This is a genomic window from Ruegeria sp. AF1 (genome assembly GCF_056542125.1).
The window spans coordinates 56320-281803 of sequence record NZ_JBQFZG010000002.1 but is presented as its reverse complement, the minus strand read 5'-3'; the positions used below and the strand labels follow the sequence as shown (position 1 = coordinate 281803).

Annotated in this window: 214 protein-coding genes, 4 tRNA genes, 1 other RNA gene, 4 pseudogenes and 1 riboswitch (1 of these 224 cut by a window edge); of the genes and pseudogenes, 117 read left to right on the top strand and 106 right to left on the bottom strand. The window is 57.8% G+C overall.

All coding sequences use genetic code 11. The annotated features are described in order from the left end of the window. A protein-coding gene (gene scpA, locus ACR0BK_RS05920) for a methylmalonyl-CoA mutase (protein ID WP_480554051.1) crosses the window boundary here: on the bottom strand, positions 1 to 1117 show its 5' portion. The gene continues 1010 nt to the left of window position 1, outside the view; the window shows 1117 of its 2127 coding nt (coding positions 1-1117); the start codon lies at positions 1115 to 1117; its stop codon lies beyond the left edge, outside the window. 168 nt (positions 1118 to 1285) lie between these two features. On the opposite strand from scpA, the gene ACR0BK_RS05915 reads away from it, so the two are divergent. After that, entirely contained in the window at positions 1286 to 1732 is a 447-nt protein-coding gene (locus ACR0BK_RS05915; RefSeq protein WP_480475841.1) for a DUF4174 domain-containing protein, read from the top strand. A gap of 76 nt (positions 1733 to 1808) precedes the next feature. Here the strand turns inward: ACR0BK_RS05915 and ACR0BK_RS05910 are convergent, their stop codons facing one another. Together ACR0BK_RS05910 and ACR0BK_RS05905 are read right to left on the bottom strand one after the other, a co-directional pair. Next, on the bottom strand, positions 1809 to 3854 hold the full coding sequence (locus ACR0BK_RS05910; protein WP_480554050.1) for an ATP-binding protein: 2046 nt from the start codon (positions 3852 to 3854) through the stop codon (positions 1809 to 1811). Between the two features lie 116 nt (positions 3855 to 3970). Then, entirely contained in the window at positions 3971 to 4174 is a 204-nt protein-coding gene (locus ACR0BK_RS05905; RefSeq protein WP_480475837.1) for a hypothetical protein, read from the bottom strand. Positions 4175 to 4824: 650 nt separating this feature from the next. Between ACR0BK_RS05905 and ACR0BK_RS05900 the strand changes: the two genes are divergently transcribed. Further along, positions 4825 to 5976 carry a DcaP family trimeric outer membrane transporter gene (locus ACR0BK_RS05900; RefSeq protein ID WP_480554049.1) on the top strand — a complete coding sequence of 384 codons (1152 nt, stop codon included), beginning with the start codon at positions 4825 to 4827 and terminating at the stop codon, positions 5974 to 5976. Positions 5977 to 6062: 86 nt separating this feature from the next. Here the strand turns inward: ACR0BK_RS05900 and ACR0BK_RS05895 are convergent, their stop codons facing one another. The 3 genes from ACR0BK_RS05895 to ACR0BK_RS05885 all read right to left on the bottom strand — a co-directional run bounded on the left by ACR0BK_RS05895 (position 6063) and on the right by ACR0BK_RS05885 (position 8681). Continuing rightward, complete coding sequence (locus tag ACR0BK_RS05895; protein WP_480475833.1) at positions 6063 to 6416, bottom strand: hypothetical protein; 354 nt, start codon at positions 6414 to 6416, stop codon at positions 6063 to 6065. A gap of 133 nt (positions 6417 to 6549) precedes the next feature. Then, positions 6550 to 7035: a DUF6497 family protein gene (locus tag ACR0BK_RS05890; protein ID WP_480554048.1), complete on the bottom strand. Its 486-nt coding sequence runs from the start codon at positions 7033 to 7035 to the stop codon at positions 6550 to 6552. Positions 7036 to 7148: 113 nt separating this feature from the next. Beyond that, positions 7149 to 8681: an acyl-CoA carboxylase subunit beta gene (locus ACR0BK_RS05885; protein ID WP_480554047.1), complete on the bottom strand. Its 1533-nt coding sequence runs from the start codon at positions 8679 to 8681 to the stop codon at positions 7149 to 7151. 183 nt (positions 8682 to 8864) lie between these two features. Between ACR0BK_RS05885 and ACR0BK_RS05880 the strand changes: the two genes are divergently transcribed. Then, positions 8865 to 10070, top strand: a complete 1206-nt coding sequence (locus ACR0BK_RS05880) for a multidrug effflux MFS transporter (RefSeq protein WP_480554046.1) — start codon at positions 8865 to 8867, stop codon at positions 10068 to 10070. Positions 10071 to 10133: 63 nt separating this feature from the next. Next, positions 10134 to 11534, top strand: coding sequence for a helix-turn-helix domain-containing protein (locus ACR0BK_RS05875; RefSeq protein WP_480554045.1), 1401 nt, complete (start codon positions 10134 to 10136; stop codon positions 11532 to 11534). Positions 11535 to 11607: 73 nt separating this feature from the next. Here the strand turns inward: ACR0BK_RS05875 and ACR0BK_RS05870 are convergent, their stop codons facing one another. The 6 genes from ACR0BK_RS05870 to ACR0BK_RS05845 all read right to left on the bottom strand — a co-directional run bounded on the left by ACR0BK_RS05870 (position 11608) and on the right by ACR0BK_RS05845 (position 17537). Continuing rightward, positions 11608 to 11847: an HP1242/YdcH family protein gene (locus ACR0BK_RS05870; RefSeq protein WP_480475823.1), complete on the bottom strand. Its 240-nt coding sequence runs from the start codon at positions 11845 to 11847 to the stop codon at positions 11608 to 11610. A gap of 255 nt (positions 11848 to 12102) precedes the next feature. Continuing rightward, on the bottom strand, positions 12103 to 13761 hold the full coding sequence (betA, locus tag ACR0BK_RS05865) for a choline dehydrogenase (RefSeq protein WP_480554044.1): 1659 nt from the start codon (positions 13759 to 13761) through the stop codon (positions 12103 to 12105). Positions 13762 to 13827: 66 nt separating this feature from the next. Then, positions 13828 to 15336, bottom strand: coding sequence for a choline-sulfatase (betC, locus tag ACR0BK_RS05860; protein WP_480516210.1), 1509 nt, complete (start codon positions 15334 to 15336; stop codon positions 13828 to 13830). Continuing rightward, the gene (betI, locus tag ACR0BK_RS05855; protein ID WP_480554043.1) at positions 15333 to 15905 is read right to left on the bottom strand and encodes a choline-binding transcriptional repressor BetI; all 573 of its coding nucleotides are present in this window, start codon (positions 15903 to 15905) and stop codon (positions 15333 to 15335) included. Before betI ends, betC begins: the two co-directional genes overlap by 4 nt. An 83-nt stretch (positions 15906 to 15988) precedes the next feature. After that, positions 15989 to 16897 (bottom strand): DMT family transporter, encoded by a 909-nt coding sequence (locus tag ACR0BK_RS05850; protein WP_480554042.1) that lies wholly within the window; start codon positions 16895 to 16897, stop codon positions 15989 to 15991. A 40-nt stretch (positions 16898 to 16937) separates the two neighbouring features. Then, positions 16938 to 17537, bottom strand: a complete 600-nt coding sequence (locus ACR0BK_RS05845; RefSeq protein ID WP_480554041.1) for a LysE/ArgO family amino acid transporter — start codon at positions 17535 to 17537, stop codon at positions 16938 to 16940. 87 nt (positions 17538 to 17624) lie between these two features. Here ACR0BK_RS05845 and ACR0BK_RS05840 point away from each other — a divergent pair, with 87 nt between their 5' ends. After that, complete coding sequence (locus ACR0BK_RS05840) at positions 17625 to 18518, top strand: LysR family transcriptional regulator ArgP (RefSeq protein WP_480554040.1); 894 nt, start codon at positions 17625 to 17627, stop codon at positions 18516 to 18518. A gap of 27 nt (positions 18519 to 18545) precedes the next feature. Beyond that, a complete protein-coding gene (locus tag ACR0BK_RS05835; protein WP_480516200.1) occupies positions 18546 to 19235 on the top strand; it encodes a nitroreductase family protein in 690 nt (229 codons plus the stop codon). A gap of 25 nt (positions 19236 to 19260) precedes the next feature. Here the strand turns inward: ACR0BK_RS05835 and ACR0BK_RS05830 are convergent, their stop codons facing one another. Together ACR0BK_RS05830 and ACR0BK_RS05825 are read right to left on the bottom strand one after the other, a co-directional pair. Next, on the bottom strand, positions 19261 to 20541 hold the full coding sequence (locus ACR0BK_RS05830) for an MFS transporter (RefSeq protein ID WP_480554039.1): 1281 nt from the start codon (positions 20539 to 20541) through the stop codon (positions 19261 to 19263). Positions 20542 to 20687: 146 nt separating this feature from the next. Continuing rightward, positions 20688 to 21428: a YebC/PmpR family DNA-binding transcriptional regulator gene (locus tag ACR0BK_RS05825; protein ID WP_480475805.1), complete on the bottom strand. Its 741-nt coding sequence runs from the start codon at positions 21426 to 21428 to the stop codon at positions 20688 to 20690. A gap of 110 nt (positions 21429 to 21538) precedes the next feature. On the opposite strand from ACR0BK_RS05825, the gene ACR0BK_RS05820 reads away from it, so the two are divergent. The 3 genes from ACR0BK_RS05820 to ACR0BK_RS05810 all read left to right on the top strand — a co-directional run bounded on the left by ACR0BK_RS05820 (position 21539) and on the right by ACR0BK_RS05810 (position 25928). Further along, entirely contained in the window at positions 21539 to 23311 is a 1773-nt protein-coding gene (locus ACR0BK_RS05820; protein ID WP_480554038.1) for an SLC13 family permease, read from the top strand. 16 nt (positions 23312 to 23327) lie between these two features. Then, positions 23328 to 24062 (top strand): glutamine amidotransferase, encoded by a 735-nt coding sequence (locus tag ACR0BK_RS05815; RefSeq protein ID WP_480554037.1) that lies wholly within the window; start codon positions 23328 to 23330, stop codon positions 24060 to 24062. Between the two features lie 204 nt (positions 24063 to 24266). Beyond that, the gene (locus ACR0BK_RS05810; RefSeq protein WP_480475799.1) at positions 24267 to 25928 is read left to right on the top strand and encodes an FAD-binding dehydrogenase; all 1662 of its coding nucleotides are present in this window, start codon (positions 24267 to 24269) and stop codon (positions 25926 to 25928) included. A 13-nt stretch (positions 25929 to 25941) separates the two neighbouring features. On the opposite strand, the gene ACR0BK_RS05805 is transcribed toward ACR0BK_RS05810, so the two are convergent. The 3 genes from ACR0BK_RS05805 to ACR0BK_RS05795 all read right to left on the bottom strand — a co-directional run bounded on the left by ACR0BK_RS05805 (position 25942) and on the right by ACR0BK_RS05795 (position 29457). Continuing rightward, positions 25942 to 26679, bottom strand: a complete 738-nt coding sequence (locus ACR0BK_RS05805) for a YbaY family lipoprotein (RefSeq protein ID WP_480554036.1) — start codon at positions 26677 to 26679, stop codon at positions 25942 to 25944. A 96-nt stretch (positions 26680 to 26775) separates the two neighbouring features. Beyond that, entirely contained in the window at positions 26776 to 28554 is a 1779-nt protein-coding gene (locus tag ACR0BK_RS05800) for an SLC13 family permease (protein ID WP_480493752.1), read from the bottom strand. An 87-nt stretch (positions 28555 to 28641) separates the two neighbouring features. Then, the gene (locus ACR0BK_RS05795) at positions 28642 to 29457 is read right to left on the bottom strand and encodes a TIGR00282 family metallophosphoesterase (protein ID WP_480554035.1); all 816 of its coding nucleotides are present in this window, start codon (positions 29455 to 29457) and stop codon (positions 28642 to 28644) included. Positions 29458 to 29586: 129 nt separating this feature from the next. Between ACR0BK_RS05795 and ACR0BK_RS05790 the strand changes: the two genes are divergently transcribed. Beyond that, on the top strand, positions 29587 to 29814 hold the full coding sequence (locus tag ACR0BK_RS05790; RefSeq protein WP_480475791.1) for a putative hemolysin: 228 nt from the start codon (positions 29587 to 29589) through the stop codon (positions 29812 to 29814). Between the two features lie 3 nt (positions 29815 to 29817). On the opposite strand, the gene ACR0BK_RS05785 is transcribed toward ACR0BK_RS05790, so the two are convergent. Together ACR0BK_RS05785 and mgtE are read right to left on the bottom strand one after the other, a co-directional pair. Then, entirely contained in the window at positions 29818 to 30375 is a 558-nt protein-coding gene (locus ACR0BK_RS05785; RefSeq protein WP_480475789.1) for a 5-formyltetrahydrofolate cyclo-ligase, read from the bottom strand. Further along, positions 30372 to 31766, bottom strand: coding sequence for a magnesium transporter (mgtE, locus tag ACR0BK_RS05780; RefSeq protein WP_480516184.1), 1395 nt, complete (start codon positions 31764 to 31766; stop codon positions 30372 to 30374). Before mgtE ends, ACR0BK_RS05785 begins: the two co-directional genes overlap by 4 nt. Positions 31767 to 31905: 139 nt before the next feature. Here mgtE and guaD point away from each other — a divergent pair, with 139 nt between their 5' ends. Next, the gene (gene guaD / locus ACR0BK_RS05775) at positions 31906 to 33192 is read left to right on the top strand and encodes a guanine deaminase (RefSeq protein WP_480554034.1); all 1287 of its coding nucleotides are present in this window, start codon (positions 31906 to 31908) and stop codon (positions 33190 to 33192) included. Here guaD and ACR0BK_RS05770 read toward each other — a convergent pair. The 3 genes from ACR0BK_RS05770 to ACR0BK_RS05760 all read right to left on the bottom strand — a co-directional run bounded on the left by ACR0BK_RS05770 (position 33189) and on the right by ACR0BK_RS05760 (position 35846). Continuing rightward, the gene (locus ACR0BK_RS05770; protein WP_480554033.1) at positions 33189 to 34523 is read right to left on the bottom strand and encodes an 8-oxoguanine deaminase; all 1335 of its coding nucleotides are present in this window, start codon (positions 34521 to 34523) and stop codon (positions 33189 to 33191) included. The two genes, guaD and ACR0BK_RS05770, sit on opposite strands and share 4 nt — an antisense overlap. Before the next feature lie 114 nt (positions 34524 to 34637). Next, positions 34638 to 35429, bottom strand: a complete 792-nt coding sequence (hisN, locus tag ACR0BK_RS05765) for a histidinol-phosphatase (RefSeq protein WP_480554032.1) — start codon at positions 35427 to 35429, stop codon at positions 34638 to 34640. A 45-nt stretch (positions 35430 to 35474) separates the two neighbouring features. After that, positions 35475 to 35846, bottom strand: coding sequence for a helix-turn-helix domain-containing protein (locus ACR0BK_RS05760; protein WP_480475779.1), 372 nt, complete (start codon positions 35844 to 35846; stop codon positions 35475 to 35477). Positions 35847 to 36186: 340 nt separating this feature from the next. Here ACR0BK_RS05760 and ACR0BK_RS05755 point away from each other — a divergent pair, with 340 nt between their 5' ends. Further along, entirely contained in the window at positions 36187 to 37143 is a 957-nt protein-coding gene (locus tag ACR0BK_RS05755; RefSeq protein ID WP_480554031.1) for an NADPH:quinone oxidoreductase family protein, read from the top strand. 6 nt (positions 37144 to 37149) lie between these two features. On the opposite strand, the gene ACR0BK_RS05750 is transcribed toward ACR0BK_RS05755, so the two are convergent. Continuing rightward, positions 37150 to 38031 carry a LysR family transcriptional regulator gene (locus ACR0BK_RS05750; protein WP_480475775.1) on the bottom strand — a complete coding sequence of 294 codons (882 nt, stop codon included), beginning with the start codon at positions 38029 to 38031 and terminating at the stop codon, positions 37150 to 37152. A 127-nt stretch (positions 38032 to 38158) separates the two neighbouring features. On the opposite strand from ACR0BK_RS05750, the gene ACR0BK_RS05745 reads away from it, so the two are divergent. Both ACR0BK_RS05745 and ACR0BK_RS05740 read left to right on the top strand, forming a co-directional pair. Then, positions 38159 to 38368 carry a YjiS-like domain-containing protein gene (locus ACR0BK_RS05745; protein ID WP_480475773.1) on the top strand — a complete coding sequence of 70 codons (210 nt, stop codon included), beginning with the start codon at positions 38159 to 38161 and terminating at the stop codon, positions 38366 to 38368. A gap of 183 nt (positions 38369 to 38551) precedes the next feature. After that, positions 38552 to 39328: a Bax inhibitor-1/YccA family protein gene (locus tag ACR0BK_RS05740; protein ID WP_480493742.1), complete on the top strand. Its 777-nt coding sequence runs from the start codon at positions 38552 to 38554 to the stop codon at positions 39326 to 39328. Between the two features lie 186 nt (positions 39329 to 39514). Here ACR0BK_RS05740 and ACR0BK_RS05735 read toward each other — a convergent pair whose 3' ends face one another. From ACR0BK_RS05735 to ACR0BK_RS05725, 3 genes are all read right to left on the bottom strand, one after another. Next, a complete protein-coding gene (locus ACR0BK_RS05735; protein ID WP_480475769.1) occupies positions 39515 to 40021 on the bottom strand; it encodes a hypothetical protein in 507 nt (168 codons plus the stop codon). Positions 40022 to 40237: 216 nt separating this feature from the next. Next, positions 40238 to 40405 (bottom strand): 50S ribosomal protein L33, encoded by a 168-nt coding sequence (gene rpmG / locus ACR0BK_RS05730; protein ID WP_037309480.1) that lies wholly within the window; start codon positions 40403 to 40405, stop codon positions 40238 to 40240. A 127-nt stretch (positions 40406 to 40532) separates the two neighbouring features. After that, entirely contained in the window at positions 40533 to 41240 is a 708-nt protein-coding gene (locus ACR0BK_RS05725; protein WP_480554030.1) for a DUF533 domain-containing protein, read from the bottom strand. Positions 41241 to 41518: 278 nt separating this feature from the next. Between ACR0BK_RS05725 and ACR0BK_RS05720 the strand changes: the two genes are divergently transcribed. From ACR0BK_RS05720 to ACR0BK_RS05710, 3 genes are all read left to right on the top strand, one after another. Further along, positions 41519 to 42154, top strand: coding sequence for a DUF1326 domain-containing protein (locus tag ACR0BK_RS05720; RefSeq protein ID WP_209504621.1), 636 nt, complete (start codon positions 41519 to 41521; stop codon positions 42152 to 42154). Between the two features lie 14 nt (positions 42155 to 42168). Further along, positions 42169 to 43011 (top strand): DUF2182 domain-containing protein, encoded by an 843-nt coding sequence (locus ACR0BK_RS05715; protein WP_480554029.1) that lies wholly within the window; start codon positions 42169 to 42171, stop codon positions 43009 to 43011. A 66-nt stretch (positions 43012 to 43077) separates the two neighbouring features. Beyond that, the gene (locus ACR0BK_RS05710) at positions 43078 to 43410 is read left to right on the top strand and encodes a GYD domain-containing protein (RefSeq protein WP_480475761.1); all 333 of its coding nucleotides are present in this window, start codon (positions 43078 to 43080) and stop codon (positions 43408 to 43410) included. A 6-nt stretch (positions 43411 to 43416) separates the two neighbouring features. Here ACR0BK_RS05710 and rnpB read toward each other — a convergent pair. From rnpB to gatC, 5 genes are all read right to left on the bottom strand, one after another. Continuing rightward, positions 43417 to 43814, bottom strand: an RNA gene (gene rnpB / locus ACR0BK_RS05705) — RNase P RNA component class A. 124 nt (positions 43815 to 43938) lie between these two features. Continuing rightward, positions 43939 to 44652 carry an N-acetylmuramoyl-L-alanine amidase gene (locus ACR0BK_RS05700; protein WP_480554028.1) on the bottom strand — a complete coding sequence of 238 codons (714 nt, stop codon included), beginning with the start codon at positions 44650 to 44652 and terminating at the stop codon, positions 43939 to 43941. Next, a complete protein-coding gene (locus ACR0BK_RS05695; RefSeq protein WP_480554027.1) occupies positions 44609 to 45313 on the bottom strand; it encodes a hypothetical protein in 705 nt (234 codons plus the stop codon). The genes ACR0BK_RS05700 and ACR0BK_RS05695 overlap by 44 nt, the downstream gene beginning before the upstream one ends. 39 nt (positions 45314 to 45352) lie before the next feature. Continuing rightward, a complete protein-coding gene (gene gatA, locus ACR0BK_RS05690) occupies positions 45353 to 46840 on the bottom strand; it encodes an Asp-tRNA(Asn)/Glu-tRNA(Gln) amidotransferase subunit GatA (protein ID WP_480554026.1) in 1488 nt (495 codons plus the stop codon). 3 nt (positions 46841 to 46843) lie between these two features. Continuing rightward, the gene (gatC, locus tag ACR0BK_RS05685) at positions 46844 to 47131 is read right to left on the bottom strand and encodes an Asp-tRNA(Asn)/Glu-tRNA(Gln) amidotransferase subunit GatC (protein ID WP_480475753.1); all 288 of its coding nucleotides are present in this window, start codon (positions 47129 to 47131) and stop codon (positions 46844 to 46846) included. A 228-nt stretch (positions 47132 to 47359) separates the two neighbouring features. Here gatC and ACR0BK_RS05680 point away from each other — a divergent pair, with 228 nt between their 5' ends. Together ACR0BK_RS05680 and ACR0BK_RS05675 are read left to right on the top strand one after the other, a co-directional pair. Further along, the gene (locus tag ACR0BK_RS05680; RefSeq protein ID WP_480554025.1) at positions 47360 to 47518 is read left to right on the top strand and encodes a hypothetical protein; all 159 of its coding nucleotides are present in this window, start codon (positions 47360 to 47362) and stop codon (positions 47516 to 47518) included. Between the two features lie 157 nt (positions 47519 to 47675). Further along, a complete protein-coding gene (locus ACR0BK_RS05675; RefSeq protein WP_480493731.1) occupies positions 47676 to 48239 on the top strand; it encodes a DUF4202 domain-containing protein in 564 nt (187 codons plus the stop codon). A gap of 75 nt (positions 48240 to 48314) precedes the next feature. On the opposite strand, the gene ACR0BK_RS05670 is transcribed toward ACR0BK_RS05675, so the two are convergent. Next, entirely contained in the window at positions 48315 to 48986 is a 672-nt protein-coding gene (locus ACR0BK_RS05670; protein WP_480554024.1) for a ceramidase domain-containing protein, read from the bottom strand. Positions 48987 to 49045: 59 nt separating this feature from the next. On the opposite strand from ACR0BK_RS05670, the gene ACR0BK_RS05665 reads away from it, so the two are divergent. Both ACR0BK_RS05665 and ACR0BK_RS05660 read left to right on the top strand, forming a co-directional pair. Further along, complete coding sequence (locus tag ACR0BK_RS05665) at positions 49046 to 49738, top strand: metal-dependent hydrolase (RefSeq protein WP_480475745.1); 693 nt, start codon at positions 49046 to 49048, stop codon at positions 49736 to 49738. 7 nt (positions 49739 to 49745) lie between these two features. Next, positions 49746 to 50717 (top strand): adenylate/guanylate cyclase domain-containing protein, encoded by a 972-nt coding sequence (locus ACR0BK_RS05660; RefSeq protein WP_480516158.1) that lies wholly within the window; start codon positions 49746 to 49748, stop codon positions 50715 to 50717. A gap of 25 nt (positions 50718 to 50742) precedes the next feature. Here ACR0BK_RS05660 and ACR0BK_RS05655 read toward each other — a convergent pair whose 3' ends face one another. Next, positions 50743 to 51201, bottom strand: a complete 459-nt coding sequence (locus ACR0BK_RS05655; RefSeq protein WP_480493855.1) for a nucleoside deaminase — start codon at positions 51199 to 51201, stop codon at positions 50743 to 50745. Between the two features lie 61 nt (positions 51202 to 51262). Between ACR0BK_RS05655 and ACR0BK_RS05650 the strand changes: the two genes are divergently transcribed. From ACR0BK_RS05650 to ACR0BK_RS05585, 14 genes are all read left to right on the top strand, one after another. Continuing rightward, the gene (locus ACR0BK_RS05650) at positions 51263 to 52078 is read left to right on the top strand and encodes a pseudouridine synthase (protein ID WP_480475739.1); all 816 of its coding nucleotides are present in this window, start codon (positions 51263 to 51265) and stop codon (positions 52076 to 52078) included. Between the two features lie 175 nt (positions 52079 to 52253). Then, positions 52254 to 53168, top strand: a complete 915-nt coding sequence (locus ACR0BK_RS05645; RefSeq protein ID WP_480554023.1) for a 5-bromo-4-chloroindolyl phosphate hydrolysis family protein — start codon at positions 52254 to 52256, stop codon at positions 53166 to 53168. Positions 53169 to 53198: 30 nt separating this feature from the next. Continuing rightward, complete coding sequence (locus tag ACR0BK_RS05640) at positions 53199 to 54389, top strand: toxic anion resistance protein (RefSeq protein WP_480554022.1); 1191 nt, start codon at positions 53199 to 53201, stop codon at positions 54387 to 54389. A 49-nt stretch (positions 54390 to 54438) separates the two neighbouring features. Next, on the top strand, positions 54439 to 55359 hold the full coding sequence (locus tag ACR0BK_RS05635) for a DUF2927 domain-containing protein (protein ID WP_480554141.1): 921 nt from the start codon (positions 54439 to 54441) through the stop codon (positions 55357 to 55359). 22 nt (positions 55360 to 55381) lie between these two features. Continuing rightward, positions 55382 to 56527 carry an SPFH domain-containing protein gene (locus tag ACR0BK_RS05630; RefSeq protein ID WP_480554021.1) on the top strand — a complete coding sequence of 382 codons (1146 nt, stop codon included), beginning with the start codon at positions 55382 to 55384 and terminating at the stop codon, positions 56525 to 56527. 47 nt (positions 56528 to 56574) lie between these two features. Next, positions 56575 to 57678, top strand: coding sequence for a TFIIB-type zinc finger domain-containing protein (locus ACR0BK_RS05625; protein ID WP_480554020.1), 1104 nt, complete (start codon positions 56575 to 56577; stop codon positions 57676 to 57678). Between the two features lie 65 nt (positions 57679 to 57743). Then, on the top strand, positions 57744 to 58412 hold the full coding sequence (locus ACR0BK_RS05620; protein WP_480554019.1) for a nitroreductase: 669 nt from the start codon (positions 57744 to 57746) through the stop codon (positions 58410 to 58412). 42 nt (positions 58413 to 58454) lie between these two features. Further along, positions 58455 to 58892, top strand: a complete 438-nt coding sequence (gene dtd, locus ACR0BK_RS05615) for a D-aminoacyl-tRNA deacylase (protein WP_480554018.1) — start codon at positions 58455 to 58457, stop codon at positions 58890 to 58892. Further along, positions 58892 to 59995, top strand: coding sequence for a glycerate kinase type-2 family protein (locus ACR0BK_RS05610; protein WP_480554017.1), 1104 nt, complete (start codon positions 58892 to 58894; stop codon positions 59993 to 59995). Before dtd ends, ACR0BK_RS05610 begins: the two co-directional genes overlap by 1 nt. A gap of 234 nt (positions 59996 to 60229) precedes the next feature. Continuing rightward, positions 60230 to 61816: an ABC transporter substrate-binding protein gene (locus ACR0BK_RS05605; protein ID WP_480516142.1), complete on the top strand. Its 1587-nt coding sequence runs from the start codon at positions 60230 to 60232 to the stop codon at positions 61814 to 61816. 15 nt (positions 61817 to 61831) lie between these two features. Next, positions 61832 to 62788, top strand: a complete 957-nt coding sequence (locus ACR0BK_RS05600) for an ABC transporter permease (protein WP_480516140.1) — start codon at positions 61832 to 61834, stop codon at positions 62786 to 62788. Continuing rightward, a complete protein-coding gene (locus tag ACR0BK_RS05595) occupies positions 62788 to 63603 on the top strand; it encodes an ABC transporter permease (RefSeq protein WP_480475720.1) in 816 nt (271 codons plus the stop codon). The genes ACR0BK_RS05600 and ACR0BK_RS05595 overlap by 1 nt, the downstream gene beginning before the upstream one ends. Next, the gene (locus ACR0BK_RS05590; protein ID WP_480554016.1) at positions 63600 to 65237 is read left to right on the top strand and encodes an ABC transporter ATP-binding protein; all 1638 of its coding nucleotides are present in this window, start codon (positions 63600 to 63602) and stop codon (positions 65235 to 65237) included. The genes ACR0BK_RS05595 and ACR0BK_RS05590 overlap by 4 nt, the downstream gene beginning before the upstream one ends. 156 nt (positions 65238 to 65393) lie before the next feature. After that, complete coding sequence (locus ACR0BK_RS05585) at positions 65394 to 66230, top strand: alkaline phosphatase family protein (RefSeq protein WP_480475716.1); 837 nt, start codon at positions 65394 to 65396, stop codon at positions 66228 to 66230. Between the two features lie 10 nt (positions 66231 to 66240). Here ACR0BK_RS05585 and ACR0BK_RS05580 read toward each other — a convergent pair whose 3' ends face one another. The 5 genes from ACR0BK_RS05580 to ACR0BK_RS05560 all read right to left on the bottom strand — a co-directional run bounded on the left by ACR0BK_RS05580 (position 66241) and on the right by ACR0BK_RS05560 (position 72223). Further along, complete coding sequence (locus tag ACR0BK_RS05580) at positions 66241 to 67164, bottom strand: alpha/beta hydrolase (RefSeq protein WP_480554015.1); 924 nt, start codon at positions 67162 to 67164, stop codon at positions 66241 to 66243. A 12-nt stretch (positions 67165 to 67176) separates the two neighbouring features. Then, the gene (locus ACR0BK_RS05575; RefSeq protein WP_480554014.1) at positions 67177 to 69066 is read right to left on the bottom strand and encodes an acyl-CoA synthetase; all 1890 of its coding nucleotides are present in this window, start codon (positions 69064 to 69066) and stop codon (positions 67177 to 67179) included. A gap of 159 nt (positions 69067 to 69225) precedes the next feature. Then, positions 69226 to 71046: an ABC transporter transmembrane domain-containing protein gene (locus ACR0BK_RS05570; RefSeq protein ID WP_480554013.1), complete on the bottom strand. Its 1821-nt coding sequence runs from the start codon at positions 71044 to 71046 to the stop codon at positions 69226 to 69228. A gap of 127 nt (positions 71047 to 71173) precedes the next feature. Then, positions 71174 to 71247, bottom strand: a tRNA-Gly gene (locus ACR0BK_RS05565). Positions 71248 to 71350: 103 nt separating this feature from the next. Further along, a complete protein-coding gene (locus tag ACR0BK_RS05560; protein ID WP_480482048.1) occupies positions 71351 to 72223 on the bottom strand; it encodes a MurR/RpiR family transcriptional regulator in 873 nt (290 codons plus the stop codon). 103 nt (positions 72224 to 72326) lie between these two features. Here ACR0BK_RS05560 and ACR0BK_RS05555 point away from each other — a divergent pair, with 103 nt between their 5' ends. The 7 genes from ACR0BK_RS05555 (at position 72327) to ACR0BK_RS05525 (ending at position 80180) form a co-directional block, all read left to right on the top strand. After that, entirely contained in the window at positions 72327 to 73112 is a 786-nt protein-coding gene (locus ACR0BK_RS05555; protein WP_480545787.1) for an N-formylglutamate amidohydrolase, read from the top strand. Positions 73113 to 73128: 16 nt separating this feature from the next. Then, positions 73129 to 73650 (top strand): TRAP transporter small permease subunit, encoded by a 522-nt coding sequence (locus ACR0BK_RS05550; protein WP_480475706.1) that lies wholly within the window; start codon positions 73129 to 73131, stop codon positions 73648 to 73650. After that, positions 73650 to 74975, top strand: a complete 1326-nt coding sequence (locus ACR0BK_RS05545; protein ID WP_480554012.1) for a TRAP transporter large permease — start codon at positions 73650 to 73652, stop codon at positions 74973 to 74975. Before ACR0BK_RS05550 ends, ACR0BK_RS05545 begins: the two co-directional genes overlap by 1 nt. Before the next feature lie 58 nt (positions 74976 to 75033). Next, on the top strand, positions 75034 to 76071 hold the full coding sequence (locus ACR0BK_RS05540) for a TRAP transporter substrate-binding protein (RefSeq protein WP_480475702.1): 1038 nt from the start codon (positions 75034 to 75036) through the stop codon (positions 76069 to 76071). A 57-nt stretch (positions 76072 to 76128) separates the two neighbouring features. Continuing rightward, entirely contained in the window at positions 76129 to 77490 is a 1362-nt protein-coding gene (locus tag ACR0BK_RS05535) for a glutamine synthetase family protein (RefSeq protein WP_480554011.1), read from the top strand. Positions 77491 to 77584: 94 nt separating this feature from the next. Beyond that, positions 77585 to 78967 (top strand): aldehyde dehydrogenase family protein, encoded by a 1383-nt coding sequence (locus tag ACR0BK_RS05530; protein ID WP_480554010.1) that lies wholly within the window; start codon positions 77585 to 77587, stop codon positions 78965 to 78967. A 67-nt stretch (positions 78968 to 79034) separates the two neighbouring features. Beyond that, positions 79035 to 80180, top strand: coding sequence for an iron-containing alcohol dehydrogenase (locus ACR0BK_RS05525; RefSeq protein ID WP_480516124.1), 1146 nt, complete (start codon positions 79035 to 79037; stop codon positions 80178 to 80180). Positions 80181 to 80242: 62 nt separating this feature from the next. Here the strand turns inward: ACR0BK_RS05525 and ACR0BK_RS05520 are convergent, their stop codons facing one another. Both ACR0BK_RS05520 and ACR0BK_RS05515 read right to left on the bottom strand, forming a co-directional pair. Continuing rightward, positions 80243 to 81475, bottom strand: coding sequence for an HlyD family secretion protein (locus tag ACR0BK_RS05520; protein ID WP_480554009.1), 1233 nt, complete (start codon positions 81473 to 81475; stop codon positions 80243 to 80245). Then, complete coding sequence (locus tag ACR0BK_RS05515) at positions 81472 to 81876, bottom strand: hypothetical protein (protein WP_480476916.1); 405 nt, start codon at positions 81874 to 81876, stop codon at positions 81472 to 81474. Before ACR0BK_RS05515 ends, ACR0BK_RS05520 begins: the two co-directional genes overlap by 4 nt. Positions 81877 to 82062: 186 nt before the next feature. Here ACR0BK_RS05515 and ACR0BK_RS05510 point away from each other — a divergent pair, with 186 nt between their 5' ends. The 3 genes from ACR0BK_RS05510 (at position 82063) to ACR0BK_RS05500 (ending at position 84191) form a co-directional block, all read left to right on the top strand. After that, positions 82063 to 83136 (top strand): NAD(P)/FAD-dependent oxidoreductase, encoded by a 1074-nt coding sequence (locus ACR0BK_RS05510; protein ID WP_480554008.1) that lies wholly within the window; start codon positions 82063 to 82065, stop codon positions 83134 to 83136. After that, a complete protein-coding gene (locus ACR0BK_RS05505) occupies positions 83133 to 83786 on the top strand; it encodes a DUF938 domain-containing protein (protein WP_480475690.1) in 654 nt (217 codons plus the stop codon). Before ACR0BK_RS05510 ends, ACR0BK_RS05505 begins: the two co-directional genes overlap by 4 nt. Before the next feature lie 69 nt (positions 83787 to 83855). After that, a complete protein-coding gene (locus tag ACR0BK_RS05500; RefSeq protein WP_209504659.1) occupies positions 83856 to 84191 on the top strand; it encodes a carboxymuconolactone decarboxylase family protein in 336 nt (111 codons plus the stop codon). A 41-nt stretch (positions 84192 to 84232) separates the two neighbouring features. Here the strand turns inward: ACR0BK_RS05500 and ACR0BK_RS05495 are convergent, their stop codons facing one another. The 6 genes from ACR0BK_RS05495 to ACR0BK_RS05470 form a co-directional block, all read right to left on the bottom strand. Then, the gene (locus ACR0BK_RS05495) at positions 84233 to 86740 is read right to left on the bottom strand and encodes a GcvT family protein (protein ID WP_480516118.1); all 2508 of its coding nucleotides are present in this window, start codon (positions 86738 to 86740) and stop codon (positions 84233 to 84235) included. Positions 86741 to 86882: 142 nt separating this feature from the next. Then, positions 86883 to 87161: a hypothetical protein gene (locus ACR0BK_RS05490; RefSeq protein ID WP_480516116.1), complete on the bottom strand. Its 279-nt coding sequence runs from the start codon at positions 87159 to 87161 to the stop codon at positions 86883 to 86885. Positions 87162 to 87246: 85 nt separating this feature from the next. Then, positions 87247 to 88656, bottom strand: coding sequence for an FAD-binding oxidoreductase (locus ACR0BK_RS05485; protein WP_480554007.1), 1410 nt, complete (start codon positions 88654 to 88656; stop codon positions 87247 to 87249). Positions 88657 to 88750: 94 nt separating this feature from the next. Beyond that, positions 88751 to 90541, bottom strand: a complete 1791-nt coding sequence (gene ggt, locus ACR0BK_RS05480) for a gamma-glutamyltransferase (protein WP_480554006.1) — start codon at positions 90539 to 90541, stop codon at positions 88751 to 88753. A 111-nt stretch (positions 90542 to 90652) separates the two neighbouring features. Next, positions 90653 to 91042 (bottom strand): GFA family protein, encoded by a 390-nt coding sequence (locus ACR0BK_RS05475; protein ID WP_480554005.1) that lies wholly within the window; start codon positions 91040 to 91042, stop codon positions 90653 to 90655. 20 nt (positions 91043 to 91062) lie between these two features. Beyond that, positions 91063 to 92049, bottom strand: coding sequence for a 2-hydroxyacid dehydrogenase (locus ACR0BK_RS05470; RefSeq protein ID WP_480476914.1), 987 nt, complete (start codon positions 92047 to 92049; stop codon positions 91063 to 91065). Between the two features lie 198 nt (positions 92050 to 92247). On the opposite strand from ACR0BK_RS05470, the gene ACR0BK_RS05465 reads away from it, so the two are divergent. From ACR0BK_RS05465 to ACR0BK_RS05455, 3 genes are all read left to right on the top strand, one after another. Beyond that, positions 92248 to 92709, top strand: coding sequence for an SH3 domain-containing protein (locus ACR0BK_RS05465; RefSeq protein WP_480554140.1), 462 nt, complete (start codon positions 92248 to 92250; stop codon positions 92707 to 92709). Between the two features lie 111 nt (positions 92710 to 92820). Further along, on the top strand, positions 92821 to 93810 hold the full coding sequence (locus ACR0BK_RS05460) for an NADPH:quinone reductase (protein WP_480475677.1): 990 nt from the start codon (positions 92821 to 92823) through the stop codon (positions 93808 to 93810). Between the two features lie 90 nt (positions 93811 to 93900). Then, a tRNA-Gln gene (locus ACR0BK_RS05455) sits at positions 93901 to 93975 on the top strand. Positions 93976 to 94379: 404 nt separating this feature from the next. On the opposite strand, the gene ACR0BK_RS05450 is transcribed toward ACR0BK_RS05455, so the two are convergent. The 4 genes from ACR0BK_RS05450 to ACR0BK_RS05435 form a co-directional block, all read right to left on the bottom strand. Continuing rightward, the gene (locus ACR0BK_RS05450) at positions 94380 to 94880 is read right to left on the bottom strand and encodes a GNAT family N-acetyltransferase (protein WP_480554004.1); all 501 of its coding nucleotides are present in this window, start codon (positions 94878 to 94880) and stop codon (positions 94380 to 94382) included. A gap of 139 nt (positions 94881 to 95019) precedes the next feature. Beyond that, the gene (locus ACR0BK_RS05445; RefSeq protein ID WP_480554003.1) at positions 95020 to 96456 is read right to left on the bottom strand and encodes a hypothetical protein; all 1437 of its coding nucleotides are present in this window, start codon (positions 96454 to 96456) and stop codon (positions 95020 to 95022) included. Between the two features lie 826 nt (positions 96457 to 97282). Further along, the gene (locus ACR0BK_RS05440; protein ID WP_480521519.1) at positions 97283 to 98710 is read right to left on the bottom strand and encodes a DUF1254 domain-containing protein; all 1428 of its coding nucleotides are present in this window, start codon (positions 98708 to 98710) and stop codon (positions 97283 to 97285) included. 71 nt (positions 98711 to 98781) lie between these two features. Next, the gene (locus ACR0BK_RS05435; RefSeq protein WP_480547700.1) at positions 98782 to 100116 is read right to left on the bottom strand and encodes a DUF1214 domain-containing protein; all 1335 of its coding nucleotides are present in this window, start codon (positions 100114 to 100116) and stop codon (positions 98782 to 98784) included. 219 nt (positions 100117 to 100335) lie between these two features. Here ACR0BK_RS05435 and ACR0BK_RS05430 point away from each other — a divergent pair, with 219 nt between their 5' ends. After that, complete coding sequence (locus ACR0BK_RS05430) at positions 100336 to 101328, top strand: AraC family transcriptional regulator (protein WP_480521515.1); 993 nt, start codon at positions 100336 to 100338, stop codon at positions 101326 to 101328. A 530-nt stretch (positions 101329 to 101858) separates the two neighbouring features. Here ACR0BK_RS05430 and ACR0BK_RS05425 read toward each other — a convergent pair. Together ACR0BK_RS05425 and ACR0BK_RS05420 are read right to left on the bottom strand one after the other, a co-directional pair. Next, on the bottom strand, positions 101859 to 103163 hold the full coding sequence (locus ACR0BK_RS05425; RefSeq protein WP_480554002.1) for a DUF6538 domain-containing protein: 1305 nt from the start codon (positions 103161 to 103163) through the stop codon (positions 101859 to 101861). 40 nt (positions 103164 to 103203) lie between these two features. After that, positions 103204 to 103395, bottom strand: a complete 192-nt coding sequence (locus ACR0BK_RS05420; protein WP_480554001.1) for a hypothetical protein — start codon at positions 103393 to 103395, stop codon at positions 103204 to 103206. 565 nt (positions 103396 to 103960) lie between these two features. Here ACR0BK_RS05420 and ACR0BK_RS05415 point away from each other — a divergent pair. The 4 genes and pseudogenes from ACR0BK_RS05415 to ACR0BK_RS05400 form a co-directional block, all read left to right on the top strand. Beyond that, positions 103961 to 104551 carry a VPLPA-CTERM sorting domain-containing protein gene (locus ACR0BK_RS05415; protein WP_480554000.1) on the top strand — a complete coding sequence of 197 codons (591 nt, stop codon included), beginning with the start codon at positions 103961 to 103963 and terminating at the stop codon, positions 104549 to 104551. A 767-nt stretch (positions 104552 to 105318) separates the two neighbouring features. After that, positions 105319 to 105510, top strand: a riboswitch (cobalamin riboswitch). Between the two features lie 153 nt (positions 105511 to 105663). After that, the gene (locus ACR0BK_RS05410; RefSeq protein ID WP_480475675.1) at positions 105664 to 106668 is read left to right on the top strand and encodes an ABC transporter substrate-binding protein; all 1005 of its coding nucleotides are present in this window, start codon (positions 105664 to 105666) and stop codon (positions 106666 to 106668) included. Continuing rightward, positions 106665 to 107714: a FecCD family ABC transporter permease gene (locus tag ACR0BK_RS05405; protein WP_480493702.1), complete on the top strand. Its 1050-nt coding sequence runs from the start codon at positions 106665 to 106667 to the stop codon at positions 107712 to 107714. Before ACR0BK_RS05410 ends, ACR0BK_RS05405 begins: the two co-directional genes overlap by 4 nt. Continuing rightward, a pseudogene (locus ACR0BK_RS05400) lies at positions 107711 to 108221 on the top strand (ABC transporter ATP-binding protein); the annotation flags it as partial. The gene ACR0BK_RS05405 and the pseudogene ACR0BK_RS05400, both read left to right, overlap by 4 nt. Before the next feature lie 891 nt (positions 108222 to 109112). Here ACR0BK_RS05400 and ACR0BK_RS05395 read toward each other — a convergent pair. Beyond that, on the bottom strand, positions 109113 to 110063 hold the full coding sequence (locus ACR0BK_RS05395) for a GlxA family transcriptional regulator (RefSeq protein ID WP_480482085.1): 951 nt from the start codon (positions 110061 to 110063) through the stop codon (positions 109113 to 109115). Positions 110064 to 110229: 166 nt separating this feature from the next. Here ACR0BK_RS05395 and ACR0BK_RS05390 point away from each other — a divergent pair, with 166 nt between their 5' ends. The 4 genes from ACR0BK_RS05390 to ACR0BK_RS05375 are packed head-to-tail and all read left to right on the top strand — an operon-like array spanning position 110230 to position 114704. Beyond that, positions 110230 to 110940 (top strand): GntR family transcriptional regulator, encoded by a 711-nt coding sequence (locus ACR0BK_RS05390; protein WP_480553999.1) that lies wholly within the window; start codon positions 110230 to 110232, stop codon positions 110938 to 110940. A gap of 7 nt (positions 110941 to 110947) precedes the next feature. Continuing rightward, on the top strand, positions 110948 to 111865 hold the full coding sequence (locus tag ACR0BK_RS05385; protein WP_480553998.1) for a dihydrodipicolinate synthase family protein: 918 nt from the start codon (positions 110948 to 110950) through the stop codon (positions 111863 to 111865). A 5-nt stretch (positions 111866 to 111870) separates the two neighbouring features. Continuing rightward, positions 111871 to 113367 carry an aldehyde dehydrogenase gene (locus ACR0BK_RS05380; RefSeq protein WP_480553997.1) on the top strand — a complete coding sequence of 499 codons (1497 nt, stop codon included), beginning with the start codon at positions 111871 to 111873 and terminating at the stop codon, positions 113365 to 113367. Further along, positions 113364 to 114704, top strand: coding sequence for an NAD(P)/FAD-dependent oxidoreductase (locus ACR0BK_RS05375; RefSeq protein WP_480553996.1), 1341 nt, complete (start codon positions 113364 to 113366; stop codon positions 114702 to 114704). The genes ACR0BK_RS05380 and ACR0BK_RS05375 overlap by 4 nt, the downstream gene beginning before the upstream one ends. A 9-nt stretch (positions 114705 to 114713) precedes the next feature. Here the strand turns inward: ACR0BK_RS05375 and ACR0BK_RS05370 are convergent, their stop codons facing one another. Then, the gene (locus tag ACR0BK_RS05370) at positions 114714 to 116402 is read right to left on the bottom strand and encodes a trimethylamine methyltransferase family protein (RefSeq protein WP_480553995.1); all 1689 of its coding nucleotides are present in this window, start codon (positions 116400 to 116402) and stop codon (positions 114714 to 114716) included. Positions 116403 to 116489: 87 nt separating this feature from the next. Here ACR0BK_RS05370 and ACR0BK_RS05365 point away from each other — a divergent pair, with 87 nt between their 5' ends. From ACR0BK_RS05365 to ACR0BK_RS05355, 3 genes are all read left to right on the top strand, one after another. Next, a complete protein-coding gene (locus ACR0BK_RS05365; protein ID WP_480553994.1) occupies positions 116490 to 117956 on the top strand; it encodes a flavin-containing monooxygenase in 1467 nt (488 codons plus the stop codon). Next, complete coding sequence (locus ACR0BK_RS05360) at positions 117957 to 118958, top strand: alpha/beta fold hydrolase (protein ID WP_480553993.1); 1002 nt, start codon at positions 117957 to 117959, stop codon at positions 118956 to 118958. It begins immediately after the preceding gene. Between the two features lie 55 nt (positions 118959 to 119013). Further along, positions 119014 to 119090: transfer RNA gene (locus tag ACR0BK_RS05355), tRNA-Met, on the top strand. A 59-nt stretch (positions 119091 to 119149) separates the two neighbouring features. Here ACR0BK_RS05355 and ACR0BK_RS05350 read toward each other — a convergent pair. Next, positions 119150 to 119707 carry a ZrgA family zinc uptake protein gene (locus tag ACR0BK_RS05350; protein WP_480553992.1) on the bottom strand — a complete coding sequence of 186 codons (558 nt, stop codon included), beginning with the start codon at positions 119705 to 119707 and terminating at the stop codon, positions 119150 to 119152. Here ACR0BK_RS05350 and ACR0BK_RS05345 point away from each other — a divergent pair. From ACR0BK_RS05345 to speB, 11 genes are all read left to right on the top strand, one after another. After that, the gene (locus ACR0BK_RS05345) at positions 119706 to 119927 is read left to right on the top strand and encodes a hypothetical protein (RefSeq protein WP_480553991.1); all 222 of its coding nucleotides are present in this window, start codon (positions 119706 to 119708) and stop codon (positions 119925 to 119927) included. The genes ACR0BK_RS05350 and ACR0BK_RS05345 overlap by 2 nt on opposite strands. Positions 119928 to 119955: 28 nt before the next feature. Continuing rightward, positions 119956 to 121227: an imelysin family protein gene (locus ACR0BK_RS05340; RefSeq protein WP_480553990.1), complete on the top strand. Its 1272-nt coding sequence runs from the start codon at positions 119956 to 119958 to the stop codon at positions 121225 to 121227. Between the two features lie 93 nt (positions 121228 to 121320). Continuing rightward, positions 121321 to 121614, top strand: a complete 294-nt coding sequence (locus tag ACR0BK_RS05335; RefSeq protein ID WP_480553989.1) for a (2Fe-2S)-binding protein — start codon at positions 121321 to 121323, stop codon at positions 121612 to 121614. Next, positions 121562 to 122047, top strand: a complete 486-nt coding sequence (gene bfr, locus ACR0BK_RS05330) for a bacterioferritin (RefSeq protein ID WP_480475650.1) — start codon at positions 121562 to 121564, stop codon at positions 122045 to 122047. The genes ACR0BK_RS05335 and bfr overlap by 53 nt, the downstream gene beginning before the upstream one ends. After that, positions 122007 to 123554, top strand: coding sequence for a di-heme oxidoreductase family protein (locus ACR0BK_RS05325; protein WP_480553988.1), 1548 nt, complete (start codon positions 122007 to 122009; stop codon positions 123552 to 123554). The genes bfr and ACR0BK_RS05325 overlap by 41 nt, the downstream gene beginning before the upstream one ends. Positions 123555 to 123557: 3 nt before the next feature. Beyond that, on the top strand, positions 123558 to 124568 hold the full coding sequence (locus tag ACR0BK_RS05320) for an imelysin family protein (RefSeq protein WP_480553987.1): 1011 nt from the start codon (positions 123558 to 123560) through the stop codon (positions 124566 to 124568). Between the two features lie 3 nt (positions 124569 to 124571). Further along, positions 124572 to 125657, top strand: coding sequence for a DUF1513 domain-containing protein (locus ACR0BK_RS05315; protein ID WP_480553986.1), 1086 nt, complete (start codon positions 124572 to 124574; stop codon positions 125655 to 125657). Positions 125658 to 125757: 100 nt separating this feature from the next. Then, positions 125758 to 127647, top strand: a complete 1890-nt coding sequence (gene speA, locus ACR0BK_RS05310) for a biosynthetic arginine decarboxylase (RefSeq protein ID WP_480553985.1) — start codon at positions 125758 to 125760, stop codon at positions 127645 to 127647. Between the two features lie 22 nt (positions 127648 to 127669). Beyond that, positions 127670 to 128893, top strand: coding sequence for a saccharopine dehydrogenase family protein (locus ACR0BK_RS05305; RefSeq protein ID WP_480553984.1), 1224 nt, complete (start codon positions 127670 to 127672; stop codon positions 128891 to 128893). 85 nt (positions 128894 to 128978) lie between these two features. Beyond that, positions 128979 to 130148, top strand: coding sequence for a carboxynorspermidine decarboxylase (nspC, locus tag ACR0BK_RS05300; protein WP_480553983.1), 1170 nt, complete (start codon positions 128979 to 128981; stop codon positions 130146 to 130148). After that, positions 130145 to 130987: an agmatinase gene (speB, locus tag ACR0BK_RS05295; RefSeq protein WP_480553982.1), complete on the top strand. Its 843-nt coding sequence runs from the start codon at positions 130145 to 130147 to the stop codon at positions 130985 to 130987. The genes nspC and speB overlap by 4 nt, the downstream gene beginning before the upstream one ends. Here speB and ACR0BK_RS05290 read toward each other — a convergent pair. Continuing rightward, positions 130984 to 131574, bottom strand: coding sequence for an HD domain-containing protein (locus tag ACR0BK_RS05290; protein ID WP_480553981.1), 591 nt, complete (start codon positions 131572 to 131574; stop codon positions 130984 to 130986). The genes speB and ACR0BK_RS05290 overlap by 4 nt on opposite strands. Positions 131575 to 131675: 101 nt before the next feature. Between ACR0BK_RS05290 and ACR0BK_RS05285 the strand changes: the two genes are divergently transcribed. Continuing rightward, positions 131676 to 132509, top strand: a complete 834-nt coding sequence (locus ACR0BK_RS05285) for a LysR family transcriptional regulator (protein WP_480553980.1) — start codon at positions 131676 to 131678, stop codon at positions 132507 to 132509. A 2-nt stretch (positions 132510 to 132511) separates the two neighbouring features. Here ACR0BK_RS05285 and lptF read toward each other — a convergent pair whose 3' ends face one another. After that, the gene (lptF, locus tag ACR0BK_RS05280; RefSeq protein WP_480553979.1) at positions 132512 to 133651 is read right to left on the bottom strand and encodes an LPS export ABC transporter permease LptF; all 1140 of its coding nucleotides are present in this window, start codon (positions 133649 to 133651) and stop codon (positions 132512 to 132514) included. Positions 133652 to 134088: 437 nt separating this feature from the next. Here lptF and ACR0BK_RS05275 point away from each other — a divergent pair, with 437 nt between their 5' ends. Beyond that, entirely contained in the window at positions 134089 to 134307 is a 219-nt protein-coding gene (locus ACR0BK_RS05275) for a hypothetical protein (RefSeq protein ID WP_480553978.1), read from the top strand. A 164-nt stretch (positions 134308 to 134471) separates the two neighbouring features. On the opposite strand, the gene ACR0BK_RS05270 is transcribed toward ACR0BK_RS05275, so the two are convergent. Further along, positions 134472 to 134547 (bottom strand) — tRNA-Trp (locus ACR0BK_RS05270). 141 nt (positions 134548 to 134688) lie between these two features. On the opposite strand from ACR0BK_RS05270, the gene ACR0BK_RS05265 reads away from it, so the two are divergent. Then, a complete protein-coding gene (locus tag ACR0BK_RS05265; RefSeq protein WP_480475628.1) occupies positions 134689 to 135393 on the top strand; it encodes a lysophospholipid acyltransferase family protein in 705 nt (234 codons plus the stop codon). Here the strand turns inward: ACR0BK_RS05265 and ACR0BK_RS05260 are convergent. The 5 genes from ACR0BK_RS05260 to ACR0BK_RS05240 all read right to left on the bottom strand — a co-directional run bounded on the left by ACR0BK_RS05260 (position 135390) and on the right by ACR0BK_RS05240 (position 142563). Then, the gene (locus tag ACR0BK_RS05260) at positions 135390 to 135635 is read right to left on the bottom strand and encodes a MoaD/ThiS family protein (protein WP_480519045.1); all 246 of its coding nucleotides are present in this window, start codon (positions 135633 to 135635) and stop codon (positions 135390 to 135392) included. The two genes, ACR0BK_RS05265 and ACR0BK_RS05260, sit on opposite strands and share 4 nt — an antisense overlap. Then, entirely contained in the window at positions 135628 to 137883 is a 2256-nt protein-coding gene (locus ACR0BK_RS05255; RefSeq protein WP_480519047.1) for a xanthine dehydrogenase family protein molybdopterin-binding subunit, read from the bottom strand. Before ACR0BK_RS05255 ends, ACR0BK_RS05260 begins: the two co-directional genes overlap by 8 nt. Beyond that, positions 137883 to 138362, bottom strand: coding sequence for a (2Fe-2S)-binding protein (locus ACR0BK_RS05250; protein ID WP_480553977.1), 480 nt, complete (start codon positions 138360 to 138362; stop codon positions 137883 to 137885). Before ACR0BK_RS05250 ends, ACR0BK_RS05255 begins: the two co-directional genes overlap by 1 nt. Beyond that, positions 138359 to 139225 (bottom strand): FAD binding domain-containing protein, encoded by an 867-nt coding sequence (locus ACR0BK_RS05245; protein WP_480553976.1) that lies wholly within the window; start codon positions 139223 to 139225, stop codon positions 138359 to 138361. The genes ACR0BK_RS05250 and ACR0BK_RS05245 overlap by 4 nt, the downstream gene beginning before the upstream one ends. Positions 139226 to 139350: 125 nt before the next feature. After that, positions 139351 to 142563, bottom strand: a complete 3213-nt coding sequence (locus ACR0BK_RS05240) for a reductive dehalogenase (protein WP_480553975.1) — start codon at positions 142561 to 142563, stop codon at positions 139351 to 139353. Between the two features lie 75 nt (positions 142564 to 142638). Between ACR0BK_RS05240 and ACR0BK_RS05235 the strand changes: the two genes are divergently transcribed. After that, on the top strand, positions 142639 to 143541 hold the full coding sequence (locus tag ACR0BK_RS05235) for a LysR family transcriptional regulator (protein WP_480553974.1): 903 nt from the start codon (positions 142639 to 142641) through the stop codon (positions 143539 to 143541). A gap of 131 nt (positions 143542 to 143672) precedes the next feature. Continuing rightward, positions 143673 to 144374, top strand: a complete 702-nt coding sequence (locus ACR0BK_RS05230) for an SDR family oxidoreductase (protein WP_480553973.1) — start codon at positions 143673 to 143675, stop codon at positions 144372 to 144374. 2 nt (positions 144375 to 144376) lie between these two features. On the opposite strand, the gene ACR0BK_RS05225 is transcribed toward ACR0BK_RS05230, so the two are convergent. From ACR0BK_RS05225 to ACR0BK_RS05215, 3 genes are all read right to left on the bottom strand, one after another. Next, positions 144377 to 145648, bottom strand: a complete 1272-nt coding sequence (locus tag ACR0BK_RS05225; protein ID WP_480553972.1) for an NAD(P)/FAD-dependent oxidoreductase — start codon at positions 145646 to 145648, stop codon at positions 144377 to 144379. Between the two features lie 176 nt (positions 145649 to 145824). After that, complete coding sequence (locus ACR0BK_RS05220) at positions 145825 to 146982, bottom strand: acyl-CoA dehydrogenase family protein (RefSeq protein ID WP_480553971.1); 1158 nt, start codon at positions 146980 to 146982, stop codon at positions 145825 to 145827. 142 nt (positions 146983 to 147124) lie between these two features. After that, positions 147125 to 147688 carry a TetR/AcrR family transcriptional regulator gene (locus ACR0BK_RS05215; RefSeq protein ID WP_480493663.1) on the bottom strand — a complete coding sequence of 188 codons (564 nt, stop codon included), beginning with the start codon at positions 147686 to 147688 and terminating at the stop codon, positions 147125 to 147127. Positions 147689 to 147991: 303 nt separating this feature from the next. Between ACR0BK_RS05215 and ACR0BK_RS05210 the strand changes: the two genes are divergently transcribed. Both ACR0BK_RS05210 and ACR0BK_RS05205 read left to right on the top strand, forming a co-directional pair. After that, positions 147992 to 148456, top strand: coding sequence for a nuclear transport factor 2 family protein (locus ACR0BK_RS05210; protein WP_480475610.1), 465 nt, complete (start codon positions 147992 to 147994; stop codon positions 148454 to 148456). 11 nt (positions 148457 to 148467) lie between these two features. After that, positions 148468 to 149088, top strand: a complete 621-nt coding sequence (locus ACR0BK_RS05205) for a pyridoxamine 5'-phosphate oxidase family protein (RefSeq protein WP_480475608.1) — start codon at positions 148468 to 148470, stop codon at positions 149086 to 149088. Between the two features lie 220 nt (positions 149089 to 149308). Here the strand turns inward: ACR0BK_RS05205 and ACR0BK_RS05200 are convergent, their stop codons facing one another. Then, complete coding sequence (locus ACR0BK_RS05200) at positions 149309 to 149971, bottom strand: TetR/AcrR family transcriptional regulator (protein ID WP_480553970.1); 663 nt, start codon at positions 149969 to 149971, stop codon at positions 149309 to 149311. A 65-nt stretch (positions 149972 to 150036) separates the two neighbouring features. Here ACR0BK_RS05200 and ACR0BK_RS05195 point away from each other — a divergent pair, with 65 nt between their 5' ends. The 8 genes and pseudogenes from ACR0BK_RS05195 to ACR0BK_RS05160 all read left to right on the top strand — a co-directional run bounded on the left by ACR0BK_RS05195 (position 150037) and on the right by ACR0BK_RS05160 (position 161023). After that, entirely contained in the window at positions 150037 to 151353 is a 1317-nt protein-coding gene (locus ACR0BK_RS05195) for a flavin-containing monooxygenase (protein ID WP_480553969.1), read from the top strand. After that, a complete protein-coding gene (locus tag ACR0BK_RS05190) occupies positions 151350 to 152252 on the top strand; it encodes a bile acid:sodium symporter family protein (protein ID WP_480553968.1) in 903 nt (300 codons plus the stop codon). Before ACR0BK_RS05195 ends, ACR0BK_RS05190 begins: the two co-directional genes overlap by 4 nt. Then, positions 152189 to 153181 (top strand): SDR family oxidoreductase, encoded by a 993-nt coding sequence (locus ACR0BK_RS05185; RefSeq protein ID WP_480553967.1) that lies wholly within the window; start codon positions 152189 to 152191, stop codon positions 153179 to 153181. Before ACR0BK_RS05190 ends, ACR0BK_RS05185 begins: the two co-directional genes overlap by 64 nt. Beyond that, complete coding sequence (locus ACR0BK_RS05180) at positions 153178 to 153942, top strand: SDR family NAD(P)-dependent oxidoreductase (RefSeq protein WP_480475597.1); 765 nt, start codon at positions 153178 to 153180, stop codon at positions 153940 to 153942. The genes ACR0BK_RS05185 and ACR0BK_RS05180 overlap by 4 nt, the downstream gene beginning before the upstream one ends. A gap of 79 nt (positions 153943 to 154021) precedes the next feature. Next, positions 154022 to 156490 (top strand): heavy metal translocating P-type ATPase, encoded by a 2469-nt coding sequence (locus tag ACR0BK_RS05175; protein ID WP_480553966.1) that lies wholly within the window; start codon positions 154022 to 154024, stop codon positions 156488 to 156490. Then, positions 156487 to 156876 carry a Cu(I)-responsive transcriptional regulator gene (gene cueR, locus ACR0BK_RS05170; RefSeq protein WP_209504709.1) on the top strand — a complete coding sequence of 130 codons (390 nt, stop codon included), beginning with the start codon at positions 156487 to 156489 and terminating at the stop codon, positions 156874 to 156876. Before ACR0BK_RS05175 ends, cueR begins: the two co-directional genes overlap by 4 nt. 95 nt (positions 156877 to 156971) lie before the next feature. Continuing rightward, positions 156972 to 157850 (top strand): annotated as a pseudogene (locus tag ACR0BK_RS05165) (NAD(P)-dependent oxidoreductase); the annotation flags it as partial. A gap of 107 nt (positions 157851 to 157957) precedes the next feature. Next, positions 157958 to 161023 carry an aminotransferase class III-fold pyridoxal phosphate-dependent enzyme gene (locus tag ACR0BK_RS05160; RefSeq protein WP_480553965.1) on the top strand — a complete coding sequence of 1022 codons (3066 nt, stop codon included), beginning with the start codon at positions 157958 to 157960 and terminating at the stop codon, positions 161021 to 161023. 49 nt (positions 161024 to 161072) lie between these two features. Here the strand turns inward: ACR0BK_RS05160 and ACR0BK_RS05155 are convergent, their stop codons facing one another. Both ACR0BK_RS05155 and hemP read right to left on the bottom strand, forming a co-directional pair. Next, a complete protein-coding gene (locus ACR0BK_RS05155) occupies positions 161073 to 161549 on the bottom strand; it encodes a hypothetical protein (RefSeq protein ID WP_480553964.1) in 477 nt (158 codons plus the stop codon). Beyond that, the gene (gene hemP / locus ACR0BK_RS05150; RefSeq protein ID WP_480554139.1) at positions 161546 to 161713 is read right to left on the bottom strand and encodes a hemin uptake protein HemP; all 168 of its coding nucleotides are present in this window, start codon (positions 161711 to 161713) and stop codon (positions 161546 to 161548) included. Before hemP ends, ACR0BK_RS05155 begins: the two co-directional genes overlap by 4 nt. A gap of 218 nt (positions 161714 to 161931) precedes the next feature. Here hemP and gph point away from each other — a divergent pair, with 218 nt between their 5' ends. Together gph and ACR0BK_RS05140 are read left to right on the top strand one after the other, a co-directional pair. Continuing rightward, complete coding sequence (gene gph / locus ACR0BK_RS05145) at positions 161932 to 162591, top strand: phosphoglycolate phosphatase (protein ID WP_480553963.1); 660 nt, start codon at positions 161932 to 161934, stop codon at positions 162589 to 162591. A gap of 329 nt (positions 162592 to 162920) precedes the next feature. Further along, entirely contained in the window at positions 162921 to 164624 is a 1704-nt protein-coding gene (locus ACR0BK_RS05140; RefSeq protein ID WP_480553962.1) for a SulP family inorganic anion transporter, read from the top strand. A 19-nt stretch (positions 164625 to 164643) separates the two neighbouring features. Here ACR0BK_RS05140 and ACR0BK_RS05135 read toward each other — a convergent pair. The 4 genes and pseudogenes from ACR0BK_RS05135 to ACR0BK_RS05120 all read right to left on the bottom strand — a co-directional run. Continuing rightward, a pseudogene (locus tag ACR0BK_RS05135) lies at positions 164644 to 164820 on the bottom strand (D-lactate dehydrogenase); the annotation flags it as partial. Positions 164821 to 164854: 34 nt separating this feature from the next. Continuing rightward, positions 164855 to 165301 (bottom strand): annotated as a pseudogene (locus tag ACR0BK_RS05130) (integrase core domain-containing protein); the annotation flags it as partial. A 119-nt stretch (positions 165302 to 165420) separates the two neighbouring features. Then, positions 165421 to 165987: a tetratricopeptide repeat protein gene (locus ACR0BK_RS05125; protein ID WP_480475583.1), complete on the bottom strand. Its 567-nt coding sequence runs from the start codon at positions 165985 to 165987 to the stop codon at positions 165421 to 165423. 30 nt (positions 165988 to 166017) lie between these two features. Then, complete coding sequence (locus ACR0BK_RS05120; RefSeq protein WP_480475581.1) at positions 166018 to 166500, bottom strand: Lrp/AsnC family transcriptional regulator; 483 nt, start codon at positions 166498 to 166500, stop codon at positions 166018 to 166020. A gap of 108 nt (positions 166501 to 166608) precedes the next feature. Here ACR0BK_RS05120 and putA point away from each other — a divergent pair, with 108 nt between their 5' ends. After that, positions 166609 to 170007 (top strand): bifunctional proline dehydrogenase/L-glutamate gamma-semialdehyde dehydrogenase PutA, encoded by a 3399-nt coding sequence (putA, locus tag ACR0BK_RS05115; protein ID WP_480553961.1) that lies wholly within the window; start codon positions 166609 to 166611, stop codon positions 170005 to 170007. A gap of 42 nt (positions 170008 to 170049) precedes the next feature. After that, on the top strand, positions 170050 to 170793 hold the full coding sequence (locus ACR0BK_RS05110; protein ID WP_480553960.1) for a rhomboid family intramembrane serine protease: 744 nt from the start codon (positions 170050 to 170052) through the stop codon (positions 170791 to 170793). A gap of 18 nt (positions 170794 to 170811) precedes the next feature. Here the strand turns inward: ACR0BK_RS05110 and ACR0BK_RS05105 are convergent, their stop codons facing one another. Next, entirely contained in the window at positions 170812 to 171597 is a 786-nt protein-coding gene (locus tag ACR0BK_RS05105) for an inositol monophosphatase family protein (RefSeq protein ID WP_480553959.1), read from the bottom strand. 98 nt (positions 171598 to 171695) lie between these two features. Next, the gene (locus ACR0BK_RS05100; protein ID WP_480553958.1) at positions 171696 to 172601 is read right to left on the bottom strand and encodes a LysR family transcriptional regulator; all 906 of its coding nucleotides are present in this window, start codon (positions 172599 to 172601) and stop codon (positions 171696 to 171698) included. A gap of 94 nt (positions 172602 to 172695) precedes the next feature. Here ACR0BK_RS05100 and metF point away from each other — a divergent pair, with 94 nt between their 5' ends. Together metF and ACR0BK_RS05090 are read left to right on the top strand one after the other, a co-directional pair. Beyond that, positions 172696 to 173562, top strand: coding sequence for a methylenetetrahydrofolate reductase [NAD(P)H] (gene metF / locus ACR0BK_RS05095; protein WP_480553957.1), 867 nt, complete (start codon positions 172696 to 172698; stop codon positions 173560 to 173562). A gap of 229 nt (positions 173563 to 173791) precedes the next feature. After that, positions 173792 to 174457, top strand: coding sequence for a DnaJ domain-containing protein (locus tag ACR0BK_RS05090; RefSeq protein ID WP_480553956.1), 666 nt, complete (start codon positions 173792 to 173794; stop codon positions 174455 to 174457). A 49-nt stretch (positions 174458 to 174506) separates the two neighbouring features. Here ACR0BK_RS05090 and ACR0BK_RS05085 read toward each other — a convergent pair whose 3' ends face one another. Next, complete coding sequence (locus ACR0BK_RS05085) at positions 174507 to 175025, bottom strand: YHS domain-containing (seleno)protein (RefSeq protein WP_480553955.1); 519 nt, start codon at positions 175023 to 175025, stop codon at positions 174507 to 174509. 248 nt (positions 175026 to 175273) lie between these two features. Between ACR0BK_RS05085 and yghU the strand changes: the two genes are divergently transcribed. Next, entirely contained in the window at positions 175274 to 176152 is an 879-nt protein-coding gene (gene yghU / locus ACR0BK_RS05080; RefSeq protein ID WP_480553954.1) for a glutathione-dependent disulfide-bond oxidoreductase, read from the top strand. A 59-nt stretch (positions 176153 to 176211) separates the two neighbouring features. Here the strand turns inward: yghU and ACR0BK_RS05075 are convergent, their stop codons facing one another. Together ACR0BK_RS05075 and ACR0BK_RS05070 are read right to left on the bottom strand one after the other, a co-directional pair. Then, positions 176212 to 177000 (bottom strand): SseB family protein, encoded by a 789-nt coding sequence (locus tag ACR0BK_RS05075; RefSeq protein WP_480553953.1) that lies wholly within the window; start codon positions 176998 to 177000, stop codon positions 176212 to 176214. Next, positions 176993 to 177580 carry a uracil-DNA glycosylase family protein gene (locus tag ACR0BK_RS05070; RefSeq protein ID WP_480519099.1) on the bottom strand — a complete coding sequence of 196 codons (588 nt, stop codon included), beginning with the start codon at positions 177578 to 177580 and terminating at the stop codon, positions 176993 to 176995. The genes ACR0BK_RS05075 and ACR0BK_RS05070 overlap by 8 nt, the downstream gene beginning before the upstream one ends. 249 nt (positions 177581 to 177829) lie before the next feature. Here ACR0BK_RS05070 and ACR0BK_RS05065 point away from each other — a divergent pair, with 249 nt between their 5' ends. From ACR0BK_RS05065 to ACR0BK_RS05050, 4 genes are read left to right on the top strand one after another with little or no spacing between them, the layout of a single operon-like run. Then, positions 177830 to 178489 (top strand): ABC transporter ATP-binding protein, encoded by a 660-nt coding sequence (locus ACR0BK_RS05065; protein WP_209504732.1) that lies wholly within the window; start codon positions 177830 to 177832, stop codon positions 178487 to 178489. Further along, positions 178467 to 180050: a capsule biosynthesis protein gene (locus tag ACR0BK_RS05060; protein ID WP_480475559.1), complete on the top strand. Its 1584-nt coding sequence runs from the start codon at positions 178467 to 178469 to the stop codon at positions 180048 to 180050. Before ACR0BK_RS05065 ends, ACR0BK_RS05060 begins: the two co-directional genes overlap by 23 nt. Positions 180051 to 180055: 5 nt before the next feature. Beyond that, entirely contained in the window at positions 180056 to 180889 is an 834-nt protein-coding gene (gene kdsA / locus ACR0BK_RS05055; protein ID WP_480475557.1) for a 3-deoxy-8-phosphooctulonate synthase, read from the top strand. A gap of 15 nt (positions 180890 to 180904) precedes the next feature. After that, on the top strand, positions 180905 to 182401 hold the full coding sequence (locus ACR0BK_RS05050) for a phosphomannomutase/phosphoglucomutase (RefSeq protein WP_480553952.1): 1497 nt from the start codon (positions 180905 to 180907) through the stop codon (positions 182399 to 182401). 47 nt (positions 182402 to 182448) lie between these two features. Here ACR0BK_RS05050 and ACR0BK_RS05045 read toward each other — a convergent pair whose 3' ends face one another. Further along, a complete protein-coding gene (locus ACR0BK_RS05045) occupies positions 182449 to 184404 on the bottom strand; it encodes an AsmA family protein (protein ID WP_480553951.1) in 1956 nt (651 codons plus the stop codon). A 95-nt stretch (positions 184405 to 184499) separates the two neighbouring features. Here ACR0BK_RS05045 and rimO point away from each other — a divergent pair, with 95 nt between their 5' ends. Next, a complete protein-coding gene (gene rimO, locus ACR0BK_RS05040) occupies positions 184500 to 185888 on the top strand; it encodes a 30S ribosomal protein S12 methylthiotransferase RimO (RefSeq protein WP_480553950.1) in 1389 nt (462 codons plus the stop codon). Positions 185889 to 186025: 137 nt separating this feature from the next. Here the strand turns inward: rimO and ACR0BK_RS05035 are convergent, their stop codons facing one another. Further along, complete coding sequence (locus tag ACR0BK_RS05035) at positions 186026 to 186214, bottom strand: hypothetical protein (protein ID WP_209504738.1); 189 nt, start codon at positions 186212 to 186214, stop codon at positions 186026 to 186028. Positions 186215 to 186440: 226 nt separating this feature from the next. Here ACR0BK_RS05035 and ACR0BK_RS05030 point away from each other — a divergent pair, with 226 nt between their 5' ends. Beyond that, complete coding sequence (locus ACR0BK_RS05030) at positions 186441 to 186683, top strand: CDGSH iron-sulfur domain-containing protein (protein WP_480475549.1); 243 nt, start codon at positions 186441 to 186443, stop codon at positions 186681 to 186683. On the opposite strand, the gene ACR0BK_RS05025 is transcribed toward ACR0BK_RS05030, so the two are convergent. From ACR0BK_RS05025 to ACR0BK_RS05005, 5 genes are all read right to left on the bottom strand, one after another. Then, a complete protein-coding gene (locus ACR0BK_RS05025; protein ID WP_480553949.1) occupies positions 186684 to 186944 on the bottom strand; it encodes a DUF6455 family protein in 261 nt (86 codons plus the stop codon). Next, positions 186944 to 187213, bottom strand: a complete 270-nt coding sequence (locus ACR0BK_RS05020; protein ID WP_480553948.1) for a DUF6455 family protein — start codon at positions 187211 to 187213, stop codon at positions 186944 to 186946. The genes ACR0BK_RS05025 and ACR0BK_RS05020 overlap by 1 nt, the downstream gene beginning before the upstream one ends. Before the next feature lie 14 nt (positions 187214 to 187227). Continuing rightward, complete coding sequence (locus ACR0BK_RS05015; protein ID WP_480475543.1) at positions 187228 to 187479, bottom strand: DUF6455 family protein; 252 nt, start codon at positions 187477 to 187479, stop codon at positions 187228 to 187230. A 68-nt stretch (positions 187480 to 187547) separates the two neighbouring features. Continuing rightward, on the bottom strand, positions 187548 to 187916 hold the full coding sequence (locus ACR0BK_RS05010) for a YigZ family protein (protein ID WP_480475541.1): 369 nt from the start codon (positions 187914 to 187916) through the stop codon (positions 187548 to 187550). Next, positions 187913 to 188620 (bottom strand): M48 family metallopeptidase, encoded by a 708-nt coding sequence (locus tag ACR0BK_RS05005; RefSeq protein ID WP_480553947.1) that lies wholly within the window; start codon positions 188618 to 188620, stop codon positions 187913 to 187915. Before ACR0BK_RS05005 ends, ACR0BK_RS05010 begins: the two co-directional genes overlap by 4 nt. Before the next feature lie 121 nt (positions 188621 to 188741). On the opposite strand from ACR0BK_RS05005, the gene ACR0BK_RS05000 reads away from it, so the two are divergent. Next, positions 188742 to 188981 carry a hypothetical protein gene (locus ACR0BK_RS05000; RefSeq protein WP_267364243.1) on the top strand — a complete coding sequence of 80 codons (240 nt, stop codon included), beginning with the start codon at positions 188742 to 188744 and terminating at the stop codon, positions 188979 to 188981. On the opposite strand, the gene ACR0BK_RS04995 is transcribed toward ACR0BK_RS05000, so the two are convergent. Continuing rightward, positions 188978 to 189253: a DUF167 domain-containing protein gene (locus tag ACR0BK_RS04995; RefSeq protein ID WP_480553946.1), complete on the bottom strand. Its 276-nt coding sequence runs from the start codon at positions 189251 to 189253 to the stop codon at positions 188978 to 188980. The genes ACR0BK_RS05000 and ACR0BK_RS04995 overlap by 4 nt on opposite strands. 134 nt (positions 189254 to 189387) lie before the next feature. Between ACR0BK_RS04995 and ACR0BK_RS04990 the strand changes: the two genes are divergently transcribed. Both ACR0BK_RS04990 and ACR0BK_RS04985 read left to right on the top strand, forming a co-directional pair. Then, entirely contained in the window at positions 189388 to 189966 is a 579-nt protein-coding gene (locus ACR0BK_RS04990; protein ID WP_480553945.1) for a nitroreductase family protein, read from the top strand. Further along, positions 189951 to 190661: an EI24 domain-containing protein gene (locus ACR0BK_RS04985; protein WP_480553944.1), complete on the top strand. Its 711-nt coding sequence runs from the start codon at positions 189951 to 189953 to the stop codon at positions 190659 to 190661. The genes ACR0BK_RS04990 and ACR0BK_RS04985 overlap by 16 nt, the downstream gene beginning before the upstream one ends. Before the next feature lie 6 nt (positions 190662 to 190667). Here ACR0BK_RS04985 and ACR0BK_RS04980 read toward each other — a convergent pair whose 3' ends face one another. Together ACR0BK_RS04980 and mce are read right to left on the bottom strand one after the other, a co-directional pair. Further along, the gene (locus ACR0BK_RS04980; RefSeq protein ID WP_267364249.1) at positions 190668 to 190940 is read right to left on the bottom strand and encodes a DUF1467 family protein; all 273 of its coding nucleotides are present in this window, start codon (positions 190938 to 190940) and stop codon (positions 190668 to 190670) included. Positions 190941 to 190964: 24 nt separating this feature from the next. Then, a complete protein-coding gene (mce, locus tag ACR0BK_RS04975) occupies positions 190965 to 191369 on the bottom strand; it encodes a methylmalonyl-CoA epimerase (protein ID WP_267364251.1) in 405 nt (134 codons plus the stop codon). A gap of 136 nt (positions 191370 to 191505) precedes the next feature. Here mce and ACR0BK_RS04970 point away from each other — a divergent pair, with 136 nt between their 5' ends. Next, entirely contained in the window at positions 191506 to 192225 is a 720-nt protein-coding gene (locus ACR0BK_RS04970; protein ID WP_480553943.1) for a response regulator, read from the top strand. Positions 192226 to 192405: 180 nt separating this feature from the next. Here the strand turns inward: ACR0BK_RS04970 and aspS are convergent, their stop codons facing one another. From aspS to ACR0BK_RS04950, 4 genes are all read right to left on the bottom strand, one after another. Further along, positions 192406 to 194181, bottom strand: a complete 1776-nt coding sequence (gene aspS, locus ACR0BK_RS04965; protein WP_480519122.1) for an aspartate--tRNA ligase — start codon at positions 194179 to 194181, stop codon at positions 192406 to 192408. 79 nt (positions 194182 to 194260) lie between these two features. After that, on the bottom strand, positions 194261 to 194782 hold the full coding sequence (locus ACR0BK_RS04960) for a CPBP family glutamic-type intramembrane protease (protein WP_480553942.1): 522 nt from the start codon (positions 194780 to 194782) through the stop codon (positions 194261 to 194263). Continuing rightward, entirely contained in the window at positions 194779 to 195426 is a 648-nt protein-coding gene (locus ACR0BK_RS04955; protein WP_480553941.1) for an aminotransferase class IV family protein, read from the bottom strand. Before ACR0BK_RS04955 ends, ACR0BK_RS04960 begins: the two co-directional genes overlap by 4 nt. Continuing rightward, entirely contained in the window at positions 195381 to 196508 is a 1128-nt protein-coding gene (locus tag ACR0BK_RS04950) for an aminodeoxychorismate synthase component I (protein ID WP_480553940.1), read from the bottom strand. Before ACR0BK_RS04950 ends, ACR0BK_RS04955 begins: the two co-directional genes overlap by 46 nt. 178 nt (positions 196509 to 196686) lie before the next feature. On the opposite strand from ACR0BK_RS04950, the gene carB reads away from it, so the two are divergent. The 3 genes from carB (at position 196687) to ACR0BK_RS04935 (ending at position 200967) form a co-directional block, all read left to right on the top strand. Then, positions 196687 to 200040, top strand: coding sequence for a carbamoyl-phosphate synthase large subunit (gene carB / locus ACR0BK_RS04945; RefSeq protein ID WP_480553939.1), 3354 nt, complete (start codon positions 196687 to 196689; stop codon positions 200038 to 200040). A 97-nt stretch (positions 200041 to 200137) separates the two neighbouring features. After that, complete coding sequence (locus ACR0BK_RS04940; RefSeq protein ID WP_480553938.1) at positions 200138 to 200590, top strand: hypothetical protein; 453 nt, start codon at positions 200138 to 200140, stop codon at positions 200588 to 200590. Further along, positions 200587 to 200967: a hypothetical protein gene (locus ACR0BK_RS04935; RefSeq protein ID WP_480553937.1), complete on the top strand. Its 381-nt coding sequence runs from the start codon at positions 200587 to 200589 to the stop codon at positions 200965 to 200967. The genes ACR0BK_RS04940 and ACR0BK_RS04935 overlap by 4 nt, the downstream gene beginning before the upstream one ends. Before the next feature lie 66 nt (positions 200968 to 201033). Here the strand turns inward: ACR0BK_RS04935 and ACR0BK_RS04930 are convergent, their stop codons facing one another. The 3 genes from ACR0BK_RS04930 to ACR0BK_RS04920 are packed head-to-tail and all read right to left on the bottom strand — an operon-like array spanning position 201034 to position 205588. Beyond that, the gene (locus ACR0BK_RS04930) at positions 201034 to 204075 is read right to left on the bottom strand and encodes an efflux RND transporter permease subunit (RefSeq protein ID WP_480553936.1); all 3042 of its coding nucleotides are present in this window, start codon (positions 204073 to 204075) and stop codon (positions 201034 to 201036) included. Between the two features lie 11 nt (positions 204076 to 204086). Further along, positions 204087 to 205124, bottom strand: a complete 1038-nt coding sequence (locus tag ACR0BK_RS04925; RefSeq protein WP_480493636.1) for an efflux RND transporter periplasmic adaptor subunit — start codon at positions 205122 to 205124, stop codon at positions 204087 to 204089. Then, a complete protein-coding gene (locus tag ACR0BK_RS04920; protein ID WP_480475511.1) occupies positions 205121 to 205588 on the bottom strand; it encodes a MarR family winged helix-turn-helix transcriptional regulator in 468 nt (155 codons plus the stop codon). Before ACR0BK_RS04920 ends, ACR0BK_RS04925 begins: the two co-directional genes overlap by 4 nt. A gap of 160 nt (positions 205589 to 205748) precedes the next feature. Here ACR0BK_RS04920 and ACR0BK_RS04915 point away from each other — a divergent pair, with 160 nt between their 5' ends. After that, positions 205749 to 206873, top strand: a complete 1125-nt coding sequence (locus ACR0BK_RS04915) for a beta-ketoacyl-ACP synthase III (RefSeq protein ID WP_480553935.1) — start codon at positions 205749 to 205751, stop codon at positions 206871 to 206873. Positions 206874 to 206899: 26 nt separating this feature from the next. On the opposite strand, the gene ACR0BK_RS04910 is transcribed toward ACR0BK_RS04915, so the two are convergent. Together ACR0BK_RS04910 and ACR0BK_RS04905 are read right to left on the bottom strand one after the other, a co-directional pair. After that, entirely contained in the window at positions 206900 to 208702 is a 1803-nt protein-coding gene (locus ACR0BK_RS04910) for a hypothetical protein (protein ID WP_480553934.1), read from the bottom strand. Positions 208703 to 208861: 159 nt separating this feature from the next. Further along, positions 208862 to 209323 carry a hypothetical protein gene (locus ACR0BK_RS04905; protein ID WP_480475505.1) on the bottom strand — a complete coding sequence of 154 codons (462 nt, stop codon included), beginning with the start codon at positions 209321 to 209323 and terminating at the stop codon, positions 208862 to 208864. 355 nt (positions 209324 to 209678) lie between these two features. Between ACR0BK_RS04905 and ACR0BK_RS04900 the strand changes: the two genes are divergently transcribed. Continuing rightward, a complete protein-coding gene (locus tag ACR0BK_RS04900) occupies positions 209679 to 210257 on the top strand; it encodes a thymidine kinase (RefSeq protein ID WP_480519134.1) in 579 nt (192 codons plus the stop codon). On the opposite strand, the gene ACR0BK_RS04895 is transcribed toward ACR0BK_RS04900, so the two are convergent. The 5 genes from ACR0BK_RS04895 to ACR0BK_RS04875 form a co-directional block, all read right to left on the bottom strand. Continuing rightward, positions 210254 to 211204, bottom strand: a complete 951-nt coding sequence (locus ACR0BK_RS04895) for a 2-hydroxyacid dehydrogenase (protein ID WP_480553933.1) — start codon at positions 211202 to 211204, stop codon at positions 210254 to 210256. The two genes, ACR0BK_RS04900 and ACR0BK_RS04895, sit on opposite strands and share 4 nt — an antisense overlap. Continuing rightward, positions 211204 to 211542: a tRNA-binding protein gene (locus ACR0BK_RS04890; RefSeq protein WP_267362951.1), complete on the bottom strand. Its 339-nt coding sequence runs from the start codon at positions 211540 to 211542 to the stop codon at positions 211204 to 211206. The genes ACR0BK_RS04895 and ACR0BK_RS04890 overlap by 1 nt, the downstream gene beginning before the upstream one ends. Further along, positions 211535 to 212350 (bottom strand): pyrroline-5-carboxylate reductase, encoded by an 816-nt coding sequence (gene proC, locus ACR0BK_RS04885; protein ID WP_480519138.1) that lies wholly within the window; start codon positions 212348 to 212350, stop codon positions 211535 to 211537. Before proC ends, ACR0BK_RS04890 begins: the two co-directional genes overlap by 8 nt. 39 nt (positions 212351 to 212389) lie before the next feature. Then, a complete protein-coding gene (locus ACR0BK_RS04880; protein ID WP_209598027.1) occupies positions 212390 to 212890 on the bottom strand; it encodes a type III secretion system chaperone family protein in 501 nt (166 codons plus the stop codon). Positions 212891 to 213211: 321 nt separating this feature from the next. Then, the gene (locus ACR0BK_RS04875) at positions 213212 to 213460 is read right to left on the bottom strand and encodes an accessory factor UbiK family protein (RefSeq protein WP_050604795.1); all 249 of its coding nucleotides are present in this window, start codon (positions 213458 to 213460) and stop codon (positions 213212 to 213214) included. Between the two features lie 97 nt (positions 213461 to 213557). Between ACR0BK_RS04875 and lgt the strand changes: the two genes are divergently transcribed. From lgt to ACR0BK_RS04850, 5 genes are all read left to right on the top strand, one after another. Further along, the gene (lgt, locus tag ACR0BK_RS04870) at positions 213558 to 214448 is read left to right on the top strand and encodes a prolipoprotein diacylglyceryl transferase (protein ID WP_480553932.1); all 891 of its coding nucleotides are present in this window, start codon (positions 213558 to 213560) and stop codon (positions 214446 to 214448) included. Beyond that, complete coding sequence (locus ACR0BK_RS04865) at positions 214445 to 215512, top strand: class I SAM-dependent methyltransferase (protein WP_480553931.1); 1068 nt, start codon at positions 214445 to 214447, stop codon at positions 215510 to 215512. Before lgt ends, ACR0BK_RS04865 begins: the two co-directional genes overlap by 4 nt. After that, the gene (gene pgeF, locus ACR0BK_RS04860; protein ID WP_480553930.1) at positions 215509 to 216267 is read left to right on the top strand and encodes a peptidoglycan editing factor PgeF; all 759 of its coding nucleotides are present in this window, start codon (positions 215509 to 215511) and stop codon (positions 216265 to 216267) included. The genes ACR0BK_RS04865 and pgeF overlap by 4 nt, the downstream gene beginning before the upstream one ends. A 270-nt stretch (positions 216268 to 216537) precedes the next feature. Then, positions 216538 to 216666, top strand: a complete 129-nt coding sequence (locus ACR0BK_RS04855; protein WP_267362961.1) for a hypothetical protein — start codon at positions 216538 to 216540, stop codon at positions 216664 to 216666. Positions 216667 to 216995: 329 nt separating this feature from the next. Then, a complete protein-coding gene (locus ACR0BK_RS04850) occupies positions 216996 to 217778 on the top strand; it encodes a Hint domain-containing protein (protein ID WP_480475489.1) in 783 nt (260 codons plus the stop codon). Positions 217779 to 217897: 119 nt separating this feature from the next. Here ACR0BK_RS04850 and ACR0BK_RS04845 read toward each other — a convergent pair whose 3' ends face one another. Further along, positions 217898 to 218398: an Lrp/AsnC family transcriptional regulator gene (locus tag ACR0BK_RS04845; RefSeq protein ID WP_209504770.1), complete on the bottom strand. Its 501-nt coding sequence runs from the start codon at positions 218396 to 218398 to the stop codon at positions 217898 to 217900. A 227-nt stretch (positions 218399 to 218625) separates the two neighbouring features. Between ACR0BK_RS04845 and trxB the strand changes: the two genes are divergently transcribed. From trxB to ACR0BK_RS04825, 4 genes are all read left to right on the top strand, one after another. Then, on the top strand, positions 218626 to 219567 hold the full coding sequence (trxB, locus tag ACR0BK_RS04840; protein ID WP_480553929.1) for a thioredoxin-disulfide reductase: 942 nt from the start codon (positions 218626 to 218628) through the stop codon (positions 219565 to 219567). A 3-nt stretch (positions 219568 to 219570) separates the two neighbouring features. Beyond that, positions 219571 to 220020 (top strand): RES family NAD+ phosphorylase, encoded by a 450-nt coding sequence (locus tag ACR0BK_RS04835; protein WP_480553928.1) that lies wholly within the window; start codon positions 219571 to 219573, stop codon positions 220018 to 220020. Between the two features lie 80 nt (positions 220021 to 220100). Continuing rightward, complete coding sequence (locus ACR0BK_RS04830; RefSeq protein ID WP_480553927.1) at positions 220101 to 221792, top strand: adenylate/guanylate cyclase domain-containing protein; 1692 nt, start codon at positions 220101 to 220103, stop codon at positions 221790 to 221792. 196 nt (positions 221793 to 221988) lie between these two features. Further along, positions 221989 to 223707 carry a bifunctional sulfate adenylyltransferase/adenylylsulfate kinase gene (locus ACR0BK_RS04825; RefSeq protein ID WP_480519148.1) on the top strand — a complete coding sequence of 573 codons (1719 nt, stop codon included), beginning with the start codon at positions 221989 to 221991 and terminating at the stop codon, positions 223705 to 223707. Between the two features lie 101 nt (positions 223708 to 223808). Here the strand turns inward: ACR0BK_RS04825 and ACR0BK_RS04820 are convergent, their stop codons facing one another. The 3 genes from ACR0BK_RS04820 to ACR0BK_RS04810 all read right to left on the bottom strand — a co-directional run bounded on the left by ACR0BK_RS04820 (position 223809) and on the right by ACR0BK_RS04810 (position 225433). Next, positions 223809 to 224696, bottom strand: a complete 888-nt coding sequence (locus tag ACR0BK_RS04820; protein WP_480553926.1) for a PhzF family phenazine biosynthesis protein — start codon at positions 224694 to 224696, stop codon at positions 223809 to 223811. A 93-nt stretch (positions 224697 to 224789) separates the two neighbouring features. Continuing rightward, on the bottom strand, positions 224790 to 225014 hold the full coding sequence (locus tag ACR0BK_RS04815; protein WP_480475477.1) for a DUF1150 family protein: 225 nt from the start codon (positions 225012 to 225014) through the stop codon (positions 224790 to 224792). A gap of 5 nt (positions 225015 to 225019) precedes the next feature. Further along, positions 225020 to 225433: an Hsp20 family protein gene (locus ACR0BK_RS04810; protein ID WP_058275530.1), complete on the bottom strand. Its 414-nt coding sequence runs from the start codon at positions 225431 to 225433 to the stop codon at positions 225020 to 225022. Positions 225434 to 225484: the final 51 nt, after the last annotated feature.

Below are 225484 nucleotides of genomic sequence, written 5' to 3'. Positions count from 1 at the left end.
TGTTTCGCGCGATGCGGGCCGAGAAATCGGTGGGCAGCGCAATTGCCTCGTCCAGAGCATTTGTATGAAGCGACTGGGTGCCACCCAGAACTGCACTCATCGCTTCATAGGCGGTACGGATGACGTTGTTGTAAGGGTCTTGTTCCTGAAGCGAAACGCCGGAAGTTTGGCAATGGGTGCGTAGCATCTTTGAACGTTCGGACTTTGCCCCAAACTCGGTCATTACCCGGTGCCAGAGCGTGCGTGCGGCGCGCAGTTTGGCGATCTCCATGAAGAAATTCATGCCGATGGCGAAGAAGAACGACAAACGGCCCGCGAACTTGTCCACGTCCATTCCGGCCTCAGTCGCGGCACGGACGTATTCGCGCCCATCGGCCAGCGTATAGGCCAGTTCCTGAACAAGGTTCGCCCCGGCCTCTTGCATGTGATAGCCCGAGATCGAGATCGAGTTGAACTTGGGCATCTCATTCGACGTGTATTCGATGATGTCCGAGATGATCTTCATCGACGGTTCAGGCGGGTAGATATAGGTGTTGCGCACCATGAATTCTTTCAGAATGTCGTTCTGAATGGTGCCGGAAAGGACAGACTTGTCGTGACCCTGTTCTTCACCCGCAACGATGAAACTTGCCAGGATCGGAACAACCGCGCCATTCATGGTCATCGAGACCGAGACCTTGTCCAGCGGGATGCCGTCAAACAGGATCTTCATATCCTCGACACTGTCGATCGCAACGCCTGCCTTACCGACATCGCCAACAACGCGCGGGTGATCACTGTCATAGCCGCGATGTGTCGCCAGATCGAAGGCAACCGAAACGCCTTGCTGGCCTGCTGCCAAGTTGCGTCGGTAAAACGCGTTCGACTCCTCGGCGGTTGAGAAACCCGCATATTGGCGGATCGTCCACGGACGCCCGGCATACATCGTGGCCTTGACACCACGGGTAAACGGTCCAAATCCCGGCAAAGACCCCATATGAGGCAGATCGGCGGTGTCTTCCTGGGTGTAAAGCGGTTTGACCGCGATACCTTCCAGCGTTTCCTTGGTCAGGTCGTCCAACGGACGTCCGCGCAGCTCTTTCTCGGCAAGCGCTTTCCAGTCCTTCGTGTCGGTCATTTCGATTTCCTCTCGTCAATACGGATGGCGGTCGCTGAAAGCGTCCGCGCCAAAGTCCTGCACTTGGCCTGTTCATTCAGGTGCAAGCGCGAAAATGTGGTCACCCGGCGCAAATCGCCGGTCGCAATCGCGGGCACAGGGGCTATATTCGAAAGAACAGGAGGCCACATGACACGCACGCTTGCCTTTGTTTTCTCGGCACTAATCCCTCTGGCTGCCCTAGCGGCAGACGGAACCGCGCCGTCTGATGACAGTTTTGTCCGCCCGGTGGGTGAAAGTGAACTCAGCGAGTTCTTGTGGGTCAAACGCCCCATCGTGGTTTTTGCTGACACGCCTGCCGATCCGCGGTTCCAGCAGCAGATCGATATGCTTGTCGCAGAAGAAGCAGCCATGCGCGACCGCGATGTCATCGTGCTAACAGACACGGACCCGTCTGCCCGGTCCCCGATCCGGACCAAACTGCGGCCGCGTGGTTTCCAGATGGTGTTCGTCGACAAGGACGGTGTGGTCAAATTGCGCAAACCCAGCCCGTGGAGCGTGCGTGAGATTGGCAGATCTATCGACAAGACCCCCCTGCGCGAACGCGAGATTCGCGACCGGCGCGAAGGGGGCTGAATGCTTTCGCCACACCTAATGGCCCCGGCGCGATGCGCCGGGAACGTTGGAATGTATATCGAAAGCGCCAACATGGTCACTCGAACTCGATGATCACGTCGTCCACAGCAAGGCTGTCACCGGGGCCTGCATTGACTTTGGCCACCACGCCCCTCTTTTCGGCACGCAGGATGTTTTCCATCTTCATCGCCTCAATCGTGCAAAGCGCCTGACCTTCCTGCACTTCCTGCCCCACTTCGACATCGACCTTCACGACTAGGCCCGGCATTGGGCAGAGCAGCAACTTCGAGGTATCAGGCGGCAGTTTTTCCGGCATCAGTTTGGCCAGTTCCGCCTGCCGTGGGCGGCGCACATGCACTTTCATGTCAGCGCCCCGGTTGCGAACACGGAACCCGCCCGAGACCTTGCCGATTTTCAGAACCAGCGGGCTGCCATCCACGTCCAGAACCGCCAGCTGATCGCCCGGCGTCCAGTCCGAGGCGACACGCAGGGACGGTCCGTCCTCAAACTTGACCGTTGACCCCTCTTTGTCGGCGTTGACCTGCACGGCGAACTCCTGACCCTGCAATGTCACAACCCAGCGCTTGCCTACTTTGCGTTCGTGATTGTCCATCCGCCCCGACACGCGAGTGCGCCGGATTTCGGCGACGCGGTGCATGGCCGCGCAGGAAGCAGCAATCCGGCGCAGATCAGCTTCGGGCAGCGTGACGCCCTCGAACCCGTCTGGGTATTCTTCAGCGATAAAGGCCGTTGTCATGTCACCGCTGACAAACTTTGGGTGATCCATCACTGCCGACAGGAACGGCAGGTTGTGACCGATGCCTTCCACTTCGAAACTGTCCAGCGCCACGCGCATCGCCTCGATAGCTTTTTCGCGGGACGGCGCCCAGGTGCAGAGTTTGGCGATCATCGGGTCGTAATACATGCTGATCTCGCCGCCTTCGTAGACGCCGGTATCGTTGCGCACGGCGGTTTCGCCTTCTGGTGCTTCACCCTGCCATTTGCCGTTGACCAGCAACGGACCAGCCGCGGTTTCCTGCGGCGGGCGATACCGGGTCAGACGACCGATCGACGGCAGGAAGTTGCGATACGGGTCTTCCGCATACAGACGGTTTTCAATCGCCCAGCCGGTCAGGGTCACGTCATCCTGCGTTATCGAAAGCTTTTCACCCGCTGCGACACGGATCATCTGCTCGACCAGATCGACGCCGGTGATCAGTTCCGTAACAGGGTGTTCCACCTGCAGGCGCGTGTTCATTTCGAGGAAGTAGAAGTTCTTGTCTCCGTCCACGATGAACTCGACCGTACCTGCACTTGCGTAGTTCACGGCCTTGGCCAGAGCGACAGCCTGTGCACCCATCGCCTTGCGGGTTTCGGGATCAAGGAAGGGTGACGGCGCCTCTTCCACCACTTTCTGATTCCGGCGCTGGATCGAGCATTCACGCTCACCCAGGTAAATGCCATTTCCGTGACTGTCGCACAGAACCTGAATTTCGATATGGCGCGGCTGAGTTACGAATTTTTCGATGAAGATCCGGTCATCTCCGAACGAGTTTGCGGCTTCGTTCTTGGACGACTGAAAGCCTTCGCGTGCCTCTTCATCGCTCCACGCGATGCGCATGCCCTTACCACCGCCACCGGCGCTGGCCTTGATCATGACCGGATAACCGATTTCGTTCGAGATCTTGACCGCCTCGTCCGCGTCCTCGATCAGCCCCATGTAACCCGGAACCGTCGAAACTCCGGCCTCCTGTGCGATCTTCTTCGAAGTGATCTTGTCGCCCATGCTTTCGATTGCACCAACAGGGGGACCGACAAAGGCGACACCTTCGGCCTCGAGCGCCTCGGCGAACTTCGAATTTTCCGACAGGAAGCCATAGCCGGGATGAACCGCCTGCGCGCCGCTTTTGCGGATGGCATCCATGACCTTGTCGATCACAATGTAGGACTGGTTCGCCGGGGGCGGACCGATATGCACGGCTTGGTCGGCCATCGACACATGCAACGCGTTCTTGTCCGCGTCCGAATAAATGGCAACGGTGCCGATACCCATCTTGCGGGCGGTCTTGATGACCCGGCAGGCGATCTCGCCCCGATTGGCGATCAGGATCTTATTGAACATGAAACGTCCTTTGGCTTGGTGTTCCGGAAACGCAAAACGCCGCCGCAGGGAACGATCCCCACGACGGCGTGATGCGCGATGATGGCTGAGGCGCCAGGCGCCCCGAAAGATTTGCGTTAGTTACAGGTGTTCTGCGTCTTGCAGTACAGCACGTTGCCCGCTGCGCCGACAGCCGCGCCAAACAGCGGGTCGGCATTGAGGACCGCGGCCCCCACAGCCCCGGCACCGCCGCCGAGGATTGCCTGTTCGCCCGTGGTGTCACCGCACGCGGCCAGACCAGCACAGGTCGCCGCAACAAGGATGAGTTTCGAGAATCGCATTGTGTCTGCCCTTTTAGGTTTCTTGGTTCGTTTAGGGCCAGATGCGCGAAATGCGGCTTGTTATTCAATATCAATGGGGTTGCAGGCAGGTTTTGTGCGGGATTTCGCCACTTTTTGGCTGCGCGGCCCACAAAGAAAAACGCGGACAGGTCTATGTGGGGAACACAAGCCTGCCCGCGCAAGGAAGGGGTACGGAATAGTAGGTGCATGTGCGGCGCAGGCAAAGTAGAGCCGCACGGCCCATTCAGATTGCACGGCACAATCCGTTGGGCAAACACAGTATTGTTTCCCAAGGGCAACTCGGCTGGTTTCTGCCCAAGCCGCAACATGGCGCGCAACTTCGTGCCGACAGCATTCATGGGAATTACCAGCGCGATAGACCCGTTCACCGTCACAGTTTCGTGACGAAAGGGGCCGCTTCCGATGTTTTCTGCGACTGCAACATCACGAATCGCCGCTACTGCACAGGCGAAGGAATTCCCTCGCAGCAGTGCGTTAGATGACAGGTTCAAGACGCCGTGATTCAAGAAGCCGAAAAAGGCACATTTTCTTGAGAAATCAGACGGTTCTATTCTCTTTCTCGTGATTTCCAAAGATTTCTGCTGCGTGAAACGGTCCTTGGGCACACTCGCACTCAAAGGAACACCCACATGACTATGACTAGAAAAAAGGCACTCCTGCTCGCTGCCTCTGCGCTCAGTGTGACTGGCACGTTTGCTTTCGCTCAGGACGCCCAGACCCAGGCTGAACTCGACGCTTTGCGCGCACGGATCGAGGCGCTGGAAGCCGGCAAAAGCAGCCCCGCCAACGGAGATTTCCGCATCGGCAACACCGTTCTGGACATTTACGGATACGTGAAGGCCGATTTCTTTTATGACTTCGACTACGATCAGGGGGATACAGCGTTCGTGAATGTTATCGGCGAACCCTCGACCGCGACCGACGGCACCTTCGGGGCAACCGTTCGCCAATCTCGGATCGGACTGCGTACCACCACCCCAAGCGGGATCGGTGACATTGGCGGACAGCTTGAGCTTGACCTGTTCGGTTCCGGTGGCACGGCTGAATTGCGCATACGCCATGCCAACATCACCATTGGCGACCAGTTCCTGATCGGTCAGTATTGGACAAACTTCCAACCATTGGACACCTACCCGACCACCGTCGAATTCAACGGCCCGGTGGGTATCGCATTCGCCCGTGTCCCGCAGTTGAGATACACTGGGCAGCTTGGCAGCAATGCACAGTTTGCGGTCTCGATCGAAGAGAACGTGAGCGGGTCGAATTCCGATGATCCCGTCCTGACGGCCTCGGCGGAGTATAACGACGGCACATATATTGCCCGTGGAGCCGTTTTGTACGGCAAAGCCAATTCCGGCAATGTCGAAGTGGATCAGACGGGCTTTACGTTGTCGGGCGGCATTCGCCCCTGGCAAGGTGGATTGTTCCAGGTCAACTACGTCACTGGTGAGGCGCTTGGGCCATACCTGATCGGTCTCGGCGATGCCATTATCGGAGGACAGGCCAACGATGTGGATGGCTATACCGTGGAATTCAGGCAGGACCTCAGCCCGAAGTTGAACGTTGGCATTTCCTATGGTCGCGAGAGTTATGATCTGCCGACCTCGACCGGCACCCTGTCCTTCACCGAGCTGGAAACGATCCATGTCAACGCGTTCTACAAGGCGACAGACAGTCTGACACTCAGCGCCGAGTATATCTATGGCGAGCGGAACGACGCGCCCACCGGCAGAACCTTTGATGGCAGCCGTGTTCAGCTTGCGGCGCAGTTGAACTTCTGAGACCACACACAAATCCTGCCCGGTTTCGGGCAGGATCTTCCCGAAACCGGCAGTGATTGGCTTATGTACGGCGGCGAATATCACAATCAGTCCATCCCGTCGATGATGTCCGGGAAGGATGCGCGCGCAGCATCTACGTCGATGACAAGCAAGGCATCATAGCTGGCCGGATCAAAGGGGTCTTCTGCCGGAATGACTTCGCGCCCGAACAGCCAGCTCAAACGCCCGGCATCCAGATTGCCCCGTTCGAACGGCTGGTCACCGAAATGGGTCCAAAGGGCTTCCATGAACGCAATATCAGCGCGCTTGTCCGCAGGTTTACGATCCCGAAACCGCTCCCGCCGCGTTAACGGTGTAACGCCCTTTGGGTTGGCGCGACGAATGGTGAACTGAAAGTCTGTGCCTGAAAGGCGACCGGGAAAACCACGATGCTTCAGCATGAAAGGCCCCCTTGTGTCATACTTGCAGACAAAAGCAATTCGAGCCCGAAACGGGATGGGTTCATGATGCGCACCTCCAAAGCCGCACAGTTGGTTTGAGATGCTTTGTACTCATGGAATCTTGCGGTCATGGTCAAAGCCCCTCCCAGATACACTGGGACTGCTCCAGCCGGTAGGCCTCAAAAAACTGGGTCGCATCAGGGGCGGCATCACCAAACTCAACCGGGCGATCGGACAAAGAGATCACGACCCGCGCCGGCTGCAATTCATGCTGCGCGACATATGGAACGGCCAGAATCTGGCACAGGTGCTCCATATCCTTCGACGCCACATCATACCCGATCCGCCCCACTGACGCGCCTATTCTGGGCGCGATGAAGCGAAAGCGCAGCCAAAGCTCGCCAGGATTGTTGTCCAGCAGGACATCGCTCAGTTGCACTGGCTGGCCCGACGGCACCGGCAGCAACGTATCGGTGTCCGCAAAAGCTGGATGGCTGAAGGTGAGAGCAATCAGACAAATGGCGCGGCCCCGGACCCACCAGCGGCGAGCTCCTCCTTCCGGGGTCGCGCGCGCAGTACGATTGGTCTGCGCGGTTCTATGTCTGACGGGTCGGATCATTCTACTATTTGCCGGTTTTTGTCAATTCCGCCTCAATTTGAGGGGGTTTCAGCCTCGGAGCCGCTGTGACGGTCAAAGATTGAGCGGGGCAGATCACCCCGCCCCCAGAAGGATCACAGCGGGATATTGTCGTGCTTTTTCCACGGGTTTTTCAGTTGTTTGCCGCGCAAGCTGGCAAATGCCCGGGACACACGTCGGCGGGTCGAATGCGGCATGATCACCTCATCGATGAAGCCGCGCTCGGCTGCCACGAAGGGATTTGCAAATCGGTCTTCGTAATCCTTAGTGCGAGACGCAATCTTGTCCGCATTGTCCAGATCGGCGCGATGAATGATCTCGGTCGCCCCTTTGGCCCCCATGACCGCGATTTCGGCGGTGGGCCAGGCATAGTTGAAATCACCGCGCAAATGCTTGGAGGCCATAACGTCATAAGCACCGCCATAAGCCTTTCGGGTAATCACCGTAACCTTCGGAACGGTCGCCTCACCATAAGCAAAGAGCAACTTGGCCCCATGCTTAATGACACCGCCATATTCCTGGCTTGTTCCCGGAAGGAAGCCAGGAACGTCGACCAGTGTCAGGATCGGGATTTCGAAACAGTCACAGAAGCGTACAAAGCGCGCAGCCTTACGTGACGAGTCGATATCCAGACACCCGGCCAGCACCATCGGCTGATTTGCGACGACGCCAACGGTCTGACCTTCCAACCGGATGAACCCGGTAATGATGTTCTTGGCAAAATCTTCCTGAATTTCATAGAAATCGCCTTCATCCGCTACTTTGGCGATGAGTTCCTTCATGTCGTAGGGGGTGTTCGGATTCTCTGGGATAAGAGTGTCCAGCGAAGCCTCGATCCGGCCGGGTTCGTCAAAGAACGGGCGCACGGGCGGCTTTTCGCGGTTGTTGAGGGGCAGGAAGTCCACCAGGCGCCGCACCTCGGCCAAAGCTTCGACGTCGTTTTCGAACGCGCCATCAGCGACCGAGGATTTCTTGGTATGGGTCGAAGCCCCGCCCAGTTCCTCGGCAGTCACCACTTCGTTAGTTACGGTCTTCACCACATCCGGGCCAGTCACGAACATGTAAGAGGTGTCTTTGACCATGAAGATAAAGTCGGTCATCGCCGGGCTATACACTGCACCACCGGCACAGGGGCCCATGATTACACTGATCTGCGGCACCACGCCCGAAGCCATAATGTTGCGCTGGAACACTTCGGCATAACCTGCCAGCGAAGCCACACCTTCCTGAATGCGCGCGCCGCCCGAATCGTTGATGCCAATCACTGGCGCACCGTTCTGCACCGCCATGTCCATAATCTTGCAGATCTTCTGAGCATGGGTTTCTGACAGCGATCCGCCAAAGACGGTAAAATCCTGGCTGAATACATAAACCATGCGCCCGTTGATCGTGCCCCAGCCGGTGACGACACCGTCACCCGCAGGCTTTTGTTTTTCCATCCCGAAATCGGTGCAGCGGTGGCTGACGAACATGTCAAACTCTTCAAAGCTGCCCTCGTCCAGCAGCAGTTCGATCCGTTCACGCGCGGTCAGCTTGCCGCGTGCGTGCTGGGCATCGATCCGTTTCTGCCCACCCCCCAGACGTGCGTTATCACGACGGGCTTCCAATTCGGAAAGAATGTCTTTCATGACGACTATCCCCTTATTAATTTGCCGGGACCCTACCTGCTTGGGCCGCTCATCCAAAGCTATTTTCGGCAAATTTGCAAAATTTCAGCAACAGTAATTTGGATAACTGCAAAACTGCGAAATTTCACGAGTAATTCTGCGAATGACTGGCAATCCGAAAATCCACGGCTATACATGTGAACCATGCAGTTCAGCTCTGACGCGGTCCACCGGACACCACCCACATTGGCGACGCTTGTTTTACTCTCGGGCCTGTCCGCCCTGAGCGTGAACCTGTTTCTGCCCAGCCTGCCAAACATGGCCGAGTATTTCGAAACCGATTACAAGGTCATGCAGCTGTCGATTGCGCTTTATCTGCTGATCAATGCCATTCTGCAAATTCTCATAGGTCCAATAGCGGATCAGGCAGGTAGACGACCGGTTTTGCTTTGGGGCCTAGGCCTGTTCCTGATGGCAACCCTGGGATGCATCTTTGCCCCCAATGCTACGGTTTTTCTGGCGTTCAGGATGTGTCAGGCGGTTGTGGTCGTCGGTATGGTTCTCAGCCGCGCTGCGGTGCGGGATATGTACGATCAGGATCAAGCTGCTTCGATGATCGGTTATGTGACGATGGGCATGGCCGTGGTTCCAATGATTGGCCCTGCCATCGGCGGCTTGCTGGAAGTGAGTTTTGGTTGGAAAGCGAATTTCTGGCTGCCCTTTGCCGTAGGTCTGCTGACTTTGGCACTGACCTATTCGGACTTTGGGGAAACATCAGCAAAAAGCGGTAAAACGCTTGTCCAGCAATTCAAGGAATACCCCGAACTTCTAACCTCGCCACGGTTCTGGGGGTACTCACTGGCTTGCGCCTTCTCTTCGGGTTCGTTTTTCGCCTACCTCGGCGGCGCACCGTTCATTGGCACAGAACTGTTCGGCTTGAGCGCGGCACAGGTTGGCATTTATTTTGGCGCACCTGCGGTTGGGTATTTTGTAGGTAACTTTATGAGTGGGCGGTTTTCAGTACGGTTCGGCGTGAACCGTATGGTGCTGTGGGGAAGCCTGTTCAATGCGTTTGGCGTCGCTGTATCGGCATTGCTGTTTTTAGCGGACCGCGGAACCGCACTTAGTTTCTTTGGGTTCATGACATTTGTGGGCGTCGGCAATGGCATGGTCATCCCCAACGCAACCTCGGGCGCGCTATCAGTGCGCCCTCACCTGGCTGCAACCGCCTCGGGCCTGAGTGGCGCCATCATGTTAGGCGGCGGCGCCGGGCTGAGCGCGCTGGCAGGTGCCTTGCTGACGCGTGAAACCGGCGCGATGCCGCTGCTTTGGCTGATGCTGGCAACAGCCGTTCTGGCGATCGTCGCAATTTCAACTGTCGTACGAAGAGAACGGCAATTGGGGCTGTAACCGCTTGCTCCAATTATTTTGCAAAGTTATCCTCGGCAATTGGAAAACTTGCAAAGGCACCCTATGGCCACCCAAAAGCTCTATGCGGGCGCGAAACTGCGCGAAATGCGTACGCGCCTGACTCTGACGCAGCGCGAATTTGCCGCCAAACTGGGCGTTTCACTGCCCTACCTGAACCAGATGGAGAACAACAACCGGCCGATCTCGACCACGGTTGTGCTGGCTCTGGCGCAGGAATTCGGAATGGATGTTACCGAACTCAGCACCGGCGACAGCGAACGTCTTGTTTCAGACATGCGCGAGGCGCTGGCCGATCCTGTTTTTTCGGACATTCAGCCCCCACTGGCCGATCTGCGCCTGACAGCTTCCAACGCCCCGGCTCTGGCGCGGGCGTTTATCGAATTGCATAAAACCTATCGGCAGACACATGAACGCCTTGCCTCGCTGGACGAGGCTTTGGGACGCGAAGATGCGCGCATTCAGGCCAGCCCGTGGGAAGAAGTGCGCGATTTCTTCCACTACTGCGACAACTACATCGACGCCGTGGACAGGGCTGCGGAACTGTTTGCCAACCGCGCCGACGGCCCCGGCGGTATCCGGCAAGCCGCCCTGAGCAGCCTTTCAGAGCGTGGAATTCAGGTGGTTTTTTCAGATACAGGCCCCTTGCGCGTTTATGATGTCGACAGCAAAATTTTGCGCCTGTCCTCCCGTGCTGCGCCGCAGACGCAAGTGTTCCAACTTCTGTTGCAGGTTGCGCTGATCAGTCAGGACCAGTTGCTGGAGGCGACGCTGGATTTCGCCAAATTCCAAAGCGACGAAGCCCGCGCCATCGCCAAGATCGGACTTGCCAACTATTTCGCTGGTGCCTCTCTGATGCCTTATACCGCGTTTTTGACCGCCGCTCAGGAAGAGCGTCACGATCTGGAGCTGCTCAGCAACCGTTTCGGGGCGTCGGTCGAGCAGGTTGCACATCGGCTGTCGACACTACAGCGTCCCGGCGCCAAGGGTATCCCGTTCTTCTTCGTCCGGGTTGATCAGGCCGGTACGATCACCAAGCGGCACTCGGCCACACGCCTGCAATTTGCGCGCTTTGGTGGGGCCTGCCCGCTTTGGAACGTGCATCGGGCCTTTGAAACGCCCGGGCATTTCCTGCGGCAACTGGCGGAAACGCCTGATGGTGTTCGCTATATTTCGCTGGCGCGGGATGTCTCAAAATCTGGGGGCTCGTTTGGCGCACCGGTCAGACGATACGCCATAGCGCTGGGATGCGAGGTCCGTCATGCCCCGGCTCTTGTTTATGCTGATAACCTCGACATCAACAATGCCAGCGCCTACGAGCCTATCGGTATTTCCTGCCGCATCTGCGAGCGGCAAACCTGCCACCAGCGTTCGGTCCCGCCGCTGGAACGCCGTCTGAGCATCGACACCCATATTCGCGGCACCCTGCCCTATGAAGTGACTTGATCTTAGTCTGATTTATTATCCCACCGGTGTAGCGTCTCTGGTCACGACGGGGGCAGAGCCCCCGTCACTATGTTTAAGCCTTGGACAGGATCGCCCAAATCTCATCCTTCAGCGCCGCGCGCTTTTTGCGCAGGTCAACCTCAGCCAGTTCTTCCATGGGCTCGACATTGGTTTCGGCGCGGTGAACTTCGCGGTTGACCTCATGATATTCATCGGCCAGCCGCGCAAAATGCGCATCCGTTTGCTTGAGCTGGCTCATCAGTTCAACTTTGTCCGGAAACTCTTCGGCCAGTTCATGCGGGGTGTGAGACATTTCTGTTCGCTCCTTCATATGTCGTTGCAAATCAGTGATAGAAGCGTGACCGGGCTTTCGCTTTGACCGGGATCAACTACCCGCAATAATCCCGCGAGTTTCAATACAACACCACGCGCCATCCTGCCGTGCAGAGGGCAAGTTGTTCTGAAACGTGGCTCAGGCTTATCTGGACAAGAACACTGAACTTTTTGCTAATATACCCCCGGCAAGCGCCGAAAATTTACGCATTCAACCGGGGGCAGTTCAGAAGGATTAACGCTGCGCGGTTGCCCAGCCCGGGTGAATCCACGGGCGGTCATTGGCCTTGGGCAACGGGTCTTTGCCCAGCAGGGAATCCGATACTTTCTCGCCCACCATGATCGAGGGCGCGTTGAGATTGCCGTTGGTGATCTGCGGGAAAATCGAACTGTCCGCGACGCGCAGCCCGTCCACACCGATGACGCGACCCTCGGGATCGACCACCGCACCTTTGTCATCCGCACGCCCCATCCGGCAGGTGCCGCAGGGGTGATAGGCGCTTTCGGCATGTTCCGCGATAAAGGCGTTCAGCTCTTCATCCGTTTGCACAGAGGCACCTGGTTGAATTTCCTTACCGGCGTAAGGTTTGAACGCATCCTGCCCAAAGATTTCACGGGTCAGTCGGATACAGGTGCGGAAATCCTCCCAATCCTCTTCGTGGCTCATGTAGTTGAACTTTATCACCGGTGCGTCTTCAGCCCTGTCCGACCGCAGCGTGACTGCACCCCGCGAGGGCGAGCGCATCGGGCCGACATGCGCCTGGAATCCGTGCCCTTCAGCCGCAGCCTGCCCATCATAGCGGACCGCAATTGGCAGGAAGTGATACTGGATGTCAGGGTATTCCACCCCCGGTTTCGACCGGATAAAGGCTGCGCTCTCGAATTGGTTCGACGCCCCCAGCCCCTTTTTTGTAAACAGCCACTGCGCCCCGATCAGGCCCTTGCTGAACAGGTTCCAGTGTTTGTAAAGCGTAATGGGTTGCAGCGAGGCCTGCTGAATATACAGCTCCAGATGGTCCTGAAGGTTCGCACCCACCCCCGGACGATCTGCAACAACGTCGATCCCATGTTCTGCCAGATGCGCGCCCGGTCCGATACCGGACAGCATCAGCAGCTTGGGCGAGTTGATCGAGGACGCAGCCAGAATGACCTCGCGCCGGGCCTTGATGATCTCTTTCTTGCCGCCACGGATCAATTCCACGCCAGTGGCGCGACCGTTTTCCATGACAACCCGAGACGCAAGTCCCCGCACGATATCGCAATTGTCGCGTTTTAGCGCTGGCTTCAGATATGCATTCGCCGCTGACCAGCGCCGCCCTTTCCAGACGGTCTGCTCCATCGGGCCAAAGCCTTCCTGCTTTTCGCCGTTATAGTCGCCGGTGACCTCGTATCCCGCCTGCTGACCCGCATCGACAAAGGCCTGAAACAGTGGGTTCGCACGTGGGCCGCGCGATACGTGCAACGGGCCGTTGGTTCCGCGCCAGGCCGGATCGCCGCCATGACCACCGTCATGCCATGTCTCCATGCGTTTGTAATAGGGCAGCACATCCGCATAGGACCAGCCGTCGGCCCCCATCTCGGCCCAAGTGTCGAAATCGCGTGCGTGACCGCGTACATAAACCATGCCGTTGATCGACGATGACCCGCCGATCACCTTGCCGCGCGGGCAGGCCAGACGGCGGTTGTTCAGATGCGGTTCGGGCTCGGACTGATATCCCCAGTCATAGCGCGACATGTTCATCGGATAGCTGAGCGCGGCGGGCATCTGGATAAACGGCCCCAAGTCGGTACCACCGTGCTCGATCACCAGAACCGAGGCCCCACCTTCGCTCAGACGATATGCCATTGCGCAGCCTGCGGACCCTGCGCCAACGATGACAAAATCTGCTTCCATATTCACAACTCCCCGCCCGCCGGGAAAAACGCCTCCGGCGGGAGTATTTTCAAAAAGACGAAGAGATTACTCGCCGCGTGGGAACCGGGCGTTTTCCTCGACGATGTTCAGATCCATATGATTGCGCATGTAGCGTTCGGACGCTTTTTGCAGCGGCTGATAATCCCATGGGTAATATCCGCCCTGCCGCAGTGCCTCGTACACGACCCAGCGTCGCGCCTGACTGGCGCGGACATCCGCGTCGAAGCGCTCCAAATCCCAGCGGGCCTCGGACTTTGCCCGCAGGGTTTGCAGCGTGCCCGCATGTTCGGGACTGTCTGCCAGATTGGTCAGCTCATGCGGGTCTGCCTCAAGATCAAACAGTTGATCCGGGTCCAGCGCGCATCGATTGTATTTCCACTTGCCATAGCGCAGCGACACCAGCGGCGCGTAAGATGCCTCAGCCGCGTATTCCATGGCCACAGGCGCGGTTCGCGTGCCACCTTGCGCCAATGGCACCAGGTTTTCGCCGTCCGTCCATGGTGCGATTTCGTCCATGTCAACGCCTGCCAGAGCCCCGAGCGTGGGTGTTACGTCGATGGTGGAAACCGGCGTATCGATCCGCCCCGCAGGCAAATCCGGGGACGATATCATCAAAGGTACGCGCGCCGAGCCTTCGTAGAAGTTCATTTTGAACCAGAGGCCACGTTCACCCAGCATGTCACCGTGATCCGAGACGAACAGGATGATCGCCTCTTGCCGTGTCGTTTCCAGCACTTCGAGGATTTCACCGATCTTGTCATCGAGATATGTGATGTTGGCGAAATAGGCACGGCGGGACTTGCGAATGTCTTCCTCGGTGATGTCGAAGCTGCGCCAGTCATTGGCATCGAAGATCCGCTTGGCGTGAGAATCCTGGTTTTCATAGCCGATATCAGCGATTTCGGGCAGCAGGTGCGCGCAATCTTCATAGAGGTCCCAGTATTTGCGACGGGCGACATAGGGATCATGCGGATGGGTGAAGCTGACCGTCACGCACCATGGGCGGTCATCCTTGCCGCGCGCAAGGTCATAGAGTTTGGCCTTTGCGTTATAGGCGACCTCGTCATCATACTCCATCTGGTTGGAAATCTCGGCAACACCCGCGCCGGTCACCGATCCCATGTTGTGATACCACCAGTCGATCCGCTCGCCCGGTTTGCGGTAATCCGGTGTCCAGCCAAAATCGGCCGGGTAGATATCAGTTGTCAGGCGATCCTCAAACCCGTGCATCTGGTCCGGGCCGACAAAGTGCATTTTGCCTGACAGACAGGTGTAATACCCGGCCCTGCGCAAATGGTGTGCGTAAGTTGGGATATCGCTGCGGAACTCAGCCGCGTTGTCGTAGACGCCGGTGCGTGAGGGCAATTGACCGGACATGAAGCTGGCCCGCCCCGGCGCACAAAGCGGCGACGCAGTATAAGCGTTGGCAAAACGGGTCGACCGTTCCGCCAGTTTCTTCAGGTTCGGAGCGTGAAGCCAGTCAGCGGGACCGTCGGGAAAGAGGGTTCCGTTCAGCTGATCCACCATCAGGATCAGAATGTTTGGTTTTGTCATTTTTCAGCCTCGAGCAGAGTATCGAGCACGCGCATTGCGTGGTTCACGGCCAGTTGCGGTTCTTCCGGGGCGCTGAGCGCTGCGCGAATATAGAGCCCATCAATCAAAGCAATCATGTTTTCAGCAGCTTCGACCGGATCCTGCATCCTGGGGCGCAGGGCATGGATCAAATTCGACCTGATGCGCGCCTGATAGATCTGCCACAAACGCAGCGCGTCATTGTTGGTCTGCGCCAACACATAAAAGGTCATCCAGGCGGCAGTCACGTCAGGTGTGAAACACGAAGGGGCAAAACAGGCGTGGATAATCGCCTCTGCCCGGTTGCCCGGTTTGGCCGCTTTCAACTGGGCCCTGGCTTCGTCGCTGAAGTCGGCGAGGATCTGACGCATTGCGGCCAAAAATATCTGATCCTTTCCGCCAAAATAATGGTGTGCCAATGCGCTGGACATGCCTGCGCGTTTGGCAATCTGGCTGACGGTTACATCCAGGGATTTCTTGACACCCAGTTCAGCAATCGTCGCTCGAACAATCGCGTCCTTGCGGATCGGCTCCATTCCAACTTTTGGCATCGCTTTCCCCATACAGGTGTCATGCGACCAAGCTAGGATGTTTTTATTGACTCGTCAATCAATGTAAGCGCAGAGATGTCACTTCATAGCTTCGGCGCAATACTGGGAGGCGTCAAGTCCCGACGGTTCAACATGAACTCGCGCCATGAGATGAAGCTTACAGCGCCCAGTATCAGGGTTCCGCCAGCCACAACCCAAAGGTCAACGCTTTCGTGGAAGATCGCAGCACCCACAAGCGTGGCCCAGATCAACTGCAGGAATGTGACGGGTTGTGTGACGGCCACAGGCGCGGCCTGCAACGCCAATGTCATGAAATAATGCCCTGCGGTCGCAAAGCTGGCCACCAGAAACAGAACCCCGAGTTCTTGCATACTGGGCCGGGTCCAGACGGCAACCGCAAAGGGGATCAAGGCGATGGTTACCCAGACGGACAGGTGCGCCACGACAACCGAAGGCGGCACGTCGCGGACAAGAAGCTTGGCCAGCAAATAGGACCCGCTTAGCATCAGGGCCGTTCCGAGCATGGCAAGGTGACCTTGTGAAACCTCGCGAAACCCGGGGCGCAGGATGACCAGCACGCCCACCGAGGCGACCAGAATGGCGGCGACCCTGCGAAAAGCCAGCTTCTCGCCCAGAAACAGGGCTGCGCCCAAGGTGACATAAACCGGCGTCATGTAGTTCATGGCAGTGACTTCGGCCAAGGGAATTTGTGTCATGGCGAAGAACCAGAGCATGACAGCAATCGCGTGTACGACACCGCGTAAACCGAACAATGTCAGCAGGCGGGGTGTCAGCCGGGTCGCCATGATCGACCGCAAGGCCGGTAACAGAAACACCAATCCCAGCGCATAACGCAGAAATGCGGCCTGGATCGGGTTCATCGTCGTGCCCAGAGATTTGACCAAAGCGGTCATCACAACAAAGGACAGCCCGGCGGTAAACATCCAGAACATACCGGCAAGCGGGCGCGACGAAACGGCTAACGATGTCATGGCTTAGGTTGAACACCGAAACCCTGTCGGGAACAACCCTTCACATGACAACAAGTTTCAGTGCGATACCCAGCATTACGACCCCGATCACTGCGTCCAGCACCTGCCAGGCGCGCTGGCGCGCAAACACCGGAGACAAAACACCAGCGCCGTATCCAAGTGAAAAGAAGAAGACAAAGCTGGAAGTGACTGCCCCAATGGCAAATCCGACCCGGTTATCATACTGTGCCGAGATAGAGCCGATCAGAACCACTGTGTCCAGATAGACATGCGGGTTCAGCCAGGTGAAGGCGAGAGCGGTAAGCATCGCGGTTTTGAGGCTGGTTCGCGGACCGTTGCCCGCTTCCATCACCGCGCCACCCCGCAGGGCAGACCCGAAGCTGCGCAGCCCATACCACGTCAGAAAAGCGGCCCCGCCATATCGCATTACAAGTTCAAACCAGGGAGCTGAATGGGTCAGGGTCCCTAACCCCGTGACACCTGCAACGATCAAAACCGCGTCGGACATTGAGCAGGTCAGGCACAGAAGGAACACATGTTCACGCCGCAGCCCCTGTCGCAGAATAAAGGCGTTCTGTGCCCCGATGGCGAGAATCAGACTGAAACCCAGCGCGAAACCGGCGATTATGGACGTGGGCATGGGATCTCCTACTACTGCAAGACGTTGACTAAGGCCGTCGGTGCGATCTATCAAATTAAAGATGCTATCCCAAGTTAAGCCTGGCTAATGCTGATTGATCCTCTTCACCTGTCCGCTTTGTCTGCCATTCTGCGCCATGGCAGCTTTGATGCGGCTGCGGCAGAGCTGGCGGTGACACCCTCGGCGATATCCCAGCGGATCAGGGCGCTTGAGGATCGGATTGGAGCCACCCTGATACATCGGGGCAGCCCTTGCACAGGAACGCCCGCCGGGCTGCGCATTGCCCGTTACGCGGAAGATGTCGGACTGCTTGAGGCACAGCTGGTTCGAGAACTGACGCTGGAGCAGGAACCAAGGTCCGCCCGCGTCCGCATTGCCATACCGGCAGACAGTCTGGCCACCTGGTTTGTTGATGCGATGGCGCAGGTGCCTGACATGCTTTTCGATCTGGTGATCGACGATCAGGATCATTCCGCAGACTGGCTGCGGCGGGGCGAGGTGAGCGCCGCCGTCACTGTTGGTGGTCAGACAGTGACCGGGTGCGACGCGATCCCATTGGGCGTGTTGCAGTATCTGCCAACAGCCAGCCCGGATTTCATTAACACCTGGTTTCGGGACGAAGTGACCGAGGCAGAGCTGGGCAAGGCACCCTGCCTGGTTTTCAACCAAAAGGACGGGCTGCAAAGGGCCTGGATTGTTCAACACACTGGCAAACGTCTGTCACCCCCGTCTCATTTCCTGCCTTCTTCACAAGGATTTGTGGACGCGGCGATTGCCGGGCTTGGGTGGGGTATGAACCCCGCGGCTCTGGTGCAGGAGGCTTTGAAACAAGGGCTGTTGCGCCCCATCGTACCTGATGCGCCGTTGGATGTCGCGCTGAGCTGGCAGGTTGGGCGTGTTCTTGCGCCCGCACTCAAACCACTGACCCAGGCTGTCAAAAAAGCTTCAGAACGGATTTTGCTTCCGCCTCAAAGCGGCTAAACAAACACGACATTTTCGGAGGAACCGATGTTCTCACGTGACGCTCTTAGCTATGACCCCATTCCCCTGCCGGACCGATGCGACATCAGCGATACAGACATGCTGGGCGCGGCGCAGGCATTTTACGAAAAGATGCGTCAGCGTCATACTGTACGGGATTTCAGCCCCCGCCCCGTTGCCCGTGAGGTAATCGAAACCAGCCTGAGCACCGCGGGTACCGCGCCGTCTGGCGCCAATCACCAACCCTGGCATTTTGCAGCCATCTCGGACCCTGCCCTGAAACGCCGCATCCGGGAAGAAGCCGAAGAAGAAGAACGCCGATTCTACGCAGGTGGCGCCGGGGATGAATGGATCAAGGCACTGGAGCCCATCGGCACCAACGCGGTCAAAGAACATCTGACAATCGCCCCCTGGCTGATCGTGGTTTTTGCCCAGCGCTGGGGGCAATTCGAGGATGGAACGCGGTACAAGAACTACTACGTCCCGGAAAGTGTGAACATTGCCACCGGCTTTCTGATTGCAGCGCTGCATCACGCGGGCCTCAGCACCCTGACCCACACCCCAAACCCGATGCGGTTTCTGAACGACGCGCTGGACCGGCCCGCGTCGGAAAAACCAACCATGATTATCGCGGTGGGACACCCGTCAGAAGGAGCGACTGTGCCTGCTGTGGCAAAACTCAAGAAACCCCTGGAAGAGATTTCATCCTTCTTCTGAGGCTTTCGCGACGCTCGCCAAAAACTCAATTCGAGGGCTGTTCCGCCTTTTTCCGTTCTGGTTGCATCATGCGGTAGCAGTTTATACAGGACACCAGACTGGCGACGACGATGAATGCGACGGCCATCGCGACCTCGTGCATATGGGCGACAGCGGCAAGGCCCGCAGACAACAACACCGCGGTTAAACGCGCGAACGCCTTGACCGCCGCCGATCCCCGCACCCGCTGCTCTTTGGGTGCCACATCCAGAAAATAGAGCTTACGCGCACTGCTGGTCCCGGTCACAGCAACGGTGACAACGAACAGTGCAATTGCATGCAAGTGAACCTGATGGTCGATGCCCAAATAGTGGAACACCAAAAGAACACTGCCTGTTGCGGCGACCATCAATGTCCCGACCACCATGACCGCACGATGGGATTTCATGTTGATGATTTGCCACAGAGGGCCCGATACAAGATATCCCGAAGCGGAAGAGACGATCATCGCGGTCAATCCCTGTGTCGAGCTGTGATGCGCTTCGGCTGCGATGAGCGCGAAGAACGGAACGGACAGCGACACAGCAACCAAGGGCAGACGCATGATCATATAGCTCCGGAACCACTGGTATTCGAACATGCCCAGAACACCCTTGATATTCGCCTTAATCGAAATGCCCCTTTCGGACTCCTGCGGTGTCGTCGGCGCGACCTCACGCGCGGTTTCTGTTATCGCCAGCATGAACAGACCAGACAGCAGGAAGAATAAAACCGAAACGCCAATCATGACTGAATGGCGCGAAAAGGGTGGATTATCCTTGGTGATCTGATGCACCAGCAACGCAAGGCCAATGGCACATAGCCCCCCTGCACCAAGCTGTAGATATTGCATGACCATGCGCGAACGCGCCTGAACATGGTCCCCTAGCAGATCCGTAAGCATCAAGGTCTGCACTTCGCTGACAAGCCCGATCACAAGAAATACAGACAGGAAAACCACTGCGATCAATGGGACAGCCCCGGTCGCGGCCGCAGCTATTGCCAGAACCAGACAGGCGCCAATGACCGCTTCGGTCAACGCAATTGCATGTTTCTTCCGGCTTCTTGCTGCAACGGGTTGCGCCAGAAAGAAGTCGGCAATCAAGCAACCGACCATCCGCACCGACACCAGTGCCCCTGCTACAAACATCGGCAACTCGAAGGAAACGGCTAAAAACGGCAAAACAACCGACGGGCTGCCGAGCGTCCACGCGACCTGAGACAGGATACTTTGCCCGGCCAGGACGGGCACGTTGCGCTTGGTCTGATCGGAAGTTTCGGATGTCATTCGTACTGTGTCTTCGTGTTTTCTGTATTTCCCGCACTTTCAGCCTAAGCGCATCGATTGTTTCAGCCAATAATTCAATAAGACCATCAAAAAACAAAAAACCCGGCCGTTGCGACCGGGTTTCAATGAGTTGGTATTGGGTCAGCTTAAAGCTGCGCCATGACCTCGTCGGTGGCTTCGAAATTGGTCGTGACACGCTGCACGTCGTCATCGTCTTCCAAAGCATCTACCAGCTTCATCAGCTTTTGCATGTCTTCCAGGCCCAGTTCCGTCGTTGTGGTCGGTTTCCAGACCAGCTTGGTGGATTCTGATTCTCCAAGCGCGGTTTCCAATGCAGAGGAGACATCGTTCAGATCGGTATCGGCGCACCATATGATGTGACCGTCATCCGAGCTTTCGACGTCTTCCGCGCCCGCTTCGATGGCCGCCTCGAAAATGGAATCTGCATCCCCTGCGGTCACCGGGTAAACAACCTCGCCTTTGCGTTCGAACATGAAACCGACCGAACCGGTCTCGCCCAGGTTGCCGCCATTCTTCGAAAAGGTCGAACGCACGGTCGATGCGGTCCGGTTGCGATTGTCGGTCATGGTTTCGACAATGACCGCAACACCATTGGGCCCATAGCCCTCGTAGCGGATTTCTTCGTAATCGTCACCTTCACCCGCTTGCGATTTCTTGATCGCGCGGTCGATCACGTCCTTGGGGACCGAGTTCGACTTGGCTTCTTTCACCGCCAGACGCAGGCGCGGGTTCTTGTCGGGATCGGGGTCGCCCATCTTGGCGGCGACAGTGATCTCTTTCGACAGTTTGGAAAACAGTTTGGACCGCGCGGCGTCCTGACGCCCCTTGCGGTGCTGGATGTTGGCCCATTTGGAGTGGCCTGCCATAGTGCGTCCTCGTCATCATGTTTGCGTGTTCGGCGCTCATATAGACGTTTGCGGGGGGCAGGATCAAGAGAGCGGCTTGCGACGACCTCACCGCCTTGTATGGTGACGGCATGACGACAGATCAGATCATTCTTTTCGCGCTTTTCATCACTGTCTTCGGAATGCTGCTTTGGGGTCGGTTTCGATACGACCTTGTGGCTTTTGCCGCGCTTATGTTCGGCGTCATGCTGGGTGTTGTGCCGGTGGGTGGCGCCTTTGAGGGCTTTGGCCACCCGGCGACCATTATCGTCGCGCTGGTGCTTGTGGTCTCTGCAGGCTTGGTCAGGTCGGGTGCGGTCTTTCTGATCACCCGCACTCTGGTTGATGCGTCACGGGGGCTGGGCGCACATATCGCCCTGATGGGCGGGATCAGTGCGATTCTGTCGGCCTTCATGAACAATGTCGCGGCGCTTGCCCTGCTGATGCCCGTGGATATTCAGACCGCGCGCAAAGCGGGTCGGCCCCCGGGTCTGTCCCTGATGCCCCTGAGCTTTGCCACCATTCTGGGGGGCATGGTCACTCTGATCGGCACCCCGCCGAATATCATCATCGCTTCGATCCGGCAGGAAACGCTGGGCGAGCCGTTTCACATGTTCGATTTCGCCCCTGTTGGTGGAATTGCCGCGATTGCCGGTCTGGCATTTGTCGCGCTGATCGGATGGCGATTGATCCCCAATCGCGGCGTGCAACAAGAAACATCCGAGGTGCTGGCCGAATACATTGCCGAACTGACGATCCCGCCGGGCTCTGCCCATATCGGTAAACGGGTCAGCGAACTTTATGAAACGGCCGAAAAATCCGACGTGGCTATCATCGGCCTGATCCGGGATGGGAAACGGCGATATGGCCGGTCAACCCATGCCACACTGAACGATGGCGACGCGCTGGTACTGGAAGCGCGCCCGGAGGCGCTGGACGAGTTCCGTTCAGCGCTGAAACTGGATTTTTCGGACACGCGACGGCAGGAGCTGCTGACGGCTGAAGGCGAAGGTCTGGAAGTAATCGAAGTGGTCGTTCCCGAAAGCGCGCGCATAAGCGGCCGTACAGCGCAGGGTATCGGGTTGGCCTGGCGCCAAAGTACCGTCCTGATGGGCATCTCGCGTCAGGGTCGTCAGATCACCGAACAGGTTCGCAAGACCGAGGTTCAACCGGGAGACATCCTGCTGCTGCTTTGCCCTCGTGATCGCAGCGCTGATGTGACCGATTGGCTGGGGTGTCTGCCACTGGCCGAACGCGGATTGAACGTGACGGCAAACGATAAGGCCTGGTTGGCCATCGGTCTATTTGCAGTTGCCGTCTTCGCGGCCAGTGTTGGGTTGATTTACCTTCCCGTCGCATTGGGGCTTGTCGTCATTGCCTATGTGCTGACCAAGGTCATGCCAATCACGGAGATCTATAACCACATCGAATGGCCCGTTGTCGTGCTGCTGGGTTCGATGATCCCACTGGGCAGCGCTTTGGAAACATCCGGCGGCACCGAGCTTATTGCCAATGCGCTGATCCAGCTGACCGACGGTCTGCCTGCATGGGCGATCCTGACGGTACTGATGGTCGTGACGATGACCTTGTCGGATGTACTGAACAACACCGCCACCGCCATCGTCGCGGCACCAGTGGGCATCCAGATGGCCCAAACGCTCGGGGTGTCGCCCGACCCTTTCCTGATGACCGTTGCCGTTGCGGCTTCGGCTGCGTTCCTGACGCCTATCGGTCACAAGAACAACACGCTGGTTCTGGGCCCCGGCGGCTATCATTTTGGCGACTACTGGCGCATGGGCCTGCCGCTGGAGGCTCTGATCATCGTGGTTTCTGTCCCCGCCATCCTTGTCTTCTGGCCATTGTGACGGGTAAAGGCTTTTCATGAAACGCTTTTTGATCCTGCAACTGCGCCCGGAAACGGATGCCTCCGACGCAGAATATGCTTCGATCCTGAACCGCAGCGGGTTGTCGCCCGAACGCACGCATCGCATCCGTCTGGATTGCGAAGACCTGCCAGAAGGGCTGAAAGTCACCGATTATGCGGGGGTTATCGTAGGCGGTGGGCCGGGATGCGTCAGTGACGACCCAGCAACCAAATCCGCGACGGATGCGCGGATCGAAGGAGCGATCCTGGGTTTGATGCCGCAGATTACCGCGCAGGATCATCCCTTCATGGGGTGTTGCTATGGCCTTGGTATTCTGGCCGTGCATTTGGATGGCAACGTGAGCAAAGCCCGGTATGGCGAGCCTGTGGGACCATCCAGGTGCCGCCTGACCCCCGAAGGACAACAAGACCCGTTGACCGCAGAGTTGGACGCCACCTTTGATGCGTTTGTTGGCCACAAAGAAGCGGTTCAAGCCCTGCCCGAGGGCTGCGTTCACCTTGTTGCGTCCGACCCCTGCCCGTTCCAGATGATCCGCTGGGGCCGGAACGTCTATGCCACTCAGTTCCATCCGGAAGCCGATGCCAAAGACTTTGAACAGCGTATCAACATCTACAGGAACCACGGCTATTTCCCGCCCGAAGACGCGCAGAAACTGATCGACCACTGCCATTCGGCGAAGGTCACGCAGCCCGGCGAAATCCTGCACCGTTTCGTCCAGCGATACGAGTGACCCAACGGCGTGGTTGCCTGCGCCTTTCCGCCTCGCTTAGGCTGATCTGACGCAACTTTGCGAGGGGTTGATTGCGGATCATCAGGTTGCCATTGCCGGCCGCCCTGTTTCGCTGACCCTGCTTTCGGCCGTCTGTGGCATCATGTTGCCTGCCCTGGATCTGCCGTTCACCGCTTTGTTCCGCCGCCGCTGAAAGGAGTGTTCATGACAAACAATACTGCAGATGCGATTATCGTCGGTTCCGGGTTGGCCGGGCTGGCAGCTGCGGCGGAACTGGGCGACCGGGGCAAGAAGGTGATCATTGTCGATCAGGAACCCGAAACCTTTTTGGGCGGTCAGGCGTTCTGGAGCCTTGGAGGCCTGTTCATGGTCGACACACCCGAACAGCGCCGCATGGGTATACGCGACAGCCACGAATTGGCGCTGCGCGACTGGATGGGCAGCGCGCAATTTGACCGTGGCGAAGACGCATGGCCCCGCAAATGGGCCGAAGCCTATATTGAGTTTGCCGCTGGCGAAATGCGGCCATGGCTGCACGAAATGGGCCTGCGCTGGTTTCCGGTCGTTGGCTGGGCCGAACGTGGCGGGTCTTATGCGACGGGGCATGGCAACTCGGTCCCGCGCTTTCATATCACATGGGGCACCGGCCCCGGCGTTCTGGAACAATTTATCCGACGCGTCCGCGACCATGTCAGCGCCGGATTGATCCAGATGAAGTTCCGCCACCAAGTCAGCCATATCATCATGCAGAACGGAACCGCCAAAGGTGTTTCCGGAGAAATTCTGGCCGATGACACCGCCCAGCGCGGTAACAAAACCAACCGCGATGAGGTTGGCGAGTTCGAAGTTTATGCCCCATCAATCATTGTCACGTCCGGCGGTATTGGTGGCAATTTTGACATGGTGCGTCAAAACTGGCCCCGGGACCGTTTGGGTGAGCCGCCCAAAGATATGGTTGCAGGGGTACCCTTTCACGTCGATGGCCGCATGATCGCAATCAGCGAAAAGGCGGGCGGCCATGTCATCAATGGTGATCGGATGTGGCACTACACCGAAGGCGTGCGCAACTGGGACCCGATCTGGCCCGCCCATGGCATTCGTATCCTGCCCGGCCCAAGTTCAATGTGGTTTGATGCCAGGGGCAACCGCCTGGCACCGCCCTGTCTGCCGGGGTTCGACACTCTGGGAACTCTGCGTGAGATCCTGAAAACCGGATATGAATACAGCTGGTTCGTTCTGACCCAGAAGGTGATCAAAAAGGAATTTGCGCTGTCCGGGTCGGAACAAAACCCCGACTTCACTTCAGGTAGCTGGAAAGAGGTAATCCGCCAACGCATTCTGTCAGGTTCCAGCGCAACCGCCCCGGTTGAGGCGTTCAAGGAAAAGGGTGAGGATTTTGTTGTTGCCAACACGCTGACTGAACTGGTCAACGGCATGAACCATCTGGGCGACACTCCGATAGACGAGGCTCATCTGCGTGCCCAGATCGAAGCCCGGGATTTGCAGGTCGACAACCCCTTTTCGAAAGACGCGCAGATGATGGCGATCCTTGCCGCGCGCAATTATCGCGGAGATAAACTGATCCGCACAGCCAAACCGCATAAGTTTCTGGATCCGGCCAACGGCCCGCTGATTGCCGTCAAGCTGCATATCCTGACACGCAAATCCCTGGGTGGATTGCAGACCAATCTGGACAGTCAGATGATTGGATCAGACGGCAATGTCGTGCCGGGCCTGTTCGCTGCTGGTGAAGTCGCCGGATTCGGCGGCGGCGGTTATCACGGCTACAACGCGCTGGAGGGTACATTCCTGGGCGGCTGCATCTTTTCCGGTCGCAATGCCGGGCGTTCAAGGGCTGTCGCCTGACGCACTTTCCCGGTTACTTGCGCATCAGTTTGATCACCGGCTGGCCCTGCGCATCCAGCAGAGCCAGAGCGTTGCCCTGCATCGCGAAGGTCGTGACGTTTTGCAAGGCTTGCAGGAATTGCCGCTCGACCGCGTCCAACGGAGGTGGGCAAGCCATGAGTGTTGCCGCCATGTTGTCAGGAAACGCAATACGATTACCGGAGATCTCGGCCCGACCACTGAACCGGTTGCAGCCGCTGCTGCCTGAAAAGACGCCATCCTGATCAAAGACAAGCTCAGGGCGTTTTTCGGTCTCGATAGGCGCACCATTCAGGCCCGAGGCGGTCCATTGGGTGTTATCCAGCGTTGCCGCCCCCTGCCCCTGGACCTGAACCAACAGCAGATCGGCGGCATTCTCTGCCCCATTAGTCAGAACCGGGTACACAGTATCTGTGGTGAACAGCAAGTTTTGCCCCTGCATCACTGAAGCCCGCACGCCATAGCGATGAGCATCGATGATCAGCGCGTCGTCATAGGTCAATTTGAACTGCGCGGGCACCCCGCTCAGCGCATACCGTTGCGCGGCAAGAGTGACAGCGGGGGCATCGGCCAGCGAGATATCCTGAAGCTCAACATAAAGGGTTGCGTCCGGTGGCAGTGCAATGCGCTCTCGGTACGTTGCGGTCCCTTCAACAATACCGGCAATAGCGACACTGCTTAAAGCTGCCCAAGTTGCTGCACCCGCCCATATTGCGCGACCCAAATGCTGCATCGGTCAAATCCTTTTGCAAACCCTCTTCGCAAAAGATCGTGTGCCCTTGGGTCTTTGCAAGATGTGCTTCGCCAAAGTGGCGATTCTGCGCCGAAATCACAAAGGCCAGATCAATGGAATAAGAAGGGATGCCAACAATCCGACCGTCAGGTTAAGCGGAACACCCACCTTCATGAAATCGGTGAACCTGTAGCCGCCAGGGCCGTAGACCATCATGTTGGTTTGGTACCCGATCGGTGTTGCAAAGGATGCCGAAGCCGCCACCATAACCGCAACTACCAACGGGCGCGGGTCCATTCCGACGGCCTGGGCCAGCCCGATGGCTATAGGCGTGACCACAACTGCGACCGCATTGTTGGAAACCAGTTCGGTCAGCACCGAAGTCAGCAGATAGATCGCCCAGATGATCAGGAAGGGCGGCAAAGCGCTTAGTCCCGGTGCCACGGCCTCGACAATCAGTGAAACCGCGCCAGAGCTGTCCAGTGACGCACCGATGGCGAGCATCGCGAAGATCAGCGCCAACAGGCGACCTTCGACAAACGAAAACGCCTCGTCCGCATCGATGCAACGGGTCAGAAGAACCACGGCTACGGCCACAATCGACAACAGCAGGATCGGCGCGACACCCAATGCCGCCAAGACGACGATCCCGACCAGCGCGCCAATTGCAATCGGTGCATGACTGCGACGGAAGGCGCGTGCAGAGGGCTGGCTGACATCCACCATGTCCATGTCTGCGGCAAGGCGCTGGATATCTGCCGGGGCGCCCTCCAGCAGTAATGTATCCCCTACCCGAACCACCAGATCATCCAACTGGCGACCGATATTCTGATTGCGTCGGTGAACGGCCAGCACATAGACACCATACCGGCGCCGAAGTCGCATCATTCCAAGGGTCCGACCCACCAAACGGCATCCGGGTGTGATCAGCACCTCGACGGTCTTGGTCTCGACAGCGGAAACCTGATCCACACGCTTCAGCTCTTTGTTGCTCTGTAGGCTCAAAAGTTCGGTCATCTCGGTGCGCAGAACCACGCGGTCACCGACCTGCAATTCAACGCCCTTCAGATTGCGCCGCAGCGATTCATCGCCCCGGACCACGTCGATCAGACGCACGCCGGGGCGTTTGAACAACTGAACGCCGGTCACTTCACGCCCGATCAGGTTGCTGTCGGGCGGAATGACCGCTTCGGTGAAAAACTTCATTCTGGACCGATCGCTGAGCAGCGAGGCCATGCTATCCCGCTCGGGCAACAATCTGGGGGCGATGAAACGCAGATAGATCATGCCGTAGATCACCAGTGCAATCCCCAGCGGCGTGACCTCGAATATCGAAAAAGCTTTCATCCCCTGCGCGCGGGCCACACCATCCACAAGCAGGTTGGTGGACGTTCCGATCAGTGTCAGTGTCCCGCCAAGAATGGCGGCATAACTGAGTGGAATTAGCAGCTTTGACGCGGGTACGTTCAGCGTGCGGGCGATTTGAACAAAAACCGGGATCATGACCACAACAACGGGCGTGTTCGACACAAAAGCCGAGGCCAGCACGACAAATCCCATCAGCAATCCGATGGCAATACGCGGGTTGACCTGCGCCTGCCTTTGCGCGGTCGACGTAAAGGCGTCCAAGGCCCCGGTCCGCACCAAGGCCCCCATGATGATGAACATTGCCCCAATCGTCCAGGGCGCGGGATTGGACAGGACCGCCAGCGCGCTTTGATAGGGCAGGATCCCTGTGACCAGCATCAGTGAAACACCACCGATGGCCACGACCTCGGCCGGATAAACCTCGCGCAGGAACATGACGAACATGCTCGCAACAATCAGCAGCGCCAGAATTGCGCTGCCCGTCTCTGTCAGTGAAAGGAAATTCATTCGTGGTATTCTGTCCGAACCCTGGCCCAAGCGCCTGATGACATGCAGTTTCACGCATTGCGCGTGGCAGGGCAAGCCTGACGTTCGTCAATCGGGCCCGGCTTGTTCCAAACGTCCACCAACGCGCACCATGCGAACAGATTTGGCCTGGCCGTCGCGATCATCCGTTTCGACGAAAACTCCGCTCAGCGTGGCCTCGCCAATGGCAGGGGTAAACCGGGTCTTGGGCATCCCGGTTATGAACCGGCGCATCGGTTCCTGCTTGTCCATACCAATGACCGAGTCATAGTCGCCGCACATGCCCGCATCCGTCAGATAGGCTGTGCCACCTGGCAGAATCTGCGAATCCGCTGTCGGTACATGGGTATGTGTTCCCACCACAAGGCTGGCGCGCTTGTCGCAATAATGACCCATGGCCATCTTCTCAGACGTCGCCTCGCAATGCATATCGACGATGATGGCCTGTGCCTGTCCACCCCGTGGGTGCGACTTCAGGATAGGTTCAATGGCCGAGAACGGGTCGTCGAATGGCCGTTTCATAAAGACCTGCCCCAACACCTGCACCACCAGAACTTTGCGCCCGCCGGGTGCGTTAAACAGCCGGTGCCCCCGCCCCGGCGCACCCTTTGCATAGTTCACCGGGCGCACGATGCGCTGTTCTTTCTCGATATATTGCAGCATGTCTTTCTGGTCGAACGCATGGTCGCCCAATGTCAGGCAATCTGCCCCGGCATCCAGCAGCAGCTTGGCGTGATCGCCGCTCAACCCCATGCCGTTCGACGCGTTTTCGCCATTGACCACAACGAAATCCAGCCGCCATTCGTCGCGCAGGCGCGGCAAATGTTGCTGAACGGCCGCGCGCCCCGCGCGCCCCATCACATCACCAAGAAACAAAATCCTCATGATCCGGGTCGTAGGTGCTGTGCTGGGCAATAACAAGGCGGAACCGTGAAATTTAAGTTGAGCCGAACTTGAAATTGCATGCAGGCGTGGCAAAGTCTTAGCCATGCGCTTAAATCAAAAGGACATGTTGTGAAGCTATTGGCAATACTGACATTCGGCCTTGTGGTCGCTTCGGGTGTTATGGCGCAAGGCACAAAGACATCCATGCCCAATCCCGCAGCAACCTTTTGCGTCGAGAATGATGGGGTTTACCAACTTCGGAAGAACGAAGATGGAAGCGTCTTTGGTATCTGCATCCTGAAAGACGGTACCGAGGTGGATGCCTGGGACTATTTACGCAGCCACTTTCAGCAATGAGGCTTAGAATGTCAGCACCCGGCTTTCGGTGATAACCATGTTCAGCGGCTGATCGGTCGGCTCCAGCGGCAGTTTCTGCGCCTCTTGCGCGTCAAAAGCGAAACCGATTGCCAGTGTCGCGCGCTTGCCTCGCAATCCTTCCAGCGTGCGGTCATAAAATCCACCGCCATATCCCAAACGCCCGCCGTTGGCATCAAAAGCCACCAGCGGCACAATCAGGATTTCGGGGTCGAAATAATCATCAACCTCGGGCACTCTGGCACCGAATGGGCCGTCTTTCAGCGGTCCTTCTGGCGTCCAGCGCGAAAATTTCAGAGGTTTTCCAGCGGCTTGTATCACGGGAACACCGACAGGTCCATAAGCCGCAGCTTCAGCCATGGCAGACACCGGGTCGATCTCGGTTCGGATTGGCATGTAGCCTGACAAGGGCACGCCGCGATAACCCGCCAGAACCTCGGACAAACGTCCGGCCGCACCGGGAACACGCGTGTCGAACGCGACCTTGCGGCGCGCAAATGCCGCTTTGCGTGCAGCTGCTTTGATTTCAGTCAGATCGGTCACAATAGCACCACACTGGCAAGCCCAAGAAAGATGAAGAACCCCATGACATCGGTTGTGGTTGTCACAAAGGTTCCTGACGCCAGCGCCGGGTCAATTCCCAGACGATCCAGCACTACCGGTACTACCGTACCTGCAAAGCCCGCGATGATCATGTTCACGACCAAGGCTGACCCAATCACGACACCCAGCCAAGGTGAACCGAACCACAGCATTCCCACGGTCCCCAGTACAATGGCAAAACAGAGCCCGTTCAACATGCCCACCAGCAGTTCCCGCCTGATAACGCGCATCACGTTTGAGTTGGTCAGGTCGCGCGTCGCCAGTGCGCGCACTGCAACGGTCAGCGACTGCGTTCCCGCATTGCCCCCCATGGATGCAACAATCGGCATCAGGATGGCCAGCGCGACAAGCTGGTCAATTGCCGCCGCAAATTGTGAGATCACCAACGAAGCACAGATTGCCGTGCACAGGTTTACCGCCAGCCAGGGCAACCGTCGCCGACTGGTGGCCGCCACACTGTCGGACAGCGAGCTTTCGTCGCTCACACCGGCAAGGCGCAGGATGTCTTCTTCGTGCTCTTCATCCAGAACAACCATCGCGTCGTCGATGGTGATCACACCAACCAGACGCCCGTCGGCATCGACCACGGGGGCCGAGATCAGGTGATACTGGTTGAAGGCATAAGCCACATCCTCCTCGTCCTGATCAACGGGGATGATGTGAAACTCCTCTTCCACCAGATCGCGCAACGGCACTTCACGACGGGACGCCATCAGCTTGCCCAATGTCACCTGCGCTGTTGGTTTCAGGCGCGGGTCGACCAGAACAACATGATAGAACTGCTCGGGCAGATCGTCATTGGCACGCATGAAGTCGATGGCCTGACCGACGGTCCAATGCTCGGGGGCCATAACGACCTCACGCTGCATCAAACGACCAGCAGAACTCTCGGGGTAAGCAAGCGCCTGTTGCGCTGCTAGCCGCTCGGAATCTTCGAGCGCGCCCAGAATGGCTTCCTGCTGCGGTTCCTCAAGATCTTCCAGAAGGTCAACGACGTCGTCGCTTTCCATCTCGCGCACGGCTTCCGCCAGAACCTCGGGGGTCAGAACGGCGATGATTTCCTCGCGAACCGATTCATCCAGTTCAGACAGGATGTCGCCGTCAAATTCCTTATCATAAAGCCGGATCAGCCGGGCCCGGTCATAAGGATTGATCTGCTCCAAAAGGTCAGCGATATCGGCCGCGTGCAGCGGCTCCATCAGCTCAATCAGCTTGTCGCGATCATCCACATCAACCGCATAAAGGATCGCCGCCACGGTCCGGCGATCCAGCGCATACGCGTCTTCGTCCTGGGGCAGATCGTGTTCGGCTTGGTTATTGCCTGTCGTCATGCGCTGCCCCCTTCTTTCGGCGATTGGCCCCTAAATAGAAGAAGCAGCTACCAGAAAACAATGACAATGCGCCGATTTACCCACTTCTTTCGTCTGCCTATGCTACAGCGCGGTCCCAAACAGGTGGAGAACAGGGCAAATGGCGCAAAAGACGCTTTTGAAAGGGCGCGTTCTGAGTTTCACAGGCTCACCCTTTGACGGAGAGCCAACCGAAGCGACCCGGCTGGACGAAGCCGTCGTGATTGACAAAGGACGCGTTGCCGATGTCGGCGCGTCCGATGCGCTGATGCGGCGTCACCCTGATGCCGTCATCAAGGACCATGGCAATCACCTGATCATTGCGGGTTTCGTTGACCCGCATGTGCACTACCCGCAGACCGCCATGATCGCCAGTTGGGGGAAGCGGCTGATCGACTGGCTGAACACCTACACCTTCCCCGAAGAGATGAAGTTTGGTGATCCTGAATACGCCTCTGAAATCGCCAACCGTTATCTGGATCTGACTGCCGCCCATGGCACCACGACGATGTGCAGTTTTTGCACCATCCACCCCGAAAGCGTGGATGCCTTTTTCACTGCCGCGCTGCAACGGGGACAGCGCGTGGTCGCGGGCAAGACCTGTATGGACCGCAATGCGCCTGAAGGCCTTCGGGACACGGCCCAGACAGCCTATGACCAATCTGCCGCGCTGCTGGAGAAATGGCACCGTGTCGACCGCCTGTCCTATGCCATCACGCCCCGGTTTTCGCCCACGTCCACCCCAGAACAGCTTGAGGCCATGGGCGCGCTTTGGGCGGAACATCCCCATTGCCTGATGCAAACACACCTGAGCGAGCAGACAGACGAAATCGAGTGGGTCCGCTCCCTGTTCCCCGATGCCCGGGACTATCTGGACACTTACGAAAAGTTCGGGTTGCTGGGGCAGAACGGACTTTATGGGCATGTCATCCATCTGGAAGACCGGGAACGCGATCGTCTGCGCGAGGTTGATGCGTCACTGATCCACTGCCCCACCTCGAACACCTTCATAGGGTCGGGTCTGTTCGACATGAACGGCTTGATCCACGATGGCCACCGGATCGGTCTGGCCACCGACACCGGTGGCGGATCAAGTTTTTCAATGCTGCGCACCATGGCTGCCGCTTATGAAATCGGTCAGTTGCGCGGGCGCCCCCTGCATCCGGCGCAATTGCTGTGGCTGGGTACAGTCGGGTCGGCGCGCAGCCTGCGGATGGATGATTGCATCGGCAACATTGCTCCGGGAATGGAGGCGGATCTGGTCGTGATTGATCTCGCCTCGACCCCGGCCATCGCCCAGCGCGAGGCTTGTGCAAACGATGTTTGGGAGGCAATCTTCCCGACCATCATGATGGGTGATGATCGGGCTGTGGCCGAGGTCTGGATCGGTGGGCGGAAGGCCGCTTAGGCCTGCAACGCCTTGGCAAGACTGTTTTGACGCTCAATCACGCGGGGCAGGTCAATCGTCGTGATATGCCCATCCCGCACGATCTGGCGGCCTTCTACAAACAGGTGCTTTACCTGCATCGGACCGGCCAGAAGCAGTGCTGCCGGGTCCCAACTGCCTGCGCATTCGATACTGCGCACATCCCAGACAGCAACATCCGCGCGTTTTCCCGGCACAAGCCGCCCGCAATCAGGACGCCCCAGCACATCGGCCCCGCCACGTGTTGCAATCTCAAATGCTTCGCGGGCCGACATCGCATCTGCCCCATTAACCACCCGCTGCAACAGCAGTGCCTGCCGGGCCTCAAGCATCAGATTACCGTTGTCGTTACTGGCCGAGCCATCAGCGCCGAGGCCGACCTTTACCCCCGCATCGCGCATCGCCCGCACCGGCGCGATGCCTGATCCCAGACGGCAGTTCGAACATGGGCAATGAGCGACACCGGTTTTCGTACGCGAAAACAGGTCAATCTCGGCCCCGTCCAGCTTGACGCAATGAGCGTGCCACACATCCGGGCCGATCCAACCCAGATCTTCGGCGTACTGACCGGGCCGACAGCCGAACTGAGCCTGTGAATAGGCGATATCTTCATCGTTTTCAGCCAGATGTGTATGCAACATCACGCCTTTGTCCCGTGCCAGAAGGGCGGCATCTCGCATCAGGTCCCGGCTGACCGAGAACGGTGAACACGGGGCCAGACCTACGCGGCACATCGACCCTTCGGACGGATCGTGAAAAGCATCCACGACGCGGATCATGTCGTCCAGAATAGCAGTTTCTTCTTCCACCAGGCTGTCCGGAGGCAGGCCGCCATCGCTTTCACCGATGCTCATCGCGCCACGTGTCGGGTGAAATCGCATCCCCAACTCGGATGCGGCAGCAATCGTGTCCTCCAGCCGCGATCCATTGGGGTAGAGGTACAGGTGATCGGAACTGAGCGTACAGCCTGACAGCGCCAGCTCTGCCAAACCGATCTGGGCCGAGGTGAACATCTCGTCTGGTCCGAACTTCGCCCAAATCGGATAAAGTGTTTGAAGCCACCCAAACAGCAATGCGTCCTGCCCGCCCGGCACCGCGCGGGTCAACGTTTGGTAAAGATGGTGATGAGTGTTCACCAGTCCGGGTGTCACCAGACAGCCCGAAACATCGTGAACCTCGCCTTGTGTCTGCAATCCGTACCCGATCCCCGCGATCTGGCCGTCGCGGATCAGAATGTCAGCCCCGGGGAGTTCCTGCCGGGACTCGTCCATCGTCAGGATCAGGTCAGCGTTTTTGAGTAGGATTTCTGTCATGTCGCGCTCCTGCATCTGCCCGTCTCTTGCAAGGAGTGCGAAGGTCGGCGGAAAACGGGCTTAAGAACCGACCGTGTATTATGTACCCGCCATCGGGATCTGCGACAACAGATTTCAGAACCGACGCAGGATCTGAAGGGCCTCTGCATGAATCTCTGCGTTGGCTGCGGCCAATGCCCTACCGCCCTCATGCGCTGGGCCACCTTGCCAATCGGTCACAATTCCGCCTGCCGCCTGAATAACCGCGATAGGCGCCTGAATGTCATACGAGTTCAGCCCTGCTTCGATCACCAGATCTGCCTGCCCAGCGGCCAACAAGGCATAAGCGTAGCAGTCCATTCCATATCGGGTCAGTTGCACCTGTTCCGATACGGCCTGAAACCCGGCCCGGTCATCCGGGGTGCCGACTTCAGGAAAAGTGGTGAACAGCGTCGCCTGCGCCAGAGATTTCGTCCCCCGGGTTTGCAGCTTACTGGTCCCCAGTGGCCCTGTAAGGTGCGCACCAGCTGTCGATCCGACAAAGCGTTCGCCAATATAGGGCTGATCAATCACTCCCATGATCGGCCCGTCTGCTGTGCTGAGCGCGATCAGAACGCCCCAAGTTGGTGTGCCACTGATAAACCCGCGCGTGCCGTCGATGGGGTCCAAAACCCAGGTTCGGCCACTGCTGCCCTTGTGCGCACCGTATTCTTCGCCCAACACGCCATCTTCGGGGCGCAACCGGGACAGCACCTCTCGCATGGCTTTTTCGGCGGCCCGATCCGCCGCGGTGACGGGGTCAAACCCTTCGGTCAGCTTATTCGCAGTTTCCAGATTGGTCTGACGAAAAAAAGGAAGAATGGCCGCGCGTGCCGCTTCGGCCATTTCTTCTGCAATTTCAATGTCGCTTAAACTCGCCGGATGCATGGCACTCTGGTGCGGGCATTACCTGACAAAGTCAAGCCAGTCTGATCAGGCGACGTCGCTGAGGACACGTGCAAGTTCAAACAGGCGGCGGCGCTGGTTTTCCGGAATTGCGTAGTAAGAGCGTACAAGATCCAGGGCTTCTTTATCGCCCATCAGATCAGCTGGAACAGATTTCTTGTCCGAGCTGCTTTTCTCGGCTTCTTCCAGACCTTCGAAGAAGAAGCTTACCGGTACGTCCAAAGCCTCGGCAATGTCCCACAGGCGGGACGCGCTGATTCGGTTGGCTCCGGTCTCATATTTCTGGATTTGCTGAAACTTGATACCAACTTGCTGCGCCAATTGTTGCTGGGTCATCCCAATCAGCCAGCGGCGATGCCGAACGCGTTTGCCCACATGGACATCGACGTGATGAGTCATTGGTATTCTCCTCTACTACACACACATTTGTACGGGATCGAGCGACGTCCGAGATCGCAATACCAACAGGGGCTTCCTTAACCGCCCCCTAATCCGGACTGTGCCGTCCCCCGTTACCAGCACTGATAGTCTATATTGCCCGTTTTGAATTTTTTTTCAAGCTGGTTGAGTCGATCCCCCCTCACAAGGGCTGTGGTTGTATGTGTCAAAAGCCCTGTGCGCTTTTCGCTTGCCCCGGTTGGACATGCGACAGATTTTCAGTCGTTTCAGGACGCCGCGGATAAGGAATTGACATCTTGTACAGCCGACGTGCCAATGCCCGAAACACGTGAGGAGCCACATGAAGGCCTTTTGTATTCGATCCGAGGGGGCAGTTGCCCAGCTGTGCGATGTACCGAAACCCGAGCCGGGTGAGGGTCAGGTGCGGGTGGCGATCAAAGCCTGCGGTTTGAATTTCGCTGATCTGTTGATGCAGAAAGGAACGTATCAGGATACACCGCCTGCGCCGTTTACTTTGGGAATGGAAATAGCCGGTGTCGTGGATGCCATCGGTCCAGGTGTGCCCACCCTGAAACCGGGTGATCGGATCGCCGTCTATTCTGGTCAGGGCGGGCTGGCAGAGTATGGCGTTTTCGACGCCGATCGCGCGATCCCGTTGCCAGACACGACCCGTTTCGAAGATGCCGCCGCGATCCAGATTGCTTATGGTACCAGTCACATGGCCCTTGACCACCGCGCCCGGCTGCAACCCGGCGAGACGCTTCTGGTAACCGGAGCAGCAGGCGGCGTTGGGCTGACCGCGGTTGAGATCGGCAAGCTCATGGGCGCCACCGTCATCGCACAGGCCCGCGGCCCTGAAAAGCTGGCCGTTGCCCGCGCCGCAGGGGCCGATCACCTGATTGATGCCTCAGAGGATCTAAGGGATCGGGTCAGATCGCTTGGCGGCGCGGATGTCGTCTATGATGCAATCGGCGGCGATGTGTTCAAGGCGGCCTTCCGCGCCACCAATCCCGAAGGCCGCCTGCTGCCCATCGGATTTGCCGGCGGCGATATTCCGCAAATCCCTGCCAATCATCTGCTGGTCAAGAATCTGACCGTGATCGGTTTTTACATTGGCGGGTATCTGAAATTCCGGCCAGAAGCCGTGCGCGAAAGTTTTGACACTCTTTTCCGCTGGCACGCCGAGGGCCGTATCAATCCGCACATTAGCCACGTCTTGCCTCTTGATGAGGTCGCGCAGGGCATGCGGTTGCTGAAAGAGCGGAAATCGACAGGCAAAATCGTGATCACCCCCTGACCACAATCAGCCCACTACGGCACGCAGCTGCGTCCCCCCAAGAAGGCGGAAGTTCTGACGTACCAGTTGTGCCAGCGCTTCGACAACCGCGTCTCGACCCGGTTCGCCACCATACAGGTTGATCATATGCGCAGGCAGGTCCGGTAACGCACCCCCGCTTTCGATCTGTTCAAGATGTGCGGCTTCGGTACCTTCCAGTGCCGCATACACTGCCAGATCAGCACTGACTGTGGCCTCGATTGTGCGGTCGTTTTCAGTTTCCACCGACAGTTCCCAGGGAATACCGGCTGCATCCAGCGCAGAGATCACCTGTGGTCGAAACAAGCAGCGACGTCCAAGTGCCAAAGGCAGCGGACGCTTGCGCCAGGCCGATCCACCCGGCGCACCTATCCAGCGCAAGGGCAGCTCTGCAATGGTTTCCGCACCGTCCACCGACGACGGTTCCGTGGTCAGGATCACGTCACATTCGCCGCGTTTGTACATGTCTTTCAACTGCAAGGAATAAGACGAGACCAACTGAACTCGGACCCGTGGGAAATCCGCGTTGAACCGTTGCAGGACCCGTGGGATGGCCGGGTAAACTATGTCGTGAGGAACCCCCAATACCACCTCACCCTCAAAGGCCTGATCGGTCAGTTTCGAGATGACCTCATCATTCAATGCGATCATACGGCGCGCATAGGCCAGCAGTTGCTCGCCAGACGCGGTCAGGGCAATCGTTCTGCCACTGCGGTCCAACAACTGAAGGCCAAGCAACTCTTCCAGCCGTTTCAACTGCATCGAGACCGCAGATTGCGTCAGATGCAGAAATCCGGCAGCGCGAGTCACCCCACCCTGATCCGCCACCGCAACAAATGACCGAAGGGTTGTGATGTCCAGATTCCGCATCTTCACGATTCCTTATGTGTTTCATCAAAAATATTCGTTTTAAAAATATGTCATACTCCCCCATATCAATCAAGGAAATTGATGAAGACGAGATAAACCATCGAGAATGCACGAAAGGACAATAAATATGACCCAAATTGCCATTCATCACCATTGCAATCCCAAGAAGCAATCGCTCGGCACTATCATCAGGCGTGCTGTTTCCCTGAAGCGTCAACGCCGTCGGCTGGCGCGACTTGATGATCGCGCCCTTCAGGACATCGGAGTCTCTAGATCAGAGGCTGATGCCGAAGCCAGACGTTTCGTCTGGGACGCGCCGGAATTCTGGCAGAAATGATGCAAATACATATCTTTAGTTCATGAGTGGCGGTCACGTGTTGCGGATCGCCACTTTTGTTGCGTAAATTAGTAGGTTTTCCGCGGTAAATACTTGAAACACAGCCCTGAGTTGCCGATATTTGCCTAGAACGCTTCCCTCATAGCAGGGGGGCTGAATAATTATGTAAAGGGAGACCCTTTGATGGCACAATTCGACACGATCCGGACGGCGGCCGGCGCGCGCGCTGCCGAGATTGATGAGGGCCTGCGCGCCCATATGAACAAAGTCTACGGCACTATGTCCGTCGGCATGCTGATTACGTTCGCAGCAGCCTGGGCCATCGCGGGCCTGGCAACCACAAGCGATCCGTCAGCCGCGGCGGCACAGTTGAATGCCGATACCTATCTGACATCGCTGGGCTATAGCATTTACGCGTCGCCCCTGCGCTGGGTCATCATGTTTGCACCTTTGCTGTTTGTTTTCGGCTTCAGCGCCGGGATCAACCGCATGTCGGCAGCCGCCGCACAGCTGGTGTTCTACGTTTTTGCTGCGGTGATGGGCATTTCGATCAGCTGGATCTTCCTTGTTTTCACCGGTGAGTCGGTCATCCAGGTCTTCCTGATCACCGCAATCGCGTTCGCGGGCCTGTCCCTGTACGGTTACACAACCAAGAAAGACTTGTCCGCCATGGGCACTTTCCTGATGATGGGCCTGATCGGCCTGATCGTCGCGATGGTTGTGAACATCTTTCTGGCGTCTTCGGCGGTTGCCTTTGCAATCTCGGCCATCGGCGTTCTGATCTTCGCGGGCCTGACCGCCTACGACACCCAGAACATCAAGACCACATACCTGCAAATGGCCCATAGTGGCGATCAGGAATGGCTGGGCAAGGCCGCTATCATGGGTGCATTGAACCTGTACCTGGACTTCATCAACCTGTTTATGTTCCTGCTGCAATTCCTGGGCAACCGCGAGTAATTGCATGCCATTGGTATGGGAAAAGGCCGGTCATCAGACCGGCCTTTTTTTTGTTTTGAACCAACTGGTGATAGAGCTTGTCCGGCGCACAAGTTCTACCGGAAAAGGCAGCGATGTACGCGCGCCCGGTCAAGAAAAAGCCCCCGCTAGATCGGCGAGGGCTTGATACATCAGAAGGTATAAGACTTAGCTACAGTTCAACGGTACTGCAAAGCCCGAACTACGCTCGGACGTGCCTTTGCGGAACACATCGCCGGCAGGTAGACACCCGGTGAAACGCTCGGCCTCTTGCGCAAAACCAACGCCGACCGAGTTGTCGACCTTAACGCTGTTCGTCGGCGTACGAAGGACACCATACAAGGTTCCGTTGACACTGACGGTGCTCAAGAACAGATTCGTATCGCTGCCCTGTAGCTGGACCGCATTGCCCGGCGTCTGCCCGCCATTGTCGATGGCAACGGACGCCACCTTGGATGGATCCACTTCATCAACCAAGAGAGTGACGGTCTGAAGCTCTGCCAGTTCGGCAGGGACGTTCGTTTCGGGCGGCAGAAAAGCGACGGCTCCGGGAACGTCGGAAATCGTGCGGGGTTCGCCATCGATTCCAGTAAACCCGACACCTTTGCGGTTGAACGGGTCTTCACAGGCCGCCAAAGTCAGAACGGCTATTGTGGATAACAAGATTTTTTTCATGGCGGTCAACATTTTGTGGCGGTTTGCTCAAGCGTACTTGCAGGTCGGCACAAAAAGCAAGCCACAGGCCATGCGATTGCATCGGTGGCTGATGCGCTCCTGCAACGGCCCCAAGTGGGCAAGTTGATGTTTCTGGCAACCAACCACCGGAATTCAGCACGAAAAAAGGCTCTGCCAAGCAGAGCCTTTTTGGAAAGTCCAAATGGAACGGAAAGATTACTTGATCTTGCCTTCCTTGTACTCGACATGCTTCCGAACGACCGGATCGTATTTACGAATGGTCATTTTCTCGGTCATGGTGCGTGCGTTCTTTTTGGTCACGTAGAAGTGGCCCGTGCCCGCGGTCGAGTTCAGACGGATCTTGATTGTCGTCGGCTTCGCCATGGTTATCTCCTGCGTCCGGAAAGGCAGGGGCCTTTCGGTTGAATTCCTATGAGCGTGCGCTTTTACGCGCTACGCCGTGCATGTCAAGGCCAATCGGACGATCCCAGCCCAGGAATCGGGCACAGGTTCAACCCGGCAACGTTGGTGCGCCCATATAGTTGTGAATCTGGTCTCTTTCACCGTCCGAAAGGCCCAGCGCAGTGGACAATTGCCGCAAATATGCGGCCTCACGATCATTGTCCAACCGTATTGCCGCCAGAGAAATCGCATAAATCTGCGTTCCGAGAGGCGCCCCAGAATCAGCTGCCAGACCCATTACGTCGACGGGTGCGTTCAGTTGTTCCTGCACAAATGCGCGTTCTTCGTCGCTGATGTCATCGCCCAGTTCACCCAGGATCGTTTCTTTCTCGTGTTCATCCAATTCGCCGTCTGCCTTGGCCGCCTGGATCATTGCCCGCAACATAAGCTTGGCCTGAGCTTCCATCGCGGCCCCGGCTGGTGTTCCGCCAAACACCGTCTCCATCATGTCGGTGGTTTGCTGGCTGCCAGTTCTGGCCGCCCCCTGCATCGCATTCAAAAGCCTGCCAAGACCGGCGGCACCGGCGGTACTGCCACCCAACCCCATCTTGCCCATCATATCCTGAAGGCCTGTCGCACCTCCGGGAAGGCCGAACTGTTGGGCCATCTTGCCGAGCTGATCCATGCCAAGGCCACCGCCTGCGCCTTGCATCATGTCCTGCAAGCCAGCCATTCCGCCCATTTTCTGGTATTTTTCCAGCCCCTTCGCGGCTGCGAAACCAACTGCAACGGACGCAAGTGTCTTCATAAAGCTCATGACAATCCTCCCGGTTTTTCAAAATATGCCCCAATTCTATCAGAGGAATGCAAAGGCGAATACCACGTTCAACCCCCACGGGATTCTGGACTGAATTTCCAAGCCGGTGAGGACCGGACGGCAGTGACTAAGTTTGTACATATCACGATATCGTGATAGGTTTACCGCGACTGATACGTCCAAGAGGCCGACTTCAGGCTCGACGGCCAAGGCAGTGTAAACAGGTAATGCCCGCGCGGAGCAGTGTTGTTTTACGCAGCTTTTCTTGGGGGGCTATCATGACAGAGTGGGTTATTCAGGGCGAAGAACTGGCCAATTGTAATTGCAATTTCGGTTGCCCCTGCCAATTCAGCGTTCTTCCATCTCATGGCAATTGCGAGGCAGTGGTCGTTTTCGACATCGAAAGCGGACATTATGGCGATACTGATCTGGCAGGTTTGCGGGCAGCAGGTGTTTATCACTGGCCGGGACCGATCCACGAAGGCAATGGTCAGATGCAACTGATCATTGACGAAAGTGCTACAGCCGAACAGCGCGCAGCATTGCAGGCCATCATGACCGGCGAAGACACCGATGAAATGGCGACCATGTGGTACGTTTACAGTGCGATGGCACCGACGAAACATGAAACGCTTTTTGTACCGATCGAATTGAACTGGAACCGCGATGATCGCAGTGGCTATGCCAGGGTTCAAGGGGTCTTCGACGTCGAGGTCAGCCCGATTCCTCATATCGTATCGGGCGCTGCGCACAGGGCATCGATCCAGTTGCCGAACGGCTTTGAGTACCGCCACGCCGAGGCTGCCTCCGGGTCGGCCAAAACAACGGGTGGTGAGATCAGTCTTACCTTTGACGCCACGCACGCTCATCTCGCACATCTGAACCTCTCGGGTCACGGTGTTCTGGGCGCGTAGCCGGAGACTTTCTCATGACCAGACAGAGTGCGGCAGCCCCTGCCGGGGCGATTGAGCGGCTGTTGAGGCAGGACAATGCAATCGTGTTGGGCAGCGTCCTTCTGATCATTCTTGCAGCCACCTGGTACACAGTTGCCGGCGTCGGGATGAGTATGTCTGCGGTCGAAATGACCCGCATGGCAGGCCCGGTTGGAGAGCCCATGCAGATGGGTTCCGCAACCGTCTGGAGCTTCGGTTACACCCTGCTCATCTTCCTGATGTGGTGGATCATGATGATTGCCATGATGACCCCAAGTGCCGCGCCAGCCGTGCTTTTGTTTGCCGCAACAAAGCGAATGGGTCCTGAGAAAGACCGTGCGGCAAAGTTCAGCCTGTGTTTCCTGTTGGGCTATCTGGTGACCTGGGGTGCGTTCAGCCTGGCTGCAACGGCAATGCAGTGGGAGTTGGAACATATCGGGCTGTCGAACGGGCCGATGATGACAATCCGCTCCGGCCTCTTCGCGGGATGTGTTCTGCTGGCTGCCGGGTTTTACCAGTTTTCGAGTTTAAAGAACGCGTGTCTTCGTTACTGCCAAAGCCCCGCAAGGTTTCTGGCCGGTCACAACCGGCCCGGCCCCTTCGGCGCGTTCAGAACCGGAGCCTTGCACGGCACACATTGCCTTGGGTGCTGCTGGACTCTGATGTTGCTGCTATTCATCGGGGGGATAATGAACCTCTATTGGATTGTCGGTATCGCCGCTTACGTGGCACTGGAAAAGCTTCTACCCAGGACCAGGTGGTTGGTGCCAGTGTCAGGTGTGGCACTGATCGGCACAGGTCTTTGGTTTATCATGGCACCGTTGATTTTTGACATTTGACACGTGACAGCCTTCGGGGTCGGCTGACTGAAAGGCCCTGTAATTTTCGTTAATACGGAGGTTCCAATGCCCATTTTCATTACCTATGCGACTTACTCGCAGGCTGGCGTCAAAGGCATGTTGCAAAAGCCCGAGAACCGCACCGGCCCGGTGAAAGCATTACTGGAGAAAGTCGGCGGTCGACTGTTGTCCTTCTACATGACGACCGGCAGCAATGACGTGGTCGTGATCAGCGAAGCGCCAGACGGAACAGATGCTGTGGCGGTCGGCATGGCAGTCGCGGCATCGGGTGCGGTCACGAACATAGAAACGGTTCGAGCCTGGACTGCGGACGAGTTCGTTTCGGTCACTGAGAAAGCCGCAAGGTTGACGGGGACGTACACGCCGCCCGGAGGATAAAAGGATACGCGCGGAGGGCCTGTAAGCCGGATCTTGTTCCGGGGTTTCCCCCTTCAATGACCATTCCTCTAGGCCGTGCATTGCTGCACGGCTCAAGCTGCCAACCCGGTCCCTCTCGGCCAAGACGCACTTAGCGGCGGTATCGGCTTGCGCCGACCGGCCCGCGCGGGGACCCTATTTGGCATTGCTCCCGGTGGGGCTTGCCGTGCCGCCACTGTTGCCAGCGGCGCGGTGGGCTCTTACCCCACCGTTTCACCCTTACCCGGGGCCGAGGCCCTGGGCGGTCTGATTTCTGTGGCGCTTTCCGTCGGGTTGCCCCGCCCGGGCGTTACCCGGCACCGTTGTCTTGTGGAGTCCGGACTTTCCTCTCGGGCGTACGCCCCAGCGGCCATCCGGCCCTCCGCGCCTGGGCTGGGTAGGCTTTGTGGTCTGCGGCGTCAAGAGCTGACGGATCAGAGAAGGGGCCAGCCCCTTCTCGGCCTGCGGCCAATTCAACCCCGGGATATTTTTGGCCAGATGAAGAGCGGATCAGGTTGTTATGTCCGACGGGGTGAGCGCATTCATATCCGCCATGTCCAGCGGACCTTTCGCCCAGGGTCGAAATCGCAATCGGACAGCCGCCAGCAGTTTTGCATCGTCCACGGGGGCGGTGAAACCTGCCATCCGAGCAGAGGCGCGAAATGCTTCTGCATCAGGTGACATCGGATCAATTCCTGTGCCGCGCGGTTTGGCCAGCGCTTGCCTTTCGAGCCTGTTCCAGTCGAAGCGCGGCCCAGGGTCGGATTTGCGCCCGGGCGCCATGTCGGAATGTCCGATGACCCCGGACGGCGTAATGGACCAGCGGGTCATGATCAGGGGCAACAGCTGTTCCAGCACTGCCATTTGCGGCTGCGAGAACGGATGTGTTCCGGTATTGTCCAGTTCGATCCCAACCGAGCGCGAGTTGATGTCGTCCTTGCCGCCCCATTCCCCTGCCCCGGCATGCCAGGCGCGATCTTCTTCCCGCACCATTTGCCAAAGGGTGCCGTCATTGCCGATCAGGTAATGGGCCGAAACCTCGGAAGCCGGGTCGCACAGGCGATCCAGAGCCGCCAGTGCACTGTCCATGGCCGTATAGTGGATCACGATCAAGAATGGCACCAACCCGCCCCGGCGCTTGCCGAAATTCGGAGACGGATGCCAGATCGGCGTCAGGGCGTCAGTTGTTAACGGCACTGCGGAACGGGCTGGGGTCCCAGCCACAGGCATAGCCGTCGCCGTCCGGGTCCAGACCCTTGCGGTCACGTTGCGGACCGCCGTTGGACAGGAATTCGATCTGAGCCTGATCCGGTGACGGGAATTGCGCACAGTTCCGCTGTGCCTTGGCTTGCAGGTTGAAACCGGAGCGGCTGTAGAGTTGCGTGCCCACCGGATTGGAGGTGCTTAGCGCATATTGTACGATATTCGGCTGGCCGCTCGCCGTGCGCTCAGGCACGGCGGTTGGTGCGACAACTTCGTAGGTCTGGCGGTTTTGTTCAATCCGCGCGGCATCGGATTGGATGCTGCGCCTCTCGGACACGGCCGCGAAGTCCTGCTCGTCAGAGATCGCACTGCTGCTGGAGCCGGAAGCCGGCGACGCGGGGACCGAGGATTGCCCGGACGTGCTGGCCAACGCTGCGGCGGTCTGGTTGGCGATGTCCGCATTTTCACCCGTTGCAAAGGTTGATGCTCCTGACGCGCCCAGTGGTTGCTGGGAAACATCGACCGGAGCCAGCAGCGGATTGATCGCTCCACCCTGGCCGGCCAATTGAGCCTCGCGCCGCGCCTGATATTCAGGCGTGTTGAAACCCGTGCTGGTCAACGGCGCGACATTGGTGCAGGCCGCAGCCAGTGTCAGGGCCGGGACCAAAAGCAAAACACGCATTGTTTGGCTCCGTTTTTGGTAATCCACTTTCCCGAAGGCTTACCACCATTTGCCGGGCTTGGCCACAAATCCGGCTGCGTTTTCCAGCGCATAAGCGGTGTTGAGCAAGTCACCTTCTTCCCACGGGCGCCCGATCAGCTGCAACCCCAATGGAAGACCTTGTGTATCCAGGCCTGCGGGGACCGAGATACCGGGCAAGCCCGCGAGGTTCACGGTAACCGTAAAGACGTCGTTCAAATACATCTGAACAGGGTCCGCCTCGGTCATTTCCCCCAGACCGAACGCCGCCGAAGGGGTTGCCGGTGTCAGAATGGCATCGATGCCCGCGGCAAACACGTTTTCGAAGTCTTTCTTGATCAGGGTCCGGACCCGGCGCGCGCGGTTGTAATAGGCATCATAGAAACCTGCGGACAGCACATATGTGCCGACCATCACGCGGCGCTGCACCTCGGGGCCAAAGCCTTCGGCGCGAGTCTTTTCGTACATCTCAGTGATGCCATCGCCCTGCGCCAGCTGTGCGCGGCGGCCATAGCGAACACCGTCATAGCGGGCGAGGTTCGAAGATGCCTCGGCCGGGGCAATCACGTAATAGGCGGGCAGCGCGTATTTGGTATGCGGAAGCGAAATATCGACAATCTCGGCACCCGCGGCTTTCAGCATCGCTGCGCCATCGGCCCAGAGTTTTTCGATCTCGGCGGGCATGCCGTCCATACGGTACTCTTTCGGGATACCGATCTTCTTGCCCTTGATGTCACCAGTCAGCATGGCCTCGAAATTCGGGACGGCCAGTTCGGCACTGGTCGAATCCTTGGGGTCATGCCCGCACATGGTTTCCAGCATGATTGCTGCATCACGTACGTTCTTGGTCATTGGTCCTGCCTGATCCAGCGAGGAGGCGAAGGCGACGATGCCCCAACGAGAGCAACGACCATAGGTGGGTTTGATGCCCGTGATGCCAACAAAGGCCGCAGGCTGGCGGATCGAGCCACCGGTGTCGGTACCTGTCGCCGCCAGGCACAAATCAGCAGCCACGGCAGACGCAGAGCCGCCAGAGGAGCCGCCCGGTGTCAGATGCGCATCATCGTTGCCACGGCGCCATGGGCTGACCGCATTGCCATAGGTCGAAGTTTCGTTGGACGATCCCATGGCGAATTCGTCCATGTTCAGTTTACCCAGCATCACCGCGCCCGCGTCGGCCAGTTGCTGTGAAACCGTGGATTCGTATTCCGGCTTGAACCCTTCCAGGATTTGCGACGCCGCCTGCGACGGCACACCCTTGGTGCAAAACAGATCCTTGATACCGATCGGCAGGCCACACATCGACGGTGCATCGCCACGCTGGATCCGCTCATCCGCGGCCTTGGCGCGTTCCATCGCAATTTCCGGCGTCTTGTGGACAAAAGCGTTCAGCGCATCTGCCTCGTCAATGGCTTTCAGGCAGGCGTCAGTCAGCTCGACAGAAGTGACGTCACCGGAACGCAGGGCATCGCGTGCCTCGGCCAGACCCAGTTTGTTCAGATCGCTCATGTCTTACTCCACCACTTTAGGGACTGCGAAGAACCCTTCGCGGGCGTCAGGGGCGTTGGCCAGAACCTTGTCCTGCTGGTTGCCGTCGGTCACCTCGTCCTTACGGCGTTTCAGCCGCATCGGCGTGACCGAAACCATCGGCTCGACACCTTCGACATCCACTTCGTTCAGCTGTTCGATGAACCCGAGGATGGTGTTGAACTCGGATGCCAGCGCCGGGAGCGCGTCATCCTCGACCTTGATCCGGGCCAGTTTGGCCACTTTGGCGGCGGTGCTTTGGTCAATCGACATCGGCTTCCCTCATCTACGTTATGGGGCGTTTACCTGTCTGTCGCGGCAGTCGCAAGACCGCTGCGCCACAGGCCGTGGCGAGTTTTTGATCCCCCACATGACACCCGCCATTCAAAACTGAATGAGTGGTATGCAAAAACGTAAACTGATTAGTTCAATATTGATCTTGAAAACTGAACTATACTGTTCATTTCTAATTGTGCGACACAACGCAAACCGGAGAAAACCATGAAACCCCTGATGATTGCCGCAGTCTTGTCCGCCACCTTTTTGGCCGCACCGGCCATGGCCTTGGGTATCGACACAAACAACCTGACACGCACGTTGACCTTCCCGTCGCCTGTGACGGAGCCGGTCACACAGGACAAGGTTAAACCTGCAAAGTGACGCGCAGGTTCCGGCCGGGTCGGATATCCCCTCTCCGACCCGGCCAAAGCGCATATTCGAGGGTGCACAGCCCAAAGCGAGTCGTTAGCATTGCTGCAAATACCAAAAAGGAACTGCATAGGGCACTTGCGGTTCTGACAAGCAAGTGGAGCAGCTGATGAACACGCAAAAACAAGCGGTCCTGGATGCCATTGATGCGGCCAACGCAAATGACCCCAATCGCGATGATGGCCGCCCCGAAGCGCAGCTTTACGGCGAGCGGATGAGCGCAGAGCTTGACCGACTGTTTCCGGGCGCGTCCGACGCCTTGCAGATTGCGGCGCGTGGTCAACATGTGGAGCGGTGGAAACTTGCCCGCAATGAATTCCCTGAAGGCCGGGCGGGTTATCTGGCCTGGCGCAAGGCGCAGGGTGTGCATCACGCGGATGTGGTGATGAGTTTGATGACCCAAGAAGGCTATGACGCCGAGCAGGCCGAAGCCGCGGGTCGCATGTTGCGCAAGCAAGGCATCAAACGCGATGCAGAGGTGCAGGCGCTGGAAGATGTGATCTGCTTTGTATTTCTGAAATGGTATTTCCAGCCCTTTGCGGCGAAACACTCAGCCGAGAAAATCCAAAGCATCGTTGAGAAGACTGCCCGCAAGATGTCGCCCGAGGGCCGCGCACGGGTTTTGTGCGAATTCGACCTGCCGGATCATCTGGCCGCGGCCTTTCAAGACTGAGAAAAGGGCCGCGCCGTTTCACCGACAGAATCATAAGTCTGAAGGATGGTCACGACAGGCCTCCACGACATATGCTCATGATCCACGAGTTTGGGTGAAGCGGCCCCTGATGAGGGCCGCACGATACACTTCGATCATCCAGCCCAGCGTAATGGCATTCAGGATATGCCACATGAAATGTGTCCCCACCGGCCATTGAGCACAGAGACGCATATCGAGGGCACGGAAGGCAATCGACAGGATCAGGATCAACGCCCCGATTTTCAGCCCTTTGGCCAGAATCGGATCACGGTCGCGCAACGCAACAGCATAGATCAGGATCAGCAAAGCGACCGGCGCATAAACCGCCGACCCTCCAAGCCCCGGAACCTGTTGGAAAAGTGGGACAGCAGCAGCCGCATAGGGAAGAAAAAGAAGCATTCCCCCGAACGCCAGCCCCAAAGGCATCCTCCAGATGTTTTTGTTCACCGCAAAGATATAGACCAAAATGAACGACAGTATGGGCGCGACATCCGCCAAAGCCGCCCATACCTGCGCATGCGTGTGAAACAGGTAACTGCCAAACCCGATGATCGCCAGAAGCGCCACCAGAACCTTGGCCAGCGGCATGTTCTGATTGCGCACGCGCCGCCACATGACCCATGCGCAAATCAGAAAAGCAGCGTTTGTGACCGCGTTAACGGGCTCGGCCCAGTAGGCCGGAGACAACCGCTCGCAATACCCGTTTATTTCACGAAACCAATCCATGGAAATTTACTTATCCGATGTTAGGCTGCCGCCAACAGAATGATTGGGAGGAAATAATTATGAACATTATCTGGTTGGGCCATGGAAGTTTCCGTATCGAAACCCAGGGACAGGTACTGCTAATCGACCCCTGGCTGACCGGCAACCCGGTCTTGCCCGAGGAACAGCATGACGCCGCCGTTGATGGCGCCACCCACATCCTTCTGACCCATACACATTTTGACCATGTCGTCGACGTTCTGCCTTTGGCCAAACACCTGAAGATTCCGGTTGTGGGACAATATGACCTGATGGGGTACTGGGCCGAAGCCGAAAGCATCGAGACCATTGGTTTCAACAAGGGCGGTACGGTCAACCTGAACGGGGTCAAGGTAACAATGGTCCCGGCCTCTCACAGCTCGACATTTTCGACACCGGATGGCCTGCGCACGGGCGGCAGCGAGGTCGGCTTCATGATCAGTACCGAGGGCCGCATGGTCTATGTATCAGGTGACACGGATATCATGGCGGATATGGACTGGATGGGGGATTACTACAAACCCGATATCGGCATCCTGTCCGCAGGTGGGCACTTCACCATGGATATGAAAGGCGCCGCCTATGCAGCCAAACGATACTTCAACTTCAAAACTGTGATCCCCTGCCACTACAAGACCTTCCCGATTCTTGAGCAATCCGCTCAGGCGCTGGCAGGTGCTTTGCCGGGTGTAGACGTCATCGAACCGCAGGTTATGCAGGCGATAAAGCTGTAGGGATGATATGACCAGCGACATTGTCCCTTCACCTGAACTGATCGCAGTTGTACGGCGATGGAATCAAGCCGTTCATGACAAGGATCGGGCTGTGCTGGTCAATATGTTGTCATCCTCGGAACACCTGCGGTATCAGGGCTCGGCGGATGAAGAGGCATGGTCCGGGCAGGTGTTTCGCCGTGGCTTCGCGGATCACACCAAGGAAATCCCGGACTATGACTGGCAGGAACATTCGCTGGAAGCTTTTGAATGTGGGGATGTGGGCTGGGCATTTTGCGAAGCGACGCTGACCTTTCATTCGAACGGCAATTCAGCCTGGCACCGCTTTACATTTGTACTGCATCTGGAAGACGGCGTCTGGAAAATGGTGCAGCTGCATGTGTCCAACCCAACCTCGAACATGGAAAAGATCGGCATCGAACATGCGGCGTTGAATGCACTGATCGAAGCCGCAAAGCAGGAGTTCACACAGGATCAGACCGAGGGAACCGCCTCGGTCATGTTCACTGACATTGTCGGGTCGTCAGATATCACCCGGCAATTGGGCGACAAGAAATGGGCCCAGCTTATTTCCGGTCATTTTGATCTGACTGAAAACCTCATCCACGCCCATCAGGGACGGCTGGTCAAATCCCTTGGGGACGGCACGATGTCGATCTTCCCAACGGTCCAGGATGCAATCCAGGCAGCAATCGAGCTGCAAAGTAAGAACGCGTTGGCAAATGCCGAAACACCTCTGGGTCTGCGGATTGGAATTCATACCGGCGACGTCATACAGAAAGATGAGGATTTCTTCGGGTCCGTCGTCAATAAGGCCGCGCGCGTGACAGACGTAAGTGGCCCGAACGAAATTCACGTCACCGACGTAACCAGATTGCTGGTCAGCCCGGCGGGCGGTCTGAAATTCAGCACGCCAAAATCGGTCTCACTGAAAGGGTTCGGCGGGCAGCAGACAGTGTATCGCCTGGACTGGAACTGACAGTAGCCGTCCTGTCAGGCCAGCCTCATTTTTCTTTTCGTTTTTCTGCGAAAAAATCCAGCAGCAGGGTTTCACATTCTTTGGCTGCTAAGCCGTCATAGACCTCGGGCTTGTGATGCGCTTGCGGGTGGGAAAAAACCCTCGCGCCATGGGCCACGCCGCCGGATTTGGGATCGGAAGCCCCGTAATAAACGCGCCGGATACGCGCGGCCGCCAGGGCCGCTGCGCACATGGCGCAGGGTTCCAGTGTGACATAGATATCATGTCCGGGCAGTCTTTCAGATCCAGCATGGGCACAGGCCGCGCGCAAAGCCAGGATTTCTGCATGCGCCGTTGGGTCGTTCGACTCACGCGTCCGGTTTCCTGCCACCGCCACAACAGAGCCGTCCGGCCCGACAATGACCGCGCCAACGGGCACTTCGCCGCGATCCGCTGCAGCGCGCGCCTCACTCAGTGCCTGTTCCATATGCGATTTGAACATCATGCCCCTGACTGCATCAGAAACCTGCCTTTCGCAAGCGCGCGGGATAGGGTATGGCCCAGACATGAACAAGACCCCTCCTCCCGGCGACCGGATCGCCAAAGTCCTGGCCCGCGCCGGCGTCGCGTCGCGGCGCGAGGCCGAACGCATGATCGAAGCTGGCCGCGTGGCCGTAAATGGCAAGGCCATCGACAGCCCCGCCCTGAACGTAACAGAAAAAGACAAGATCGTTGTCGACGGTAAACCGGTCTCGGAACCGGAACCCTCGCGCTTGTGGCTGTATCACAAGCCTGCTGGGCTGGTCACAACAACCCGCGACGAAAAAGGGCGCGATACGATTTTCGACAAGCTGCCCGAAGACATGCCGCGGGTGATGAGCGTTGGCCGGCTTGACCTGAATTCCGAAGGTCTGCTGCTGCTGACTAATGATGGTGCTATCAAGCGCAAGCTTGAACTGCCAGCGACCGGCTGGTTGCGCAAATACCGTGTGCGGGTAAACGGCCGCCCGAAAGACGAAGATTTCGAACCGCTGCGCAAAGGGCTGGTGATTGAGGGAGAGCGGTTCCAGCCGATGACCGTCACGCTGGATCGCCAGCAAGGGGCCAATGCCTGGCTGACCATCGGTCTGCGCGAAGGAAAGAACCGTGAAATCCGCCGCGCGATGGAAGATATCGGTTTTAATGTGAACCGTTTGTTGCGGGTTTCTTACGGACCGTTCCAATTGGGCAATCTGAAGCCGGGCGAAGTCGAAGAAATCCGCCGCCGCGTTATGCGCGATCAACTTGGCCTGGATTCGGATGCCAAACCCGAAGCGGCCCCCAAACGCCCGACGCGACCACAAAGAAAACGCCCGCCCATCGGCAAGAATCCCCGCAAGTGATGCAGGTTCGGCAACCTTCCCCCTAGCGCCAAGCATGCGTATCCCCTAAATTTTCTGTGATTGCTGCTATTTGGGGAGCGTGATGTCCGGAAGCGGAGTGCAAAAATTCGCCTACGCCGTATTGCTGGTGCTTTTGTTTGGCGTGTGCACAGGCGTGCTTGGGGGCTTGTAACGCATGGCAAAGCGATTTGGCGGCAAATACAGCCCTCAGGACAATGCGTCCGGTGACACTCTTCAGCCCCGTGGACAATTCGATGGCGCGCGGGTCGAACCTGCGGGTGCACGGGCCAATGTCCTGTTCATACCGGCGATCCCATTGGTATTTCTGTCGCTGAACGACGGCGCGATTGGCATGACCATTGGTCTGATCGCAGCTGGCCTGCTGACGGCAGCTGCGTTTTTGCTGCGCGAAGGTCTGCGGGCCGAAGCCGCGTTTAACGCCCGTAAAACCGCCCGCCGACCTGCTTTTCCGCGTAAAATCTTTGCCAGCCTTCTGACAGGTCTGGGTGCCGCTCTTGCGTCGTACCGGACCGAGTTTCTGAATGCGGAAACGGCATCACAAGTCAGCCTGCTTGCCCCCGTCTTGTTCGGCGCGGCAGCAACCGTGCTGCATTCGGCCTCCTTCGGGTTTGATCCGATGAAGGACAAAGGCATGGAAGGAATTGACACCTTTCAGCAAGATCGCGTTGCCCGGGTCGTTGAGGATGCGGAAAACCGTCTTTCCGAGATGACGGACGCCATCAAACGCGCGGGTGATCGCCGGATCGAAGCCCGTTTGGAACGGTTTCAGGACACTGCACGTGACCTTTTTCGAACGGTCGAGGAAGACCCCCGCGATCTGGCGGGCGCGCGAAAATACATGACGGTTTATCTACAGGGCGCGCGTGATGCGACGGTCAAGTTCGCCGATGTCTATGCCCGGACCCGCGATGCGCAGGCGATGACGGACTACGTCGCGCTGCTGGATGACCTAGAACAGAATTTCGCCGCGCGTACGCGCAAAATACTATTGGATGACCGCAGTGATCTGACGGTCGAAATCGACGTGCTGCGCGAAAGACTGCAGCGCGAAGGCGTCCGGTTGGACTGACCGGCCATTATTTGAGCGAGGAACATCCCCATGTCCGATGAGATCCAGAACAAGGCGGCTCAGGCCGAAACACTGGTGCAGGAAGTCACCGCAGTTGCCCTGCCCGAACCAAAGGCCGAGGTTATCTCGCTTGAAGAAGCCGACGAACCAGTGAGTGCCGAGATCCGCAAGCGCATGGACGAGATCGACATGAGCAACACCAATTCGATTGTTGCTTTCGGATCTTCCGCTCAGGCCGAATTGCAGGAAATCAGTCAGGCCATGCTGGCGGATGTGCGCAACAAGGATGTAGGCCCCGCAGGCGACAGCCTGCGCAATATCGTGACCACGATCCGCGGGTTTTCGGTCAGTGAGCTGGACGTGCGCCGCGAGCGCAGCTGGTGGGAAAGGCTGCTGGGCAGGGCCGCGCCATTTGCGAAATTCACCGCTCAGTTTGAAGAAGTTCAGGGGCAAATCGACCGCATAACCGACGATCTTCTGGGGCATGAGCATACACTGCTCAAGGACATCAAATCGCTGGACCTGCTGTACGAAAAAACACTGGGCTTCTATGATGAACTGGCGCTGTACATCGCGGCGGGTGAAGAAAAGCTGACCGAATTGGACAGCCACGACATCCCCGAAAGGGAAGCTGCCGTTCAGGCCGCGCCAGAAGAAGAACAAGTGATGAAAGCGCAGGAACTGCGTGACATGCGCGCCGCGCGTGACGATTTGGAGCGCCGCGTGCACGATCTGAAACTGACCCGTCAGGTCACGATGCAGTCGCTGCCTTCGATTCGGCTGGTGCAGGAGAACGACAAGTCTCTGGTCACAAAGATCAACTCGACGCTGGTGAACACCGTGCCGCTGTGGGAAACGCAACTGGCACAGGCCGTTACCATTCAGCGCAGCGCCGAAGCTGCCGCCGCGGTGCGCGACGCCAACGATTTGACCAACGAGCTTTTGACTTCGAATGCTGCCAATCTGCGCCAGTCGAACAAGATGATCCGCGAGGAAATGGAACGCGGCGTGTTCGATATCGAAGCTGTCAAAAAGGCCAACGCAGACCTGATCGGCACTATCAACGAAAGCCTGGCCATTGCGGATGAAGGAAAAGCCAAACGTGCCGCGGCCGAGGCCGAGCTGCAGAAGATGGAGGCGGAACTGCGCGACACTCTGGCATCCGCCAAGGCGCGACGAGACGGGACCGGCGACAACGCCGGAACCGCTCTCCCCGGCTGAGGCTGAACTGGGCGTGCGGGATATTACATATCTAAAAAAGGCGCTGGGGATGGCGGCGTTTTTGGCTTTGGCCAATTGCGATGAAACACTGACATCCTCGATTGCGCCGCAAGCGCGCCCAGCGCCTGTTTCTGTTGCGGCGAATGCCTATGTACCGCCCTCTGCCGCAAGTCAGGATCTGGCGCGGTTTTACCAGCGTGTCGAACGCGACCTTCTGGTGCGGGGGTTATTGCGGACAGACGGGGGCGGGCCCGATACGCCTTATGACGCCCAGGATCTGGCGCGGAATTTCGAAGCGATTGCGTTCTACAGCGAATATCCGACCCAAAACGTTTCCATCGGTTCGCGCCAGACAGACGGGCAGCTCAGCCGTTGGTCGGGGCCGGTGCGCATCCAGACTGAGTTTGGGCCTTCCGTGCTGCCTGTTGTACGGGAACAGGATGCGGAACGGGTTCAGTCCTTTGCCTCGCGCCTGGCGAGGCTGACGGATCATCCGATTTCCGTGGTCTCCCGAAACGCTAACTTCCACGTCTTCTTCGCGGGCAAGGACGACAGCGCCTATGTGGTGTCCCGACTGAAACAGCTGATCCCGAATATCAGTCAGGCTTCGCTTGATCTGGTCGCAAATCCGAGATCGAATTTCGATTGTTTTGTTTTTGCCTCGGCGACAACGGCCTCTCCGTATAAATATGTGCGCGCCGTTGCGTTGATCCGGGCCGAATTGACTGATCTGGTCCGTCGCAGCTGTATCCACGAAGAAATCGCACAGGGGCTGGGATTGTCGAACGACAGCCCGGCAGCGCGCCCATCGATCTTCAATGATGATGACGAGTTTGCCCTGCTGACGAGCCATGACGAAAAACTGCTGACAATGCTTTATGACAAGCGGCTTGAGCCCGGCGTGACAGTCGATCAGGCCCGCCCCATCGTGCATGTCATTGCCCGGGAATTGATGGGGCAGCCGCTCTGACCCCAAGGACAGGAGAACCCAAATGGGAATATTCGATTTTCTGACCGGAGAATTCATTGACGTCATCCATTGGGTTGACGACACTCGCGACACCATGGTCTGGCGGTTCGAGCGTGAAGGCCATGAAATCAAATACGGTGCCAAGCTGACGGTGCGGGAAGGTCAGGCGGCAGTATTTGTGCACGAGGGGCAGCTGGCGGATGTGTTCACGCCAGGTCTCTATATGCTTGAAACTAACAACATGCCGATCCTGACCACGTTACAGCACTGGGATCATGGCTTTCAGTCGCCGTTCAAGTCCGAGATCTACTTTGTCAACACGACCCGGTTCAACGACCTGAAATGGGGGACCAAGAACCCGATCATGCTGCGCGACCCCGAGTTTGGGCCGACCCGCATTCGTGCCTATGGCACCTATACCGTGCGCGTAAAAGACCCGGCCAGGTTCCTTGTGGAAATCGTTGGAACCGACGGCGAATTCACCATGAACGAGATCAGCTTTCAGGTCCGCAACATCATCGTGCAGGAGTTCAGCCGCGTTATTTCGGGATCTGGCATTCCCGTATTGGACATGGCGGCGAACACGGCTGATCTGGGCAAACTGATCGCGGCCGAAGTTTCCCCGGTGCTGGAAGGCTATGGGTTGGAAATGCCAGAATTCTACATCGAGAATATTTCGCTTCCGCCAGCGGTCGAGGCCGCATTGGACAAGCGGACCTCGATGGGATTGGCCGGAGATCTGGGTAAATTCACACAGTATTCCGCGGCGGAGGCGATGACGGCTGCGGCCAGCAACCCCAACCAAGGCGGTGGCATGGGCGCAGGTCTTGGCATGGGAATGGGCATGGCAATGGCACAGCAGATGTCAAACATCGCAGCAGGCCAGCCAAGCGGCCCGTGGGGAGCGCCCGCCCCCGCTGCCCCGCGACCGGCAGCCTATGTGGCCCCGCCGCCGCCACCGGTCGAGCATGTTTGGCATATCGCCGTAGATGGGCAGACCAGCGGCCCGTTTTCCAAAGCCAGGATGGGCAGAATGGCCAGCGAGGGCGATCTGACGCGCGACACCTATGTCTGGACCGCGGGCCAGGACGGCTGGAAGAAGGCCGGAGACGTGCAGGAACTGGCGCAGTTGTTCACCATTCTGCCGCCACCGCCGCCGGGGGCCTGACCAAAACGCGACACTCCTCCATCTGTCCTGACACTATTGGGTAATGTATGACACACGCCCCTGACCTTGCAGAGCACCGCTTCCCCTGCCAGCAATGCGGCGCAGATTACCGGTTCAGCCCTGGCGATGGTACGCTGACATGTGATCATTGTGGTCATTCCGAACCCATCGGATCGGGTCCCTGGCAAGGTGCCAGCCTGCGCGAACTGGATTTTGACGCGGCCATTACGGATCGTCTGCCTGACAGCGAGCTGGAACAGACCCGCGTTCTGTCCTGTCCGAACTGCGCGGCGCAGGTTGAATTCGACCCCAATACGCACGCTGCGGAATGCCCGTTCTGTGCCACGCCGGTGGTAACCGACACCGGTGTGAACCGGCATATCAAACCGAAGGGCGTTCTGCCTTTTGCTTTCGACAAGCGCGAGGCGCATAAGGCGATGAGCGATTGGCTGGGGCGGTTATGGTTCGCGCCAAACGGGTTGAAGGATTATGCCCGCAAGGGCCGCAAGATGCAGGGCATCTATGTGCCTTACTGGACCTTTGATGCCGACACCAAGTCCACCTACCGTGGTGAGCGCGGCGTGATTTATTATGAAACCCGCACCGTGATACGGGACGGTAAACGGGTTCAGCAACAGGTGCCAAAAGTGCGCTGGTCGCCCAAATCAGGTCGTGTTGCGCGGTTTTTTGATGACGTTCTGGTGCTGGCCTCGCAGTCGCTGCCCAAGGCTTACACTGACGCGTTACAGCCTTGGGATCTGCCGGCACTTGAACCTTACCAGCCAGAATACCTCGCCGGGTTTCGCGCCGAGGCGTATACGGTTGAACTCAATGAGGGCTATACCGAGGCCCGCGCGCATATGGCGCGCGTGATCGAACGGGATGTTCGCTTCGATATTGGGGGTGACAAGCAGCGTATCCACGCGGTGGACACCGAGGTGCGCGATGTCACCTTCAAACATATTCTGCTGCCGATCTGGATGGCGGCTTACAAATATCGCGGGCAGACCTATCGATTTGTGGTGAACGGTCGAACCGGGCGGGTTCAGGGGGAACGTCCCTGGTCAGCCATCAAGATCACGATTGCCGTTGTTCTGGGCCTGCTTGTTGCCGGGATTGTCGGGTATCTGGCAGCCAACGGGCAGCAATAGCAACTGCTTGTACATCTCGCGCGGCATGATCATCCTGAGGGTCGGAACATAACAACGAGGCGCTAGTGTCATTTGCAGAACTGAATAACCTTCTGGAGAAACGCCATTCCTGCCGGGCCTTCCTGCCCGACCCTGTACCAAAGGAGCAGATCGAACAAATCGTGGCCAGCGCGGCCCGGGCCCCAAGCTGGTGTAACGCGCAGCCGTGGCAATTGGTGATCACAAGCGGCGCAGAGACCGACAGGTTCCGCGCGGCGATGCAAAACGAAGCTGAAACAGGCGCACCGGCCCCCGATCTTCCGTTTCCCGCGTCATATTCAGGCGTCTATCAAGACCGCCGCCGCGCGTGCGGTTGGGCGCTCTATGAAGCAGTCGGTGTGGAACGCGGGGACCGGGCAGGATCGGCCCAACAAATGATGCGCAATTTCGCTCTGTTCGATGCACCGCATTGCGCCATCGTCTCAAGCCCGGCGGAACTTGGGCCATATGGCGCAATGGATTGCGGAGGGTTTGTTACGGCTTTTTCGTTGGCAGCGCAGGCGTTGGGAGTGGCAACCATTCCTCAGGCCGCATTAGCCGCGTATGGCCCTTTCCTGCACAGATATTTTCGGATCCCGGAAGACCGCCTGATCCTGTGCGCGATTTCCTTTGGGTATTCGGACAGAAAGCACCCCGCAAATAACTTTCGCACAGATCGTGCCGCGCTGGGTGACTTTGTCGACTGGCGCGGCTAAACCATCGCTCAGGCAAGATAATCGCCAAGAGGGGGGAACCACGTGCGCGCGTTGCTGCAAAGAGTTTCGCAAGCCAAAGTATCGGTCGATGGCAACGTCATTGGCGTATCCGGTCCGGGGCTTTTGATTCTTGTCTGCGCCATGCAGGGGGACGATGAGGCTCAGGCTGAAAAACTGGCCCGGAAAACCGCCAAACTCAGGATCTTCAAGGACGACGCGGGCAAGATGAACCGCTCGCTTCTGGATGTAAAAGGGTCAGCCTTGGTGATCAGCCAGTTTACATTGGCGGCAGATACAACAAGCGGTAACAGGCCGGGGTTTTCAACTGCAGCACCGCCCGAACTGGGCGAGCATCTGTATAACACCTTCGCAAACTACCTTGCTGCGCAAGGTGTAGCGGTGGAAACTGGACAATTCGGGGCCGACATGGCCGTTGAACTTGTCAACGACGGACCGGTCACAATCTGGGTGGAGACTTGATGGATACTGAAAAGCAAGCCGTTCAACTTTGGCGCGCCGGAGTTGAGGCCGTTGACGGATACACCGCCACCGAGGCCGCCCTGCACGACATCCCGAAACCGGATCGTATTCTGGCCGTTGGCAAGCCTGCCGCCGCCATGGCACGGGCGGCGTTGGAGCAGTTCGGCGCGGTGCCCACGCTTGTCGTGACCAAGGACGATCACGGTCGGGACTTGCCTGACACTGTCGAGGTGATCGAAGCCTCGCACCCGGTTCCGGACAACCGCAGCCTTGCAGGCGGGCGCGCTCTGCGTGCTGCGCTGGAGCAGATGGAACCCGGATCACATGTGCTGCTTCTGGTGTCGGGTGGCGCGTCTTCGTTGGCCGAGGACCTTTTGCCCGGAAAATCGCTGAGCGATCTTGAAGCGTTGAACCGCAAGTTACTGTCAGAGGGAATGGACATCGGCGCTATGAACGCTGAGCGGCGCAAACTGTCCCGCATCAAAGGCGGGGGGTTGCTGTCGCACTTTGCGGGCGCGCGCGCGACCGTTCTGGCCATCTCGGACGTACCGGGCGACGACCTCAATGTCATTGGATCGGGTGTCGGCGCTTTGCCTTCCAGCCACACATTTGAGGCCGTCACGCGGATCGTGGCCTCGAACGCCCATGCCCGCAGTGCGGTTGTACAAGCCGCCGAAGCGGCTGGGCTAAAGGTTTGGGCCGATGAAGAGGCGCTGCATGACGACTATCTGAAGGTTGCCGCACATCTCGGCCAACTGCTGCGCGGCATGGAAAAGGGCGTGATGGTCTTCGGCGGAGAGCCGACAGTGGTCTTGCCCGATCACCCTGGGCGCGGTGGGCGAAACCAGGCGCTGGCACTTGCACTGGCGCAGGAGATTGCCGGGCAGCCAAACCTTACAGTTGTTGTCGGCGGCACGGACGGCACAGACGGGCCGACCAATGCGGCAGGGGGAATCATTACCGGCGCAACATGGAGCGAAAGCGGGATAACCGCCCTTCGAAATGCTGACAGCGGATCGTTTCTGGAAAAAGCCCAAGCCTTGCTGACAACCGGGCCAACCGGCACCAATGTCATGGACCTGGTTGTCGCAATACGTGGATGAATTGACGCATATCGCACCGCGCCGTACCGCAAAGGCTCGGAAACTGGCCTGAAACAGAATTGTATCATAGTATTCTTGTGGAAAGGGCATCGCGCCAAACAAGGTTACTTGCGCTTCGGCCTTCGGCATCTAGGAGAAATACCCTTGCCCGGTCCGCCGAAATAAGCCAACGTTGACTCATGCGTCAACAAAAACCCGAAAAGGGTTAAAACCACTCGATAGGGAGAATAATCGATGAACGAACAAATCACGCATATGGCCGGTCAGGTCACAGCCGGAAAAATGACCCGCCGCGAATTCATGGGGAAAGCCGCGGCTCTGGGTGTTTCGGCTGCGATGGCCAGCACAATGTTCGCGGACGCCGCTCGGGCTGCTGGGCCGAAAAAGGGCGGTGATTTGAAATTTGGTCTTCAGGGTGGTGAATCCACTAACTCTCTGGACCCAGCGACCTACGCAAGCTCGGTTCCCTTTCAGAACGGCAAACAGTTTGGTGACCAGCTTGTTGAAGTTGCACCAGACGGCTCGATCGAGCCGCGTCTGGCGGAAAGCGTTGAAGGCAGCGCCGACGCTAAGGTTTGGACTTTCAAGCTGCGTCAGGGTGTCGAATTCCACAACGGCAAGACTATGACCAGCGAAGACGTGCTGAAAACCATGCAGCGCCACTCGAACGAAGACTCCAAGTCCGGTGCCCTGGGCATCATGAAGGGCATTGAGTCAATGAAAGCTGACGGCGACAACTTCCAGGTCACCCTGACCGAGCCAAACGCCGACCTGCCCTATCTGATGGCCGATTACCACCTGATCATTCAGCCTGATGGCGGTATGGATAATCCGGGGGCAGGTATCGGGACTGGACCGTACAAATTGGAAGTTGACGAACCCGGTGTGCGTCACTTGTTTACAAAGAACGAAAACCACTGGAACAGCGATTACGGCAATTTCGACAGTGTCGAAGTCATCGTCATCAACGACGCAACTGCGCGTACCGCTGCCCTGCAATCCGGACAGGTCCACGCGGTCAACCGCGTGGAACCCAAAGTTGCCGACCTGTTGGGCCGCGCACCCAACCTGACCGTACATTCTACCGCTGGTCGCGGTCACTATGTCTTCATCATGCATTGCGACACGGCACCGTTTGATAACAATGAACTGCGCACCGCGCTGAAATACGCCATCAATCGGGCTGACCTGGTAGACAAGGTTCTGCGAGGCTACGGTTCGATCGGTAATGATATGCCGATCAACGCGGCCTACCCACTGTTTGACGAAACAATCGAGCAGCGCGAGTTCAGTGTCGAAAAGGCGGCCGAGCACTACAAAAAGTCCGGCCATGATGGCTCGCCGATTATCCTGCGTGTTGCAGATGGTGCCTTCCCAGGTGCTGTCGACGCCGCAGCTCTGTTCCAGCAGACGGCCGCTCAGGCTGGTATCCCGCTGGAAATCAAACGTGAGCCCAACGATGGCTACTGGTCCGAAGTCTGGAACGTCCAGCCCTTCTGTGCGTCGTACTGGGGTGGTCGCCCTGTACAAGACCAGATGTATACTACCGCTTACCTGTCAACTGCGGATTGGAACGACACTCGTTTCAAAGTTCAGGCCTTTGACGATCTGTTGTTTTCGGCGCGTGCAGAACTGGATGCAGAAAAGCGCAAAGGCATCTATAGCCAGATGGGCCGTTTGGTCCGCGACGAAGGCGGCTTGATCTGCCCGATGTTCAACAACTTTGTTGAAGGCGTCAGTAATCAGCTGGATGGTTGGGAATCAGATCCGAACCAAGAGATGATGAACGGCAATATGTCCCGCAAAATGTGGTTCGTCTAAAACGGGCCACGGATCATGCATCCTATCATCAAACTGGTTTCCCAGCGCCTCGCGCTGGGACTCCTATTGCTGTTTGGCGCTTCGGCCCTGATTTTTGGCCTGACCGAAGCCCTTCCCGGAGACGCAGCGCAAGCCGTCCTGGGGCAGTCCGCAACTCCAGAGGCCCTTGCAAACCTGCGCGAAGAAATGGGCCTGAACCGGCCTGCCCTGACCCGCTATTTCGAGTGGCTGGGCGGTATCGTTCAGGGTGATCTGGGTCAGTCCCTGACCAACAAGCTCGACATTGCGGAAAGCATTGGCAAACGGTTGGGCAACACATTGTTTCTGGCATGCGCCGCGGCCGTGGTTTCGGTTCCGCTTGCCATCTTCCTGGGCTTGCTGGCAGTCCGCTACCGCAACCGCTGGCCGGACAAGCTGATCTCAGCTGTCACGCTTACGACAGTGTCAATACCAGAGTTTCTGATCGGCTACGTGGTGATCTACTATGTTTCGGTAAAGCTGGGCTGGTTTTCCTCGCTTGCGATGATCAATGACTCGATGTCATTCGGGCAAAAACTCAATGCGATCGCATTGCCCGCTTTCGTGCTGACGCTGGTGGTCTTGGCGCAGATGATGCGCATGACCCGCGCGGCGATCCTCAACCTGATGCAGTCGGCTTATATCGAAACGGCGGAACTGAAGGGGTTGTCAAACTTTCAGGTCATTGCGCGACACGCCTTTCCGAACGCGATCTCACCCATTGTAAACGTGGTGATGCTGAACCTGGCCTATCTGGTCGTGGGCGTTGTCGTGGTCGAAGTGGTGTTCGTTTATCCCGGCATGGGACAATACCTGGTGGACTCGGTGACCAAGCGTGACGTGCCGGTCGTGCTGGCGTGTGGTGTGGTCTTTGCCGCCGTCTATATCGGGCTGAACATGGTGGCCGATATCGTGTCGATCCTGGCCAACCCAAGACTGAGGCATCCGAAATGATGAAGAATATTCCAATTTCGGCGATGATCGGTCTGTTTTTCACAGGTCTCTATTTCTTTGTCGCCTTAGCCGCGCCTTTGATTGCGCCCTACGGCATGGCCGAAGTGGTTGGCGATGTGTGGGAGCCATCAAGCGCCGAACACCTGTTGGGCACCGACAATATAGGTCGGGATCTGCTGACACGCATGATCTACGGCGGGCGTACGACGATCTTCATTGCGGCTGCGGCTACGATCCTCAGCTTTGTAACCGGCACGTCGCTGGGTTTGCTGGCTGCGGTTCTGGGCGGTTGGGCCGATCAGGTGCTCAGCCGGGCAGTTGATCTGGTCATGTCGATCCCGACCCTGATCCTGGCACTGGTCATTCTGGCCATTGTCCCGGTGACGGTCCCGATCCTGATCCTGGTGATGGGTCTTCTGGACGCGACACGCCCGTATCGCCTGTCGCGGTCGGTTGCCGTCGACATCAACGTGATGGATTATGTCGAGGCCGCCAAGTTGCGCGGCGAAGGCCGTGCCTGGATCATCTTCCGTGAAATCCTGCCAAACGCCCTGTCACCTCTGGTGGCCGAGTTTGGGCTGCGGTTCATCTTTATGGTCCTCTTCATCTCGACCCTTTCGTTTCTGGGGCTGGGCGTTCAGCCACCGCTGGCCGACTGGGGCGGCATCGTGAAGGAAAACAAGGACGGCATCGTTTATGGCATCGGCGCAGCTTTGTACCCAGCTGTGGCCATCGCGACGCTGGCGATCTCGGTCAACCTTGTCGCTGACTGGGTCCTGAACAGAACCACATCGCTGAAAGGAGGCCGGGGATGAGTGATACCCTTCTCAAGGTCCGTGACCTCAAGATCGGTGCAACGGTCTATCCACCGGGTGAAAAACCCCATGACATCGAAATCGTGCACGGGGTCAGTTTTGACCTCGAACGCGGCAAGGTGCTGGGCCTGATCGGAGAATCCGGTGCCGGTAAGTCCACCATCGGCCTCGCTTCTATGGCCTATGGCCGGGGCGGAGTTGAAATTACCGGCGGCGAGGTTTGGGTAAATGGGCGCGATATCCTGAAATCGTCGCATGGCGAAATCCGCAATCTGCGCGGGGGTGAGGTTGCGTATGTGTCGCAATCCGCAGCCGCGTCGTTCAACCCGGCTAAGAAGATCATGGATCAGGTTGTCGAAGCTGCGGTCGAGCACAAGAAATTTTCGCGAAAAGAGGCCGAAGGCCGCGCGCGGGAACTGTTCGCCAAACTAGGCCTACCCGACCCGGATAATATCGGTGAACGCTACCCGCACCAGGTTTCAGGCGGACAGTTGCAGAGATGCATGACGGCGCTGGCGCTGTGCCCTGAACCCGATCTGGTGGTGTTCGATGAACCCACCACGGCTCTGGATGTGACCACGCAAATCGACGTGCTGATGGCGATCAAAGAAGCCATTCGCGATACCGGTGTTGCTGCTCTCTACATCACGCACGACCTTGCGGTCGTGGCGCAAGTCAGCGACGAAATCATGGTTTTGCGGATGGGGAATACGGTCGAATATGGGTCAACCGATCAGATCATCAACAACCCGCAGGAAGAGTACACGCAGGCTCTGGTCTCGGTCCGTTCGATCGAGCACGAGGAAAAACAGCCCACAGCGGAACCGCTGCTGAGCGTTGACGGTATCACCGCGCGCTACAAGGGGTTGAATTTCGACGTGCTGCACAACGTCAATGTCGAGCTTCATCCGGGTCAGACGCTGGCGGTTGTGGGTGAATCCGGGTCGGGTAAATCGACACTTGCCCGAGTGATCACCGGCCTGCTGCCGCCGCGCGATGGCGAGATTACGTTTGCCGGACGCAAGCTTTCGCCTGACCTTGCCGGACGATCCCGCGAGGACCTGCGCGAGTTGCAGATGATCTATCAGATGGCTGACGTGGCAATGAACCCGCGCCAGACAGTGGGTACGATCATCGGACGCCCGCTGGAGTTCTACTTCAACATGCGCGGTGCCGAAAAGCGCAAACGGGTCGTCGAACTGCTGGACGAGATCGAGTTGGGCGAGAAGTTCATCGACCGTTATCCGGCCGAGTTGTCCGGTGGCCAAAAGCAACGCGTCTGCATCGCGCGGTCACTGGCAGCCAAGCCCAAGATGATCATCTGTGACGAAGTGACATCGGCGCTCGACCCGCTTGTAGCGGACGGTATCCTCAAACTGCTGCTGGATTTGCAGAAGATCGAGGATGTGGCCTATCTGTTCATCACCCACGATCTCGCGACGGTTCGGGCGATCAGCGACAGCATCGCGGTGATGTATCAGGGACGCGTGGCCCGTTATGGTCCAAAGAGTCAGGTGCTCAGCCCGCCATTCGACGACTATACAGACCTTCTGCTGAGCTCGGTGCCCGAGATGCATCTGGGCTGGCTGGAAGAGGTCGTTGCCCATCGCAAAATGGAAAGCGCGGGGAATTGATCTCTGCGCCTGTAACATCACTTTGAAGAAATGGATTCCCGGCGTTTTGCATCTTGGCTGACGTCGGGAATTTATTATTTGGGACGCGATTTGGCAGGCGCGTGGTTTCAACTCGCGTATCGTCCCCATGAATTACTCAGATCAAAGGGCCAAGCCATGGACCGTAAACTACTATTGATCATTCTGGACGGAGTACCATACCGGAATTTCCGCCGCCTGTTCGGCAACCTCGAAGGCTGGGTCGACAGCGGCGAAGCTCGGGTGTGGAAGCACCGCGCAGTGCTGCCTTCAACTTCGGCCAGTTGCTATGCATCGATCCATACGGGCGTAACGCCGCAAGAACACGGCTGCACCGGAAACGGCAACGTCTTTCGCCTGAGCCATAAGGATGTCTTTAGCCAGGTACGTGAGGCCGGCGGCGTGACTGGGGCTGTCACACACAGTTTTTGGTCGCAGTTCTTCAACCGTCACCCGTTCGACTATGTCCGCGACGTCGAATATGACGAGCCAGAGAGCCAGACCATCAATCACGGTCGCTTTCACAGCATGACCGGCTACGGCAAAGACAACCAGATGACCCCGTCCGACGTCGATCTATTTGCCACCTTGACCAATCTGTGTCTGCGCTTTGGGCTGGACTATGGCATCCTGCACACCTGTACACTGGACAGCATGGGTCACCGTTTCTATCACGACTGCGAAGAAATGGATCATGCCTGCTTTGTTGCAGACGAGATGCTGGCCCCGTTCATCCCTCGCTGGCGCCAATTGGGGTATGAGGTGATCGTCACCGCCGATCATGGCCAAGACGAGCGCGGACACCACGGAGGGCGCAGCCCCCTGCAACAGGAAACCGCGCTGTATTACTTCGGCGATGCCGACGGGCCTGACGTAGAAACCGTAATCGACCAGATCCAATTGGCCCCGACCATTCTGAGCCGATTGGGTGCGCCCCTCGCAGACACGATGAGGGCTAAGCCGTTCCTGATGTAACTGACTGACTTCAGTCGTAGGGCCAGATCTCTTGCCCCAGTGCTTCGATAGCGACCGAGATCCGTTCGAAGCTGTCTGCTGCGCGCTTTACCGAGGTTCGCGCACGTAGGTACCCATGAACAAGGCCAAGTTCGTTGATCCAATGGGCCTGACCACCAGCCGCGCTTATCCGCTCGCAATAGACCTTCCCGTCATCGCGGAGCGGGTCACAGTCAGCGGTAATCACAACAGTTGGCGGCAGTTTCGAAAAATCATTTTCCTGTAGCGGCGCATAAGTCGGATCGCCTTGCGGCTGGGCGCCTGTGTATCGGACGGTTTCATAGAATTTGATGTCGTCCAGTGTCAGTAAAGGAGCATGGGCGTGCTCAAGATATGAGCCGCGCGATTGATCTCCGCCAAGGCCGGGATAGATCAGGACTTGCCCCAGAATATTGTCCAGCCGCCCGCGCGCATGGTGGGCAATAGCTGCTGACAAATTTCCTCCCGCGCTGTCCCCGGCCAGAACCAGCGGGTCGCCATACTCGACCGCCGCCCATTTCACAGCTGTCCAGCAATCCTGGAACTGCGCTGGATGCACATGTTCAGGACACAGCCTGTAGTCGACTGAAACGACGCGGTATCCCGTCTGCGCACAAAACTCGGCACAGACATCATCGTGGCTGTCCAACCCGCCAACGACAAAGCCACCACCATGAAAATACACAACAGTTCGGGTCGGATGCCCGGCGGTATAATGGCGGACCGGCACGCCATCGGCGTACAGGTCCTGGGTTTCGACACCGGCAGGGCGCGGTTGGCGAAACTGCTTGCACATCGTGACATAGACCCGACGCTGGTCCTCGATGGACAAATCGACCGCATCATCCGGATAGCTTTCGGCCGTGCGGCGTATGAACGCCCAGGTTTCTTCGTCGATCAGGCGTTCATAGTCCATTGTTCCTCCGGCTTATTTGGACCACTCCCAAGGCCGGGTATATGCGCCCAGCACTTTCGAGACATCGTCTTCCGAAGATCCGTTCGCGTCAAGCTGCGCGACAAGGCCACGCTTTTTATCGTCGATCACAAGAACAACCCGCGCAGCAAGCCCCGCAGCGTCAAGAGCACCGTTGTAAATGCGGGTGATGGCCTGTTTGCGCAGGTCCGGCTTGAACACCTTGCCGACGGCAGTTTTCGGCAACTCGTCAAGAATGGTTATATGCTTGGGTTGTGCAGCACGCTCATGCACGTGAACCTTGCAATACTCCAGCAGCTCGTTTTCAGTGACCGACGCCCCATCAACCAATTCGACAAAGGCGCAGGGCACTTCGCCCGAATGCGCGTCCGGCTGACCGATCGCCCCCGCGAAGGCAACTGCATTGTGACCCAGCAGCGCCTCTTCGATTTCAGCAGGATCGATATTGTGACCACCGCGAATGATCAGGTCCTTGGCGCGACCCGTGATCCAAAGGTAGCCGTCTTCGTCAAACCGCCCCAGATCGCCCGTACGCAGGTATTTGTCAAAGTGGTAAAGACCAATGTTCTTGTCAGCCTCAGTATACGTGTTGCCTGCATACACACCGGGGTTCGAGATGCAGATCTCACCAATCTGATCAGTGCCGCACTCTGTCGGTCCATCCGGCCCATCCAGCAGGATTTTGACATCCGTATAGGGGAACGGAATACCGATCGAACCGATCTTTTTCTCGCCATCCACAGGGTTGCACGAGACCAGACAGGTGGCCTCGGTCAGGCCGTAACCTTCGACGATGGTGACGCCCGTCGCCTCTTCAAAGCGGCGGAACAACTCCACCGGCAGTGGCGCCGAACCCGAAAAGGCGGTTTTCACGCTTGAGATATCTGCATCCACCGGGCGTTGCATCTTGGCTGATATCGCGGTTGGAACAGTGATGATAAAGCTCACTTTCCAACGCTCGATCAGCTTCCAGAAATTGTCGAACACACCGTCACCGCGATAACCTGCAGGTGTCGGGAAAATCACATGTGCACCCGACGACACGGCTGCCATCACGATAACATGCACGGCAAAGACGTGGAACATCGGCAGCGGGCACATGATGACGTCATTCTCATCAAACAACAGCGTGTTGCCCAGCCAGCCATTGTAGATCAGACCCGAGTATTTATGCTGCGCCACCTTGGGCATCCCGGTGGTCCCACCGGTGTGGAAATAACAAGCAACGCGATCTTCATTGCTGTCCTCGAATGTCAGCGTCGTCGGTTGCTTGGCAAGTTCCTTGTTGAAGTTCTTGTAATCCGCGTGCGCCAGCTTTTCCTTTTCGCCCATCTTGGGGCGCAGGAAGGGAACCAGCCACGACTTGGGCGGCGTCAGGTACCGGTTCAGGTCGATTTCCAGAATGGTGTTGACCTTGGGCGCGTGGCGCACCGCCTCTTCTACCTTTTGGGCAACATCTGTTTTCGGGAAAGACTTTAGTGTAACAACCACTTTGGCGCCTGTCTCGCGCAGGATCGCCGCAATCTGCTCGGGCTCCAGCAACGGATTGATCGGGTTCACGATTCCCGCAACTGCACCGCCCATCATTGTAATCAGTGTTTCGTTACAGTTTGGCAGTACATAGGCCACCACGTCATTTTCACCGACACCCAGCGAGCGGAACAGGTTTGCCGCCTGATTGACCTTGCCCAGAAGTTCCGACCAAGTCAGGGTCTCAGCCTTGTCCGTGGGCCCGGACAGTAGCTGAAAACTGATGGCGTTGTGGTTGGGAAATCTCTCTGCCGTGCGCGACAGGAGCTGATGGAAGGTGACAGGCAAATCCCGATCCTCCCACGACATTTCCTGTTCCATGCGCGTTTTGTCTTCCAATCCCACAAAGGCCATGTGGTTCCTCCCGTTTTTCTCCCGTGTTTTTGCACGAGCTTGTTGTTCGCATCCAAGATGGAAGCAAAACAAACCTCGCGCAAGCGAGGCCTTAGCTTTGAAAGAGAGTAAACTGTAGAATGACGCTACGGCGAATTCACAAATGCCCGAACGTCACTCCTATTCTGCTGCTACGCCATCGGTGAACTGCAACCGTGCGAGGCGCGCATATAGCCCATCCTGGGACACCAGATCATCATGGCTGCCCTGCGCCACGATACGGCCCTCTTCCAGAACGACAATGCGGTCGGCTTTCTTTACGGTGGCCAATCTGTGCGCAACAATCAGCGTCGTGCGACCGGCACGCATCTGATCTACAGCGCCCTGCACTGCACGTTCACTTTCCGCATCAAGGGCCGAGGTCGCCTCGTCCAGCAGCAGCACAGGTGCGTCGCGCAATATGGCGCGGGCGATTGCGATACGCTGCTTTTGCCCACCCGACAGCATGACACCGCGTTCGCCGACAAAACTGTCATACCCATCGGGCAATACGGCAATGAAATCATGTGCGATGGCGGCACGGGCTGCGGCTTCTACTTCGGCATCCGTTGCGTCCAGACGACCGAAACGAATGTTTTCGCGGGCTGAGGCAGCAAAGATCACTGGATCCTGCGGCACCAATGACATGTACTTTCGGAAATCTGTGCGATCCAGTTCCCGCAGATCATGGCCATCCAACATCACCCGGCCCGAATTTGGGTCATAGAACCGTTGAATCAATTGAATGATCGTCGTCTTGCCCGCCCCTGACGGTCCGACAAAGGCAACGGTCTCGCCCGGGTTTACCTGAAGCGACAAGTGATCCAGCGCGATTGTATCGGGGCGCGCTGGATAGCGAAAACTTACATCTTCGAACCGAATCTCCCCTCGGACGTCCTTTGGCAAAGGAGCGGGTTTGGCCGGGTCCGAAACCGAATCTTCGGCATTCAGCAACTCGACAAGTCGCTCGGTGGCTCCGGCGGCGCGCTGAAGCTCGCTCCAAATCTCGGACAGGGCCGCGACTGAACCCGCCATGATGATCGAGTAGATCACGAATTGAATCAAAACGCCCTCGGTCATCACACCGTTGCGTACGTCATTTGCACCCATCCACAGAACGCCAACGATGCCTGAAAATACCAGAAATATCACAATCACCGTTAGCACCGCGCGCGTCTGAATCCGACGCAGTGAAACGGTATAGGACATCTCGGTCATCTCATCAAATTGCTGCCGGCTGGCCTGTTCGTGGGTAAATGCCTGCACGGTCTGTACCGCCCCCAATGCCTCGCCCGCGTTTCCGGATGACGCAGCGATCCAATCCTGGTTTTCACGGCTGATCACGCGCAAACGCCGACCCAGAATCAATATCGGCACCACCACCACGGGGATAAGCAGCAAGACAAGCCCGGTCAGCTTGGCCGAGGTCAACAGCATCAGAACCAGCCCGCCGATAAACATCAGCATATTGCGCAGCGCGATGGAAACGGATGAGCCAAGAACCGATTGGATGAGTGTCGTGTCGGTGGTGATCCTGCTCAACACTTCACCGGTCATGATGCGTTCGTAGAATTCGGGGCTCATGCCGATCACACGATCAAATACAGCCTTGCGGATGTCAGCAACCACACGTTCCCCCAACCGTGTGACCAACGCATATCTGATACCGGTTCCCGCAGCCAGAACAGCGGCAATGCCCAACGCTGCCAAAAAGTACCAGTCCAGCAATTCACCGTCCTGAATGCGGAAATTGTCGACGACGCGCCGCACGGCCAATGGCAGGGTCAGCGTCATGCTGGCCGTCAGGATCAGCGCCATTGTCGCCCCGATCATCAATAGCCTGTAAGGCTTCATGAAGGGCCAAAGCGACCCCAGCACCCCGATTTTCCTTGAGCGGGCCCGCTCTTCGCTAGCGCCAGGAGCCGCTGATTGTGCTGGTTTATTGGCGGTCTGTCTTGCCATGTCCGGCCCTTGTGAATTGAACGCTACAAAGTGAACGCTTTCTTGGCCCCAGCCGCCGTTCTGGTCAAGCATTCCTGCCAAAAACAGACAGCCATAAGGGCCATTTGACGCAGAAATTAGTGGGGATTGGAGCGGGTAGACGGAATCGAACCGACATAGCCTGCTTGGAAGGCAGGGGCTTTACCATTAAGCTATACCCGCAAATGGTTTGCGCTGGTTAAGTCATGCGCCGGGGCGCGTCAAGCGGGAAGTGTGAAAATTTGCACGACCAAAACCGTGATATTTCCCGGTGGAAGTACGGCCTTCAATCGTGACTGCGGAATATCCGCGTCGAGGAGAAAAACCGCTCAAGTTCCTCGATGCGCTCCTTGCTTTCTTCCCACCGTGCCTCTTGCACTTCAGCGATCAGGGTCTCCGATATCAGCTGCAATGCTATTGTTGAATCCCAGCTAGATGGCGCCTCGACCAGTGCGTGAAAGGTGTAATTGGCGGTCTTGCCTATCGGTGATCCCCATTGGTCGGTGAACAGGATAACCGTCACGCCGCGGCTTGATGCGACCTGCGCCAATTTCTCGAGATAGGCCTCGTATCGGCGGATATCAAAAATCACCAGAACCGAGGTTTCATCCATATCAAGCAGGTACTGCGGCCAAACGTTTGCCGAATTGCCCAGCATCGTCACATTGGGTCGAATAATCTGCATGTGATTGAACAGATAGTCCGCATTTGAACGCGTGATACGCCCGCCCACGACGTAAAGATGGCGATCCGTATTTGCCAGAAGCTGGGCAACGGTGTCGAACATCTCTTTGTCCAGACGTTCCAGCGTGTGGCGCATATTTGTCCAAACAGCCTGCGCAAACCGCGTTGTGGGATGCTCCGCCGCGTCATCCACAACCCAGGCATCCCGTTTCGAGATCGGCTTTTTGATCTGTGCCGCCACCTCTTCTCGCAGGGCGTCCTGCAGGGCGGGAAAACCGTCGAAACCCAGCTTGCGTGCCATACGTATGACCGTCGGGGTCGAGACCTGCGCAGCAGCTGCCAGCTTGGTGATCGATTGCAAGCCGGTCATTGGATAATCCTGCAAAAGTACCGAGGCCAGCTGCCGTTCTGACCGTGTCAGATCGTCAAGCTCTTCCTGTATCCGCTGTTTGACAAGTTTCGCAACGGTGGCCATCGGCACCTTCATTTCTCAAATTTTTTACAGGATATGATTGTTTGTAATTTTGTCTACAGTAATTTTCTTGACAGGTCTGAGGTTGCTGTAACAAATGCTTCTTATGCACCACGATTCCGAGACACCAATGCTACTTCCAACCGAAGCTCCGGCAGCCCGCGCGCAGAATGCCAACGGCCGGGCGCAGTGCGTTTTGGTATGCGAACATGCTAGCCGATTCATCCCAGCGTCATTGAACGGATTGGGCCTGACTGAGGACGCAGCATTGTCTCATGCAGCATGGGATATTGGCGCATTGGCGCTTTCGGTCGAATTGATGAAGGCTTTGGACGCGCCGCTGGTTCATTCCTGCATCAGCCGACTTGTTTACGACTGCAACCGCTCGCCTGAACGTGCAGATGCTATGCCGCAGGTAAGCGAAGTGTTTTCCATTCCCGGCAATGAGAACCTGACAGACACCCAACGCGCCCAAAGAATCCACGAGGTTTATGAGCCGTTCAAACAGCTTTTGTCGTCCACTCTGGACGCGCAGGACCGGCCGCCTGTCGTTGTCACGATGCACAGTTTCACGCCCGTCTACAACGGAAAGACACGATCAGTCGAACTGGGCATTCTTCATGACGAAGATGACAGGGCGGCCCAACTTATGCTGCGCTGTGCCAAGGGCTCGGGTCTGAATGCCGCGTTGAACGAACCTTACTCTGCCACGGATGGCGTCACGCACACGTTGCAGGAACATGCGATCAGTCGGGGGCTTCCGAATGTCATGGTCGAGGTTCGAAACGATCTTATCGACACACCAACGGGAGTAGACCGCATCGCCGGGATTCTGACGCCGATCCTGCAAACGGTAATTGATGCGTATTCGCACACAGAGGCGAAACAATGAGAGTTGAGGTATCGAGATGAAGTTCTTGCGGGGCTACGTGGCGGTCATTGATCGAACGAACCGCTGGATCGGGCGCGTCGTCATGTACGGCATATTCGTCATGATGGGTATTCTGTTCTGGTCTTCGGTCTCGAAAACCTTTTTCGTACCGTCGCTCTGGACACTCGAGATGGCTCAGTTCGCCATGGTGGCCTACTATATGCTTGGTGGCCCGTATTCGATCCAGATGGGGTCAAACGTGCGAATGGACCTGCTTTATGGCGAATGGTCTCATCGCCGCAAGGCCTGGACGGATGCCTTCACAGTCGTATTCCTGATCATTTATCTGCTCATCTTGCTGTGGGGTGGATGGGACAGCCTGATGTATTCTTTCCAATATGGCGGTGAGCGCAGCGCGACGATCTGGCGGCCCTACCTGTGGCCGGTCAAGCTGATCATGGTTATCGGTATCTTCCTGATGCTGCTGCAAGCCGTGTCCGAATTGTTCAAGGATATCTTGCGCCTGTGCGGCGACGATATCCCGCGTGAGGTAATCTGATGTCATACGAGATGATTGCCTTGCTGATGTTCGCATCAATGATGCTAATGATGCTGACCGGCCAGCGCGTCTTTGGTGCAATCGGCTGTGTCGCTGTGGTTTCAGCCTTGTTCCTTTGGGGGGATAGGGGCGGTTACGATCTGGGTTTTGCCGCTGCGATCAAGGTCATGAAGTGGTACCCGCTGCTGACACTGCCCATGTTCATTTTCATGGGGTACATCCTTTCCGAAAGCCGGATCGCAGATGATCTTTACAAGATGTTCCATGTCTGGATGGGCGGCCTGTCCGGTGGTCTGGCTGTTGGAACCATCGGGCTGATGGTTCTGATCTCGGCAATGAACGGGTTGTCCGTTGCAGGTATGGCGATTGGTGCCACGATTGCCTTGCCGGAATTGCTGCGCCGGAACTATGACAAGCGCATGGTGACCGGCGTCATTCAGGCCGGATCATCCCTTGGGATTCTGGTGCCACCATCCGTTGTTCTGGTTCTTTATGCCATGATCGCGCGGCAACCCGTTGGCCAGCTATGGCTCGCCGGAGTGATACCCGGGCTAATGATGGCTACCATGTTCATAATCTACATTGTCATCCGCTGCCGCATCAATCCGTCGCTCGGCCCGGTCCTGCCCGCGGAAGACCGCGACATTCCGTTGCGAAAAAAGCTGCTGCTGTTGCAAGCCGGGTTGTTACCCTTGGGCATATTTATGGTGATGATGGTCCCTTTTGTTAACGGTTGGACATCATTGGTGGAATCCTCTGCCATCGGAGCCACCACGGCCATGCTGGCCGCCTTTCTGAAAGGACGGCTGACACGCACGGTTTTCGAGAATTCAATTCGGCACACATTGGGCATCTCGTGCATGTTCATGTGGATCATTCTGGCGGCTCTGGCTTTTGGCGCTGTCTTCGACGGGTTGGGTGCGGTCAAGGCAATCGAAAGCTTGTTCACCGAAAAACTGGGTCTTTCCCCGTGGATGATCCTGGTTCTCATGCAGCTCAGCTTTATCCTGATGGGCACGTTTCTGGACGATACGGCCATGCTGGTTATCGTCGCGCCGCTTTACGTTCCGCTGGTGGGTGCGCTTGGCTTTGATCTTATCTGGTACGGCGTACTTTATACGATCACCACGCAGATCGCTTATATGACGCCGCCATTCGGCTATAACCTGTTCCTGATGCGCGCGATGGCCCCCCCGGAAATATCGCTGCGCGATATCTACAGTTCGATCGTTCCATTTGTTCTGGTGATGGTCTGCGCCTTGGCCATAATCATCATCTTTCCTGAAATCGCGCTTTGGCTGCCGAATTATGTCTATGGAAATTAAGTCACAAGACCCCGGCAAGGGGCGAAGTTCAGCAAGACTAAACAGAGGAGAAAAGACAATGACTACAAGACGCAGATTTCTAAGCTCCGCCGGTCTGGCGGGAGCCGCCACACTGGCCTCTCCTGCGATCGTCAAAGCGCAATCCGCCATCAAGTGGCGGTTCCAGACCTATGCCGGTGGCGCATTGGGCGAGCATGTGACCAAGCCAGCCATCGATTACATCAACGCCAATGCCAATGGCGAGCTTGAGATCGAACTGTTCTATGCGGACCAGATCGTTCCGACAGGTGAACTGTTCCAGGCCCTGCAACGCGGCACGATTGATGGTGTTCATTCGGACGACGATTCCATGGCTTCGCCTACTCCGCTGCGTCAATTCGGGGGCTATTTCCCCTTCGCTACCAAGCATATTCTGGACGTTCCGGTGCTGTTCAACCAGTACGGTTTGGCTGATATCTGGCGCTCGGAATATGAGAAGGTTGGTGTGACGTGGCTGTCGGCAGCGGGTCAGGACCCCTGCAACTTCAACACCAAAAAGGAAATCAAAAGCCTTGGCGACCTGGATGGGCTGAAGCTCTATACCTTCCCGACGGCCGGGCGTTTTCTTGCCAAGTTTGGCGTTGTACCGGTCAATATCCCCTACGAAGACGCGGAAGTGGCGGTGCAAACCGGTGAGTTGGACGGAATGGCCTGGTCGGGCATCACTGAAGACTACACCGTTGGCTGGGCCAATGTGACCGACTACTTCCTGACCAACAACATCTCGGGCGCGTGGATTGGGTCCTGGTTTGCAAACCAGGAACGCTGGGCCGAGCTGCCCGACCACCTGAAATCGGTTGTGATGGCGGGCGTCGAAGCAGGCCACACCTATCGTAACCAGTGGTACTGGGGCGGTGAAGCGGCCTTGCGCGCAAAGGGTGACAAGCTACAGCTGCGTCAGGTTCCGGCAGCGGAATGGAAAGAAGTGGAAAATGCCGCTATCGAATTCTGGGACGAGGTCGCACAGGAAGGCGAAATTCACCAGAAGATCGTTGGTATCTTCCGTGAGTATAACTCGGTCATTAACCAGGCCGGTGCCCCTTACACCTTCGATTGATATCAAAACAGGGGCGCTGTCATTCGGCGCCCCTACTCAACGCATGAGGTTTGTTTCATGACCGCAACTCTGACTTTCGAAACCCTGAAATCGCTTGTCGCAGACGGCGCGATCGACACAGTATTGGTTTGCATGGTTGACATGCAGGGTCGTTTGATGGGCAAGCGTTTTCATGCAGGTCATTTTGTGGCTGGCGCGTGGGAAGAGACACATTGCTGTAACTACTTGCTGGCCACGGACCTCGAGATGGCGACGCCGGATGGGTATGCCTCGACCAGCTGGGAGCGGGGTTATGGCGACTATGTGATGAAGCCAGACCTTAGCACATTGCGCCCGGTGCCCTGGCTGGAAGGCACCGCGATGGTCATGTGCGATATGCTGGATCACCACACCCATGAGGAAGTGCCACATGCGCCGCGTTCGATCCTGAAGAAACAGGTGAACCGCCTGAAGGCGATGGGGTATGAGGCGATGTGCGCCACCGAACTGGAATTCTTCCTGTTCGCGAAGAGTTTTGATGCAATCCGAAAGGAAGGGTTCCGCGATTTGGAGCCGATCTCGGGCTATAACGAAGATTATCACATTCTGCAGACCACCAAGGAAGAGCATGTGATGCGCCCGATCCGCAACCACCTGTGGGATGCGGGCATCCCGGTCGAGAACACCAAAGGTGAGGCCGAGGCCGGGCAGGAAGAACTGAACATCAAATACGCACCAGCGATGGACACGGCAGAGAATCACTCGATCGCCAAGAACGCGGTGAAAGAAATCGCCTGGCAGCAGGGTCATGCGGCGACCTTCCTGCCGAAATGGCATCATGAAAGGGTTGGTAGCTCGTCGCATGTGCATCAGTCGCTATGGGCGGATGGCAAACCTGCCTTCTATGATGCCGGGGATGAACTGGGCATGTCGGCGCTGATGAAAAGCTATATGGCCGGCCTGCTGAAATACGCCGCTGATTACACGTATTTCATGGCACCGTACATCAACAGCTACAAGCGGTTCATGAAGGGCACCTTTGCACCGACACGGATCATTTGGTCTGTAGACAACCGTACGGCCGGGTACCGCCTGTGCGGGGATGGCACCAAGGCGATACGGGTCGAGTGCCGTATTCCCGGGTCGGACATGAACCCCTATCTGGCGATTGCAGGGATGCTGGCGGCCGGGATCGCAGGGATCGAAGAAGGGCTGGAGTTGCAGCCGCCGACCAAGGGCGATGTCTATCAGGGCGAGACGGGAAAGATCCCGGGTACATTGAAGGATGCACGCAACGCTTTGCACGGATCACAGATGCTGCGCGCGGCGATGGGCGATGAGGTTGTCGATCACTATACCCGTGCGGCTGAGGTCGAAATCGAGGAATTCGAGCGCGTGGTAACCGATTGGGAAGTGGCCCGCGGGTTTGAGCGGGCTTGAGAGGGAGGAAGCGAGGGGCCAGCCCCTCGCGCACCCCGGGATATTTATGGCCAGATGAAGCAGGGATCCTGCTCTCTTTAGAGATGGAGTAACTATGGGGCAGATGTTGCAATGTGTCTCGCCGATCGATGGATCGGTTTATGCGGAACGCGAGGTGCTGTCGCGGGAGGCTGCGTTTGAGGTCGCGGCGCGGGCGCGGGCGGCGCAGGGAGCCTGGGCAGCGCGACCGTTGCAGGAGCGGATTGATCTGGTGATGGCGGGCGTCGCGGCTGTCGGCGCGATGAATGATGAGATCGTTCCGGAACTGGCGCATATGATGGGTCGCCCGGTGCGCTATGGCGGCGAGTTTGGTGGCTTCAACGAACGTGCCAGCCATATGGCAAAGATCGCCGAGACGTCACTGGCCGATATTGCCGTGGGTGAAGATGAAACCTTCAAACGCTATATCAAGCGTATTCCGCATGGGGTGGTCTTTGTGGTTGCCCCCTGGAACTATCCTTACATGACGGCGATCAACACGGTGGCGCCCGCGCTGATCGCGGGCAACACGGTTGTTCTGAAGCACGCAACCCAGACTTTGTTGGTTGGTGAGCGGATGGCGCAGGCGTTCCATTCGGCGGGGGTGCCCGAAGACGTGTTCCAGAATGTGTTCCTCAGCCACGACGTGACCAATGACCTCATCGCGGGTAACGCGTTCGACTTTGTGAACTTCACCGGTTCGGTCGGTGGCGGTCAGGCCATGGAGCGTGCGGCGGCGGGGACTTTTACGGGCGTGGGCACTGAACTGGGCGGCAAGGATCCGGGTTATGTCATGGACGACGCCGATCTGGACGCGGCGGTCGATACGTTGATCGACGGCGCGATGTTCAATTCGGGCCAGTGTTGCTGTGGGATCGAGCGGATTTACGTTCACGAAAGCCTGTATGATGACTTTGTCGCCAAGGCCGTTGAGATCGTGAAAGGCTACAAACTGGGCAATCCGCTGGACGCCGAAACAACCATTGGTCCGATGGCCAATGTGCGTTTCGCTGACGAGGTGCGCGCGCAGATTGCCGAAGCGGTTGAGGCCGGTGCGGTCGCGCATATTGAAGCCTTCCCCGAGGATGACGGCGGCGCATATCTCACGCCGCAGATTCTGACCAATGTGACCCATGATATGCGGGTGATGCGGGACGAAAGTTTTGGCCCGGTGGTGGGCATCATGAAAGTGTCCTCGGATGCTGAGGCCATCGCGCTGATGAACGACAGCGAGTTTGGTCTGACAGCCAGCCTTTGGACCCGCGATGTGGACCGCGCGGCGCGTGTGGGCGACCAGATCGAGACCGGCACCGTCTTCATGAACCGGGCCGACTATCTGGACCCTGGGCTGTGCTGGACCGGTTGCAAGAATACCGGGCGCGGCGGTGGTCTTTCGGTCATCGGCTATCACAATCTCACCCGTCCAAAATCTTACCACCTGAAGAAGGTCACGGGCTAAGGACGACGGCCTGCTCGGGTCTGACCCCCTCGCCCGAGCAGGTCTCAAATCACAAAGGAAACCTGACATGTCACTTGTTGGAAACTGGTCCTATCCGACCGCAATCAAATTTGGTGCCGGGCGCATCAAGGAACTGCCCGCAGCCTGTGCCACAGCCGGGATGAAGAAACCCCTGTTGGTCACGGACAAGGGGTTGGCCGATCTGCCAATCACTGCGGCGACGCTGGATATCATGGAGGCGGCTGGTCTGGGCCGCGGTATATTCAGTGACGTGGACCCAAACCCGAATGAGAAAAACCTCGACGCAGGCGTTGCGGCATACAAGGCCGGTGGGCACGATGGTGTGATTGCCTTTGGCGGCGGCTCGGGGCTGGATCTGGGCAAGATGGTCGCCTTCATGTGCGGCCAGACGCGGCCCGTGTGGGACTTTGAGGATATCGGCGACTGGTGGACCCGTGCCGACGCGGATGCGATCGCGCCGATCATTGCGGTTCCGACGACTGCGGGGACCGGTTCCGAGGTTGGCCGCGCCAGCGTCATCACAAATTCCGAGACCCATGCCAAGAAGATCATTTTCCACCCCAAGGTGCTGCCGACGGTGGTGATCTGCGATCCTGAACTGACGGTTGGGATGCCCAAATTTATCACCGCAGGCACCGGTCTGGACGCCTTCGCGCATTGTGTCGAAGCCTATTCGAGCCCGCATTATCACCCGATGAGCCAAGGCATCGCACTGGAAGGTATGCGTTTGGTGAAAGAATATCTTCCGCGCGCCTACGCAGATGGCAGCGACATTGAGGCCCGCGCCCAGATGATGAGCGCTGCTGCCATGGGCGCAACTGCCTTCCAAAAAGGTCTTGGTGCGATCCACGCCATGAGCCACCCGGTCGGCGCGCACTTCAACACCCATCACGGCACCACCAATGCGGTCTGCATGCCCGCCGTCCTGGATTTCAATGCTCCCGCCATCGCAGATCGTTTCCAGCAGGCTGCCGCCTATCTGGGTATCAACGGAGGGTTCGATGGCTTCCGCGCCTTTGTGCAGGAATTCAACGACAGCCTCGGCATCCCGCGAAAGCTGGCAGACATTGGCGTTACCGAGACATCAATCCCAACGCTCGTCGAAGGCGCAATCATCGACCCGTCATGTGGCGGGAACCCGATTGAGTTGACCAAAGAAAACCTGACACAGCTGTTCAAAGCAGCGCTTTAATAATACGAGCGCCCGGCGGGGAACCTGCCGGGCGCGTTAAGAACTGTTCTGCGGGAACCGGATCAATGCCCGGTCAGCACCAGCGTGTTGACGGGCATCAGGATCAGGCGCAAACGCAAACCTGCCGCATGGACCACGCCAATTGTGTCGACCACGTGCAGGAAAGCAGCTTTCCAAAAGCCCAAATCCTCGTGTTCCAGACGGTCATGGTTGTCGGTGTAGACATTGGCCAGACAGTTGCTGCCCGGAGGAAGGTCATCGGCCATACCTTTATACAGCGGCTCCATATAGACCAGAATCGAGCCGGGATTGGTGTTATTCTGCACATCCCGCAGTTCATCCGATGGACGGATCTGGCCGGACGGTATGACATCCTGCACCTCGACCACCACAGTGGGAATTACGGTGAATGGCTTGGTCATGCAGCCCAACTCACCGATCATACCTGGTTTGATCACCTGAGCAGACAGCTGGTTGAAAGCAGCCTGAAAACGGTCATGTCCGGTATGCGACGGAACGAGGATGCCCGCAGGACGCAACAACGGGCTCACGTAATCACCAACTTGCAGGCTAAACTGTTCGACCCGTCCGGTAACACCGGCGACAATCAGCGTTTTGTCCAACTCGGTCTGCGCGGCATCCAGCTGTGCAATGGCGCTGGCCAGTTGCGCGGGGATCAGCTCTTCGATCTGCTGTTCAACTGCCGCACGCCTGGATTCGGCCGCAACCACCTGCGCCTCACGCTCGGCAACAAGGTTTTCCAGTCGCTCGATCTCGGTCAGCCGGACAGCGCTTGAACCTTGGTCGCGCAGGGTCGTATTTCGTTCAAGATCGTCCAAGGACTGCGCCAAAGCCGCCTTGGCGCCGGCAATACCGGCATCAGCTTCGGCCAGATCAGTTTCAGCCACTTTCAGCGAGGCCTGAACCTGTGCGATCTGTGCATTTGCCGCCTGAACCTGTGCTGTCTGGCTGAAATCTTCGATCCTGAAAATCGGCTGGCCAGCGGTTACCAGTTCGTTGTTCTTAACGAAAATTTCCGAAACACGACCACCAAGTTGCGGCAGGATCGTCACGGTTCGAAAATAGGACGCTGCGGTTTTGCTGGCTGGGTGAAAATAAAACAGTGTGGTGATTACCGTCAGCGCCAGAATGGCACAGGTCGTAAGACCCCAGCGCAATTCGTACCACATGGTGAAAAGGGTGATCTCGTGACCGATACGTTTGCCTTGAACGAACCGGCGGAACAGATAATCGGGCAGCACCGTGATCAGGGCGCAAAGCAGAGTCTCAATCATGTGTTTTGTTCCTGAACGTCGGTGGATTCTGAAACGCCAGGGGTTGGCGCAGGTGCCTCGGGCACCGGTTCCGGAGCAATCGCACGTCCAAGAGAACGAATGGCATCGGCGATGTTTTTAAGCGGGGTTGCAAAATCCGGAAACTGGAACCCTGCGACCAGTACGGCGGCAATCCAGAATATCCCGTTATGTGTAAATAGTGCCAGCAGTGCCAGAATACCCACCAACTGAAATTGCGGATGGTTGTTCTCGTGCGCCATTTTTTCCGGAACCGAATGAAGCGTCAGGTACCCAACACCGATCAGCACCACGAGAATGACAAAGAAGACGACCATAGCCGAAAAAAGGTAATCGCTTCCGTCAGCTGCGACGACGTATCGGGGAATGTGCCCAGTGGCCATTGGATGAAGATCTGCTGCGGTCACCTTGCCCTCCTGTTCGTTTTGATACTTCTTTGACCGGGTTGAAGCCCAAATTCAAGGCTGCATATATTTTGGAGAATCTTCGAAATGCCAAATGCTTGACCCAAAGAGCTAAATGAAGCCCAGAAAACTTGTGGCGAACCTGCTGCGGAAGGAACACAAATAATGATCGATTTCCTCGTCATCGGGGGCGGAATTGCCGGGTTGAGCGCCGGAGCGCGCTTGTCGCAATATGGAACCGTGATGGTTTTAGAGGCCGAAGACGCCTTGGGGTATCACGCGTCGGGTCGCTCGGCAGCCCTGTTTGAAGAAAGCTATGGTCCGCCATCCGTGGTGGCGCTGAACAGGGCTGGAGCGGCATTCCTGCGCACGCAGGACGGTGGGTACCTGACCCCGCGCGGACTGATGCTGATCGGTTCATTTGACCAGAGCGAAGTTTTCGAAGCCGACCGCAGAGACCTGAACATGGAAAGAATTTCGATGGATCAGGCGATTTCGAGCGTTCCAATCCTGAACCCGGCCAAGGTGGGTTTCGCGGCAATCAGTGAAGCCGCATTTGACATCGATACTGATCGTCTGTTGCAGGATTTCGCGCGGACCATTCGCAAGAACGGGGGAACCGTTGCAACCAAAAGCAAAGTAACCGGCATTCGAAAAGAGCGGCATTGGCTGGTCGAGGCCGGGCAGATCTTCGAAGCCCGCAATTTGGTGAATGCGGCCGGTGCATGGGTGGACGAAATTGCCATGCTTGCCGGGGTACCACCTATCGGCATCTCTCCTCGCCGCCGATCAATGGCGCGGCTGCCCGCCCCCGGAGGCCATGATGTATCCGGATGGCCCATGATGCTGGGCACAGGCGAAACATGGTACGCCAAACCAGACGCGGGCAAGCTGCTTGTTTCGCCTTGCGAAGCCGACACCGTACCACCTCAGGACGCCTATGCCGACGACATGGTGCTGGCCGAAGGTCTGGCGCGCTATGAAGAATTGATGACCGAGGCAGTAACACGAGTCGAAACGAACTGGGCAGGATTGCGCAGTTTCGCACCGGACGGAACCTTGGTGCTTGGGCCCGACCCGATTGACCCGTCGTTTATCTGGTCTGCGGGTCAAGGCGGGTATGGTTTCCAAACAGCACCAGCAGCTTCGCAGTTGTTGTGTGATCTTGTGATCGGAAACGCGCCGGTGCTGGATCCTGACAGTGTCAAATCGCTGACCACAAACAGGTTGAACAGATGATCAAACGCTATCTACCGCCCTCTGCGAGTGTCGCCAACGTGGGGGAGGATGGTAAACTTGTTGCCCCGGCAGCAACGCGGAACTCCGATGCGCTTTGTGCGGTGCTACAAGACTGGGCACCGCGCCGCGGGCACGCATTGGAGATTGCAAGCGGAACCGGTCAGCATGTCTGTGCGTTTGCTGATTTGCTGCCCGATCTGACGTGGCATCCCACCGAACCTGACCCTGAACGCCGCAATAGCATCGACGCCTATGCCAGCGCCTTACCCAACGTGGCAAGCGCCGAACATCTGGACGCAACGAATTCGGGCTGGCATGCGCGCTTCCCATCGCAGGACCTGATCGTCTTGATCAACCTGATACATTTGATCAGTTGGCAGGATACCAGAACCATTTTCGCCGAAATCGCTCAGTCCCTGACTGAAAACGGGAGGTTCGTTTTGTACGGCCCATTCAAACGCTCGGGCCAATTGACAAGCGACGGGGACAAAAGGTTTCACGAGGCTCTGATCGGACAAGATCCCGACATTGGCTACAAGAACGACAAAGATATGCTTGGCCTGTTCCAGCAGGTAGGGTTGCGCGTGCTGAAAACCATCGACATGCCCGCAAATAACCTTGCATTTGTTTCCGAGCGCCCTGCCAACTGATCGAGATCAAGGTCAACTTACCACTGCCCGCACATATTCCCGTTATCTTATATGAAAAAGGCACTCAAAATGGCTTGGCAAGAAAAGCTCTCGGCAACTCGTACAAGTTTGCGCAATCTCAACGGGGCCATTCCCGACACGTCGCGCGCATTCGGCGCACTTGGGAAGGCTGTGAAGGAAGGCGGAACGCTCGACTATAAAACAAAGGAATTTATAGCGTTGGGCATGTCGGTGTCGCTCCGCTGCGAGCCCTGCATTACCCTGCACACCGACGCGTTGGTCAAAGCAGGCGCAACACGCGAAGAGGTGTCCGACGTTTTGGGTATGGCCATTCAGATGGGTGGTGGACCAGCCATGATGTATGCTGCCAAGGCGTTGGAATGTTTCGACGAACTATCCGCGTAACCAACAGAAAAGGCCCCGGAAATTCCGGGGCCTTAGATTGATCAACCGTCCTTGCGGATGGTTTCGTTTTTCGGATCATAGGGGCTGTCGCATGTCACGACAGCATCCCACAGCTTGTCCTGCATCTTGACCTTCAGCTTGGTGCCTTCGACTGCCAGATCAGGCTTCACATAGCCCATCCCGATCGACTTCTCGAACGCGACAGAATAGCCGCCCGAGGTCAGACGGCCTACACGCTCGCCTTCTGGCGTGTACAGCGCCTCGCGGCCCCACGGGTCAGCATCGGCTGGACCGTCGATCAACAAGGTGCAGCACTTGGCGCGCACACCGGTCTCCTCCAGCTTGGCCTTGCCGTGGAAGTCCTTGGACAGGTCGACAAAGCGCGGCAGGTCGGCTTCCAACGGGGTCGCATCGCGGCCCAGTTCGGTGCCAAAGGCGCGGTAAGATTTCTCCTGACGCAGCCAGTTCTGGGCACGGGCACCAACCAGCTTCATGCCGTGCTTCTCACCGGCCTTTTCCAGCAAATCGAACAGGTAGTTCTGCATCTCGATTGGATGGTGCAGTTCCCAGCCCAGCTCACCGGTATAGGCCACGCGGATCGCGTTGACCGGGCACATGCCCAGCTCGATCTGACGGGCCGACAGCCACGGGAAGCGTTTGTTGGACAGCGCGGTTTCCGGGTCGGCGTCCTTGATGACTTCTTTCAGAACATCACGCGACTTGGGTCCGGCGATAGCGAAGACGCCCCATTGCGTGGTCACGTCCTGGATTTCGATGTAACCGAACTCCCCCATCTTGTCCTCGGCTGCTTTACGCAGGTAGTCGGCGTCGTACTCGGTCCATGCACCGGCAGAGACGATGTAGTAGTTGTTCTCGCCATTGCGGACGATGGTGTATTCGGTACGGGTCGTACCATGCGAGGTCAGCGCGTAGGTCAGGTTGATACGGCCGACCTTGGGCAGCTTGTTGCAGGTGAACCAATCCAAGAATTGGGTGGCACCGGGGCCTTTGACGACATGCTTGGTGAAGGCCGATGCGTCGATCAGGCCAACGCCTTCGCGGATCGCCTTGGCCTCTTCGACGGCATATTGCCACCAGCCGCCACGACGGAACGAGCGTGCTTCCTTGTCGAAATTCTCGGGCGCATCCAGCGGACCGAAATAGTTCGGGCGTTCCCAGCCATTGACCCAGCCGAACTGTGCACCGCGCGCTTTCTGACGATCATAGGCCGGAACAGTGCGCAGCGGACGGCAGGCTTCACGCTCTTCGTCCGGGTGGTGAAGGATATAGACGTGCTCATAGCACTCTTCATTCTTGCGCGCCGCGAACTCGGTGGTCATCCAGTTGCTGCTGTAACGCTTGGGGTCCAGCGAGGCCATGTCGATCTCGGCTTCGCCATCGACCATCATCTGTGCCAGATAATAACCGGTGCCGCCCGCAGCCGTGATGCCAAAGCTGAAACCCTCGGCCAGCCACATGTTACGCAAACCCGGAGCCGGACCAACCAGCGGATTGCCATCCGGTGTATAGCAGATCGGGCCGTTGAAATCATCCTTCAGGCCGGATTCGGCACAGGACGGCACGCGCTCGGCCATTGCCATGTACTGCTCGGCGATCCGGTCCAGATCCAGCGGGAACAGGTCGGCGCGAAAGCTGTCCGGCACACCGAATTCGAACTGCGCGGGGGCGCCGTGTTCATAGATGCCCAGAATCCAGCCACCGCGTTCTTCACGCGCATAGGATTCGTTGTCGGCATCGCGGACAACGGGGTGCTCGGGGTTGCCTGCTTCGCGCCATTTGACCAACTCGGGGTCTTTGTCCATGACGATAAAGGTATGTTCCACCGGGATGGCAGGCATCTTGATGCCCAGCATCTTGGCGGTGCGCTGCGCGTGGTTGCCCGACGCGGTCACAACATGTTCGGCGGTGATCACGACCTGCTCGTCGGAAGGCACCAGGTTGCCGCCCTTTTCAACCATCTTGGTGCAGGTCACTTCCCAGTGCGTGCCGTTCCAGTGGAACGCGTCAGCCTGCATCTTGCGCACGATCTCAACCCCGCGCTGGCGGGCCCCCTTGGCCATCGCCTGGGTCACATCGGCAGGGTTAATATAACCGTCCTCGGTGTGATAGATCGCGCCCTTCAGATCCGATGTCTCGATCAGCGGCCAGCGTTCCTTGATCTGGTCCGGGGTCAGCCATTCGTATTTCACATCACAGGTTTCGGCGGTCGAGGCATAGAGCATGTATTCGTCCATACGCTCTTGCGTCTGGGCCATGCGCAGGTTGCCCACAACCGCGAAGCCTGCATTCAGGCCGGTTTCTTCCTCAAGCGTCTTGTAGAAATCCACCGAATACTTGTGGATATGGGTCGTCGCATAGGACATGTTGAACAGCGGCAACAGGCCCGCGGCGTGCCAGGTGGACCCGGACGTCAGCTCGTCCCGTTCGATCAACATCACATCGTCCCAGCCCGCTTTGGCCAGGTGATAGGCAATCGAGGTCCCAACGGCGCCGCCGCCTACGACCAATGCTTTGACTTGGGTTTTCATAACCGGGCGTCTCCCCTTGAAATCAGTTGACACCATATGGCGTACTTAAGGGGGATAGCGCGACATTCATCCGACCAGTGATATGAAAAAAACGACCCGAATATCGAAAGCGGGTCGCATTTCATTCGCCGCACCGCTGCCCTCAACCACTGGAGCGACAGCGTTTGCTTGTTCCGACCGAGACGCAGACCATTTTGCCAATTTCTTCCGAGGGATTCTTCACCGCCGGTTCCCGTGATGGCGAAGCCTGCGCCTCTGCCGCGAACCAGCCGTCAGAAAGACCGACACGCGAGGATACCGAGGCAAGATATTCCTTCATGCCCAGACCATTTTCCGATGCTTTTGCTTGCTGAACATAGTCCAACCCTGCAACGGCCAACCCGCAGATGGCTACAAACCTCGCCAGATATTTTGCGCTCATGTCGCCCATCCTCTGTCCTCAACCCCGTGAAACCAGAACATGTGGACGTTTTGAGGGCGTAAACACGGAACAGAGGCGAATACGGCTACGTGTCGTCCGACAAGATCTTGCCAGGATTCATGATGTTGTCTGGGTCCAGCGCGGCCTTGATCGCTGCCATGTACCGCGTGGCGGCGCCCAGTTCCCTGGTCAGATAAGGCCGCTTTCCCTGCCCGATGCCATGTTCACCGGTACATGTGCCTTCCATGGATATCGCCATGTCGTTCAGCCAGCCGACAAACGCCTCGGCCTTGGCAACTTCTTCAACGTTTTCCATGTCGATCAGCAGCAGCGTATGGAAATTGCCGTCCCCCACATGGCCCACGATGGGCGCCAACAAGCCGAGGCCAGCAGCTTTTTTCTGCGTTTCGGTCACACACTCGGCCAAACGCGAGATCGGTACGCAGACATCGGTCGAGATGCCCCGCGCACCGGGGCGCAATTGCAGACACGCCCAATACATATCGTGCCGTGCCTGCCAAAGTTTGTTCCGTTCTTCGGTGGTCGAAGTTGCTGCAAAATCTGTGCCACCAAACTCTTCGGCGATCTGACCAAAGGTTTCAGCCTGCTCTACGGCACCGCTTTCCGAGCCGTGAAATTCCAGCAACAACAAAGGTGTATCCGGCAGACTCAGCCCGGAATAGGCGTTGGCGGCCTGAACCGACAACTCGTCCAGCAACTCGATCCGGGCAACCGGGATGCCGTACTGAATTGTCATCATCACCGCACGGCACGCGGCGTCGACGGTCGGAAAGGAACACCGGGCCGAACTGATCGCTTCGGGGATACCCTGCAACCGCAATGTCAGCTCGGTGATGATTCCCAACGTGCCTTCCGCCCCGATCAGAAGACGGGCCAGATCATAGCCGGCTGAAGATTTCTTGGCCCGGTGCCCGGTACGAATGATCTGACCGTCTGGCATTACGGCTTCAAGGCTGAGAACGTTGTCTTTCATCGTCCCATAGCGCACTGCATTAGTGCCCGACGCGCGGGTAGCGGCCATCCCACCCAGCGACGCATTCGCCCCGGGATCAATCGGAAAGAACAGGCCCAGATCGCGCAAGTGTTTATTCAACGCTTCGCGCGTGACACCGGGCTGCACGACACAATCCAGATCCTCGGCATGAACTGCAAGCACACTGTCCATCTGTGTCAGATCGACCGAGATTCCCCCCGCCGGCGCATTTACATGCCCTTCCAGCGATGTTCCTGTTCCGAACGGGATCACTGGCACCCGGTGCGCCGCACAAGTTTTGACGATGTCCGAAACCTCTTGCGTCGAATGCGGGAAAACCACGGCATCGGGGCTTTGGTTTTCGATCCAGGTCGTGGTGTGCCCGTGTTGTTCACGGACAGCGGCACCCGTTTGCAACCTGTCGCCAAAGCGCTGCTTGAGAATGCCTATTACGGTTTCAATACCAGCTTCATTCCTTGGTAATGCGGTTGCCTGTACCATTGTCATCCTCCCCAGCCCCAAAAACGTTTTGGGCCTTTCAGCCTATGACTAAAAGGCCCGTTAAAAGCAGGCAATCCCCACAAATACCGAGGGCCTATTCGCCCAGCGCAATCCCTTCGCGGCGCGGGTCGGCACCACCGCTCAGCCTGTCACCGATTTCGATGGCGTGCAGCCCCGAAGTCAGGTCGCGTGCGTTGACTTCGAAACCCAGCTGAGCAAGCGCGTCTGTAAAACCTTCTGCCGAAGTCGCAGCCTCGACATCATATGTTCCGAACCGGTTGACCAGATGAGGTAGGGAAACCGCTTGCTGCACATCCATTCCCCAATCGGCCCAGGCGATTATGGACTTGGCGACATAGCCGATAATCCGGCTGCCGCCCGGAGACCCGATAGCCAGAACCGGCTCACCATCCCGCAACACGATGGTCGGGCTCATGGATGAGCGCGGACGCTTGCCGGGCTCCAGCCGGTTGGCAATCGGCACACCGTCGCTGTGTGTCTTGAACGAGAAATCAGTAAGCTCGTTGTTCAGCAGGAACCCGTTTGTCATCAGGCGCGACCCAAAACCATTCTCGATCGTCGTCGTCATCGACAACACATTGCCATAGCTGTCCACGATCGAGATATGCGAGGTTGACGGCAGTTCCAGCGACACGTCGTCCGCCCAAATCAAAGCATGGTCAAATTCCGGTTTACCCGGTGCGACCTCGGACAAGGCCACTTCGCTTTCCAGCAACGCCGCCCGCTGGGACAAGTAACCCGGATCAACCAGCCCCTTGGTGGGCATGGGTATGAAATCGCTATCTGCCATGTACCGCCCACGATCCGCAAAGGCGAGGCGCGAAGCATCGCCGATCAGGCGCCATGCCTCGGCACTTTCGGCGCCCATTGCTGCAAGGTCATAGCTGTTCAACATCCCCAGAATCTGCCCGACGGTCAGGGCACCCGACGACGGCGGGCCCATGCCGCAAACCTCGTAGGCACGGTATTCGGCACAGACCGGTTCACGTTCGATCACCTGGTAGAGCGCCAGATCCACCCCCGCAAGAACGCCGGGATTTCCGGGGGCGTTTCGGACTGTTCGCACAATATCCGCAGCGATCTCACCTCCGTAAAACCCCGCAGCGCCCTCGCTGGCCAGCACGTGCAATGTTTCGGCATAATCCGGGTTCATCAAACGCTGTCCCTGCTGCAACGGCTGACCATCAGGCAGGAAGTATGCGGCTGTTTCGGGAAAGCGCGACAGGCGGTCAGCATCGTTTTCGACAAGGCTGGCCAGACGCGGGGACACCAGAAACCCTTCATCCGCCAGTCGGATGCCATCGGCAAACAACCCGGGCCAGGACGCGCGCCCCCATCTTCGGTGCGCCTCTTCCAGCAGTGCAGGCGTACCCGGTGTACCCACCGACAATCCGCCCACCACCGCATCGAAGAATTTCAGCGGCTCGCCGTTTTCGTCCTGAAAGAGCGTCGGGGTTGCGGCAAGCGGTGCTGTTTCGCGGCCGTCCAGCGTCGTCATTTGCCCGCTGGCCGCGTCGTACCAAACCAGAAACGCACCCCCGCCCAGACCAGAGGATTGCGGCTCGACCAGCCCCAGCACGACCTGCACAGCCACCATCGCATCCGCGGCAGACCCGCCCGCGCGCAGCACTTTGGCCCCGGCCTCCACCGCCAGCGGATTGGCCGCAGCTATCATCCAGTTTTCGGATGTGACCGGAACTCCCTCAAGCTTGGCTTCGAGGGCTGCAATAACCTCATCGGTCATCGCCTGAACCTGCCCCTCTGTCGCGCCCTCGGGTGCAACGGCATCGGCTGTTTCCTGCGCGAACCCCGGTGTCGAAATAGTAAGTGCGGTAGTAAGCAGCAGTGCTGAAACATGTCTCATCTGTTCTAACCCTCCAATACAATCTTTACTTTCAATCCTGTAAGGATTTTGCCCCCTCTGCAACGAGCAGGCATGGCAGCGTGTTATCACAACGAAGTTTCGCTATATCCGTTATGGTTCGGTTTCTTCGGCGCGACGATCCTGATCATAGCGGGTCATTCCGGTGAATTCGGGCAGCCACGCTTCGCGCCGTGTGGTCCAGCATTCATATGTCGGTGTGAATTGGTCAGGCGCATCAAGGCTCCCCAAATGCACTTCGACTTCGGCACCGCTTCGGGCAAATACCGGAGATCCGCAATCAGGGCAAAAGTACCGGTCGGAATAGCTTTTTGCCTTGCCGATTATCCTAACCGCATCCGCCTGAAAAATGGCTGCCGCATAGAACAACGCACCATGGTGTTTGCGGCAGTCCAGACAATGACAAATCCCGACGCGAAGAGGACGGCCCGCGGCCTTGACGCGCAGATTTCCACAGCGGCATCCCCCTTCAAACACGCCCATCCATAATCCTTTCCGACGCGTCAGAGCATCGCAGGCACAACCTGATCCGGCGGGCGGTGGCCATCCTCGAAGGTTTTGATGTTGATGATAACCTTTTCACCCATCTCAACCCGCCCCTCCAGCGTGGCCGACCCCATATGCGGCAGTAGAACCACGTTGGGCAATTGCCGCAAGCGCGGGTTCACACTGGTTCCCTGTTCGTAGACATCCAGCCCCGCGCCCGCAATTTCCCCCGTACGGATCATCCGGGTCAAAGCGTTCTCGTCAATAACCTCACCCCGCGAAGTATTCACGATCACTGCCGAGGGTTTCATTAGCTTCAGTCGACGCGCGTTCATCAGATGGAAGGTCGACGGCGTCGATGGGCAGTTGATCGATATCACATCCATACGCGCCACCATCTGATCCAGGCTTTCCCAATAGGTCGCCTCCAGTTCTTGCTCAATCTCTGGGCGCAATCGGCGGCGGTTGTGATAATGGATCTGCATACCAAACGCCTTGGCGCGGCGGGCCACGGCCTGTCCGATCCGGCCCATACCCAGAATTCCCAGTCGCCGCCCGCCAATGCGACCACCCAGAAACGCGGTGGGTGCCCACCCGGTCCAGTCGCCTTGCTGCATGACGCTCAACCCTTCGGGAATGCGCCGTGTCACAGCGAGAATCAGGGCCATGGTCATATCTGCCGTGTCGTCGGTCAGCACGCCGGGCGTGTTGGACACCAATATGCCGCGCTGCCGCGCCGTCGCCACATCGATATTGTCGACACCAGCCCCGTAATTGGCGATCAGCCGCAACTTTTCACCCGCCTGACCCAATAGCCCGCCATCAATGGTATCGGTCACCGTGGGCACCAGCACATCGGCATCCTGCACCGCTGCTACTAATTCCTCACGCGTCATTGGGGTGTCGTCGTCGCGCAGGCGCACGTTAAACAATTCGCTTAACCGGGTTTCTACTGCCTCAGGCAACCGTCGCGTAACAACAACACTTAAACGTTCTCTTGGCACCTCGGCTCTCCCACTGCTTTGCAAACGGACGCGCGCCATGGCATCGTGGCGCAGTATAAGGCGGGGCACAAGAACCCCAATAGCATTGAGTCGACCTTTTTTCAGAACCGGATCAACAGGCATAAGAGCGGGCAGTCAGTGAGTGGTATTCTATCTGTAAAACGCCGATCTCTGGCGGCAGTTTCCGTATTTCTGGTCATGTTCGGTGTCTGTGCCGCACATGCCGAGGTCAAACGCGGTTCGGTCACCAACCTACCCCTGCCCCGCTATGTTTCGATGAAAGCAGCCGAAGGCAACGTGCGACGCGGACCATCCCTAACCCACCGAATCGACTGGGTATTCAAACGGCGCGGCATGCCGCTGCAGGTCACCGCCGAATACGGAAACTGGCGCAAGGTTCAGGACCGCGACGGCGCGGGTGGCTGGGTTCACTATGCCTTGTTGTCTGGCGTTCGAACGGTGCTGATCGAATCCGAGATGCTGCCTGTTTATGCCCGCCCCGATCCAGCCTCGCCCGTGAACGCTCATTTCGAGACCGGAGTAGTGGCGCGCCTTGGAACCTGTTCGCAGGACTGGTGCCGGATCACCGCTGGCGGATACCGTGGCTGGACATTGAAATCGAACCTTTGGGGCGTCGATCCTTCCGAAATTCGGGAATAGGCGAAAGACGAATTCCGGTATCCGCGGTTGCGCATCGCCCTGAAAAAGCGCGACAAGGTGTTTGAGTTACCGGCCCAATCGCCGCTTAACTCGACCTAAATGGAGGACGCTATGCGCGCAGTCACTTATTCAGCCTTCGGAGACGCTGTCGATGTCTTGCGTATACAGGATATTCCCCTGATCCAGCCTGAACCAGGTGAAGTCACGGTCGAGTTGTCCTATTCCGGCGTAAACCCCTCGGATATCAAGGCCCGTGCGGGAACCCGGCCGGGTGTCACGGAACCCCCGTTTCCGCTGATCGTTCCGCACAGCGACGGGGCTGGAGTCATCACAGCGGTTGGCGATGGAGTACCCGCGGCGCGGATTGGCCGGCGCGTGTGGATTTGGAACGGGCAATGGCAGCGCGCATTTGGTACAGCTGCCAGCCACATCACCCTGCCCGAATCTCAGGCTGTCGAACTGCCCGAGACAGTGTCACTTGAAACCGGGGCAATTCTTGGAATTCCGGGCCTAACCGCAAGCCATGCGGTGTTCTCGGGCGGCGCACCGGGCGGGCAAACCATATTGATCCATGGCGGGGCGGGCACCGTCGGGTATCTGGCTGTGCAGCTTGCCAAATGGGCCGGAGCCAAAGTGATCGCAACGGCCAGCGCCCGCAACTTTGACCGGGTCAAGGCAGCTGGTGCGGATGTCGTGCTCGACTACACCGGTGAACACCTTTCGGATCAGATCCTCGATGCAAATGATGGGCATGCAATCGGTCGAATCGTCGATGTCGAATTTGGACAGAACCTTGCCACCAACATTGCCGTCATCGCCGAAAACGGCCGTATCAACGCATATGGATCTGCCCGGAATATGACACCTGTCTTTCCCTTTGGACCCATGATGTTCAAGGCCGTGACGCTCGAAGCGGTTCTGATCTACCTGCTGCCCGCGGACTTGCGCGCCACCGCAATAAAGACATTACACAAGGCACTGACTGATGGCGCACTGATCTGCCCCGTTCACAAGGTCTTTACGTTGGAAGAATGCGCTGCGGCCCATGCGCTGGTACAAGAAGGCAACCGTACCGGAGCGGTGTTGATCGATACCAAATGAGGGGCCTTCAAAAAAAATTTACGGCGCTCGCTTTTTTTGCAAAACGCTCTTGAACCCTGCCATCAACAATCGTAGATAGCCGCTCACCGTTGGGGTGTAGCCAAGTGGTAAGGCAGCGGTTTTTGGTACCGTGTATCGTAGGTTCGAATCCTACCACCCCAGCCAGTTCATCGGAACATGGAACGAGACTAGGCACTTGGGGCTAAACCCTCCGAGAAATGCCCCCGTTTATGCCCCAGTGGTTTCGGGTGTTCTGACGTCCTATTTCCTGACCTCTAGCTGGGGTTCTATGGGGGTGGGGAATAGGTATAAGTAATGAATAGAAACCGGAGGATAGAGAGACCCGAGTATCCTCGTTCCTGATTCATAATACATAGAGGGAGGAGGAGGTTATGGGGGAGATAGAGAACCCATGGTACTCGCGACCAATCGACGTTCACCGCTGGTCGGACCATCCAGAGGTGGCAGAGTTGGTCGACCGCATCTGGGACGGCTATCGCTGAATGGGGTTGGAGAGGCATCTAGGCATGTCAGGTTCGAGCCCAATGCGTACGAGCGAACGAAAAAACCTAGTGGACTACTCTAAGTTCGTAATAGTCATAGCCGTCGGGAGGATTGTCGTCCCATGGCGTGACAATCTTGAACCCTAGCCGGTCATACAAGCTCCTAGCCGGAAGTTGGCGCTCCCCAGTTGTCAGCCTTACGCTGCTGTAGCCGTGCAACTCAGCTAGGTCGATCACTCTCCTGCAAAGAGCTGATGCAATCCCACTACTCCTGAATTGCGGCTCAACAAACATGGACTTTAGTTCGCAATGCTTGTCGTCCATTCGATAAATCGCCACAGTTCCAGCGGCTTTCCCATCCAAGTATGCAATGAGCACGTCTCCTTGCGGGGGGCAGTACTCGGTCGGAATTTTCGGTGAGGCCTCAAAGAACCACGACCCACGATAGTAGGCCTCGATGGTTTGAAGATCGTCGGAATAAAGAGATTTGTTTGCTTCATACAGGCCTCGCATTAGGGCTGCGGCATCATCAACTTCCTTCTGTGTACGCGCTTCGACGATGTTCAATTGCTTCGCTTCCAGCAAAGGATGATTGGATTGATACTAACACAAATTCACTGCCCCGATCAAAACAAGTAAGTGCCCGCTCCGTCCGCATTTCGGTTGTTCGCCTATCGGTTAATCCGACCCACCTATTTCTGCAGCGTCAATTTTGAGCTTCGAACGGCACCACCTCCCGCCCGGTTCTCCGTTCATGGTCCGCCAGCCGTTGAAGATACCCCTCAGACCGGGCCGTCTGCCGCCAAATGATGTAGTCTTTGACGTGGTCAGCGTTCGAGTCGGGTTGTTCGTCCAGCCCGTAGAACTTGTTTGATGTTGGTAACGGTGCACCAGCCACTTCAGCAGACGCCTCGGCCATCACACGCTTCAGTTCGCCCACTCGGGTGTAATCGACGATAAAACTGTCATGCACCGAAAGAACTGGAACGGCCCGATCGCAGAAGTGCCGATGGATGCGCTCCGCTATCTGACTATCAAGGTTCATCAACTGAATACCTTGATCCGCGAACAGAAAGTCCCTGATGTGAGGGGTCTTTTCCAGGAAGCCAGCCAGTAGTGCATCCAGTTGCTCGTTCGTCAGCGTCTTGCCTGCGTGGCCGGTTGGGTATCCGTCTCGAAACGCCCGGAAGGCGGCATCCCTGGAACCGGCGTTGATCGCTGTCAGTACAAGCCGCTTAATAAATTGACGCTGCAGCACTGAAGGCAGCCATGCACCCAGTATGTCGGGCAATTCATAGGGATCGCCATCAAGTTCTTTTCCTGCTCGAAGGCTGAGCAACGAGACATGGAGACTGCGGAAGTCCACTTCGACGACTGGCGTATCATTGATGAAGATCTTCGACCTCCAGTCACTATTGATCTGCTGCCACCAACCACCATGAAAGCGCCCATTCAGGTTGAAGTCAGAGCGGCTGAATATCCTGCGGGTGAACTTATGATGATGATCGGTGGTGACATCATCGACCCTTGGTTCATCCAAAACAGGGATATCAATGAAAGCATCAGCAATTACTTGGTTATAGCGCTCAAGCTCAGCCCGCATTCTGATGATCTCGTCGGTGTCCTCGTACTCAACCAACGCCTCTGCTTTGTCGCCTCTAAGAATGATGATTTCTTCACCTTCGACCCGACCAACGTCATCTCGTCGGAATGCCACTTCGGCGAACCATCCCTGCAGGACCTCGGAGGCTCGTATCCTCGTCGTTCTGTTCCCCCGGGCCAGAGGACCCGAGTAGCTGCCCTTGGCAACATCCAATAGTCCTGCCTCAATCAGGGTGTGAATGATCGGGATGATCTTCTTGGATATATGGATCGCGTTATAGCGAGAAGACATGTCCCAGTAGTTCGAGGACATGGAGACGCCGATAGACAGTTCCGGGTCTTCCAGCCAAGCAACATACAGGTCCAGAACCAGCACTCGGAGTTGATGTCTGAATGCAGTCTTCGGCTTCGGTCCGGACGTCTGATCACTCGGCAGGTAGTCGTCCCAGATGCGGTCGACCAACTCTGCCACCTCTGGATGGTCCGACCAGCGGTGAACGTCGATTGGTCGCGAGTACCATGGGTTCTCTATCTCCCCCATAACCTCCTCCTCCCTCTATGTATTATGAATCAGGAACGAGGATACTCGGGTCTCTCTATCCTCCGGTTTCTATTCATTACTTATACCTATTCCCCACCCCCATAGAACCCCAGCTAGAGGTCAGGAAATAGGACGTCAGAACACCCGAAACCACTGGGGCATAAACGGGGGCATTCCTCGGGTATCGGTGACCCAAGTGCCTGTCGTCATTCTATGTTCTGATGATATGGCTGGGGTGGTAGGAATCCTTGCCGACCGATGAAACCTATCAACTTTCCAACTAGCCCGAGAAACTGGGGCGGTTTCGGGGGCATTCTGCTGAGCGAAGCGACGGGTATTTTTACCGCTAGAGAGACCCGTTACGAGACCGCTAGAGAACCGCTAACCGGCGCTGACGAGACCGCTAGCTCGACCGCCCAGTGGCGCAGGACTGGACCGCTAACGAGGCGTTCCGGGGGCTGACGGGTGGTGGCTGGTGCTGGTGGGGGGCGGGGCGGAAACTTGTACTGGCGCTCTGTGTCCCAGTTCACAGTACCTCTCATTCATCCAGGTTAACGTAAGGTCATCAATGGGAGGTCGCAATGCTTCGTAAGGCTTCAAATACCTGGCACACTCGCACCGAACACGCAGTAACCATGATACACCCAGTTGTGCGTATCTTGCGTCATTGCACCCAGATGCAACGCCAAGTGAACCGCTACTATTGAATTCGAGCGCGGGTAGGCCGACCGGCTGACGACCGTTTGTTGACATTGATGAAGTGGCTGACCGTTGGCGCAGAAATTTCTGCTCGCCCCGCAAACCCCGATGGTTGTCTCAGGGAATATCAATCCACCAGTTCGAAATCGTTCATCTTCCAGGTCTGGTCGAAGAACGGCTCCAGCGGGCCGTACAGGCGCACGATGGCTGTCCAGCCCTTGCTCGGATCAGTTTCGACCCAGTTCGACTCCATACCTTCTGGCGCTTTTGGGCCGAAGTAGAGGTCGACCGTTCCGTCTTCATTCTGCGCCAAATCGTCGTAGCTGCTGAGCGCAGGGAATTGCTGTGATGTTGCCATCATCGAGCGGTTTGCGCTGTCGTAGACGACGACAGACCAGAAATCCTTCGCAGGAACATCAGCTGGAACTGTCAGCTTGTACGTCTTCGCACCGTCGAGCGGAACACCTTCGCCATCGGTATGGGTACACAAATATTGCGACCCAATACCCACGTTTTTGCTCGCCATGGCCGGTGTCACGCCTGTCGCATACGCTGCAAAAAAGGCCTGAGCGTCGTAGTCGAGGTATCCGTTCGGGTCAAAGGTGTAGACGCCGCCAACAAACGGGTTCCACCATTTGCGATCCTCGTAGATGTATTTGTCGTCGCCAACGTAGTTCCACATATTGGCCCGAAGCAGCGCCGCGCCCGCCATGGCGGCTGGCTCAAGGATGGCCTTCTCTTCCGGTGTGGGATCGAATGGCTTGCCGAACTCCATGCCGATGGAGGCGAGCAGAAATTTCTGCGCCCCGTCCAGCGCGTCCGGGTGCTCTTCTTCGACGAGGTGCCCAAGCTCTTCCAGGAGGTGATAATTTTCGGAATGAACTGTCCAGATTTCCTGTCCTGAACCATCGATTAGTTCGGTGGGTTCCGGATTGTCCGCTTGGGCCAGCGGGTAGATCTTCAATTGCTCGTACAGCGAATTGGCTGCATCGGTCGTGCCATCGACCAGGAAGGCTCTGAGCGCCAGCCAAACCCCGTAGGTTTTGGATTCAAAAACGAAGTACCCATCCGGTACGTCTCCCTCGTATCCCGGCGGAAGCACGAGGAATTTGCCGCCTTCGCCCTTGTCCGGCCCCGCATTTCCAACATCGCCAACATAGCGCATCCACATGTCGTTGAAGAAACCAAGCATGCCGGGAGGCGCTTCGACCACTGTCGGACCGTCTGTGTTAAGGTCGAGAAAAGTCATCGCATAGACGGTTGTATTGTTGGCTGTCAGAAACTCGGACTTGGCGTCCATCAGGTCCTTGAACACAATGACCTGATTAGGTTTTCCTGCACCGAAATCTGCGTAACCCTTGCGCATCGCATAGAGCGAGGCTCCAAAGACGTTTTGCTGGATCACTTCCATCACCCGATAGGTCGTCCGTATCTGGAACAAACGTTCGGTGGTCTCAGCGGTCGGAAATCCCTTCTCGAAGGTGAAGTTGCCGATGATCGTGTTGAACTCTTCGTTCTCTAGGAAGCGGCCATCGCCGCCTTCCGCAAGCGCCATGTTCGCTGTTACGGCAAGGGCCGCGCATCCGGCAAGAAATGTGCGTTTCATCTTTTTCTCCTGTCAGAAAATCAGTTTGCTTTCTCGACGTCCGGCAGTTGCCATCCGCTTTCGATCCATCCTTCCGCTGGCCCATAAAGGCGAAATAGCAAGAAGAAGTCCTCGCCGGTCGGTATCCAGTTGCTTTCGAGGCCATCCGGAGCCGTTGGCGCGAAATAGACGTCAACCGAGCCGTCGTCATTGACCTGCATGTCCGGCAGATTTGGCGTTGCCAGGCCCACGCGCTCATTGCCTGCGACGAAGCCCTTGGACTTCATGCTGTAGACGATGACCGACCAGAAATCCTCAGCGGGCGTGTCGGCGGGAACATTGAGTTTGTAGCTGTCTTGCCCGTTCAGCATATCTCCATCGCTGTCGGTCAGGCCTGTAAGGTAGAAAGTCCCGCCACCCAGCTTCTTCGGCAGATAGGTGATCCACGAATACGAACCGCCCGCGCGGTCATCGATCAGCACCATTTCATCGGTCACATAAGGAAAACCCGCTTCCGGCTGACCCTCGGCGAAGGCCCAGACTCCCCATTTGCGGTCTTCCCAGAGCGGAACGACCGAGCGCGTGATGAAATGCTCCTGCATGGTGTCATAGGCGCATTGCAGCCCTTCCAGCATCGCGGCCTGCATTTCCTCATCCGGTTCAAACGGCTCGCCGCGCACCATACCAAGCGAGGCCAGCATCGCCATCATGACCTTGTCCTGCTCCAGAACCGGCTCGCGCTGGATGACCGTGTTCATGTCGTGAAAAAACGTCATGTCATACACGGGAAGCGTGTTGATCGGGTTCTCCTTTACGTCGATGAATTCAGTTGGCGACGGATTGTCGACCTCGGACAAGGGGTAGACTTGAAGGGTCTGGGCGTAGGCAGCCTGATCTTTGCTGGTGCCACCATCCTTTGCTACAGGGCGGAAGGCGAAATGAACGCCATAGGTGTTGGACGGATAGATGTAGTAGCCCTCTTGCGGGAGGTCGCCGTCATATCCCGGTGGCACGATGAGGTACCTCCCGCCTTCGCCCGCATCATCGCCCGAGGTGCCAACATCTGCCAACGGAACCTGCCAGGCGTTCGTGATCGTTCCAAAGAATGCCGCCTTTTCTCCGGCTGACGGAACATCGATGACAACGGGCTCATCCACCGCGTATCCACCGCCAAATACATACGGTGTCACGTCGTTGGCCGTCAGGAAGCCGTGTCGGCTGTCCATCGGTTCGCTCATATAAGCGATCACGCCTTTGTCGGCCCCCGCATCGCGCTGGATCGCCAACTCGATATCGTAAACGCCAACGGCAGGCATCGCCCAGATCGCAGCCTCGCAGGAGCGCCGGACAACGGTATCGCGGGCGATTTCAGACATCTCCGCCACAACAGGCCCAGCCAGAATAGAAAGTGCAACGCCTGCATACAGCCCACGAGCAGACTGCCTGGTTGCCATATTTGTACTTATGGTCATCTGCGTCTCGCCTCCCGCCAATAGCCAAATCGAGAGCATAGGTTGGCATATCGCTGCGAGATCGGCGTATCATTTCACGACAGAATCACGATTAAGCAAACCTGTATGCCAGCAGACCCTCCCATGATCTCCGCCAAGGCGCTTGGTGCGATGCCGCAATTCACGCTTGAAACCTGCGGGCAAAAACCGCTTGAACGAGCGTTGAAGCGATCCGGTTTGCCCCATCGCTTCATCGAAAGTCGCGATGGCTACATCCCGAAACACGCCCTCGCGACATTCATTCAAGAGGTCGGGCGTTCCGCTGGGGAAGAGAATATCGGCCTGCTCTGGGCACCGCATCTCACCGTCGCGGATTACGGGGCATGGGGAGACTACGTTTTGTCCTCGCCAAACCTCGGAGCGGCTCTCGTGCGAACTGCAAAGGCGATCTCGTATCACTCGAGTGCGGACCTGATCGAGTTTCAAACACACGGCGCCCGTGCATGGTATGGATATCGCTTCGGACTGCGATCACATAGTGCGTATTCCGACGTCGCTTTTTCGGCAGTAGGCGTCTTTCTCAGCGTCTTCAGGCACTACCTTGGACCAGCGTGGTCGCCGGAGCGGCTGATGATCGATACTTCAAAACCGTCCGCAGGAGATCGCGCCGAGGAAGTCTTCGGGTGCCCAGTCCATTGGGATCAACCTGCATTGGGAGTTGTCTTTTCCAGCAAACTTTTGCGGACGACCGCGACGGAGGCCAAACCGAAAGCGACTATCGAGGACATTGCTCGAGAGAGAGTTGGTGGCCCGCCCAAGACTTTGCCCCACAAGGTCGCTGCCATGGTGCGACTGCAGATCTATGAGGGTTCGGTGTCCATCGAAAGAACCGCAGAATGCATGGATATCGGGGTCCGAACCTTGCAGCGAGGATTGATGCTGGATGGGGTTCGGTTCAGGGACATCGTGAACAACTCTCGAATAGAGCGTGCCAAAGAACTTCTGCGTCACGGCGATATGTCGGTTGCAGCCGTCGCATTGGATCTTGGTTATTCGAGCCCAAACAACTTCAGTCGGGCCTTCAACGCTCAGACAGGCTTTTCGCCCAGCCAGTTCGCCGCGTCGGACCCGCGCTAGGTCGCTTGGCCTCGGAAGTCGCCGTTTGAGCCCACGCTACTGAGTCGAGACTTTTAGGATCTCGCAACAACCGTAGGAGCCGCCGTTCGCAGCGACGAACCAAAAGGCCAGATCTGGGTCGGTCACGTAGGTGCAGGAACCCTATGCAAATGTCTGGAAGCGTTCGCATTGCGGTCCATACTCGTGGAGCCCCGATGTCGGCTTTGCGCAGAATACGGACCCATCAGTCAGCGCCGGGAACGGCAACAAAGTCCGCAACTGGGTCATTCAGCCAGCCCTCAACCATAGTACGCTTTGGAAAAAAGAAAGCAACGTGGGCACCCCCGGCAACCCGCTAAGGGCCGCCGAGGGATAGGTTTACGAGGGTGGTCGCCGCTGGACGACATAGTCTGCCAGCCACTGCCAGTAGGCTTCGGCATCACGGAATCCCTGAGCCCGAGCCGCGAGGTTCTCAGCTTCTCGACGAGAGCAGCCACCATCGTATTCAGCGATGGCCGCTCGCTCCTCAAACGCGTCAATGTCCGGGAAACTCATGCGGGGAGCCGTATCTGGTCAACGATCGACCGACGTTGCTCGTCACTGATGCCTGCCGAGTAGATGCCGTAGGTGATCCCATTCTCCGACCGCGCAGATTTATGGCCGACCAGAGAGGCTGTGAAGTGCTCAGGAACACCTGTCCGCTCGCACTGGGTAATGAACCACTTGCGGGTCGAGTGAAACACCAGTCCCGGTCGTTCCAGAGCCAGCCGCCGTCTCAGTCTCGCGAACCCCTTGGTCACCTGCGCGACAGTCAGGTCAGGGAACAGCGGGCCATGGCTAGGCAGCTGTCGGAGCGTCTCATCCAGCACGGGATGCACCGGAACCAGTCGTTCAGCGGCGTCGGTCTTCAGCAGTCGCAGTCGGTTAGGTCGAACATGCACGAAGCAACCGAGGTTGCCCTTGGCCACGAGGTCTTCCCGGAGCAGCCCAACCGCTTCCCCCGCTCGCATTCCTGATAGCAGGCAGGTTAGCAGAACCGAATGCAATTCTCGGTCATTGGCTCCCAGCAATCCCACCACTTCATCGTCAGTCGGAACTGCATAGGGTTGAGGACGCACCTTGCGATCGAAGGGCACCGTCCGGAACGGGTTGGCCTCCAGATGCCCCTCATAGACCACCCAGTCGAGGAAGTGGTTGACCTGCGACCAGATGCGTCGCTGGGTTCTGGCGGTTATCGTCAAAGACCCCTGAGACGAGTAGGTAACGAGTTGGTCCAGGGTTAACCCCCGAGTCCGTTCCGACTTTCCAATCATTGGAGACAGTTGAGCTATCGCTGACAGGAACTCTCGCCCCTCCGCCCGCGTCAGGCTGCAAACCGTTCGATCACCATATCGGCTCGTGAACAGCCCGACGGAGTATCGGACCGACTTGAACCCGCTGGGTCGCAATTGACTACTGCGCCGGGCAAGATAGGCGCGGCTCAGGTCACGGACCGCCACCTTTACCGGCACGACGGGTCGGGTGAAGGCAGATTGCTCCAGAACTGTGCCAGAGTCCCCCAGAGTGGCCCGGAGACGGACGAGAGACGATTCCGGTTGGTCCACCCAATCAGGAACGTTAGCGTTGCTCTCCGTGGCAGACAGGGCCTCCTCTGCCTTGTCCCGAACTTGCTCCACCAGCGTTTCAAACCGGGCATTGACTTCAGCGGCTCGGACACGGGCGGTGTTGCGATCCCCGGTCTTGAGGCTCTGCTTCAGCGCCTGAGCGCCCAGCGCGAGAGCCACGTCAACGGGATAGTTGCGTCTGAACAACCACGTATGGCCCTTCAGATAGGCATAGCGAATGTGAGCAGACATAGGCCTCCTCCTTTTCTGTTTTGATTTTTCGGGATTGCCGTTAGGCGTCAGGGACGAGCCGGACGATCATCTCCCGATCTGGTTCGCCGTAGGCACCAGCCAGTGGGCCGGTCACAGCAAAGCCGGTCACGCAGTCTTCGAACACCTCTTCCACGCGGAACAGATGTTCAGGGACGTCATCGAAGGCGCGGACGACCACGACGTCACCGGGGTTCAGCTCCAGCTCAGTCATCGTCGGACTTCCACGTCCAGAGGACCGCCAACAGAACCAGAGCTGAGACAGCGGGGTGAGACCGAGACACCACCCAGAGCATCGTCGTCAAGACAGCCTTGGGCGGTGGGTGCAAAAGAAAACCCCCGACGAGAACGCCGAGGGCAGACAGGTACTTCATGGATCAAACTCCTGCAGTTGTTTCTTTATTTAGATGCAGGAGAGTTCTCGGTTTTGACGGGGGAGCGGACGTTCAGATTCATAGTGGGAATGGCCGAGTTGCGGACAAACCCACCTTTAGCGGCGCTACGGCGAATGTCCGTTTTCCGGTTCAAAAGGGCAATAAACGAGTGTGCGCCTTCTCTCAATAGCGACCTCAGCGGATTAAGCCGGTGGTATGAGATCGCAAAAATTCAGACGAATTTGTTTGTATTGTCTAAATGCCCAATCTTAAAGGCCGTCTAAACAGCCTCAGCCGAGCCAATGTCGGGCGTGGGTCATTGACTTACAGGGGCTTCGTGTGTTCTTATTGGGGTTGGGGAAATCGATACGCAGTGCAACATAAATGTGCCTTTTCGGGGGAGCTATGACAGTGCGTATATATTTTTCTGTGCTGGTGATGTGGCTATCGGCAGCCACAGCGGGCCAAGCGGCGACTCTCAGCTCACTTGGAGCAACAGGGGTAAACGTCAACGGCACACTTTACGATGTCACTTTCTTAGACGGTTCTTGCATCTCAGTCTTCAGTGGATGCAACGACCAAACCGACTTTGATTTTTCTAATCAGACTGACGCTCTGTTAGCGGCGCAAGCGCTTCAAGCACTTTTTCATGACAGCGCAAATTCCTCATTCGATACTGACCCCGGCCTCACGAATGGATGTACCAACGTACCGCTTAACTTGTGCACGATGTATATTCCGTACAGGACCTATATCTCTGGCAACTACTTCGATGCCGCTTTCTTCACAAATTGGGATAACGTCAATTTTTCCGATTTCGTTAGCTCTGGAGGAGCTATTGACGCTTCCACAGATTATTCGTCAAACGGAACTATTACTTTTGCTCGGTGGTCACCCGTCACCCCGGTTCCGCTACCTGCTTCGTTTCCTCTACTGGCAGGAGGCGTTTTCGGGTTGTTGGCCTTGGGGCGTCGAAAAAAGCTGCAACAGCATTGAGCGAATTGGAGCTAACCCAATCCTGTCTTGACCCCGGACGTATTCTTGCAAACATAAAATTGGGATGATTATGCGGAAAGCCTCGGTGGCTAAGTGGACAAGGTCGATTTCGCAAGCCCCCATCGTTCAAAGTCGCTATTCTGGAAATTCTGTTCGACAACGCATGGTTTCCGCGAGCCGCCTTCCGCTCTTGATCGTTTTTCTTCGGTGACAGAGTTTGTCACCAAAATCGACTAGGAGCTGCCGTTCGCCACACGCTCAACGAATGACGGTTCAGGGCTCCCCAACAGCCCTTCGCTGCGCTTAGCTGGAACGCCCGCCAAAGCCCCCGCCAGCACCAGCGACCCCCGTCAGCACCCGGATCGCCTCGTCAGCGGTCCAGGTTGGCGGTCTCGTAAGCTATCCCCAAAGCGCCAGTGAGCGGTCGTTCTAGCGGTCAAAATGCCCGGCGCAGAGCTTAGCGAATGCCCGTGCTGACCCGCTGACGCTCCATTCCGCCCGTCGCTTAGCTCAGCAAAATGCCCCCGAAACCGCCCCAGTTTTTCGGGCTAGTGGGAAAAGCTCTTGGGTTTCATCGGTCGGCAAGGAATCCTACCACCCCAGCCATGATTTTCCTATATATCACACACCGACGTCCTCGGGGCGGATTGTAGCGCCTTCTCAGCGGCTTGTCTGACGTCAGCACCATGTTGAGACGCGCAGGTTCATGCCCTTGGGAGAAAATGGGAAAGACCCCCGAGTTTTTTCTTGCCGCAGAGTAAGTGTTAAGGTACCCGCGTTTTACCGGTCCCGATGTGGCTAAGAGGGAATCCGAGGTGCCTTTTGGTGCCAACCGGAACTGCCCCCGCAACTGTAGGCGGCGAGCGCTGTCCATTCCGTCACTGGGCCATTTCGGTCTGGGAAGACAGGACAGACAAAGACCCGTCAGTCAGGAGACCTGCCGGTATGAAACCGAAACACACCGGGCGGGGTTGTCCGGGGAGGTTGCCGAAGAAACGCGCCGGGCGGGCTATGTACCACTCTGCGCTCACAGCAGGCAGAAAAGCGTCTGTTGCTTCGGTAAATGCCCATTCACCCGTTCTCTGGTCATTGACACATGGAGATCGATTGTCATGTTTCTACGCACTGGCCTGATTGGCCTTTCCTTGCTGGCTACCAGCGCTGCCGCCGAAGGAAACTTTCCCTTAACCATCGAAAACTGCGGTCACTCGGTCACGTTTGACGCGCCAGTGACGTCGTCAGTCACGGTCGGCCAAGCCGCGACCGAGGTGCTTTATGCGCTGGGTCTGAGTGAGCAGGTTCTTGGAACTTCGGTCTGGTTCAACGAGGTGCTGCCTGAATATGCCGAGGTGAATGCCAAGGTAGAGCGTCTGGCAGACAATGATCCCAGCTTTGAAAGCGTTGTTGCCAAGCGGCCGGGACTGGTCGCAGCGCAATATGAATGGCATGTCGGACCCGAGGGCATCGTCGCCACGCGTGAGCAATTTCACGAACTGGGTATTCCAACTTACGTGATGCCTGCGGATTGCGTCGGCAAAGACAATACGGTCGGCGGCGATGGCACCCGCCTGCAAGCGTTCTCGACCGATACGCTGTATCAGGGTATCGAAGAACTGGCGGCAGCCTTTGATGTGTCCGAACGCGGCACGGACCTGGTTGCCGAGTACAAGGCCCGTGAAGCCGCAGCCGTCGCCAAGGCGCAAGCCGTGAAGCTGGACGATGTGTCCGCCGTATTCTGGTTTTCCTCTCCTGAAATGGAAAGCGATCCGTTTGTGGCCGGGCAGAAGGGCGCACCGGGATACATGATGAGCACATTGGGCATCCGCAACGTCGTCGAGACGGATGAAGAATGGCCAACAGTGGGCTGGGAAACCATTGCCAAGGCCAATCCGACGGTGATCGTGATTGCCAAGATGGACCGCCGTCGCTTTGCTGCGGACGACTACCTGAAAAAGCTGGAGTTCCTGCGCGCTGATCCGGTGACCAGCCAGATGGATGCGGTCAAGAATGACCGGATTGTCGTTATGGATGCGCAGGCCATGGACGCCACCATCCGCGCAATCCCGGCACTGGAGGATCTGGCCGAGAAGCTGGATACCATCGGAAACAACTTGTGAACGAGGTCGCCGCAATCTTTCGGCAGGGTTTCAAGGCCGCGTGCCTAACTGTGCCACTGTTGATTGCGGCGGTCCTTGCGGGCGCGATGATCGGGGAAACCTCGTTGTCGCCCGATTTGGTTCTCTCCGTTCTGGTCAACAAGCTGGCCGGAGCGGACCTGCCCGTCGACCCAATTGATCAGGGTATTATCTGGAGCTACCGGATTCCTCGCGCTCTGGTCGCTGCGTCCTGCGGTGCCGGTCTGGCTGTCGCAGGGGTCGTGTTGCAGGCATTGCTGCGAAACCCGTTGGCTGACCCTTATATTTTGGGCATTTCTGCCGGGGCCTCGACGGGTGCCGTGGCTGTTACCATCGCTGGTTTGGGCGGGGGAGCTTTGTCGCTGTCTTTTGGCGCGTTCAATGGCGCGCTTTTGGCTTTCGGTTTTGTCGCGTTGCTGGCCCGAGCCTCCGGCGCAGGCGGCGGGCGGGCTGCGACGGCGCAAATCGTTTTGGCGGGAATTGCCGGGTCTCAGTTGTTCAATGCGCTAACGGCCTTCATCATCGCCAAATCCGCCAATGCCGATCAGGCGCGCGGGATCATGTTCTGGCTGATGGGAAACCTCAGCGGCGTGCGCTGGCCGGATGTATATCTGGCCATTCCGGTGGCCTTTGCCGGCTGGCTTATTTGCCGCTTTCACGCCAGAGCTTTGGACGCATTTATTTTCGGCACTGATTCAGCGGCCTCGCTGGGCATACCGGTGCGGCGGGTGCAGGCAACCCTGATCTTCGCCACCGCGCTGACAACAGCGGTCATGGTTTCGATCGTCGGGTCCATCGGCTTTGTCGGGCTGGTCATCCCTCATGCTGCCCGGTTCCTTGTAGGACCGGGGCATCGCAGGCTTATCCCAACGGCCGCCTTGATCGGAGCGGTCTTCCTGATCGGCGCCGATATCGTGTCGCGCATCATCATCCCGGGTCAGGTTCTGCCGATTGGGGTGGTTACCGCCCTGATCGGTGCGCCTGCCTTTGCCGTAATTCTGGTGCGCGGCCAGAGGAACGCCCAATGAAGATCGAGGCGCAAAACCTGACATTTTCGGTTCGCGGCAAGACTTTGCTGTCAGACGTATCGTTTGTTGTGGAGCCCGGCGAAACACTGGCTTTAGTCGGACCCAACGGTTCGGGCAAATCAACTCTGATGCGCCTGTTGGCGGGTTTGGCACGTCCGGTTTCGGGAAAAGTCGTCATAGCGGGCCATCCCGTTTCGCATTTGTCGCGCAGACAGATTGCCCAACGGATTGCCATTGTTGAACAACAGGCTGATACAGCCGAACGCGTAACTGCACGGTCCGTGGTCGAGCTGGGCCGCACGCCCTGGCTGTCGGCCTTACGGCCCTGGCGCGCCGAAGATACCAGGCAAGTCGACAAAGCCCTGCAAACTGTGGAAATGGCCGATATGGCACACAGAGAATGGGCAACATTGTCTGGAGGAGAGCGCCAGCGGCTGCACATCGCGCGGGCTTTGGCGCAGCAACCGGGCCTTTTGCTTTTGGACGAACCGACCAACCATCTGGACATACATCACCAACTGTCGATCCTGGACTGTGTTCGAATTCTAAAAGTGACAACGGTGATGGCACTGCACGATCTGAATCAGGCAATGGCTTGTGATCGCGTGGCTGTTTTATCAAAAGGACAGCTGGTTTCTCTTGGCCCGCCCAAACAAGCCTTGTCTTTGCAAACCGTTTCAGAAGTTTTCGGTGTCAAAGCACAGTGGGGGTATAGTGCCGGCAGGACAGAACGGTTTCTGTCCTATCATCTGGACTGACGGATCCCGATCGCTTCTGGTCGCACAGGATATCAGCGTCGTCAGCGCGCCATGCCAGATACGTACAATCTACGGCCTCGAAGGCGTATTCCAACGGCGAGCAAGCTTGATCTGGGTTTCCTCACAAACTGCAAAATTGCTCGTCGAATGCTGTCTAGATTCTAACAGAAATAGGATTTGTTCGTTTTCTTGCCTTCCAAGATGATCGGCAGGCGCGTCGTCCGAGCGTTGGTCGACCAAACCCTTATGGTATGTTCACTACTTGATTTGAACCGTGAAACAGATTCCTTTCGGAAACCACTGGGACCTGACCCAAATCTCGAAACGCCATCAGCTTGAACAGATTGCGGCGACCGCACGTCGATATTGCAGATTACCCACAATCAAAGCCTCAACTTGAGCCTTAAATTAACAGTAGATTAACGAAACAGGGCACAACAAATCTCTGGATGACAAGTTCTTGATATACTTATGCCTATATCGAGATTTATTGGTGGGTAATCCTGCCGGTCTGTTGACTAGTCCAGTTTTTAACGAGGGGGTATCCCGGCAGGATCAGGGGGTGCCAGATCGGGCCAATTCGAGGCCAACAGATCGCGGCACCCCCGCCGGTAAGCGCGAACCAGCAACTCATCTTTCTTCAGTTGATCTTGTTGCGCTGCGCGTGGGGTGTGATGCCAAAACTGGATCGGTATACCCGAGAGAAATGCCCCGGATTTTCGAAGCCGCAGGCCACGGCGACTTCGGTAACCGACGCCTCGGTTTGCAATAGCAGTTTCCGAGCCCGTTCCAGCCGCATCTCCATAAAGTATCTTTTGGGGGAAGTATTAAGGTATTTGCCGAACAACCGTTCCAGTTGACGGGTGGAAATACCCAAAACACCGGCAATGAAGGATGGTGAGACAGGAGTTTCGAGACTGTCCTGCATAATATCTATCGCTTTTGCCAGATGGGCATTGCGCATTCCATTGCGCGATTGCAGCGAGACGCGCTGCTTGGCGGTCGCATTACGCACAGTGTTATAGACCATCTGATCCGCAACATCAGTGGCCAGTTCTTCGCCATGGTCGCGTTCGATCAGATGCAGCATCAGGTCTGCGGTCGCGGTTCCACCTGATGCGGTAATGTGTTTTTCGTCGGCGACAAAGACGCTGCGCACCAGATTGACATCCGGAAACGCCTCCATGAATGCGTCGTGGTACTCCCAATGGATCGCCGCCTGCATACCATTGAGGAACCCGGCCTCGGCCAGCAACCACGCCCCGGAACACAATGCCCCGATCCGCGTTCCGCGCGCGCGTTCGCGCCGCAGTGCAGCCAGAAGGGAACGAGTCACGTGGTCACGCATGTGAATGCCCGACAAAACAAAGAGTTGATCGCACTTGGGCAGTTCCTCAAGTCCGGAATGCACAAGAGTGACGGATCCATTGGAAGACACGGCCTGCTCGCCCTGTTCGGATACAAAAGACCAGCGATACAGCTCATCGCCACTCACTAGGTTGGCGATCCTCAGCGGTTCGACCGCACAGGAAAAGGCGAGGTGCGAAAACTCCTCGACAAGGATGAAGGCGAAGTGCTGCGTCTGAAGCATGAGCAGGACCATTTCCAAACTGGGCCGACGCCCAAGCGTGAGTCTATTTTGCAGACACCCATGCTGCACGAGATTTTTTTGTATACAAGTTGTATTTTTTAGAAATACAAAAATACGACCACCGCGATTCGGACACGGCAGCCAGAGGACATAGTGAGGCCAAAGGATGAAAGACGAAGCCAAGTCGCGCAAAAATGCGCTCAGAGAACACCTGAAGATGTCCATCCTGACGCTGCGCCTTCGTCCAGGTGACGATCTGGATGAGGCGCATTTGTCCGATGAATTCGGCCTGTCGCGCACGCCTCTGCGTGAGGTGTTTCGTCAATTGGCAGGCGAAGGCTATCTGGATCTGCGAAAAAACCGCAGCGCCCGTGTTTCGGAAATGTCCTACACCACACTGCGCGATTTCTTCCTTGCCGCGCCGATGGTCTACGGGGCCATCCTGCGTCTGGCGGCAGTGAACGCGACTAACGCGCAAATCGAAGAATTGAAAGCGGCTCAGCACGCGTTCAAAGCTGCCCTTAGTTCAGGGTCGGTCGAGGATCGCGCACTTGCCAACAACCGTTTTCATGACGTGACCGGAGAGATGTCCGGCAATGTCTACCTGCTTCCGTCATTCAACCGGCTGCTGATCGATCATGCACGGATTGGCATGACGTTTTATCGGCCGCAGACAGTTGAAATGTCGGAAAACCTGTCGCTGGCCAGCCAACAGCATGACGCGATCATCGCAGCCATCGAGGCACGCGATGAAGCTGCAGCGGCGAAACTGGCCGAGGATCACTGGAACCTGTCCCGGGATCAGATCGGGATGTTCGTGATGCCTGACGCACTGGATGTCGCAATGGGTATCCCGCCACTTTCGAAGCCCGCATGAGGACGAAATGAACCCGATTTTCAAGTTCGAAGGAATTTATACTCCTGTGGTCACCCCCTATCACGACGATGGCAGCGTGAACTGGGACACCCTGTCCGACGTGATCGAATACCTGATCGAAAATGGTGTGCACGGCCTGATTTCCGGCGGATCCACGGGTGAGAATTATGCCCAGACCGTGCCGGAGCGGCTGGAACTGGCCAAATTCACGCATAAGCAACTGAAAGGGCGGTTGCCCTTGGTCGTTGGCACGGGCGCGATGCTGACTTCGGACTCGATTGCACTGGCCGCTGGCGCGCGCGATATCGGCGCGGACGCCATCCTATTGGCCAGCCCGCCCTACTCGGTGCCGACGGATCGCGAAAACGCGCTGAATGCACTGGCCATCGACAAGGCCGCCGACCTGCCGGTGATGCTGTACAACTATCCGCACCGTACCGGCACAATGATGGGAGAAGAGTTCCTTGACCGCGTAGGTCGTAGCCGAAATTTCTGCGGCATCAAGGAAAGCTCGGGCGATATCAACCGGGTGCATCTGTTGGCCCGGGATTATCCGCATATCCAGCTGGGCTGTGGCATGGACGATCAGGCACTGGAGTTTTTCGCCTGGGGCGCACCATTCTGGGTCTGCGGCGGTTCGAACTTCCTGCCAGCGGAACATGTGGCGCTGTATCAGGCCTGCGTGATCGAAGGCAACTTTGCCAAGGGGCGTCGGATCATGTCAGCGATGATGCCGCTGATGCGGGTGCTGGAACAGGGCGGCAAGTTTATCCAGACCATCAAGCATGGCGTCACCATGAACGGGATCGACGCGGGTATCATGCGGCCTCCGCTGAAGGGCCTGAACAAAGATGACAAGCGCGCGCTAGAACAGGTGACGCGCGTGCTGAGAAAGACAATCGCCGACATCGTGGCTGAGGGGTGACAAACATGGATCTGCTGACACAGGACGAGTACAAATCCATCGCCGCAGGTCTGAGCCTGCCGACAGGCGCCTTTATCGACGGCGCGTTTCGTCCGGCGGTTTCGGGCCAGACCTTTGCGACAGAGAACCCTGCAACCGGTGAAAAGCTGGCCGATATCGCATCCTGTGGCGCGGAGGATGTGGACTTTGCCGTCAAGAAAGCTCGTGAGGCGTTCGACGATGGCCGCTGGTCCAAACTGCACCCCGCCGAGCGCAAGGATGTGCTGATCCGGCTGGCCAAACTGATGGCTCGCAGCGCCCGTGAACTGGCGGTAATGGAGAGTATCGACAGTGGCAAGACCATCTACGACTGCGAAACTGTTGATGTGCTTGAGACAATCCACTGCCTGAAGTGGCACGCTGAGGCGATTGACAAGATTTACGATCAGGTTTCGCCCGCCAGCGACGATCACATCGCCATGGTGGTGCGCGAGCCAATCGGCGTTGTGGGTCTGGTGCTGCCGTGGAATTTTCCGCTGCTGATGTTGGCATGGAAGATCGGGCCAGCGCTGGCGGCAGGCTGTTCTGTTGTTGTAAAACCGGCGATGGAAACCACTTTGACGGCCCTGCGCCTTGCCGAATTGGCGATGGAGGCCGGCTTGCCGCGCGGTGTCTTGAACATCGTTCCCGGTGGCGGGGCCGAGGTGGGCGAACCCATTGGGCGGCACATGGATATCGACATGGTGTCCTTCACAGGCTCAACCGTGACCGGCAAACGTTTTCTGACCTATTCGGCAGAAAGCAACGCCAAAGAGGTGGTGTTGGAGATGGGGGGCAAGAACCCTGCTATCGTCATGGAGGATGCCGAAAACCTCGACCGTGTGGCGGCGCATATCGTCAATGGCGCATTCTGGAACATGGGTGAGAACTGCTCGGCCTCGTCACGCCTGATCGTGCATAAGAAAGTGAAGGCTGAGCTGCTGGAGCGCATCGCGCATCACGCCAAACAATGGAACATCGGCGACCCGCTCGACCCCGAAACCCGCATGGGCGCACTGGTGAGCGAAGACCACTACACCAAGGTTTGTGGCTATCTGGATCAGGCCGAGAACGTTGTGATCGGTGGCAAAGCGGACAACGGGTTTGTCGAGGCCACCGTGGTCGAAGTGCCCGGCAATGACGCTGCTTTGGCGCGCGAGGAAATCTTTGGCCCTGTCTTGTCGGTAATTGAAGTCTCGGGCTTTGATGAAGCGATCCAGATCGCGAACGACACCGACTATGGCTTGTGCGCCTCAATCTTTACGGCCAATGTCAAACGTGCCATTCGTGGTGCGCGGATGATCCGCGCAGGCACCGTGACAGTGAACAGCTTCGGCGAAGGTGACATCACGACACCTTTCGGTGGCTACAAGCAATCGGGATTTGGTGGCCGTGATAACTCGATCCATGCTCATGACCAGTACACACAGTTGAAAACCATCTGGATCGATCTGGCCGATGACGCGGATGAGGCCGTCGGTTGAGCCGACACGACGCCAAAAGGCTACCCCGGCAGACAGGCCCGTCGGGATGGAATACGATTCTGCCGCCCCAAACACCTCTGGCGGTGCTGGAACGGGACCTGACCGCGGATATCACAATAGTTGGTGGCGGGTTTGCCGGGCTCAGCGCGGCGCGGCGGCTGCATCAATTGGATCCTTCTCTGAAAATCGTTCTGCTGGAAGCCGGTCGTTTCGCGGAGAGCTCGGCAGGCCGGAATTCTGGGTTCATGATCGACCTGCCCCATGACTTGGCCTCGGACAACTACGCAGGCAAGGGGTCGGACGCGGATCGCGCCATCATTGCGCTGAACCGCAAGGCCATTGCCTTTGCGACCGAAGTGGCCTCCGATTGCGGGCTGCCACAGGAAATGTTCGACCCCTGCGGCAAATACAATGCAGCCGCCACCAAAGCGGGCGACGCGTATAACCGCGCCTTTGCCGCGCATCTGACCAAACTGGACGAGCCGCATAAGCTTTTAGATCAGCAGCAGATGCAAGAGGTCACGGGCAGCCCGCACTATACCTCGGGGCTTTATGCGCCGGGGACAGTGATGATTCAGCCGGCGGCATATGTGCGAGCGCTGTCCGCCCGTCTGGCCGGGCAAATCGAAGTATTCGAGCATTCACCCGTCACCTGTTTGGAACAACAAGGCGCAGGCTGGGTGGTCAGCACCAACAAGGCCAAGGTGAGCACCGGGCGGATCATTCTGGCCAATAACGGCCACCTGGAGAGCTTTGGGTTCTACCAGCGGCAATTGATGCACATTTGCCTTTACGCCTCGCTCACAGCCCCGCTGAACGAGGCGCAGATCAAGACACTGGGCGGGAAGTCGCGCTGGTCGGTGACGCCAGCGAACCCGATGGGGACGTCAGTACGGCGCATTTCCGGCAGCTATGGGGATCGCATCCTGATCCGCACCTGCTCCAGCTTTCATCCAACAATCGAGACCAGTCCAATGCGACTGCGCAATGCAGGCTGGGTGCATGACAGAAAGTTCAGGGAACGCTTCCCGCATCTGCCGGATGTGCAGATGGAACATCGCTGGGCCGGGATGCTTTGCCTCAGCCGCAATGGATCAGCCGCGTTCGGTGAGCTTGAGGACGGTGTCTACTCTGCCTGTTGCCAGAACGGTCTGGGCATCGCACGGGGAACACTGCAAGGCATGGGCATCGCTGAACTGGTGCTGGACCGTCGGTCTGTCATCGCCGATCATTTTCTGGCGCAGCCGGACTTGCCGCGTTTGCCGCCCGAGCCATTCGCCTCGCTTGCCGCCAACAGTTATCTGATCTGGAAAGAGTGGCGATCCGGCAAAGAATGAACTTGTCCGTCAAGAAGTCTGGTTCAACTCATCCGCGGCCGGAATTTCCCTCTCGCGGCGGGCGATATAGTCCAGAAGGGCGTCGTTCTTGGCCTCATCCAGCTTGGGTTCCTGATACTCAGCCAAAAGCTTCCTCGCGTAGATCAGGGCGCGTTCGGTGATTTCAACTTCGCCTTCCGCCACCCATTGTTCGATCGAGTTGTTGTCAAACAGTTCGGGCATGAAAAAAGCCGTCTGAAAATTCTCCTGGGTGTGCGGATGCCCCAGATAGTGCCCGCCGGGACCCACATCCGGAATTGCGGCCAAGGCTTCGTCAAAATCATGCCATTTAGGCCCCTCCGCCATCCGATAGGCCATCGCGCATTGTTCCGCGTCCACAACAAACTTGGCGACCGAACAATGCATCCCCGCCTCGTTCCAGCCTGCCGAATGCCAGATGTAGTGGGCCCCTGCATGCAGAACAGCGCCCAGAGTTGTCGCGGATTCGTACCCGGCCTGCGCGTCAAACGTCTTGGCCCCGCCCAGCGTGTTCGAGGTGCGCCATGGCACATCGTAAAAGCGCGCCATCTGACCAATCATGAAATTCATCAGACTGATTTCAGGCGTCCCTGCCATCGGCGCACCGGATTTCATCGAAACGGTTGACAGATAGTGCCCCCAAATCGCCGGACAGCCCTTGCGGATCACCTGCGTATAAGCCAGCGCCGAAAGCGCCTCAGCGGTCAGCTGTGCCACGGTTGCGGGTACCGATGCGGGCGTATTGGCACCGCCCAGAACGAAGGGCGAGCACAAAACCGGCTGATTCCGGCGGCAGAAGGCGCGCATTGCACCCAGCATGGTTTCATCCCAGACCAGCGGGCTGTTGCCATTGCAGTTGCCCGTTGTAACCGGGTGGTCATCAATGAACCCTTCGCCGAAAAGGATATCGCACATGTCCATCACGTCTTCGGCATTCTTGGGCGAGGTGGTCATTCCCATGAAGGTTTTGTCCGAGTATTTCATCGACGAATAAGTGATGCGCAGGTGCCGCTGGCTGATCGGGTGATCGTAAGGTTCGACGATATGATGGGCCGAACTGTGCAGTGCGGGCATCATGTGCGACAGTTTATGAAACATCGCCAGATCGTCCAGCGTCGGGTTCCGGCGCACGTCGTCAAGATCACGCAGAAATGGCGCGCCGGTCATCGGCACGAAGATCGAGTGCTTGCCGCCGAGAGCGAGGTTCTTTTGCGGATCGCGTGCGTGATAGGTGAATTGCGCCGGAATGGTCGCGATCAGCTCGCGCACCATGTTGCGGTCCAGAAAGACCAGCTCTCCGTCAACCTTCGCGCCCGCTTTCTTCCAGTCTTCCACTGCGGTCGGATCGCGAAACTGGACACCAACGTTCTCCAGAATATTCATGGCGGCCTTGTCGATAAGCTCAACCTGGCTTCCGTTCATAACTTCGCAATGCGGGATGCCGCGGGTCAAACCCGGCAGCATGTCAAAGTTCGGCGCGGTGCGAAGAGCGCGGCGCGCGGAACGCCCACCGGCACGTGCAAGAGTACGGGTCGACAAGGGGCAATCCTCCTGTTTTGAATCAGACTGACGGAAATACGCCGCGTTCACCTCTCTGATTGCGATATGTGTTTGCAGGAAGCGACACCGCCCTGATGACGGTTTTTCGCCGCGCCTGTTCACGTAAGGTCGTTCGGTCATTTTATCTTGTGTGACCTACTTCACTGCCAATCACGTGCAGACATCTGCAACAGATATCCATAAAGTTGTTTCAGGAGGGGCGCTTCAATGCACCACACGACAGAGATGCTGATCATCGGTGCCGGGTTCTCAGGGCTGACGATGGCGCTTGAGGCACGCAAACACGGCATCAAAGATATCGCCATTCTGGAAAAGGCTGAAGATATCGGTGGCACGTGGCGCGAGAACACCTATCCTGGCGTCGCCTGCGATGTGCCTTCACATCTGTATTCCATGGCGACCCACCCTAATCCGTACTGGAGTCGCGCCTATGCCGGTGGCGCAGAGATACAGGAATATCTGCAAAATGTCGCGCATCAGGAAGGATTGTATGATCTTTGCCATTTTGGGCAGAAGTTGAAATCGGCGAGATGGGATGGCACGCATTGGCAGGTTGAAACCACGGATGGCCAGATCTGGTCAGCCAAGTTTCTGGTCTCGGCCATTGGCGCGCTGCATCATCCCAGCATTCCGGACATTCCCGGCACCGACAGCTTTCCCGGCCCCTGTTTTCATTCGGCCGAATGGGATCACACTGTCGATCTGACCGGAAAGCATGTGGCCGTTGTCGGCACCGGGGCGTCAGCCGTTCAGTTCGTGCCCGAGATTGCCAAGATTGCGCGCCACGTCACCGTTTTTCAGCGCAGCGCGCCTTACGTTATGCCGCGCCCTGACGGCCCGATCGCGCCATGGGTGCGCAAACTTTATGCCTACTTTCCCCTGCTTCCCCGCATCCGGCGCAAACTGATTTTCATGTTCTTCGAGTTCCGTCACCGCGTGTTCAGGGGCGAGGAACGCGCGATGAACTTTGCCCTAAAAATGTGGCGCAAGTCGCTGGAAGGCGCGATTGCGGACCCCAAAGATCGGCGCATTCTGACCCCGGACTATCGAATTGGGTGCAAACGCATTCTCAGTTCAAATGACTGGTATCCGGCCCTGGCCCGCGACAATGTCAGCGTCATTCCGCACGGCGTGGCCAGTATCGATGGAAACAGCATCCTGGCGACAGATGGCACCAGGACAGAGGCAGACGCGCTGATCTGGGGTACCGGGTTTCAGGTCACCAATGTCGTAGAAAGGTTGGATATCACCGGCACAGATGGGCTAACGCTGCGGTCGGCCTGGGCGAATGGGATGTGTGCACATCTGGGTACAGCGATAGCCGGTTTTCCCAACTTTTTCATCCTTCTGGGGCCTCATACCGGGTTGGGGCATAATTCGGTCGTGCTGATGATTGAAGCTCAGGTCGGGCATATCGGCCGGGTTCTAATCGAGATGCAACGCAAGGAACTGTCGGTGATCACTCCCGATGCGGTGAAACAGGCGGCCTTTACGCAGGAAATGCATGACCGCCACGCGGACAGTGTCTGGCAGATCGGAGGCTGTACATCCTGGTACATTGATGCGGAAGGGCAAAACACGACGCTTTGGCCCGGAACAGTTGCCGAGTTTCAGAAACGCATGGCACAATCAGGATTGGAGCAATACAACCCCGTTAGGACCGGAGACAGCTAGATGACATTTATTCTTAGCGTGGTTACGGCCATTGCCGTCTTTCTTCTGGCCATGGCCCTGTGGACCCGGCGGATAACCCGTCAGGGGCTTAAAACCGTGCCGCAGATGGGCCAGATCGTGCCCGTGCAGGGCGGCTGCATCCACTATGTGGAAATGGGCAATCCGGACGCGCAGACGGTTGTTCTGATTCATGGCCTGGCTGGGCAGTTACAGCATTTTACCTACGCGTTGGCGGATCAACTGGCCGAGGATTACCACGTCATCGCGTTGGATCGCCCCGGTTGTGGATATTCAACCCGGGATACGGCAGAACTCGCACAATTGCCGCAGCAGGCCGCGATGATAGCTGAGTTTCTTGAAACCAAAGGCGTGAATCAGGCCGTGCTGGTCGGGCATTCACTGGGCGGTGCGGTGTCGCTGGCGCTGGCTTTAGACCACCCCGAGCGGGTATCCGGCCTCGCTCTGCTGGCGCCACTGACGCACAGGCTGCCTGAAACACCGGTGATCTTCAAACCGCTCGAGATCCGGACCAAATGGCTGCGCAGCCTGATTGCCAACACGATTGCGGTTCCCATGGCCTCAAAAACAGCACCGCACAGTCTGGGTGTGGCATTTGACCCTGAAACCCCTCCAAATGACTTTCTGGACCGTGCGGGTGGTGCGCTAGGGCTGCGCCCGTCGGCCTTTGTCACGGCCTCGCAGGACGTTATCGGGTTGGATGCCAGCTGCGATGTGCTGGTGGCCAGATACCCCGAGCTGTCGGTCCCCGGCGGGATATTGTATGGAAGTCAGGACGCGCTTCTGTCCCCTGCCCTTCACGGACCGCCGATGGCCAAATATGGTCTGAGCTATGAAGAGCTTGACGGTCTGGGTCATATGATCCTGATCACAGAACCGGAGATATGCGCCGCGTTTATCCGCAGGATGGTGGACGCCACGATATTCCGTCAGACGCCCTTGCAGGACCCGGTGACAGAGCCCGTGAAAGAATTCCCCGGTTAGGGCGATTTCCCTCTTGACCCTCCCCGGCCCCTCGCTTACATCGCCTCTCACTCACGGCGGAGTAGCTCAGTTGGTTAGAGCAGCGGAATCATAATCCGCGTGTCGGGGGTTCAAGTCCCTCCTCCGCTACCAAAATCCCCCCGACCATCGAACTAAAACACCACTTCTGGTTTCTCCTTGAATTTCAGCGCTCATCGATCCGGCCGAAGATCGAGATATGGTGCCGCGCGTGTAATTTCGACAGCGTCCTGAACCCCGCTCGTATTCAAGTGGATGTTCAGCTGGTCAGTCCCACTGAACCGCGCGAAATAGGCGAACTCGATCATGTTCAGCCCACCCATATCTTGACACTGAATGACATAGTCTGCCTGAAACTCCGAGTGACTCTCTGCCGTTGTGGAGCCTGTGACTGCGTTCGCCTCACCTTTCTGCTGTGTGATGCCGTATGTCAAAACCACATGGGCGGTCACCGTAGAGCACCCAGCTTCGGGCGGGGTTACGAACAGGTCTAGCGGGTCGGAAAGTTCCGACATTGCTATGGCCACACGCGTGCGGTTGTCATCGTTTTCAACCGGGGATTCAAACCCGACGATGTCCATGCTTGGCACCCTCAGCGCCAAGGCGAACCCGGTGTCAGAAAACACGATATCGATCTGGCCCGAACCATGGTGATGAGGCGTGGAAATCTGCGTTGCTTGCGCCGCAAGTGCCGCAGGAAACAGGAACAAGGCCAGAACCACGCGCTTCATGAACCACAAACCACCTACAAAGAATCACTTGGCTGATTTTAGCCGGAAACATGTACCGCACAATGTCATCCGCCGGATCAAGACCTCGTCAGATATGGGGATGGTGACCACCAGGCCAGCAACTCCATTTCCCGATAAAAAAACTCAGATTGACAATGTTGACTTTTTAACTCAGTTATTTCAGCGAAAGCCGCCGCGGGAACAAACCCGCCTGATCTGACAGTTCTGACTAGAAAGTAATGACCTCAATGACCAAGTTGTTTGCAACAGCCAGCGCTTTGACATTTGCGACAGCCACTTTTGCTTTTGCAGGGGATGTGCCTGCAAAAGCGGATATTCTGGAAACCTATGCCGATATTGCCGAAGCCAAGTATGGCGACAGCCTGATTGCGGCAAAGGCTTTGCGGGATGCAGTCGATGCGCTGATTGCAGAACCCTCGGACGTGACTCTGACTGCGGCACGGGCAGCATGGGTTGCAGCGCGTGTGCCCTATCAACAGACCGAAGTTTATCGCTTTGGCAATGCAATCGTTGATGACTGGGAAGGCAAAGTAAACGGTTGGCCGCTGGATGAAGGTCTGATTGACTACGTCGACGCGGCCTATGGTGGTGCGACGGATGAGAACGAATTTGCGGTTCTGAATGTCATCGCCAACCCCAGCTTCGAACTGTCGGGCAAAACCATTGACGCCAGCACGATTACTCCGACCCTGCTGAGAGAAACCCTGCACGAAGCTGATGGTATCGAAGCCAACGTCGCAACCGGCTACCACGCTATCGAGTTCCTGCTGTGGGGTCAGGACATGAATGGCCACCGGGCAGGTGCAGGCAACCGTCCAGCCACTGATTATGCAAACGGCGATGCCTGCACCGGTGGCAATTGCGACCGTCGTGCCCAGTATCTGAGCGCCGCAACCGACCTGTTGGTCAGCGATCTGACCTGGATGACCGATCAATGGAAACAAGGCGGCGCGGCGCGCGCGGCGCTGATGGAAAATGAAACGGCGGGTGTCAGTGCGATCCTGACCGGTATGGGTTCACTGTCCTACGGTGAACAGGCGGGTGAGCGGATGCGTCTGGGCCTGATGCTGAACGACCCGGAAGAAGAGCATGATTGCTTTTCGGACAACACCCACAACAGCCATTACTACGATGGGCTGGGCGTTCAGAACGTCTATCTGGGCAGCTATACCCGCATCGATGGAACACCTGTATCGGGCGCATCACTGGCCGAATTGGTAAACGCAACAGACCCGGAACTGGACGCCGAGATGAAAGCGAAACTGGCCGTCACGATGCAAGCCCTTGGCAGGATCAAATCGACCGCGGAAGCAGGGTTTGCCTATGACCAAATGCTGGAACGCGGCAACGAAGGCGGTGAAACCCTGATCATGGCCGGCGTCATCGGCCTGATCGACCAGACCAAGACAATCGAGCGCATCGTGACCGCACTGGAACTGGACCAGATTGAATTTGAAGGATCAGACAGTCTGGATAACCCCGACGCGGTATTCCACTAAACAAGAACGCGCGCCGGGGGCTTGCCTGCCCCCGGTACACTCAACACGCTGACCCGCCAGCCCACTGAGCCACACAAACTCAAGCCAACATCCATGATTGTCTGCCACTGCACCAACATCTCGGACCACGACATCCGCGCCTCCATCGACTGGATGCGGACAGCCGACCCCCGAACCATCATCACCCCGGGCAAGGTTTACCGTGCTCTTGGAAAATCGGCGGATTGCGGCGGATGCATGCCTCTGTTTCTGGACACGATGCGGTCAAGCGATAATCTCGAAGTACCCATGCAACTCCGCGCCCTGCGCGCGGCAGTATCACAGGAGAGTGCAGATGAAGGGCGATCCAAAAGTCATCGAATATCTCAACAAATCTCTGCGGCATGAACTGACTGCTGTCAGCCAATACTGGCTGCACTACCGGTTGCAGGAAGACTGGGGACTTGGCCACATGGCCAAGAAAAGCCGCGAGGAAAGCATCGAAGAGATGGGCCACGCGGACATGCTAATCGAACGGATCATCTTTCTGGAAGGCCACCCCAACCTTCAGAAGCTAGACCCGCTTCGGATAGGTCAAACACCAAAGGAAACGCTGGAATGTGACCTTGCGGCCGAGATTGATGCACGGGCCTTGTACAAGGAAGCGCGCGAATACTGTCGGGATGCCGGCGACTATGTCTCGATGTCGCTGTTCGAGAAGTTGATGTCCGATGAAGAGGGTCATATCGACTTTCTCGAAACGCAGCTCGACCTCTATGAAAGGATCGGCGAAGCCAATTATGCGCAACTCAACGCATCGAAAATGGACGAAGGCGAATAGCTTTGTCGCCCTGTCGGTGGTCGCCTTTGCGGCCACCCCTTCCCTGTCAGCCGAACTGGTGGATCTGCATCTGAACGTCACCCCCCGCACTGACGATGAACGCGCCCGGATTGCCGTTGTCACGGCGCCGCCCCAGGATTTCAGCGCACCGCAGCAATTTGAAGAACTGCCCGCCGGGGCCGCGACAGTTCGAGTTCGTACGGACGCGGATGCGTTCTCGCAACCCTCAGACAACTTGAGCTTTGAACAGGAGCTGAATTTCAAGGTCGGAAACGGGCTGTTCAAGAAGGTTTGGGTTTCGTCGCCCTCATCGACGCTCGCCTCTGACGGGTTGGGGCCGCTCTATAACGCGCGGTCATGCCAGCGCTGCCATATCAAGGATGGGCGCGGGCACACGCCAAACGGGCCCGATGACAACGCGGTTTCGATGTTCCTGCGGGTCTCGATCCCCGGCACGTCGGAAGATGGCTATGCAGCGATCGAAGAATACATCGCCACTGTGCCCGAGCCTACCTATGGTGGGCAGATGCAGGATTTCGCACTGGCAGGTCATCCAGCGGAATACCGGCTGGACATCTCGTACGAAGAAATCCCGGTAGCGCTTTCTGACGGTGAAACCGCCTCACTGCGCCGCCCGACTTATCAGGCAGCCGGTCTGGGTTATGGTCCGCTGCACCCGGACGCGATGCTAAGCCCACGGATCGCGCCGCAGATGATCGGGCTTGGCCTGTTGGAAGCGATCCCGGTCGAAGACCTGCTCGCCAGGGCCGACCCCGACGATTTGGATGGGGACGGCATATCGGGTCGCCCGAATATCGTCTGGTCGGTCGAGTTTGACATCCCAATGATGGGCCGGTTCGGTCACAAGGCGGGGATGCCGACAGTTATGGAACAATCGGCTGCTGCTTTTGCCGGGGATATCGGCATATCGAACCCGCTCTACCCTGCTCCGCACGGGGACTGCACCAATGTGCAGGTGAACTGCATCAAAGCCCCGCACGGCGACGATGATGAGCGCGGCTTTGAGATCGATCATCAGGGTATGGACCTGGTCGCTTTCTACAGCCGCAATCTGGGCGTGCCGGGTCGCCGCGACGTGGACAACCCCAAGGTTTTGCGCGGCAAAGAGGTATTCCATGCGACCGGCTGCGCGTCATGCCACACACCGTCACATGTCACCCATCGGATGGAAGACCGGCCCGAGCACAGTTTTCAGTTGATCTGGCCCTACACCGACCTGTTGCTGCATGACCTGGGCGAAGGTCTGGCCGACAATCGCCCCGAGGCCCGAGCGACAGGCCGGGAATGGCGCACGCCGCCTTTGTGGGGCGTTGGCCTGACCGAACGCGTCTCGGGCCACACGGAGTTTCTGCATGACGGGCGGGCGCGCACCTTGCTAGAGGCGATCCTGTGGCATGGCGGTGAAGCGCAGGCTGCCCGTGATGCCGTAGTCTCGATGCCCAAGGCAGACCGTGACGCCCTGATCAAATTTCTGGAAAGCCTGTGACCCATGCGTTTTCTTACCCTTGTTGCAGTGTTGTTGATGCCACTTGCCGCGCAGGCACAGGATCGCGCACCGATCCTGATGGACGTTGCCGAGACACATATCCTGCCCCGGTTCGAGACCCTTCCGGAAACGACCGGCGCGCTTGTCAGCGCATCATTGGTTGAGTGCGATCCGACCTCACCGGCGCTGCGCGCGGCCTACGATGCGGCTTTCGACAGCTGGATTTCAGCCAGCCACCTGCGGTTTGGTCCGACCGAGGTCGATGACCGCGTTTTCGCCTTGGCTTTCTGGCCCGACACGAAAGGGTTCACATCCAAAACTCTGTCCCAGCATATCGAGGCTCAGGATGATGCCGTGCAAAGCCCGGACGCCTATGCCGAAACGTCAATCGCAGGGCGCGGGTTCTTTGCCCTCGAACGGATGTTGTTCGATCCCACCTTCGCGGAACAGGGCAATGCCGAATATCGCTGCGCGCTGATCAGGGCGATCACGGCGGATATCGATGCCAATGCCCGCGCGATGGCGCAGGACTGGCACATCTATGCCCCTAGCCTTACCCAACCCGGAGAAAATAGCCGCTACCGGACGCAGGACGAAGCGATGCAAGAGTTGTTCAAGGCCCTGTCCACAGGTCTTGAGTTCACGGCTGACACTCGGCTGGGTCGCCCCATGGGGACATTTGACCGCCCCCGTCCGAACCGGGCAGAAGCGTGGCGGTCCGGGCGGTCTTTACGCCATGTAGAACTGTCGCTGATATCCTTGCGAGATTTAGCCGCACGGCTGTCTTTTGATCACCCCGAAATCGCGTTGGAACTGGACGCTGCGTTTGCACGTGCCATCCAGAACGCTCAATCCATTGACGATCCCTCGCTGGCCGGGGTTTCAGATCCCCAGGCCCGGTTCCGGATCGAGGCGCTTCAACAGTCGATCCACGATATCAGCACCATCGCCGTGACCGAGCTGGGTCCGACATTGGGGATCAGCGCAGGATTCAACTCGCTGGACGGAGACTAACCCATGACGTCACGCCGCCATTTTCTTGCCGGTCTTGCCGCGACCACGATTTCCCCGATCCGCGGGTGGGCCTCGGCCGGTTCGCCTGATTTTCTGGCCGCAGGGCTGTTTCCCGACGGGTCCTTTCGACTTGCCGGGTTGAGCACATTGGGCGCGATCGTGTTCTCCGTGCCTCTACCCGGACGCGGACATGCGGCCGCTGCCCACCCGCACAAAGCTCTGGCGGTCGCGTTTGCCAGGCGTCCGGGCACCTTTGCCATCGTCATCGATTGCGCAACCGGCGCGCAGATTGCGCAGCTAAAGGCCCCTGAAAGCCGACACTTCTATGGCCACGGCACATTCTCGGCAGATGGCGCGTATTTTTATGCCACCGAGAACGACTACGAAGCCGGGACAGGTATTATCAGTGTCTGGGACGCAGAAAGTTCTTCGCGTCTGGGTGAGTTTTCATCGGGCGGAATAGGCCCGCATGACATGCGCCTGATGCCCGACGGGGAAACGCTGGTGATTGCCAATGGCGGGATCGAAACGCACCCCGAAACCGGGCGCACAAAGCTGAACCTGCCGACGATGGCACCCAACCTGAGCTATCTCACCCTGTCGGGCAGGATCCAAGAGCAGGTGTCGTTACCTGACGAGCTTCACAAGAACTCGATCCGCCATCTGGCGGTGCGGAGCGACGGTCTGGTTGGCTTTGCCATGCAATGGCAGGGCAGCAAGTCCGAACACCCGCCCCTGTTGGGCCTGCATCGTCAGGGTGAAGCCCCGCGCCTGCTTGCCGCGCCGGATCACGAACAAAGCATGTTGCAGGGATACGCTGGCAGCATCGCATTTTCAGCCGACGCCGAGACGATCGCAATCACCTGTCCGCGCGGCAATGCGCTGCACCAGTTTGACACAACCAGTGGCACATTCATCGGCGCCTTCGCGCTTGAGGATGTCTGTGGGCTTGGGGCCGGTGCGAACGGGTTGGTCTTTACCACGGGAACAGGCGCCTTCGGGACATTGACGGGCGCGCGCCCAGCTGTTCGAACCCGCGCCGAATGCCAATGGGACAATCATCTGATCCCAATCCACCCGTCCGCGTAAAATTCGGAATCCCCAATCAGATAGTTTACACTTGGAAGAATCAAACTGCTGCCGTATTGGCGGGCGCGAAACTGGCACCCTACGTTAAGGACCGACTTGATTGAAACAGACGCCCGACGCACCGCATTCCATCTACGGAGTTGAGAAATGGGGCAAAGGCCTCATCGAGGTGACCGAACAGGGCGAGATCGGTCTGCGCAATCCCATGGCCCCCGAGACAGCGGCGATCAGCCTGCCCGGTATCCTCAGCGATCTGGACGACCGCGGCATCAAGGCACCGATGGTCCTACGAGTCGCGTCTTATCTGGAACACGAAATCGCCCATCTGAACGAAAGTTTCCAAGATGCGATTACGCGCGTGGGCTATAATGGCAGCTATCGCGGCGTATTCCCGATCAAGGTAAACCAACAGGCCCAGGTTGTTGACCGGATCGTCGAGTTTGGGAAGAAATATAACTATGGGCTCGAGGCAGGCTCTAAACCCGAACTGGTGATTGCGCTGGCCCATCGTCTGGCCCCTGACGCGCTGATCGTGTGCAACGGCGTCAAAGATGCCGAGTTCATCCAACTGGCGATTCTAAGCCGCAAGATTGGGTTCAACACGGTCATCGTTCTGGAAAGCCCGAAAGAGGCCGACACGGTAATAGAAGTTTACAACGAACTGGGCATCGAGCCCCTGATCGGTGTTCGGGTGAAGCTGACCAACCAGATCAGCGGCAAATGGGAAGAAAGTTCGGGCGACCGCTCGGCCTTTGGGATGAACACCGATCAGCTTATCGCCACGGTAGACAAGCTGAAAGACGCAGGCTTGCTGCATTGCCTCAAGCTGCAGCATTCACATCTGGGCAGCCAGGTTCAGGATGTCAACGATGTGCGCCGCGCTGTGGGCGAAGCCTGTCGCTATTACACCGAGCTAACTCGCGAAGGCGTTCCATTGACTCACCTGGATCTGGGTGGCGGCATGGGGGTCGATTACACCGGCGAAAAGAAAGCTGCCGAAAACTCGATCAACTACACGGTCGAAGAATACTGCGCCAATGTCGTCGAAACCGTGGCCTACGCCCTGGACGAGGCAGAGGTGGGCCATCCGACACTGGTCACGGAAAGTGGGCGCGCGGTGGTGGCGACGTCCTCGATGCTGGTCTTCAACGTGCTCGAAAGCACGCTTTACGATGCGCCCAATGGCCCCGAGGTTGATCCGGATGACCACCACTTGGTCTCGGACCTCGCCGCGGTGCACGGATACCTCTCCCGCGACCGTCTGCAGGAATGCTGGAACGACGCCACCTTCTATCGTAACGAGCTGCGCGCCCTGTTTCGTCGCGGCTATGTCGACCTGCGTCAGATGGCGCGGGCCGAACGGATATATCTGTCGCTGATGGCCCGGCTCAAGGCATTGGCCGCGTCAGAGGATCTGGAAACGGACCTGAATGACCAGCTTGAAAAGGTTGCTGATATCTATCACTGCAACTTCTCGCTGTTCCAGTCGTTGCCAGATGTCTGGGCCATCGACCAGCTGCACCCGATCGTGCCGTTGCAATATCTGAACCAGATCCCCGACCGTCGCGCCGTGCTGTCCGATATCACCTGCGACAGCGACGGCAAGATCGACCGGTTCATTCTGGCCGACGGTGTTTCCCCCAGCCTGCCGGTGCATTCCCTGCCCGAAGAGGACGAATACTTCATGGGTGTCTTCTTCGTCGGCGCCTATCAGGAGACCTTGGGCGATCTGCACAATCTCTTTGGTGACACCAACGTCGTCACCATAGACCTGCGTCGGGACGGTGGCTTTGACCTGCTGCACGAACAAGAGGGCGACACGATCAGCCAGGTTCTGTCATATGTCGAATTCGACCCGCAGGATTGCGTCGCCGCCTTCCGCAAAATGGTGGATGAGGCGATTTCGACCGGCACCCTGAAAGCCAAGGACCGCAGAACCCTGATGAGCGCTTACCGCGACTCGATCAATGGTTACACCTATTACGAATAACCCCTGAGAGGAGATCACCCCCATGGGAACTTTGAGTGGCAAAACACTGGTTGTCGGCGCAGGTGGCGTATCCCACGCTGCCGTGCACAAGATGGCAATGAATTCAGATATCTTCACCGAAATCACGCTGGCCAGCCGCACGAAATCGAAATGCGACGCTATCGCCAGGTCGGTGAAAGACCGTGTGGGCGTTGATATCGCGACCGCCGAGTTGGACGCCTACAAGGTCGAAGACACTGTAAAGCTGATCAAGGAAACTGGTGCTGAAATCCTCGTAAACCTCGCCCTGCCCTATCAGGATCTGGTGCTGATGGACGCATGCCTTGAGGCGGGCATTCATTACGTTGACACCGCGAACTATGAGCCCAAGGACGAGGCCAAGTTCGAATACCACTGGCAATGGGCCTATCAGGAACGGTTTAAGGCGGCCGGTTTGACAGCCATCCTTGGTTCGGGCTTCGATCCCGGGGTCACATCGGTCTTTGCCAAATGGTTGAAAAAGCACAAGCTGGACACCATCCGCCAGATCGACGTGCTTGATGCCAATGGCGGTTCGAACGATCAGGAATTTGCCACCAACTTCAACCCCGAAATCAACCTGCGCGAAGTACTGGCCGAAGTGCGCCACTGGGAAAACGGCGAATGGAAACATTCTCCCGCCATGACCCACAAGGTCGAGTTCGATTTCCCCGCCATCGGCCCCAAGAACATGTACCTGATGTATCACGAGGAACTGGAATCGCTCTCGACCCACTTCCCCGAGATCGAGCGTGCCCGTTTCTGGATGACATTCGGCGACGCCTATATCATGCATGCCAAGGTCTTGGAAAACGTAGGCATGACCCGCATCGACCCTGTGATGCATGACGGTAAGGAAATCATTCCGATCCAATTCCTGAAAACCCTTTTGCCTGATCCCGGTGATCTGGGCGCGGAAACCAAGGGCAAGGCCTGCATCGGCGATATCGCCACAGGTCAGGCCAAGGATGGCTCGGGCGAGAAGACCTATTACATCTACAATATCTGCGATCATCAGGAATGCTATGCGGAAGTCGGCAGCCAGGCCGTCAGCTACACCACCGGTGTCCCCGCCATGATCGGCGCGGCGCAGGTGCTGAAAGGCAACTGGACCGAGCCCGGCGTATGGAACATGGAACAGCTCGACCCGGACGACTTCATGGCCATGCTGAACGAACATGGCCTGCCATGGCAGGTCCATGAACTCGACGGCCCGGTCACCTTCTGATCCGCTTCAGCTTCATCTGGCCCTAAATATCCCGGGGGTCCGGGGGCAGCGCCCCCGGCCTCTCCACCAAACGGAGACGCCGGTTATGTCCGACATGATGACCACACAGGCCGGAGACGCCGGTGCCTTCCGCAATTTCAACCTCTCCCGTGTACCCAGCCCTTGCTTTGTGGTCGACGAAAAAGCGGTTGAACGGAACCTGAAAATCCTCGCTGATGTCGGAACCCGTTCCGGCGCGCATGTTCTCAGCGCGCTCAAGGCGTTTTCAATGTTCTCACTGGCCCCGTTGGTGCGCCGACACCTTGTGGGCACCTGCGCCTCGGGTATCTATGAGGCCCGGCTGGGCCGCGAGGAATATGGCGGAGAGGTCGCCACCTTCTGCGCCGGGTACAAAGACGCGGATTTCGACGAAATCCTGTCGTTGTCCGATCACGTCATATTCAACTCCCCTGCCCAAAAGGATCGGTTTCTCGCCAAAGCCCAAGCCGCCAAAGTGCACGTTGGACTGCGCATTAATCCGGAACATTCCGAAGGCGAGGTTCCGAAATACGATCCCTGCGCCCCGTGCTCGCGCCTTGGCACACCGGTCAGCCAACTGACCGCCGACACCTTGCGTGGCGTTGACGGGTTGCACATGCATACGCTTTGTGAACAAGGGTTTGCGCCTTTGCAGCGCACCTGGGACGCTGTCGAACCGAAGCTCAAACCGTACCTTGATCAACTCAAGTGGGTGAACTTTGGCGGTGGCCACCACATCACCCGCGACGATTATGACCGCGACGGGCTGGTGGCCTTCCTCAAGGACATTCGTGAAACCTATGGCATTGATGTTTATCTCGAACCCGGCGAGGCTGTGGCGCTGGACGCAGGTATTCTGATCGGTGAAATCCTCGACCTGCCGACCAACGGCATGAACCTCGCGATCACCGATATTTCGGCCACATGCCACATGCCCGACGTGATCGAGGCCCCCTATCGCCCTGCCCTGATGGATGAGGCCGAAACAGGCCATGCCTATCGCCTTGGCGGCCCGTCTTGTCTGGCGGGTGACGTTATTGGCGACTACACCTGGGACAAGCCGCTGGAGATCGGACAGCGTTTTGCCTTCCTCGATCAGGCACATTACTCGATGGTCAAGACAAACACCTTCAATGGCGTCCCCTTGCCCACAATCGCCCTGTGGAACAGCGAAACGGACGAGCTGAAGATCATCCGGCAGTTCGGATATGACGACTTCAAGGACAGACTCTCATGAACATTTTTCTCGAAAGCGAATTGACCACATCCGAACGCACCGAAGATGCCCGCTTTCGCGTGATCCCGGTGCCTTTGGAGCGCACGGTCTCTTACGGTTCCGGCACGGCCAAAGGCCCCGAAGCGATTATCGAGGCCAGCAATGAACTGGAACGCATCACCGGTCACGCGGAGCCCTGTGTCGAAGGGATTTTCACCGAAGAACCGCTGAATTGTGACGGCCCGTTGCCCGAGGTGATGGAACGCCTTGCGCACCGCACCGAGGCTGCAATTCGGGCCGGAAAGGTGCCGGTCACTTTGGGCGGCGAGCATTCCCTCAGCTATGGCGCAGTGATAGGTGTAGCCCGTGCGCTAAACCAACCCATCGGCATCGTCCAGATCGACGCCCATGCCGACCTGCGCAACGCCTATCAGGGCGAAAAACACTCCCATGCCTCAGTGATGCACCTGCTTGCCGAAGAAGGCGTGCGGCTGGCCCAGTTCGGTGTCCGCGCTTTTTCAACTGAAGAGGCCCAAAGCCGACTGAAAAACCACGTTTTTCACGTGGATGCCGAGGAACTGGTGACAGGTAACATCCATTCGGTTGACCTGCCTGCAGACTTCCCCGAGCTGGTCTATGTCAGCTTCGACGTTGATGGGTTGGATCCATCGCTGATGCCCGCCACCGGAACACCGGTGCCCGGTGGGTTGGGCTATTATCAGGCACTGCGGCTGGTCGAACACGCGCTCAAGGGGCGCAGATGCGTGGGCTTCGACGTGGTTGAGCTGGCCCCGGACGGCAATGCCGCCTGGGACTTCACCACAGCTCAGATTGTCTATCGCCTGATGGCCGCCTGTTAATCTTCGGCAGTTTCGTTCAGCTCCATATGGCCTTCGCCCTTGCTCAGGATGCAGCGCAGCATGGGTTCAAAAAACTCCAGCGGTTTCGTCGGATAGTCTGGGTCAAACGCCTTCTGATCATATTCATGGCAGAAATAGCGACAGTCTTCCCAATGGGGGCTGTCGCGATACTTGTCGCGCGCGTTGCGGTCGCCGCCAAGGTGGTGGTTGTAGTAGTAACCCTGAAACACGCAATGGTGTTTGAGTATCCAATAGGTTTTCTCGCTGACATACGGCTTCATCATCGCCGCTGACAGCTCTCCATGGTTGTAGGGTGACAGAATATCGCCGGTATCGTGGATCAGAGCGGCGACCACCAACTCCTCATCCGCGCCATCCTCATAAGCCCGGGTCGCGGCCTGAAGGCTGTGCTGATACCGGTTGACCGGATAGGGTGTCCATTCCTCGTCCAACGACCGAATAGCGTCGAGGATGCGATCCGGCAGAGCCGCATTATACGCCTCTTCATAATCCATAACGGCGTCCCAGTCGGCCTTGGTGGCATTCTCAAAACTGGTCCAGGTCGGTTTGTGGCTTTTGTCCAGCATGGCTGATCCCTTGGCGTGTTTCCTGAAGTCGACAATATTACGAGTCGCAACTTCAAAAAAATGAATTGATTTTATCACAATGATCAAAAAATACTCTCGGTATGCGAACCAAAGCTTTGGAAACCTTTCTATGTGTGGCTGAAACGGGTGGTTTTCATGCCGCTGCCCGTAAGCTGAATGTGACTCAAACGGCCGTCAGCGCGCGCATTCATCTGATCGAAGAAGAAACCGGCAGACCACTGTTTACCCGCGGCGCCGGTGGTACAGCGCTGACCGAATTTGGCAGACAATTCAAACCGTATGCAGAACAAATATTGTCCCTTTGGGCCTTCGCGTCGCGCGACTTACCGTTGCAGACGCAAAACCGCCCGGCACTTCGGTTGGGTGGTCAGCTCAGCATCTGGGACCCTTTGCTTGTGGATCTGGCTGTTCGGTTCGAACAGCGCTTTGACAAACTGCTGCTGACACTGAATTACGATCACGATCTGAACATGGTTGAAGCTGTGGCGACCCATGTGCTGGACGTGGCGATCACGCATGAAACGCCATCAGACCGACGCGTCACCTATCACGAACTGGAACCGGAGCTTCTAACCCTCGTCAGAACCCCGCAAGCAGCAACGGCAGAAAACGATTTGGTCTTCGTCAATCTTGAACTTGGAGAGATCTACCAGGATCACGTTAGATCGGCTGTGCGACGCGCCTCAGGGCAGACCTTGTTTCTTGGCAATTGCATGATGGCGCTACGATATGTCCTGCAAAGAGGCGGATGCGGCTACTTCCCCGACTACGTCATTTCGCAACATCTGGCTTCGGGTGCGCTCGAACGGGTCGAAGACAGTGTAAGCCTGCCGTTGCCGATGTATTTGGTCGCCCGTGGCGATCGCGAAGAATTCGACGACATTCGTTGTTGCCTGGAAGAACTTCGAACCTGAAATCAAGCGGGTGTTGGGATGACCTCGGACCCGCGCGCACGTTTCCGCAAAAGCGGACGACCTGCGACAAGCAGAAAACAGCATGAGATCAACACACCCATAACGGCAGGAAGGTAAAGCAGTGCCCAAAGCTTCGGGTCATCGATCACAACCGGGGACACAAACCCGCGTACGCCTTCAAGCAGCACAAGAATGGTAAAGGCACCCAAAATCTGAGGCCACAATCCAAACCGTGAAAAGCTGCCCAGCATCAGGGTTGAATACCCCGCCAGCGACACGGCGATGCAAATGGCTATCCAGGAAAATCGCTGATGCAGTTCTTCGATCAACTTACCCTGGCTGAACCCCTCGGTTTCTGAAATCGTATCCCGGTTGAGGATCAAATCAGAGGTCGGAATGGCTTCGAGGCTGCGGTTTGCCAACGGGCTTGCGTTCGTCAGTTGCGAAATGTCGTATGATGCGTCCTGAAACAGGGTCGAGGAGAGAACTCTGCCCGCCTTGTTCAAGCGCAGCGCCACCCCGTCGACCATCACCAGATGAATTCCCGCGTCGTTATTGACCAGATAGGCCGTCACACTGGAATAGCTGACTGCGTTTTCCGGGTCGCGCCGATCGGATACGAACACCTCGTGCAACGTACCGTCCAAATCGATGCCACCGATGTAAACCGTAACATCTTCGGCGGGGTGCAGAAATTCGCCTTCATTCAACAACTGCGCTGTCACATCTCCTGCTACTTCGGCTTGCCGGTATTCCAGTTGTTGGACCGATGCAGGGCGCAGGAACACACTGATCGCAGCCATCATCAGACCGGTGATCACACCGAACAAAACAACGGCCCGCGCTAGTCGCCACGGGCTTGACCCGGTTGCCAGCATCACTGTCATCTCGCTTTCGCGACTCAATCTGTTGGTCGCATAGACGGCAGCCGCAAATACCGCCATCGGCATAACCGTACGAACAAGCGTTGGCAGGGTAAGCGCGGTGAATTCAAGAAACACCATAGCGGACTGGCCACCGCTGATGACTTTGTCAAACAGGCTGACAGAACGGGTGATCCAGAAGACACCCACCAGGACGAGGGTGAAGAAGCCGAATAAAACCAGCAACTGCCGCAGAAAATATCCATCAAAACGCGACATATATCCTCATCCGGCTGATTGCGTCGTGGCCGGACAATAAGTCAATCGCCCACCCAAGGAAACCTCGATTACCGCCTCAGAACCGGCATCGGCGGCAACCTAGTTATTCGGACATAGGAAGGGCGCGCTCAACCACAAGCGCGCCCCGGCCACAGGAGGGAAAAACAAAACAGCGTCATGTACCGAACGTGAGCGCCAACTCGTAACAGTTGTAAGTAAAGCGGGATTCTAGTGATTGGTCTGTGATTTAGTTCACCTTTGAACCTGTCACATGAACACTCTTATGGACAAGAACCCCAGCAAAAAGTTAACGACACGTTAACGCCTTGTTTCCAGCCCATTCACTGTTCTACCCACATAATGATACCTGTCGGTTTTGGTGAATGTCCGTGACAGGACGATTGCAAATAACAGTATCAGTTGGCACAAGGGGTCCGATGGCAATGCATAAACCTTCGACATCAGAAGCCGCTGCACTGAATGCGCAATTACTGAAAAAGACCGACTCGGATTACGATGTCGCTATGTGGGCCGCGTGTGCATTGATGGCGCTCCACTCAGACAAACCAGCGGTGTTTCAAGAATATCAGAATATGTGGGCTGAAAAACTGGATGCGGCACGCCCGCACGAAAAAACAGGTGCCAACAAAAGATAACAACAGGTCACGATGGCCTCGCGCCATTGTAGCAGTGTTGTCGAAGCCAATGCTGCGACTAGTATTGATCCAAGCGCGAAATAGCTGAAGACAGGTATAGCGAACTCAAAGGCTGAAACCCGTTCATCCTTGGAAATCACAACTTAGTATTCGGACAATTTCAATGGCAGGGGCAGCAGGGTTCGAACCCGCGACCTACGGTTTTGGAGACCGTCGCTCTACCAACTGAGCTATACCCCTGTAGTGAGCCCCAGATATGCCAGCCGCGCGGCGGACTCAAGAGGCTTTTTCAGATTCCGATCCACGAAATGTCCGGACAAACAAGTTGCGCAAAATGCGTGGTGCGCTAAGACAAGGACCGGTTAGCAGAAGGAACCCGGCGTGAACCTCCGTAAGAAGATTGCAGACAGCGAAGCTGTGCTAAACTGGGTGGCGCGTCGGATTGCAAATTATATTCGGCTGGTACACCGCAACACACGTTGGCAGCGCATCGGCTATGAAGAACTGGACCAGTTGGCTGAACAGGGTGAGCCGGTCATCGTTGTTCTCTGGCATCAACGGCTGGCGCAGTCGCCTTATTTTTTCCCGCTGGACAAGGGGCGCATCTGTTCGATTACATCTTCTGCGCGGGCTGGCAGCATGGTGGGTCGCGTGCAAAAGTTGTTTGGAATGGACACCATTGCCATGGCCAGCAAGGCACGCCATGTCGCCCTGTCGCGACAGGTATTAGGCAAAATGAAACAGGGGATATCCATTGGCATAGCGGCGGACGGCCCCCGTGGGCCAGAGCGGGTTTTGTCGACGGTTCCGCTGGTTTGGGCGCGAACATCGGGTAAACGTGTTTTTGGTATTACCTTTTCGGCGAAACATGGGCGAGAAGCAGGAACATGGGATCATCTTTTGATGCCCCGCCCATGGGGTAACGAGGGGGTTTTTCTGTGCCGAGAATGGACAGAAACAGTTCCGCGGAAAGCCAGCGAAGACGAAATAGAAACGCTGCGTTTGAGTCTCGAACAACACATGAACGATATCACGGCCGAAGCAGACCGAATGGTCGGGCGCGAGCCTTGGTCGCCTGACGCTTAACCGCCCCTCAGCCTTTGCATCAAATAGACTTCACTGCCTTCGGGAATCGGTTCGGTCAGCCCGGTCGCGATCACGCGCCCGTCGACAGCGATAGATACGCCAGCGTCGATGGGTGCTTGAAGCTGCGGATACGCACGCACGAGCGCACGCAGCAACTCTCCGGTGGTTTTGGCCTCGACCTCAACCACCTGCTGGCCCCCGGTCAGTGACCGGAGGCCGGACCAGAGGTGAACCTCAACCATTGCCCTTGAGAGCGGCCAGAATGCGTGGCGGCGACATCGGCAGCCGCTTCATTCGCACGCCAGCCGCGTTGGACACAGCGTTGGCGATGGCGGCCAGTGGCGGCACGATACCCGTTTCGCCCACACCGCGAACTCCAAATGGGTGGCCCGGATTCGGAACCTCGACGATCACGGTGTCGATCATCGGCAGGTCGCTGGCCACCGGGATGCGGTAGTCGAGAAAGATCGAGTTCTGCAATCGACCGTCTTCGCCGTAGATATATTCCTCGTTCAGGGCCCAGCCGATACCTTGCGCGGCACCGCCCTGATACTGGCCTTCGACATAGGTCGGGTGGATCGCTTTGCCCGCGTCCTGAATGACCGTGTAGCGGGTCACACTGGTCTTACCGGTTTCCGGGTCAACCTCGGCATCGACGATGTGGGTGCCAAAGGACACGCCAGCACCTTCGGGGGTTGCCTCGAAATGGCCCGAGATCGGACCACCGGTTCGGCCCATATCAGCGGTGATATCGGCCAGCGGCATCGGATCGAAATCGCCTGCATTCGGGCCTGAGGGCACCGCACAGCCGTTTTCCCATTTCACCGCATCAACCGGGATGCCCCATTTGGCCGCAGCCCGTTCGCACAGTTTCTCGACCGCGTGCCTCGCAGCCTTGATAGTTGCCAGCCCTGACGCATAGGTCACGCGAGAGCCATGGCTTACGTCATTGTAGCCCAGTGTGGCCGTATCGGCGATGGTCACCCGGATATTCTCATACGGGATGCCCAGAACCTCGGCCGCCATCAGGGCCATCGATGCGCGCGAACCACCGATATCAGGCGTTCCGACCATCACCTGAGCCGAGCCATCCTCGGACAAGGCAAGCGACACGCTGGTCTCGCCACCATGGTTGAACCAGAAGCCACAGGAAATACCGCGCCCCTGCCCCGGCTTCAGCGGAGCCGAATAATGAGGATGCGCCTTGGCTGCTTCTAGCGTTTCGACAAGACCGATGCGCTCGTAGGTCGGTCCATAGCTGGCCTTCGTGCCCTCATGCGCGGCGTTTTTCAGGCGTACCTCAACGGGGTCGAGACCCAGCTTGTTGCACAACTCGTCAATCACCGACTCGACCGCAAAGGCACCCATCGGTGCACCCGGCGCGCGGTACGCTGCCTGCTTTGGGCGGTTGGCCATAACGTCATAGCCGATCTGCTTGACGTTGGTCAGGTTGTACGGCGCAAAGGCACACATGGCAGTCATGTCGCCCGGCGCGCCGGGAAAGGCTCCGCCCTGAAGGCGGAAGATGCCCTGAGCCGCCGAGATCGTGCCGTCTTTCTTCATGCCGATTTTGACGTCCATCGAGGCAGACGAAGTCGGACCAGTAGCCCGGAACACCTCGGACCGGGTCATCACAAGCTTGACCGGGCGATTGGCCTTACGGCTGAGCGCTAATGCGACGGGTTCGATGAAAACGGTTGTCTTACCGCCAAACCCTCCGCCGATCTCAGACGCAGTGACACGCAACTGCGAGGTTTCGATCCCCAGAAGCGCGGCACAGGTTTTCTGCGCAATCCAATGCCCCTGCGTCGTGCACCACAACTCACCCTTACCGTCATTACCCAATATGGCCAAACAAGCGTGCGGTTCGATATAACCCTGATGCGTCGCTTCGGTGACGAAACTGTCTTCGATGACCAGATCAGCTTCGGCAAATCCGGCCTCGACATCGCCGTGACCGCTTTCATGGTAGCGGACAACGTTCGGGTGCATTCCTTCCGGCACGGAATAATCCGCAGCTCCTTCGCGGATGACAGGCGCATCCGGTGCCATCGCCTTATCCACATCGGTGACGTGGGGCAGCACTTCGTACTCGACCTCGATCAGCTTGAGCGCGTCACGAGCCGCCAATGCCGAAGTCGCAGCAACCGCTGCAACCGCGTGCCCGTCATATAGCGCTTTCTCACCGGCCATAACGTTTTCCAGAACGTTATAGAATTCGCCTTCCAGACCGGGTTTGAACGGCACGTCAGCAAAGTCGGCACGCGTTACAACAGCTTTGACATCCTTATGCGCCTCGGCTTTCGACGCGTCGATCTTCACAATCCGCGCATGAGCATGAGGTGAGCGCAGGATCGCGCCATGCAGCATTCCCGGGGCGTAGGCATCCGCACCGAATTTGGCGCGACCTGTCACCTTGTCCAGACCGTCCGGGCGGTTGGGGCGGGTGCCGACAAAAGTGAAATCTGATTTACGATCGTCCAGAGCCATTACGACGCCTCCCGCATCTCAGCCGCCGTATCCATCACGGCGCGAATGATCTTGTCATATCCAGTACAACGGCAGAGGTTGCCTGCCAGCCAATACCGCGTTTCTTCCTCGGTCGGGTTCGGGTTTTTCTCCAGCAGAGACTTGGCCGCCACCAGAATGCCCGGCGTGCAGATGCCGCATTGCAGGGCGGCGTGTTCGATCATCTTCTTTTGCAGCGGATGTAGAATATCACCGTCGGCAATGCCTTCGACGGTTTCGATCTGCTTACCCTCGGCCTCGACACCCAGCATCAGGCATGAACAGACCATACGGCCATCAACGGTGACCGAGCATGCGCCGCAATCGCCGGTGCCACACCCCTCTTTCGCGCCTGTCAGGTTCAACTTGTCACGCAGACAATCCAGCAGGGTTTCACGCGGATCACACAGGTATTCGACTGCATCGCCATTCACGGTGGTGGTTACGTGGAACTTTTTCATGCGTCTTCTCCCTTCGCGCGGGCATAAGCAATTTTTGCGGCGCGCTTGGCCAGAACGCCTGCGACCTCGGTACGGAACGCGATCGTGCCGCGCTTGTCGTCAATCGGGTTACAGGCGGCAGAGGCGGCGGCGGCCAGCGCTTCCAGGGCTGCATCATCCAGCGTGCTGCCGATAATGGCCTTGGCACAGTCTTCGACCAGCAGAACGGTCGGGGCCACAGCGCCCAGTGATACACGGGCCTCGGTGATGGTGTCGCCGTCAAGACGCAGGTTCACACCAACGCCAACCACTGCGATGTCCATTTCGGTGCGGGGGATGAACCGCAGATAGGCATCGCCGCCGTTTTCTCCACGTGCCGGGATATTGACCGCCGAGATCAGCTCGCCTTTGGCCAGCGAGGTTTTGCCGGGGCCGGTCGGAATATGCTCGACCGCGACTTCGCGAGTACCGTCCGGACCGGTCACGGTGACGGTCACACCAGCTGCGACCATGGCGGGCACGGAATCAGCCGCAGGTGAGCCGTTACACAGGTTACCGGTCGGTGTTGCGCGCCCCTGCACCTGGGTTGATCCGATCAGGTCCATCGCCTCGACCACACCGGGCCAGTCACGACCCAACTCAGGATGCTCGCTCATTTCGGCACCGGTTGCGGCAATTCCCAACGTCCAGCTTCCATCAGCGTTGCGGGTGATGTCGTGTACACCGTTGATTTTCTTGATGTCGATCAGCGTATCAGGCGTCACCAACTCCGAGCGCAGCTGCACCAATACGTCAGTGCCGCCCGCCAGAAAGCGCGTGATGCCCGTCGCATTTGCGGCCAGAGCCGAAGCCTCGGCAAAGCTGGCGGGGCTGTGATAATCCATAATGCTACCTCGCACCTGTTGGTCAGGGATATCTGGGTTCCGGGCGACGTTAATTCACCACCCACCTGACGTCCATGGGCCGAGCGACCAAATTTCACCGTCCAAAGGTCGCTTTCTGACCATGCTTACAGATCGAGCTCGATCACACCATCCGGCGCCACAGCGCGGCTTTGGCACAGAATCATGGCCCCTTGGCGCTGCTTTTTGGACAGCACGAAATCCCGATGCTCGACCTCGCCCGAAAGGACACCACATTTGCACACACCACAGATACCATCGGCACATTTCACATCCACGTGGAAACCCGCCTCGTTCAGAACCTGCGCGGCATCCTTGTCTGCGGGCACCGGCAGCGTTCTACCAGAACGCGCGAGTTTCAGGGTAAATGGGTGATTTTCGTATTCCGGGGTTTCCGGGACAGAGAAATATTCAAGGTGTCGGGCCTCTTCGGGGAAACCCTGATGTTCGGCCGCCTGCATGACGCCATCCATGAACCGATCAGGCCCGCACGTATAGACGTGCCATCCCTGCTGATACCCCGAAAGGATCGCATCCAGATCAGCGCGCGTGCCTTCATCCGAGAAATGGTAGTGGACGCGGTTCGCCCAGGGCATCCCCGCCAGATCATCCAGATACCCCGCACCGCCCCGCGTCCTGGCCGAGTAGTGCAACTCGAAATCCATGCCCAATGCATGCAGGCGATAAGCAAATGCGATCATCGGAGTGATACCGATACCACCCCCCATCAAAATGGTTCTGGACGCCTCTTCGTCCAGTTCGAAATGGTTGATCGGTTTCGATATGAAAACCTTGCGCCCAACGTTGAAAATTCGGTGCAGCAATGCCGAGCCACCCCGCCCTTCATCCTCGCGCAGAACACCGATCTGATAGGTTCCCCGTTCTGACGGGTCGCCGGACATGGAGTATTGTCGCAGGAACTCTGGCGCGACAAGCACATCCAGATGCGCGCCTGCGGACCATTCCTGAAGCGGCGCACCGTCAAGGGAGGCAAATTCATACTTGGTGACGTCAGCGGTCATCTTGTCGACCTTAGTCACAGCGACCCTCATCACCGGCGCATCACCTGCGACCTGATAGCGATGAATGATCGACATATCCCCCGCAGCTTTGCGCGCCTTGTACTCTTTGGCTGTCACCAAAGCCTCATAGGCGGCAATTCCTGCCTCGCGATCCATTGCAAACGGATAGGGCCAAGGGTGCGGGGCCAAATAGGCCGGGTAGACCGCCAATGTCTGATCCTCGTATCTAAGGTCCAGATCCTTTTGCAGATCGCGCCGGTTCAAAGGGTGTGTTGTTGGCCGATACGCCCCGTCGGGCTGCAACTCGATATCCCACCACCATTTCTTGGTGTCGTTCAGACCGCCATTGCCAACCGCATCATCCAGCTTGGCCAATGCAGGCGCCGCAGAGGGGATGTTCATCGCGGCCCAGCGGAACGGGCGTTCCTTGAAGATACCCTCAAGGTTCCAGGGGCAGGTCTTCATGCACCGCCCGCACATCGCGCCGCCCGGAGTGGTCACGCGGTAGGTCGCGCATTTCTGGCTGTCGGATTTCCAGATTTCATAGCCGTTGAACATCAGCTTTGGCCCAGCCGTGATCGCGCCCGATGGGCATTCGCGCGCGCATTTGTTGCAAGACTCACAAAAGCTTTGCAGACCGAAATCAATGGGCCTGTCATGCGCGATCGGCATATCGGTGGTCACCACGCCTGATTTCAGGCGGGGCCCCAGATAGGGGTTCAAGATCACTTCGCCGATCCGGCTGACTTCGCCCAGACCGGACAGCAACAAAAGCGGAGGTTGCAGAACTTCGCCATCCATCACCGTGTGCGCCTTGGCCTTGTAGCCCAGATTGCGGATCTGCTGAGCAATCACGCCACCCAGCAAGGAGAATCTCAGATAGGCGCGCATCGATTGAGCGACGCTGATCCAGTCGTCGCCGCTGGCACCCTCCATAGTCTCATATCCCTGATCGATGATCATGCTGACGGCCTGATCATGGGGCGGTACGATTTCTTCGCCGGTCGCGTCATGGGAATACCAGGCCCATTCCGGGCAGCGGCTGAGACCCACCGCATCGACCCCCAGAAAATAAGTCGCAGCCTTGATGTTTGCTGCGTTGCGTTGCGCGTCAGATTGCTTGGACGCGTCAGCGCTTTCACCGTCCTGCAACAGCACAAACGCACCCAAAGCGCGGCGTTGGGCAAAACTCGGTGCTGCCTTGCGTACGTAGTACCCACCTTTGGCCGCGTCCTGTAGCGACTTGCCCATATCTCCGAACTGCGCCCGGGCAAACATATCCGCACGCTTGGGCACGCGAGCGACATTCTCTTCGTCAATAAAGGTCGTAGGTGTCTCGACCCGTTTGAGTTTCTCAAACGGATGTGCCCCGTCCACATAGCGCCGCTTGGCATAGGGGTCACGGTTGAGTGCGTTCTTGGCAAAGCCCGTTCCCAACCACCATGCCGGCCCCTGCGTCCGGAACCAGGGCTGATCGGCCATAGGCTTGAGCGGTTTGTCATGGGCGATCGGCATCTCAGTCGTCACAGCGGCCAAACAAAAGCGCTTGCCCAGCCAGGGCACGACGACCTCGCCATTCTCGACCGAAGCCAGCCCAGCGGCAACCGCCAGCTTGCCCAAATCAATGTCGGTCGACATCATGCTGTGCGCCCGCGCGTCAAAGCCCAAAAGGCGGATGTAATTGGCGATGACCACCGCGTTCTCGGTCGCCAGCAGACAGGCACGATGATCCTGGGCGTCGACAATCCAATCAGCTCCGGGTTCGGACAGGTCGGGGTCGCGGTTGTGTTCGTAAAGAAAGACAATGCTGTGCCGATGGCTGTCGATTGGCTTGGGCGCGGCCTCCATACTGTCTTTCAGATCAGCCATGATGACGTCGATCCCGGATGCCAGCGTTTTGGTCTGACGGGTGCGCAAAGCGTGGGCAAGCCGGTCAATATCGGGATTGCGGCGAGCCTCGGGCAACAGCGCATCAGATGGCAGCGGTCCGCACCCCATCATCGACGCATCGTTGAAATAGCCGAATGCTTTAATGTGGTTGGCCCGTTCCTGCGGGTTCGATGGAATCTCCGAGGCAACCGGGTTCACCATTCCGTCGCGGATGGCGTCCATCATCGCCTGAAACTCACCCATCGCATTGACGATGCTGTCAGGGTGTTCCGGTCGGCGGAAACTCAGCTCGGCCAAAGGGAGCACAAGCGACAGATCCGGCATGTCATTTTGCCGTGCCAAACGCTCCAGCGGGTAACCGCCCATATGAACGGGCCGGTTTTTGTCCGAGAATAAACGGATCCCCATCGAATATCTCCTGTTGATTCCCGTCCCGTACCCCTCCATGGACAGCAAAACCATTCATGATTAATCATAAATAGTATGAGCAAAATTGATTTCACTGACCTTGATGGCAAGGTTCTACGCATTTTTTTGACGATACTCGAGGAAAGCTCGGTCTCGAAAGCCGCAGATCGGCTGGGGGTTACGCAATCTGCGATCAGCCATACACTGGCCAAACTGCGGCAGGTTCTGGGCGACCCGCTCTTTGTTCGTTCAGGTCAGGGTCTAACGCCTACCGAACGCGCCCTGTCCCTGAAGGAGCCTGCGCAAAAGGTACTGGACGGGATGCGCGCGCTGACCGACGGCCGACCGTTCGATCCGTTGTCGGAACAGATCAACATCCGCATCGCCTCCAATGACATGCCACGCGAGCTGATCTTTCCACAGCTGCTGCGTGACACCCGCGCCGAAGGCGTGCGCCTGCGGTTGGAATTCATCCCATCGGGTGTGCCCGATCCCGAGTTGTTGCGCAGCGACCGGTGCCAGTTGATGCTGACCCCGCTGCCTCCCGACGGACCAGATATTTTCCAGAAAAGACTGATCAAAAGCCCGCTGATGGTGTTCTACGACGCCACGCAACGCCGACCACCGGGCAGCTGGCAGGACTATTGCCACAGCGACCATGTCGAGGTGCGATTTGCCGATGGCCGAAACGCCCGTGCCGTGATGCGCGGCGTTGATCAAAGCCAGATCAATCCTGCGGTTGTAACCCTGCCGCATTTCAACGCGATCCCGGCCTTTGTGCAGGGCAGCGACCTGATCTCGTCAGATACGGCACTGATGAAACAGGGCCCACTTGCCGCGCTGGATTGCGCACCGTTACCTTTCGCCTGCCCGCCTGTGTCCATCTATATGGTCTGGCATCAAAGATCGACCAATGACCCCGCCCATCGCTGGTTACGCGGCCGGATAGAAGCCATCGCAGCGTCCCTTCAGACCTGAGACAGCCGTCAGCTGCACATGACCCGGGCCAGGTTCGGCTGCGGGACACGGTCACGAGTACTCAACAAAACTGATTGGTCAAACCGCAAATCATTCGCCATCCTGAAACCAAATCAAAACGGAGATCTCAGATGGAGAAAGTAGCACTCATCACAGCAGGCGGCAGCGGCATGGGCGCGGATTCCGCGAGGCGGCTGGCCGCAGACGGTTTCAAGGTCGGGATTCTGTCGTCCTCGGGCAAGGGCGAAGCGCTGGCGCATGAGTTGGGAGGCGTCGGTGTAACCGGCTCGAACCAGTCCACGGTGGATCTGCAAAAGCTTGTTGATGCGGCCATGGCCCATTGGGGGCGCATTGACGTCTTGGTCAATTCCGCCGGCCACGGCCCCCGTGCTCCGATCCTTGAGTTGACGGACGAGGATTGGCACACCGGTATGGACGTCTACTTTATGAATGCGGTCCGCACCACGCGGCTTGTGACACCGATCATGCAGGCGCAGGGCGGTGGATCGATCATCAATATCTCGACCTTCGCTGCATTCGAACCTGACCCGGTTTTCCCGACCTCAGGTGTGTTTCGCGCCGGGCTGGCCGCGTTCACCAAACTGTTCTCGGACAAATACGCTGCCGAAAACATCCGAATGAACAACATCCTGCCCGGTTTCATTGACAGCCTGCCCGAAAAAGAAGAATTCCGCGCTCGCATTCCCATAGGGCGCTATGGGCGCAGTTATGACGAGGTCGCCTCGGTCGTGGCCCTGCTGGCATCCGAAGGCGGTGGCTACATCACCGGGCAGAATATCCGGGTTGATGGTGGCATCACCCGCTCGGTCTGAATTCAGATCCGCGCCTTTATCAGATGCGTCAGCGCCGCGCCGGATTCAAAAAAGGCGCGGCGCACGCGCGTCCAGCTTTCGCGATGCTCATGCACCGCAGGAACGGGCAAAAGCGAAAGCTCACCTGCAAGAAGACTTTCGGCCATCATTCGCCCGAACACCGTGCCGGGGCCAATACCACGGCCGGAATATCCGTGCGCGGCCAGGGCGTTGGGGCCAATCTGCGTGATTTTCGGGATATGGTCCGAGGTCATGGCAATCCGCCCGTGCCAACCCTGTTCAAACGGCTGATCGGCAAGCTGAGGATAAAGCTCAGCCAGTTTGCGTCGGACCCATCCGGTATGCGCGCTGCGTCCTGCATTCCCCAGATCGCCCATGCCGCCAATGATCATCCGCCCCGCCTGATCCAGCCGGAAGGACGTCATGATCAGCCCGGTATCCCAGCATCCTTCTGCCTGCGGCAGAATGCTGGCGCGCAGATTATGCGACAGCGGGGCCGTAGCGTATTGAAAGTAATAAACGGGAACATAGGCAGGCGCAGTATCTGGCAAGCCAAGGTGATAGGCGTTGGTTGCCTGAATGACGGACTTGGCCCTTACAGTCCCGCCCGGTGTGGTCAACACCCATTGCCCACCTTCGTGCCGAAGGGTCTTCACCGCGCTTTGTTCATGGATCTGCACCCCGGCCTGAGACGCGGCACGCGCCAATCCCATGACATAAGCCAAGGGTTGTATTGTTCCTGCGCGAGGGTCGAACAACGCCCCATGAAAAGCATCGCTGCCGGTCCGGTCACGGGCCTGATCCGCCGACAGCAGCGCTACCGGCGCGCCAGACCCGCTTAGCTGCGCATGTCGCGTTTGCAGGTCCTTCAGGCCCGAGGCGGAATGCGCGCAATGCAGGGTTCCGTTGCGAATGGGCTCACATGTGATGCCGTGTTCTTCGATCAGGGAAAAAACGTCTGACGGTGCTTTGCCCAGCAGATCGATCAGGCGATCACCAGCCTCTGCACCGATATGCGCGCGGATCTCATCCGGTGGCAGCCACAGCCCGGCATTGACCAGACCGACATTGCGCCCTGACCCGCCAAACCCGATCTTCTGCGCTTCAAGCAAACAGACCGAAGCGCCGGTACGGGCTGCCGTCAAGGCAGCTGAACACCCGGTATATCCGCCACCTATAATGGCCAGATCGACAGTTTTGTCACTGCTCAGCGGCAGAGCAGTGACTGCTTCGGTACATGTAGTCCGCCACAAGGCTTGTTCGGGATCGTTCACGTCAGACCTCTGAGTCTTTTCGGCGGATCATCATACCGCTGCACGTCCTTTGCAAGTGGGCAACTGTGGTCGGGTCAACAACGAAAAAACCCCGCAAGCACGGGCCTGCGAGGTCCAACAGAAGCGAGCATTCCGTCAGGAATGATGACATCAGGCAAGAGGCCGCCCGGATACCTTCAAACGTCAAGCGACCGTGCGATCACCTCTTTCATGACCTCGTTGGTGCCGCCGTAAATCATCTGCACGCGGGCGTCTGCGTAGAGACGGGCAATTGGGTACTCCATCATAAAACCGTATCCGCCGAACAGTTGCAGGCACTCGTGCATGATTTCGTTCTGCACCTCCGAGCCCCAGTATTTGGCCATCGAGGCGGTGGCCGCATCCAGTTCGCCTGCCTCCAGCTTGCCGATACAGTCATTGACGAAACTGCGCAGAACCTCGGCCTTGGTCTTGCATTCTGCAAGTTTGAAACGCGTGTTCTGGAAATCCATCACCCGCTGACCGAACGCTTTGCGCTCCTGCACGTACTTTACCGTTTCGGCAATGGCAAAATCGATCGAACCCAGCGCCATGATCGCGATATTCAGCCGTTCCCATGGCAGTTGCTTCATCAGCTGATAAAACCCCTGACCTTCCTCAGCCCCCAGCAGGTTCGTCATCGGTACTTTGACATCTTCAAAAAACAGCTCGGCCGTGTCGTTGCCCTTCATCCCCAGTTTTTTGAGGTTGCGCCCCCTGCGAAACCCCTCGGCCCCTTCGGTTTCGACCACGATCAATGACACACCCCGCGCGCCCTCGGACTTGTCAGTCTTGGCGGCCACGATGATCAGATCCGCCGTCTGGCCATTCGTGATGAAGATTTTCGAGCCATTCAGCCGGTAGGAGTTTCCGTCTTTCTCGGCCGTTGTGCGCACAGCCTGAACATCCGAGCCGGTGCTGGGTTCCGTCATGGCAAGTGCACCGACCATTTCGCCCGAAGCCAGTTTGGGCAGCCATTTCCGTTTTTGATCTTCGCTGCCATAAGCGGTAAGATAATGGGTCGCGATCGACTGAATACCATAGCCCCAGCCGGCGTCGCCCCGTGCGCCCTGTTCGTACGCGGTGATGGCGTCAAAGCCCATACCACCGCCGACGCCGCCATATTCTTCGGGGATTGCACCAGCCATCAGGCCGGTTTCACCAGCTTTGCGCCAGAAGTCGCGATCAACGGCCCCGTTTTCAACCCAGGTTTCGATATTCGGCGACAGTTCGTCATCCATGAACCGGCCAGCCATATCCGCGAACATGCGGTGTTCGTCGGTGACCCATGCCGCGGTCGAAGTGAAAAGTGACATCAAAGGCTCTCCAAACAGTCTTTCGCAAAAGCCTAACGGTCGGCCCGATTCCCGCCAATCCACGTGACGTGGCGTTCCGACTTCGAACAACGCAACGTTTCTTTGCTAAGTAACTTAAAGAACCTGCTTGTTTTTAAGGAATTTAACTCAGCGCCAATGCCAGCAATTGCTGTGCTGCATCCCTGGCGTCTTCCGCAGGATCACAATTCTTGAGCAAAACCGCGGACACGATTGCCCCTTCCTGCAACAACACGATCTGGCTGGCGAGTTTCTGAGGATCACGCGCACTAGCCTGTTCGGCGACGGACGTGAAATGCTCCAGCAACAGCTGCTTATGTTCGGCAGCCTGCACATGGATCGGATGATCTGTATCCTGATATTCAGCCCCGGCCTTGATGAACATGCAGCCCCGGAACCCATCCTCCTCGAACCATTCCTTCAAGGCATCAAAACTGGCGATGAGTTGCTCGGCCGGTGTTTCTGCCATCTCTTCGATGCGCCGATAGAACCACTCGCGAAAATTCTCATCCCGCAGGCGCAGAGCGGCTACGATCAGGTCTTCCTTGGTGCGGAAATGTTTGTACATCGACGTTTTCGACACGCCCGTTTCCGCCACCAGCTTATCCATGCCGGTCGCGTGAAACCCGTCGCGGTAAAAAACCTTCAGAGCTTTGCTGACAAGTTCATCCCGTTTGTTTGGACGCATGATTCGGCTCCATGGTGTACCGTTCTGTACATATTACCCCGAAACATGAAGTACAACCGGCCTAACACAAATCATTGTTTTCATTAGAATTCATGGCTCGCCTTGAACCGCGCGGAAAATTTTCTGCTTTTCCCCTTGCAAAAGTTAACAGATCGGTACACCTTATTAGAAAGTTAACCGATCAGTACACCAGAGGATTTGACCGATGAAACGTCGCGCCAGCATATTCCCCCCTCAGTACGTTCCATTTCTTCTGACACTGGCCATCCTTGCCGCCTCTCTGACCTGAAAGCCCCCTGCACCATGTCCCGCCCCCCACTTCCCCCCTTCACGTTCGAAACTGCCACACAAAAAGTACGCATGGCCGAAAACGCCTGGAACAGCCGCGATCCCGACCGCGTCACCCCCGCATACACAGATGACAGTCAGTGGCGTAACCGGGCGGAATTTCTGTCAGGACATGGCGAAATTCACGCCTTCCTAAGCCGTAAATGGCACAAGGAGCTGGACTATCGACTGATCAAGGAACTCTGGGCCTTTACCGGTAATCGCATCGCCGTTCGTTACGCTTACGAGTGGCACGACGATAGCGGTCAGTGGTTCCGGTCTTATGGCAACGAGAATTGGGAATTTGCCGAAGACGGGCGCATGTCGCATCGGCATGCCTCGCTGAACGATCACCCCATAGCCGAAAGCGACCGCTTGTTCCATTGGCCATTGGGTGAACGCCCCGATGACCATCTCGGGCTTTCTGATCTGGGTCTTTGAAAGGACATACCGTGCCGCGTGCGTTTTCCGAACTGACCTTCACCCCTACCGTCCGTGCCCATCAGGAGCGGATGGGATCGGCAAAAACCTATGCCAAATTCATTGAAAGTGGCCCGCAACAGGGCCATTTGATCGGCGAGCCGGAAAAACAGTTCATTCAGGCGCGCGACGGGTTTTATCAATCCTCGGTGTCTGAAACAGGCTGGCCTTATGTGCAGTATCGCGGCGGGCCGGTCGGGTTTCTGAAAGTACTGGGGCCGCAAACCATCGGATATGCCGATTTTTCGGGTAACAAACAGTATATCTCGCGCGGGAATCTGGACGGCAACGATCGGGTCGCGTTGATCCTGATGGATTACGCCAATCAACGTCGTTTAAAGATCCTGGGGCGTGTCGAATTCACGGAGGGTCAAGCCGCCGCTGCCAGCTTGTATCCAGAAGAGGCCGAAGCCCCTGCAGAGCGGGCGGTGATCATACGTGTTGAGGCGCTTGACTGGAACTGCCCGCGCCACATCACGCCGCGTTTCACCGAAGCCGAACTGCGACCGCATCTGAACAGTTTGGGCCAGCAACTCGCGCAGTTGCAGGCTGAAAATGAAAGGCTGAAACAAGAGCTGTCAAAGCTCTCGTGACGCGTAAGACACCACAGATTTTATTGAGTATAAACAGGGAATAAGCCAATGGTTCGTTCGGTCTTTCAGCTTTCTGCGGCGTGCCTTGCCGGAGCGGCCCTGATCCTTATGATAATGATGTTTGGTTTTTTTGCTTCGCCTAGCGCCGTCCGAACATCACCACCTTCTGTGTTCAGCACCATCCTGTTCAACCATTTGCAGCAATAGCAATGCCGCGCGTTCAACCTCGACTGGTCTGAACCATCGCTTCGATACCGGCTGCACAAAAATCGATCAGGCGTTCCACTTCTGACACCCTGCCGCCTTGCGACAGGGCCCCGACCCGCCAGCCACTGTTGAGATGCGCCAGCATTGCCGAAACGGAATAGACCTGGCCGCTGGCCAGCAGCGCAGGGTCAACATCTGGATAAAGAGCAGCGATTTCGTCGATAAAAAGCCGGGCGGTCGGATCGAAACACTCTGCCGCGACATCGCGCCAGCGGGGATCGACCGAGACATGCGCCACAAGGCGCCCATAGGCCATCCATCCCGAACCGCCTGTTTCTGCCAGTTCCACATAAGGCCGGATAAAACTGTCCAAGATTCCGCGCAGTGTCAGTGGACCCGCCCCTTTGGCCCTGTTCAGCGCATCGGTTCTGATCTGTGCCAGCTTGCCAGCACGACGTGCTATGGCGCGAAAAAACAGCTCCTCCTTGCCGCCGCCATGGTGATGAACAAGGCCAACATGAACGCCTGCAAGCGCAGCGATATCGCGGATCGACGCACCTTCGAATCCGCGTTCAGCAAAGACTGTTTCGGCGGCATCCATGATCCGCGCTTTGGTTTCCAAAGACCGCTTGGACGGTGCCCTTTGTCTTGGTTTTTCTACGTTTTTCAGCGTCATGAATTTCATCTTGCCTTATTTTGGTCGTTCGTTCAATTTAAACCTCACGAACTTTGGGAGGGTTCATGACAGAAACGCGCGACGAATTCGCCCTGATCGGGGCGGGACCAATGGGTTTGGCCGCGGCCAAGGTGCTGAAAGAACAGGGGATCGCATTCCAGGGGTTTGAGTTGCATTCGGATGTGGGCGGTCTGTGGGATATCGATGCCCCAAGATCAACCATGTACGAGTCGGCGCACCTGATCTCGTCCAAACGCATGACCGAATTTGCGGATTTCCCCATGGATGACGCGGTCGCCGAGTACCCCTCGCACCGGGCGATGCGCGACTATTTCCGCGCATTTGCGGATCGTTTCGGGTTGCGTGAGAATTACAAATTCCATGCAGAAGTCACTCAAGTCTCTCCGCTGGGCAATCCGGGTGACGGTTGGCGCGTGTGCTGGCGGGATCAGGATGGCGACCATCAGGCCAAATATGCCGGCGTACTCATTGCGAACGGCACCCTGTCGGAACCGAATGTACCCAGCTTTCCGGGTACGTTTGACGGCGAGTTGATCCATGCCTCACAATATCGGTATCCCAGTCAGTTCGACGGCAAGCGTGTGTTGGTCGTGGGCGCAGGTAATTCCGGCTGTGACATCGCAGTGGACGCGATCCATCACGCGAAACGCTGCGATCTGTCGATGCGGCGCGGGTATTATTTCGTCCCGAAATACGTCTTTGGCAAACCCGCTGACACAATGGGCGGAAAGATCCGTCTGCCGATGCGGCTGAAGCGTAAGGTCGACAGCCTGATCCTTGGCTGGTTTGTCGGCGATCCGCAGAAGTACGGCTTTCCCAAACCGGATTACAAGCTCTACGAAAGCCACCCCGTGGTGAATTCGCTGGTTCTGTATCACGCAGGCCATGGCGATCTGAGAATCCGCCCGGACATTAAACGGCTGGAAGGTCACACCGTGCATTTCAAGGACGGCTCCTGCGACGACTATGACATGATCCTCGCCGCGACCGGATACAAACTGCACTACCCGTTTATCGACAAGGACCTGCTGAACTGGCAAGGCGATGCCCCGCATCTGTATCTGAACACGATCCATCCCGAACGGGACGATCTGTTCGTGCTGGGCATGGTCGAGGCCACAGGTCTGGGCTGGCAGGGCAGGCACGAGCAAGCCGAGATGGTGGCGCGCTACATCAAGGGGCTTCGACACGGCTGCCCCGTGGCAGCCGATCTGCAAGCAGAAAAGCAAAAAGACTATACGCGCGCCACCGGAGGCATGAACTATATCGACCTGCCCCGCATGGCCTATTACGTGGACAAGAATACGTACAGAAAGGCTGTCACCGGCTGGATCGACCGGCTGCGGAAGGCCATCGCATGAGTGGCATTGACCAGATCACACTGAATTTCAGTCCGGCGTCTCTGACGCTGTTGAATGCCATTCTGGCAATCGTGATGTTCTCGATCGCCATCGACCTGACGCCTCGGGATTTTGACCGTTTAAGGCGCGCGCCCAAACCAGTGGTTGTCGGATTGATTTCACAACTCGTCGTCCTGCCTGCGCTGACCTTTGTGATGGTGTGGATTACCGCACCGCAACCGTCAATTGCGCTTGGCCTGATCCTTGTCGCGGCCTGCCCAGGGGGCAATATCTCGAACTTCATCACCCATCGCGCGGGCGGGAATGCAGCGCTTTCAGTGTCGATGACAGCCTTCGCCACCATCGGTGCAATCTTTATGACACCTTTCAACATTGCGCTTTGGGGCGGGCTTTACCCACCGACCCGCGCAATCCTGCAACAGACCCAGATCGACCCAATGCAGATCGCAATCCTGGTCGGTCTGATGCTGATCCTGCCGCTGGTTCTGGGAATTACGCTGAATCAACGCCTCCCCGCCTTGACGGCACGGTTGCGCACACCGCTGCAACTTCTGTCGATGGGTATCTTTGCTGGGTTTATCGTACTTGCTCTGGCTGCCAACTGGGGGTTTTTCCTTGGGTTTGCCGGGGCTGTTGCCGGGCTTGTGATCCTTCACAATGCCCTGGCGCTGGGGGGCGGTTGGGTTGTGGCCACTCTGACCGGGCTGTCCCCCTTCGATCGCCGCGCCATCACCATTGAGACCGGAATTCAGAACTCTGGACTTGGGCTTGTCCTAATCTTTGCATTTTTCAACGGTCTTGGCGGCATGGCCGTGGTCGCCGCATTCTGGGGAGTGTGGCACGCTATCTCGGGCCTGGCTTTGGCGTCGGTCATGGCACGAACCGAGGCCGCACGATGACCCGCATCCTGATTACCGGTGCTGCCGGGATGGTCGGGCAAACGCTGTTGCCCGAACTTGTGGGGAACGAGGTTTTTGCAACCGATCTGAAACGCCCGGTTAACCTGCCGCAAGACGCCTCATTTTTGTCCATGGATGTTACAAGCGACGCTCCTGCACGTGTGATAGCCAAGGTGAATCCGGATGTGATTGTGCATTTGGCTTCTGTCGTGACGCCGCCGCCGAAGATGGGGCGCGCCGCAGTCTATGCTGTCGATGTCGAAGGCACGCGCAATGTGGTGAATGCCGCCATCGCAAACGGGGTGCGCAGATTGGTCGTCACATCTTCCGGTGCCGCTTATGGCTATCATGCAGACAATCCTGTAGCGTTGCGCGAAGACGACCCATTGCGCGGCAACCCCGAGTTTCCTTATTCAGATCACAAGCGTCAGGTCGAAGAGATTTTGGCCGAAGCCCGCAGCGCCGCCCCCGATCTTGAGCAGGTTGTTCTGCGCGTGGGCACGGTTCTGGGGGCTGGAACCGAAAACCAGATCACCGCCCTGTTTCTCAAGCCACGTTTGCTGGCGGTATCCGGCAGCGAAAGCCCGTTTGTCTTTATCTGGACCCGGGATCTGGCACGCATCCTTCAGCGTGCAGCAACCGACGGGCCAACCGGGATTTACAACGTCGCCGGTGACGGCACGATGGGCGTGACCGACTTGGCCCGCGCCATGGGAAAACCGGTTCTGCGCCTGCCCGCATGGGTGTTGAAAGCGGCCCTAGCCGTGGCGCGCCCACTGGGTTTATCTCGCTATGGGCCGGAACAGGTACGGTTCCTTCAATATCGGCCAGTTCTGGACAACTCCGCCCTGAAATCTGAATTCGGTTATGTGCCCGAAAAAACCAGCGCCGAGGTTTTTGCGCTCTGGCAACAGCAGGCCGGGTTATGAAAACCGCGGTCATCTCCGGCGGTGCGGGCGGTTTGGGACAGGCTCTAAGCCGCGCATTGCAAGCCCGTGGGTGGCGGGTGGTGCTGTTGGATCTTGATGTGTCCGGTCTCCAAACAGAACCGAACCAACTGCCAATTACCTGTGATCTGACAGACCCCGAACAGCTTGCCAACGCAATTCAAAGGGCGATCACGTCAAGCGACAGCATTGATCTGGTCATCTACAACGCCGGGGTTACGCAAATTCGGGGGTTTGACCAGTCTGACACGGCCAGTCACCGTGCACTGTTCGATATCAACTATTTTGCAGCCGTTGAGATGGCTCGTGCATTCTTGCAGCCTCTCCGCGTGTCAAAGGGAACGCATCTGGCTATCTCGTCGGTGGCTGGATTCGCTCCGCTCTGCCATCGCACGGCTTATGCAGCCTCGAAACACGCGCTTGAGGGTTTTTTCAAATCGCTTCGATCCGAAGAAAAGCCACATGGCGTTCAGGTTCAGATTGCAGCGCCGTCTTTTGTGGCCACCAATCCCGACAACGCAATGGAGCAACCCGACGGAACCGCGCGCCCCGGATCGGCCAAGGACGGAATGGACGAAATGAGCCCCGAGAGCGCCGCCGTGGCGATCCTGCGCGGACTGGACAAATCGCAGCCCATGATCCCGGTCGGACGCGTTGCACACATGTCGTGGTGGCTCAACCGTCTGTCACCACGCCTGTATCAGCGCTTAATGGAGCGTAACATGCGCGGGCCGGGATCGTAGAATTTTGCCGCGACCCCCTTGACCTTCCTGTCACTGGAACCCCCATCTGGTGGGCAGAAAACCACGTGGGATGAGTCGCATGGCGCAAAAAGCACTGACAGAACTGAAAGTCACCGGCATGGGATGCGCGTCCTGTGTGGGCCGTGTCGAGGCTGCGCTGCGTAATGTATCTGGTGTTGATGTGGCCTCGGTCAATTTCGCGACCAAGACGGCGCAGGTGGAATTTGACGGGCCGGTTTCGTCCCTGACTGCGGCGCTGGATGCAGCCGGCTATCCGGCTGAAACAAGTCATGCGGATCTGAGCATCGAGGGCATGAACTGCGCATCCTGCGTTGGCAAGATCGAGCGCGCGTTGGCGTCCACCGCTGGCGTGATCGAAGCGCAGGTCAATCTGGCAACTCGGACGGCTTCGGTGACTTACGCCACAGCTGCAACTACGCCCGAGGCGCTGGCTCAGGTTGTTACCGGAATTGGATACCCCGCGCGTATCCAAGGCGTTGCGGAACCAGAAAGCCGGGAAGACGATGAAATTCAGCGGCTGGTCCGTTCCACAATACTGGCAACGGCACTGGCCCTGCCCGTATTCATTCTTGAGATGGGCGGGCACGTGATCCCCGCCTTCCACCATTGGATACAGGCGACCATTGGAACGCAGACGAGCCATTTGATTCAATTTGCCCTGACCTCGGCTTTGCTGATCGGACCGGGCCGTGTGTTTTACCGCAAAGGTATCCCGTCGCTGATGCAGGGCACGCCGGACATGAACGCGTTGGTAGCACTTGGGACCGGCGCGGCTTATCTGTATTCGGTCACGGCCACTTTCGCGCCCGACCTGCTGCCGCAGGGTACGGCCAATGTCTATTTCGAAGCGGCCGCGGTGATCGTGGTTCTGATCCTTCTCGGCCGGTTGATGGAGGCACGCGCCAAAGGCAAAACAGGGGCTGCGATCCGAAAACTGGTGGGTTTGCAACCAAAAACCGCACGGGTCGAACTGGACGGACAGATACAGGACCGGCCAATCGCCGAAATCGTTGTCGGAGATATCCTGCACATCCGCCCCGGCGAGCGTGTACCGGTGGATGCCGAAGTGCTTGAAGGCACCTCTTACGTTGATGAGAGCATGATCACGGGCGAGCCTGTGCCTGTTGGCAAGTCGGTGGGAGCGCCTGTTGTCGGCGGCACCGTGAATGGCACCGGCGCTCTACGGGTAAGCGCCACCCGGGTCGGTGGCGACACGGCTCTGGCACAGATCATTCGTATGGTGCAGCAGGCGCAGGGCGCGAAACTGCCTATTCAGGGGTTGGTGGATCGGATTACCTATCGCTTTGTTCCTGCGGTCATCGCTGTTGCGGTGATCACCGTCGCGCTCTGGCTGATCTTCGGCCCCAGCCCGGCCCTTCCCCTTGCGCTTGTCGCAGGTGTTTCAGTTCTGATCATCGCCTGCCCCTGCGCAATGGGGTTGGCGACCCCAACCTCGATCATGGTGGGCACCGGGCGTGCGGCAGAAATGGGCGTTTTGTTCCGCAAGGGGGATGCGTTGCAACAGCTTCAGCAGGCGCGCGTCGTCGCGTTGGACAAGACCGGAACCCTGACGCTGGGGCGCCCCGAACTGGACAGCGTGACAACGGCTAAGGGGTTTGACCGGGAGGAGGTTCTACGGCTGACCGCAGCCCTTGAGGCAAGGTCGGAACACCCGATCGCTTCCGCCATCACCCGAGCGGGGCCCGCGACACTGCCAGAGGCATCGGATGTCCGTTCGCTTACCGGGCTTGGCCTGCAAGGGTTGGTCGAAGGCCGCGACGTGTTAATCGGGTCGCACCGGTTGATGCAGCAGAGTGGGATCACCCTTGGAGCTCTGACGGATGAGGCCGAAACCCGTGCCGCTCAAGGGGCAACTCCTCTGTTCGTGGCTCTGGATGGGCAGGCGGCGGCCACTTTGTCCGTTTCTGACCCGATCAAGCCCGGCACAGTGGAGGCGCTGGACCGGTTGCACCAAATGGGGCTAACCGTGGCCATGATCACCGGTGACAACGCGCGCACGGCGCAGGCTCTGGCCGACCGGCTGGGGATTGATCATGTCACTGCCGAGGTACTGCCTGATGGCAAGGTAGATGCAATAACGGCTTTGCGGGACCGGTTCGGAGTGCTGGCCTTTGTCGGTGACGGGATCAACGATGCCCCCGCTCTTGCGGCGGCTGATATCGGCATCGCCATCGGTACCGGCACGGATGTGGCCATCGAAACAGCCGACGTTGTCCTCATGTCCGGTGATTTGCGGGGCGTCGCGAATGCGACCGAGATCAGCCGCCGGACAATGCAGAATATTCGCCAGAATTTGGGCTGGGCCTTCGGATACAATGTCCTTCTGATACCGGTGGCTGCCGGTGCGCTGTACCCGTTTGGCGGCTATCTGCTATCCCCTGCACTGGCGGCTGGTGCAATGGCACTGTCGAGCGTTTTTGTGGTCTCGAATGCGCTGCGCCTGCGCCGCATTCGCGCCAGCCTGCCGGAAACATCAGGTACGGCCACCAAAGAGGTGCACGCATGAACATCGGAGATGTTTCCGCCCGCACTGGCCTGCCCGCCAAGACGATCCGGTATTATGAGGACATTAACCTGATCAAACCAATGCGCGACGACAATGGCTATCGCCGGTTTCGCGACCAGGACGTGCATAAGCTGAACTTTCTGGGTCGCGCCCGGGCGCTTGGGTTCACCATCGAGGATTGCCGGACCCTGCTGGCACTCTACGAAGATGAGACCCGTGCCAGTGCCGACGTGAAACAGGTTGCACGCGACCATCTTGTTCAGATCGAAACCAAGATCGCAGACCTGAACGCCATGCGCGATACGCTAAGTCACTTGATCGACGCCTGCGCCGGGGACGACCGGCCCGATTGCCCAATCCTACGAGATCTGGGTGGGAAAGGCTGACTTGGGGTTGCCCTTTGGGCGCAGCTTTGCTTTGTCTTCGCCAGAGATTTCGGTCAGGCCTGTTTCGCTGAAGCCGACCGAACAGCGGAGAGGATCACAAAATGGCAAAAGTCGCGTTCCTTGGCCTTGGTGTCATGGGCTATCCCATGGCCGGACATCTGCAAGCCGCAGGCCATGACGTCACCGTTTACAACCGTACGACTACCAAGGCCGAGGCCTGGGTCGCGCAGCATGGCGGCGCGATGGCGACCACTCCGGAAGACGCCGTCACGGGTGCTGAGTTTGTCATGGCCTGCGTCGGTAATGACGACGACCTTCGCGCGGTTTGCACCGGCGAGGGCGGCGCGTTTCAGGGCATGTCCGACGGGGCCATTTTTGTCGACCACACGACAGTTTCGGCAAAGGTCACGCGCGAACTTTATGCGGCTGGCCAATCTGAGGGTATCGCTTTTGTGGATGCCCCCGTTTCGGGCGGTCAGGCGGGCGCTGAAAACGGCGTTCTCTCAATTATGTGTGGCGGCGATCAGGCAGCTTATGATGCGGCTGAACCGGTGATGAACGTCTATTCCAAAATCTGCCGTCGACTCGGAGCCAGCGGCGCAGGCCAGATGACCAAGATGTGCAACCAGATCGCGATTGCCGGACTGGTTCAGGGTCTCAGTGAAGCATTGCACTTTGCCGAAAAAGCGGGCTTGGACGGAAAGGCCGTTGTTGAGGTGATCAGCCAGGGTGCGGCGGGCAGCTGGCAGATGGCAAACCGGTATGAAACCATGCTGGATGATCAGTTCGAACATGGCTTTGCTGTTGACTGGATGCGCAAGGATCTGGGGATTTGTCTGGATACGGCCAATGAAACCGGTGCGTCTCTGCCGGTGACCGCTCTGGTCGATCAGTTCTACAAGGACGTGCAGAAACTGGGCGGCGGACGATGGGATACGTCATCGCTGTTCAAACGTTTGCGTGCCTTGGATTGAGGGGCCAGGGGGCTGTCTGCCCCCTCTTGTCCCTTTGGGCCAATTCACCCCCGAGGATATTTCCGGCCAGATGAAGAGGATCCCGGATGAGCGGGACGGAGAAAGAAATGAGCGATTTGGTGAACTTCTGGGCAGACGCGCTGCGCCAACACTGGGGGCTGGACGCACGGTTGACCCGGCTGGATGGCGAGTATGACCTAAACTTTCTGGCGCAGGCCAGAAATGGCCAGGACTATGTGCTGAAAGTCATGCGCGCGGGGTGTGACGCGGGCCTGGTAGATCTTCAAATCGAAGCGCTTGCGCATATCGCCTCTGAAGCACCGGGGTTGCCGTTTCCCAAGGTGTTCCCGGCGTTGAACGGCGCAATGTTGCCGGAAATTTCCGATTCCGAAGGGAAATCGCGGCTGGTGTGGTTGCAGGAACGCCTGCCCGGGCGCTGCTATGCACAAGCGAACCCGAAATCCGAAGAGCTGATCCTGAAATTGGGTCGTGTTCTGGGCGCAACAGATCGCGCGCTGGAGGGGTTTCAGCATGAAGCTTTGCACCGCCCAGATTTCAAATGGGACCTGACGCAAGCGAGTTGGATCAATGACAAGCTGGGCGCCATCAGCGATCCCGCGCGTCGGGCGTTGCTTCGGGATATCTGCAACGAATTCACGGCGATCACGGATAGGCTTGAGGGCCTGCCGAAACAGGCCATTCACAACGACGCCAATGATTATAACGTTCTGGTTGAAGGCGAATTGGGCGAGCGGAGGCGGGTTTCCGGCCTGATTGATCTGGGTGACATGTGTGCAGCACCGCGCGTCTGTGACCTTGCGATCGCCGGGGCCTATGTGGTGCTAGATCATGCCAGACCCGAGCGGGCATTAACTGCTCTCATACGGGGGTACCATGCCGCAAACCGGCTGCAAGCCGAGGAGATCGACCTGATCTGGCCTCTGCTGCGGATGCGACTGGCAGTATCTGTCCTCAACTCGACCCTGATGGCGGTCGAAAACCCGGACGACCCATATGTGACAATCTCGCAGGCACCTGCGTGGCGGTTTCTTGAGAATGCATCCGTCAATGGCGGACTGATGTCTGCGCGTCTTCGGGCAGCGTGCGGGCTGCCGGTCGTGGACGGCGCAGAACGCATCCATGCGTATCTGCAAGAACATCGCGGCCGGTTTTCCCAACTGTTCGGTCAGGACCTAAGCGATGTTCCTATGGGGTCGTTGTCGGTTGAAAATTGTGTGTGGCCCCAGAACCCTTTCCACATGCCATTGGCCGAGGCCGCACATGTTGGTGAAGAATACGGCGAAGGGCTGTGGCTGGGCTATTACAACGAACCCCGCCTGATCTATGCCGAGCCGGGATTTCGCAAAGGGCCTTGGAAAGCCTCGGATCGGCGAACAGTGCATCTGGCGGTAGATGTGTTTGCACCTGCCGGGACAGTGCTGCATGCGCCAATGAGCGGGCGGGTCGAGGTGGTCGAGAACCGAGATCAGCACCTCGATTACGGTGCGGTGATAATCCTGCACCATGAAACGCCGGATGGCGATCCGTTCTACACGCTCTATGGTCATCTGGACCCGGAATGCTGTGACCGGTTGAAACCCGGCGATCCGGTGGCACAGGGGGCGGCGTTCGCCCGGTTGGGCGACGCCAGCCAGAATGGCGGATGGGCACCGCATGTGCATTTCCAGCTGGCGCTGACAACCAATGGCATGGAGGCGGACTGGCCCGGTGTCGGCGATCCGGATGAGATGGAGTTGTGGCACGCAGTCTGCCCGAACCCGGCGGCCTTACTGAACCTGCCGGATGACAAGGTTTTCTACCAACCCACCGACAAGCAGGCGATCCTGCAGGGTCGCCGCGACCACTTTGGCGGCAACCTGTCGCTGACTTATGATGACCCTGTCATGCTGGTACGCGGGTGGAAACATCACCTGTTTGACGAATGGGGCCGCCCCTATCTGGACGCCTATAACAACGTCCCTCATGTGGGTCATGCGCATCCCCGCATTCAGGCTGTAGCGGCGGATCAGTTGAAGCGGATGAACTCGAATACCCGCTACCTGCATCCGGCACAGACAGCTTTTGCTGACAAGATCCTGTCCAAACTGCCCGATCACTTCGAGGTCTGCTTCTTCGTCAATTCCGGAACTGAAGCGAACGAACTGGCCCTGCGGCTTGCCCGTGCCCATACCGGCGCCAAGGGGATCTTGACGCCAGACCATGGCTATCACGGCAATACGAATGCGGCAGTGGCGATATCGGCCTACAAGTTCAACAAACCCGGTGGCATCGGGAAAGCCGACTGGGTCGAACTGGTCGAGGTTGCGGACGACTATCGCGGTTCGTTCAAGCGTGACGATGCAAATCGGGCGCAGAAGTTTGCCGATCTTGTGGACCCGGCCATTGCTGCCCTGCAGGACCGGGGTCAGGGTCTGGCCGGGTTCATCGCTGAAACTTTCCCGTCTGTCGGTGGACAGATCATTCCGCCCAAGGGTTACCTGCCTGCGGTTTATGAAAAAATCCGCGCCGCCGGGGGTGTCTGCATTGCAGATGAGGTGCAAACGGGTCTGGGTCGCCTGGGTGAATATTACTTTGGCTTTGAACATCAGGGCGCGCTTCCTGATATCGTGGTGATGGGTAAGCCAATTGGTAACGGGCACCCTCTGGGTGTGCTGGTCACGACGCGGGCGATTGCCGACAGCTTCAATAACGGGATTGAATTCTTCTCGACCTTTGGCGGATCGACGCTGTCTTGCCGGATCGGCAAGGAAGTATTGGATATCGTCGATGACGAGGGCCTGCAGGACAATGCACGTCAGATGGGTGACCGCCTGATGACCGGGCTGCGCCAGATCGAAAGCGACTTTGGTTGTGTTGGCGATGTACGGGGCATGGGGCTGTTTCTGGGTGTTGAGCTGATCAATCCCGACGGAACCGAAGGAACTGAGATTTGCAGCTATGTCAAAAACCGGATGCGCGATCATCGAATTCTGATCGGCAGTGAGGGACCAAGGGACAACATCCTGAAAATCCGCCCACCGCTGACGATTGAGGCCGAGGATGTGGACATGATCCTGTGGGCGCTAAGGGACGTGCTGTCCGAGGTCGGTGACTTCTCTCCTGCTCCGGTTTGCGATCACGACCATCACCATGCGGGATGCGGGTGCTGCTGAAGGATTGACCCCGGCGCTTTGCCGGGGTTTGACCGTCCTGCAAGCACAGTCAATGCAAAACGGCAGTGCGGGTATCGTGGCCTGTCGTCGGAATCGCATTTCCCGTTGTCATACGTCGGAGCGTCAGGCCCAGTTCCTCCGACAGGGATGCCAGAGCAGGCGCAAAATCCGGGCGCACGATCAGTGACGCCATCATCATCGCATCTTCGCGTGCCCCTTCAGATGCAGCCGCAACCATTTGGGCAAAACAATTCTCATCCGCGCCCAAACATGCACACCCCAGACCGTGCCTGATTAACGGACGTCGACAATGCGTAGCGCAAAGCGAACACAGACGATCCAGCGTCAGCATGGCGGCACGCCCATAATCTGATCCCAGCGCTATGCGAAAATCGCTCGCGACATCAGCGCGCCCCCTTTCGCCCTGACTCCACATCCGCAGATACATCACCGCACCCGCTTCGACTGGATCAAGGTCCGCCAGACGGCCGACCGCGGCACCTCCGCGCATTGAATGCGCGCTCATTTCGTCAGGATCAGTTTACCTGCACGGGTGATGCGCAGGGTATACAATTGGTCGCCCAACTCGATATGTGCCAGGTGGCCACCCTTGGTCAAATCCTCGGCCTTGTGCGCAGGCAGCATCGAGACAGCATAACCTTGAGTTGGGGTCGGGTTCTGTGCATTCATCGGGGGCATCTCCAGAGCGAGTCGGCATGGTGCCATACCTGTTGCGTTTCGTTTGATCTGGCTGACCCGAGAGGGTTGGCTTTCCGTTTCTGACATTAAATCTGATTGTTTTAGTAAGGTAAGTCAAGCGCTGTTTCAAATCAGGTGTCATTGAGCCGATTGCGCCCCTGAAAACGACGGGTTAAGACTTGGGACAAGTATTGAAAGGCAAGCAAAACGTGACCGCAGCAGTTGTTTTTGATCTGGATGGAACGTTGGTCGACAGCGTCGGGGACCTGGCAGCAGCGGCCAATAAAACGCTGAATGGCGTCGGTCACGATCCTATACCCGTTGATGTGATCAGAGGGTTTGTTGGCAATGGCCTTCCCAAACTGGTCGAGCGCCTGATGCGACACTGTGATTTGCCCATGGATCGCCACGCGGAACTCACACAACAGACACTGAAGCATTATAATGCGGCCGTCAGTGCAACGACCGTGCCTTATCCCGGAGTTCCCGAAGCCCTGGAAAAACTGAAACAGATGGGGTGCGTTCTTGGTATCTGCACCAACAAACCCGAAGCACCCGCACGTCACGTGCTGGAGGCGCTCAACCTATCCCGGTTCTTCGACGTTGTTTTCGGCGGTGATACATTGCCAATTCGCAAACCGGATCCGGGCCACCTGCTGGAAAGCTTCAAAGCACTTGGGACCTCGGGCACACGCTTGTATGTCGGCGACAGCGAAGTCGACGCAGAAACAGCTGTAAACGCCAGGATACCGTTTCTGTTGTTCACGGAAGGGTACCGCAAGACCCCGGTGGCCAGTATACCGCACACCGTTGCGTACAGTGCGTCCGAAACACTGCCGACACTCGTGACCAAATTGATCCAGAACTAAGTACGTTCACACGATGTCAGTCATCAAACGAATGGCTTGGGCTTTCGCGAACCCCTAAAAGTTAAGAGGGGCCGGTCGAGGGGGTGTGACCAGCCCCTCATCGGGGAAAGTAAATACCGTGTTTGTGTGTGGTAAGTACGGTAAGTCATGTGTACCCCCGATCGGCAGCCAGCGAAATTGGGGGATTCCCGTAGTTCGGCGAAAATAACTGTAAAACTGGAAAAAACAGCAATTCAGGCCACCCAATTTACCTGTGAAAATTTGCCTATAAGATGGCTTGACGGTTCGAACATTCAGTTCGCAAGCTGAATGCGGGTGAAAGGTAACCCATGGAAAAACAGGCCAGAAATCAGAGAGCGGCGCATCTGCAAGTCCTGCAGGGCATTCTGCCTTTTGACTGTGCGCGCCTTCCGGCGGAAATGCTGGCTGGTCTGAGTTTTGCCTGTCTCGCGATCCCCGAAGTCATGGGTTACACCAAAATCGCCGGCACACCGGTCATGTCCGGGCTGTATACAATCCTGATTCCAATGGCTCTGTTTGCGCTGTTCGGCTCTTCCCGACACCTTGTTGTCGGTGCCGATTCGGCGACAGCAGCCATCACCGCCTCGGGGCTGGCGGGCTTGGCGGTGTCCGGAACCTCCGAGTATCTGGCACTTGCGTCCTTGCTGGCACTTATGGCTGCCATGCTTCTGATAGGTGCGCGTGTCATAGGACTGGGGTTTCTGGCCGATTTCCTGTCCAGAACGGTATTGGTCGGCTTTCTGACCGGCGTAGGCATTCAGGTTGCGACAGGTCAAATCCCCGGATTGTTGGGCATCGAATCCGCTGGGCACGGAACACTTGCGAGATTGAAGGACGTTTATTTCAACATATCCAACGTCAAGTGGCCAACCGTGATCGTCTCATCAGCCGTGCTGGGCATTGTCCTAGGATGCACAAGACTTTCGCGCAAAATCCCGGGGCCATTGGTTGCCATAGTCGGGGTGGTCCTGTGCAGTTGGGCCTTTTCATTCGGCACTTCCGGAATCTCGGTGTTGGGAGAGGTTGCCGGCGGTTTGCCCTCCTTCTCGATCCCGGACGTGCAGTGGAGCTGGACCTTGTTCAAACAACTGCTTCCCACGGCCCTGTCCATCTTCGTTGTCATTCTGGCACAAAGCGCCGCCACATCGCGGGCATACGCCTCAAGATATGATGAGACATTCAACGAAAACACGGACCTGATCGGACTGGGTCTTGCGAATTTCGGAGCCGCATTCACGGGGACATTCGTGGTCAATGGCAGCCCCACAAAGACCGAGATGGTCGCCAGCGCCGGAGGGCGCAGCCAGGTAGCGCAACTGACAACAGTGGTAATAGTTCTGTTGGTTATCCTGTTTCTGACCAAGCCTTTAGCATATCTTCCCACAGCAGCACTGTCGGCCATCGTTTTCCTGATCGGTCTCAAGCTGATCGACCTGCACGGAATGGCAACAATTTACAGGCAGGCCCGGTCCGAGTTCTGGGTTGCCACGGCAACTGCCACCGTGGTCGTTCTGGTTGGGGTCGAGCAAGGCGTCATTTTTGCCATGGTCCTGTCTCTGGTCGACCACACGCGCAGGGGATATCACCCAAAGAATTCGGTAGTATTGCGCACCGAGTCCGGTGGCTGGCGCTCAAAGGGATTGGAAGCGCCAAACCAGTTCGAGCCCGGTCTGGTAATCTACCGGTTTTCCCACGGTATGTACTACGCGAACATGCAGATTTTCACCGAGGAAGTGACAACAATCGTTCAGAACGCAGACGGCAAACTGACATGGTTCTGCATCGACGCCTCGGCAATTGACGTTGTCGATTTCACAGCCGGATTCACTTTGTGCAGTATCGCCAATTTCCTGCGATCCAAGGGGATACGGCTGGTTTTCACGCTGGTCGAGCCAGATGTGAAAGCCGAGCTGGATCGCTACGGCATCACAGAACTGATTGGTGAAACTGCGTTTTATGAAAACGGCAAAGCCCTGCTGGATGCCTATCACACGCGCCCAAATCCCATGTGACCGTTAATCACCTGCAGCTTCACGCCCTGGACATCTTCCCGTTCCTCGGATTGAAAGAGTTGGCCGGATCGCGGCATTTGTAATGCGCAGCCAAATCGGGTTTGGCTTTGTACATGTGCCCCACATATTTTTCGGCAGAATTTTCCGCACCGCACTCGTCAAACAGGGCCAGCATTCCCGCCTTCAGCGCGCTCGGTCGCGTGCCCCTATCGGGTAGTCCGGTTTGTTTGTTAGTGCATCGTGGGCCTCTGGTCTATCGGGACGATGCTTTCGGGCGCAGGCGGGCAGGAGCCCAACGCGCTGTGCGGCCTGACGGTGTTGTAGTGGATACGAGATTGCTCGATCAGAGTTTGCGCCTCCTTTAGGCTTTAGAAGATTTCGCCGTTGAGCAGCTCGTCCCGGAACCGGGCGTTGAAGCTTTCGCAATGACTGTTCTCCTAGGGTGATCCCGGTTCGATGTAAGCCGTCTTCGCCCCGACAGCTGCAATCCACTCCCGCACCTTCTGGGCGATAAATTCCGGCCCATTGTCGGATCTTATGAATGCCGGCGGGCTGCGGAGGATGAACAGGTCAGTCAATGCATTCAGCACATCTGTTGAGTTGAGCTTACGATCGACGCGGATCATCAGCGCCTCGCTGGTGTATTCGTCAATGATGTTCAGCGTCCGATACACGCCCACGCCAGTCAGAACCCATACCACTGGATAGCCAGCCAACAACTCCGAAGGGGTCCAACACAACCAGTTTGCCCGCAAAAAGGTTCGGTTTCCCTTGCGGTTCTTTCGAAAACCCTGCGTCAGATATCTTGACCGGGCGGTTCCAAAAGACCGCCGGGTTCTAACAATGCCCGCTCTGACAGCCATGGGTTAAGTTCTAGCGCCTCGGCAAGGGCAGCGCGCGCGTCGTCAAGGCGCTTCAGACCCAACAATGACAAGGCGCGACCGCTCAGCGCACCTATGTGGTTCGGCGACAACTCGATCGTGACATTCAGATCCTGCAAGGCAGCAGCGAAGTCTTGTCTGAGATAGTTCACAAATGCGCGCTGATTGTAGCCTTCGGCGTAGTTCGGGCAGTAATCGACAAGCTGGTCAAGCTCTTCCAACGCGCCCAGTAAATCCCAAGCCTCCCGCCGTGCCATTCCCCGGTCCAGCAAGCCTTGCGCACGCGCATCCGGCGCGTCCGTCCAAAGCTCCCACATCTGGTTGGAAATAACGCGCGCATCACTTTGCGATTCTGCCTTCCGAACCTGATTGATTAGCGCATCCACACCTTCTGAATGATCCGGAGCATCAGGGCAGGACTGGGCGTGCGCCGCACAAGACAAGGCAACAACAGAAAGAGCAGCGAGGAAAGCATGTGTCATGTACCAAGGATGGCTCGTAATCCTGATCCGTCAAGCCTGATGCTCGAACCCACCCAAACTGCCGGCTTCCTTAACCGCCTCCATCGCCACAAAGGTCGAGGTGCTGGCGACATGCGGCATGGATGAAATCTTTTCGGCCAGAACACGACGATACTCTGACATCGTGGCTGTGCGGACCTTCAACAAATAGTCGAAATTCGAAGCAATCATATGGGCTTGCTCGACCTCGGCAGTTTTTCGGACAGCCGCATTGAACTCGGCCAGTGCCTTTTCGCGGGTATCGGTCAGGCGCACTTCGACAAAGGCAACGTGGTCCAGCCCCAGTCTGATCGGATCCAGCATCGCCCGGTATCCTTTGATCACCCCGCTTGCTTCAAGCCGTTTCAGGCGCGCCTGTGTCGGTGATTTCGACAGACCAATTTCGCGCGCAAGATCGGCGACCGAAATACGCCCATCCTCTGCCAGAATTCTCAGAATCGACCGGTCAAACCGGTCCAGGTCAGGAAAGTTCATTTGTGCTGCTCTCTGGCGAAATTTCAGGTGTTCCGCCTTCAACTATCGTAAACTCAGGCGATTGTCCTGAGTTTTCGCAGGTATATTGGCACAAAGACCGGAGGACTCATGTCTCATACCCTGCGTACATTAATCGACACCTCAACCTATGCTGACCAGTCGGCGATCCTTGAAACCCTGATCTCTCAGGCCAGCCTGAGCGCCACAGACCGCGCCGCCATCAGCGCCGCCGCCGCGCAGCTTGTGCGCGACATCCGCTCCAGCACGTCTCCGGGGTTGATGGAGGTGTTTTTGGCCGAATACGGCCTGTCCACCGACGAAGGCGTCGCCCTGATGTGCCTGGCCGAAGCGCTGTTGCGCGTGCCGGATGCCGACACGATTGACGCGTTGATTGAAGACAAAATTGCCCCTTCGGACTGGGGCAAGCATCTTGGGCACTCGTCTTCATCCTTGGTGAACGCCTCAACTTGGGCGCTGATGCTGACGGGCAAGGTTCTGGACGAAGGCAAGGCCTCGCCTGTTGGCGCCCTGCGCGGGGCCATCAAGCGATTGGGTGAACCCGTGATCCGTACCGCCGTGTCGCGGGCGATGAAGGAAATGGGGCGGCAATTCGTGTTAGGTGAATCCATCAACGCCGCGATGGAGCGTGCGCGCGGGATGGAAAACAAGGGATATACCTACTCCTACGACATGCTGGGAGAGGCCGCGCGAACCGAGGCGGACGCCGCGCGATATCACCTGTCGTATTCACGCGCCATCTCGGTCATCGCCGAAGCCTGCACCCATGAGGATATCCGCGCCAACCCGGGAATTTCAGTCAAGTTGTCAGCCCTGCATCCCCGTTATGAATTGGCGCAGGAAAAGCGCGTGATGGATGAACTGGTTCCCCGACTGCGGGCGCTGGCCCTTTTGGCCAAGGCCGCTGGTATGGGGCTAAACGTCGACGCCGAAGAGGCGGATCGCCTGTCTTTGTCACTGCAGGTGATTGAGGCGGTGATGTCCGATCCGGCGCTGGCCGGCTGGGATGGGTTCGGCATCGTGGTTCAGGCTTATGGGCCACGCGCGTCGCTGGTTCTGGACACGCTCTATGACATGGCGGAACGCCACGATCGCAAGCTGATGGTCCGTCTGGTCAAAGGCGCCTATTGGGATACCGAGATCAAACGCGCGCAGGTCGAAGGTGTGGACGGCTTTCCCGTCTTCACCCACAAGGCGGTCACCGATGTGTCCTATATCGCCAATGCGCGCAAATTGCTGGGCATGACAGACCGGATCTATCCGCAATTCGCCACCCACAACGCCCATACAGTCAGCGCCATCCTGCACATGGCCGAAGGTCAGCCTTTTGAATTTCAGCGCCTGCATGGCATGGGCGAGACATTGCATCAGCTTGTGATGAACAGGCAGAAGACCCGCTGCCGCATTTATGCACCGGTTGGCGCGCATCGTGACCTGCTGGCCTACCTTGTGCGGCGTCTGCTGGAAAACGGAGCGAACTCATCCTTCGTCAACCAGATTGTCGACGATAACGTCCCGCCGGAAGTGGTTGCCGCAGATCCGTTTGTTACTGTTCAAACGCCTCCGCCCCCGCTGCCCACCGGCCCCGAACTGTTCCAGCCGGATCGCCCCAATTCCAAGGGCTTCGATCTGCACCACACCCCGACGCTGGACAAGGTTGACGCAGCGCGGGACCAGTTCCGCGCGTATCACTGGTATGCACAACCCTTGCTGGCTGACGCTGCCAAACCCCAAGCGGATGAGCAGGTAATCAACCCGGCGAATCCTGCCGACAAGCCCGGCGCGGTGGCTCCGGCGAGTGAAGCAGATGTGGAACTGGCGCTGGCTTCGGCAAAGCCATGGCAGGCCCCGGCAGTCGAACGTGCCCGTATCCTGAACTCTGCCGCCGATCTTTATGAAACACATTACGGCGAGTTGTTCGCCCTGCTGGCGCGTGAGGCTGGCAAGTCGCTGCCCGACGCGGTGGCGGAACTGCGTGAGGCGGTGGATTTCCTACGTTACTACGCCGCCAACATTCCTGATGCCGAGCCCGCTGGCATATTTACCTGCATCAGCCCGTGGAACTTCCCGCTGGCGATTTTTTCCGGGCAGATTTCGGCTGCTTTGGCGACCGGGAACGCCGTTTTGGCCAAGCCTGCGCCGCAGACACCCCTGATCGCGCACCGCGCCATTCAATTGCTGCATGAGGCTGGTGTGCCGCGCGACGCGCTGCAATTGCTGCCGGGTGGTCCGGCCGTAGGCGCGGCGCTGACATCGGATGCGCGCGTCTCGGGCGTGGCCTTCACCGGTTCAACGGCAACCGCTCTCAGGATACGGTCGGCAATGGCTGGGTCCATGCGCCCCGGCACCCCGCTGATCGCGGAAACCGGCGGCCTGAACGCCATGATCGTTGACAGCACTGCACTTCCGGAACAGGCTGTGCAATCGATCATTGAAAGTGCCTTTCAATCCGCAGGCCAGCGGTGTTCGGCACTGCGATGCCTGTACCTGCAACAGGATATCGCAGATGACGTGCTGACCATGCTCAAAGGGGCAATGGATGCCCTGCGCATCGGCGACCCCTGGCTGATCTCTACCGATTGCGGCCCGGTGATCGACGCGCAGGCCCGGCAGGTCATCGCCGATCACGTCGCTACGGCACGGGCCGAAGGACGCGTTCTGAAAGAGCTGCCGCTGCCGCCCGAAGGCATCTTTGTTGCCCCAACGTTGATCGAAATCTCGGGCATTGCCGCGCTGAAGCGTGAGATTTTTGGCCCCGTGTTGCACGTGGTAAGATTCAAAGCGCAGGAGATCGACAAGGTCATCGCGGATATCAACGCAACCGGATACGGGCTGACCTTTGGCCTGCAAACCCGGATCGACGACCGGGTGCAGCATGTGACCGAAGCTATCCATGCCGGAAACATCTATGTAAACCGCAATCAGATCGGTGCCATCGTTGGCTCCCAACCTTTTGGCGGTGAAGGGCTGTCAGGCACCGGTCCGAAGGCGGGCGGCCCGAATTACATGGCCCGGTTCTGTGCACCGGATCGGCAAACCACGACAGAAACCTGGGAGCATTTGGGAGACCTACCTGCTCCTCAGGGCCAGCCTGCCCCAATCCGGACCCGTTCTCTGCCCGGCCCAACCGGAGAATCGAACCGGCTGAGCGAATATCCCCGCCCGCCTCTTCTGTGCATGGGGCCGGGGGAAACGGCAGCGCGCGTGCAGGCTGACGCCGTACTGGCGCTGGGTGGCACGGCCATTCAGGCAACCGGAATGCTTGACCTTCACCGGTTGGAGAACCTGACCGGTATCTCGGGTGTCCTTTGGTGGGGCGACGCTGAAACCGCGCAGCAGATCGAACAGCACCTGGCCCGCCGGAACGGTCCCATTGTGCCCCTGATTCCGGGCAGACCCGACCGCGCGCGTGTGCTGGGTGAACGCCATGTGTGTGTCGATACGACCGCAGCCGGTGGAAACGCTGCGTTGTTGGGAGGTGCGGCATAAGCTTGTCTTGACGCTGGGCGCGCAAAAGCCCAGCGTCACCTCATGTTTCCGATCCGCGACCATAACCCCTCAGGGCGCACGCCTTATGTTGTCTACGCCTTATTGGCGGCCAACATCCTGATCTTCCTCAGCTATGTGGGGATCATGAATGATGCGCCACTTATCAACCGGCTGTTCTTCGACTATGCCATCATCCCGGCGCGGGTCAGTGATGGGGTTGGTCTGGAAACCCTTGTGACATCCATGTTCCTGCATGGGGGCTGGATGCATCTTGCCGGGAACATGCTGTTCTTATGGATATTCGGCGACAATCTGGAAGACGAAATGGGCCATCTGCCCTTTTTGCTGTTCTATCTGGTCGCAGGTATCGGCGCAGGTCTGATCCATGTGATTACAGGGCCGGACTCTCAGGTGCCTACCGTCGGCGCCTCGGGCGCGATTGCGGGTGTCATGGGTGGATACCTGCTGCTGTTTCCCAAGGCGCGTGTGGATATTCTGCTGATCCTGGTTGTCTATTTCAGGGTCTTTACCATCCCCGCTTTCATCATGCTGGGCGTATGGCTGGCGATTCAGTTCTTTGGCAGCGTCACCAGCAACCCGGACGAAGGCGGTATCGCCTATTGGGCCCATACCGGCGGGTTTGCCGTGGGCCTGCTCCTATGCGTGCCATTGTGGCTGCGGCGCGGTGGCGTGCAGTTTTGGAACCGCACGCACGGGCACCCGCCCCACCCAGAGGCAACGTACAAGCTGTCGCAGTCACGTATTCCGCGCGTTCCGCGTCGATAAAGCTGGGCTAAGGGACGATCAGCCCCGGATGACTTTGGCGAATTGATCAAATATCGGTTCATTCGAACAGATCACTTCACCATCTTCCAGCACATTGCCTTCGGGGTTCAGGGCCTGTACGAAGCCGCCCGCCTCTTTCACGATGATGATACCGGCGGCAACATCCCACGCGTTCAGGCGGCGTTCCCAGAAACCTTCGTACCGACCCGCGGCCACATATGCCATGTCAAGCGCCGCAGCCCCCCAACGGCGCACACCGGCGCAGACGGGCATCAGACGCGCCAGATCCTGCAGGGTTGCAGGCAGGTCAGAACGACCCCCAAAGGGCAGGCCGGTTGCAAAGATCGATTCAATCATGCGGTGACGCCCCGACACACGAATTCGGGTGTCGTTCATCCACGCACCTTCGCCTTTTTCAGCAAAGAACATCTCATCCTTGGCAGCATCATAGATCACGCCAGCAACGATCTTGCCCTTATGTTCCAGTGCAATCGAAATTGCCCAATGCGGCAGGCCATGCAGAAAATTGGTGGTGCCGTCCAGCGGATCGACGATCCAGCGGCGGGTCGGGTCTTCTCCGTCGATGAAACCGCCCTCTTCGGCCAGCCAGCCATAGGTCGGGCGTGCGCCCAGCAATTCGTCCTTCAGGATGGCCTCGGCCGCGATGTCGGCCTTGGAGACAAAGTCGCCCGCGCCTTTCATCGACACCTGCAGATTCTCGACTTCACGAAAGTCCTTGACCAAAGAACGCCCCGCCTTGCGCGCGGCCTTGATCATGATGTTGAGATTTGCACTGCCAACCATTGTAAAAGGGCTCCTGTCCGGTCAAACCGCGCGTATACTGCCGCAAGGCTTCCTTGCCAAGAGGAATGATACGCATAACAGACCCGCAGAAAACGCCTCTACCGGGATTGCAGCTTGCGCGCCTCTTCGCGGGCCAGTTTCACCAGTTCCTGCACGTAGGGTTTATCCAGATCATCTGATCGGACCGCTGCATAAAGGCGACGCGTGATCCCCTCTTTAGTCAGGGGCCGGGTCACATAGTCCGAGTTGTATTTGACCTCGCGCACGACCCAATCCGGCAGAACCGAGATGCCTCGGTTTGATGCCACCAGAAGCAGGATGACAGCTGTCAGTTCCACCTGCCTGATCGAGGCAGGTTCGACCCGTGCAGGGATCAACAATTGGCTGAACACGTCCAGACGTGTGCGCTCCACCGGGTAGGTGATCAGAGTCTGGCCTCGGAAATCCTCAGCCTCGATATAGGCTTTTTCCGCCAGTGGATGGGCTGATGCAGCGACAAAGACGGGGTTGTAGTCAAACAGTTCCACAAACTCGACACCCGGCAGATCTTCGGGATCGGATGAGACCACCAGATCAACCTCTTCCTTCTGCAAGGCTGGAAGGGCGTCGAAGGCCAGACCGGGTCGAATATCTACATCCACGTCGCCCCAGGATTTCCTGAAGGATTCGAGAACCGGAAACAGCCATTCGAAACATGCGTGACATTCGATGGCGATATGCATCCGTCCGGTACGCCCGTCCCGCAGCGATGAAAACTCATTCTGTGCCGCCTCGACCTGCGGCAGGATCTGCTCGGCCAACCGCAGCAGACGCAAACCGGCGGCTGACAGCTTCATCGGCTTTGAACGTCGCAGAAAAAGCTCGACCCCGGCCTGATCCTCCAACCCTTTGACCTGATGACTCAATGCGGATTGGGTGATGTTCAATTGGTCGGCAGCGCGTGCCAACCCACCACATTCATGGATCGCCTTGATGGTTCGCAGGTGCCGGAATTCAATGTGCATCTCAAGTATCGTTCATGTTGTTGTTGAATAATATGAGTTTGTCTCACAATGCCTGTCATGGCACAAGATAGTCAGTTGATCCAGTGAGGCAGCCATGTCCAAACCCGAAATTTCATTCGAGTTCTTTCCGCCCAAAACTCTGGAGGCTTCTTTCCGCCTTTGGGATACGGTCCAGACATTGGCACCGCTGGAGCCTCGTTTTGTTTCCGTCACCTACGGTGCAGGCGGTACGACCCGGGAACTGACGCGCGACGCGGTCGCAACCCTGCATAAATCGTCTGGCCTGAACGTCGCCGCGCATCTGACCTGTGTCGACGCTTCGCGGCAGGAAACGCTGGAAATCGCCGACACATTCGCACGTGCGGGCGTGCAGGACATCGTGGCCCTGCGGGGCGACCCGCCGAAAGGGCACGACCGGTTCGTACCGCACCCAGAAGGCTTTAACAGTTCGATTGAGTTGATTGAGGCGCTGGCTGAAACCGAAATGTTCAGCATCCGTGTCGGGGCCTATCCTGACAAACACCCTGAAGCTGCGGACATGTCAGCAGACGTGGACTGGCTGAAGGCCAAACTTGACGCGGGCGCTGACGAAGCCCTGACGCAGTTCTTTTTCGAGGCCGAAACCTTCTTCCGTTTCCGTGACGCCTGCGCCAAGGCGGGCATCGACAAACCGATCGTTCCGGGCATTCTGCCTATAGAAAACTGGGCAGGCGCGCGCAAGTTCGCCAAAAGCTGCGACACGCATATTCCCGATTGGGTCGAACAAGCCTTTGAAAAGGCCGTGCGCGACGGGCGTGAGGATCTGCTGGCAACTGCGATCTGCACCGAGTTGTGCTCGGACCTGATCGAAGGTGGCGTGGACAAGCTGCATTTCTATACCCTGAACCGTCCCGAACTGACGCGCGATGTGTGCTTTGCCCTTGGGATTACACCACAAGTCGATCTGCAAAACGTCGCCTGACATCTGAAAAATCCAATGATTCGCCCGAGTTACGAACATGCCCGGGCGTTTTCCTTTTCTTATGCGCGACCTGTTTCACAGTCGCATCCGCGAATTCACGCCTTTGCGGAACAATGGAATCTTCGCATCGCGATTGTTGTCAGCTTTCCTCTCAATCAAACGTGAGATTTGACAAAACCATGCCCTCGGCAACACTAGGGGTGTGTAGTTTTTAATGAGTGTTTTGAGTATGGAACCTGTCGATAAGGTCAGGGCACGCACGGATGCCCTGGCAGATCTGGGCCTGAACCCGTCTGCCAATTCCAGTGAAATACGAGAGGCCTGGCGTCACATCGCCTTTCACACGCATCCGGATCATAAGGAAGGCGACAGTTCCGGGTTTTCGCGCGCCAAGGCAGCCTATGATTTTCTGCGCAAAGAAGGGCTCGCGACAAAGGGCGGCGCCGCTGCTGGCCCGCCACAACCACGTCGGGCGCGGCTGAAAAAACGTATCATCGAGCTTCCGCAGGAGGATATTGCCGCCTGCGAGGCGATGCTGAATCCTGGGCAAGCGCTGTCGCATATGAACAGTCAGCCGGGTATTCAACCCAAATGCTGCAGTAGTGTTGCTGACCATGTTCCCGACGCGGTCGGATGCTATGGGCGACACCTGACTTACTTCGTCACAACACCGGTCAATCAGGGCCCAAATCGTGTGGCTTTGCCAACGACCGTTCTGACCAGTGCGCGGCACACCACAGCGGAAATCCTGAGCTTTCAATCCAGCGACACGGGCGCTGGGGAAGTCGTCATTCCCGATACGATCCGAGAGCGCAAATTTCCGGGTGCCAAGAGCGTCAGGATTCGGTTTGACGCCGACCAGACGATACGGGATCAGTTCTGGCTTGCTGGCTGAACGAAAAAGCCCGGCTGGGTAAGCCGGGCTTTGTGCAATTTTGGCCGGGTCAGTTTTTCACCGGACCTTCCGAGGTAAATTTCGGGATCACGCTGGTCGAGGCGTCAGACGGCTCGATACCCGGCCAGTTGCCTTCAGCAAGGTTGATGTTGCCCGGAATGTCTTCTTCGAAGAACCCGACGACCACATCCGTGATGTTGAGATACAGCTTGTCGTCAACGATCCGCCACAAGTTCGGGTTTGCCGGAACCTTGCCACCGCGCGACACGCCATAGGCGCAGTGCCCATCATATTGCGGCGCATAATAGGCCGGGTTTTCCAGAAATTTGTCGCGGTTTTCCTCGGACGAGAATGCCCAGGTTGCACCATTGTATTCGGCAGTGATGCTGGCATTGCCACGCACGCCTTCGTGCTGTGGCTGACCTACCGGTACCTGATCCAGGTTGCGATAGGCGACAACATCATACCCCGAGACGGCAAACCCTGTGCCGTCAATATATTGCGGCCCAGCAAATGCCGGAACGGCCAGGGCCAGGGCCGCAGCAAAGGTCAAAGCAAAGCGTTTCATGTAGTTTATCCTTTTCGTACCAGCGGTATCGGTGACGCCGTGATGGCAGGTCTGGCAAAACAATATGCGATTCCCATTCTGTTCGTAGCCCTCCTCGCGCCGCTGTGACCCCTCTCGAGCAAACGTGAGAGTTTGGTCGCGGATTATTACAAATTAAGCCGGAAAAGCTGGGTTGGACTCGGCGGATTGCAACACTACCTGTAAGACTGCACCGAACGCGGCCCGGACAAAGGCATGAAAGGCAAGACATGAGCGACCAATCTTCGTATACCCCCCCAGCAGTCTGGACATGGGACAGTGAAAGTGGCGGACAGTTCGCCAACATTAACCGACCTATTGCCGGCGCAACTCATGACAAGGACCTGCCGGTTGGACGTCACCCTTTGCAGTTGTATTCCCTTGCCACGCCCAACGGTGTCAAAGTCACCGTAATGCTGGAAGAGTTGCTGGCATTGGGTCACGAAGGCGCTGAATACAACGCCTGGCTGATCAACATCAGCGATGGCGACCAGTTCGGTTCAGGGTTTGTCGAGGTCAACCCAAACTCGAAAATCCCCGCCCTTTGGGATCGCTCTGGCGACAAGCCGGTTCGGGTGTTTGAAAGCGCCTCGATCCTGTTTCATCTGGCTGAGAAGTTCGGAGAGTTTCTGCCCGCGTCCGGGCCGGAACGGACCGAAGTCATGAACTGGCTATTCTGGCAAATGGGCAGCGCCCCTTATCTGGGCGGCGGGTTTGGCCATTTCTACGCCTACGCGCCTGAAAAGTGGGAATACCCGATCAACCGCTTCGCGATGGAGGCAAAACGCCAGTTGGACGTTCTGGACAGGGAATTGGCGAACAAGACCTATATCGCGGGCGAGGAATATACGATCGCCGACATGGCGATCTGGCCGTGGTACGGTCAGCTGGTTCTGGGCCGACTTTATAGCGCGGCAGAGTTCCTTGACGCGGAATCCTACAAGAACGTGGTGCGTTGGGCCAAGGCGATTGACGCGCGGCCTGCGGTTCAGCGTGGCCGTATGGTCAACCGCGCCTTTGGCGAGCCGCACACGCAGCTTCACGAGCGCCACGACGCCAGCGATTTCGAAACACGCACGCAAGACAAACTGGAAGCTGCTGCGGAATAGCAGCGTCCCATCCTAGTGCCACGCGGCGCAATATGCGCCGCGTGTTTGCGTTTTGGTCGTTACTTCAGAATTGGTGGTTTCGCGGGATTGCTGCCCGGTACCTCGCGCACCAGATCTGCAACCTGCGGTTCGGGCAGGTCAAAGCGAAGCCCCGTCTTCGCTAGCAGCGCGGCAGCGGCGTCATCTGTGGCAAAGAACCCGACATCCATCGCCCCCGCCTCGATACCTGAAAACGTCAACGCCTCCGAAGCTGCCTTGGCCAGCGCTGGCTCGGCCCCTTCAACCGCTCCGACAAACCCTAGCAAATGACCCTGAGCGCCCGCTTCTGATTTCGTGGCGACCAGATAGGCCGCACTGGCAAGGCCGCCAGCAGTTGCCAGCTTTGCATCAAGGGCGGTCAACAGGCTGTCTGGCAAACCGGCGGGCGGCATGAACTCGGCAAGCTTTTCCTCGACCTCTTCCGGGCCATGCAGCAACGTTTCGGCCAGCCAGCCCAAGGCCTCGGCAGGCACCAGCATGGATGATGGGGCAGTTTCCAGGTTCAGGCCCAACCCGATCTCCTGCCCTGCCAGCATCGCCGACAACACACGCCCCGACAGCGCAACATAAGGCACAGGCCTCCCCGCAAACTGCGCCAATCGTTCCTCGCGGTCGAAAGCCAACACAAAGCGCCCGTCGGCCACATCGAACACTTCGGGCGAGATGTTTTCGCCCACCGCTTCTTCTGTCAGCATCAAGAACAGCTCACTATCAGCAAGCCGTTCAAAAAACCGCAGACGGGCAGCATCGTTCTGCGGATCTGCCAGCATCGCGGCATGCGCCGTGTCCAACGCTGTGGTTTCAGTCATTCAGCACCTCTTGGACCCGCGCGCGCAGAACCGGCAGTAGTTCTGCCTCGAACCACGGGTTTTTCTTTACCCATGCCGTATTCCGCCAGGACGGATGAGGCAAGGCAAAGACCCGCGGCGCATGGTCCTGCCAGTTCCGAACGGTGTCCGTCACCGAACCCCGCGCGCCCAGATGATATTTATGCGCATGACCACCGACCAACACCGTCAACGGCACCTGCCCCAGTTCCTGCATCACCCTGTCATGCCAGGTATTGCCGCATATCGCGGGCGGAGGAAGGTCAGAGCCGCGGGCATCATAGCCGGGGAAACAGAATGCCATGGGCACTATCGACACGAGGTCACGATCATAAAACACAGGTGCATCGACCCCAAGCCAGTGGCGCAGCCTGTCGCCTGACGGGTCAGTAAAGGGCTGCCCCGACTCGTGCACGCGCGCACCCGGTGCCTGCCCTGCGATCAGGATGGGTGTTCCGCGCCGAAACCAAACCACCGGGCGGGGTTCATGAGCAGTTTTGGTTTGCGCAAAGGACGCAGCGCACAGGCGGCACGCGCGGATTTCGCCATCTAGATTTTCCATCTGGTTGCGTAACCTCCCAAAGCTGTTTTGCAAAGATCAGGTGTGAAACCACATAATAAAGGTGCGGCAGATTACCAGAAGTGCAGCGGAATTGCCGACAACCGATCAGTTGTTTGCGGGTTTGGCAGCAACGCATTGAACATTTGTTTCATAATTCGACATAATGTAGCCAACATGGATTGGTAAAAACCATCCTTTCTGACCGCCTGAAAGCGCGGCGACACAACGGAAACGAGCAGCAGGCCCCGAATGCTAGAGTTCGACAATGTCAGCAAGTCCTTCTGGACCGGGACGCGCCGCAAGGTGATCCTGGACAGGGTCTCGTTCCGTGTCGAACTGGGTACGTCGCTGGGCGTTCTGGCCCCGAATGGTACTGGCAAAACCACACTGATCAACATGATGGCCGGTCTGGAAAAGCCCGACGAAGGTGTGATCCGCCGCGAATGCCGGGTCTCTTTTCCCATGGGTTTTACCGGGGGTGTAACCGGCAAGTTGTCAGCGCTTGAGAACGCGCGATACATCGCCAAGATTTACGGCATGGACCCGGACTATGTTGAGGCGTATTGCAAATGGCTCTGCGGCTTGGGTGAATATTTCGAACAGCCGTTGTCTACCTATTCTTCGGGGATGCGATCACGATTCACGTTTTCTTTGATGCTGGCGCTGGATTTCGACATGTATCTTGTCGATGAAGGGATGCCAGCATCTACCGATGTTGAATTCAACGAAAAGGCAGGGGCGATCCTGAAGGAAAGGTTGCGCACTACGACTTTGGTGATCGTGTCGCACAGCCCGACTGTATTGGAGAAATTCGCTCAGCAAGCCGCCGTTCTGCTGGACGGGCAATTGTACATGTTTGACTCCTTGGAAGAGGCAAAGCAGCTATATGACTACGAAACCCAAGGTTAGAAAGTACAACTGGCGCAACAATCGTCAGGTGGAAGATTCGGCCGAGGCGCGTGCGGATGCAATCTCTCGCATACGGGGCGCGACGCAAGGCCAGGCACCAGCGGCCGAGGCTCAGCCAGGCACGCAAATTGACGACATCAAGCGCGAAGGCCTGACAGGCCGCCAGTTGCGCATCGCGCGAAAACTGGCGCAGAAACACGGACTGGCAGCAACATCGGACTATGATGCGGTGCGCTTGCTGCGCAAGAAAGGCATTGATCCGTTTCAGCGCACGAACCTTCTTGATCTTGCCGCGGCAAAGCCCTCGGCACAGGGCGACAGTTCGAAGGTCAAAGACAAGATCAGCATTCAGTTGCCGCAATCCATTGGCGCAAGCACACCGAACCTTCCGGGACCCGAGCTCAGCCCGGCTGAGCGGCGCAACCTTGAAATCGGTCAGATTCAGAAGGACATCGCGCGTCGACGCAGGCGTAAGCTGTTTGGCCTTTTCGCACGTTTGGCCGCTTTTGTGTTCCTGCCGACCTTTGTTGTGGGGTTCTATTTCTATCGCATCGCCACCCCGATGTATGCCAGCGATTCCGAGTTTCTGATCCTGCAAGCCGATGGCGGGCCAGGCTCTATCGGCGGGCTGCTTGCCGGGACGCAATTCGCCACCACGCAGGATTCCATCTCGGTTCAGTCTTTCCTGGAGTCGAAAGAGGCTTTGTTGCTGCTGGATCGGGACGCAGGGTTTTCCGATGTCTTCAGGCAGGAAAAGATTGATCCGATTCAAAGGCTTTCACCCGACGCCACGCTGGAAGACGCATACAAGCTGTTCAAACGCATGATCACCATCGGGTATGACCCAACCGAAGGGGTCATTCGGATGGAGGTTGTAGCACCGGACGCACAGACCTCGACCGAGTTCTCGGAGCGTTTGATCTCTTACGCCGAAGATCGGGTGAATGCCCTGTCCGGCAAGAAGCGCGAAGACCAGATGCGCGATGCATTGGAAAGCTTTGAAGCGGCGCAGGAGGCGCGGCGGCAGGCGCAGGAGGAATTGATCGAGCTTCAGCTTCAAGGGGCGGTGCTGGACCCCGAGAATGTCATTGCCAGCCTGCGCGCCCGCATCAACGAGATCGAGATATTGGTGCAGGACAAAGAGCTTGAACTTGCCGCCCTGCAGGACAACCTGCGCCCGAACAAAGCCAAGGTTGACGGTGTCAAGGCTGACATTGCCCGGCTTGAAAAGGTGCTGGAACAACTGAATGCCGAGATGCAGGATGCTTCCGATGGCGAAAATTCGCTGGCGCGGTTGAGCGTGCGCATCCAGATCGCTCAGGCGGATCTGGCGGCGCGGGACATGATGCTGCAAACGGCAATGCAGCAAATGGAATCGACCCGATCCGAAGCCAATCGGCAGGTGCGTTATCTGACCGTCTCGGTGAACCCGATCCCCAGTCAGGAACCCAGCTATCCGCGCAAGTTCGAAAATACGATTTTGGCATTCCTGTTGTTTGCTGGTATCTACCTCATGATCTCGCTTACCGCGTCGGTCCTTCGTGAACAGGTATCCTCATAAGACTCATGAAACATGTAAAAATCTCCGACCTGACAGTCGGCAACGACCTTCCGCTGACCATCATTGCAGGCCCCTGCCAGCTTGAAACGGCAGACCACGCGCAGATGATTGCTGGCAAGATGAAAGAGGCCTGCGACGCAGCCGGTGCGCAATATGTCTTCAAAGCATCTTATGACAAGGCAAACCGGACCTCGCTGTCCGGCAAGCGCGGCATGGGCATTGATGCGGGGTTGCAGGTTCTGGATAGCATCCGCAAATCGATGGGCATTCCGGTCCTGACCGATGTTCATACCGAAGCGCAGTGCGCCATCGCCGCCGAGGCGGTAGACGTCCTGCAAATCCCGGCGTTTTTGTGCCGCCAGACGGATATGCTGCTCGCTGCGGGCAATACCGGCGCAGTGGTCAATGTAAAAAAGGGTCAGTTTCTCGCGCCGTGGGAGATGCCCAATATCGTGTCCAAGATCGAAAGCACGGGGAATCATAATATCTTGCTGACCGAACGTGGCACTTCTTTCGGCTATAACACGCTGGTGGCTGATATGCGGTCCCTGCCGCAAATGGCCCAAACCGGTTATCCGGTGGTGATGGATGCGACCCATTCCGTGCAGCAACCGGGTGGAAAAGGTGGATCCTCGGGCGGGCAACGCGAATTTGCTCCGGTCATGGCGCGCGCCGCCGTGTCGCTGGGTATTGGCGCGGTGTTCATTGAAACACACCAAGATCCGGACAATGCCCCTTCGGATGGGCCCAACATGATTCCGTTGGATCAGATGCCCCAACTCATTGACACTTTGATGCGCTTCGATGCGCTGGCCAAAGCTGATCCTATTCAGATTTAACGATTGAGACTTGTTATGACCAAACCGATTCCCGAGGTAACACCAAACACCTGGAGCTTTCTCCGCGACGCAATGATCAAACCCACCGGGTTTCGCGAATACGACGCCCGATGGAAATATCCGGAAGAGATTAACCTGCCGGGCCTGACGGCGCTTGGCCTAGGACTTGGCACGCAAATGCGCAGGCGCGGGATCGAGCCCGTGATCGCTGTAGGAAACGATTACCGTGACTATTCACTGGCGATCAAAAACGCCCTGATCCTGGGTTTGATACAGGCCGGTATCCGCGTGAAAGACATTGGCCCTGCGCTTAGCCCGATGGCCTATTTCGCACAGTTTCATCTGGATGTACCGGCCGTGGCGATGGTTACGGCCAGCCACAATCCAAACGGCTGGACTGGGGTCAAAATGGGCTTTGACCGCCCTTTGACACACGGCCCCGACGAGATGTCTGAATTGCGCGACATCGTTCTGAACGGCGAAGGTCAGGCGCATGAGGGTGGATCTTGGGAATTCGTCGAGGGCGTGAAGGAAGCGTATATCGACGACCTCGTCGGTGATTTCAAAGTGTCCCGCCCGCTAAAGATTGTCTGCGCAACCGGAAACGGCACCGCTTCGGCCTTTGCGCCCGAAATCTTCGAACGGATGGGGGTTGAGGTCGTCCCCAGCCATAATCGGCTGGATTACACTTTCCCGAATTACAACCCGAACCCCGAAGCGATGGAAATGCTGCATGACATGGCGGCAACGGTAAAATCCAGCGGTGCCGATCTGGCACTTGGGTTTGACGGTGACGGTGATCGTTGTGGCGTCGTAGATGATGAAGGCGAAGAAATCTTTGCCGACAAGGTGGGCGTGATCATGGCCCGCGATCTGGCCAAGCTGCACCCCGGATCGACCTTTGTCGCAGATGTGAAATCTACCGGCCTGTTTGCCAGCGATCCCGAGCTACAGGCCCTTGGCGTCAAGGTAGATTACTGGAAAACCGGCCACAGCCACATGAAACGGCGCGTCAAGGAAATCGGTGCGCTGGCTGGGTTTGAAAAGTCGGGCCATTACTTTCTGGCCGAGCCGGTCGGGCGCGGTTATGACTGCGGAATGCGCGTCGCGGTCGAGATCTGTAAACTGATGGACCGCAACCCGGATCAAAGCATGTCCGACCTGCGCAAAGCTCTGCCCAAGACCTGGTCGACGCCCACCATGTCACCCTATGCAGCAGATACCGAAAAATACGATATCCTGCAGCGACTGGTCGACAAGCTGGTTGCCAAAAGCGAAGCTAATGAGACATTTGCTGGCCGCGCGATCAAGGAGGTCGTTACAGTGAACGGCGCACGTGTCATTCTGGACAATGGCAGTTGGGGGCTGGTGCGGGCTTCATCCAACACACCCAATCTGGTGGTCGTGTGTGAAAGCAGCGAAAGCGAAGCTGAGATGCGGGCGATCTTTGCCGATATCGATGCGGTGATCAGAACCGAACCCGGTGTTGGAGATTACGACCAGACCATCTGAAGAAAACTGCTTGGGGCATATCTGATTGCCCCAAGCGCAACACTCGCTCAGTTGCCGCCAAACAGTTTGAGCAGCCCTTTCTTCGCCTCTTCTTCAAGCTTGTTCTTGAGCGCATCTTCGATCTGATCGCTGTCCGTGATGGTGGTGTCCAGCTCGTTTCCAACCTTCTCGAAAACTTTCTGTTTCGCGTCGTTTTCCAGCTCTTTGACCTTCACATCTGCCGCCGCTTCGATGACCTTGGTCAGGTCCGGCTTGATTGACGGGTTGCTCCACGGGCCAACGATACGCACAGGCACCGAGATGCCCTGCCCCGAATTGGCACGCAAAGCTACAGGCGTGAACAGATAATCGATACTGCGCGCACCCAGCCCCACGACCCCCTGACCATCGGCGCGGTAATTCTTGAGCGACATAAGCAGATCGTTATTCGTCAATACACCCTGATCGATGATGAAGCTGGCCGACAGGCTGTTGAACACCGTTGTTCCGCCCGATCCGGTCCCCTGCCCCATAAGTCGATCCAGATCGAAACCGGATATTACCCCCGTCCCGACATCCAGATTTCCCTTCCCGCTGAGAGAGCGCATGATTTGATCCTCAGACTGACCGACACCCAGAAACTCAATGGTTCCTGCCGCGCTTCCCGACAGGCGTTCGACACCGGCCAACGTTGACAATGCCTGTTTCAGATCAATCTCACTTGCCGTCACCTTGCCGCCCACGGACAGGCCATTGCGATTGTTGGCAACCACCTGCCCGTTCAACTGACCCGAAAACAACGTCGCCGGATGCATCGCAAGAACCGCCCGCGCGTGATCCAGTGTCAGCGTCAGGTCACTTTTCCCAAACGTCATGCCGGGAACTGCGATTGAGTTGGCCGTCAGGCGAATATTGCCATTCGCCAAAGCCAACGCGGATGCGTCGATTGGGTCTTTTGACCAACCTTCCTGAGCTGGTGAGGCAGGTTGAGACGCGCCACCCGACCCGGTGCCGGTTTCGGATATCTTCGACAGGTCCAGATCGCCCGCATCCAGGCGTGCGACGATCTGAGGGGGATCGGAAATGGTGATATCCGCCTCTCCGACAAACCGGTTGCCATCCAACTGCGCTGTCATATTTCGCAGGGAAATCCGACCGTCCCGCGTATAGGTCATTTGCGCAGAGATATCGGCAACGTTACCCAATCCAGACGGCACAGTCACGCCCGCCTGACCGAAGGCCGCCAGCATCTTTTCTGTATCTTGGGTGATGATCTTTGTGGTTCCGTCCATCTCTCCGGCCAGATTGACGTGGCCGTCAAAGCCGATCTTGCCGCCCGGTGCAGTCAGGGCCAATTCAAGCGCGGTTACGGACCCTGCGGCAAAGGCTGGCAAGTCCGGAATCTTCAGATCGACCTGAACAGCACCTCCGGGTACAGGCATTGATGCCTCCATTACCATCGGTGCAGTGACCTGAGGCCAACTGGCCGACAAGGTTACATCCGGAAAGTCCATCTGCGTGGCACCGTCTTCCACATAGATCAGTCGCGCATTATTAAGCTGCAACTCTTCCAAAGTTACGGCCGACGATGCGCTGGCCGGAACCGTCCCTGCAGACGGTGTGGCCGTCGCGGTGGTCACAGGCGCGCTCAGCTCCCAGTTTCCGCGCCCTTGCGAACGCTCCAGCCGCAGCACCGGGTTTTCCGCGAAAACGCGTTTGATCCGCAGATCCCCATTCAAAAGCGCAGCAGCATCCACGCCCACGGCAAGGCTATCAGCGCTCAGCATCGGCTCTGGCCCGGCCCAGCTGGCGTTCCCAAAACGCACGGGCCCGGTTTCCATCCCCAGCACCGGCCAGAACGACAGGCGCACGTCGCCGCTCAATCTCAGTTCGCGCCCGGTCTGGGCTTTGACCTGCTCAGCCAGAATCGCGCCAAGCTTGTCTCCGGGCATCAGCAAAAGCGCGCCAATTACCAGCGCAATCACTGCCACAACAATAAACAGGATGCGTATCAGCCATTTCATGATCTGCTCTCCGCCTTTTGGCTTGTCTTTGCCGCGATCATTCAAATCGCACGTCACATTTGCAAGAGGAAGCTTTCCCCACTATATGCCGCGCCATGACGACGAACCCGCCAAACCTCCGCCCCGACCTGGCTCCGGCCGCCCGGATCACCGAGACACCCCGTTCAAACCAGCCGACGATCGGCATGGTGTCGCTGGGCTGTCCAAAAGCTTTGGTCGACAGCGAACGCATTCTGACCCGGCTTCGTGCTGAAGGATACGGCATTTCGCCCGATTATGCCGGGGCCGATGCCGTCATTGTGAACACTTGCGGGTTCCTCGACAGCGCCAAGGCAGAATCGCTGGACGCAATCGGAGAGGCGCTGGTTGAAAACGGCAAGGTCATCGTCACCGGCTGTCTGGGGGCCGAACCGGATTACATCCGCGAGCACCACCCCCGCATCATGGCGGTCACCGGTCCGCATCAGTACGAACAGGTACTGGATGCGGTTCACGCCGCCGTTCCCCCTGACCCTGACCCGTTCGTCGATCTGCTGCCCGCCAGCAGCGTTCGATTGACCCCCCGCCACTACAGTTATCTGAAAATCTCAGAGGGCTGTAACCACAAATGCAAGTTCTGCATCATCCCCGATATGCGAGGAAAACTGGCCAGCCGTCCGGCCCATGCGGTTCTACGCGAGGCGGAAAAGCTGGTCGAAAACGGCGTGCGCGAACTGTTGGTGATCTCGCAGGATACTTCGGCCTATGGGCTGGACCGGAAATACGATGTGAACCCGTGGAAAGACCGCGAGGTGCGCAGCCACATCACCGATCTGGCCCGTGAACTGGGTCAGATGGATGCCTGGGTGCGGCTGCACTATGTCTATCCCTATCCACATGTGCGCGAGTTGATCCCCCTGATGGCGGATGCCGGGTCCAACATATTGCCGTATCTGGATATCCCGTTCCAGCACGCCCACCCGGATGTTCTGAAACGGATGGCCCGCCCCGCCGCAGCGGCCAAAACTCTGGACGAAATCCAAGCCTGGCGCGCAATCTGCCCCGATATCACCCTGCGTTCGACCTTTATCGTTGGCTATCCGGGTGAGTCCGAGGCCGAATTCCAAGCCCTGCTGGACTGGATGGACGAGGCGCAACTGGATCGTGTCGGCTGTTTTCAATACGAAAACGTGGACGGTGCGCGCTCAAACGACCTGCCCGATCACGTCCCGGCCGAAGTCAAGCAAGAGCGGTGGGATCGCTTCATGGAAAAGGCTCAGGCCATTTCAGAAGCCAAGTTGCAGGCTAAAGTCGGACAAACGCTTCAAGTAATCGTCGACGACGTGGATGACGAAGCCGCCACCTGCCGCACCAAATCGGACGCTCCCGAGATCGACGGCAACCTGTTCATTGACGAGGGCTTCGAAGGCTTCAAACCCGGCGATATCGTCACCGTCGAAGTGGACGAGGCGGGGGAATACGATCTGTGGGGGAAACCCGTTTAACGCCAGTAGCCTGCCCCATAGTGTTTTCGGGTCAATAGTTACGAAGTACAGTTCAGGTAGAAAAAACCGCCATGAATGGCGGCGAAAATTCCTGAAAATGGTGCAGGCGGTCCGTAGTCAAACCGCCTGCGAAAAGCTTACTGAGAAACCGGGTTGCAGACGGTTTGACCTGCTTCGGTTGTTGCCAGTTCATAGCCTGCCGAGCAGCTGGCCGAGCCATACTTGTCATAGTCGGGTTGTACGTAAACAGGGGTCGGTTCTTCCTGCTGCGCACAAGCGGTCAGGACCAGGGCAAATGCGCCAACGGCTGCAAGTTTCAGTTTCATGTCCGTCAATCCTCTATTACTTTTCTGATATTGCCCAGCTTTTCGGGCCGCTTCCAGAGTACGGGCTGAACAGCAATCTGGCAACTAAAACGGTCACTTCCTTGTGAGGAAGAGCGATTCCATGCCAGTTCGAAGCCCAAACGATGATCCTTGCGGCATTACAGCTACCTTTTTGTCTGCATCGTCCTAAACTGTGTGACGTTTCAGCCAAATACGGAGAAGCCACATGTCAGACACACCCGTTATTGCCCAGAAAACCCCTTTTCCAGTCGAAGTTGCCGAAGGAAAAACCTATTTCTGGTGCGCGTGTGGAAAGTCGAACCGGCAACCCTTTTGCGATGGCTCACATAAAGACAGCGGGTTCGAACCGGTGAAATATACGGCCGAGGCCAGCAAAAAGGTCTTTTTTTGCGGGTGCAAACACAGTGCAAACGCGCCGTTGTGCGATGGAACGCATAAAGACCTTTGATCAGCCCTTCAATCTGTTCAGCGTCTCTGAATTTGCACAGAAATCTGGGGCCGTGTCCGCTGGATTCTGCCGCTGAGCCAGCCAGTTGGTGCATTGCGCACCACAGCCCGAGGCGCGACAGCGCGTGACCAGTTCAGCGTATCCTTCGGGCGACAACCGCCCTTCGGCCATGGCTTCGCTCAGTGAAATTCCCATGCTGCGGGAAACAGAGCGCGTCATCCAAAAGTGCTTTTCGACCTCACCCAGAATATCCCGAGGCATCACGCGTTCTCCGCTTGCAAAGCTTTGATGGCCTTGAATCGACCGCGGTTCGGGCATGTGCACGGGGCATGATCAATCTGTTCACGCCGTCCCAGCCACTCCGGACAGGTTCTGGCCCAGGTACAGCCGCGACACTGTTGCACGATCTCGGCCCAATCCTCATGTTTCAGGTGACCATCCCGATAGGCTGCGGCCAAGTCGGTTCCTGTGACCTGACCCATCCGCAGTACCAGACGAAGATGGGCCATGATTTCACCGAGTCGTGGCATGGCGAACCTGACAGTTAAGGCATCAATTTGTGCAGTAACTCCTGGTTACGGCAGTATTCCGGTGTCCGCCCAGCGGTCGCCATTTTGTTGAGCAGATCCTGACAATGATCCGGGTTTGGACAATCGGTACATCGCAGAACTGCCTCGGAAATCTGGTCGAAAGACACCTTGCCACCAATGGCTGCTTCCTCAAGATCGATGTCCAGCATTCTGGCCATGTCGTCCACCAATCCGGCATGAAGCCTCAAGGACTCTCGGGTGGGCATGCTGTATCCTTTCCCTTTCGCGCTTTACGAAATCGTAGCGCATCCGGGGCGTCATACTTTGACACAGGTCAAAATTGGGCGCCGATGTGATCCAGATAGGCCCGGGTTGCATCCTGAACGCGGCGAAAGCGGTCCCCACCCAGCTTTTTGCCTCCGTACCAGCGGGTGACGATGATCACGTGATTGTCCAGCCCTGCACGCTCGATCATCCGCAGGATTACCATACCGGCCCCGCTTTCCCCATCATCGGCCTTCAGTGCACCGGTCGGCAAAGAGGCGGCCCAGGTGTTATGTGTGGCCTTGGCATAGGATTTATCGGACTTCAGTTGATCCAGAACCGCGTCAACTTCCGCGCGCGACGCCACAGGCGCGCCAGATACCGCATATTTCGACCCGCGATCCGTCAAAATTACGCCAAGGCGCACAAGATCGGTCATTGCGTCAGCCCCAGTTGCGTGGCGGTTTCAAGCACGATGTGCACGCGCTGCGCGTTTGGTGGGTGGGTGCCCAGAAACCTGTCGCCAGGATCCGGAATCCGGTCAAAGAACTTCGCCCCAACCAGCGGGTTGTAGCCCGCGTTATATGTAATGATCGTGCCCATCTGGTCAGCCTCAAGCTCAAAAGCCTTCACATAAGCCTGAACACCAACCTGCGCGCCCACTTTCTGAGCCTCTTCTATGTCGGCGGCGTCACCCCCGCGCAGCTTTTCCGCCTTTCCAAACTCAGTGGCGCTTGCGCTGGCATTTTCGCTTTGCCGTGCGATGTGGCCCAAAACGTGATGGGCCGCCTCGTGCCCCATGACAAAAGCCAGTTCATCTGCATTTTGTGCGGAACGGATCATCGCAAGTGTAAAGATTATGGTGGGTTGCTTCTGGTCGTCCAATGTCTGAAACGCATTGGCCCGCGCACGTGGGTTCAGATCAACGAGAATCCGGAAATCGCATTTCTGAGGCCTTGATTGTTTCAAACACTGGCTGCGAGCCTCGGCCCCAATGTTCTGGCTGACTTCGCGAAAGGTCTGGGCCATGGTTTCGGACTCCGGCCCTTCACCCAGCCAATCCGCGGCGGGTTGCACGCGCAGCGCACCTTCCGCACAGGCCGCAAGCAGCAGGGGAAGCACCAAAACTAAGCGTCTGCACATGTTACATCCTTCGGCTCGGCCTGACCGTGATTTCAACATAGTACGTGCTGTTCAGAGTGACCACACAATGCTTTGAAACGAACGTCTTGCATTGCGCGTCGACGGCTTGCACTCTGTCCTTATGTTTTCGATTGAGCATGAATTCGACTCGACGGTCATAACGCTTGTGGACGAAGGTGAAAAACCTTTGCAAGAGGATGTTGTGATCAACAATTTCGCCGAATGCGTCACGCTGGAACAGTTTGATCCGCGAACCGACCAGGTGCAAAAGATCACCTTGTCGCCCGAACAGGTCCGCGATCTGGCCGCGGCGCTGGACCTGCCCGAGGGGGTTTACCAGATCCGTGAAACGGGGCCTTAGGGCACATAGACAAACACCTTGTTGCGCGCGGTTTGCCCCTGCTTGAGTGTCAGTGTCGAAGGGGCAACGCCAAGACATTTCGCAAGGATCACCTGAACCGCATGGTTGGCTTTGCCACTGTCAGGCGGTGCCGTGACAAATACCCTGATCTGCCCGTCTTTCACGACCACCCGGTCGCACGCGGCCTTGGGTGTTACTTTCAGATGAAACGTTGCCCCGGCGTGCGCCTGCGCGCTGAGATCCGGCAGATCTCGTAGTTTGGATTTCGCCATTGTCGCCCTTTCCCTCAATAGTCTTGCATGATGGGCGGTGGAATGAAATTGATCCAAGCGATCCGTCGCCGCGCCCTTGAAACCCTCGGCATGCCGACCAAGATACAGAGACGTGATGTAAAGGAAGTTAACATATGTCCATGAAAAACCCCGCTGCTCTGGAGTTTTTGCAGTCGCGCCGGTCCCGACCCGCCAAGACACTGGTTGCCCCGGCTCCGACACGGGACGAATTGCGCCCCCTGCTGACCGCAGCCGCACGCAGCCCCGATCACGGAAAACTGGAACCCTGGCGATTTATCGTTCTGGAACAGGGGGCCATGGCACGGTTGGCAATCCTGACCGAGGCCTGCGGGCAACGGCTGAACAAAAGTCCGGAAGATATTGCAAAAGCGCGCAGCCAGTTCGACATGGGGCATCTGGCCGTAGCCGTGATCGAAGTACAAAAACCGTCCGAGAAAATACCCGTGATCGAACAAACCTATTCTGCGGGCGCGGTCTGTCTGGCCCTGCTGAATGCCGCGCTGGCCGCAGGCTGGGGCGCAAACTGGCTATCGGGTTGGCAAACCCATGACCACGACTTCTGCGTCGACGCCTTTGGGCTTGCCGACAACGAACGTGTCGCCGGGCTGATACATATCGCCACCGAGGGAACAGCGCCACCCGAACGCCCGCGGCCCGATGTGGCAGCCTTGACGGAATGGATCACAGAATGATCATCCTGAACGCCTTTTTCAGCGCGCTCGGCCAGATCGGAGACCCCAAATTCCGCGCCGTTCTGCTGCGCGGTGTAGGTTTGACCATCCTGTTGCTGGGTCTCACCTGCGCGGGTGCGATCAGGTTGATCAACTGGTTGTCGGGCAGTGAAATCTCGCTGCCATTTATCGGAGCTGTTCCGTGGCTGAACGACGTTCTGAACTATTCAGGTATCGGTCTCGTCCTGATCCTGCCTGTTTTCCTGATGGTGCCGGTGGCGTCAGCCATCACATCGATCTTTCTGGACGAGGTGGCACAGGCCGTCGAGGACAAGCACTTTCCAGCCTTGCCGAATGCACGACGCATCCCGGTGTCAGAAGCCCTGTTGGACGGCCTCAGCTTTCTTGGCGTGCTGATTGTCGCAAACCTGCTGGCGCTGATCCTCTATGCGATCTTCACCCCGTTTGCGCCCTTCATCTTCTGGGCCATGAACGGGTTCCTGTTGGGGCGGGAATACTTCACGCTGGCCGCCATGCGCCGGATCGGGCGGGATGGCGCACGCCAACTGCGGGCCAGGCATTCGACCACAATCTGGGTCGCTGGAACGCTGATGGCCATTCCGCTGTCGATACCGCTGTTGAATCTGGTGATCCCGATCCTTGGCGCGGCGACATTCACCCATATTTTTCATGCTGTGTCAGGCCAAAAGGTCTGACACAGATTAGCGCGGCTCCAGTTGGTTCAGCCAGTCGAAGTCCCGCACTGAAATCACACCAGATATGATGATCCCGGCAATGATAGCCCACAAAACCACAGCAATGGCGGTGGTGATCCACATCTTTGCCTTCAGATGATGGACTTCCGGCGCACCCGCATGGGTGCCCGGAACGATATCGTTCAGGTCACCCTGAGTTTTGATGCGAATGGGCAAAACCACTAGCAACGTCATGAACCAGATGACGGCAAACAGCACCAATGCAGCAGTAATGGTCACTTCAGCCCCTCCGGGTTTTGCGGATCATACCTGTTCCAGCTCGACAAGGCAGCCGTTGAAGTCCTTGGGATGCAAGAACAACACCGGCTTGCCATGCGCGCCGATCTTGGGCTCCCCCGACCCCAGAACACGGGCACCGGTCGCTTTCAAATGATCACGGGCGGCGATGATGTCTTCGACCTCATAGCATACGTGATGAATACCGCCTGCCGGGTTCTTTTCCAGAAACCCGTTGATAGGGCTGTCGTCGCCAAGCGGGTACAAAAGTTCGATCTTGGTGTTGGGCAGTTCGATGAACACAACCGTGACGCCATGATCCGGCTCGTCCTGCGGCGCGCCGACCTTGGCGCCCAGCGCATTGCGGTACTGTTCGGATGCCGTCTCAAGGTCGGGTACGGCGATGGCAACGTGGTTCAGACGCCCAATCATGTCTCACTCCTGATGTCCTGCGTTGCGTGGGTTATGGGGGTTGCTCTGCAAAAGGACAAGTGCGCCAAATCGCGCGTTAACGTCGTGTTAGCCAGAAGTTCCTAGCGTGAAGCATCTGCTGGATAGGAGAGCTGCCATGGACGATTCGGGCCTCATTGCCACCACCGCCGCCACGCCCACCGCAACGCGGCCCTTGCTGGGACAGACAATTCTGGTTGTTGAAGACAGCCGATATGCCTGCGACGCGATCCGCCTGATGTGCCTGCATAGCGGCGCACGTATCCGACGCGCTGACTGCCTGAAATCGGCACGGCGACACCTGCAGATCTATCGCCCCTCGGTCATTCTGATCGATATGGGCCTGCCCGACGGGTCCGGAGCTGACCTGATCGCCGAACTGGCCGAAGCTTCACCACGGATCAGCGTGATCATGGGCCTGTCGGGCGATGACACTACCGAAGGTCTGGCGTACGCAGCCGGAGCGGATGGATTTCTGTCCAAGCCGATAAAATCATTGTCTTATTTTCAGAAGTCCATTCTGGAGCGCCTGCCCGAAGATCGACGCCCAAGCGGGCTCCACTCGGTTCGCGACGAAGTCATCCGCCCCGACCCGATGGCTTATCAGGACGACATGGCGCATATCGCCGATGTCCTTACCGGGCCCAACGATCATCGCACATGGGATTACGCCGCCCAGTTTCTGCAAGGGGTCGCACGAGAAGCCGATGACAGACCGTTGGCAGAAGCCGCCCGAAAGCTGGCGCTGTCACGGGCGAACGGCGCACCGATCACCGCGCAGGCAGCGCAGGTCGCCGGCATGGTGCAGAACCGTTTGGAACAAAGAAAGGCGATTTGACGTGATTGCAGTTTATTTCATCACTGCAACGCTTCTGTGCATCTGGGCCTATCGCCAAACACGGCATGCTGCACGTTCAATTCGTGTCAACCGAGGTGATTTGAACAACCCGCTGGACTGACCCGCGAATACTCGCTGGCATCAAAATGAAACCGCCCGCTAAATGCGGGCGGCTCTCGTTCAGTCCTGCGGAATGAGGCGCAAACCCAGTTCCATCAGCTGATCTGACGTCGGGTCCGACGGCGCATGCATCATCAGGTCTTCGGCCCGCTGGTTCATCGGGAACATCATGACCTCGCGGATATTGGCCTCATCCGCCAACAGCATCACGATCCGGTCGATCCCTGCAGCGCAGCCACCGTGCGGCGGCGCACCGTAGTGGAAGGCGTTGAACAGGGCACCAAATCGGGATTTCACTTCATCCTCGCCATAGCCCGCCAGTTCAAAAGCTTTCAGCATGATTTCCGGCTTGTGGTTCCGGATCGCACCCGACACCAGTTCGTATCCGTTGCACGCCAGATCGTATTGATAGCCGCGCACATCCAGCGGATTGCCCTGCAGCGCTTCCATGCCGCCTTGCGGCATCGAAAACGGGTTGTGCTCAAAGTCGATAGCGCCGGTTTCTTCGTCTTGCTCGTAGATCGGAAAATCAACGATCCAGGCAAAGGCAAAGCGGTCCTTCTCGGTCAGGCCAAGCTCATCCCCGATCACGTCGCGCGCTTTGCCTGCAACCTTTTCAAAGGCTTTCGGCTTACCACCCAGGAAAAATGCAGCATCGCCGACCCCCAGACCCAATTGCTGACGGATTGCCTCGGTCCGTTCGGGGCCGATGTTCTTGGCCAGCGGACCTGCGGCTTCCATCCCTTCGCCCTGATCACGCCAGAAGATGTAGCCCATCCCCGGCAGACCCTCTTTCTGGGCAAAGGCATTCATACGGTCACAAAACTTACGGCTGCCACCGGTTGGCGCGGGGATAGCGCGAATTTCGGTACCTTCCTGTTCGAGCAGTTTTGCGAAAATCGCAAAACCAGACCCGCGGAAGTGGTCAGAGACCACCTGCATTTTGATGGGATTCCGCAGGTCGGGCTTGTCCGTGCCGTACCACAGCGCCGAATCCTTGTAGGAAATTTGCGGCCAGTCCTGATCAACCTTGCGGCCACCGCCGAACTCTTCGAAGACGCCGGCCAGAACGGGCTGGATCGTGTCGAACACATCCTGCTGCTCGACAAAGGACATCTCGAGGTCGAGCTGGTAGAAATCGGTGGGTGAGCGGTCGGCGCGCGGGTCTTCGTCGCGGAAGCAGGGCGCAATCTGGAAATACTTGTCGAAGCCCGAGACCATGATCAGCTGCTTGAACTGCTGCGGGGCCTGCGGCAGTGCGTAGAACTTGCCCGGATGCAGGCGCGACGGCACCAGAAAGTCACGCGCGCCTTCGGGCGAGGATGCGGTGATGATCGGCGTCTGATACTCACGGAACCCCTGATCCCACATACGCTTGCGCATGGAGGCCACAACGTCCGAGCGCAGGGTCATGTTGCGCTGCATCGCCTCGCGCCGCAGGTCGAGGTAACGATAACGCAGGCGCGTTTCCTCGGGGTATTCCTGATCACCGAACACCATCAGCGGCAGTTCCTCCGCAGCCCCCAGAACTTCCAGTTCGCGCACGTAAACCTCGATCTCGCCGGTGGGCAGTTTCGGGTTCACCAGTTCGGCGGCACGCGCCTTGACGGTTCCGTCGATGCGGATGCACCATTCGGAACGCACCTTTTCCAGCGCAGCAAAAGCGGCGCTGTCGCCATCGCACAAAACCTGTGTCACACCAAAATGATCGCGCAGGTCGATGAACAGGACGCCCCCGTGATCTCGGACCCGATGCACCCAACCGGACAGGCGAACGGTTTCACCGACATTGGCGGCGGTCAGTGCGGCGCAGGTGTGGCTGCGATAGGCGTGCATGGATCATATCCCTTCGGGCGCAGAATTCGTCGCGCCGATACACCCTGTCAGGCCCGGAAAGTCAAGGCGGGTCGCCCTGTCAAAACGGCCTTTGCACGTTGCCTGAGTAGAAATAGACACCCAGCCCGACCGCAAAGATGATATTACCCACAATCACGTGCAACAGCACCGCATAGAAGAACGAGCCGCGCTGCCTGTAGGCCCATGTAAACAGCAGCCCGCCCGCAAATGTCATGAGGGCGACAATCCAGCTCCAATACATCAGATGCGCGAACGAGAAGATGGCAGCATTTAGCACATAAGCCGCGCGCCCCTCTGGCAAGATCGCGTGATAACGATGGAAGAACAGTGGGCGGAACAGCACAACTTCGCGAAGCGACCAGTTGGCCCAATCATAGCGCAGCTCGGCCCATTGAAAGCCTGGTGTCCAATGCAGCAGCAATATCCCCATCCCGGTCAGGGCAAACAGTGCCGGAAACATCCTGTTCGTAGGAAACAAAACCGCGATGATCAGCGGCGGGACAATATTAAACAGGCCGAACTCAACCCTTAACCGCGGCAATGCAACCGGAGACCCGACCATCGCACCTTCTTTGATCACGTGTATATCAGCTCCACCCGGATCAGCCCGCGCAGTGAATTGCCCATGTAGGCAGTTTGCGCATTTTTCAGGTCGCTCAAGGTCAGCACGGCCTCGGACACCGTTTCTTTATCCAGCAACTCTTCGCGCAATATGCCAGGCAACAGACCGCTGGACAGCGCAGGCGTCAGAATACGGCCATCCCGCTTTTCGACGAAAAGGTTGCTGATGGTGCCCTCACACAGTTCATCAAGCTCATTCAGGAATAACACTTCGTCTATGCCATCCGTCAGCGCGGCGCGGGCATCGTCATATAGGGCGCGGCGGCTTGTCTTGTGACGCAGCCAAAGATCATTGGAAGCCAGCCGCTGATCAGACAGGGCTATGCGCCAGACCGGAGGGTTGCTGGCCAGAACCCCGGTCGTCAATTCGAATGCACCCGATGCATCCAACGTCAAACGACAACGCAAGGGGGTGTCGCCCAACGCGCCATCCAGCGCGGCGGTCGCTGTATCCGGGTTGAAGGGAAGGCCAAAGGCCGCAGCGGTTCGGGCCATGCGCGCAAGGTGACGGTCTTTTCGGACAAAGCCCTGATCTGGCCGAAACGCCAGCGTTTCGATCAGGCGGAAATCAGGCTCAGCTGGCGGGCGAAGCGGGCTTTCCATAGCGCCTCCTCATATTCTGCCGGGGCGGTACTGTCCCAGACAAGGCCCCCGCCCACGTTCAGGGTGGCCTGATCGCCTTCCAGCATCAGCGTACGAATGGCCACGTTGAACTCGGACCGGCCATCAGGCGCGGCCCAGCCGATGGTGCCACAATAGATGTCGCGCGGCCAGGGTTCCAGCCCGGCCAGAATTTCCATGGCGCGAATTTTGGGGGCGCCCGTGATCGAGCCGCAGGGAAACAACGCCATCAATATATCGCTGAGCCCTGCGCATTTGAGCAACTTGGCCCGGACAAGTGAAACCATCTGATGCACGGTCGCATAGGTTTCGACCTTAAACAGTTCAGGTACATGAACGGAACCGGGCAGCGCGACACGGCTGATATCGTTGCGCAGCAGATCGACGATCATCAGGTTTTCCGCCCGGTTCTTTTCGTCCGTGGTCAGAAACGACCGGCGCCGCATATCCTCATCCGGGTCTTCGCTGCGCGGCTGGGTACCCTTCATCGGTCGTGTTTCGATCTTTCCATCCGTGTCCGTGCGGAAGAACAACTCCGGCGAGCGGCTGAGCAAATCGGGCAACCCGACCTGCTGCACCAGCGCGCCATGCCCAACGGGCTGCCCCGCTGCCAGTGCCGCATAAAGGGCTTCACTGCTGCCCGAGACGGTCAGATCAATCGGAAAGGTCAGGTTCGCCTGATAGATATCACCAGCACCGATGGCATCATGCACCACTTGAAAGGCTTCGCCATAACGCGCCTCATCCCAGCGCGGCTGAAACACGCGCACCTCGCCCGCAGGCGTCGGTAAAGCAACCCGATCCGGTGCGCCGTAAACCCCAAAGCACAGCAGGGGCAACCGACGCGCATCCGGCAAAAGATCGATCAGCCGGGGTTCAAGCACATATCCCAGTTCATAGCTGGCATAGCCAGCCAGCCATGCCCCGTCCGCGCGCGCCTCATCCAGCGCCGCCAGAGCCTGGGGCACGTCCTTCGCAGTATCCGCACGGATAATCCGAGACGGACGCTGAAACCGGGCTCCGCGACCGGCTGGTCCCTGATCAAAACGAATACGCAACTGCATCCTCTTTTGCCGTGAAGGGCGATATAGAGAATACTCTGGCAGGGGAAAGGGGGGAAAGCGGCAATTTCGCTTCTGTTTCCGATACCCCTTGAACCTTTCTGCGTGGTCCCTATAACCCACGACAATTTGGGCGCTTGGGCGGTGCCCGCGACTCGTGCAAAATCGAAGGGGCCAGGCCATGCCGAAGAGAACCGACATCAAGTCGATCATGATCATCGGGGCGGGTCCCATTGTTATCGGTCAGGCTTGCGAGTTCGACTATTCTGGAGCGCAGGCCTGCAAAGCCCTGCGCGAAGAAGGTTACCGGGTTATTCTGGTCAACTCGAACCCGGCGACAATCATGACTGACCCCGGACTTGCCGATGCCACCTATATCGAGCCGATCACGCCCGAGGTCGTCGCCAAGATCATCGAAAAGGAACGCCCTGATGCCCTGCTGCCCACAATGGGCGGGCAAACCGGTCTGAACACCTCGCTCGCGTTGGAAGAGATGGGGGTGTTGGACAAGTTCGGTGTCGAGATGATCGGTGCCAAACGCGACGCCATCGAGATGGCCGAGGACCGCAAATTGTTCCGCGAGGCGATGGATCGGCTGGGGCTGGAAAACCCTAAAGCCACCATCGTGACCGCCCCCAAGAAGGCCGACGGCTCTGCCGATCTGGACGCAGGTGTCCAGATCGCTCTGGACGAGCTGGAGGAAATCGGCCTGCCTGCCATCATCCGCCCGGCCTTTACCTTGGGCGGCACAGGCGGCGGCGTGGCCTATAACCGCGAGGATTATATCCATTTCTGCCGCTCGGGCATGGATGCCTCGCCTGTCAACCAGATCCTCGTCGATGAAAGCCTGCTGGGCTGGAAAGAATACGAGATGGAAGTGGTGCGCGACACCGCCGACAACGCCATTATCGTCTGCTCCATCGAAAACGTCGACCCGATGGGCGTGCACACGGGTGACTCGATTACCGTGGCCCCTGCCCTGACGTTGACCGACAAGGAATACCAGATCATGCGCAACGGCTCGATCGCCGTGCTGCGCGAGATCGGAGTGGAAACCGGTGGCTCGAACGTGCAATGGGCGATCAACCCCGATGATGGCCGCATGGTTGTGATCGAAATGAACCCGCGCGTGTCGCGCTCTTCGGCGCTGGCCTCCAAGGCGACGGGTTTCCCAATTGCCAAGATCGCTGCGAAACTGGCCGTGGGTTACACGCTGGACGAGCTGGACAATGACATCACCAAGGTCACGCCTGCGTCGTTTGAACCTACCATCGACTATGTCGTCACCAAGATCCCGAAATTCGCGTTTGAGAAATTCCCCGGCTCTGAGCCTTATCTGACCACTGCAATGAAGTCGGTGGGTGAGGCGATGTCCATCGGCCGCACCATTCACGAATCCATGCAAAAGGCGCTGGCCTCGATGGAGTCCGGCCTGACCGGGTTTGATGAGATCGAAATTCCGGGGCTGAGCATCGGCCTGTGGGATGAGGTCGAAAGCAGCGACGACAAGGCACATGTCATCAAAGCGATCAGCAAGCAGACCCCCGACCGCCTGCGCACTATCGCACAAGCCATGCGTCATGGCCTGACCGACGACGAAATCTTCGGCGTTACCAAGTTTGACCCCTGGTTCCTGGCCCGCATCCGCGAGATCACCGAGGCAGAGCGCACTGTGCGCAAGGACGGTTTGCCAGTGACCGAAGAAGGCATACGAAAGCTCAAGATGCTGGGCTTTACCGATGCGCGTCTGGGCAATCTGTCTGGCCGCAGCGAAGATAACGTACGCCGCGCCCGCCACAATTTGGGCGTTACCGCGGTTTTCAAACGCATCGATACCTGCGCCGCCGAGTTCGAAGCGCAAACGCCCTATATGTACTCGACTTACGAAGCGCCGATGATGGGCGATGTCGAATGCGAGGCACGCCCAAGCGACCGCAAGAAGGTCGTTATTCTTGGTGGTGGTCCGAACCGGATCGGTCAGGGGATCGAGTTCGATTATTGCTGCTGCCACGCCTGCTATGCGCTGACCGAGGCCGGGTACGAGACCATCATGGTCAATTGCAACCCCGAGACGGTTTCGACCGACTATGACACATCGGACCGTCTGTATTTCGAACCGCTGACCTTTGAACACGTCATGGAAATCCTGACGAAGGAACAGGAAAACGGCACGCTGCACGGCGTGATCGTTCAGTTCGGTGGTCAAACACCGTTGAAGCTGGCCAACGCGCTTGAGGCAGAGGGTATTCCTATTCTGGGTACCACGCCGGACGCAATTGACCTGGCCGAAGACCGCGAACGGTTCCAGGCGCTGGTCAATGAACTGGGCCTGAAACAGCCCAGAAACGGCATTGCCTCGACCGACGAAAAGGCACTGGAGATTGCGGAAGTGATCGGTTTCCCGCTGGTCATTCGCCCCTCTTACGTTCTGGGCGGTCGTGCTATGGAAATCGTGCGCGACATGGATCAGCTGCGACGCTATATCAACGAGGCCGTTGTGGTCTCGGGCGACAGCCCCGTACTGCTGGACAGCTATCTGGCGGGCGCGGTCGAACTGGACGTAGACGCCCTGTGTGACGGCACCGATGTCCACGTCGCGGGCATCATGCAGCATATCGAAGAGGCGGGCGTCCACTCGGGCGATTCCGCCTGTTCGCTGCCGCCCTATTCACTGTCGAAAGAGATCATCGGGCAGATCAAGGATCAGGCGTTCAAGCTGGCCAAGGCTCTGAATGTTGTTGGCCTGATGAATGTGCAATTCGCGATCAAGGATGATGAGATCTATCTGATCGAAGTGAACCCGCGCGCGTCGCGCACCGTACCGTTTGTTGCCAAGGCCACCGACAGTGCGATTGCATCGATTGCTGCACGCATCATGGCGGGCGAGAAGCTGGCCAACTTCCCGATGCGCCCTCCCTATCAGGAAGGCAAGGACACCAAGATCGCGGACCAGATGACGCTGGCCGATCCGGACATGCCGTGGTTCTCGGTAAAAGAAGCTGTCATGCCCTTCGCCCGTTTCCCCGGCGTTGACACCATCCTTGGCCCGGAAATGCGCTCGACCGGCGAGGTGATGGGCTGGGACCGTGACTTCCCACGTGCGTTCCTCAAGGCGCAGATGGGCGCGGGCATGGTGTTGCCGTCCTCTGGCCGTGCGTTCATTTCGATCAAGGATGCCGACAAGGGCAAAGCCATGCTGGAAGCGGCGCAAGTTCTGGTTGACCAGGGCTTTACGCTTGTGGCCACGCGCGGCACCCAAAGCTGGCTGGACGAACAGGGTGTTGCCTGTGACGTGGTGAACAAGGTGTACGAAGGCCGCCCGGATGTTGTGGACATGCTGAAAGACGGTCAGGTGCAGCTGGTGATGAACACCACCGAAGGCGCGCAGGCGGTTGAGGACAGCAAGGCCATCCGCTCGATCGCGCTGTATGACAAGATCCCGTATTTCACCACCGCAGCAGGTGCCAACGCCGCTGCACTGGCGATCAAGGCGCAGGCTGAAGGCGACGTCGAGGTGAAGTCACTGCAGGGTTGATAAATTCAGAGGACTCGAGCTATCATTGGCCCCTATTGAGTATCCAAGGCATCCATTTTACGAATGCTTTGATTAGGGGTTTTTGAGAGAGTTAACTTTGACCAATAGAATAAAGGGCTTAATGCATCCCAGAGCTGAGTTTCTCTCAGCAGTTGTCTTGCTGGTTTTTGTGCCATTGATACCGCTAGGAATTGAATGGGTTTTCAAGCAGACGTTAGCGGCTTCAACCGTGTTTTTGACTGCTGCGCTTTACACAATATCTCATGCTTTTAGTTCGCAGCGGTTCTGGGTGTTTCTGCTTGGAGTGCTGTTTGTTGTCGTACTGATGTTCTGTTTCGGGCATGTCTCGGCAGCGGCGCAAAACTCCGCTCAATCAACTCTACTTGTTCCGAGTACGTTTACATACGTAATGTATTATGTATCTTTTGCCGTTATGGCGTTCTTCGGGTATCTGCAAGCACGCCAAAGGTGGGTCATGCATGTCTTAGAATTAGAACCGTTTTGGGAATTTAGGCATTATGATGATAATGGGGGAGGAAAGCAAAGATGAGCGTTTTAACAGCGTTACCATTGCTTGAAGTAGCCAGTGCTGCGTTTGGTCTCAGCGCGGCGGCTTTGTCATGGTCATTAGCCAACTCGTCGAAACGAAAACTGAGACGCAGCACCGATCTTGCGGAATATCTCAACTCTAAAGAAGCTTGGCGTAAATTCGAAAGAAATCGTCTAAGAGAGATATTGTCTGACCATGAAGTTAGTGAGAACGAGTGGCAGGAGATATTGGATAAAATCGATTTGATAATCGACTCTGATACTAACAATCGTGAAGGCTTAGAAAAACGTGCGAGATATAAGAACCGGTCCAACAAATCTAAACGAATGCTAGTATCGGACTTCTTGAAATCTGAAGCCGACAAATTGCTCGCATAACTATTTGTTGGGCGTAACTTGTGCGGAACGCCCAACTTTGAAATCTAACAGACAACTTACAACTGCTCACGCTTTGATTTCAAACGCCAGTTCGTCCCGCTTAAAGAAGAGCAGGTAAAACACCGGTGCCGCAACCATTGTCAGCACAGTGGCAAATGCCAGACCGCCCATGATCGTCACTGCCATCGAGACGAAGAACGCATCCGTCAGCAGTGGCGCCATGCCCAGAATGGTCGTGACAGCCGCCAGCATGACGGGCCGCAAACGCGACACGGACGCTTCGATGATTGACTCGCGCAGGGGCTTGCCGGTGGCGCGGACCAGATCGATTTCCTCAACCAGAACAATGCCGTTCTTGATCAGCATACCCGACAGGCTGAGCAGGCCCAGAAGTGCCGTAAAGGTAAAGGGCAACCCTGTTCCCAGCAGGCCGATCACCACGCCGTTCACGGACATCGGCACCAGCAGCCAGATGATGATCGGCTGGCGGATCGCGTTGAACAACAGGACCGAGATCAACACCATGATCAGCAGGCTCAGCGGCAATTGTCTGCCCAGGCTTGCCTGTGCTTTGCGCGAGTTTTCGAACTCTCCACCCCATTCCATCTTGTACCCGGGTGGCAGGTCGATGGCCTCGATAGCGTCGCGCACTTCGGCGTGGACCTGTGCCGCTGTCAGGTCGGGCGGGATGTCGGCGCCGACGGTGATGGTCAGAACCCGATCACGACGGTGAACCAGCGTATTGAGCGATTTGTACTCGAATCCATCCACCATTTGTTCAATTGGAACAAACTTTTCCGACTGGTCCGAGTACACGACCTGATCGACAATCGAGTAATCTCCGTCCGCGGGTCGGCGCAGGATAATCGGGATCAGGCGGTCGCGCTCACGGAACACACCACCCGTGATGCCGTCGGTCGAGAATTGCAGAGTGGCGGCGATATTTTCGCGCGTGACACCTGCTGTCTGCGCCCGTTCTGTTGCATAGATCGGTTGCAGCGCCAGTTCCTGTTCGCGCCAGTCGTGATGAACCAGCAGCGCGTTCGGCGATGCGGCTGCCATGCGCTGCACCGCCTCATCGGCAAGCTGGCGCAGCACGACCGGGTCGCTGCCCGAGAAGCGGGCCTGAATCGGATCACCACCGCCGGGGCCAAAGACCAGACGCTTGGTGCCGAACTCACCTTCGGGGAATTGGACTGACCCAAACGCTTCAAGATCTGCTTGCAGCGCCGGGATGTCGTCCAGGCTTGCAGTGCGGATGACCATGTGCCCATAGCTGGGATTCGGCTTTTCGGCTGAATAGGTCAGCATGAAACGGGTTGCCCCCTGGCCGACAAAGGTCGTGACCGAGACGACGTCGTCGCGTGCTGCCAGCCAGTCTTCGAACACCGCCATGTCTTCGGCGGTTCGTGCAATCGGTGTGCCCTGCGGCAGTTTGTAGTGCACAAAGAACAAAGGCGTGTTGGAGTTGGGGAAGAACTGCTGTTTCATCAGCCCAAACCCGGCATAACACACCACGGTTACGCCGACGAGACCAGCAACAACCAGCCAGCGGAAGCGCAGCGCAAAGCGCAGAATCGCACCATAGATGCGGAACAGGAGGCCGCCATAAGCGTCGATCTCGCCTGCTTTGCCCTGTTTGAAGAAGTAATGCCCCAATAGCGGCGTGACGGTGATCGCTAAAACCCAGCTGAGCAACAGTGAAATGCCGATCACGGCGAACAGAGAGAACAGGAATTCTCCGGTTGCGTCAGGGCTGAGGCCAATGCCCGCAAAGGCCATGATGCCAATCACGGTCGCACCCAGCAGCGGGATCTGGGTTTTTGACGCCACATCCTCGGCCGCATCGCGCGAGGACTGGCCGCGCAGCATGGATATTTGCATCCCTTCAGCCACCACGATGGCGTTGTCCACCAGCATCCCCATGGCGATGATCAGGGCACCCAGTGAGATTCGCTCCATCTCGATTGAGAAGAGCGACATGAACAGAAGCGTGCCGACCACGGTCAGCAGCAAGGTCGAGCCGACAACAATGGCCGCGCGCCAGCCCATGAAGATGCCCAGCACGGCGACTACGATGGCCACTGACATGGCAAGGTTCACGAGAAAGTCGTTCGAGGCCTGCTCGACCACCACATGTTGCTGATAGATCGGCAGGATTTCGACACCGAAGGGAATGCTTGTGTTCAACTCCGCGAATTTGGCGTCAGCGCGTTTGCCAACCTCGACAATGTTTTCAGTGGCCAGACCCGCGATGCCCAAGGTGAAAGCCTCGGTCCCGTTGTAGCGGATGATAATGTCGGGGTCGTTCTGACGGGCGCGATAGACATCGGACATGTCAAAGAGGTTGATCACCTGCCCTTGCGAACCGACAGACAGGCCCGCAATGGCCGACACGCTGTCCGACCCTTCAGCCGTCAGGATGGTGGTGCGGTCGTTATCAGAGCGCAAGGACCCTGAGGAATTGACCGAATCCGCATTGGCAATCGCCTGGTTGATTGCTTGCAGCGGGACATTCTGGTTCACCGAAATCGCCAGATCGGGTTCGACAAAGATCGCCTCGTCCGGCAGGCCCTGAACCTCGACATCCGCAACGCCGTCAACGGTCAGCAGTTCCCGCCGCAGGAAGGTTGCCAGTTCGTGCTTTTCAGCGTCCGAGAACCCTTGGGCGGTCACCGCATAGAACAGGCCGAACACGTCGCCGAACCCGTCATTCACAAACGGTTGGCCGACGCCCGATGGCAGGCCGCGCGCGGCGTCGCGCACCTTGGCCCTGAGCCGGGTCCAGATGGCGGGCAGTTCGGTGCCGTCGTATGTCGACTTGATCTCAACCTCGATCAGCGACCGTCCGGGTTGATTGACCGAGGTGATGACGTCCACCTCGCCCATCTGCTGTATGGCGGATTCCAGCGGTTCCGATACTTCCAGCGCCACCTGTTCGGCGGTGGCGCCCGGGTATTGCGTGATGACAACCGCGTTCTTGATTGTAAAGGCCGGGTCTTCCAGACGGCCAAGCGATGTGAACCCCCAGATGCCCCCAATGAGAGCAATGAGAATGACCAGCCATGTGTAAAGCGGCCGGTCGATTGAGGCGCGGGCGATGTTCATCTGTCAGCCCCTCAGTTCGCGAAACCGGCGAACCGGCGCACCGTCTGACCATCCGTCAGCACAGCGCCCCCGGCCACAACGACCTCATCCCCATCTGACAGGCCCGTCAGCACCCGGACTTCGCCGGTTTGCGTGGGCTCGATGGTCACTGGGACACGGCGCACGGTGCCCTCATCCGCCCCTACCGGGGAAAACACCACGACGTTCAGCGCGCCGTTTGCGTCAGCGACTACGGCGGTCGCCGGGACGACGATGCCTGTGCGGTTGTCCTGCACCTGAACGTTGACGGTAACGGAAGAACCGGGAAAGATTTGCAGCCCCTTTGGCGGGGTCAGGCCAAACTGGATCCGGAAAGTTTGACCGACGCTGGAGGTTTCCGCGTCGAATTCACGGATTTCCAGCGGGAAGACTTCGTCACTGACCGGGAATTTCGCGGTGATGAAGAAGTCGTCATTCTGGCCAGAGCGTTGAAACAGGATCTCGGGCACATCGACCACGATGCGAAGTTCCGACATGTCGTGAATGCGGACGATGGGGGTGCCCGCCGAGACGGTCGTAAACGCCTCGACCGAGCGGCTGGAGACCAGCGCGTCAAACGGCGCGGTCAACGTGGCGTGTTCCAGTTCATATTCCGCGTCGCGCAGGGCGATTGCGGCCAGCTGCGCCTCGGTCTCGGCGTCGTCCACGGCCACCTGGCTGGCGGTTGTACCGCGCAGGCGCGACAGGCGGGCGACGGTGCGGTCGGCCTGTTCCTTTTGCAGCCGCGCCCGATCAAGGCGCAGCTCGAACGGTTCCTGATCCAGGCGGGCAATCAGACCATCCTTGGGAATCATGAAGCCTTCGTTGATGGGCATCTCGACAATCTGGCCGGCAACCTGAAAGGCAAGATCAACGGTCTGGCGCGCGGCGACGCGGCCAAAGAACTGCCGCGTGAAACCCGGCGCGGTTTCGCGCACCTGCATGAGTTTCACCGGTTTCGGGGTATCTTGAGCGGCAATCGGGGTTGCCAGAATGGCCAGTGCAAGGCCCAGAGAGGTCAGGAGTTTCATTTCTTCAATCCCTCGGGAATTCCCGTTTTCAATACGTTGTCGCGGATTTTGCGCGCCAGTCGCGCGAATTCGGCAGTTTCTTGTTCGTTTAGGCCCGAGGCCCTGTGAAACAGGTCCCCGGCGGCGGCGACCAGCATGTTGCGGGCCTCTTCGCCCTGCTCTGTCAGCACCAGCAACCAGGCCCGGCGGTCTTCGGGGTCACGCCGCCGCGTCAGGTAGCCCGTTTTTTCAAGGGCATCGGCTGTGGCGGTGATCGTTGACGGGACGCTTAACATATCAGCGGCCAGAACGCCCATGCGCTTGGGCTGATCCAGTTTGATCAGCATGTGGCATTCCGGGTGGCTCAGGTCTGTTTCGATACAGTCGAAGGTCTCTTCCAGTTTCCAGTACAGGGCATAGACGCCCATGATCGCCTGAATCTCGGGGCTGAGGCGGCCCAGTCTGGCGCTGATATCGTCTGGCATTGGGGGGTCTCCGCGCGGGTTACGGGGCGATATACTTCAATTTCTGAACTATTCAAGATATGAAACTGCGCCCCGGAACGAATTCCCTTAGGTCAACATATCTTGATCAAATCACGCCATGACTGCATTTTGGGCGAATCCGAAACATTCAGGACCCGCCATGTATACCCCCGCCATCACCGGTACCGGTGTCTTCACCCCGGAAAACGTCATCACCAACGCGGAGCTTGTTGAAGCGTTCAACGCCTATGCCGACAAGCAGAACGCGAAGAATGCCGAGGCCATCGCAGCCGGGCAGATGGAGGCGATGCAGCATTCCTCGGAAGAGTTCATCGTCAAGGCGTCGGGCATTCAGAACCGCTACGTGATGGACAAGGCCGGGGTGCTGAACCCGGACGTGATGCACCCGACGCTGCGCCAGCGCAACGATGACGAGCCCGGGATCATGACCGAGATGGCAGTGGATGCCTGCAAGAAGGCGCTGGCGCAGGCGGGGCGCACGGCGGCGGATGTCGATCTGGTGATCTGTGCGGCCTCGAACCACGAGCGCGCCTATCCGGCGATTGCAATCGAGATTCAGCAGGAACTGGGTATCGACGGGTTCGGCTTTGACATGAATGTCGCCTGTTCTTCGGCCACGTTCGGCATTCAGGCGGCGGCGGATATGGTGCGGTCCGGGTCGGTGCGCGCGGCGTTGGTGGTGAACCCTGAGATCTGCTCGGGCCATCTGGAATGGCGCGACCGGGATTGTCACTTTATCTTTGGCGATGTGGCAACGGCAACGCTGATCGAGCGGATCCAAGACGCAAAAGGCCCGCATTTCGAAATCCTGTCGACCCGCTGTGCCACCGCCTTTTCCAACAATATCCGAAACAATAACGGTTTCCTGCGCCGGTCGCGCCCCGATGGTGTGATTGACCGCCGCGACATGCAGTTCATGCAGAACGGCCGGAAGGTGTTCAAGGAAGTGTTGCCGATGGTCAGCAAGCATATCAGCGACCATATGCAGGCCGAAGGGGTCAGCAATACCGACCTCAAACGCCTGTGGCTGCATCAGGCCAACAAGACAATGAACGACTTCATCGGCAAGAAGGTTCTGGGCCGCGAACCCGAGGCGGGCGAGCAACCCAATATCCTTCAGGATTATGCGAACACCTCATCCGCAGGGTCGATCATTGCGTTTTCGAAATACTCTGACGATCTGCAAGAGGGCGATCTGGGCCTGATCTGTTCTTTTGGGGCCGGGTATTCGGTTGGATCGGTGATCGTGAAGCGTCACGCCTGATCTGCATTCCGCAAAGCGCTGACGGCCTAGAGATCGGCCGCCAACTGAAAAACCTGGAACGCGGCCCCTTCCCCACGATCAATCCGGCTGAGATAGGCGGGGGTTTCACCTTTTGCCAGTTGGGATTGCAGCCCGCGCCCCTGAGACGCCCAGTCCCAGAATTCGGCACGGGGCGCAGCGGTGCACAGCAGCACATAGCTTACACCCAGTGCAGCAAGACGCGGACCGGCCTGGGACGCATCCACACGCAAAACCGCGATCTGCGCCTGAATTCCGGCCCGGTTGCGGTGATAATTTCCAGCCAGAACCGAATGATCAGTATAGCGCAGCACCTCTGCCGCATAGTCAAAATCGACCAGAACCATTCCGGCTGGCAGGTCTTGCAGGGCCGCGTAGGCCTCGGGCGCTTTGCAGGGGGCGCCGATGTTTTGCGAATCCTGTGCTACCTCGGCGACGGGTGCCGCAAGGGATGGGCGCGCAAACCGTTCCAGCTGTTTTTCCACGCTGCTACCGATCTTTGGCGAGACGCAGACGATAAAGCCTATCATAGCCAAGCCGGATAGCGTGCGACCATGGGTTCTGTAACTGACGTAAAGGGCCCGCAGCATCTGAGCCTGAACAGCCACGAGGGACACGCCCAGAAACGTCATCATCCGGGACTGGTACAGAAACATGGAAAACCCGGTCACAATCAGCGCCAGAAACAGGAGGTAATCCATTTTTTCTTGTGACTGGCGGGCAAAGATCAAGGCCGCCACCGCCGTGATGACAGACATGGCGATCAGGGCCGCAGCCTCGCCCAGATGCCGTTCCAGAACGACGGTGATATTCTGTGCTTCAGCGACCTGGCTGAGCCAGAAGTCGCGCATGTCCTGAGGCAGATCCGCAATCGGGTTTTCAAGGCAGTGGGGTGCAAATGCGTAAGCGCAGCCAAGTGTTACAGCGCCTATCACAAGACACGCGCCGATACGCCCCCAATAGGACCAGCCCGACCCGACCCAGGCTGCTGCACACAGGCACAGGGCCGCGATCCCGGCCGGCAGGGCCACACTGATCGTCAGGGCATCGCAGCTTGGAAACAGAAAGCCCTGACGTCCCGTTGTTGCAACGCTGGCCAGCAACAGGGTCAGCGCCAGCCCGGCTCCAAACACCATGGTGTTGCGGCGGGCGGCTGTGCCGGTCACGATCCAGTCAATCGCAAGGAACACCGCGATAACCGCGATCTGCACGATCGATTCGGTGCCGACGGACACCGAAAGGGCGAGGCAGGCACCCAGCCACCCCGCAGCAGAGGGTTTGGCCTTGCGCAGGACAAAGAACATGAGGGCCGCTGCAAACAGCAGAATCTGAACATTGTGGTGGTCAAACGAGAAATAGTCGAACTTCCGATAATGTTCGAGCGTCAGCACACCGACCACCAGTGCCGAAACTGCGCCATTGCGCCCGCCCAAAGCTCCACCGGTGACAGCAAAGGCCCACAGGGTCAGCCCCGCCAGCAGCACCGGCCAGACAAACGCGGTCACTTGCAAGGCGCTGTCGGGTGGCACGACCATCGCGGACAGCGTGTAGAGCCCGGCAATCGGCGCATCGACAAGCCGGGACCAGTGCATCAGCGTGCCGTCACCCGGCCCCAGCCGATGCTGATAGGCGTCAAACCAGCCCTGCCCCGCCAGCAGGTCCTGCACCATGACCCAGCGCATCGCGTCATCGGGGCCTTCCTGATAAGCACCAAACAGCACCGTGGCCAGAAAAAGCGTATAGACAAACAGGAACGACCGCCAAACCATATGGTCTGCGAGAACGCTGTAATTTCCCTGCATTTTCTGCATGGTTTACTGCCCTTGACGATCTTGCCTGCGCCGCAGCTTATCGGAAAGACGTGACTGAATTGAGGCACAGGGTCCGGTTGGTGATCATTCCACAAAGCGCACGACATCTGCTGCAATCCGGGCAGGCGGAATTTGGCCGGTTACGGACCGCAGTCAAGCCTAGCTGACGCTTTCTTCTTCCAGGTGCAGTTTCATTTCAATCAGGACCTGCTGAAGCAAACTGGTTTCTTTCAGCAGCCTTTTGGCTTCGTTCACCGTGATGATGCCATCTTCGATTGCGGATTGATATTCAGTCATCAGCATTGCAAACCGCTGGCTGAGCGCGATGACATCCGAATTCACCCCGCCTGTGCGAGGATCCTCGGTGTTGCGTTCGCTGTAGGACAAGGTGATGTTTTTCAGATCCGCCAGCGCGGATGTCACATGCGGATAAGTTGCTGCGTTTTCAAGCCGAGCCACCGCATCCACGGGCATGAACCTGTCCGCGTGTTCGGCATTGTCCGAATAATACCGGCCCAGGGTCGCCTTGGATTTTCCGGTGATTTCACAAGCAGCTTCTATTCCGACATCTTTGACCAGCGCTTCTGTGTGTTTCTTCAGATAGGCCCCGATATCTGCCATTGATTTACCTTTATTACCTGCAAACGCCCGCCCGGTGTCCAAACCGGGGAAAGCGTCGGGAAATTTCCCATACCTGAGTCATAATTGAAATGTCATACATTGACTATCCCTCAGATAAGCGGGGGATTTTGTGAGTGAGTGGCGGCAGTTCAAGCCGGTAAAGAGTGATTGCAGGGCGGTATTGTTGGGCCTTGCTTTGTTTTGGCCACATGTTGGCCGACGGCGTCGCTGTTGCAGACGCGGGGGTTCCATCCCCTACGAGCCCAGCTCGGCCTCTGCACACGCAACGGCGACGTCGCTTCTTACGACCGATTGCTCTCTTGTTCCTTTTCGTCGGGCGTTTTAGACCCACGCCATGGCAAAGCTGTATTTCAACTATTCCACCATGAACGCGGGCAAGTCGACCGTGTTGCTACAGGCGTCGCACAACTATCGCGAGCGCGGGATGCAGACCTATCTGATGACCGCCGCCCTTGACGGGCGGGCGGGTGCGGGGCGGATTGCATCGCGCATCGGCATATCGGAGCAGGCTGACACGTTCACACCCGAAGATGATGTCTTCGCCATGATCCGATCCCGGCTGGACAATGGTTCCGTGGCCTGCGTTTTCATTGATGAGGCACAATTCCTGTCCGAGGCGCAGGTCTGGCAACTGGCCCGTGCGGTGGACGATCTGGATGTGCCGGTGCTGGCTTATGGGCTGCGGGTGGATTTTCAGGGCAAACTGTTCCCCGGTTCCGCCGCCCTGCTGGCCCTTGCCGACGAAATGCGCGAGGTGCGCACGATCTGTGAATGCGGTCGCAAGGCCACGATGGTGATTCGGCGGGATGAAACCGGCAAGGCCATCACCGAAGGGGCGCAGGTGCAGATTGGCGGGAACGAGACCTATGTCTCGCTCTGCCGTAAACACTGGCGTGAGGCGGTGGGCGACTAGACCGGGTTGGGCAGCGCCCTGCCCGCGACAAAGGCCGCCACGTTATCCAGCGCCATGTGACCCATGCTGCTGCGCACCTCTTCGGTGGCTGTACCCAGATGGGGCAGCAGGGTGACGTTTTCCATATCGCACAGGGATTGCGGCACTTTGGGTTCGAATTCGTAGACGTCCAGCCCCGCCCCCGCGATCTGACCGGTTTGCAGCGCCGTGATCAGCGCGGCCTCGTCCACCACCTCGCCACGGGCGATGTTGACCAGAATAGCCGAGGGGTTCATCGCCTCAAGAACCTGCGCATTGATCAGGTGGCGGGTTTCCGCACCGCCAGGAACAGCAAGCACAAGGAAATCGACCGAGGCGGCGAGTGTTTCAAAGTCAGGTTTGAATTCCGCCGGGAAATCCAGATCTTTTGCATTGCGGGACTGATAGGCCACCTGCATTGCAAACCCGAAATGACAGCGGCGCGCGATGGCCTGCCCAATGCGGCCCATGCCGACGATGCCCACGCGCTTGCCGGTCACATGATGGCCCAGCATCTGCGTCGGGTGCCAGCCCTGCCACTGACCCGACCGCACCAGCCGCTCACCCTCACCTGCGCGCCGGGCTGTGGTCAGCAGCAGGGTCATGGCGATATCAGCCGTGGCGTCGGTGACTGCGCCGGGGGTGTTGGTTACGTCAATTCCGGCCGCGCGTGCCGCATCCACGTCGATATGGTTGAAGCCAACACCGAAATTGGCCAGCAGCTTGCAGCGCGGCTGACCTGCATCCGCAAAGACCTGAGCCGAGAACTGATCGCCCAGTGTCGGCACGACCACGTCATAGTCGGCCAGAGCGGCCAGCATCTCCTGCCGTGACATGGGCAGGGTGTTTTCCCGGATGGTCACATCGAAATCGGCGCGGGCGCGCGATTCGACTGCCGGAGTCATCGGGCGCGTGATCAGCAGTTTCATCAGTGCATCCGCCCGCCGGTTGGAACCTTGCCGTCGGGGCCGATCAAAACGATCTCGCCGCTGTCATCGGGCAGACCCAGCACCAGAACCTCGGACATGAACTTGCCGATCTGGCGCGGAGGGAAGTTGACGACAGCCATGACCTGTTTGCCGACCAGAGTGGCCGGATCGTAATGCGCGGTGATCTGGGCCGAAGTCTTGCGCTCGCCAATCTCGTCGCCAAAGTCGATCCACATCTTGATCGCGGGTTTGCGGGCCTCGGGATAGGGTTCGGCGCGGATCACCTCGCCCACGCGAATATCGACCTTGAGGAAGTCATCGAACGAAATTTCACTCACGCGAGAGCTCCTTGGATCGGTCGGTTGCAGCCTTGACGGCACGATGCAGCAGGTCGGGAAAGCCGGTTTCCTGATGCATCAGCACCTCAAGCGCGGCTTGTGTGGTGCCGTTCGGAGAAGTCACGTTGATGCGCAGCTGTGCCGGGTCTTCGTCGGACGCCATGGCCAGCGCCCCGGCACCGGCCACTGTGGACTTGGCCAGTTTCATCGCAAGCTCGGCAGGCAGGCCGTGCGCCTCGCCCGCAGCGGCCAGAGTTTCGATCAGATGGAACACATAGGCCGGGCCGGACCCGCTGAGCCCGGTGACGGCGTCCATCTGTGCCTCATCCTCAAGGCGTACGGTCTGACCCACTGCTGCCAACAGGTTTTCGGCCTGTTCCATATCGGCCTCGGAGGCGTGTGCGTTGCCGATCAGTGCCGTGATGCCCTGACGGATGGCGGCGGGCGTGTTGGGCATGGCGCGAATGATCGGGGTGTCACCGCCCAGAACAGATTCGAAGGTGGCAATCGAGGTGCCAGCCGCAACCGAAATGAACAGGCTGGACCCACCGCCCAGTGCCTGAAGGGCAGGCAGGGCTTCGCCCATCATCTGCGGTTTGACCGCAACCAGCACCACGGCGGGGGATTCGGGCAACGGTGCGTTGATATTGACGCCCTGCGCCTTCAGCCAATCTGACGGGTAGGGATCGATGACCCAAACGGAAGCTGGCGGAAGGCCGTGTTCCAGCCATCCCGCCAGCATTGCGGACCCCATCTTTCCGCACCCCAGAAGCACAAGCCCCTGTTCGGCCACTCGCGTCATGTCCATTTGCCCCTCCCGCATTACATATCGGTTCGGAGCAAAGGTTTACGCGCGGCCGTAGGCCTCTGCAATGGCCACTTGCATGGCTTCTTCTGGCCCTCTGTTGCCCCAGGTCACCAATTGGATCGCGGGGTAGTACCGCTCGGCGCTCATGACGGCGGCATTGATCATCGTGTCGATCTGGTCAGCGCTGGCCGTTTGCCCGCCTGCAAGGACCAGACCATAGCGATAGACCATCAGCTTCTGGTTTGCCCAATAGGTAAACGCGCCTGCCCAGCACTGGTCGTTCATCTTGTTGAGCAGCTCATAGAGCTGCATTTCACGCTCGGCCGGTGGTTCCATTTCGAAGCTGCACACCATGCGCAGCGTTTCGTCATAGTTGGACCAGGCCAGTGTGATCGAGTAGGTGCGCCACTGCCCTTCAACGGCCATGGCAATCTGATCGTCCCCAATGCGATCAAAATCCCAGTCGTGATGTTCGGCCAGATGCTCAACAATGTCGATCGGATGAATGTCTTCTTCGAGATACTGCTCGGAAAGGGCCATAATGCCACCTCACTAATCTCTAGCATTTCGGGGCTGGCAGCGCCCCAGCGCTAGTTGCCTGCTCTACAAACCGGGCTTCCCCCATAGGCCTGTACTAAATATGGTGCGATGTGGCGTAAGTTCTGGCAACCCTAATTATTGGGGATAACAGCAATAAGTTGTGGACAGAAAGCAACGGCGATCAAAATATTGGTGCCAGAGTCAGCTTTATCTTGAAAAAATTCTGCGACGCGTCAGAATACACAGCACCGCACAATCCGGGCTGGATTGCGCGACGTTATGCTTTGTCCGAAAATTGTGAAAACAGGGAACGCCGGGGCGTTATTTGTCCAGTTTCGCCTCGAGCGCGGCGATGCGGGCTTCGAGTGCCGCGTTTTCTTCGCGCGCCTTCTGGGCCATGGCGCGCACGGCGTCAAATTCTTCACGGGTAACGAAATCGCGGTCGGCCAGCCAGCGGTCGATCATCGACTTCATCGCGTTTTCAGCCTCTTCCCGCGCGCCCTGCGCCACGCCCATGGCGTTGGTCATCAGTTGGGACACGTCATCCAGGATCTTGTTGCGGGTCTGCATATCTGTTCTCCGATCTCGCGGTTTACATGTATATGGGCAAAGAATGGCGCGGGCTCAAGGTTGACTTGACCTGCAAACCCCGGGCAATGAGACGCACATGCAGGCTGTTCTGAATTTCCCCGATCTGTCGCCCGAACTGTTCTCGATCCCGCTGTTCGGGATGGAGTTCGCGTTAAGGTGGTATGCGCTGGCCTATATCGCGGGCATCCTGATCGCGTGGCGGCTGGCCGTTGTGGCGTTGCGCCGCCCAACGCTCTGGCCTGCGGATGGCCCGCCGATGAAGCCCGAGCAGCTGGAGGATCTGGTCACCTGGATCATTCTGGGCGTGATTCTGGGCGGACGGCTGGGCTTTGTACTGTTTTATCAGCCGGGTTATTACCTGTCGCACCCGCTGGAGATCGTGAAGGTCTGGCAAGGCGGCATGGCCTTTCATGGCGGACTGCTGGGCGTGATCCTTGCGTCGTACCTGTTTGCACGACGGCACCGGATCCCTGCCCTGTCGCTGGGGGATCTGGTCGCCTACACCGTTCCGCCCGGATTGCTGCTGGGGCGGCTGGCCAATTTCGTCAATGCCGAGCTGTGGGGCCGCCCGAGTGAGCTGCCCTGGGCCGTCATTTTTCCAGGATTTGCTGCGCAGGATTGCCCCGACGTGGTCGCAGGCATGTGCGCCCGGCACCCGTCGCAGCTGTATGAGGCCGCGCTGGAGGGTGTTTTGCTGGGGGCGGTATTGCTGTGGCTGGTCTATCGGCGCGGCGGTTTTCGCACACCGGGCCTTGTCATGGGGACGTTCCTGGCGGGCTACGGCGCGTCGCGCTTTATCGTCGAGTTCTTTCGCCAGCCGGATGCGCAGTTCGTATCGCCCGGCAATCCACTGGGGCTGGCCTGGCATGTGGGCGGGTACGGGCTGACCATGGGGCAGTTCCTGTCGCTGCCGATGATCGCGCTTGGTCTGTGGTTTGCCCTGCGGGCGCGGCGGCGGGCGGCATGAGCCTGACCGATCACCTGATCGCCCGCATCCGGCAGGATGGACCGCTGAGCGTGGCGGATTTTATGGGCGAATGCCTGCTGCATCCGACGCTGGGCTATTACACGACCCGTGATCCGCTGGGAGCAGCGGGGGATTTCACCACAGCGCCGGAAATCAGCCAGATGTTCGGGGAGCTGGTCGGGCTGTCTCTGGCGCAAAGCTGGATGGATCAGGGACGGCCTGCACCGTTTACCCTGTGCGAGCTGGGGCCGGGGCGCGGTACATTGATGGCCGATATTCTGCGCGCCACACGGGCTGTACCCGGATTTCACGAGGCAGCGCAGGTTGTACTGGTTGAAGCATCGCCTGTATTGAAACAGGTGCAGGCGGCAACGCTGAAGGATTACGAGGCGGTCTGGATCGACACGATCGCCTACCTGCCCGACCAGCCGCTGTTGCTGGTTGCTAACGAGTTCTTTGATGCCCTGCCCATACGCCAGTTTCAGCGTGACGGTACGGGCTGGCGCGAGCGTCTGGTGGGTGAACGTGACGGCGGGTTGACGTTCGGACTGGGCGCAATCGGGCCGCAGGTGGCGTTGAATGACAGGCTGTCGGACACCAAGGACGGTGATCTGGTCGAGCTGTGTGCTGCTGCGATTCCCATTCTGACCGTGATCGCGGGGCGGATCGCCAGCCATGGCGGCGCGGCGCTGATTGTGGATTATGGTGACTGGCATTCGCTGGGCGATACCTTGCAGGCTCTGCAAAACCACGAACATACCGATCCTCTGGCATCGCCCGGTCAGGCCGATTTGACCGCGCATGTGGATTTTGAGCCTTTGGCTATTGCGACCCGTGCCTGTGGTTGCAGGCATTCCCGCCTGACACCGCAGGGCGTCTTCTTTGAACGGCTGGGGATCACCGCCCGCGCGCAAGCCCTGTCCAAGGCGCTGAGCGGTTCCGAGCTGGATGCGCTGATTGCCGCGCATCGGCGGTTGACGCATCCTGATGAAATGGGAAATCTGTTCAAGGTGATGGGCCTTTTCCCGGCCTATGCAGCCCCACCACCAGGATTGGAACCATGACGCTGGAAATTCTGACCTCGGACCTGCTGTCGCCATTTCGCCATGGGTTCTTTACCCGTCGCGGCGGCGCGTCTTCAGGAATTTTCAGCGGCTTGAATTGTGGTCAGGGGTCCTCGGATCAAACCGAGATTGTCGCGCTGAACCGGCGACGGGTGGCCGACGCGATGGAGGTTGAACCCGAGGCAATGGTCGCGGTGCATCAGGTTCATTCGCCAACGGTTCTGACAGTCAAAGCCCCGGTTGAAGGTGAAAAGCCCAAAGCGGATGCCATTGTCACAGCAACACCCGGTCTGGCCCTGACGATCCTGACGGCCGATTGCCAGCCGGTTCTGTTCGCCGATCCCGACGCGCATGTGATCGGTGCCGCCCATGCCGGGTGGCGCGGCGCGCTGGACGGTGTTCTGGAGGCAACGCTGGACGCGATGGAGGCGCTGGGGGCCGACCGCAGCAATATCTGCGCCGTGATCGGACCCAGTATTTCCCAGCGCGCTTACGAAGTGGGGCCAGAGTTTCTGGACGCGTTCCTGGCGGATTCGCCGGACAACAGCCGCTTTTTTGCCAATGGTGAAAGTGACCGCCTGCAATTTGATCTGCCCGCCTTCGGGCTGCACCGGCTGCGGCAGGCGGGAATCGGACAGGCCGAGTGGACCCGGCACTGCACATATTCCGACCCCGACAGGTTCTATTCCTATCGCCGATCAACGCACGCGAACGAGGTCGATTACGGGCGGCTGATCTCCGTCATAAGATTGTGATCTTCGTCCAGATTTAGGTACCCTGCCACTTTTCCGCCACATTTGTTGTGTTGATTGGGCATCAGAATCGTAACGAGTTTTTGCCAGTAATCAGATCGGTATCTGACGTTCGAAAATCGGGCGCTGGCGTGTTGAGTGGGAGGTCCGTCTGACTTCATTTTTCTGTCCGCAAATCATCCCGGATAAGCCTTATCCCTGCCGCAAACGCGCGTCACAAAAGGTTTACAGAGGATGTGGGGAAATACGCCCCGCTCGGAGCAGGACCAAAAAATGAAAACCAAATCACGCTTTCTGAAAGCCATGGTCGAGGCCACTCGGGACCAGAACCTGGAAATGCCGTGGAAGCGGGTAACAAGCAATTCTGTCAGGGTCGCCAGTCGCATCGCGGCACGACGCTGAGACAGAAAAACCCAGAGACCAAGCTGCCGGTCTTATCTGGGTCAACGCGTATCAGGTTTGCTCCGGCCTGATGTATCGCGCGTCACGAACGAGGGGTTCGTGACTTTTACGGAGTTGTGTGTGCGGGCAATTTCGCCCGTGAAGTACGAGTTTGTCTGGGGGGTCAATGTGTTGACCATTGGAAAGCGAGATTTAGTCGCGTTGCGGGACCGTTCCGGTCATCGCCCGGGGGTCACCCATTTGTTTCAAGACAAAGAACCAGTTCGCCGGGCGCGTCTGTACGGGGGTACGCCGCGCCTGACCGAACATTTTGAGGGGACGGAATATTAATGACTATTCCAAATTCACTGGCCCGCGCGGCCAGAAATGCAATCGAAACTTCGGCCATGCTGCGAGAAATACCGCGGCCAGTTTCAAAGCCAAAGGCCCAGCTGCGCCGCTATGAAGTCAGCAGCCTGCTAAAGAATGGAGATGTGGTTCAGACCCGCCATATCGCGCCCGCCTTGCCGATGTTTGAAGACGCGTTTTGTGCCTTCACACGTGGATCTTTGGTGGAAACAGAACATGGACCGATGGCAATCGAGGATTTGATGCCTGGGGATACGGTCCTGACGCAGAATGGCGCATCGGAAACCGTGTTGTGGAAGGGATCTGTCACGTTGATCCCCGGACGCGCGGATTCACGTGGCCGGACGCGACCCTTGACGCGGATCATGGCGGATACGTTCGGGATGCAGAAGCCAATGTCGGGTGTCATTGCCGGCCCGGCGGCGCGAATCGTGGGAACACCTGCGCATTTGCGGCACCTGCATGGAGGGCAGCCGATTCTTACACCCGTGTCAGAATTTCAGGACGGGATGGGTGTTATTGAAACAATGCCGCCTACCCCCGTTGAACTGTTTCACATTTGTTTAAAACGCCATTCCGTTATTCGCGTAGATGGATTACAGTTCGAAACATATCATCCAGGTGTGAACGCGGTTCGCATGATCAGCCACTCGCTTCGGTCGATCTATCTGAACCTGTTCGCGCATATCGAGTCGTTGAACGATTTTGGCCCGCTGCTGATGCCGCGCGCCGGAGATGGTGAGATCGACGCGATGACGGCCTGAGCATGATTGTGATTACTGCATTATGGGGGGCATCATGCAGCTGGTAATAAGTTGGGTTCTATCCCTTGCGGTGGCAGCACTGTTGCCACCAATCACCGCGCAACCAAAACGTGTTGGCGTTACGCCGTCCGGTTCATACGTTCTTCCAGAACGTCGAACGGTACGCCTGGCTCGTCTTTTGCGCCGCGAATAACGAGCGATGTCTTGACGCTGGCCACGTTTGGCGTGGTCAGCAACTCGCCCGTCAGAAACTGCTGAAAGCTGCTCAGGTCAGGTGCGACGCATTTCAGGATGAAGTCCACTTCGCCGTTCAGCATGTGGCATTCGCGGACCAATGGCCATTCGCGGCAGCGGCCTTCGAACGCGCGCAGTTCGACTTCGGCCTGGCTGTCCAGACCGACCATGGCAAATACCTGAACCTCGAACCCCAACTCGCGTGAGTTGACCTCGGCGTGATAGCCGGTGATGAAGCCGGATTCTTCGAGTGTGCGCACCCGGCGCAGACAGGGCGGGGCCGAGATTCCGACCCGTTTTGCCAGCTCGACATTGGTCATACGACCGTCCGCCTGCAGTTCCGCCAGAATCTTGCGATCAATATCATCCAGCCGAGTCGTGACCATCAAATGCTCCTGATTTTTTCGGTTCTTATATCAGCACCCCACACGCGCGCAATAATGTTTCGCAGATGCGCAATTTTCTTTGTTTCCTTTTCGCCTTCTTCCCGAAAACCCAAGGCACCCCGGCCCGAAGGGGGCTTAACAGTAAGGGGCTTTAAGCCGGGCCAGTCGGTCGCTATATCGTGGCGACGGGCCGCGGGCCCAATTCAGGCAATTCGAGCGGGGGCACCATGGCCGACACAAGACACACCAAGGTTCTGATCATCGGGTCAGGGCCCGCAGGATACACCGCAGGCGTATATGCAAGCCGCGCCATGCTGGAACCCATTCTGGTACAGGGCATCGAACCCGGTGGTCAGCTGACAACGACGACCGAGGTCGAAAACTGGCCCGGCGACACCGAGGTGCAGGGCCCGGACCTGATGGTGCGGATGCAGGACCATGCGAAGGCCATGGGATGTGAGGTGATTGGCGATATCATCAGCGATCTGGACCTCAGCAAGCGCCCCTTCACCGCCAAGGGCGACAGCGGCACCGCCTATACCGCTGATGCGGTCATTCTGGCCACAGGCGCGCGTGCGAAATGGCTGGGTCTGCCCTCGGAAGAGAAGTTCAAGGGCTTTGGCGTCTCGGCCTGCGCCACCTGTGACGGGTTCTTCTATCGCGGGCAGGAAATCGTGGTGATCGGTGGCGGTAACACAGCCGTGGAAGAAGCCCTGTTCCTGACCAATTTCGCCAGCAAGGTGACCCTGATCCACCGCCGCGATGAGTTGCGGGCGGAAAAGATCCTTCAGGATCGCCTGTTGAAGAATGAAAAGATCGAACCGCTGTGGTTCCACCAGCTGGAAGAAGTGATCGGCACCGATGCGCCATTGGGCGTCGAAGGTGTTCGGGTCAAACATGTTAAAACCGGCGAGATCACCGAGATCCCGTGCAAAGGTGTCTTTGTCGCCATCGGCCACGCCCCTGCGAACGAGTTGGTCAAGGACACGCTGGAAACCCATATGGGTGGTTATGTCGTCACCAAACCGGGCAGCACCGAAACCTCGATCCCCGGCGTGTTCGCGGCAGGCGATCTGACCGACCATGTCTATCGTCAGGCGGTAACAAGCGCCGGGATGGGCTGTATGGCGGCACTGGATGCCGAACGGTTCCTAGCCGAACAGGATTGATGCATGCTTGAATTCTCTGGCCCAGTCTGGAGAATTCTGTTTGCGTCGCAGGCAGCGACCCCATTGCTGCCTGCCCGCGCGCCTGAGGGGCGCTTTCATCATTCCGGACAGTTCGCGCTTTATGCCTCGCTTAGCGCCGAGGGCGCTTCGGTCGCCATCCGGCGCTACGTCTCGGGGGATGATCCCGACCGCGTGATACAAAGGTTTCTGGTGGAAAACGCGCGGTTGGTGGACTACCGCGGGCAGACGGCTGTCTCGGTGATCTGGCAGGATAATCGTGCTATGGGGGTCCCTTCGCCGACATGGACTTTTTCGGATAAAGCGCGGGCACTGGGGGCGGACGGCTTGATCTACAGCTCGCGCACGCGCCCCGACCTCAGCCATCTGGTGCTGTTTTGTGCGGACAAGATATCAATTCACTCCCAACACCCTGCCACCCACTGGCAGGCTTAGATTTGCACCCGAAGCCTTGACCTGACCGCGAACGTCCCCGCAAAGTCCAACCACGGCGAACAGCGATACAGGTGGTATTCTTGAAGAGCGCATTGTGGCGTGGCGGTTGGGCAACCCGGCTTCGGATCGGCAGCGGGTTGGTTCTGTTTGCTTTCGCTTTCTTCCATTTTATCAACATCGGGATGGGCCTGTTTCACACCGATTATCTGCACGGGATGCAGGACGGTCGAACAGCGGTGACGCGGCATATCCTTTTGAGCGTGCTGCTTTATGCGGCGCTGTTCACGCATGCCGGTCTGGCGCTGACCTCGATCGCGCAGCGCCGGACCCTGCGCATGCCGTTCAGCATGGCGTTGCAGGTGGTTCTGGGTCTGCTGATACCATTGCAGCTGATCTCGCATGTCATCCAGACTCGGGTCGCGCACGAGATCTATGACGTCAATGACGAGATGGGGTATATCATCATCCTGATGTGGCCCAGCACCGTGATATGGATGCAAAGCGCGTTGTTGCTGATCGTCTGGGTGCATGGCTGTATCGGACTGCATATGTGGCTACGGCTGACGAAATGGTGGTCCAGCGCCGTACCCTATCTGATCGGTGTTGCCGTCTTCATCCCCATGTTCGCTTTGGCCGGTCTGCTGACCGAGGGTCGCCGCATTTGGATGGATTTCGCAGATGAGTTTATGCGGGAACAATATATCGAGCATTACAACTGGCCCTCGCCCGAGGCGTTCCAGACCATGTTCACCGTCAAGGACAATGCCCTTCTGGCGTTCTGGCTGGCCTTGGCGGCCACGGGTCTTGTGTATATCGGGCGCAAGCTGTGGCGGCGCAGGCATTCGGTGCGGGTGAGTTACAGCAGCGGGCCCGAGGTAGATGCCGAAAAGGGTATGACCCTGCTTGAGATTTCGCAGGCACATGGTGTGCCCCACGCGGCCTTGTGCGGCGGGAAGGGGCGCTGCACCACGTGCCGCGTCATCGTCGAAGAGGGCGCCAGTGCCCTGCCCCCGCCCGGCAATGTCGAGGCCCGCAGTCTGGCCGCTGTCGGCGCCTCACCGCAGACACGGCTGGCCTGCCAGATCCGCCCTACGGAACCGACCACCGTTTTCCGCGTTTTTCAACCGGATGGCGGGCGCATCCGCGGGCATGCCAGTCAGGGGCAGGAACGGAAACTGGCCGTGCTGTTTCTGGACATGCGTGGATTTACCGCTCGCACGACCGGTCAATTGCCCTATGACATCGTGTTCCTGCTGAACCGGTTCTTCGACGCCGTTGTTCCTGCCATCACCAAGGACGGCGGTGTCGTGGACAAGTATATGGGTGACGGGTTGCTGGCGGTTTTCGAAAAACCCGATGCAGCAGCATCCGCCAGCGCTGGGTTGAAAGCTGCGATAGATATCAGCCATGCCCTCGACCGGTTCAACGAGCGGCTTGAGGCCGAGGGCAGCCCTAACATTCGGATCGGAATGGGCCTGCACCTTGGGGATCTGGTGCTGGGTGAGATTGGCGCGCAGGGACATGCCGCAAGAACGATCATCGGCGACGCTGTCAATGTGGCCAGCCGACTGGAAAGCGAGACCAAGGCGTTGGGGGTCGAACTGCTGGTCTCGCAAGAAGTGTTGACGGCTGCGGGCATGGACCTGCCGCCGGAGGGGATCCGGATGTTCCAGCTGCGCGGCGTTGCCGATCCGATTCCCGCCCTGCCAGTCACTCGCGCGTCCGGGCTTACGCCACACACGCAAAAACAGGAACAGTCATACTTTGCATGATCGGATTATCTACGCCCCAAGGAACCAGATCATCATTTTGATTTCAGAGTTGGAAATTCCTTCCAATCCGCGAGAAATCAGCGCATATCGTCCTTTGTTTCATTGACGCCAGTGGACTTCGCGCGACAGTCGGTGCAAATGCCCCGAAAACGCCCTCGAATCACTGGCAACACAACACTGCGATAAGAGTATTCAGATGACGATGTTAAGCAATCTGGCCCCCATTCCCGAACTTTATGTGTCGTACGACTCGGCCCAGAAACTGAAGGTTGAAGCCGCCGACCTGACCAGTTGGGATCTGAGCCCGCGCCAGATCTGTGATCTGGAACTGCTGATGAATGGCGGTTTCAATCCGCTCAAAGGTTTCCTGAGCGAAGCCGATTACGACAATGTCGTTGAAAACATGCGTCTGGCTGATGGCACCCTGTGGCCGATGCCCATCACGCTGGACGTCAGCGAAGATTTTGCGGACAAGATCGAACTGGGTCAGGATATCGCGCTGCGTGATCAGGAAGGCGTGATCCTAGGCACCATGACGGTGACCGACCGCTGGACCCCGAACAAGGCGCGCGAAGCTGAGAAGGTTTTTGGCGCCGATGACGATGCCCACCCGGCTGTGAACTATCTGCACAATGTGGCGGGCAAGGTCTATCTGGGTGGCCCTATTGTTGGCATCCAGCAGCCCGTTCACTATGACTTCCGCGGTCGCCGCGATACACCAAACGAGCTGCGCGCCTATTTCCGCAAACTGGGCTGGCGGCGGATCGTGGCCTTCCAAACCCGCAACCCGCTGCACCGTGCGCATCAGGAGCTGACTTTCCGCGCTGCCAAGGAAGCGCAGGCCAACCTGCTGATCCACCCGGTCGTCGGCATGACCAAGCCCGGCGACGTGGACCACTTTACCCGCGTGCGCTGCTATGAGGCGGTACTGGACAAGTATCCCGCATCCACCACCTCGATGAGCCTGCTGAATCTGGCGATGCGCATGGCAGGCCCGCGCGAGGCGGTCTGGCACGGGCTGATCCGTGCCAACCATGGCTGCACCCATTTCATCGTGGGCCGAGATCACGCGGGCCCGGGCAAGAACTCGGCCGGTGAAGATTTCTATGGCCCCTATGACGCGCAGGATCTGTTCCGCCAGTTCCAGGATGAGATCGGCGTTGAGATGGTCGATTTCAAACACATGGTCTATGTGCAGGAACGCGCGCAATACGAGCCGAATGACGAGATTCTGGATAAGGACAATGTCACGATCCTGAACATCTCGGGCACCGAACTGCGCCGCCGTCTGGCCGAGGGCCTGGAAATCCCCGAATGGTTCAGCTTTCCCGAAGTTGTGGCCGAGCTGCGCAAGACCAAGCCGCCACGCAGCCAGCAGGGCTTTACCGTGTTCTTCACCGGCTTCTCGGGCTCGGGCAAATCCACCATCGCCAACGCGCTTATGGTCAAGCTGATGGAGATGGGGGGTCGTCCGGTCACGTTGCTGGACGGCGATATCGTGCGAAAAAACCTGTCATCCGAACTGGGTTTCTCGAAAGAGCATCGCGACCTGAACATCCGCCGGATCGGCTATGTGGCATCCGAGATCACCAAGAACGGTGGCATCGCCATCTGCGCCCCGATCGCACCTTATGCCACCACACGCCGCGCGGTGCGCGAAGAGATCGAGCAGTTCGGTGCCTTCTGCGAAGTGCATGTTGCGACCACCATCGAAGAGTGTGAGCGGCGCGACCGCAAGGGTCTGTATAAGCTGGCCCGCGAGGGCAAGATCAAGGAATTCACCGGCATCTCGGACCCGTATGACGTGCCTCAGAACCCCGAGCTGCGTGTCGAGACCGAGAATGTCGAGGTCGACAACTGCGCCCATCAGGTGTTGCTGAAGCTGGAAAGCATGGGCCTGATCGCAGCCGGCTGAATCTGATGAATGAAACGAAGCGGCCTCCGGTTTACGGGGGCCGTTTTTGTTTTGACGGGGCTGAGGTGTTTGGGGACGTCGCCGGGTGTGAGCCGGTTCGTTTATTGCGCGGTCTCTGGCAGGTCAACCTGCCCGCGCATCAGGATATGCCCCTGACCGGCAACCCTGATCCCTGTCATCGCGTCTGCGGGTCCAACGCGCGTGACCACGGCCTGACCGGGGCGGCCCATATCGTGACCCTGTTCCGCAACGAAACTGTCTTTGGTCATTAGCCCGTATCTCCACAGATAGGCCGCCATGGCCCCGGTGGCGGACCCGGTAAACGGATCCTCGGGCGGGCTGGGCGGGGCCATAAGCAGGCGCGAGAACGTATCGCCCGCATCGGTGGCCCCTTGGAGCGTCACGAGGAAAGGCTCGGCCATATCCGAGCCGGAATACCCTGCCCTCGCAGCCACTTTCCGCAGCGCGCCCTCGGACAGGCGGGCCGCGCGCAACGCGTCATGATCGCGCAGAACGGTGATACAGAAGGGCAAGCCGGTTGAAACCATCCGGGGTGGCGAGATGATGGCTTCTTGCGGCAGGCTGATCGCCTTTGCCACCAGATCGGCAGGCACATGCGCACCAAATTGCGGTGCGACCTGCGTCATTTCGATCTGGTCGCCCTGCAATCCGATCGAAACCAGACCCGCGCCGGTTTCCAGCGTCAGATTATCGCCGGAGATCATACCGCGCGACCGCATCGCCGCTACGGTGGCAATCGTCGGGTGCCCGGCAAAGGGAATTTCACGGCTGGCCAGAAAATACCGGACGCGGATGTCGGCCACGTCGGACGGGCCGGTGAATGTGCATTCGACCAGAGAGGTTTCGCGCACATATGCCATGCAGACCTCGGCCGAGAGACCCACGCCGCCATGGACCACGGCACAACCGTTGCCGCCAAATGCACGATTGGTGAAGGCGTCTACCCAGTCGAATTCAAACCAGCTCATGCAGTCGGCTCCGTTACAGGTTAAAGGCGGCAGTTTCGCCGATGCGCATGTGTTGCGGGCAACGTTTCAGCCCCGCCCGGGCTAAGGGGCCGTTCAGTGAACGGCCACAGGTGACAGGTCGTGCTGACGGGCCAGAACGAAAGCCAGCTTGCGGTCGGCCACAAGCGCTAGTTGCTGCCCATCGGAATCGTGCACGGCATAAAGGTGATCCAGATCACCTGCCTGATCGCGCAGATCACGCGGCAGATCGGCAACGTCGACTGTTTTCACATAGACGATACGATTGCCTTCGGTGTTGATTTCAATCGGTGTATTCATAGCTCTTACCCCTTCCGTATATTGATTGTCTGAACCACGGTTTCCGGCACGGCGCGGGTCAGATCCACATGCAGCAGACCGTTTTCCATAATCGCCTCGCCCACCTCGACCCCGTCGGCCAGCACGAACATGCGCTGAAACTGACGCGCCGCGATGCCACGGTGCAGGAAGATGCGCCCCTCGCTGTCGTCGCGCTGACGGCCCCGGATCACCAGTTGGCGATCCTCGATGGTGATCGACAGATCCTCTTCGGCGAACCCGGCCACGGCAAGGGTGATGCGATAGGAAAAGTCCGAGGTCTGTTCGATATTATAGGGCGGGTATCCTTCATTACCGGCCTTTGCAGACCGTTCCAGAAGGCGTTCCAGCTGCTCGAACCCCAAAAGATGCGGGTATGAGCCAAGAGTAAGTTTCGACACGTATTTTCGTCCTTTATTGTCAAAGCGACGTGGTGCGCGGTCCCGTTCCGG

Bases quoted from the DNA above. Each gene is read 5' to 3' on its own strand.
- ACR0BK_RS05915 (WP_480475841.1), top strand. From the start codon at position 1,286: ATGACACGCACGCTTGCCTTTGTTTTCTCGGCACTAATCCCTCTGGCT.
- ACR0BK_RS05910 (WP_480554050.1), bottom strand. From the start codon at position 3,854: ATGTTCAATAAGATCCTGATCGCCAATCGGGGCGAGATCGCCTGCCGG.
- ACR0BK_RS05905 (WP_480475837.1), bottom strand. From the start codon at position 4,174: ATGCGATTCTCGAAACTCATCCTTGTTGCGGCGACCTGTGCTGGTCTG.
- ACR0BK_RS05900 (WP_480554049.1), top strand. From the start codon at position 4,825: ATGACTATGACTAGAAAAAAGGCACTCCTGCTCGCTGCCTCTGCGCTC.
- ACR0BK_RS05895 (WP_480475833.1), bottom strand. From the start codon at position 6,416: ATGCTGAAGCATCGTGGTTTTCCCGGTCGCCTTTCAGGCACAGACTTT.
- ACR0BK_RS05890 (WP_480554048.1), bottom strand. From the start codon at position 7,035: ATGATCCGACCCGTCAGACATAGAACCGCGCAGACCAATCGTACTGCG.
- ACR0BK_RS05885 (WP_480554047.1), bottom strand. From the start codon at position 8,681: ATGAAAGACATTCTTTCCGAATTGGAAGCCCGTCGTGATAACGCACGT.
- ACR0BK_RS05880 (WP_480554046.1), top strand. From the start codon at position 8,865: ATGCAGTTCAGCTCTGACGCGGTCCACCGGACACCACCCACATTGGCG.
- ACR0BK_RS05875 (WP_480554045.1), top strand. From the start codon at position 10,134: ATGGCCACCCAAAAGCTCTATGCGGGCGCGAAACTGCGCGAAATGCGT.
- ACR0BK_RS05870 (WP_480475823.1), bottom strand. From the start codon at position 11,847: ATGTCTCACACCCCGCATGAACTGGCCGAAGAGTTTCCGGACAAAGTT.
- betA (WP_480554044.1), bottom strand. From the start codon at position 13,761: ATGGAAGCAGATTTTGTCATCGTTGGCGCAGGGTCCGCAGGCTGCGCA.
- betC (WP_480516210.1), bottom strand. From the start codon at position 15,336: ATGACAAAACCAAACATTCTGATCCTGATGGTGGATCAGCTGAACGGA.
- betI (WP_480554043.1), bottom strand. From the start codon at position 15,905: ATGCCAAAAGTTGGAATGGAGCCGATCCGCAAGGACGCGATTGTTCGA.
- ACR0BK_RS05850 (WP_480554042.1), bottom strand. From the start codon at position 16,897: ATGACATCGTTAGCCGTTTCGTCGCGCCCGCTTGCCGGTATGTTCTGG.
- ACR0BK_RS05845 (WP_480554041.1), bottom strand. From the start codon at position 17,537: ATGCCCACGTCCATAATCGCCGGTTTCGCGCTGGGTTTCAGTCTGATT.
- ACR0BK_RS05840 (WP_480554040.1), top strand. From the start codon at position 17,625: ATGCTGATTGATCCTCTTCACCTGTCCGCTTTGTCTGCCATTCTGCGC.
- ACR0BK_RS05835 (WP_480516200.1), top strand. From the start codon at position 18,546: ATGTTCTCACGTGACGCTCTTAGCTATGACCCCATTCCCCTGCCGGAC.
- ACR0BK_RS05830 (WP_480554039.1), bottom strand. From the start codon at position 20,541: ATGACATCCGAAACTTCCGATCAGACCAAGCGCAACGTGCCCGTCCTG.
- ACR0BK_RS05825 (WP_480475805.1), bottom strand. From the start codon at position 21,428: ATGGCAGGCCACTCCAAATGGGCCAACATCCAGCACCGCAAGGGGCGT.
- ACR0BK_RS05820 (WP_480554038.1), top strand. From the start codon at position 21,539: ATGACGACAGATCAGATCATTCTTTTCGCGCTTTTCATCACTGTCTTC.
- ACR0BK_RS05815 (WP_480554037.1), top strand. From the start codon at position 23,328: ATGAAACGCTTTTTGATCCTGCAACTGCGCCCGGAAACGGATGCCTCC.
- ACR0BK_RS05810 (WP_480475799.1), top strand. From the start codon at position 24,267: ATGACAAACAATACTGCAGATGCGATTATCGTCGGTTCCGGGTTGGCC.
- ACR0BK_RS05805 (WP_480554036.1), bottom strand. From the start codon at position 26,679: ATGCAGCATTTGGGTCGCGCAATATGGGCGGGTGCAGCAACTTGGGCA.
- ACR0BK_RS05800 (WP_480493752.1), bottom strand. From the start codon at position 28,554: ATGAATTTCCTTTCACTGACAGAGACGGGCAGCGCAATTCTGGCGCTG.
- ACR0BK_RS05795 (WP_480554035.1), bottom strand. From the start codon at position 29,457: ATGAGGATTTTGTTTCTTGGTGATGTGATGGGGCGCGCGGGGCGCGCG.
- mgtE (WP_480516184.1), bottom strand. From the start codon at position 31,766: ATGACGACAGGCAATAACCAAGCCGAACACGATCTGCCCCAGGACGAA.
- guaD (WP_480554034.1), top strand. From the start codon at position 31,906: ATGGCGCAAAAGACGCTTTTGAAAGGGCGCGTTCTGAGTTTCACAGGC.
- ACR0BK_RS05770 (WP_480554033.1), bottom strand. From the start codon at position 34,523: ATGACAGAAATCCTACTCAAAAACGCTGACCTGATCCTGACGATGGAC.
- hisN (WP_480554032.1), bottom strand. From the start codon at position 35,429: ATGCATCCGGCGAGTTTAAGCGACATTGAAATTGCAGAAGAAATGGCC.
- ACR0BK_RS05760 (WP_480475779.1), bottom strand. From the start codon at position 35,846: ATGACTCATCACGTCGATGTCCATGTGGGCAAACGCGTTCGGCATCGC.
- ACR0BK_RS05755 (WP_480554031.1), top strand. From the start codon at position 36,187: ATGAAGGCCTTTTGTATTCGATCCGAGGGGGCAGTTGCCCAGCTGTGC.
- ACR0BK_RS05750 (WP_480475775.1), bottom strand. From the start codon at position 38,031: ATGCGGAATCTGGACATCACAACCCTTCGGTCATTTGTTGCGGTGGCG.
- ACR0BK_RS05745 (WP_480475773.1), top strand. From the start codon at position 38,159: ATGACCCAAATTGCCATTCATCACCATTGCAATCCCAAGAAGCAATCG.
- ACR0BK_RS05740 (WP_480493742.1), top strand. From the start codon at position 38,552: ATGGCACAATTCGACACGATCCGGACGGCGGCCGGCGCGCGCGCTGCC.
- ACR0BK_RS05735 (WP_480475769.1), bottom strand. From the start codon at position 40,021: ATGAAAAAAATCTTGTTATCCACAATAGCCGTTCTGACTTTGGCGGCC.
- rpmG (WP_037309480.1), bottom strand. From the start codon at position 40,405: ATGGCGAAGCCGACGACAATCAAGATCCGTCTGAACTCGACCGCGGGC.
- ACR0BK_RS05725 (WP_480554030.1), bottom strand. From the start codon at position 41,240: ATGAGCTTTATGAAGACACTTGCGTCCGTTGCAGTTGGTTTCGCAGCC.
- ACR0BK_RS05720 (WP_209504621.1), top strand. From the start codon at position 41,519: ATGACAGAGTGGGTTATTCAGGGCGAAGAACTGGCCAATTGTAATTGC.
- ACR0BK_RS05715 (WP_480554029.1), top strand. From the start codon at position 42,169: ATGACCAGACAGAGTGCGGCAGCCCCTGCCGGGGCGATTGAGCGGCTG.
- ACR0BK_RS05710 (WP_480475761.1), top strand. From the start codon at position 43,078: ATGCCCATTTTCATTACCTATGCGACTTACTCGCAGGCTGGCGTCAAA.
- ACR0BK_RS05695 (WP_480554027.1), bottom strand. From the start codon at position 45,313: ATGCGTGTTTTGCTTTTGGTCCCGGCCCTGACACTGGCTGCGGCCTGC.
- gatA (WP_480554026.1), bottom strand. From the start codon at position 46,840: ATGAGCGATCTGAACAAACTGGGTCTGGCCGAGGCACGCGATGCCCTG.
- gatC (WP_480475753.1), bottom strand. From the start codon at position 47,131: ATGTCGATTGACCAAAGCACCGCCGCCAAAGTGGCCAAACTGGCCCGG.
- ACR0BK_RS05680 (WP_480554025.1), top strand. From the start codon at position 47,360: ATGAAACCCCTGATGATTGCCGCAGTCTTGTCCGCCACCTTTTTGGCC.
- ACR0BK_RS05675 (WP_480493731.1), top strand. From the start codon at position 47,676: ATGAACACGCAAAAACAAGCGGTCCTGGATGCCATTGATGCGGCCAAC.
- ACR0BK_RS05670 (WP_480554024.1), bottom strand. From the start codon at position 48,986: ATGGATTGGTTTCGTGAAATAAACGGGTATTGCGAGCGGTTGTCTCCG.
- ACR0BK_RS05665 (WP_480475745.1), top strand. From the start codon at position 49,046: ATGAACATTATCTGGTTGGGCCATGGAAGTTTCCGTATCGAAACCCAG.
- ACR0BK_RS05660 (WP_480516158.1), top strand. From the start codon at position 49,746: ATGACCAGCGACATTGTCCCTTCACCTGAACTGATCGCAGTTGTACGG.
- ACR0BK_RS05655 (WP_480493855.1), bottom strand. From the start codon at position 51,201: ATGATGTTCAAATCGCATATGGAACAGGCACTGAGTGAGGCGCGCGCT.
- ACR0BK_RS05650 (WP_480475739.1), top strand. From the start codon at position 51,263: ATGAACAAGACCCCTCCTCCCGGCGACCGGATCGCCAAAGTCCTGGCC.
- ACR0BK_RS05645 (WP_480554023.1), top strand. From the start codon at position 52,254: ATGGCAAAGCGATTTGGCGGCAAATACAGCCCTCAGGACAATGCGTCC.
- ACR0BK_RS05640 (WP_480554022.1), top strand. From the start codon at position 53,199: ATGTCCGATGAGATCCAGAACAAGGCGGCTCAGGCCGAAACACTGGTG.
- ACR0BK_RS05635 (WP_480554141.1), top strand. From the start codon at position 54,439: ATGGCGGCGTTTTTGGCTTTGGCCAATTGCGATGAAACACTGACATCC.
- ACR0BK_RS05630 (WP_480554021.1), top strand. From the start codon at position 55,382: ATGGGAATATTCGATTTTCTGACCGGAGAATTCATTGACGTCATCCAT.
- ACR0BK_RS05625 (WP_480554020.1), top strand. From the start codon at position 56,575: ATGACACACGCCCCTGACCTTGCAGAGCACCGCTTCCCCTGCCAGCAA.
- ACR0BK_RS05610 (WP_480554017.1), top strand. From the start codon at position 58,892: ATGGATACTGAAAAGCAAGCCGTTCAACTTTGGCGCGCCGGAGTTGAG.
- ACR0BK_RS05605 (WP_480516142.1), top strand. From the start codon at position 60,230: ATGAACGAACAAATCACGCATATGGCCGGTCAGGTCACAGCCGGAAAA.
- ACR0BK_RS05600 (WP_480516140.1), top strand. From the start codon at position 61,832: ATGCATCCTATCATCAAACTGGTTTCCCAGCGCCTCGCGCTGGGACTC.
- ACR0BK_RS05595 (WP_480475720.1), top strand. From the start codon at position 62,788: ATGAAGAATATTCCAATTTCGGCGATGATCGGTCTGTTTTTCACAGGT.
- ACR0BK_RS05590 (WP_480554016.1), top strand. From the start codon at position 63,600: ATGAGTGATACCCTTCTCAAGGTCCGTGACCTCAAGATCGGTGCAACG.
- ACR0BK_RS05585 (WP_480475716.1), top strand. From the start codon at position 65,394: ATGGACCGTAAACTACTATTGATCATTCTGGACGGAGTACCATACCGG.
- ACR0BK_RS05580 (WP_480554015.1), bottom strand. From the start codon at position 67,164: ATGGACTATGAACGCCTGATCGACGAAGAAACCTGGGCGTTCATACGC.
- ACR0BK_RS05575 (WP_480554014.1), bottom strand. From the start codon at position 69,066: ATGGCCTTTGTGGGATTGGAAGACAAAACGCGCATGGAACAGGAAATG.
- ACR0BK_RS05570 (WP_480554013.1), bottom strand. From the start codon at position 71,046: ATGGCAAGACAGACCGCCAATAAACCAGCACAATCAGCGGCTCCTGGC.
- ACR0BK_RS05560 (WP_480482048.1), bottom strand. From the start codon at position 72,223: ATGGCCACCGTTGCGAAACTTGTCAAACAGCGGATACAGGAAGAGCTT.
- ACR0BK_RS05555 (WP_480545787.1), top strand. From the start codon at position 72,327: ATGCACCACGATTCCGAGACACCAATGCTACTTCCAACCGAAGCTCCG.
- ACR0BK_RS05550 (WP_480475706.1), top strand. From the start codon at position 73,129: ATGAAGTTCTTGCGGGGCTACGTGGCGGTCATTGATCGAACGAACCGC.
- ACR0BK_RS05545 (WP_480554012.1), top strand. From the start codon at position 73,650: ATGTCATACGAGATGATTGCCTTGCTGATGTTCGCATCAATGATGCTA.
- ACR0BK_RS05540 (WP_480475702.1), top strand. From the start codon at position 75,034: ATGACTACAAGACGCAGATTTCTAAGCTCCGCCGGTCTGGCGGGAGCC.
- ACR0BK_RS05535 (WP_480554011.1), top strand. From the start codon at position 76,129: ATGACCGCAACTCTGACTTTCGAAACCCTGAAATCGCTTGTCGCAGAC.
- ACR0BK_RS05530 (WP_480554010.1), top strand. From the start codon at position 77,585: ATGGGGCAGATGTTGCAATGTGTCTCGCCGATCGATGGATCGGTTTAT.
- ACR0BK_RS05525 (WP_480516124.1), top strand. From the start codon at position 79,035: ATGTCACTTGTTGGAAACTGGTCCTATCCGACCGCAATCAAATTTGGT.
- ACR0BK_RS05520 (WP_480554009.1), bottom strand. From the start codon at position 81,475: ATGATTGAGACTCTGCTTTGCGCCCTGATCACGGTGCTGCCCGATTAT.
- ACR0BK_RS05515 (WP_480476916.1), bottom strand. From the start codon at position 81,876: ATGGCCACTGGGCACATTCCCCGATACGTCGTCGCAGCTGACGGAAGC.
- ACR0BK_RS05510 (WP_480554008.1), top strand. From the start codon at position 82,063: ATGATCGATTTCCTCGTCATCGGGGGCGGAATTGCCGGGTTGAGCGCC.
- ACR0BK_RS05505 (WP_480475690.1), top strand. From the start codon at position 83,133: ATGATCAAACGCTATCTACCGCCCTCTGCGAGTGTCGCCAACGTGGGG.
- ACR0BK_RS05500 (WP_209504659.1), top strand. From the start codon at position 83,856: ATGGCTTGGCAAGAAAAGCTCTCGGCAACTCGTACAAGTTTGCGCAAT.
- ACR0BK_RS05495 (WP_480516118.1), bottom strand. From the start codon at position 86,740: ATGAAAACCCAAGTCAAAGCATTGGTCGTAGGCGGCGGCGCCGTTGGG.
- ACR0BK_RS05490 (WP_480516116.1), bottom strand. From the start codon at position 87,161: ATGAGCGCAAAATATCTGGCGAGGTTTGTAGCCATCTGCGGGTTGGCC.
- ACR0BK_RS05485 (WP_480554007.1), bottom strand. From the start codon at position 88,656: ATGGTACAGGCAACCGCATTACCAAGGAATGAAGCTGGTATTGAAACC.
- ggt (WP_480554006.1), bottom strand. From the start codon at position 90,541: ATGAGACATGTTTCAGCACTGCTGCTTACTACCGCACTTACTATTTCG.
- ACR0BK_RS05475 (WP_480554005.1), bottom strand. From the start codon at position 91,042: ATGGGCGTGTTTGAAGGGGGATGCCGCTGTGGAAATCTGCGCGTCAAG.
- ACR0BK_RS05465 (WP_480554140.1), top strand. From the start codon at position 92,248: ATGTTCGGTGTCTGTGCCGCACATGCCGAGGTCAAACGCGGTTCGGTC.
- ACR0BK_RS05460 (WP_480475677.1), top strand. From the start codon at position 92,821: ATGCGCGCAGTCACTTATTCAGCCTTCGGAGACGCTGTCGATGTCTTG.
- ACR0BK_RS05445 (WP_480554003.1), bottom strand. From the start codon at position 96,456: ATGGGGGAGATAGAGAACCCATGGTACTCGCGACCAATCGACGTTCAC.
- ACR0BK_RS05440 (WP_480521519.1), bottom strand. From the start codon at position 98,710: ATGGCGCTTGCGGAAGGCGGCGATGGCCGCTTCCTAGAGAACGAAGAG.
- ACR0BK_RS05435 (WP_480547700.1), bottom strand. From the start codon at position 100,116: ATGTCTGAAATCGCCCGCGATACCGTTGTCCGGCGCTCCTGCGAGGCT.
- ACR0BK_RS05430 (WP_480521515.1), top strand. From the start codon at position 100,336: ATGATCTCCGCCAAGGCGCTTGGTGCGATGCCGCAATTCACGCTTGAA.
- ACR0BK_RS05425 (WP_480554002.1), bottom strand. From the start codon at position 103,163: ATGTCTGCTCACATTCGCTATGCCTATCTGAAGGGCCATACGTGGTTG.
- ACR0BK_RS05420 (WP_480554001.1), bottom strand. From the start codon at position 103,395: ATGACTGAGCTGGAGCTGAACCCCGGTGACGTCGTGGTCGTCCGCGCC.
- ACR0BK_RS05415 (WP_480554000.1), top strand. From the start codon at position 103,961: ATGACAGTGCGTATATATTTTTCTGTGCTGGTGATGTGGCTATCGGCA.
- ACR0BK_RS05410 (WP_480475675.1), top strand. From the start codon at position 105,664: ATGTTTCTACGCACTGGCCTGATTGGCCTTTCCTTGCTGGCTACCAGC.
- ACR0BK_RS05395 (WP_480482085.1), bottom strand. From the start codon at position 110,063: ATGCTTCAGACGCAGCACTTCGCCTTCATCCTTGTCGAGGAGTTTTCG.
- ACR0BK_RS05390 (WP_480553999.1), top strand. From the start codon at position 110,230: ATGAAAGACGAAGCCAAGTCGCGCAAAAATGCGCTCAGAGAACACCTG.
- ACR0BK_RS05385 (WP_480553998.1), top strand. From the start codon at position 110,948: ATGAACCCGATTTTCAAGTTCGAAGGAATTTATACTCCTGTGGTCACC.
- ACR0BK_RS05380 (WP_480553997.1), top strand. From the start codon at position 111,871: ATGGATCTGCTGACACAGGACGAGTACAAATCCATCGCCGCAGGTCTG.
- ACR0BK_RS05370 (WP_480553995.1), bottom strand. From the start codon at position 116,402: ATGACCGAACGACCTTACGTGAACAGGCGCGGCGAAAAACCGTCATCA.
- ACR0BK_RS05365 (WP_480553994.1), top strand. From the start codon at position 116,490: ATGCACCACACGACAGAGATGCTGATCATCGGTGCCGGGTTCTCAGGG.
- ACR0BK_RS05360 (WP_480553993.1), top strand. From the start codon at position 117,957: ATGACATTTATTCTTAGCGTGGTTACGGCCATTGCCGTCTTTCTTCTG.
- ACR0BK_RS05345 (WP_480553991.1), top strand. From the start codon at position 119,706: ATGAACCACAAACCACCTACAAAGAATCACTTGGCTGATTTTAGCCGG.
- ACR0BK_RS05350 (WP_480553992.1), bottom strand. From the start codon at position 119,707: ATGAAGCGCGTGGTTCTGGCCTTGTTCCTGTTTCCTGCGGCACTTGCG.
- ACR0BK_RS05340 (WP_480553990.1), top strand. From the start codon at position 119,956: ATGACCAAGTTGTTTGCAACAGCCAGCGCTTTGACATTTGCGACAGCC.
- ACR0BK_RS05335 (WP_480553989.1), top strand. From the start codon at position 121,321: ATGATTGTCTGCCACTGCACCAACATCTCGGACCACGACATCCGCGCC.
- bfr (WP_480475650.1), top strand. From the start codon at position 121,562: ATGAAGGGCGATCCAAAAGTCATCGAATATCTCAACAAATCTCTGCGG.
- ACR0BK_RS05325 (WP_480553988.1), top strand. From the start codon at position 122,007: ATGCGCAACTCAACGCATCGAAAATGGACGAAGGCGAATAGCTTTGTC.
- ACR0BK_RS05320 (WP_480553987.1), top strand. From the start codon at position 123,558: ATGCGTTTTCTTACCCTTGTTGCAGTGTTGTTGATGCCACTTGCCGCG.
- ACR0BK_RS05315 (WP_480553986.1), top strand. From the start codon at position 124,572: ATGACGTCACGCCGCCATTTTCTTGCCGGTCTTGCCGCGACCACGATT.
- ACR0BK_RS05305 (WP_480553984.1), top strand. From the start codon at position 127,670: ATGGGAACTTTGAGTGGCAAAACACTGGTTGTCGGCGCAGGTGGCGTA.
- nspC (WP_480553983.1), top strand. From the start codon at position 128,979: ATGTCCGACATGATGACCACACAGGCCGGAGACGCCGGTGCCTTCCGC.
- speB (WP_480553982.1), top strand. From the start codon at position 130,145: ATGAACATTTTTCTCGAAAGCGAATTGACCACATCCGAACGCACCGAA.
- ACR0BK_RS05290 (WP_480553981.1), bottom strand. From the start codon at position 131,574: ATGCTGGACAAAAGCCACAAACCGACCTGGACCAGTTTTGAGAATGCC.
- ACR0BK_RS05285 (WP_480553980.1), top strand. From the start codon at position 131,676: ATGCGAACCAAAGCTTTGGAAACCTTTCTATGTGTGGCTGAAACGGGT.
- lptF (WP_480553979.1), bottom strand. From the start codon at position 133,651: ATGTCGCGTTTTGATGGATATTTTCTGCGGCAGTTGCTGGTTTTATTC.
- ACR0BK_RS05275 (WP_480553978.1), top strand. From the start codon at position 134,089: ATGGCAATGCATAAACCTTCGACATCAGAAGCCGCTGCACTGAATGCG.
- ACR0BK_RS05260 (WP_480519045.1), bottom strand. From the start codon at position 135,635: ATGGTTGAGGTTCACCTCTGGTCCGGCCTCCGGTCACTGACCGGGGGC.
- ACR0BK_RS05255 (WP_480519047.1), bottom strand. From the start codon at position 137,883: ATGGCTCTGGACGATCGTAAATCAGATTTCACTTTTGTCGGCACCCGC.
- ACR0BK_RS05250 (WP_480553977.1), bottom strand. From the start codon at position 138,362: ATGAAAAAGTTCCACGTAACCACCACCGTGAATGGCGATGCAGTCGAA.
- ACR0BK_RS05245 (WP_480553976.1), bottom strand. From the start codon at position 139,225: ATGGATTATCACAGCCCCGCCAGCTTTGCCGAGGCTTCGGCTCTGGCC.
- ACR0BK_RS05240 (WP_480553975.1), bottom strand. From the start codon at position 142,563: ATGGGGATCCGTTTATTCTCGGACAAAAACCGGCCCGTTCATATGGGC.
- ACR0BK_RS05235 (WP_480553974.1), top strand. From the start codon at position 142,639: ATGAGCAAAATTGATTTCACTGACCTTGATGGCAAGGTTCTACGCATT.
- ACR0BK_RS05230 (WP_480553973.1), top strand. From the start codon at position 143,673: ATGGAGAAAGTAGCACTCATCACAGCAGGCGGCAGCGGCATGGGCGCG.
- ACR0BK_RS05220 (WP_480553971.1), bottom strand. From the start codon at position 146,982: ATGTCACTTTTCACTTCGACCGCGGCATGGGTCACCGACGAACACCGC.
- ACR0BK_RS05215 (WP_480493663.1), bottom strand. From the start codon at position 147,688: ATGCGTCCAAACAAACGGGATGAACTTGTCAGCAAAGCTCTGAAGGTT.
- ACR0BK_RS05210 (WP_480475610.1), top strand. From the start codon at position 147,992: ATGTCCCGCCCCCCACTTCCCCCCTTCACGTTCGAAACTGCCACACAA.
- ACR0BK_RS05200 (WP_480553970.1), bottom strand. From the start codon at position 149,971: ATGACGCTGAAAAACGTAGAAAAACCAAGACAAAGGGCACCGTCCAAG.
- ACR0BK_RS05195 (WP_480553969.1), top strand. From the start codon at position 150,037: ATGACAGAAACGCGCGACGAATTCGCCCTGATCGGGGCGGGACCAATG.
- ACR0BK_RS05190 (WP_480553968.1), top strand. From the start codon at position 151,350: ATGAGTGGCATTGACCAGATCACACTGAATTTCAGTCCGGCGTCTCTG.
- ACR0BK_RS05180 (WP_480475597.1), top strand. From the start codon at position 153,178: ATGAAAACCGCGGTCATCTCCGGCGGTGCGGGCGGTTTGGGACAGGCT.
- ACR0BK_RS05175 (WP_480553966.1), top strand. From the start codon at position 154,022: ATGGCGCAAAAAGCACTGACAGAACTGAAAGTCACCGGCATGGGATGC.
- cueR (WP_209504709.1), top strand. From the start codon at position 156,487: ATGAACATCGGAGATGTTTCCGCCCGCACTGGCCTGCCCGCCAAGACG.
- ACR0BK_RS05160 (WP_480553965.1), top strand. From the start codon at position 157,958: ATGAGCGATTTGGTGAACTTCTGGGCAGACGCGCTGCGCCAACACTGG.
- ACR0BK_RS05155 (WP_480553964.1), bottom strand. From the start codon at position 161,549: ATGAGCGCGCATTCAATGCGCGGAGGTGCCGCGGTCGGCCGTCTGGCG.
- hemP (WP_480554139.1), bottom strand. From the start codon at position 161,713: ATGAATGCACAGAACCCGACCCCAACTCAAGGTTATGCTGTCTCGATG.
- ACR0BK_RS05140 (WP_480553962.1), top strand. From the start codon at position 162,921: ATGGAAAAACAGGCCAGAAATCAGAGAGCGGCGCATCTGCAAGTCCTG.
- ACR0BK_RS05125 (WP_480475583.1), bottom strand. From the start codon at position 165,987: ATGACACATGCTTTCCTCGCTGCTCTTTCTGTTGTTGCCTTGTCTTGT.
- ACR0BK_RS05120 (WP_480475581.1), bottom strand. From the start codon at position 166,500: ATGAACTTTCCTGACCTGGACCGGTTTGACCGGTCGATTCTGAGAATT.
- putA (WP_480553961.1), top strand. From the start codon at position 166,609: ATGTCTCATACCCTGCGTACATTAATCGACACCTCAACCTATGCTGAC.
- ACR0BK_RS05110 (WP_480553960.1), top strand. From the start codon at position 170,050: ATGTTTCCGATCCGCGACCATAACCCCTCAGGGCGCACGCCTTATGTT.
- ACR0BK_RS05105 (WP_480553959.1), bottom strand. From the start codon at position 171,597: ATGGTTGGCAGTGCAAATCTCAACATCATGATCAAGGCCGCGCGCAAG.
- ACR0BK_RS05100 (WP_480553958.1), bottom strand. From the start codon at position 172,601: ATGCACATTGAATTCCGGCACCTGCGAACCATCAAGGCGATCCATGAA.
- metF (WP_480553957.1), top strand. From the start codon at position 172,696: ATGTCCAAACCCGAAATTTCATTCGAGTTCTTTCCGCCCAAAACTCTG.
- ACR0BK_RS05090 (WP_480553956.1), top strand. From the start codon at position 173,792: ATGGAACCTGTCGATAAGGTCAGGGCACGCACGGATGCCCTGGCAGAT.
- ACR0BK_RS05085 (WP_480553955.1), bottom strand. From the start codon at position 175,025: ATGAAACGCTTTGCTTTGACCTTTGCTGCGGCCCTGGCCCTGGCCGTT.
- yghU (WP_480553954.1), top strand. From the start codon at position 175,274: ATGAGCGACCAATCTTCGTATACCCCCCCAGCAGTCTGGACATGGGAC.
- ACR0BK_RS05075 (WP_480553953.1), bottom strand. From the start codon at position 177,000: ATGACTGAAACCACAGCGTTGGACACGGCGCATGCCGCGATGCTGGCA.
- ACR0BK_RS05070 (WP_480519099.1), bottom strand. From the start codon at position 177,580: ATGGAAAATCTAGATGGCGAAATCCGCGCGTGCCGCCTGTGCGCTGCG.
- ACR0BK_RS05065 (WP_209504732.1), top strand. From the start codon at position 177,830: ATGCTAGAGTTCGACAATGTCAGCAAGTCCTTCTGGACCGGGACGCGC.
- ACR0BK_RS05060 (WP_480475559.1), top strand. From the start codon at position 178,467: ATGACTACGAAACCCAAGGTTAGAAAGTACAACTGGCGCAACAATCGT.
- kdsA (WP_480475557.1), top strand. From the start codon at position 180,056: ATGAAACATGTAAAAATCTCCGACCTGACAGTCGGCAACGACCTTCCG.
- ACR0BK_RS05050 (WP_480553952.1), top strand. From the start codon at position 180,905: ATGACCAAACCGATTCCCGAGGTAACACCAAACACCTGGAGCTTTCTC.
- ACR0BK_RS05045 (WP_480553951.1), bottom strand. From the start codon at position 184,404: ATGAAATGGCTGATACGCATCCTGTTTATTGTTGTGGCAGTGATTGCG.
- rimO (WP_480553950.1), top strand. From the start codon at position 184,500: ATGACGACGAACCCGCCAAACCTCCGCCCCGACCTGGCTCCGGCCGCC.
- ACR0BK_RS05035 (WP_209504738.1), bottom strand. From the start codon at position 186,214: ATGAAACTGAAACTTGCAGCCGTTGGCGCATTTGCCCTGGTCCTGACC.
- ACR0BK_RS05030 (WP_480475549.1), top strand. From the start codon at position 186,441: ATGTCAGACACACCCGTTATTGCCCAGAAAACCCCTTTTCCAGTCGAA.
- ACR0BK_RS05025 (WP_480553949.1), bottom strand. From the start codon at position 186,944: ATGCCTCGGGATATTCTGGGTGAGGTCGAAAAGCACTTTTGGATGACG.
- ACR0BK_RS05020 (WP_480553948.1), bottom strand. From the start codon at position 187,213: ATGCCACGACTCGGTGAAATCATGGCCCATCTTCGTCTGGTACTGCGG.
- ACR0BK_RS05015 (WP_480475543.1), bottom strand. From the start codon at position 187,479: ATGCCCACCCGAGAGTCCTTGAGGCTTCATGCCGGATTGGTGGACGAC.
- ACR0BK_RS05010 (WP_480475541.1), bottom strand. From the start codon at position 187,916: ATGACCGATCTTGTGCGCCTTGGCGTAATTTTGACGGATCGCGGGTCG.
- ACR0BK_RS05005 (WP_480553947.1), bottom strand. From the start codon at position 188,620: ATGTGCAGACGCTTAGTTTTGGTGCTTCCCCTGCTGCTTGCGGCCTGT.
- ACR0BK_RS05000 (WP_267364243.1), top strand. From the start codon at position 188,742: ATGTTTTCGATTGAGCATGAATTCGACTCGACGGTCATAACGCTTGTG.
- ACR0BK_RS04995 (WP_480553946.1), bottom strand. From the start codon at position 189,253: ATGGCGAAATCCAAACTACGAGATCTGCCGGATCTCAGCGCGCAGGCG.
- ACR0BK_RS04990 (WP_480553945.1), top strand. From the start codon at position 189,388: ATGTCCATGAAAAACCCCGCTGCTCTGGAGTTTTTGCAGTCGCGCCGG.
- ACR0BK_RS04985 (WP_480553944.1), top strand. From the start codon at position 189,951: ATGGATCACAGAATGATCATCCTGAACGCCTTTTTCAGCGCGCTCGGC.
- mce (WP_267364251.1), bottom strand. From the start codon at position 191,369: ATGATTGGGCGTCTGAACCACGTTGCCATCGCCGTACCCGACCTTGAG.
- ACR0BK_RS04970 (WP_480553943.1), top strand. From the start codon at position 191,506: ATGGACGATTCGGGCCTCATTGCCACCACCGCCGCCACGCCCACCGCA.
- aspS (WP_480519122.1), bottom strand. From the start codon at position 194,181: ATGCACGCCTATCGCAGCCACACCTGCGCCGCACTGACCGCCGCCAAT.
- ACR0BK_RS04955 (WP_480553941.1), bottom strand. From the start codon at position 195,426: ATGGAAAGCCCGCTTCGCCCGCCAGCTGAGCCTGATTTCCGCCTGATC.
- ACR0BK_RS04950 (WP_480553940.1), bottom strand. From the start codon at position 196,508: ATGCAGTTGCGTATTCGTTTTGATCAGGGACCAGCCGGTCGCGGAGCC.
- carB (WP_480553939.1), top strand. From the start codon at position 196,687: ATGCCGAAGAGAACCGACATCAAGTCGATCATGATCATCGGGGCGGGT.
- ACR0BK_RS04935 (WP_480553937.1), top strand. From the start codon at position 200,587: ATGAGCGTTTTAACAGCGTTACCATTGCTTGAAGTAGCCAGTGCTGCG.
- ACR0BK_RS04930 (WP_480553936.1), bottom strand. From the start codon at position 204,075: ATGAACATCGCCCGCGCCTCAATCGACCGGCCGCTTTACACATGGCTG.
- ACR0BK_RS04925 (WP_480493636.1), bottom strand. From the start codon at position 205,124: ATGAAACTCCTGACCTCTCTGGGCCTTGCACTGGCCATTCTGGCAACC.
- ACR0BK_RS04920 (WP_480475511.1), bottom strand. From the start codon at position 205,588: ATGCCAGACGATATCAGCGCCAGACTGGGCCGCCTCAGCCCCGAGATT.
- ACR0BK_RS04915 (WP_480553935.1), top strand. From the start codon at position 205,749: ATGTATACCCCCGCCATCACCGGTACCGGTGTCTTCACCCCGGAAAAC.
- ACR0BK_RS04910 (WP_480553934.1), bottom strand. From the start codon at position 208,702: ATGCAGAAAATGCAGGGAAATTACAGCGTTCTCGCAGACCATATGGTT.
- ACR0BK_RS04905 (WP_480475505.1), bottom strand. From the start codon at position 209,323: ATGGCAGATATCGGGGCCTATCTGAAGAAACACACAGAAGCGCTGGTC.
- ACR0BK_RS04900 (WP_480519134.1), top strand. From the start codon at position 209,679: ATGGCAAAGCTGTATTTCAACTATTCCACCATGAACGCGGGCAAGTCG.
- ACR0BK_RS04895 (WP_480553933.1), bottom strand. From the start codon at position 211,204: ATGAAACTGCTGATCACGCGCCCGATGACTCCGGCAGTCGAATCGCGC.
- proC (WP_480519138.1), bottom strand. From the start codon at position 212,350: ATGGACATGACGCGAGTGGCCGAACAGGGGCTTGTGCTTCTGGGGTGC.
- ACR0BK_RS04880 (WP_209598027.1), bottom strand. From the start codon at position 212,890: ATGGCCCTTTCCGAGCAGTATCTCGAAGAAGACATTCATCCGATCGAC.
- ACR0BK_RS04875 (WP_050604795.1), bottom strand. From the start codon at position 213,460: ATGCAGACCCGCAACAAGATCCTGGATGACGTGTCCCAACTGATGACC.
- lgt (WP_480553932.1), top strand. From the start codon at position 213,558: ATGCAGGCTGTTCTGAATTTCCCCGATCTGTCGCCCGAACTGTTCTCG.
- ACR0BK_RS04865 (WP_480553931.1), top strand. From the start codon at position 214,445: ATGAGCCTGACCGATCACCTGATCGCCCGCATCCGGCAGGATGGACCG.
- pgeF (WP_480553930.1), top strand. From the start codon at position 215,509: ATGACGCTGGAAATTCTGACCTCGGACCTGCTGTCGCCATTTCGCCAT.
- ACR0BK_RS04855 (WP_267362961.1), top strand. From the start codon at position 216,538: ATGAAAACCAAATCACGCTTTCTGAAAGCCATGGTCGAGGCCACTCGG.
- ACR0BK_RS04850 (WP_480475489.1), top strand. From the start codon at position 216,996: ATGACTATTCCAAATTCACTGGCCCGCGCGGCCAGAAATGCAATCGAA.
- ACR0BK_RS04845 (WP_209504770.1), bottom strand. From the start codon at position 218,398: ATGGTCACGACTCGGCTGGATGATATTGATCGCAAGATTCTGGCGGAA.
- trxB (WP_480553929.1), top strand. From the start codon at position 218,626: ATGGCCGACACAAGACACACCAAGGTTCTGATCATCGGGTCAGGGCCC.
- ACR0BK_RS04835 (WP_480553928.1), top strand. From the start codon at position 219,571: ATGCTTGAATTCTCTGGCCCAGTCTGGAGAATTCTGTTTGCGTCGCAG.
- ACR0BK_RS04825 (WP_480519148.1), top strand. From the start codon at position 221,989: ATGACGATGTTAAGCAATCTGGCCCCCATTCCCGAACTTTATGTGTCG.
- ACR0BK_RS04820 (WP_480553926.1), bottom strand. From the start codon at position 224,696: ATGAGCTGGTTTGAATTCGACTGGGTAGACGCCTTCACCAATCGTGCA.
- ACR0BK_RS04815 (WP_480475477.1), bottom strand. From the start codon at position 225,014: ATGAATACACCGATTGAAATCAACACCGAAGGCAATCGTATCGTCTAT.